The 230686-nt window shown below is 46.0% G+C and carries 198 protein-coding genes, 3 tRNA genes, 1 other RNA gene and 5 pseudogenes (2 of these 207 cut by a window edge); 115 read left to right on the top strand and 92 right to left on the bottom strand.

What is annotated here, in order from left to right; genetic code table 11:
• Nucleotides 1-409, bottom strand: the start of a protein-coding gene (gene xseA, locus ACUJFK_RS15570) for an exodeoxyribonuclease VII large subunit (RefSeq protein ID WP_445425407.1). 929 nt of this gene lie to the left of the window's left edge; only the first 409 of its 1338 coding nucleotides appear in the window; its start codon is at nt 407-409; its stop codon lies off the left edge, out of view.
• Nucleotides 410-560: 151 nt separating this feature from the next.
• On the opposite strand from xseA, the gene guaB reads away from it, so the two are divergent.
• The 4 genes from guaB (at nt 561) to ACUJFK_RS15550 (ending at nt 5873) form a co-directional block, all read left to right on the top strand.
• Nucleotides 561-2030: an IMP dehydrogenase gene (gene guaB, locus ACUJFK_RS15565; protein WP_445425406.1), complete on the top strand. Its 1470-nt coding sequence runs from the start codon at nt 561-563 to the stop codon at nt 2028-2030.
• A gap of 58 nt (nt 2031-2088) precedes the next feature.
• Complete coding sequence (gene guaA, locus ACUJFK_RS15560) at nt 2089-3666, top strand: glutamine-hydrolyzing GMP synthase (RefSeq protein ID WP_229586598.1); 1578 nt, start codon at nt 2089-2091, stop codon at nt 3664-3666.
• 742 nt (nt 3667-4408) lie between these two features.
• On the top strand, nt 4409-5113 hold the full coding sequence (locus ACUJFK_RS15555; RefSeq protein ID WP_445425405.1) for an aspartate/glutamate racemase family protein: 705 nt from the start codon (nt 4409-4411) through the stop codon (nt 5111-5113).
• Between the two features lie 52 nt (nt 5114-5165).
• The gene (locus tag ACUJFK_RS15550) at nt 5166-5873 is read left to right on the top strand and encodes a lipase family alpha/beta hydrolase (RefSeq protein WP_445425404.1); all 708 of its coding nucleotides are present in this window, start codon (nt 5166-5168) and stop codon (nt 5871-5873) included.
• A 600-nt stretch (nt 5874-6473) separates the two neighbouring features.
• Here ACUJFK_RS15550 and ACUJFK_RS15545 read toward each other — a convergent pair.
• Nucleotides 6474-7532, bottom strand: coding sequence for a S66 peptidase family protein (locus ACUJFK_RS15545; protein WP_445425403.1), 1059 nt, complete (start codon nt 7530-7532; stop codon nt 6474-6476).
• 203 nt (nt 7533-7735) lie between these two features.
• Nucleotides 7736-8960 (bottom strand): annotated as a pseudogene (gene srmB, locus ACUJFK_RS15540) (ATP-dependent RNA helicase SrmB).
• A gap of 76 nt (nt 8961-9036) precedes the next feature.
• Between srmB and ACUJFK_RS15535 the strand changes: the two are divergent.
• On the top strand, nt 9037-9750 hold the full coding sequence (locus ACUJFK_RS15535; RefSeq protein ID WP_445425402.1) for a tRNA1(Val) (adenine(37)-N6)-methyltransferase: 714 nt from the start codon (nt 9037-9039) through the stop codon (nt 9748-9750).
• A gap of 8 nt (nt 9751-9758) precedes the next feature.
• Here the strand turns inward: ACUJFK_RS15535 and fldB are convergent, their stop codons facing one another.
• The gene (gene fldB, locus ACUJFK_RS15530) at nt 9759-10277 is read right to left on the bottom strand and encodes a flavodoxin FldB (RefSeq protein WP_226751115.1); all 519 of its coding nucleotides are present in this window, start codon (nt 10275-10277) and stop codon (nt 9759-9761) included.
• A gap of 121 nt (nt 10278-10398) precedes the next feature.
• Here fldB and xerD point away from each other — a divergent pair, with 121 nt between their 5' ends.
• The 6 genes from xerD to yghX all read left to right on the top strand — a co-directional run bounded on the left by xerD (nt 10399) and on the right by yghX (nt 17813).
• Complete coding sequence (xerD, locus tag ACUJFK_RS15525) at nt 10399-11316, top strand: site-specific tyrosine recombinase XerD (protein WP_445425401.1); 918 nt, start codon at nt 10399-10401, stop codon at nt 11314-11316.
• A gap of 18 nt (nt 11317-11334) precedes the next feature.
• Nucleotides 11335-12066, top strand: a complete 732-nt coding sequence (gene dsbC / locus ACUJFK_RS15520) for a bifunctional protein-disulfide isomerase/oxidoreductase DsbC (RefSeq protein ID WP_445425400.1) — start codon at nt 11335-11337, stop codon at nt 12064-12066.
• Nucleotides 12067-12162: 96 nt separating this feature from the next.
• Nucleotides 12163-13896, top strand: a complete 1734-nt coding sequence (gene recJ, locus ACUJFK_RS15515; RefSeq protein ID WP_445425399.1) for a single-stranded-DNA-specific exonuclease RecJ — start codon at nt 12163-12165, stop codon at nt 13894-13896.
• A gap of 114 nt (nt 13897-14010) precedes the next feature.
• A protein-coding gene (gene prfB / locus ACUJFK_RS15510; RefSeq protein ID WP_226751118.1) for a peptide chain release factor 2 occupies nt 14011-15109 on the top strand; the annotation gives its coding sequence in 2 pieces (ribosomal slippage) (nt 14011-14085 and nt 14087-15109; 1098 coding nt in all).
• A 42-nt stretch (nt 15110-15151) separates the two neighbouring features.
• Nucleotides 15152-16672 carry a lysine--tRNA ligase gene (lysS, locus tag ACUJFK_RS15505; protein WP_226751119.1) on the top strand — a complete coding sequence of 507 codons (1521 nt, stop codon included), beginning with the start codon at nt 15152-15154 and terminating at the stop codon, nt 16670-16672.
• Nucleotides 16673-16922: 250 nt separating this feature from the next.
• Nucleotides 16923-17813 (top strand): YghX family hydrolase, encoded by an 891-nt coding sequence (yghX, locus tag ACUJFK_RS15500; RefSeq protein ID WP_226751120.1) that lies wholly within the window; start codon nt 16923-16925, stop codon nt 17811-17813.
• Nucleotides 17814-17890: 77 nt separating this feature from the next.
• Here yghX and ACUJFK_RS15495 read toward each other — a convergent pair whose 3' ends face one another.
• Nucleotides 17891-18391 (bottom strand): lactoylglutathione lyase family protein, encoded by a 501-nt coding sequence (locus ACUJFK_RS15495; protein WP_445426796.1) that lies wholly within the window; start codon nt 18389-18391, stop codon nt 17891-17893.
• A gap of 92 nt (nt 18392-18483) precedes the next feature.
• Here ACUJFK_RS15495 and ACUJFK_RS15490 point away from each other — a divergent pair, with 92 nt between their 5' ends.
• On the top strand, nt 18484-19356 hold the full coding sequence (locus ACUJFK_RS15490) for a LysR family transcriptional regulator (protein WP_445425398.1): 873 nt from the start codon (nt 18484-18486) through the stop codon (nt 19354-19356).
• A 309-nt stretch (nt 19357-19665) separates the two neighbouring features.
• Here the strand turns inward: ACUJFK_RS15490 and ACUJFK_RS15485 are convergent, their stop codons facing one another.
• From ACUJFK_RS15485 to ACUJFK_RS15475, 3 genes are all read right to left on the bottom strand, one after another.
• Nucleotides 19666-19887 (bottom strand): hypothetical protein, encoded by a 222-nt coding sequence (locus ACUJFK_RS15485; protein ID WP_226751122.1) that lies wholly within the window; start codon nt 19885-19887, stop codon nt 19666-19668.
• Between the two features lie 274 nt (nt 19888-20161).
• Nucleotides 20162-20374 (bottom strand): hypothetical protein, encoded by a 213-nt coding sequence (locus tag ACUJFK_RS15480; protein ID WP_226751123.1) that lies wholly within the window; start codon nt 20372-20374, stop codon nt 20162-20164.
• Between the two features lie 11 nt (nt 20375-20385).
• Nucleotides 20386-20610 carry a hypothetical protein gene (locus ACUJFK_RS15475; RefSeq protein WP_226751124.1) on the bottom strand — a complete coding sequence of 75 codons (225 nt, stop codon included), beginning with the start codon at nt 20608-20610 and terminating at the stop codon, nt 20386-20388.
• A gap of 242 nt (nt 20611-20852) precedes the next feature.
• Between ACUJFK_RS15475 and tadA the strand changes: the two genes are divergently transcribed.
• Entirely contained in the window at nt 20853-21386 is a 534-nt protein-coding gene (tadA, locus tag ACUJFK_RS15470) for a tRNA adenosine(34) deaminase TadA (protein WP_445425397.1), read from the top strand.
• A 172-nt stretch (nt 21387-21558) separates the two neighbouring features.
• On the opposite strand, the gene mltF is transcribed toward tadA, so the two are convergent.
• Nucleotides 21559-22995, bottom strand: coding sequence for a membrane-bound lytic murein transglycosylase MltF (gene mltF, locus ACUJFK_RS15465; RefSeq protein ID WP_445425396.1), 1437 nt, complete (start codon nt 22993-22995; stop codon nt 21559-21561).
• 163 nt (nt 22996-23158) lie between these two features.
• On the opposite strand from mltF, the gene purL reads away from it, so the two are divergent.
• Nucleotides 23159-27049 (top strand): phosphoribosylformylglycinamidine synthase, encoded by a 3891-nt coding sequence (purL, locus tag ACUJFK_RS15460; RefSeq protein ID WP_445425395.1) that lies wholly within the window; start codon nt 23159-23161, stop codon nt 27047-27049.
• Nucleotides 27050-27109: 60 nt separating this feature from the next.
• Here purL and ACUJFK_RS15455 read toward each other — a convergent pair whose 3' ends face one another.
• From ACUJFK_RS15455 to ACUJFK_RS15435, 5 genes are all read right to left on the bottom strand, one after another.
• Complete coding sequence (locus ACUJFK_RS15455) at nt 27110-28027, bottom strand: histone deacetylase family protein (RefSeq protein WP_226751128.1); 918 nt, start codon at nt 28025-28027, stop codon at nt 27110-27112.
• On the bottom strand, nt 28027-29871 hold the full coding sequence (locus ACUJFK_RS15450; protein ID WP_306177666.1) for a bifunctional acetyl-CoA hydrolase/transferase family protein/GNAT family N-acetyltransferase: 1845 nt from the start codon (nt 29869-29871) through the stop codon (nt 28027-28029). Before ACUJFK_RS15450 ends, ACUJFK_RS15455 begins: the two co-directional genes overlap by 1 nt.
• A gap of 147 nt (nt 29872-30018) precedes the next feature.
• Complete coding sequence (locus tag ACUJFK_RS15445; protein ID WP_445425394.1) at nt 30019-30714, bottom strand: OmpW/AlkL family protein; 696 nt, start codon at nt 30712-30714, stop codon at nt 30019-30021.
• 134 nt (nt 30715-30848) lie between these two features.
• Complete coding sequence (locus ACUJFK_RS15440; protein WP_445425393.1) at nt 30849-32528, bottom strand: DUF3300 domain-containing protein; 1680 nt, start codon at nt 32526-32528, stop codon at nt 30849-30851.
• A 116-nt stretch (nt 32529-32644) separates the two neighbouring features.
• Nucleotides 32645-34351: a lysophospholipid acyltransferase family protein gene (locus ACUJFK_RS15435; protein WP_306177661.1), complete on the bottom strand. Its 1707-nt coding sequence runs from the start codon at nt 34349-34351 to the stop codon at nt 32645-32647.
• A 231-nt stretch (nt 34352-34582) separates the two neighbouring features.
• On the opposite strand from ACUJFK_RS15435, the gene ACUJFK_RS15430 reads away from it, so the two are divergent.
• A complete protein-coding gene (locus ACUJFK_RS15430) occupies nt 34583-35503 on the top strand; it encodes a 2-hydroxyacid dehydrogenase (RefSeq protein WP_306177660.1) in 921 nt (306 codons plus the stop codon).
• Between the two features lie 297 nt (nt 35504-35800).
• Here ACUJFK_RS15430 and smrA read toward each other — a convergent pair whose 3' ends face one another.
• From smrA to ACUJFK_RS15415, 3 genes are all read right to left on the bottom strand, one after another.
• Complete coding sequence (gene smrA, locus ACUJFK_RS15425) at nt 35801-36376, bottom strand: DNA endonuclease SmrA (protein ID WP_445425392.1); 576 nt, start codon at nt 36374-36376, stop codon at nt 35801-35803.
• Nucleotides 36377-36441: 65 nt separating this feature from the next.
• Nucleotides 36442-36735, bottom strand: a complete 294-nt coding sequence (locus ACUJFK_RS15420; RefSeq protein ID WP_445425391.1) for a hypothetical protein — start codon at nt 36733-36735, stop codon at nt 36442-36444.
• Between the two features lie 184 nt (nt 36736-36919).
• Nucleotides 36920-38248, bottom strand: a complete 1329-nt coding sequence (locus ACUJFK_RS15415) for a M20/M25/M40 family metallo-hydrolase (protein WP_445425390.1) — start codon at nt 38246-38248, stop codon at nt 36920-36922.
• 125 nt (nt 38249-38373) lie between these two features.
• Here ACUJFK_RS15415 and ACUJFK_RS15410 point away from each other — a divergent pair, with 125 nt between their 5' ends.
• Entirely contained in the window at nt 38374-38790 is a 417-nt protein-coding gene (locus tag ACUJFK_RS15410) for a response regulator (RefSeq protein ID WP_306177657.1), read from the top strand.
• Between the two features lie 66 nt (nt 38791-38856).
• A complete protein-coding gene (locus tag ACUJFK_RS15405; protein WP_226751138.1) occupies nt 38857-39153 on the top strand; it encodes an ArsR/SmtB family transcription factor in 297 nt (98 codons plus the stop codon).
• A 98-nt stretch (nt 39154-39251) separates the two neighbouring features.
• Here the strand turns inward: ACUJFK_RS15405 and rpsT are convergent, their stop codons facing one another.
• Nucleotides 39252-39521 carry a 30S ribosomal protein S20 gene (gene rpsT / locus ACUJFK_RS15400; protein WP_226751139.1) on the bottom strand — a complete coding sequence of 90 codons (270 nt, stop codon included), beginning with the start codon at nt 39519-39521 and terminating at the stop codon, nt 39252-39254.
• Between the two features lie 176 nt (nt 39522-39697).
• Between rpsT and murJ the strand changes: the two genes are divergently transcribed.
• From murJ to ACUJFK_RS15305, 19 genes are all read left to right on the top strand, one after another.
• On the top strand, nt 39698-41275 hold the full coding sequence (gene murJ / locus ACUJFK_RS15395) for a murein biosynthesis integral membrane protein MurJ (protein ID WP_226751140.1): 1578 nt from the start codon (nt 39698-39700) through the stop codon (nt 41273-41275).
• 53 nt (nt 41276-41328) lie between these two features.
• Nucleotides 41329-42279, top strand: a complete 951-nt coding sequence (gene ribF, locus ACUJFK_RS15390) for a bifunctional riboflavin kinase/FAD synthetase (RefSeq protein ID WP_226751141.1) — start codon at nt 41329-41331, stop codon at nt 42277-42279.
• A 14-nt stretch (nt 42280-42293) separates the two neighbouring features.
• Nucleotides 42294-45122, top strand: coding sequence for an isoleucine--tRNA ligase (ileS, locus tag ACUJFK_RS15385; RefSeq protein ID WP_445425389.1), 2829 nt, complete (start codon nt 42294-42296; stop codon nt 45120-45122).
• Nucleotides 45122-45613 carry a signal peptidase II gene (lspA, locus tag ACUJFK_RS15380; protein ID WP_226751143.1) on the top strand — a complete coding sequence of 164 codons (492 nt, stop codon included), beginning with the start codon at nt 45122-45124 and terminating at the stop codon, nt 45611-45613. Before ileS ends, lspA begins: the two co-directional genes overlap by 1 nt.
• Nucleotides 45610-46041 carry an FKBP-type peptidyl-prolyl cis-trans isomerase gene (gene fkpB, locus ACUJFK_RS15375; protein ID WP_229586807.1) on the top strand — a complete coding sequence of 144 codons (432 nt, stop codon included), beginning with the start codon at nt 45610-45612 and terminating at the stop codon, nt 46039-46041. The genes lspA and fkpB overlap by 4 nt, the downstream gene beginning before the upstream one ends.
• Nucleotide 46042: 1 nt before the next feature.
• The gene (gene ispH, locus ACUJFK_RS15370) at nt 46043-46972 is read left to right on the top strand and encodes a 4-hydroxy-3-methylbut-2-enyl diphosphate reductase (RefSeq protein ID WP_226751145.1); all 930 of its coding nucleotides are present in this window, start codon (nt 46043-46045) and stop codon (nt 46970-46972) included.
• Nucleotides 46973-46986: 14 nt separating this feature from the next.
• On the top strand, nt 46987-48012 hold the full coding sequence (locus ACUJFK_RS15365) for a sensor histidine kinase (protein ID WP_445425388.1): 1026 nt from the start codon (nt 46987-46989) through the stop codon (nt 48010-48012).
• On the top strand, nt 48009-48719 hold the full coding sequence (locus tag ACUJFK_RS15360; RefSeq protein WP_445425387.1) for a LytR/AlgR family response regulator transcription factor: 711 nt from the start codon (nt 48009-48011) through the stop codon (nt 48717-48719). The genes ACUJFK_RS15365 and ACUJFK_RS15360 overlap by 4 nt, the downstream gene beginning before the upstream one ends.
• Nucleotides 48720-48826: 107 nt before the next feature.
• Nucleotides 48827-49387 (top strand): GspH/FimT family pseudopilin, encoded by a 561-nt coding sequence (locus ACUJFK_RS15355; RefSeq protein WP_226751148.1) that lies wholly within the window; start codon nt 48827-48829, stop codon nt 49385-49387.
• Between the two features lie 10 nt (nt 49388-49397).
• Nucleotides 49398-49805 carry a type IV pilus modification protein PilV gene (gene pilV, locus ACUJFK_RS15350; RefSeq protein ID WP_226751149.1) on the top strand — a complete coding sequence of 136 codons (408 nt, stop codon included), beginning with the start codon at nt 49398-49400 and terminating at the stop codon, nt 49803-49805.
• Nucleotides 49802-50710, top strand: coding sequence for a PilW family protein (locus ACUJFK_RS15345; protein WP_445425386.1), 909 nt, complete (start codon nt 49802-49804; stop codon nt 50708-50710). Before pilV (ACUJFK_RS15350) ends, ACUJFK_RS15345 begins: the two co-directional genes overlap by 4 nt.
• An 8-nt stretch (nt 50711-50718) precedes the next feature.
• Complete coding sequence (locus ACUJFK_RS15340) at nt 50719-51231, top strand: pilus assembly PilX family protein (protein WP_226751151.1); 513 nt, start codon at nt 50719-50721, stop codon at nt 51229-51231.
• A gap of 19 nt (nt 51232-51250) precedes the next feature.
• Entirely contained in the window at nt 51251-54433 is a 3183-nt protein-coding gene (locus ACUJFK_RS15335) for a pilus assembly protein (RefSeq protein ID WP_445425385.1), read from the top strand.
• Nucleotides 54433-54843: a type IV pilin protein gene (locus tag ACUJFK_RS15330; RefSeq protein ID WP_445425384.1), complete on the top strand. Its 411-nt coding sequence runs from the start codon at nt 54433-54435 to the stop codon at nt 54841-54843. Before ACUJFK_RS15335 ends, ACUJFK_RS15330 begins: the two co-directional genes overlap by 1 nt.
• 80 nt (nt 54844-54923) lie before the next feature.
• Nucleotides 54924-55406 carry a type IV pilus modification protein PilV gene (gene pilV, locus ACUJFK_RS15325; protein ID WP_226751153.1) on the top strand — a complete coding sequence of 161 codons (483 nt, stop codon included), beginning with the start codon at nt 54924-54926 and terminating at the stop codon, nt 55404-55406.
• Nucleotides 55407-55412: 6 nt separating this feature from the next.
• Nucleotides 55413-56372 (top strand): PilW family protein, encoded by a 960-nt coding sequence (locus ACUJFK_RS15320; RefSeq protein ID WP_445425383.1) that lies wholly within the window; start codon nt 55413-55415, stop codon nt 56370-56372.
• Between the two features lie 42 nt (nt 56373-56414).
• Nucleotides 56415-56792 carry a hypothetical protein gene (locus ACUJFK_RS15315; RefSeq protein WP_226751155.1) on the top strand — a complete coding sequence of 126 codons (378 nt, stop codon included), beginning with the start codon at nt 56415-56417 and terminating at the stop codon, nt 56790-56792.
• On the top strand, nt 56789-57838 hold the full coding sequence (locus ACUJFK_RS15310) for a hypothetical protein (protein ID WP_445425382.1): 1050 nt from the start codon (nt 56789-56791) through the stop codon (nt 57836-57838). Before ACUJFK_RS15315 ends, ACUJFK_RS15310 begins: the two co-directional genes overlap by 4 nt.
• Complete coding sequence (locus tag ACUJFK_RS15305; RefSeq protein WP_445425381.1) at nt 57838-58239, top strand: type IV pilin protein; 402 nt, start codon at nt 57838-57840, stop codon at nt 58237-58239. The genes ACUJFK_RS15310 and ACUJFK_RS15305 overlap by 1 nt, the downstream gene beginning before the upstream one ends.
• An 18-nt stretch (nt 58240-58257) precedes the next feature.
• Here the strand turns inward: ACUJFK_RS15305 and ACUJFK_RS15300 are convergent, their stop codons facing one another.
• Nucleotides 58258-58755 carry a GspH/FimT family protein gene (locus ACUJFK_RS15300; RefSeq protein ID WP_445425380.1) on the bottom strand — a complete coding sequence of 166 codons (498 nt, stop codon included), beginning with the start codon at nt 58753-58755 and terminating at the stop codon, nt 58258-58260.
• An 82-nt stretch (nt 58756-58837) separates the two neighbouring features.
• Nucleotides 58838-59671, bottom strand: a complete 834-nt coding sequence (gene nadE, locus ACUJFK_RS15295; RefSeq protein WP_445425379.1) for an ammonia-dependent NAD(+) synthetase — start codon at nt 59669-59671, stop codon at nt 58838-58840.
• 137 nt (nt 59672-59808) lie between these two features.
• Here nadE and glnB point away from each other — a divergent pair, with 137 nt between their 5' ends.
• Complete coding sequence (gene glnB / locus ACUJFK_RS15290; protein WP_226751160.1) at nt 59809-60147, top strand: nitrogen regulatory protein P-II; 339 nt, start codon at nt 59809-59811, stop codon at nt 60145-60147.
• Here the strand turns inward: glnB and ACUJFK_RS15285 are convergent.
• The 4 genes and pseudogenes from ACUJFK_RS15285 to ACUJFK_RS15270 form a co-directional block, all read right to left on the bottom strand.
• Nucleotides 60144-61655 carry an FAD-binding domain-containing protein gene (locus ACUJFK_RS15285; protein ID WP_445425378.1) on the bottom strand — a complete coding sequence of 504 codons (1512 nt, stop codon included), beginning with the start codon at nt 61653-61655 and terminating at the stop codon, nt 60144-60146. The genes glnB and ACUJFK_RS15285 overlap by 4 nt on opposite strands.
• Nucleotides 61656-61658: 3 nt before the next feature.
• The gene (locus ACUJFK_RS15280; RefSeq protein ID WP_445425377.1) at nt 61659-63023 is read right to left on the bottom strand and encodes a DASH family cryptochrome; all 1365 of its coding nucleotides are present in this window, start codon (nt 63021-63023) and stop codon (nt 61659-61661) included.
• The gene (locus ACUJFK_RS15275) at nt 63020-63922 is read right to left on the bottom strand and encodes a hypothetical protein (RefSeq protein ID WP_445426810.1); all 903 of its coding nucleotides are present in this window, start codon (nt 63920-63922) and stop codon (nt 63020-63022) included. The genes ACUJFK_RS15280 and ACUJFK_RS15275 overlap by 4 nt, the downstream gene beginning before the upstream one ends.
• A 6-nt stretch (nt 63923-63928) precedes the next feature.
• Nucleotides 63929-64548, bottom strand: a pseudogene (locus ACUJFK_RS15270) (cryptochrome/photolyase family protein); the annotation flags it as partial.
• A gap of 128 nt (nt 64549-64676) precedes the next feature.
• On the opposite strand from ACUJFK_RS15270, the gene ACUJFK_RS15265 reads away from it, so the two are divergent.
• Nucleotides 64677-65324, top strand: coding sequence for a ZrgA family zinc uptake protein (locus ACUJFK_RS15265; protein ID WP_445425376.1), 648 nt, complete (start codon nt 64677-64679; stop codon nt 65322-65324).
• Nucleotides 65325-65500: 176 nt separating this feature from the next.
• Here the strand turns inward: ACUJFK_RS15265 and ACUJFK_RS15260 are convergent, their stop codons facing one another.
• Nucleotides 65501-66046, bottom strand: a complete 546-nt coding sequence (locus ACUJFK_RS15260; RefSeq protein WP_236130035.1) for a DUF3299 domain-containing protein — start codon at nt 66044-66046, stop codon at nt 65501-65503.
• A 67-nt stretch (nt 66047-66113) separates the two neighbouring features.
• Between ACUJFK_RS15260 and ACUJFK_RS15255 the strand changes: the two genes are divergently transcribed.
• The 3 genes from ACUJFK_RS15255 to ACUJFK_RS15245 are packed head-to-tail and all read left to right on the top strand — an operon-like array spanning nt 66114 to nt 68418.
• On the top strand, nt 66114-66806 hold the full coding sequence (locus ACUJFK_RS15255) for an ABC transporter ATP-binding protein (protein WP_236130036.1): 693 nt from the start codon (nt 66114-66116) through the stop codon (nt 66804-66806).
• Nucleotides 66800-68056, top strand: a complete 1257-nt coding sequence (locus ACUJFK_RS15250) for an ABC transporter permease (protein WP_445425375.1) — start codon at nt 66800-66802, stop codon at nt 68054-68056. The genes ACUJFK_RS15255 and ACUJFK_RS15250 overlap by 7 nt, the downstream gene beginning before the upstream one ends.
• Nucleotides 68057-68064: 8 nt before the next feature.
• Nucleotides 68065-68418, top strand: a complete 354-nt coding sequence (locus tag ACUJFK_RS15245) for a DUF1543 domain-containing protein (protein ID WP_445425374.1) — start codon at nt 68065-68067, stop codon at nt 68416-68418.
• A gap of 98 nt (nt 68419-68516) precedes the next feature.
• On the opposite strand, the gene ACUJFK_RS15240 is transcribed toward ACUJFK_RS15245, so the two are convergent.
• The 3 genes from ACUJFK_RS15240 to ACUJFK_RS15230 form a co-directional block, all read right to left on the bottom strand.
• Nucleotides 68517-69548 (bottom strand): metal-dependent hydrolase, encoded by a 1032-nt coding sequence (locus ACUJFK_RS15240; protein WP_445425373.1) that lies wholly within the window; start codon nt 69546-69548, stop codon nt 68517-68519.
• A 35-nt stretch (nt 69549-69583) separates the two neighbouring features.
• The gene (locus ACUJFK_RS15235; RefSeq protein WP_306177636.1) at nt 69584-70393 is read right to left on the bottom strand and encodes a PEP-CTERM/exosortase system-associated acyltransferase; all 810 of its coding nucleotides are present in this window, start codon (nt 70391-70393) and stop codon (nt 69584-69586) included.
• 610 nt (nt 70394-71003) lie between these two features.
• A complete protein-coding gene (locus ACUJFK_RS15230) occupies nt 71004-71558 on the bottom strand; it encodes a substrate binding domain-containing protein (protein ID WP_445425372.1) in 555 nt (184 codons plus the stop codon).
• Nucleotides 71559-71645: 87 nt separating this feature from the next.
• Between ACUJFK_RS15230 and istA the strand changes: the two are divergent.
• A pseudogene (gene istA, locus ACUJFK_RS15225) lies at nt 71646-73200 on the top strand (IS21 family transposase).
• Nucleotides 73201-73211: 11 nt separating this feature from the next.
• Nucleotides 73212-73958, top strand: a complete 747-nt coding sequence (gene istB / locus ACUJFK_RS15220; RefSeq protein ID WP_445425371.1) for an IS21-like element helper ATPase IstB — start codon at nt 73212-73214, stop codon at nt 73956-73958.
• A 39-nt stretch (nt 73959-73997) separates the two neighbouring features.
• On the opposite strand, the gene ACUJFK_RS15215 is transcribed toward istB, so the two are convergent.
• Nucleotides 73998-74516 (bottom strand): LysR family transcriptional regulator, encoded by a 519-nt coding sequence (locus tag ACUJFK_RS15215; protein ID WP_445425370.1) that lies wholly within the window; start codon nt 74514-74516, stop codon nt 73998-74000.
• A 148-nt stretch (nt 74517-74664) separates the two neighbouring features.
• Here ACUJFK_RS15215 and ACUJFK_RS15210 point away from each other — a divergent pair, with 148 nt between their 5' ends.
• The 3 genes and pseudogenes from ACUJFK_RS15210 to ACUJFK_RS15200 all read left to right on the top strand — a co-directional run bounded on the left by ACUJFK_RS15210 (nt 74665) and on the right by ACUJFK_RS15200 (nt 76982).
• The gene (locus ACUJFK_RS15210; RefSeq protein ID WP_445425369.1) at nt 74665-75108 is read left to right on the top strand and encodes a DoxX family protein; all 444 of its coding nucleotides are present in this window, start codon (nt 74665-74667) and stop codon (nt 75106-75108) included.
• Nucleotides 75109-75218: 110 nt separating this feature from the next.
• Nucleotides 75219-76161, top strand: a pseudogene (locus ACUJFK_RS15205) (glutathione S-transferase family protein).
• A gap of 17 nt (nt 76162-76178) precedes the next feature.
• Entirely contained in the window at nt 76179-76982 is an 804-nt protein-coding gene (locus ACUJFK_RS15200; protein WP_445425368.1) for a DODA-type extradiol aromatic ring-opening family dioxygenase, read from the top strand.
• Nucleotides 76983-77324: 342 nt separating this feature from the next.
• Here the strand turns inward: ACUJFK_RS15200 and ssrA are convergent.
• Nucleotides 77325-77684, bottom strand: a transfer-messenger RNA (tmRNA) gene (gene ssrA, locus ACUJFK_RS15195).
• 158 nt (nt 77685-77842) lie between these two features.
• Nucleotides 77843-78325, bottom strand: coding sequence for an SsrA-binding protein SmpB (gene smpB, locus ACUJFK_RS15190; RefSeq protein ID WP_226751171.1), 483 nt, complete (start codon nt 78323-78325; stop codon nt 77843-77845).
• A 125-nt stretch (nt 78326-78450) separates the two neighbouring features.
• Between smpB and ACUJFK_RS15185 the strand changes: the two genes are divergently transcribed.
• Nucleotides 78451-78882 carry a type II toxin-antitoxin system RatA family toxin gene (locus ACUJFK_RS15185; RefSeq protein WP_226751172.1) on the top strand — a complete coding sequence of 144 codons (432 nt, stop codon included), beginning with the start codon at nt 78451-78453 and terminating at the stop codon, nt 78880-78882.
• Nucleotides 78875-79228 (top strand): RnfH family protein, encoded by a 354-nt coding sequence (locus ACUJFK_RS15180; RefSeq protein WP_229586269.1) that lies wholly within the window; start codon nt 78875-78877, stop codon nt 79226-79228. The genes ACUJFK_RS15185 and ACUJFK_RS15180 overlap by 8 nt, the downstream gene beginning before the upstream one ends.
• Nucleotides 79229-79505: 277 nt before the next feature.
• Here the strand turns inward: ACUJFK_RS15180 and ACUJFK_RS15175 are convergent, their stop codons facing one another.
• The 3 genes from ACUJFK_RS15175 to nadK form a co-directional block, all read right to left on the bottom strand.
• Entirely contained in the window at nt 79506-79865 is a 360-nt protein-coding gene (locus ACUJFK_RS15175; RefSeq protein WP_226751174.1) for an outer membrane protein assembly factor BamE, read from the bottom strand.
• 59 nt (nt 79866-79924) lie between these two features.
• Nucleotides 79925-81598, bottom strand: a complete 1674-nt coding sequence (gene recN, locus ACUJFK_RS15170; RefSeq protein ID WP_445425367.1) for a DNA repair protein RecN — start codon at nt 81596-81598, stop codon at nt 79925-79927.
• A gap of 91 nt (nt 81599-81689) precedes the next feature.
• Complete coding sequence (gene nadK / locus ACUJFK_RS15165; RefSeq protein WP_226751176.1) at nt 81690-82571, bottom strand: NAD(+) kinase; 882 nt, start codon at nt 82569-82571, stop codon at nt 81690-81692.
• Nucleotides 82572-82777: 206 nt separating this feature from the next.
• On the opposite strand from nadK, the gene hrcA reads away from it, so the two are divergent.
• From hrcA to ACUJFK_RS15150, 3 genes are all read left to right on the top strand, one after another.
• Nucleotides 82778-83797 (top strand): heat-inducible transcriptional repressor HrcA, encoded by a 1020-nt coding sequence (gene hrcA, locus ACUJFK_RS15160; RefSeq protein ID WP_306177633.1) that lies wholly within the window; start codon nt 82778-82780, stop codon nt 83795-83797.
• Between the two features lie 39 nt (nt 83798-83836).
• Nucleotides 83837-84412, top strand: a complete 576-nt coding sequence (gene grpE / locus ACUJFK_RS15155; RefSeq protein ID WP_226751178.1) for a nucleotide exchange factor GrpE — start codon at nt 83837-83839, stop codon at nt 84410-84412.
• Nucleotides 84413-84591: 179 nt separating this feature from the next.
• A complete protein-coding gene (locus tag ACUJFK_RS15150; protein WP_445426795.1) occupies nt 84592-87336 on the top strand; it encodes an FAD-binding and (Fe-S)-binding domain-containing protein in 2745 nt (914 codons plus the stop codon).
• Here ACUJFK_RS15150 and ACUJFK_RS15145 read toward each other — a convergent pair.
• Entirely contained in the window at nt 87333-89780 is a 2448-nt protein-coding gene (locus ACUJFK_RS15145) for a putative bifunctional diguanylate cyclase/phosphodiesterase (protein ID WP_445425366.1), read from the bottom strand. The two genes, ACUJFK_RS15150 and ACUJFK_RS15145, sit on opposite strands and share 4 nt — an antisense overlap.
• A gap of 228 nt (nt 89781-90008) precedes the next feature.
• On the opposite strand from ACUJFK_RS15145, the gene ACUJFK_RS15140 reads away from it, so the two are divergent.
• The 5 genes from ACUJFK_RS15140 (at nt 90009) to ACUJFK_RS15120 (ending at nt 97307) form a co-directional block, all read left to right on the top strand.
• Complete coding sequence (locus tag ACUJFK_RS15140; RefSeq protein WP_226751181.1) at nt 90009-90398, top strand: response regulator; 390 nt, start codon at nt 90009-90011, stop codon at nt 90396-90398.
• Nucleotides 90399-90452: 54 nt separating this feature from the next.
• A complete protein-coding gene (locus ACUJFK_RS15135; RefSeq protein ID WP_445425365.1) occupies nt 90453-92258 on the top strand; it encodes a PAS domain S-box protein in 1806 nt (601 codons plus the stop codon).
• 63 nt (nt 92259-92321) lie between these two features.
• Nucleotides 92322-92870, top strand: a complete 549-nt coding sequence (locus ACUJFK_RS15130) for a sensor histidine kinase (protein WP_445425364.1) — start codon at nt 92322-92324, stop codon at nt 92868-92870.
• A gap of 17 nt (nt 92871-92887) precedes the next feature.
• Nucleotides 92888-95674: a PAS domain-containing protein gene (locus ACUJFK_RS15125; protein ID WP_445425363.1), complete on the top strand. Its 2787-nt coding sequence runs from the start codon at nt 92888-92890 to the stop codon at nt 95672-95674.
• Nucleotides 95667-97307, top strand: a complete 1641-nt coding sequence (locus ACUJFK_RS15120) for a diguanylate cyclase (protein WP_445425362.1) — start codon at nt 95667-95669, stop codon at nt 97305-97307. Before ACUJFK_RS15125 ends, ACUJFK_RS15120 begins: the two co-directional genes overlap by 8 nt.
• A 94-nt stretch (nt 97308-97401) precedes the next feature.
• Here the strand turns inward: ACUJFK_RS15120 and luxS are convergent, their stop codons facing one another.
• On the bottom strand, nt 97402-97911 hold the full coding sequence (gene luxS, locus ACUJFK_RS15115; protein ID WP_445425361.1) for an S-ribosylhomocysteine lyase: 510 nt from the start codon (nt 97909-97911) through the stop codon (nt 97402-97404).
• Between the two features lie 211 nt (nt 97912-98122).
• Here luxS and dnaK point away from each other — a divergent pair, with 211 nt between their 5' ends.
• The 7 genes from dnaK (at nt 98123) to ACUJFK_RS15080 (ending at nt 105084) form a co-directional block, all read left to right on the top strand.
• Nucleotides 98123-100030 carry a molecular chaperone DnaK gene (gene dnaK / locus ACUJFK_RS15110; RefSeq protein ID WP_445425360.1) on the top strand — a complete coding sequence of 636 codons (1908 nt, stop codon included), beginning with the start codon at nt 98123-98125 and terminating at the stop codon, nt 100028-100030.
• Nucleotides 100031-100094: 64 nt separating this feature from the next.
• Nucleotides 100095-101225, top strand: a complete 1131-nt coding sequence (dnaJ, locus tag ACUJFK_RS15105) for a molecular chaperone DnaJ (RefSeq protein ID WP_236130049.1) — start codon at nt 100095-100097, stop codon at nt 101223-101225.
• Nucleotides 101226-101324: 99 nt separating this feature from the next.
• A complete protein-coding gene (locus tag ACUJFK_RS15100) occupies nt 101325-102137 on the top strand; it encodes a M48 family metallopeptidase (protein WP_445425359.1) in 813 nt (270 codons plus the stop codon).
• A 165-nt stretch (nt 102138-102302) separates the two neighbouring features.
• Entirely contained in the window at nt 102303-102869 is a 567-nt protein-coding gene (locus ACUJFK_RS15095) for a hypothetical protein (RefSeq protein WP_445425358.1), read from the top strand.
• Nucleotides 102870-102884: 15 nt separating this feature from the next.
• Nucleotides 102885-103091 carry a hypothetical protein gene (locus ACUJFK_RS15090; RefSeq protein ID WP_445425357.1) on the top strand — a complete coding sequence of 69 codons (207 nt, stop codon included), beginning with the start codon at nt 102885-102887 and terminating at the stop codon, nt 103089-103091.
• 30 nt (nt 103092-103121) lie between these two features.
• A complete protein-coding gene (locus tag ACUJFK_RS15085) occupies nt 103122-103979 on the top strand; it encodes an HprK-related kinase A (protein WP_445425356.1) in 858 nt (285 codons plus the stop codon).
• Nucleotide 103980: 1 nt separating this feature from the next.
• Nucleotides 103981-105084, top strand: coding sequence for a nucleotidyltransferase family protein (locus ACUJFK_RS15080; RefSeq protein WP_445425355.1), 1104 nt, complete (start codon nt 103981-103983; stop codon nt 105082-105084).
• On the opposite strand, the gene ACUJFK_RS15075 is transcribed toward ACUJFK_RS15080, so the two are convergent.
• Complete coding sequence (locus tag ACUJFK_RS15075; protein WP_445425354.1) at nt 105081-106478, bottom strand: Na+/H+ antiporter NhaC family protein; 1398 nt, start codon at nt 106476-106478, stop codon at nt 105081-105083. The two genes, ACUJFK_RS15080 and ACUJFK_RS15075, sit on opposite strands and share 4 nt — an antisense overlap.
• 131 nt (nt 106479-106609) lie before the next feature.
• On the opposite strand from ACUJFK_RS15075, the gene ACUJFK_RS15070 reads away from it, so the two are divergent.
• From ACUJFK_RS15070 to greA, 7 genes are all read left to right on the top strand, one after another.
• Nucleotides 106610-108481, top strand: coding sequence for an MFS transporter (locus ACUJFK_RS15070; protein ID WP_445425353.1), 1872 nt, complete (start codon nt 106610-106612; stop codon nt 108479-108481).
• Between the two features lie 225 nt (nt 108482-108706).
• Entirely contained in the window at nt 108707-109729 is a 1023-nt protein-coding gene (locus ACUJFK_RS15065; RefSeq protein ID WP_445425352.1) for an SGNH/GDSL hydrolase family protein, read from the top strand.
• Nucleotides 109730-109833: 104 nt separating this feature from the next.
• The gene (locus ACUJFK_RS15060) at nt 109834-110988 is read left to right on the top strand and encodes an iron-containing alcohol dehydrogenase (RefSeq protein ID WP_445425351.1); all 1155 of its coding nucleotides are present in this window, start codon (nt 109834-109836) and stop codon (nt 110986-110988) included.
• Between the two features lie 111 nt (nt 110989-111099).
• Entirely contained in the window at nt 111100-111909 is an 810-nt protein-coding gene (gene dapB / locus ACUJFK_RS15055; RefSeq protein WP_445425350.1) for a 4-hydroxy-tetrahydrodipicolinate reductase, read from the top strand.
• Between the two features lie 250 nt (nt 111910-112159).
• The gene (carA, locus tag ACUJFK_RS15050; RefSeq protein ID WP_306177617.1) at nt 112160-113290 is read left to right on the top strand and encodes a glutamine-hydrolyzing carbamoyl-phosphate synthase small subunit; all 1131 of its coding nucleotides are present in this window, start codon (nt 112160-112162) and stop codon (nt 113288-113290) included.
• Between the two features lie 30 nt (nt 113291-113320).
• Nucleotides 113321-116542: a carbamoyl-phosphate synthase large subunit gene (gene carB, locus ACUJFK_RS15045; RefSeq protein ID WP_445425349.1), complete on the top strand. Its 3222-nt coding sequence runs from the start codon at nt 113321-113323 to the stop codon at nt 116540-116542.
• Nucleotides 116539-117015 carry a transcription elongation factor GreA gene (gene greA / locus ACUJFK_RS15040; RefSeq protein WP_226751199.1) on the top strand — a complete coding sequence of 159 codons (477 nt, stop codon included), beginning with the start codon at nt 116539-116541 and terminating at the stop codon, nt 117013-117015. Before carB ends, greA begins: the two co-directional genes overlap by 4 nt.
• 101 nt (nt 117016-117116) lie before the next feature.
• On the opposite strand, the gene ACUJFK_RS15035 is transcribed toward greA, so the two are convergent.
• The 5 genes from ACUJFK_RS15035 to ACUJFK_RS15015 all read right to left on the bottom strand — a co-directional run bounded on the left by ACUJFK_RS15035 (nt 117117) and on the right by ACUJFK_RS15015 (nt 122106).
• Nucleotides 117117-118271 carry an RNA polymerase sigma factor gene (locus tag ACUJFK_RS15035; RefSeq protein WP_445425348.1) on the bottom strand — a complete coding sequence of 385 codons (1155 nt, stop codon included), beginning with the start codon at nt 118269-118271 and terminating at the stop codon, nt 117117-117119.
• Nucleotides 118272-118275: 4 nt separating this feature from the next.
• Nucleotides 118276-119241, bottom strand: a complete 966-nt coding sequence (locus tag ACUJFK_RS15030) for an alpha/beta fold hydrolase (protein WP_445425347.1) — start codon at nt 119239-119241, stop codon at nt 118276-118278.
• 131 nt (nt 119242-119372) lie between these two features.
• Complete coding sequence (locus tag ACUJFK_RS15025; protein WP_445425346.1) at nt 119373-120530, bottom strand: metalloprotease; 1158 nt, start codon at nt 120528-120530, stop codon at nt 119373-119375.
• Nucleotides 120531-120630: 100 nt separating this feature from the next.
• Nucleotides 120631-120704: transfer RNA gene (locus ACUJFK_RS15020), tRNA-Gly, on the bottom strand.
• A 184-nt stretch (nt 120705-120888) separates the two neighbouring features.
• Nucleotides 120889-122106: an FIST signal transduction protein gene (locus tag ACUJFK_RS15015; protein ID WP_445425345.1), complete on the bottom strand. Its 1218-nt coding sequence runs from the start codon at nt 122104-122106 to the stop codon at nt 120889-120891.
• 169 nt (nt 122107-122275) lie between these two features.
• Here ACUJFK_RS15015 and ACUJFK_RS15010 point away from each other — a divergent pair, with 169 nt between their 5' ends.
• Nucleotides 122276-124954: a DUF2339 domain-containing protein gene (locus tag ACUJFK_RS15010; protein ID WP_445425344.1), complete on the top strand. Its 2679-nt coding sequence runs from the start codon at nt 122276-122278 to the stop codon at nt 124952-124954.
• An 11-nt stretch (nt 124955-124965) separates the two neighbouring features.
• On the opposite strand, the gene ACUJFK_RS15005 is transcribed toward ACUJFK_RS15010, so the two are convergent.
• Nucleotides 124966-126696, bottom strand: coding sequence for a DEAD/DEAH box helicase family protein (locus ACUJFK_RS15005; protein WP_445425343.1), 1731 nt, complete (start codon nt 126694-126696; stop codon nt 124966-124968).
• A 99-nt stretch (nt 126697-126795) separates the two neighbouring features.
• Here ACUJFK_RS15005 and ACUJFK_RS15000 point away from each other — a divergent pair, with 99 nt between their 5' ends.
• Nucleotides 126796-127191, top strand: a complete 396-nt coding sequence (locus ACUJFK_RS15000; protein WP_445425342.1) for a hypothetical protein — start codon at nt 126796-126798, stop codon at nt 127189-127191.
• A 3-nt stretch (nt 127192-127194) separates the two neighbouring features.
• Here ACUJFK_RS15000 and yhbY read toward each other — a convergent pair whose 3' ends face one another.
• The gene (gene yhbY, locus ACUJFK_RS14995) at nt 127195-127491 is read right to left on the bottom strand and encodes a ribosome assembly RNA-binding protein YhbY (protein WP_226751207.1); all 297 of its coding nucleotides are present in this window, start codon (nt 127489-127491) and stop codon (nt 127195-127197) included.
• An 82-nt stretch (nt 127492-127573) separates the two neighbouring features.
• Between yhbY and rlmE the strand changes: the two genes are divergently transcribed.
• The 17 genes from rlmE (at nt 127574) to ACUJFK_RS14910 (ending at nt 145046) form a co-directional block, all read left to right on the top strand.
• Nucleotides 127574-128203, top strand: coding sequence for a 23S rRNA (uridine(2552)-2'-O)-methyltransferase RlmE (rlmE, locus tag ACUJFK_RS14990; protein ID WP_226751208.1), 630 nt, complete (start codon nt 127574-127576; stop codon nt 128201-128203).
• 59 nt (nt 128204-128262) lie between these two features.
• Nucleotides 128263-130179 carry an ATP-dependent zinc metalloprotease FtsH gene (gene ftsH, locus ACUJFK_RS14985; protein WP_445425341.1) on the top strand — a complete coding sequence of 639 codons (1917 nt, stop codon included), beginning with the start codon at nt 128263-128265 and terminating at the stop codon, nt 130177-130179.
• 80 nt (nt 130180-130259) lie between these two features.
• On the top strand, nt 130260-131096 hold the full coding sequence (gene folP, locus ACUJFK_RS14980; RefSeq protein WP_445425340.1) for a dihydropteroate synthase: 837 nt from the start codon (nt 130260-130262) through the stop codon (nt 131094-131096).
• The gene (gene glmM / locus ACUJFK_RS14975; protein WP_445426794.1) at nt 131093-132430 is read left to right on the top strand and encodes a phosphoglucosamine mutase; all 1338 of its coding nucleotides are present in this window, start codon (nt 131093-131095) and stop codon (nt 132428-132430) included. Before folP ends, glmM begins: the two co-directional genes overlap by 4 nt.
• Before the next feature lie 104 nt (nt 132431-132534).
• Nucleotides 132535-133272 (top strand): triose-phosphate isomerase, encoded by a 738-nt coding sequence (tpiA, locus tag ACUJFK_RS14970; protein ID WP_226751211.1) that lies wholly within the window; start codon nt 132535-132537, stop codon nt 133270-133272.
• A 2-nt stretch (nt 133273-133274) separates the two neighbouring features.
• Nucleotides 133275-133610, top strand: coding sequence for a preprotein translocase subunit SecG (gene secG, locus ACUJFK_RS14965; RefSeq protein WP_229586337.1), 336 nt, complete (start codon nt 133275-133277; stop codon nt 133608-133610).
• Between the two features lie 9 nt (nt 133611-133619).
• A tRNA-Leu gene (locus ACUJFK_RS14960) sits at nt 133620-133704 on the top strand.
• 64 nt (nt 133705-133768) lie between these two features.
• A tRNA-Met gene (locus ACUJFK_RS14955) sits at nt 133769-133845 on the top strand.
• 286 nt (nt 133846-134131) lie between these two features.
• Entirely contained in the window at nt 134132-134587 is a 456-nt protein-coding gene (gene rimP / locus ACUJFK_RS14950) for a ribosome maturation factor RimP (RefSeq protein ID WP_306177607.1), read from the top strand.
• Between the two features lie 33 nt (nt 134588-134620).
• On the top strand, nt 134621-136117 hold the full coding sequence (gene nusA / locus ACUJFK_RS14945; RefSeq protein WP_226751214.1) for a transcription termination factor NusA: 1497 nt from the start codon (nt 134621-134623) through the stop codon (nt 136115-136117).
• 25 nt (nt 136118-136142) lie between these two features.
• Nucleotides 136143-138827 (top strand): translation initiation factor IF-2, encoded by a 2685-nt coding sequence (infB, locus tag ACUJFK_RS14940; RefSeq protein WP_226751215.1) that lies wholly within the window; start codon nt 136143-136145, stop codon nt 138825-138827.
• A gap of 106 nt (nt 138828-138933) precedes the next feature.
• The gene (rbfA, locus tag ACUJFK_RS14935) at nt 138934-139368 is read left to right on the top strand and encodes a 30S ribosome-binding factor RbfA (protein ID WP_445425339.1); all 435 of its coding nucleotides are present in this window, start codon (nt 138934-138936) and stop codon (nt 139366-139368) included.
• Nucleotides 139368-140288 (top strand): tRNA pseudouridine(55) synthase TruB, encoded by a 921-nt coding sequence (gene truB / locus ACUJFK_RS14930; protein WP_445425338.1) that lies wholly within the window; start codon nt 139368-139370, stop codon nt 140286-140288. Before rbfA ends, truB begins: the two co-directional genes overlap by 1 nt.
• 112 nt (nt 140289-140400) lie before the next feature.
• The gene (gene rpsO / locus ACUJFK_RS14925; protein ID WP_226751218.1) at nt 140401-140670 is read left to right on the top strand and encodes a 30S ribosomal protein S15; all 270 of its coding nucleotides are present in this window, start codon (nt 140401-140403) and stop codon (nt 140668-140670) included.
• Nucleotides 140671-140844: 174 nt separating this feature from the next.
• Nucleotides 140845-142965, top strand: a complete 2121-nt coding sequence (gene pnp / locus ACUJFK_RS14920; protein ID WP_445425337.1) for a polyribonucleotide nucleotidyltransferase — start codon at nt 140845-140847, stop codon at nt 142963-142965.
• A gap of 1 nt (nt 142966) precedes the next feature.
• A complete protein-coding gene (gene nlpI, locus ACUJFK_RS14915) occupies nt 142967-143863 on the top strand; it encodes a lipoprotein NlpI (protein WP_306177604.1) in 897 nt (298 codons plus the stop codon).
• The gene (locus ACUJFK_RS14910; RefSeq protein WP_445425336.1) at nt 143841-145046 is read left to right on the top strand and encodes a hypothetical protein; all 1206 of its coding nucleotides are present in this window, start codon (nt 143841-143843) and stop codon (nt 145044-145046) included. The genes nlpI and ACUJFK_RS14910 overlap by 23 nt, the downstream gene beginning before the upstream one ends.
• Here the strand turns inward: ACUJFK_RS14910 and ACUJFK_RS14905 are convergent.
• The 14 genes from ACUJFK_RS14905 to leuS form a co-directional block, all read right to left on the bottom strand.
• On the bottom strand, nt 145043-145405 hold the full coding sequence (locus ACUJFK_RS14905; RefSeq protein ID WP_445425335.1) for a PilZ domain-containing protein: 363 nt from the start codon (nt 145403-145405) through the stop codon (nt 145043-145045). The two genes, ACUJFK_RS14910 and ACUJFK_RS14905, sit on opposite strands and share 4 nt — an antisense overlap.
• A 205-nt stretch (nt 145406-145610) precedes the next feature.
• Entirely contained in the window at nt 145611-146588 is a 978-nt protein-coding gene (lipA, locus tag ACUJFK_RS14900) for a lipoyl synthase (RefSeq protein ID WP_445425334.1), read from the bottom strand.
• 1 nt (nt 146589) lies between these two features.
• Complete coding sequence (gene lipB / locus ACUJFK_RS14895) at nt 146590-147243, bottom strand: lipoyl(octanoyl) transferase LipB (protein WP_445425333.1); 654 nt, start codon at nt 147241-147243, stop codon at nt 146590-146592.
• A 77-nt stretch (nt 147244-147320) separates the two neighbouring features.
• On the bottom strand, nt 147321-147602 hold the full coding sequence (gene ybeD / locus ACUJFK_RS14890; RefSeq protein WP_226751225.1) for a DUF493 family protein YbeD: 282 nt from the start codon (nt 147600-147602) through the stop codon (nt 147321-147323).
• A gap of 84 nt (nt 147603-147686) precedes the next feature.
• Nucleotides 147687-148850, bottom strand: coding sequence for a serine hydrolase (locus tag ACUJFK_RS14885; RefSeq protein ID WP_226751226.1), 1164 nt, complete (start codon nt 148848-148850; stop codon nt 147687-147689).
• 39 nt (nt 148851-148889) lie between these two features.
• Entirely contained in the window at nt 148890-149645 is a 756-nt protein-coding gene (locus ACUJFK_RS14880) for a septal ring lytic transglycosylase RlpA family protein (RefSeq protein WP_306177596.1), read from the bottom strand.
• A 106-nt stretch (nt 149646-149751) separates the two neighbouring features.
• Nucleotides 149752-150873: a rod shape-determining protein RodA gene (gene rodA, locus ACUJFK_RS14875; protein ID WP_226751228.1), complete on the bottom strand. Its 1122-nt coding sequence runs from the start codon at nt 150871-150873 to the stop codon at nt 149752-149754.
• Nucleotides 150866-152737, bottom strand: a complete 1872-nt coding sequence (mrdA, locus tag ACUJFK_RS14870) for a penicillin-binding protein 2 (RefSeq protein WP_445425332.1) — start codon at nt 152735-152737, stop codon at nt 150866-150868. The genes rodA and mrdA overlap by 8 nt, the downstream gene beginning before the upstream one ends.
• A 2-nt stretch (nt 152738-152739) precedes the next feature.
• Nucleotides 152740-153210: a 23S rRNA (pseudouridine(1915)-N(3))-methyltransferase RlmH gene (gene rlmH, locus ACUJFK_RS14865; protein ID WP_226751230.1), complete on the bottom strand. Its 471-nt coding sequence runs from the start codon at nt 153208-153210 to the stop codon at nt 152740-152742.
• A 6-nt stretch (nt 153211-153216) separates the two neighbouring features.
• Nucleotides 153217-153537: a ribosome silencing factor gene (gene rsfS, locus ACUJFK_RS14860; RefSeq protein WP_226751231.1), complete on the bottom strand. Its 321-nt coding sequence runs from the start codon at nt 153535-153537 to the stop codon at nt 153217-153219.
• Nucleotides 153538-153600: 63 nt separating this feature from the next.
• Complete coding sequence (gene nadD / locus ACUJFK_RS14855) at nt 153601-154239, bottom strand: nicotinate-nucleotide adenylyltransferase (protein ID WP_306177593.1); 639 nt, start codon at nt 154237-154239, stop codon at nt 153601-153603.
• Complete coding sequence (gene holA / locus ACUJFK_RS14850; protein WP_445425331.1) at nt 154229-155269, bottom strand: DNA polymerase III subunit delta; 1041 nt, start codon at nt 155267-155269, stop codon at nt 154229-154231. Before holA ends, nadD begins: the two co-directional genes overlap by 11 nt.
• The gene (locus ACUJFK_RS14845) at nt 155269-155682 is read right to left on the bottom strand and encodes an LPS-assembly lipoprotein LptE (RefSeq protein ID WP_229586371.1); all 414 of its coding nucleotides are present in this window, start codon (nt 155680-155682) and stop codon (nt 155269-155271) included. The genes holA and ACUJFK_RS14845 overlap by 1 nt, the downstream gene beginning before the upstream one ends.
• Before the next feature lie 64 nt (nt 155683-155746).
• Complete coding sequence (gene leuS / locus ACUJFK_RS14840; RefSeq protein ID WP_445425330.1) at nt 155747-158332, bottom strand: leucine--tRNA ligase; 2586 nt, start codon at nt 158330-158332, stop codon at nt 155747-155749.
• A 152-nt stretch (nt 158333-158484) separates the two neighbouring features.
• On the opposite strand from leuS, the gene ACUJFK_RS14835 reads away from it, so the two are divergent.
• From ACUJFK_RS14835 to ACUJFK_RS14810, 6 genes are all read left to right on the top strand, one after another.
• Nucleotides 158485-158949 carry a zinc ribbon-containing protein gene (locus ACUJFK_RS14835; protein ID WP_226751236.1) on the top strand — a complete coding sequence of 155 codons (465 nt, stop codon included), beginning with the start codon at nt 158485-158487 and terminating at the stop codon, nt 158947-158949.
• A 241-nt stretch (nt 158950-159190) separates the two neighbouring features.
• Nucleotides 159191-160675, top strand: a complete 1485-nt coding sequence (locus ACUJFK_RS14830) for a SulP family inorganic anion transporter (protein WP_226751237.1) — start codon at nt 159191-159193, stop codon at nt 160673-160675.
• 13 nt (nt 160676-160688) lie between these two features.
• Nucleotides 160689-161537 (top strand): universal stress protein, encoded by an 849-nt coding sequence (locus ACUJFK_RS14825; RefSeq protein WP_445425329.1) that lies wholly within the window; start codon nt 160689-160691, stop codon nt 161535-161537.
• 166 nt (nt 161538-161703) lie between these two features.
• A complete protein-coding gene (gene nhaD, locus ACUJFK_RS14820; protein ID WP_226751239.1) occupies nt 161704-163155 on the top strand; it encodes a sodium:proton antiporter NhaD in 1452 nt (483 codons plus the stop codon).
• Nucleotides 163156-163211: 56 nt separating this feature from the next.
• Nucleotides 163212-163562, top strand: coding sequence for a putative quinol monooxygenase (locus tag ACUJFK_RS14815; protein ID WP_226751240.1), 351 nt, complete (start codon nt 163212-163214; stop codon nt 163560-163562).
• Nucleotides 163507-163950 (top strand): DCC1-like thiol-disulfide oxidoreductase family protein, encoded by a 444-nt coding sequence (locus ACUJFK_RS14810; protein ID WP_445425328.1) that lies wholly within the window; start codon nt 163507-163509, stop codon nt 163948-163950. Before ACUJFK_RS14815 ends, ACUJFK_RS14810 begins: the two co-directional genes overlap by 56 nt.
• Here ACUJFK_RS14810 and ACUJFK_RS14805 read toward each other — a convergent pair.
• The 6 genes from ACUJFK_RS14805 to ACUJFK_RS14780 form a co-directional block, all read right to left on the bottom strand.
• A complete protein-coding gene (locus ACUJFK_RS14805) occupies nt 163947-164903 on the bottom strand; it encodes a hypothetical protein (RefSeq protein ID WP_445425327.1) in 957 nt (318 codons plus the stop codon). The genes ACUJFK_RS14810 and ACUJFK_RS14805 overlap by 4 nt on opposite strands.
• Before the next feature lie 1045 nt (nt 164904-165948).
• Nucleotides 165949-166710, bottom strand: a complete 762-nt coding sequence (locus ACUJFK_RS14800) for an HvfC family RiPP maturation protein (RefSeq protein WP_445425326.1) — start codon at nt 166708-166710, stop codon at nt 165949-165951.
• The gene (locus ACUJFK_RS14795) at nt 166707-167552 is read right to left on the bottom strand and encodes an HvfB family MNIO-type RiPP peptide maturase (RefSeq protein WP_445426793.1); all 846 of its coding nucleotides are present in this window, start codon (nt 167550-167552) and stop codon (nt 166707-166709) included. Before ACUJFK_RS14795 ends, ACUJFK_RS14800 begins: the two co-directional genes overlap by 4 nt.
• Before the next feature lie 7 nt (nt 167553-167559).
• Nucleotides 167560-168114, bottom strand: coding sequence for an HvfA family oxazolone/thioamide-modified RiPP metallophore (locus ACUJFK_RS14790; RefSeq protein ID WP_445425325.1), 555 nt, complete (start codon nt 168112-168114; stop codon nt 167560-167562).
• A 149-nt stretch (nt 168115-168263) separates the two neighbouring features.
• Nucleotides 168264-168986 (bottom strand): cytochrome c biogenesis CcdA family protein, encoded by a 723-nt coding sequence (locus ACUJFK_RS14785; protein WP_229586392.1) that lies wholly within the window; start codon nt 168984-168986, stop codon nt 168264-168266.
• A 15-nt stretch (nt 168987-169001) separates the two neighbouring features.
• Nucleotides 169002-169406 (bottom strand): thioredoxin family protein, encoded by a 405-nt coding sequence (locus ACUJFK_RS14780; protein ID WP_445425324.1) that lies wholly within the window; start codon nt 169404-169406, stop codon nt 169002-169004.
• A 176-nt stretch (nt 169407-169582) separates the two neighbouring features.
• Between ACUJFK_RS14780 and ACUJFK_RS14775 the strand changes: the two genes are divergently transcribed.
• Nucleotides 169583-170101: a sigma-70 family RNA polymerase sigma factor gene (locus ACUJFK_RS14775; RefSeq protein ID WP_445425323.1), complete on the top strand. Its 519-nt coding sequence runs from the start codon at nt 169583-169585 to the stop codon at nt 170099-170101.
• A gap of 18 nt (nt 170102-170119) precedes the next feature.
• Entirely contained in the window at nt 170120-170749 is a 630-nt protein-coding gene (locus ACUJFK_RS14770) for an NrsF family protein (RefSeq protein ID WP_445425322.1), read from the top strand.
• A gap of 14 nt (nt 170750-170763) precedes the next feature.
• Here the strand turns inward: ACUJFK_RS14770 and ACUJFK_RS14765 are convergent, their stop codons facing one another.
• The gene (locus ACUJFK_RS14765; protein ID WP_226751249.1) at nt 170764-171039 is read right to left on the bottom strand and encodes a hypothetical protein; all 276 of its coding nucleotides are present in this window, start codon (nt 171037-171039) and stop codon (nt 170764-170766) included.
• A gap of 131 nt (nt 171040-171170) precedes the next feature.
• Between ACUJFK_RS14765 and ACUJFK_RS14760 the strand changes: the two genes are divergently transcribed.
• Nucleotides 171171-173561 carry a Lon protease family protein gene (locus ACUJFK_RS14760; protein ID WP_445425321.1) on the top strand — a complete coding sequence of 797 codons (2391 nt, stop codon included), beginning with the start codon at nt 171171-171173 and terminating at the stop codon, nt 173559-173561.
• A 128-nt stretch (nt 173562-173689) separates the two neighbouring features.
• Here the strand turns inward: ACUJFK_RS14760 and ACUJFK_RS14755 are convergent.
• The 11 genes and pseudogenes from ACUJFK_RS14755 to ACUJFK_RS14705 all read right to left on the bottom strand — a co-directional run.
• Nucleotides 173690-174652 (bottom strand): annotated as a pseudogene (locus ACUJFK_RS14755) (S8 family serine peptidase); the annotation flags it as partial.
• A 221-nt stretch (nt 174653-174873) separates the two neighbouring features.
• Entirely contained in the window at nt 174874-176424 is a 1551-nt protein-coding gene (gene lnt / locus ACUJFK_RS14750) for an apolipoprotein N-acyltransferase (RefSeq protein ID WP_445425320.1), read from the bottom strand.
• Nucleotides 176425-176429: 5 nt separating this feature from the next.
• Entirely contained in the window at nt 176430-177299 is an 870-nt protein-coding gene (locus tag ACUJFK_RS14745) for an HlyC/CorC family transporter (RefSeq protein ID WP_226751253.1), read from the bottom strand.
• 33 nt (nt 177300-177332) lie between these two features.
• Nucleotides 177333-177794 carry an rRNA maturation RNase YbeY gene (gene ybeY / locus ACUJFK_RS14740; protein ID WP_226751254.1) on the bottom strand — a complete coding sequence of 154 codons (462 nt, stop codon included), beginning with the start codon at nt 177792-177794 and terminating at the stop codon, nt 177333-177335.
• Nucleotides 177791-178825 carry a PhoH family protein gene (locus tag ACUJFK_RS14735; RefSeq protein ID WP_226751255.1) on the bottom strand — a complete coding sequence of 345 codons (1035 nt, stop codon included), beginning with the start codon at nt 178823-178825 and terminating at the stop codon, nt 177791-177793. The genes ybeY and ACUJFK_RS14735 overlap by 4 nt, the downstream gene beginning before the upstream one ends.
• Nucleotides 178826-178854: 29 nt before the next feature.
• On the bottom strand, nt 178855-180279 hold the full coding sequence (gene miaB / locus ACUJFK_RS14730; RefSeq protein WP_229586408.1) for a tRNA (N6-isopentenyl adenosine(37)-C2)-methylthiotransferase MiaB: 1425 nt from the start codon (nt 180277-180279) through the stop codon (nt 178855-178857).
• 96 nt (nt 180280-180375) lie between these two features.
• Nucleotides 180376-181224, bottom strand: coding sequence for a DMT family transporter (locus ACUJFK_RS14725; protein WP_226751257.1), 849 nt, complete (start codon nt 181222-181224; stop codon nt 180376-180378).
• 106 nt (nt 181225-181330) lie between these two features.
• Complete coding sequence (locus ACUJFK_RS14720; RefSeq protein ID WP_445425319.1) at nt 181331-185824, bottom strand: EAL domain-containing protein; 4494 nt, start codon at nt 185822-185824, stop codon at nt 181331-181333.
• Nucleotides 185825-185965: 141 nt separating this feature from the next.
• The gene (locus tag ACUJFK_RS14715; RefSeq protein WP_226751259.1) at nt 185966-186913 is read right to left on the bottom strand and encodes a cobalamin biosynthesis protein CobD/CbiB; all 948 of its coding nucleotides are present in this window, start codon (nt 186911-186913) and stop codon (nt 185966-185968) included.
• A 12-nt stretch (nt 186914-186925) separates the two neighbouring features.
• Nucleotides 186926-187636: a 5'-methylthioadenosine/S-adenosylhomocysteine nucleosidase gene (gene mtnN, locus ACUJFK_RS14710; protein ID WP_226751260.1), complete on the bottom strand. Its 711-nt coding sequence runs from the start codon at nt 187634-187636 to the stop codon at nt 186926-186928.
• A 100-nt stretch (nt 187637-187736) separates the two neighbouring features.
• Nucleotides 187737-188621 (bottom strand): pirin family protein, encoded by an 885-nt coding sequence (locus ACUJFK_RS14705; RefSeq protein WP_445425318.1) that lies wholly within the window; start codon nt 188619-188621, stop codon nt 187737-187739.
• 187 nt (nt 188622-188808) lie between these two features.
• Here ACUJFK_RS14705 and ACUJFK_RS14700 point away from each other — a divergent pair, with 187 nt between their 5' ends.
• Together ACUJFK_RS14700 and ACUJFK_RS14695 are read left to right on the top strand one after the other, a co-directional pair.
• Entirely contained in the window at nt 188809-189348 is a 540-nt protein-coding gene (locus tag ACUJFK_RS14700) for a porin family protein (RefSeq protein WP_226751262.1), read from the top strand.
• A 136-nt stretch (nt 189349-189484) separates the two neighbouring features.
• Entirely contained in the window at nt 189485-189835 is a 351-nt protein-coding gene (locus ACUJFK_RS14695; RefSeq protein WP_226751263.1) for a HopJ type III effector protein, read from the top strand.
• 60 nt (nt 189836-189895) lie between these two features.
• Here ACUJFK_RS14695 and ACUJFK_RS14690 read toward each other — a convergent pair whose 3' ends face one another.
• The gene (locus ACUJFK_RS14690) at nt 189896-190090 is read right to left on the bottom strand and encodes a hypothetical protein (protein WP_226751264.1); all 195 of its coding nucleotides are present in this window, start codon (nt 190088-190090) and stop codon (nt 189896-189898) included.
• 150 nt (nt 190091-190240) lie between these two features.
• Nucleotides 190241-190903, bottom strand: a complete 663-nt coding sequence (locus tag ACUJFK_RS14685; protein ID WP_226751265.1) for a DUF2726 domain-containing protein — start codon at nt 190901-190903, stop codon at nt 190241-190243.
• 189 nt (nt 190904-191092) lie between these two features.
• Here ACUJFK_RS14685 and aceB point away from each other — a divergent pair, with 189 nt between their 5' ends.
• Nucleotides 191093-192694, top strand: a complete 1602-nt coding sequence (aceB, locus tag ACUJFK_RS14680; protein ID WP_226751266.1) for a malate synthase A — start codon at nt 191093-191095, stop codon at nt 192692-192694.
• A gap of 40 nt (nt 192695-192734) precedes the next feature.
• Here the strand turns inward: aceB and ACUJFK_RS14675 are convergent, their stop codons facing one another.
• Complete coding sequence (locus ACUJFK_RS14675; protein WP_226751267.1) at nt 192735-193673, bottom strand: LysR family transcriptional regulator; 939 nt, start codon at nt 193671-193673, stop codon at nt 192735-192737.
• Between the two features lie 196 nt (nt 193674-193869).
• Between ACUJFK_RS14675 and ACUJFK_RS14670 the strand changes: the two genes are divergently transcribed.
• On the top strand, nt 193870-195462 hold the full coding sequence (locus tag ACUJFK_RS14670; RefSeq protein ID WP_445425317.1) for an isocitrate lyase: 1593 nt from the start codon (nt 193870-193872) through the stop codon (nt 195460-195462).
• A 120-nt stretch (nt 195463-195582) separates the two neighbouring features.
• Here ACUJFK_RS14670 and ACUJFK_RS14665 read toward each other — a convergent pair whose 3' ends face one another.
• On the bottom strand, nt 195583-196275 hold the full coding sequence (locus ACUJFK_RS14665; RefSeq protein ID WP_255654558.1) for a tRNA-uridine aminocarboxypropyltransferase: 693 nt from the start codon (nt 196273-196275) through the stop codon (nt 195583-195585).
• Between the two features lie 126 nt (nt 196276-196401).
• Between ACUJFK_RS14665 and ACUJFK_RS14660 the strand changes: the two genes are divergently transcribed.
• Nucleotides 196402-197310, top strand: coding sequence for a pseudouridine synthase (locus ACUJFK_RS14660; RefSeq protein ID WP_226751269.1), 909 nt, complete (start codon nt 196402-196404; stop codon nt 197308-197310).
• 9 nt (nt 197311-197319) lie between these two features.
• Here ACUJFK_RS14660 and ACUJFK_RS14655 read toward each other — a convergent pair whose 3' ends face one another.
• The 3 genes from ACUJFK_RS14655 to ACUJFK_RS14645 all read right to left on the bottom strand — a co-directional run bounded on the left by ACUJFK_RS14655 (nt 197320) and on the right by ACUJFK_RS14645 (nt 201069).
• Nucleotides 197320-197775, bottom strand: a complete 456-nt coding sequence (locus tag ACUJFK_RS14655; RefSeq protein ID WP_229586433.1) for a YaiI/YqxD family protein — start codon at nt 197773-197775, stop codon at nt 197320-197322.
• Between the two features lie 18 nt (nt 197776-197793).
• Complete coding sequence (gene aceK / locus ACUJFK_RS14650) at nt 197794-199524, bottom strand: bifunctional isocitrate dehydrogenase kinase/phosphatase (RefSeq protein WP_445425316.1); 1731 nt, start codon at nt 199522-199524, stop codon at nt 197794-197796.
• 108 nt (nt 199525-199632) lie between these two features.
• A complete protein-coding gene (locus ACUJFK_RS14645) occupies nt 199633-201069 on the bottom strand; it encodes a YfcC family protein (protein ID WP_226752281.1) in 1437 nt (478 codons plus the stop codon).
• 280 nt (nt 201070-201349) lie between these two features.
• Here ACUJFK_RS14645 and ACUJFK_RS14640 point away from each other — a divergent pair, with 280 nt between their 5' ends.
• Nucleotides 201350-203377 (top strand): spermidine synthase, encoded by a 2028-nt coding sequence (locus ACUJFK_RS14640; protein WP_445425315.1) that lies wholly within the window; start codon nt 201350-201352, stop codon nt 203375-203377.
• A 52-nt stretch (nt 203378-203429) separates the two neighbouring features.
• Here ACUJFK_RS14640 and ACUJFK_RS14635 read toward each other — a convergent pair whose 3' ends face one another.
• From ACUJFK_RS14635 to gltB, 3 genes are all read right to left on the bottom strand, one after another.
• Nucleotides 203430-205358: a cyanophycinase gene (locus tag ACUJFK_RS14635; protein ID WP_445425314.1), complete on the bottom strand. Its 1929-nt coding sequence runs from the start codon at nt 205356-205358 to the stop codon at nt 203430-203432.
• A 340-nt stretch (nt 205359-205698) separates the two neighbouring features.
• A complete protein-coding gene (locus ACUJFK_RS14630; protein ID WP_229586439.1) occupies nt 205699-207111 on the bottom strand; it encodes an FAD-dependent oxidoreductase in 1413 nt (470 codons plus the stop codon).
• 10 nt (nt 207112-207121) lie between these two features.
• Nucleotides 207122-211585, bottom strand: coding sequence for a glutamate synthase large subunit (gltB, locus tag ACUJFK_RS14625; RefSeq protein WP_445425313.1), 4464 nt, complete (start codon nt 211583-211585; stop codon nt 207122-207124).
• Between the two features lie 591 nt (nt 211586-212176).
• Between gltB and ACUJFK_RS14620 the strand changes: the two genes are divergently transcribed.
• The gene (locus ACUJFK_RS14620) at nt 212177-214477 is read left to right on the top strand and encodes an ATP-binding protein (protein WP_306177559.1); all 2301 of its coding nucleotides are present in this window, start codon (nt 212177-212179) and stop codon (nt 214475-214477) included.
• Here ACUJFK_RS14620 and arcA read toward each other — a convergent pair whose 3' ends face one another.
• Nucleotides 214478-215185, bottom strand: a complete 708-nt coding sequence (gene arcA / locus ACUJFK_RS14615) for a two-component system response regulator ArcA (RefSeq protein WP_226752290.1) — start codon at nt 215183-215185, stop codon at nt 214478-214480.
• 186 nt (nt 215186-215371) lie between these two features.
• Nucleotides 215372-217000: a sensor histidine kinase gene (locus ACUJFK_RS14610; RefSeq protein ID WP_445425312.1), complete on the bottom strand. Its 1629-nt coding sequence runs from the start codon at nt 216998-217000 to the stop codon at nt 215372-215374.
• A 135-nt stretch (nt 217001-217135) separates the two neighbouring features.
• Between ACUJFK_RS14610 and ACUJFK_RS14605 the strand changes: the two genes are divergently transcribed.
• Nucleotides 217136-217537 (top strand): DUF3293 domain-containing protein, encoded by a 402-nt coding sequence (locus tag ACUJFK_RS14605; protein WP_226752292.1) that lies wholly within the window; start codon nt 217136-217138, stop codon nt 217535-217537.
• Here ACUJFK_RS14605 and ACUJFK_RS14600 read toward each other — a convergent pair.
• From ACUJFK_RS14600 to trmB, 3 genes are read right to left on the bottom strand one after another with little or no spacing between them, the layout of a single operon-like run.
• The gene (locus tag ACUJFK_RS14600; protein WP_445425311.1) at nt 217534-217830 is read right to left on the bottom strand and encodes a hypothetical protein; all 297 of its coding nucleotides are present in this window, start codon (nt 217828-217830) and stop codon (nt 217534-217536) included. The genes ACUJFK_RS14605 and ACUJFK_RS14600 overlap by 4 nt on opposite strands.
• 35 nt (nt 217831-217865) lie before the next feature.
• Nucleotides 217866-218873, bottom strand: a complete 1008-nt coding sequence (locus tag ACUJFK_RS14595) for a methyltransferase (protein ID WP_445425310.1) — start codon at nt 218871-218873, stop codon at nt 217866-217868.
• A complete protein-coding gene (gene trmB, locus ACUJFK_RS14590; protein WP_445425309.1) occupies nt 218873-219610 on the bottom strand; it encodes a tRNA (guanosine(46)-N7)-methyltransferase TrmB in 738 nt (245 codons plus the stop codon). Before trmB ends, ACUJFK_RS14595 begins: the two co-directional genes overlap by 1 nt.
• A gap of 142 nt (nt 219611-219752) precedes the next feature.
• Here trmB and mutY point away from each other — a divergent pair, with 142 nt between their 5' ends.
• The 6 genes from mutY to rlmM all read left to right on the top strand — a co-directional run bounded on the left by mutY (nt 219753) and on the right by rlmM (nt 224136).
• Nucleotides 219753-220811, top strand: a complete 1059-nt coding sequence (gene mutY / locus ACUJFK_RS14585) for an A/G-specific adenine glycosylase (protein ID WP_445425308.1) — start codon at nt 219753-219755, stop codon at nt 220809-220811.
• Nucleotides 220812-220823: 12 nt separating this feature from the next.
• Nucleotides 220824-221090 (top strand): oxidative damage protection protein, encoded by a 267-nt coding sequence (locus tag ACUJFK_RS14580; protein ID WP_226752297.1) that lies wholly within the window; start codon nt 220824-220826, stop codon nt 221088-221090.
• Between the two features lie 68 nt (nt 221091-221158).
• Nucleotides 221159-222097, top strand: coding sequence for a transcriptional regulator GcvA (locus ACUJFK_RS14575; RefSeq protein WP_226752298.1), 939 nt, complete (start codon nt 221159-221161; stop codon nt 222095-222097).
• On the top strand, nt 222090-222710 hold the full coding sequence (locus ACUJFK_RS14570) for an alpha/beta family hydrolase (RefSeq protein ID WP_226752299.1): 621 nt from the start codon (nt 222090-222092) through the stop codon (nt 222708-222710). Before ACUJFK_RS14575 ends, ACUJFK_RS14570 begins: the two co-directional genes overlap by 8 nt.
• Nucleotides 222682-223053, top strand: a complete 372-nt coding sequence (locus ACUJFK_RS14565; protein ID WP_226752300.1) for a DUF423 domain-containing protein — start codon at nt 222682-222684, stop codon at nt 223051-223053. The genes ACUJFK_RS14570 and ACUJFK_RS14565 overlap by 29 nt, the downstream gene beginning before the upstream one ends.
• A gap of 3 nt (nt 223054-223056) precedes the next feature.
• A complete protein-coding gene (rlmM, locus tag ACUJFK_RS14560) occupies nt 223057-224136 on the top strand; it encodes a 23S rRNA (cytidine(2498)-2'-O)-methyltransferase RlmM (RefSeq protein WP_226752301.1) in 1080 nt (359 codons plus the stop codon).
• On the opposite strand, the gene ACUJFK_RS14555 is transcribed toward rlmM, so the two are convergent.
• A complete protein-coding gene (locus ACUJFK_RS14555) occupies nt 224133-225320 on the bottom strand; it encodes an endonuclease/exonuclease/phosphatase family protein (protein ID WP_445425307.1) in 1188 nt (395 codons plus the stop codon). The two genes, rlmM and ACUJFK_RS14555, sit on opposite strands and share 4 nt — an antisense overlap.
• Before the next feature lie 387 nt (nt 225321-225707).
• Here ACUJFK_RS14555 and ACUJFK_RS14550 point away from each other — a divergent pair, with 387 nt between their 5' ends.
• From ACUJFK_RS14550 to ACUJFK_RS14540, 3 genes are all read left to right on the top strand, one after another.
• Nucleotides 225708-228818 carry a TonB-dependent receptor gene (locus tag ACUJFK_RS14550; RefSeq protein ID WP_445425306.1) on the top strand — a complete coding sequence of 1037 codons (3111 nt, stop codon included), beginning with the start codon at nt 225708-225710 and terminating at the stop codon, nt 228816-228818.
• Nucleotides 228819-228944: 126 nt separating this feature from the next.
• Nucleotides 228945-229577: a uridine kinase gene (gene udk, locus ACUJFK_RS14545; protein WP_226752304.1), complete on the top strand. Its 633-nt coding sequence runs from the start codon at nt 228945-228947 to the stop codon at nt 229575-229577.
• Between the two features lie 18 nt (nt 229578-229595).
• Nucleotides 229596-230686: the 5' portion of a NupC/NupG family nucleoside CNT transporter gene (locus ACUJFK_RS14540; protein ID WP_226752305.1), read on the top strand. It continues 106 nt past the right edge of the window; the window shows 1091 of its 1197 coding nt (coding positions 1-1091); its start codon is at nt 229596-229598; its stop codon lies off the right edge, out of view.

The raw sequence follows: 230686 nt of genomic DNA, 5'->3' as shown, positions 1-230686 counted from the left end.
GCGGATTAGCCGGTAGCGCTTTTTTGCGCTCGGCTGCAAATAACCCCTCGGCAGCCAGTTTATTTTTTAACTGTTCAAATTGTTGTTTTAATAAACCATCGCCGGCGGGCTCAAGAAAGTCGGCTAATAACTGATACTCGCCGCGCGGTTCATAGACACTGATCCGGGCGCGTAATAGAACCTGTTGACCATTTTGCGGTCGGATCAGTGCATTGCGATTGGCTTGCTTAAACATCGCCACTTTTACCTGCGCTGCCTGATCTTTTAAACTGAAATACCAATGCCCGGACGCGGCCGCCACAAAATTCGACACTTCACCGCTTAACCACAATTGCTGAAACTGTAATTCGAGGGTCAGGCGTACTTCGCTATTTAAACGGGAAACGGTATAAATCTCAGACTGCTGCATGATTAACTCAACGACTTGTTCATGCCCTTAGTGTACGTTATCAAACCTTATCCTGACAAAAAGAAAAAAGCGTTTGTTCTGTTGCACTATTTCCGCTAAAATTGCACCGCAACATTCCCTATCTTTTCATCCACACAGCGAGATTGTTGCAATGCTCAGGATCATTAAAGAAGCTTTAACCTTTGACGACGTGTTATTGGTTCCGGCGCACTCCAATGTGCTACCCCACACCGCTGATTTACGCACTCAGTTAACCAAAACAATCACGCTTAGCATTCCTATGGTTTCCGCTTCAATGGACACTGTAACGGAAGCACGCCTTGCTATTGCCTTAGCGCAAGAAGGCGGCCTTGGTTTTATTCATAAGAATATGACCATCGAAGAGCAAGCAGCCAATGTACGCAAAGTAAAAAAATACGAGAGTGGCGTAGTATCCGATCCGGTTACCGCACTAGCGGATATGACGGTGCGTGATGTTCAAGCCTTAGCCGAACAACATGGCTTTTCAGGTTTCCCCGTTTTAGACAAACAAGGCGAGTTAGTCGGTATTGTTACCGGTCGCGACATGAGCTTTGAAGCAAATTTGCAAGCCAAAGTAACTGCGGTGATGACGCCACGGGAAAAACTGGTCACGGTAAATGAAAACGCGCCACGAGAAGATGCCTTAAAACTGATGCACCAACATCGGATTGAAAAGGTGTTGGTGGTCGATGATCATTTCAAATTAAAAGGTTTAATCACAGTTCGCGATTATTACAAAGCCGCCAGTAAGCCCAATGCCTGTAAAGACGAATTAGGTCGTTTACGCGTGGGCGCTGCGGTCGGTGTAGGCCCAGGTACAGACGAGCGCATCGCGGCGTTAGTTGAAGCCGGTGTGGATATTCTGTTAATTGATACCTCGCACGGTCACTCTGAAGGTGTGTTAGAGCGTGTAAGACAAACGCGTGCTCAATATCCCGAACTTCAAATCGTGGCAGGTAATGTCGCAACAGCCGAAGGCGCAAAAGCGTTAGCTGAAGCGGGTGCCAATGCTGTTAAAGTAGGTATCGGCCCAGGCTCAATTTGTACTACGCGCATTGTTACTGGCTGTGGTGTACCACAAATTACCGCTATCTCTGATGCCGTTGAAGGTGTGCAAGGTTTAGATGTGTGCATTATTGCCGATGGCGGCATTCGCTTCTCTGGTGATATCGCAAAAGCCTTAGTGGCTGGTGCAAATTGTGTGATGGTGGGCTCTATGTTTGCCGGTACGGAAGAAGCACCAGGCGAAGTAGAACTGTATCAAGGGCGTTATTACAAATCTTACCGTGGTATGGGCTCATTAGGCGCCATGGCACAGCGCAATGGTTCATCAGACCGTTATTTCCAAGGCAGCAATAATGCCGAAAAACTGGTTCCTGAGGGTATTGAAGGTCGAGTGGCTTACAAGGGCCCAATCGAAACCATCATTCACCAGCAAATGGGCGGTTTACGCTCTGCCATGGGCTTAACCGGAAGCCCAGATATCAACACGCTACGTACCAAGCCTCAGTTCGTTAAAGTGACGTCTGCAGGCATGGGTGAATCGCACGTGCATGATGTGCAAATCACAAAAGAAGCACCAAACTACCGTTTAGGGTAACTGTTTTTTGCTATCAGGGCTGACTTAGGTCAGCCCCTGTACTTTTCAAAAGGTTAGTATGAACAAGAATATTCATCATCATCGCATTCTGATCCTCGACTTCGGTTCTCAATATACCCAGCTGATTGCCCGCCGCGTGCGTGAAATTGGTGTTTATTGTGAGTTGTGGGCGTGGGATGTTACTGAAGCACAAATTCGTGAATTTAATCCAACCGGTATTATTCTATCGGGTGGCCCAGAAAGCGTGACTGAGCAAAACTCGCCACGTGCCCCGCAATATGTGTTTGAAGCGGGTGTGCCCGTGTTAGGCATCTGTTACGGCATGCAAACCATGGCTGAGCAATTAGGCGGCAAGGTGCAAGGCTCTGATCTGCGTGAATTTGGTTATGCTCAGGTTGAAGTGGTTGCTCCGAATGATTTATTCGCCAAGATTGAAGATCACATTGGCGCTAACGGTAATGCCTTATTAGATGTTTGGATGAGCCACGGTGATAAAGTGGTTGAAATCCCAGCCGGTTTTGAAACCTGTGCCAGCACGGCCACTTGTCCACATGCCGGTATGGTGGATGAGGCGCGTCAGTTTTACGGTGTGCAGTTTCACCCAGAAGTCACGCACACCCGCCAAGGCCTAAGGATGTTACAACACTTTGTTGTAGACATATGTGGTTGTGACCGCCTTTGGACACCCGCGACCATCATTGAAGATGCGGTGATCCGTTTAAAGCAGCAAATTGGTGATGACCAAGTTATTTTAGGTTTATCCGGTGGTGTCGACAGTTCTGTTGTGGCCATGTTGCTGCACCGCGCTATTGGTAAAAATTTGACCTGTGTCTTCGTTGATAACGGCTTGTTGCGTTTAAACGAAGGCAAGCAAGTTATGGATATGTTTGGTGATCACTTTGGCTTAAATATCATTAAAGTAGACGCCGAAGATCGTTTCCTAGACGCCTTAGCCGGTGAAAACGAGCCAGAAGCTAAACGTAAAATTATCGGCCGTGTGTTTGTTGAAGTGTTCGATGAACAATCGCAAAAACTGGAAAACGCCAAGTGGCTGGCGCAAGGCACTATTTACCCTGACGTCATTGAATCTGCCGGCTCTGCTACCGGTAAAGCGCATGTGATTAAATCGCACCATAACGTCGGTGGCTTACCGGCGCATATGAAGTTGGGCTTAGTTGAGCCGTTGCGTGAATTATTCAAAGATGAAGTGCGTAAAGTCGGTTTAGAGCTGGGTTTACCTTATGACATGCTTTACCGCCATCCTTTCCCAGGCCCAGGTTTAGGGGTTCGGGTATTGGGCGAAGTGAAAAAAGAATACTGCGACCTACTGCGGCGTGCTGATGCGATCTTTATTGAAGAGCTGCATAAAGCCGACTTATACAACAAAGTCAGCCAAGCTTTTACGGTTTTCTTGCCGGTAAAATCGGTGGGTGTGATGGGCGATGCGCGTAAGTACGATTGGGTGGTATCACTGCGTGCGGTTGAAACCATCGACTTTATGACTGCGCATTGGGCGCATTTACCTTATGATTTACTGGGTAAAGTGTCTAACCGTATTATCAATGAAATCAACGGTATTTCCCGTGTGGTATATGATATTAGTGGTAAGCCACCCGCGACGATTGAGTGGGAATAATGGTTATCGCTTAAACTGCAAAGCTTAAGTGGGTTAAAAAGGCGCTGCTGCGCCTTTTTTGTTGGTGACCGTTTAGTGGATTGAACGTTTTCGCCATGGGCGAGATACTTTCTTTTGCGTCGCCAAAAGAAAGTATCCAAAGAAAATGCGACCCAATTTCGCTCGAAAGCCCGGCTGCTCATGCGTTGTCCAAGGCGAAAACGTAACTCGCGCTATGCTTCGTCGCCGCACTCAAACACCCGTTTTCTTAAAACCTTGGTCAACGATGATCAGTCGGCTCGCTACAAAGGGGAGGGTAAGAACTGGAGTAGAGCGAGTTAACTCGCGCGGCGCTAACGTCGCCGCACTCAAACACCCGTTTTCTTAAAACCTTGGCCAACGATGATCAGTCGGCTCGCTACAAAGGGGAGAATGATTATCTCAAAGCAAAGATCTAAGTTCGGAGTAAAGCGAGTTAATAGCAAAGTAAACTTTGGCTGGAGACATCTTTTTCAGGGATGAAAAAGAGGAGCGTACAGGGAGGTATTTACCGCGTGCTCCAGCGGAAGCTTTACGCAGTGTTTAACGATTTCGCCGTGGGCGAGATACTTTCTTTTGCGTCGCCAAAAGAAAGTACCCAAAGGACAAACTTCGAGGTTAGATACCGAGAGCCAAGTAGCTGCTGTGCAAAGCTTCGCGGGGTATTGCAGAGAAAGGCCTTTTACGTCATGGTATTGCTTCTGAGAACCATTGGTGGCTTAACATGAAAACGATTGGTTTAATTGGCGGGATGAGTTGGGAGTCGACCGTACCGTATTATAGGTTGCTTAATCAGGGTGTTAAGCAACAGTTGGGTGGGTTGCATTCGGCTAAATGTATTTTATACAGTGTCGATTTTCAGCAGATTGAACGTTTACAACATGCGGGTGATTGGCAAGGCGCCGGTGAGGTGTTAGCTGAAGCGGCTGTAGCACTGGCTGCAGCAGGTGCAGAGGTTATAGTGCTCTGTACCAATACCATGCATAAAGTTGCTGCTCAAATTGAAGCTGCGGTGGCTATCCCGCTGTTACATATTGCCGATGCCACCGCAACCGCCTTGCAGCAAGCTCATTGTAGCCGTGTTGGTTTGCTGGGAACTAAATTCACCATGGAGCAGCCTTTTTATCGAGAGCGCTTAAGTGAAAAGTACGGTGTCACGGTGCTGTTACCAACTGAAGCTGAGCGTGATCGTTTGCATCAGATTATTTATCAAGAGCTCTGTCAGGGAATACTTAAACCGGAATCAAAGCAGTTAGTGCGGCGGGTGATGGCCGGTTTAGCCTTGCAAGGTGCTGAGGGAATTATCTTGGGTTGCACTGAAATAGGTTTATTAGTCAGTCAAGCTGATGCCGCTGTGCCGTTGTTTGATACCACGGCACTGCATGCACAAGCGGCTGTAGCATTCGCGTTAGCCGATACGGTGAGTTAAGCTGATAACACTACGCGGCTGCTAGGTCGAAACACTAAAAAAAAGAGACAGTATGAATTACCTGTTTGCCATAATTCTGCTTTGCTTTAGCGCGCTATTACAGGCTAAAGAGTGCGCGATCTTATTGCATGGCTTAGCGCGTAGTGCTGATGCCATGCAGGTGTTAGAAAAACGCTTACAGCAGGCCGGTTATGTGGTCAGTAATGTCGATTACCCCTCAACGCAGTACCCTATTGAACAATTAGCAGCATTGGCCGTTGATCAGGGGCTGCGTCATTGTCAGCAGCAATCCGCACAGCCAGTGCATTTTGTTACGCATTCGCTAGGTGGCATCCTTGTGAGATACTATTTAACGCAGCAGCCTATTGCTCATCTTGGCCGCGTGGTCATGCTTGGTCCGCCTAATCAAGGCAGTGAGGTCGTGGATAATTTAAAAGATGTGCCCGGGTTTGAATTATTGAATGGCCCAGCAGGTCAGCAGCTTGGTACGGATGAAGCGAGTATGCCGAAACGCTTAGGTCCGGTCGATTTTGAGTTAGGCGTGATTGCCGGTACGCAAAGTATCAATTTGTTGCTTTCGACAATGTTGCCCAACCCGGATGATGGCAAAGTGTCACTGGAGTCAACTAAAGTTAAGGGGATGACAGATTTTATTGCCTTACCGACTACGCATCCGTTTATGATGAAAAACGATGCGGTGATCGCGCAAACGTTGTATTTTTTGCAACACGGAGAGTTTGAACCGCTTGAATCAAAATGACGGTTTTTTTACTGATTAAATTCGTGCTTAACGTTTTCGCCGCTGGCGAGGTGCCGCTTCGGGGGCAGATACAGACCCTTGGTGTTTTCGCCGTTGGCGAGGTACTTTCTTTTGCGTCGCCAAAAGAAAGTACCCAAAGAAAATGCGACCCCACGTTGCCGCGAGAGCCCGGCTCAACCTAACCCGACCAAGGCGACGAGGTAACTCGTTCGGCACTACCGTGCCTCGCTCAAACACCCCTCGTCTTAAAACCTTGGCCGGGCAAGGCTGACCGGCTTGCAACGTAATGGGATTAACAACGGAGCACAGCGCTGTCAGAGTTGATGTGGATCAGGTTTGGATTGTTGGTAACTGCTCGCAGTAAACGTTGGCTGGAGACGTCTTTTTCAGGGATGAAAAAGAGGAGCGTACACGGAGGTATTTACCGCGTGCTCCAGCCCGCGTTTTACGCAGTGAGGTCATGCTAGAAGAATAGGCTAAAGCTTTCGCCGTTGGCGAGGTACTTTCTTTTGTTTCGCTAAAAGATAATCTCACCGTGAGGTGAGATCTATACTTGCCGGTGAGACTGCTAGGAATGACCCTAGCAGTCAGCTTGTTCGGTTAGCGTTGAAATACCGGCTCGAGTAAGCGTAGGGTGCCGGCATTGGCATCCAGTTCTACTTTTGCGCCTACCGGTAAAATAAATTGCTTGGGAATATGGCCTATCATCGCGCCGCGATAAGCTGGAATACCCAGCGGTTTTATATAGTCTGCAAAGATCTCATCCAGCGTTAAACTGCCCCAACCATTGCCTGGGGTGCAGCGGTTACAATCACCAAATACAAAGCCTTTGATTTTATCTAGCGCGCCCATCAATTTTAGCGTGCTCATCATGCGGTCAATGCGGTAGGGCTGCTCTTCAATGTCTTCTAAAAAGAGAATCTTATCTTGAAAATCAGATAAGTACGGCGTACCAGCCAAGGAGGTCAGAACCGTTAAGTTACCACCAATCAGCTCGCCTTGCGCTTTGCCTAGGGTTATCACGCGGGTGCGGTTTTCGCGGTTAACCAGTTCGCCTTTGCTTTCTTGTTCATTTTGGTAAGTGAGCAATTCTTGCTGGAAAAACACTCGTTCGAATTGATCCACATTAAAGGCATTCCAACTACCAATACCATTGGGGCCATGAAAACTCACTAAACCGGCTTTAGCCAGCAAGGCATTATGCAGCGCAGTGATATCGGAATAACCCAGTAACGGCTTAGGGTTGCGCCGGATCATCTCATAATCAAGCAGCGGCAGAATACGCGCGGCACCTGAACCACCACGGGCACAGATAATGGCTTTTACCTCGGGATCGGCAAACATGGCGTTCAGATCGCTGGCGCGATCCGCATCACGGCCAGCTAAATGACCATGACGCTCGGTATAAAAACGACCGGCTTTAACGTTAAAGCCCAGCGCCTGCAGTACTTCAGTGGCGATAACTAAATCTTCTTGGTCGGCAACGGCGGCGGATGAGGCAATTAAGCCAACGGTATCGCCTTTTTGTAACCGTTTCGGCAAGATGCGACCGTTAGTGGCTAAGGTTGTGCTGGCCGCTTGTGCCGTGAGGCTACAACCGACTAATGGTAATACGCTAAGTGCGGCTGCACTGCTTTTTAGAAATTGACGTTTATCCACCGACCGCTCCGCTAATAATAATTTATTCCTATTGATAGCATGCTTTTGGAATAATTACAGCGGATTTGACTAAAAATTGCGTTGATGCGTTGGGCTAAAAAGATAAAAGGGAGTGGGGCAACGAACCTGGTGTTGAAAAGCATAGAGCGAGGGGAAGACGGCCAATAAGTGCGATTACCTATTGGCCAAAAACAACGTGGTAATTATTTTTTAGGCGCTTTTTTTGCCAGCTTTTTGGCCGCTAATTTACCTGGCTTTTTCTTTTTTACTTGCGACTTTCGCTTCTTTATTTTTGGCGCGAAGCCCCTCAATGTTACGACGTTTAAGTTTTTGCTCAGTATAGCGTTCTACTTTGGCAACAATACTCATATCGTGTGCTTCGACTAGCGAGATCGCCGTCCCTTTTTTACCGGCGCGACCTGTGCGGCCAATACGGTGCACATACACATCGGCGCTACGTGGCATATCAAAGTTAATCACATGGCTGATGTCGTCAATATCCAAACCGCGCGCCGCTACGTCAGTCGCCACTAAGATGCGTACTTGGTTATTGGTAAAACGTGCTAAAGCTTGCAGCCGTTTATCTTGCGGCATTTCACCTTGTAACCAGCAACAGCGTAAACCGGCCGTTTCTAATTGCCCCGACAACGTGGCTAAACGCTCACGGGTTTTCACAAAAACGATCGCCTTGGTCACGTCTTCTTGCTGCAAAATATGAATTAACATAGCGAGCTTGTGGTTAATGTCATCGGCTAAATGACACCATTGCAGTATTTTGGCTTTTTCTTTGCGCGATGGGTGCGCTTCAATCCGCTCTGGCTCTTTTAACGAATGACTGGCGAAACGCTCTAACGTGGCGCCTTCTAAAGTGGCAGAAAACAGCATCGTTTGCCGGCGGCGGCGCGCTTCTAACACGATACGGTTCATCTCACCAACAAAGCCCATATCGAGCATCCGATCCGCTTCATCGAGGATCAGTACTTCCACTTCATCCGCTTGAAAGCTTTCTTCATCGAGATATTCAATCAGTCGACCAGGGGTGGCGACTAAGATGTCATTGTTTTTTTCAAGCGTGTCTTTATGGCTACCATAGTTCACACCGCCGGTAATTAAACCGATGTTCAGAGTCGTATGTTGGCTGAACTGACGGAATTCATCATACACTTGGTAAGCGAGTTCGCGGGTTGGTGTCATCACTAAAACCCGCGCAAAACCCGGATCGCGGCGCGAGAAATCTAATAAATATTGAATAGCGGGTAACACAAACGCCAACGTTTTACCCGTGCCGGTTGGGGCAGACGCCATAATATCGCGGCCCTCTAACGCCAGTGGCAGCGCCAGTTGTTGGATCTGAGTGGGCTCGCTAAAACCGGCCGTTTCGAGTGCGCGATTAAGGGCGTCGTCGAGTTGAAACTCGGCAAATGACATGGGTAGTACCTCAAAGTTATGCTGTTTCCTTATGACATCGGCTGGCACTCAGGCTAAACTGGCGCGCGGAGGACGTATGTCAGCAGGTTTTCAATGTAAACAATTTACTATTGCGCATCAGCATTGTGCGATGAAAGTCGGCACTGACGCGCTGCTATTAGGGGCCTGGGCCCGGCTGCCAGCCAAGGGTGCTATGTTAGACATTGGCGCAGGCAGCGGTATTCTTAGTTTAATGTTAGCGCAGCGCAGCAAGGGTAAACAGGCAATTACTGCCATAGAGCTGGATGCTGCCGCGGCGGCACAGGCTGCAGATAATGTGCAACACAGTCCGTGGCCATCGGCCATCACGGTAATAAAGGGCGATATTCTAACCTATCAGAGCACGCAACGTTACGCTTTAATCGTGTCTAACCCACCTTTTTTTCAAGCGGCTTTGCCCAGTATAGATCCATTACGACAACAAGCCCGGCATACCGATAGCTTGCCCTTTAGTGCCTTGTTACAACAAGCGGCAACGTTATTAAGCCCCGAAGGGGAATTTTGTTTAGTGTTACCTGCGGTAAGTCAGCCGGCTTTTGATGCAGCAGCAACCGAGGGAGGCTGGCATTGCTTGCGCCGCTGTGCCGTGCAAAGTAAAGCGAACAAGCCGGTCAGTCGTTACTTACAGAGTTGGCGCTTTGCTGGCAAGAGGCAAGCAGTTGAGCTAAGCAGCTTACTGATCCACGCTGAAAACGGCACTTATTCAGCTGAATATCGCGCCTTGCTACGGGATTTTTATTTGAAGTTTTAACCCGATGCTTAGCCGATGGTGGCGATTTCGGTTAACACCTGTTCGACCCAGCTTTGCAGCCGGGCATCAGTTAACTCATACTGATTTTCATCATCCAGTGCTAAGCCATAAAACCATTCGCCATCCGGCGTAAGCGCTTTTGAGGCGATAAATTCATAACCACTGTTTGGCCAGAAACCTACCCGGGTGATAGCCTGTGGTGCCAGCGCCTCATGTAACATGCCCAGCGCATCTTGAAACCATTCGGCATAACCAATTTGGTCGCCCATACCGTAAAGGGCGATTATTTTTCCGCTTAAATCAACTTGGCTGATCTCAGGCCAGCGTGCTTCCCAGTCTTCTTGAATTTCGCCGAAATCCCAAGTTGAGAGGCCTAAAATCAAGATGTCGTAATCTTGCATGGCGGCCAAACCGGTATCTTTTAAGTTGTGTAACGTCACCAACTCGGGGCCGAGTAGTACTTGAATTTTCTCTGCCACCATTTCGGTGTAGCAGGTGGTGGAACCATAAAAAAGACCAATGTTCATCTGATAGCACGTGTAGTGAAACATGGCGGTATATTAGCAGACTTGCCTGCGCTCGCCCATACACTATGCCTTGATGGCTAAATCCGCTACTATTGGCACACCTGAGATCGTTAAGCTTGCTATGAGCCAAACAATACATGCTGCCTTGACAGCCGATACGCAGCAGCGTATTCAACAATTTTTGGATCAGCTTTATTTAGAGCAAGATGCCAGCCCGCACACGTTAAGTGCTTACGGCTCGGATCTGCGGCATTTTGCGCTGTTTTGTCAGCAGCAAAATATCAAACTGCTCAGTGTTAGCGGTGATGATGTGAATGCGTATTTAGCCACGCGCTACGATCACGGGATCAGCCCGCGTTCTGCCTCTCGGGTGTTAAGTAGTTTACGGCGTTTTTATCGTTACTGGCAGCAATTGGCGTTGATAAGTACGAATCCGCTGGAGCATTTATTAAACCCCAAAATTGGCAGTAGCTTACCGAAAACCCTATCAGAAGCCGATGTTGATGCTTTGCTTGGCGCACCGGATTTAAGCGAGCTGATCCAATTTCGTGATAAAGCCATGTTAGAGTTATTATATGCCACCGGCTTACGCGTGACCGAGTTGGTTAGCTTAACCATGCAGCAACTGTCTGTGCAACAAGGTGTGGTGCGGGTGCTGGGTAAAGGCCGTAAGGAACGCTTGGTGCCTATGGGTGAAGAAGCACAGCATTGGCTAAGTCGTTATTTACGCGAAGCGCGGCCACAGCTGTTAGGGAGTGCGCAAGATGTGCTGTTTCCGAGTAATCGACAACAAATGATGACCCGACAGACCTTCTGGCACCGTATCAAATTTTATGCAACAGTGGCGGGCATTAAGGCAACCTTGTCACCTCATACTTTACGACATGCGTTTGCCACGCATTTACTGAACCATGGGGCCGACTTAAGGGTCGTACAGATGTTATTGGGCCACAGTGATCTGTCGACAACACAAATTTACACGCATGTTGCGCAAGTGCGCTTGCAGCAACTGCATCAACAACATCATCCGCGGGGTTAGTGCGGAACAAGGAACACTATGACATTCGGTTTAAAAACTTTAGCGGCATTATTTATCGCCAGTAGCCTACCCCTGACCGCTTTAGCAAATGAGGCTAAAATTACTGAATCGTTGGCCCAAGTTGGGCTAACGGTGCAACAAGTCAGCCCTTCGCCAATGACTGGCGTATCGCAAGTGCTGACCGATCGTGGTTTGTTCTTTATGTCAGACGATGGCCGGTTTTTGGTTGCCGGTAATGTGCTGGATATGCAAAATTGGCAGCAAGTTCGTGGTCAACAAGTGCCCACGAACCTAAAAGAACAGTTAATGGCCCCGATTATTGTTAAGAAGCTGGCCGAGCAAAAAGATAACGTTATTGAATACAAAGCCCCCAATGAAAAATATGTAGTGCATGTGTTCACCGATCCCAGTTGTGGTTATTGCCGCAAATTACACTCAGAAATCAAAGATTATTTAAAAGCCGGTATTACGGTGCGTTACTTAGCGTACCCTCGTGCCGGTGTTGCTTCAGAAATCGGTTTGCAAATGCAACATATTTGGTGTGCCAAAGATCAACGCGGCGCCATGGACAATGCCAAGGTCGATAAATCGGTGGCTAAAGCGATGTGTCAAAACCCTGTGGCCACGCATTACGAGCTGGGGCAGTTTATCGGTGTTACCGGCACTCCTGCGGTGATCCTGCCTGATGGTCAGTTGATCCCAGGTTATATGCCCGCAGAAGCCATGATTAAAGAACTTAGCGCAGGTTAGAGCAAAATTAGCCATTACTTAGCAGATATTGTGCGCTATGGGTTGCCCAACACGGCAACCCGAGTAGCAAAGGTCAACACGCTCTAGGAGTTACGCTTGCAGCAAAAACAGATCCTGCGCCGCGCCTTACCCAAGGTAGCAGCCGAATTAGATAGCAATTTGCATCCGGTGTTACGTCGGTTGTATTTAGGCCGAGGGGTACAGCATGCCGATGAATTGCAACGGCATGCCGCTGCCCTGTTGCCGTTTAATTTATTAAAGGGTATCGATACTGCTGCTGTACTGTTAATTGAAGCACTTGTCCAGCAACAACGTATTGTTATTGTCGGTGACTTTGACGCCGATGGTGCTACCAGTACGGCAGTGCTGATGAGCGGTTTAAAAGCGTTTGGCTTTAAATACCTCGAGTATATGGTGCCGAATCGCTTTGAATACGGTTATGGTTTAACGCCAGAGCTGGCTGAGATCGTGGTGGCGCAGGGCGCAGAACTGATCATTACCGTCGACAACGGTATTTCTGCAATAGAGGGCGTTGCCTTAGCTAAAAAAGCCGGTGTGAAAGTGCTGGTCACCGATCACCATTTACCCGGTGCCGAATTGCCCCAAGCCGATGCGATTGTTAATCCAAATCAACCTGGCTGTACTTTCCCGAGTAAAGCGTTGGCCGGTGTTGGCGTGGCTTTTTACTTATTGCTGGCCCTACGTGCGACCTTACGGGAGCAAGGCTATTTTCAACAGCAGGGTTTAACTGAGCCGAATGTGGCGGAACTGCTGGATTTAGTTGCCTTAGGTACGGTGGCCGATGTCGTGCCGCTAGATACCAATAATCGTATTTTGGTGCATCAGGGCTTAATGCGCATCCGTGCCGGTAAATGTCGGCCGGGTATCCAAGCGTTAATTGATGTGGCCAATCGCACGGCCGTAAAACTTACAGCAGCAGATTTTGGTTTTGCGCTAGGGCCGCGCTTAAATGCCGCCGGGCGCTTAGATGATATGGCGCTGGGTATCAGCTGTTTACTGGCGCCGTCGATTGGTTTAGCACGGCAATATGCGGCAGAGCTTGACGCGTTAAATGCTGAGCGACGCAACATCGAACAAAGCATGCAGCAAGAAGCGCAGGCATTTTTAAGTCAGCTGTCTTTTGATGGTAGCGAGTTACCAGAGTGTTTATGTTTATACCGCGCCGATTGGCATCAGGGTGTGATCGGTATTTTAGCCGGCCGCATTAAAGAGCAATTTAACCGGCCAACCATCGCTTTTGCTCAAGGTGATAACGGTGAATTAAAAGGCTCGGCGCGCTCGATACCCGGCTTACATATGCGCGATTTATTAGAAGAAATTGCCAGCCAGTACCCTGGGTTAATTAAAAAATTTGGTGGCCATGCCATGGCCGCCGGTTTAACTATTGCTGAAGAGCGTTTAGACACCTTTAAGGTGGCGCTGAGTTTTACCGCGAAAAAATATTTAACACCCGAGCAGTTAACCGCCGTGATCATGAGTGATGGCGAATTAGAACGTGATTGCTTTGAGCTCGATTTTGCGCAGTTACTGCAAAATGCCGGGCCTTGGGGCCAGGCCTTTCCTGAGCCGGTCTTTGATGGTGAATTTAAACTGCTCAGTCAAAAGATGTTAGCCGACCGCCATTTAAAAATGCTGCTGCAAGGCCCTGGCGGCAAGTTAGTGGATGCCATTTGGTTTAATGCCGATAACAAGGCGTGGCCAAATGTGAATATTCAGCAAGTCCGCTTAGCTTATCAGTTAGATATTAATGAATATCGCGAGCAACAAAACTTGCAATTAATTGTGCGACATATGGATGCTGTAAGCTAAGTTGCGGCTTGTTAAGCGCTTGCGCTAATTTTCCAGATAATAACTGCCCTAAGTGGCAGTTTTTTGTTATAATCCGCGCCAATTTTTTGGTCGAATTACAGGTTTAACCACAACATGTTTGAAGTAAATCCGGTTTATAACAGTATTAAAGATCTGACTGAACGCACTAACGTGCTTCGGGGGTATCTTTGACTACGATGGCAAAAAAGAACGCCTAGAGGAAGTCTCGCGCGAACTGGAAGACTCTGCCATTTGGAACACACCGGATAAAGCTCAAGCATTAGGTAAAGAACGCTCGGCACTAGAGCAAGTGGTGGGTACTATCGACAGACTAGACCAAGGCTTAGAAGATGTCGCGGGTTTAGTGGAATTAGCGGTAGAAGCCGAAGATCAAGCGACCTTTGATGAAGCAAAAAGCGAATTAGCCGATCTAGAAAAACAACTGGCTTTACTGGAATTTCGCCGGATGTTTTCGGGTAAAAACGATGAGAACCATTGTTACCTCGACATTCAATCAGGCTCTGGTGGTACGGAAGCGCAAGATTGGGCCAGCATGCTGATGCGGATGTATCTGCGTTGGGGTGAAGATAAAGGCTTTAAACCTGAACTTTACGAAGTCACCGATGGCGATGTGGCCGGTATTAAAGGCTGTACCATTAAATTTACCGGTGATTATGCTTATGGTTGGTTACGTACCGAAACCGGTGTGCACCGTTTAGTACGTAAAAGCCCATTCGATTCGGGCAATCGTCGCCATACGTCGTTCGCCTCGGTGTTTGTTTCACCCGAAATTGATGATGATATCGAAATCGATATCAACCCGGCCGATTTGCGTATCGATACCTATCGCGCTTCAGGCGCCGGTGGTCAGCACGTTAACCGCACCGATTCTGCTGTACGGATCACGCACTTACCGACCAATATTGTGGTGCAGTGTCAAAACGATCGCTCGCAACATAAAAACCGTGACAACGCGTATAAGCAACTACGCGCTAAACTGTACGAGTTTGAATTACAAAAACAAAATGCCGAGAAACAAGCACTCGAAGACACAAAATCGGATATCGGCTGGGGCAGCCAGATCCGCTCTTATGTGTTAGATGACTCGCGCATTAAAGATTTACGCACCGGCATTGAAACGCGTAATACGCAAGCCGTGCTAGACGGTGATCTGGATAAATTTATCGAAGCCAGCCTAAAAGCTGGTTTATAAACTATAACTGACTTATTTATAAACTCACTCAGGAATCAAAAAATGTCTGAACAGCATACTCAACATGAAGAAATTCAGGATGTTAACAAACTGATTGCTGAGCGAAAACAGAAGTTGGCTGCGATCCGCGAGCAAGGTAATGCCTTTCCTAACGATTTTCGTCGCGCCAATATTTCTGATGAAATTCATGCTAAATATGATGCGTTAAGCAAAGAAGAGTTAGAAGCGGCCAAGGTTGAAGTGAGCCTTGCCGGTCGTATTATGACGCGCCGTATTATGGGTAAAGCCAGTTTTTGTACGCTGCAAGATATGGGCGGCAAGTTTCAGGTGTATGTAGCGCGTGATAGCCTGCCAGAGGGGCTGTACAACGAGCAATTTAAAAAGTGGGATTTGGGCGATATCGTTGGCGTAAAAGGCCATTTATTTAAAACGCAAACGGGCGAGTTAACCGTTTGGTTAAGCGAAATTCGCTTGCTGACGAAAGCGTTACGTCCGCTACCAGATAAATTCCACGGTTTAACCGACAACGAAGCGCGTTATCGCCAGCGTTATTTAGATCTGATCTCGAACGATCAATCTCGTAAAACCTTTTTAGTGCGTAGCAAAACGGTGTCTTATATCCGCCGTTTCTTCAATGAAGAAGGCTTCTTAGAAGTTGAAACACCGATGCTACAGGCCATCCCCGGTGGTGCCTCGGCACGGCCATTCGAAACACACCACAATGCTTTAGATATGCAGATGTTTTTGCGTATCGCCCCAGAGTTGTATTTAAAGCGCTTAGTGGTCGGTGGTTTTGAAAAAGTATTCGAGTTAAACCGTAACTTCCGTAACGAAGGCGTTTCAACGCGGCATAACCCAGAATTCACCATGTTAGAATTTTACTGGGCCTATGCTGATTACAACGATTTAATGGATTTAACGGAGAAGTTATTCCGTGGTTTAGCATTGGATGTGCTGGGTAGCACCGAAGTGCCGTATCAAGGTGAAGTATTCGATTTTGGTAAGCCGTTTGCGCGTATGTCGGTTACCGAGTCTATTTTACATTACAATCCAGAGCTGACGCTTGAGCAGTTAACCACGCGTGAAGCGGTAGCTGAGTTAGCGAAGTCACTGAAAATTGACGTTAAACCTAACTACGGTCACGGTCGTATTTTGATGGAAGTGTTTGACGAATTAGTTGAAACCAAACTGCGTCATCCTACTTTTATCACCGAATACCCCGCAGAAATATCGCCACTGGCGCGCCGTAACGACGACAATCCAGAAATTACCGATCGATTTGAGTTCTTTATTGGTGGTCGCGAATTAGGTAACGGTTTTAGCGAGTTAAATGACGCTGAAGATCAAGCCGAACGTTTCCGTGAGCAAGTCGCACAAAAAGACGCCGGTGATGATGAAGCAATGTTCTACGACGAAGACTTTGTGACGGCGTTAGAACACGGTTTACCGCCTACAGCAGGCCAAGGCATTGGTATTGACCGCTTGGTGATGTTACTGGCCGATGCTGCGTCTATCCGTGATGTGATCCTTTTCCCACATATGCGGTTACATCACGAAAAGTAAGCGCAAGATACACAATAACGATAAGCCAGGTTAAGCCTGGCTTTTTTATGCGTTGAACAAGGACTTCCTTGCGTTAAATCCCCCCTGAGCTAAGCAAACTAACTGCTAAGCTAAAGCGTAACTTATCATTGAAAGCTTCGGCTGATGTTGCACTGTGCTCAAAGGTACATTGCAGTAAGTAGCTTGTCGCGAGCTGTTGCCCTGCGGTAACACTGCAAATAAGAATAACCTTTATCCACAGGAGAGCCTTATGCCTCGTTTAACCGCGGCCGATTTCAGCCCCGAATTGCTAGAACTGTATGATTTTTATGTGCATGGCCAATTAACCCGGCGTGATTTTCTAGAAAAAGCCACCAAATATGCCATTGGCGGTATGACAGCCTTAAGCATTTTATCGGCACTCACGCCTAATTATGCGCTAGCCGAGCAAATCTCCTTTAACGATCCAGAAATTAAAGGCAGCTACATTACTTACCCATCACCTAACGGCCACGGCTCAGTGCGCGGTTATATGGTGGTGCCTGCAAATCATAGCAAACCAGTAGGCGGCGTTTTGGTGGTGCATGAAAACCGCGGTTTAAACCCTTACATTGAGGATGTGGCAAGGCGCTTAGCCAAGGCGGGTTTTGTTGCGCTGGCGCCAGATGGTTTAAGTTCGGTGGGCGGTTATCCGGGTAACGATGAAGTGGGACGCGAGCTACAGCGCCAAGTTGATCCAGAAAAGCTGATGAATGACTTCTTTGCCGGTATTGAGTTTTTGCGTGACAGCGCACTCACCACCCAAAAAATTGGTATTACCGGCTTTTGTTACGGTGGAGGTGTCTCAAATGCCGCTGCAGTGGCATACCCGGAATTAGCGGCGGCGGTGCCATTTTATGGGCGGCAAGCGCGCCCTGAAGATGTGCCTGCTATTCAAGCGCCGTTGCAACTGCACTTTGCGGAAACCGATCCACGGATTAATGAAACCTGGCCGGCCTATGAAGCCGCATTAAAAGCCGCTGGCAAAACCTATGAAGGGCATTTTTATCCTGGCACAAACCATGGTTTTCATAACGACTCCACGCCACGTTATGACGAAGCCGCTGCTAATTTAGCGTGGCAGCGCACCATAGGCTGGTTTAACCGCTATTTAGCTGATTAGTTCGGTCAAAAATAAAAAACGCGATTGGCATCCTAGCTAATCGCGTTTTTATATTGTTTTATGTTAGCGCTGTGAGTTTAGTAAGCGCCGGCACTGTAGATTAATTCATAGCTGTGGCTATAAATTTCTAAAATATTCCCAAACGGGTCTTCCATATAGATCATGCGATACGGCTTTTCGCCCGGATAGTAATAACGTGGCTTCGGCATGCGCTTTTTACCCCCAGCTGCAACAATACGCTCTGCCAATTCTTCAACGTTTGGATCTTGCACACAAAAATGGAAAATACCGGTTTTCCAGTATTCAAAGTTGTTTTCCGGGTTTTGCTGATTGGAGAATTGAAATAACTCTACGCCAATGCGATCGCCGGTGGATAAATGGGCGATGTGAAAACTGCCCCAGCCGGCACCAAACAAGTCAGTACACATTTCACCAATGGCACTCGTGTCTTCTGTGATCTCAGTGGGCGTCATAATCAGATACCAGCCGAGTACCTCAGTGTAAAACTTTACTGCCGCTTCCAGATCAGGCACTGAAATACCGATATGTGAAAAATTTCTTGGATAAGTATTGCTCATCATTTAGCTCCTTTTTAACAGTGATCACAGTATATAAAGGCGCTATAATTATTTGAAATTATCATTTTTACTTAAAATAAGTATAAAACGTAATGATTAATCCGCAATGGTTACGCAGTTTTTGCACCTTAGTTGAAGTAGGGCACTTTACCCAAACCGCACAACGCTTGCATATGACGCAATCGGGTGTCAGCCAGCATATGCATAAATTAGAACAACAGCTTGGCGTGACGCTGTTAGATCGCCATGGTAAACAATTTACCTTAACGGATGCGGGGGAACGGCTGTACGCTGAGGCGCGTGAGCTGGTCGCGGCTTTGGCGAGTTTGCCGCAGCGCTTGGGGCATGATCCCGCTTTTCAGGGAGAAGTGAGACTGATGTCGCCGGGCAGCGTGGGCTTAAAGCTGTATCCGCATTTACTGAGCTTACAACAGCAGCATCGACAACTGATAATTGATTACCGTTTTGCACCTAATCGCAGTATTGAACAGGCCGTCGCCAATGGCGAAACCGATATCGGTATTATGAGTTGTGCTGCCACACTCAGCAACGTTAGTTATGAAACTTTAACCACGGAGCCATTATTGTTGGTCACTCCGGCAGGTTGTGATGATCTTAGCTGGTCCCATTTGCAACAACTCGGTTTTATTGATCATCCCGATGGCGCTCATCATGCGGCGCTGTTACTTTCGGCTAATTACCCAGAGTTTCAAGGCGTATCATTTATTGCAAAACACGGCTTTTCCAATCAAATCGCCCTGATTTTAGAGCCGGTCAGTCGGGGGTTCGGCTTTACAGTATTACCGGCTTATGCAGTAGAAATGTTTGCGCAGCAAAGCCTCATTCAAGTTCACCGCTTGTTGCAGCCAGTCAGTGAAACCTTATATTTAGCCACCCGAGCTCAGCAACCGTTGGCGAATAGAGTGCATACGGTAATGAAAGCGACTCAGGCAGGTTTAACCTGATGATAGCGCAATGCAAAGTCGGGATGGGAGCGCCAGCGTGTAGTATGCGCTCAGATCTTTAATTTTGCCTTTTTCGGGCACTGCAGGGGCAACTGTTACTCCTAAAACACAAACGCTGCTTAGCACTGCTGTAGTGATGGGTTCGTTAGATGGCGTCTCCGGTACGGCAAGCGTAGCGGAGACGAGAGCGTTGTAGAGGGAGAGTTGTGTATCAAGGGAGCTGGTCTTGTTTTGGCTGCTCAAAGCATTTATATCGCATACCTAACAACTAAGGATATCCCCTTAAGATTCATTGTCATCACGGGTTATTTATGAAGAATGTGGCTGGCGCTTATCACGCACTAACCACCACACCAGATAAGCTAAAATCAGCAGGGGTAATACGGTGACGGCTAAGCTAACACCAATACCGATAATGGCACCGATAACACCCATGAGAACAGCAAATACCGTGGCTAAGATGGCGAGTAATGTAGGTAAGCAGTAAATACCGATAGCAATAATTAATATGGTTGCGAGTGTTCTGTTCATAAGTCATTCCTTTTGATTAAGAGGTTTAACGCTGGATTCAGCAAGTTCCTTGTATACCAATCAAAAGCTATGCCAAAAAATAAATTAAATTTTTTCAATATCTTATGATTTTAGGTTGGCGGTTGTGACAGATTGATCACACAAACGTAGTGATTTTGACTAAGAATTAGTCAAAAATTTAAACGCTAAAATATTAGCTCAAACAAAAACGCCGATAATCATATCGGCGATGAACTTGTGCTGGCAACATACACTTTTAGTTTTGAGGGCGGTGCTAGAGTTTATTGATTTTTTCTTTTAACTGATAGCTAGGCTCGGTGACAATACTTTCGAGGGTGGCCACGCGATTTTTTAGTTTAGCAATCTCATTTTGTAACGCGCTAACATCTTCGTTGTTATGTTTTGCTTTGCCTTCCATATAGGTTTTATAGCCGGAAACGGCACAGCCACATACGATAGCGATGGCGGCAATTTCAAAAGGTCCCATTAGTCACTCCTTTAACGATTTAAACGATTAATTTCTTCATTTAACTGATATTTCTTATCAGTGACGATACTTTCTAAAGCGGCAAGCCTCGTTTTGACTTTTTGTAATTCTTCTTGAATTTCTTTATCACCTTTGCCTGATGCTAAATGTTGATACTTGTAGCGCATTTTCATTGCATCATAAAAGCAGCCACCGACAATCGCGACGACGACAATAACCACCACTCCGATATCCACTTTTTTGTTCTCCTTTGCGTTTGTCCAAGCTTTATGTCAATGAGGCTGATCTGTTGACTGATTTATTGGCTGTGTAAAAACCAAAAAACACTGCAAACAAAATGCCAAAGTTTAAACTGTTTAATATCAATGTGTTATGTTTTGTTGTTTTGCAAGGGTGGTGTATTACCCAAAATAATCGTCAGCCTGACTTCAGTCTAGTGGTAAAATTCGCCAACGATAGCAAAACTTTGTAAAACTTTATGACTGATGAAGATTGGATGCGCCACGCTTTAATGTTAGCCGCTCGAGCAGAAGCCGCAGGCGAAGTGCCAGTGGGGGCGGTGTTGGTTAAGGATCAGCAAGTGGTTGCTGAAGGCTGGAATCAGATGATCAGTTCGCACGATCCATCGGCACATGCTGAAATGTTAGCCGTGCGCCAAGCGGGCCAATTACTGCAAAACTATCGGCTACCAGAGTGTACTTTGTATGTCACGCTAGAGCCGTGCAGCATGTGCGCCGGTATGTTGGTGCATAGTCGAATTAAACGGCTGGTGTTTGGGGCCAGCGATTATAAGACGGGAGCGGCCGGCTCGATCATGGATTTGGTGTGTCATCCCAAGTTAAACCATCAATTAGAGGTGACCGCAGGGGTGTTGGCTGAAGAGTGTTCGATGATGTTATCGACGTTTTTCCAGCGGCGTCGCGCTGAGCAAAAGAGGCTTAAACAGCACAAGGGGCCGTTGGAAATTGTTGAAAAGACGTTTGGTAATGACGGCGACGTCGATTTAACTTAACGGTCTTCACACTGCGTTTTAGGCGTCGCCGACTTGACGAGACGGTCAGTAAACGCCGCCGCCGTTTTAGCGACGGTCTTTTTTTATTTAGCATAGGGTTACCTAAAGTGTTTACGATTTTGTTAATAGTATGACTGCGTAAGCTCAGTTACAAGCAGCCGGTATGAATTTATTATGAAGAGGGTGGTGCTAAGGCAGACGACTCTTCAGATTGATTTGTTTCTTCGACCAGTTTTTGACGTTGTTGTTCCATTCTATCTTCCAGTTGCTGCCGTTCGTCCACGCCCACAAGGGTGTCGTAATAGCGACGAATATTTTCGACATACATTACCGCTTCATCACCGCGGGCAAAGCCAAAACGCGTATGTTGATACACCGACTTTTTGCGTAATAAAGGTAAGCGTTGTTTCACTTCAAGCCATTTATCGGGATCGGCGCCATCTCTCTGGGTTAAACGTCGCGCATCTTCAACATGACCCCAGCCAATGTTATATGAGGCTAAGGCGAACCATAATCGGTCTGGCATCGGGATCCGCTCTGGGATACGCGTTAATAACAGTTGCAGATAACGACTGCCCCCATCAATGCTATCTTGTGGGTCGAGCCGACTGTCTACGCCCATTTGCCGAGCCGTGGGCATGGTTAGCATCATTAAACCGCGTACACCCGTGGGGCTGCGGGCTTTCGGGTTCCAGTGCGATTCTTGATAGCTTAACGCTGCCAATAAACGCCAATCCAATTCACCGGCATGCTCCAGAAACCATGGCTTGAACTTTGGCAAGGTGTGGTCGATAGCTTGAATAAATTTAATGGTATCAACGTAATCAAACAGCTCAACATGGCCAAAATAACGATCTTCTAATGTCACTAAGTCGCCATTTTGATAAACATGACCAAAATATTCGATCAAGACACTGTATAAGCTGTCATCTTGGCTTTTTTGAAGTAGCCAACCCACCGGCAAATTTTCATTGAGAGTAAAGGCAATACTGAGTTGCGGAAACAAACGGCGGTTTACCGCCAGTTGGTTTGAATCGGTCAGGGTATAGTTGATACTGCCGTCGATGACTTTTTGCAGTAATTCATCGGCATCTAATTCGGGATCTTCTACATACTGAAAGTCAGCGTTTTCTTGTTGTAAAATGGCCAGGCTTTCGGCATGACTGCTGGCTTTCATCACCACAACCGGCCCGGCTAGATCGGCAAATTCACGCGGCCAAGTTGCTCCTTGTCGGTACACCACGACTTCATTGATCCAGCGATAAGGCGGTGCGGCACGAAAGCGTTCAGTACGTGAGGGCGTTAAGGTTAGTCCTCCGGCGATAAAGTCAACTTGGCCGGTTTCCAGTTTATCGAGTAACTCATCAAGGTGAAAACTGGGGGCTAAACTCAGCTCGACACCGAGGCGGTCGGCCAGTGCTTTGGCCAGTTCGTATTCAAACCCAGTAGGGCCATCTACCCCAATATAATAACTTGTCGGGCCATGTAAAATACCCACTCGCAAGCTGTTGCGCTGATAAATGTCGGCCAATTGCCCGCTTGTCTCGACCGCCGGTGGCGTGCAAGCAAACAGTAAGCAACAGCAGAGTAATAACAGCGTTTTTTGCATAATGGCGGTCCAACCTCTTTGATGAATGGCTGTTATAGCAAACTTCTTGCCGTCAGTCAGGTTTTTCGCATATCCCTCGCCGTGAATTTTCTTTATAATATGCCGCCTTTTAGGGTGTAAACGCCCTAGGTTCCACTGTCGTTCAACCAACGGAAATAAGCCTATGTTGATCCTGCGTGGTGCGCCTGCACTGTCCGAATTCAGAATTCAAAAGTTACTCGATCTTTGTGCCCAGCAAAATTTACCGGTAAGCGGAATTTATGCTGAATATATGCATTTTGCTGATCTTGCTGCACCGTTAAGTGCAGAGCAACAGGACACATTAGATAAATTATTGAGTTACGGCCCCACGGTCACCAGTCATCAACCGACCGGTCTGTTGTTACTCGTGACGCCGCGGCCGGGTACCATTTCGCCATGGTCATCAAAAGCGACTGATATTGCCCATAACTGTAACTTACCGCAGGTTAAACGCCTTGAGCGCGGCGTGGCGTATTATCTCCTAGCTGAGGACTTAACTGCAACGCAGTTAACGCAGGTGCAAGCCTTATTGCATGATCGGATGATGGAGACGGTGTTTACTGAGCTGCAGCAGGCAGAAGCATTGTTTGCTAAAGCTGCGCCAGCAGAGCTGAGTTCAGTTGATATTTTAGCCGGTGGTCGCGAAGCATTAGTGCTAGCCAATCAGCAAATGGGTTTAGCGCTGGCGGAAGATGAAATTGACTATCTGGTCACTAACTTTCAGCAATTAGGCCGAAATCCGAACGACATTGAGCTTTATATGTTTGCTCAGGCTAACTCAGAGCATTGCCGGCACAAAATTTTTAACGCTGATTGGACTATCGACGGCGTAGCACAGCCTAAATCGCTGTTTAAAATGATTAAGAACACTTTCGAGCATTCGCCAGATTTCGTGTTATCGGCTTACAAAGATAACGCGGCAGTGATGGTCGGTTCTGAAGCGGGGCGCTTCTTCCCGCAAGCGGGTAGTAATGAATACCAGTATCACCATGAACCGATCCATATTTTGATGAAGGTTGAAACGCATAACCACCCAACGGCAATCTCTCCTTACCCAGGCGCGGCAACGGGTTCGGGTGGCGAAATTCGTGATGAAGGTGCTACCGGTGTCGGCTCAAAACCCAAAGCGGGTTTAGTGGGTTTCTCGGTATCTAACTTGCGTATCCCTGGCTTTGAACAGCCTTGGGAAACCGATTTTGGTAAGCCAAACCGTATTGTTAGTGCACTTGACATCATGCTGGAAGGGCCACTGGGTGGCGCAGCCTTTAATAACGAATTTGGTCGCCCAGCGATCAACGGTTATTTCCGTACTTATGAAGAGCAAGTACACAGCCATAACGGTTTAGAAGTGCGTGGTTATCACAAGCCAATAATGATTGCCGGTGGTTTAGGTAATATCCGCGAAGACCATGTACAAAAAGGCGATTTAGCACCAGGTTCTAAACTGGTAGTGCTAGGTGGCCCGGCTATGAACATTGGTTTAGGCGGCAGTGCGGCTTCATCAATGGCCTCAGGGCAATCGAACGAAGATTTAGATTTTGCTTCCGTACAGCGCGAAAACCCAGAAATTGAACGTCGTTGCCAAGAGGTGATCGACCGCTGCTGGCAGTTGGGCGCCGATAACCCTATTTGCTTTATCCACGATGTGGGTGCAGGTGGTTTATCTAATGCTTTCCCTGAATTAGTGAGCGATGGTGGTGTGGGCGGTAAGTTTGAACTGCGTAACGTACCGAACGACGAACTGAGTATGTCGCCATTACAAATTTGGTGTAATGAGTCGCAAGAGCGCTACGTGATGGCCATTCCGGCTGACAAACTCGCGGTGTTTGAAGAGATTTGTAAGCGCGAGCGCGCACCTTATGCAGTCGTCGGTGAAGCCACTGCAGATAAACATTTAACCTTAAGCGATCAGTATTTTGGTAATACGCCAATCGACTTGCCGCTAAATGTGTTACTGGGTAAAGCACCGAAAATGCACCGTGAAGTGCAAAGCTTACAAGCCGTTGGCAAACCGCTCGATCGCAGTGCCATTACCATTGCCGATGCCGCCGAGCGTTTACTGCGTTTACCTACCATTGCCGAGAAAACCTTCTTAGTGACCATTGGCGATCGCACGGTAACCGGCTTGGTGGCTCGTGATCAGATGGTTGGCCCATGGCAAGTGCCGGTGGCTAACTGTGCAGTTACCGCAGCAAGCTATGATACTTATCACGGTGAAGCGATGGCAATGGGTGAGCGTACGCCAGTGGCATTGCTTGATTTTGCTGCCTCTGCCCGTTTAGCGGTAGCAGAAGCCATTACCAATATCGCAGCCACTGATATTGGCGATTTAAACCGGATTAAATTATCGGCAAACTGGATGGCCGCGGCCGGTCACCCAGGTGAAGATGCCGGATTATACGCCGCGGTTAAAGCGGTGGGCGAAGAGTTATGCCCAGCATTAAACGTGACTATCCCGGTCGGTAAAGACTCGATGTCGATGAAAACGCGCTGGCAGCAAGACGGTGAAGAAAAAGCCGTCACTGCACCATTGTCGTTGGTGATTACCGCTTTTGCTCGTGTTGAAGATATTCGTAAAACCGTCACGCCACAGCTTCGCACTGACTTGGGTGACAGTAGCTTGTTGTTAGTCGATTTGGGCCAAGGAGCCAACCGTTTAGGTGGTTCTTGTTTAGCGCAAGTGTATAAGCAATTAGGCGATAAAGCGGCGGATTTAGATAGTCCAGAGTTATTGCTGAATTTCTTCCATGCGATGCAGCAATTAACCCGTGAGCAAAAATTGCTGGCCTATCATGACCGTTCAGACGGTGGTTTATTGGTTACGCTGGCCGAGATGGCCTTTGCCGGTAAAGCCGGTCTGCAAGCGGATATTAGTGAATTAGGCGCTGATGCGCTTGCTGCGCTATACAGCGAAGAGCTCGGTGCGGTGATTCAGGTGAAAACCGCGGATTTAGCTTATGTTCAGCAAGTGTTAGCCAAGCATAACTTAGCGCCGTTAAGCCACTTATTGGGTGCGGTCAGTGCCAGCGATGAGTTTGTGATCACGCAGCAAGGTAAAACCGTCTTTAGCGATAGCCGCAGCCGCTTACGCCGCATTTGGGCGGAAACCACCTATCAGATGCAAGCGTTGCGCGATAACCCAGCTGGCGCTGAGCAAGAAATGGCGGCGAAAGCCGATCAGCAGGATCCGGGCTTAAATGTAAAATTAAGCTTTGATGCTAACGTTGATGTTGCCGCGCCTTTTATTTTAAAAGGTGCTGCACCGAAGATCGCTATTTTGCGTGAGCAGGGCGTGAACTCGCAACAAGAAATGGCCGCGGCGTTTAACCGTGCCGGCTTTAATGCGGTTGACGTGCACATGAGTGATATTTTAGCTGGTCGCGTTAAGTTGGCCGACTTTAACGGTTTAGCTGCCTGTGGCGGTTTCTCGTACGGTGACGTATTAGGCGCCGGTGAAGGTTGGGCCAAGTCGATTCTGTTTAACGCGCAAGCACGGGAACAGTTCCAAGCCTTCTTCGAACGGCAATCAACGTTTGCTTTGGGTGTCTGTAATGGTTGTCAGATGATGTCGAATCTGAAGAGCCTGATCCCCGGTGCTGAGCACTGGCCGCACTTTGTCCGTAATAAGTCTGAGCGGTTTGAAGCACGTTTTAGCTTAGTGGAAGTGCAGCAAAGCCCGTCATTGTTCTTTAGCGGTATGGCCGGTTCTCGTATGCCAATCGCGGTATCGCACGGTGAAGGCCATGCGGAATTTGCCAGCGCTGCGGCCTTTGCTGCGGCCAATCAAAGTGGCAATGTGGCGATGCGTTTTGTCGATAACTACGGTCAGGTAACAGAGCAATATCCGGCGAACCCGAACGGTTCACCAGCCGGTATTACCGCCCTGACCACCACTGATGGCCGCGTGAGTATTATGATGCCGCACCCAGAGCGGGTATTCCGCACCGTGGCGAACTCGTGGCACCCGGATGATTGGCAAGAAGATAGCCCATGGATGCGCATGTTCCGTAATGCGCGAGTGTGGTTAGGTTAACCTTTCGCTAAATGGAAAAACGCCAGCAAAACGTGCTGGCGTTTTTGTTTCTGCTGCTCGTTACATCATCCCTTTTAAAAAAGCCACCACACTGCGGCCGAGTGCGCTAAGTGCATAGCCGCCTTCTAGCATGGCGACAATGCGGCCTTCGCAATGCTTATCCGCCAGTTGTTTTAACTCGTTGCCAATCCACTGGTAATCGTCTTCGCGCAACATAAAGTGCGCCATTTCATCTTCGGCATGACCATCGAAACCCGCAGACACTAAAATGAGCTGTGGCGCGAACGCATCAATAGCCGGTATCCAATGTTCAGAGACTTGATCGCGCCATTGCTGGCTGCGACAGCCACCGGCAAAAGGTAAATTGATGATGTGATCATTCTCGGTATCCGCACCGGTATATGGATAAAGCGGATGTTCAAAAGAGGAGCAAAACAATACCCGAGGTTCGTGCTGGAAAATATCTTCGGTGCCATTACCGTGGTGTACATCAAAATCGACAATAGCTATGCGGGATAAACCATAGTGATTGAGTGCATGTTCAGCGGCAACCGCAATATTGTTAATTAAACAAAAGCCCATGGCTTGCTCACGGGTGGCATGATGACCGGGTGGGCGTACGGCACAAAATGCTTGTTCATTGTTGCCCGCCATAACACGGTCGACCGCATTGATACCACTTCCTGCGGCATGCATGGCGGCTTCAAGGCTTTTCGGGCTCATCACGGTGTCAGGATCTAACCAAATATGCCCCTCGGTCGGCGCTTTGGCAAAAAGCTCATCCACATAATGTTTACCATGGGCTAAATACAAACTTTCACGACTGGCTGGGGTGGCATCGAACTGCATAACCACATATTCCATTCCCGAGCGGATGATTTGATCATTAATGGCCGACAGCCGTTCACCGCACTCGGGGTGTTCGACGCCGTTGTCATGGTAATAACAGCTGGGATGACTAAAAATGGTAATAGCCATCAGTTTTCTCCTTTACCTGGGATGGTTAATTTTAAATAGACTTCTGTGGGGTCGTCACTTTTTAAACGCACAAAACCGGCATTTTCAAACACTTTTAGCATGGGTTTATTTTCAGAACGAACAAAAGCCTGCATGGAATTAAGGCCTCGGCTGGTTGCAATATTGATCATCTCGGCCAATAAGCGTTTAGCCATACCACGGCCTTGTAATACTTCGCGAGTCACGAAGGCCACTTCGCAGCTATCTTCATTTGGGATCAGGTAATAACGTCCCACCGCTTGGATCTCCACCACCGAGCCTTTTTGTTTCACAATACACAAAGCCAAGTCTTTTGATTGATCAACGCTCACTAAGGTACAGGATTTTTCTCTGCTCATTTGTGTTGGCACAGAGTTGTAGCGCATTTGCAGCGTTTCTTTGGTGTGCGAATAAAAGAATTCTTGCAGGCGACGCTCATCAGACGGGTTTAGTGGCCGAATATCAAATTTTTCGCCATTAAAGGTTAACTCTTTAAAGCCTACTGGGCCAAGCTCAGGGACATCGACCGGTGTTTGTAATTGATAATGCGGTACCCAATAATTTTTGCGAACTTCGGCTAATAACTGATTCCGAAACTTTGGGTGTGCCACTCGAATTAACTCAAGCGCGCGCTCACGAATACTTTTACCGCGCAGTGAAGCAACGCCAAACTCGGTGACCACATAATGCACATGCGCACGGGTGGTGACTACGCCGGCGCCTTCTTTGATATGTGGCACTATGCGCGAAATGGTGCCGTTTTTCGCGGTAGAGGGCAGGGCGATAATCGGTTTACCGCCTTGGCTCATGGAAGCACCGCGGCTAAAATCGACCTGCCCCCCGACGCCACTGTAAAACATATGGCCAATCGAATCAGAAACAATCTGACCGGTCAGATCCACTTCAATAGCGCTGTTAATCGACACCATGCGATCGTTGCGGGCAATATTAATCGGTGAGTTAACATATTCGCTGGGATAAAAACCGATATGAGGGTTTTTATCGACAAAGTCGTATAGCTTTTTTGTGCCCATACAAAAGCTGGTGACGCTTTTGCCCGGGTGAAAGGTTTTACGCCGATTATTAATCACGCCTTTTTTAATCAAATCTAAAGCGCCATCGGTTAATAACTCGGTATGTAAGCCTAAATCTTTGTGATTGCTTAAATAACGTGTGACCGCCGCGCAAATTTTGCCGACACCAATTTGGATGGTGGCGCCATCTTCGACCAGTAGTGATACATATTGGCCGATCCGCTCGGTGCGCGCATCTAATTCGGGTGGTTCGATTTCCGGTAAGGCTTGTTCGGCATAGAAGAACGCATCAATGTCATCTTTATGTATAAAGGATTGGCCATAGGTTGTTGGCATCGCTGGGTTAACTTGCGCGATAACTATTTTGGCGGCTTTCGCTGCAGCCGAAATGACATCGACTGCAACCCCTAACGAGTGATAACCGTGCTCATCAGCAGGGCTGACCATAATTAATGCCGCATCTAAAGGTAAAATACCGTCCGTGAACAACGCCGGGATGTCGGTCATAAAGCAGGGGGTATAATCGGCACGCCCTTCTGCGACCGCTTGGCGAATAGTATGACCGCCGATAAATAGGGTATTTACTTTGAACAGATGCTGAAATTCGGGAGAGGCCCAACGGTTGTCAGAGAAGGTCACCAATTGCACAATTTCAATATCGTGCAGACTTTTGGCATTAGCAATTAAGTCGTCAATTAATAACGTGGGGACCGCAGCATGCGAGCCAATAAAAATACGGCTACCGGATTTTAATAACTGTTGCCAATTCAATGAAATGGTTTTTTGCGCCATGTGAACTCCGCAGCGAAAATGCTAGACCTTACTGTAGTCTAGATTGTGCAGCGGGAACAGACCCAACTTTGGTCGGATGCAGCTGGCTGCAGCCTTTGGTGAACCTGCTGGCAATAGCCAGCAGGAGAGGTTTATCGTTTGAAGATATTATAAGGTCCAGCGTAAGCCAATCATCGCAACAAGCGGATCAATATTGACATCCACTTGTTGAATGGTATTACCTTGTACTCGAACTTGCGCATCGGTATCGATGTCCATTTTACTGATCATCAGATGCAGCCCTAAGTTTTCGGAGAACTTCACATTAACGCCGGCTTGAGCCGCTAAACCCCAAGAGTTTTTCAGTTTGATGGTTACCGCATCACCATTGTTCGCCGCACCTAAAGCCACCAAGGTTGTCACTAATTGTTGATCGGCTTCGGTATTAAAAAAGTTAGTGTAATTCAACCCAAAACCAACAAAGGGTTGAATGTTATCGCTGCCAATATCAAAGTGATATTGTGCTAATAGCGTCGGGGGTAAATGTTTGGTTTTACCAATCTTTAAACCGTCTAAGGCGCCATCACCGCTCATTTTATGCGTAAATGGGGTGGCCGCAATCAGTTGTACTGCCCAATTGTTTTCAAATTTATAATCGAACGTTAAGCCAAGTTGGGTATTGTTGTTAACTTTAACGCCGGTAGAGCCTGCAGGTAAACCGGCAACGCTTTCCACAACATCAAGATGGCTACTGCTATCGTTTGGCTGCACACTAATTGCACCCACATTGACAGAAAAATCAGCTAAGGCGGTGCCACTGAATAGGGTTAAACTTAAGGCTGCTGCGGTAAAGATGGCTTTCATGGTGTTCTCCAGATAATTAACTGGCGCTATTGTGCGCTGTTCGTCTGCAGATACTTTGGGCTGGATCAAAAAAGCCTGTCGGTAGACAGGCTTTTTGCTGTGCAGTTTGTTTTAAATCAATAAAAGCGCCACAGCTAATTTTGCTGTTGTTGACGAGGTGTATTTGCCTCGACGCGCGCAGATTGATTAGCGTCTGGGCGTTGACGGATCCGCTGCTCTTGTACTGGCCGTGTCGCAGGTTGCGCGCGTTGCTCTGGCGCACTGCGATTAAACGATTGGATCCGCTGTTCTTGTACCGGTCGCGTTACTGGCTGTGTACGTGGTTCTTGCACTGGCCGCATCACCGGCTGTGCACGTTGCTCAGGCGTACTGCGTTGCATGCGCTGTTCTTGCACGTGCCGAGTTACAGGCTGTACACGTTGTTCTGGCACACTGCGATTAACGGATGATATGCGCTGTTGTTGCACGGGTTGTGTAACTGGTTGTACGCGCTGCTCTGGCGCGTTGCGACTTAGTACGCTTTTGATACGTTGTTCTTGCTCTGCGCGCGCAACAGGCTGGATGCGCTGCTCGGATGCATTTCGGCTACGAGGTTGCGGCTGTTGTATTGCGGTGTTAGCACGATCAATCGGTTGGATCCGCTGTTCATTGTGGCGATTAAAGGGTTGTATGCGTTCAGAGCCTACTCTGTCTTGCTGGTCTTTTACCTGAGAGGTCACAGGCGCAGTGATCGGTTGGGTCCGTTGCTCATTCTCTGCCCACTTTTCAGCAATCCGGCCTGTGTTGCGTTCTCGCTCATTCGGTCGGGTTGTCGACGCATTGCTGCGCTGCGCTTGACGAGCCGCTTCTTGTTCACGTCTTACATTACTTTGACGTAAACGACTGTCGGCAGGGATAAAGCTTCCGACGTTTTGTTCAGGCTGTACATTCGGACGATTAGAATGCTTTCGCTCGTCACGCCAGTGGTTATTGCGGTGTACGATCTGGGGTTGACGATAATACACACCCCGGCGATGGTATTGATCATGTTGCCAGCGGGGAGCCTGGTGGAAATGCTGACGCTTAGGGTAATAGCGTGGGGGTTCATAATAGTAGTTGTGTTGCACGACGACATGGCGATGCTGCCAATCGAAGATGCTAAAATAAAATGATGGCCGGATCTGAAAACCCGAGCCCCAGTAAAAGCTCACTTGATTGCGGTATGCAGCTGGGCCATGCCAATAAACCGGTGGATGGGTAGGCCACCACCAGTTACCATAGACAACGCGGGTGTCGTAGTAGGGCACATAAATCACTTCGCGCCGCGCCGGTTCAATCACAATCACCTCACGCTGACGTTCTACGATGACATGTTCACTATTACGCAGTGAACCTTGCGCATAGGCGCGTTCACGTAGTCGTTGGATACTGGCTAATAAGGCTGCTTCGTCGGTTAAAAAGGCTTCACCAAGTTGCTGTGTCCACTGCAGATCTTCATTTAAGCGGTTTAGCAATTGAGGAAAGGCCGTTAACGCTTGAACGCTAGGATCCCAATCTTGTAAGCTCGCTGCTTCAACCGCCATTTCTGCCGTAAGGTTGGGGTTTTGTTCTAACCAACGTGCCGCTTGCACCACTTCTAATGGATAGGTGGCGGCGATCAGCACATGCGTCAGTACACTGTCGGGATACAGGGCCACTGGGGCCAGCATTTGATCAAATTCTGCATCACTGATTTGCACAGTGGCATTGTTACTTTGCGTTTGCGAAGCACAGCCTGTGCTCACTAATAGCAGGGTGAGCAATAACACCGATTGCAAAGCTCGATAGACTTGCATAATTCCTCCTCAGTGCTGCGTTTGGCAACTGGCCCACAACACTCTTTGGTGTAGCATACACTCAAGTTATAAAGGAAGATGGCTGAATCTTGGCTGAACTTTAAACAATCTTAGCACTAGTCTAGATATCGAGCGCGTTTAGTTGCTGTTACTAAGGATAAATCGACTAACACTAAGCCATCAACACAATTGGCAAACTCAGGATCAATGCCAAAAGCTAAAAACGTTGTGCCACCCGGGGTGCAAAGCTCACTGTATTGCTTATATAGCGTAGGTACACTGACTTTCATATTCGCTAGTAAATGTTTTAATTGGCTAAAGTCTGCAGCATAGTCGTTACCTGTAAAATGTTGGGCTAATTGCTGCACCGTTGGCGCCGCTAATGGGTAAGGACGTTTCGCTTCAGCGCTTGGTAGAGCAGACCCAAAATACAAACCATAGAAGTATACTAATAAATCTCTGGCCGGTACGGGATAGCTATTTGACAAACTCACGCCGCCAAATAAATAACGCACCTGCGGATTTTGTTTTAAATAGGCACCAATGCCATACCATAAATATTCTAGGCTGCGCTTACCCCAATAGCGTGGTTGCACAAAACTTCGACCTAACTCTAAACCCTGAGCTAAGTAAGGCTGCATGGACGGAGAAAACTGAAATAAGGTTTGGGTATATAAGCCTGTTGGCCCTTGTTCTGCTAATACCTTGTTAGTATCAGCCAAGCGGTAAGCGCCTACAATTTCTAAATCTTCGTTATCCCATAACAGTAAATGAGCATAGTGGCTGTCAAAGCGATCAATATCTCGGCGTTGGCCGGTGCCTTCCCCGACAGCTCGAAAAGCTAATTCTCTTAAGCGTCCTATTTCCCGCATGATGGGCGAGCTTTGTTGATGTTGATATAAGTAAATTAATTTCCCATCACGGGTTTCACCCAACCGTTGGCACTGACTTATTGCCTTTTTTAATACTGCTCTTGGTTCAGGCCGTGCTATCGCGGTTTGCGTGATGAAAAGTGAGGGGCGATCGGTAGCAAGCCGGTATAGCTGCTTTTTGAACAGTTTTACTTTTACTGGAACCGGCAATGATAACTGGCTAAAGCTGTTACAGGGGATTTGTTCGCCAATACGAACCGCCATGGTTTTTCCTTTTTGTTTAAACATCTCTCTTACCAGTAACATGCTGGCTAGGGGTTTGTATAAAGCTGAGGCAGCATAAAAAACCCATGAATTTCGTGCGGTCAGATGCAGTGGGACTATTGGTGCATTAGCCTGGCTGGCTAAGCGTAAAAAGCCACTGTGCCATTTACCATCGCGAACACCTTGCGGGCGTAAGCGTGATACTTCGCCAGCGGGGAATATTATTAAGGCCCCAGCTGCGGCTAGATGCTGTTGAATCGCCTCAAGCTTGTGCCGTTCTGTACCTCCGTTAAGGTTATTAACAGGCAACAATAAGTTTTGCATTGGCGCTAAGCTCATCAGCAGTTGGTTGGCCATGATTTTCAGATCTGGGCGCAGCCCACTGACCAGTTTTAACAGGGCTAAACCGTCTAACGATCCTATTGGGTGATTAGCAATCAGCAACACTGGGCCGGTCGAAGGGATATGATCTAGCTCATCATCACGCACGCTATAGCTAAACTGAAAGTATTCTAATACTTGTTCAACAAACTCCATGCCTTGTAAATGTGGATAGCGAGCGGCAAAAGCTTGGAATTCCCGCTCGTGCAATAAATAGCTGAGGAGCATTTTGCCGGGGCGATACCACCAGGGCTTTGGTTGATCGGACATGAAATGCTGTTCTAATAGTTGCTCTACGTTAAGCATGATTTATTCCCAAGGCAAGATAGACTGGCGATCTAGACGAATCCTTGTAGACTACTCATCGCAGATGACAAATAAGTGGCAGTTTTGTGGCAGTTTTGACACAGCAAACACATGAAATGCTGTAGCTGTTTTCGCAGTGAACGGGGATATTTAAGCGGTATCTTAGCAACCACTTTAACAGTGCTATGCTAAGATAAAGCATTAATAGCAAGTAGCATTATAGGGGTTGTTTTGAGTATTGCGCTGATTATTCCCGATAGAAAACTAGATGATTTACAGCAACGTTTGCAGCAAGCCTTACCCACAACGCCAATTGAAATTTGGCCCGATATCGCAAAGCCAGAACACGTGACGTTTGCCGTGGTATGGAAGCAACCCACAGGCTCGGTGGCCAGCTTGCCGAATCTTAAAGCTTTGCAAAGTTTTGGTGCCGGTGTTGATGGGATCCTCAGTGATGCCAGCTTACCGCGTTTACCTTTGGCTCGGATTGTCGACCCGGCGTTAACCGAGGCAATGCTTAGTTATCTGGCGGGCATTGAAGCGTATTACCGTTTGAGGCTCGATCTGTTTCAGCAACAACAGCAACAAGCCTTGTGGCGACCGAAAAGTCCGCGTCGTTTAAGCTCATTGTGTGTACTTGGCTTAGGTGAACTGGGTACGGCCACGGCATTACACTTTAAAGCTCAAGGTTATCAAGTGAACGGTTGGTCGCGCCGCCCACAACAATTAGCCGGTGTTCATTGTTTTGCGGGTACCGAGCAATTGGCTGCTGCCGTCGGTTCAGCGGATTTGCTGATCTGTTTATTGCCTTTAACTGCACAAACTGAAAACCTGTTAAATGCTGACTTTTTTGCCATGCTCAAGCCTGGTGCCATTCTGATTAATGTGGCGCGTGGTGCCATCGTCGATGAGCAGGCGTTGCTCGCCGCGTTAGACAGTGGCCAACTAGCGGCCGCCTGTTTAGATGTGTTCCGTCAAGAACCCCTTGTGGCGGAGCATGCGTTTTGGCGGCATCCTGCCATTATGATTACACCGCATATTTCTGCGGTGACTAAAGTGGAGACCGTGGTGGCGCAAATTGCGGAAAACTACCAACGCAGTTGTCAGGGGCAATCGTTAGTTAATGAAGTCGATTTACAACAAGGCTATTAACCCTAGTGATAATAATGACTTGAATAGTAGTATTATCTTTATTAGACTGATTCTGCTAATGAGATTTTGCAGTACTTAGTAGAAATAGAGAATAAGAAGAAGTCATTTGAGGTTTATTATGAGTAAAGCGTCCAATCGTGGTTTTGGCTTTACCACACTCGCTATTGCCGTGGTCCTTATGGCGTTAACAGCGTTTTTTACCAAAGCTGAAGCATTCAGTTGGCTGATCTAAAAAAACAGGGCTGGTTATCCAGCCCTGATTTTTATACCTGATGATCTTATTAATTCGACGCGTCGCTATTTAGTATGCCGTTCACGGTTCTCGCGTTTTTGCTCTGCATTTTTCTGCAATAACACATAGGTAGCACTGTAACCCCCATGCTGGCGCTGCGCGGTATGAGCGGCTAAAACGGGGACAAAACTGGGTAACCACTTAAAAACATAGCTGCGCAAAATAGCGGGGTGTGGCTTACTGTTTCGGCCCATACCATGCTGGATCAATAACGTTCTGACGCCACGTTTATGGCAGTCGGTAATAAATTGCAGTAACTGACTACGAGCTTCTTGCAAGCTTTTACCAAGCAGGTTAAGCGTAGCATCTAATTGATACTTGCCTAAGCGCAGATTGCGATACACACCTTGTTGTACGCCATCTTTACAATAGGCAAATACGTCGTCGGGTTTAACTAAATCAACGTATTCCATGCTCAAATATTGAGGATCGTACTCCATCTCTTGTTCAGCGGCTTTGCGTCTGGCCTGCTGCGCTAAGGTAGGACTGAATTCGCCATTTTGTTGAAGTACCGCATCTTGCGGTAGGGGTTTAACATCGGCCATTTCGCTCAGAAACAGCTCAAATTCGTCTTGTGACATGTCTGACTCCGATGCTTACTGCTAAGAGCCGAGTATAGCTTGTCAGGCTGCTGGAAAAAAGCCGCTTATTTTGTTTGCGCTTGTAACTCAATATTCGCCAGATCATTGGCGGTTGCTGCGGCGGCTTGGGCTTTTTTACGGGCAGCAGCAAAACGCAGCAGGTAATAAGCATTGATCAATAAAACTAATAAGTTGGAAATCACCCCTTGCGGAATGGCGATGTGGCTGTAATACACAAACAATAAGCTGCAACCGATTAATGTAGCTAATCGAAGCCAGAACACATCTTTAATAAAAAAAGCGCTGATACAAATTGTTAGGCCAATCCAGCTGATAATGTCGTAGAACAGATTTTCCATGTTAATGCTCCGGCATAGTGTGCGCAATGCCGCGCATTATGAGCAGAGTCGAGTAATTACTCAACTAAGATAAATTACATTTTTCAGATTAGTTTATTTAATGGATTTTTTGCTGGATTTGCCAAAGGCGATAACGCGAATACAAAAGGATTAGCGCCGCAGCGAGCGGCGCTAATGTCACGAATTACTGACGTAAATTAACCTGACTATTGGAAATTTCACGCGTCATAATTAACCATGCTTCGAGGTTTTGCCGCAATGCAGTGGGATCAATTTTATCCAGCGTATCATTTGGGGTATGGTGATAATCAAAGTAATCCGTACCATCCTGCATCAGACTCGCGACGGGTACGCCTTGTGCTTTTAACATCGACACATCTGGCCCCCCAGACGCGGTGTTCGGCCCCATAGCGATACCCAGCGGTGCTAATTTTTTCTGCAGTTCCTGGGCAAAGGCTAATGCTTGTTCACCCATACCGGTGTCAAAACGCCAAATACGACCTGCGCCAAAGTCTGATTCTGAAGCAAACACATGGGTGTGTAATTGCTTATGGTGTTTAGCGGCATATGCGCGGGCGCCAATTAAACCGCCTTCCTCATTACCAAATAACACCACGCGAATGGTACGCTCAGGCTTCTCTTGCTTTAATAAAGCGGCTGTCGCCATCACGATACCCACACCGGCGCCATCATCTAATGCGCCAGTACCTTCATCCCAAGAATCTAAGTGTGCACTGATTAGCACGATTTCATCGGGGCGTTTGCTACCTTTGATCTCGGCAATCACATTGTGACTGGTAACAGTACCTGGAAGATTATTACTCATTTGCATGTTTAGCGTGAGCTCTGGGTTAATCGCCAGCATCTTGCTCAATTGCTGCGCATCGGGTACGGAAATGGCTGCCGCAGGAATACGTTCAATGCCTTCTTCGTAACGCATTTGACCGGTGTGGGCAAAACGGTTATTGCTGCTACCGACTGAGCGGATCACTAAGGCTTTTGCACCAAGTTTTGCTGCTTCAACTGCGCCCGTGGCGCGTGCCCCGACGACTTGGCCATAAAAACCACCGCGAATATCTTTCTCTAAAGCATGATTAATAAAAACAATACGATCTTTCACTTTAGAAGCGTCCGCTTTTTTGAGCTCTTCTAAGGTATTAAACATGACAACTTGGCTGTTGATGCCATCAAACGGGGTACCGACTGAACCACCCAAAGCGGTGACCACTAGAGATTGATGAAAAGGTGCTGCCACTTTTAAGCTCGCTTGACCACGCTCCCAGTAAAGCATATCAAAGGGTTCGCGCCAGACTTTATCAAAACCTAGTTCGTTAAATTTTTGCTCTGCCCACAGTACCGAGCGCATATCGGCCTCACTGCCGGCTAAGCGCGGGCCCACTTCCACCGTTAACGATTCAACTAATTTGTAAGCTAAATCTTTATCAATAGTTACATTTTGGGCATGCACATTTAGGCTAAAAGCTGCTAGTATTGTTGTTATCCACACTTTCATGGTTTGTTCCCGCTGTTTAGTTTTGACTGATGTGGAGACGTTATCATGTTTTACGGATGAAACCTAAGTAACTCGCTGGACGTCAGTTTTTGGTCGACCAGCCGAAAAATGGAGACGCTGCAAGGATGCAAGCATTTATTCAAACCTGCTATAACCCCACTCCTGTAACCCAACAGTTAACGGCGCTTGTTGTTGATGATACGGTGGCTGTGCGTGCTTACCTTAAAAGTATCTTGCATCAACTTGGTGTAACTCAGGTGCTAGAGGCAGCCGACGGCGCCAAAGGCGAAGCCTTGTTTATGCAGCATCAACCACAATTAGTTTTTTTGGATATTCAGCTACCAGACATAAACGGTAAGGTATTGTTGCAACGTTTCAGGTGTGTTGACCAGCAATCACATATATTTATGATCTCGGCTTATTCCAGTGTCGATAACTTGAAAGCAGCTGTAGCAGGCGGAGCAAAAGCTTTTGTAGTGAAACCTTTTACTGCAGAAAGAATCTCAAGTCTGGTTCAACCCTTATTGTCGTGTAGTGTCTGATGCATACCCGGATTATTCTGTCATAATGAGATCAGGCTAGTATTAGTTTAATGAGCGGTGCAAAACATGAATTTAGAAGATATGCTGAAAAATTCAGCGGAAGCAGTGAAGTTACTGAAAGCGGTGTCGAATGAGCGCCGTTTAATTATTTTATGCCATTTGTTGCAAGGCGAGCTGTCGGTAGGTGAATTAAACAGCAAGTTGGATTTAAGCCAATCTGCACTTTCACAGCATCTCGCGTTATTGCGCAAAAATAAATTGGTGAAAACGCGTAAAGAATCGCAAACGGTGTTTTATCGGATCTCAAGCGATGAAGTAACCGAAGTCATTGCACTATTACACAAACTGTATTGCGCTGAGTAATTTGTCGCGCTGTGCACTGATTGTCGGCGGCTTTGTGTGGCCGAAAAGAACTTACAAAAAAACCAGCCGAAGCTGGTTTTTTTGTTTTACATCGCCAATTAGGCTGCTTTTAACGCTTTTACATGGGCGTTTAAGCGAGACTTATGACGAGCTGCTTTGTTCTTATGGATCAGACCTTTGGCTGCCATACGATCAATAACAGGGACCATCTTGTTGAACGCTTCCTGAGAAGCTACTGCGTCAGCAGTTAATACTGCTGCGTAGGTTTTCTTGATGAAAGTACGCATCATAGAACGTTGACTGGCGTTTTGCTGACGACGTTTTTCTGATTGTATTGCGCGCTTCTTAGCAGACTTGATGTTAGCCAAGGTAACACTCCTAAAAACTTAAAACCGGACTCTTTAAAGGCCGCATAATATGCCTATTTACTGGCCCATTGTCAAATGCTTTAAACGAAAAGGCCCGTAATTAAATTGCAGTGAGCACTGGTAATTGATCTCAGTAACAGGTGAAAATAGCGCCGCAGCAAATAAAGGAGTCTCTCGTGTCAGGAAAATTACTAAAGTCAGGGCTGATTGTCAGCTTTATGACGTTGATTTCAAGAGTGTTAGGCCTGGTGCGGGATGTGGTGGTTGCCAATTTTGTTGGTGCGGGTGCTGCTGCTGACGTGTTTTTCTTTGCTAACCGTATCCCGAATTTTTTACGTCGACTCTTTGCCGAGGGCGCTTTTTCTCAAGCCTTTGTGCCGGTGTTAAGTGAAGTTAAAGCTAAACATGGTGATGATGCGGTTCGAGAATTAGTGGCCAAGGTGGCGGGAACGCTGGGTGTTATTGTCACTCTAGTGACGCTGGTGGGGGTGGTCGGCTCGCCGCTGATTGCTTTGCTGTTTGGTATGGGCTGGTTTATCGAATGGCTGAATGACGGGCCTGACGCGCACAAGTTTGAAATGGCCAGTGTGATGTTAAAAATTACCTTTCCTTATCTTTGGTTTATTTCTTTAGTCGCGTTATCGGGCGCGGTGTTAAATACCTATAACCGTTTTGCGGTAGCGGCCTTTACGCCCGTTTTCTTAAATATTGCGATTATAGGCTCGGCGCTGTATCTGGCCCCTGAGTTGGATGAACCCGCCATGGCATTGGCTTGGGGCGTGTTTATTGGCGGTATTGTACAGTTATTATTTCAATTACCGTTTTTAGCTAAAGCTGGTTTGCTGGTGTTGCCAAGATGGCATTGGCAAGATGAAAACGTGACAAAGATCCGTACTTTGATGTTACCAGCGCTGTTTGGTGTTTCTGTAAGCCAAATCAATCTGCTGCTCGATACCGTGATTGCTTCATTTTTACTAACCGGGGCCGTAAGCTGGTTATATTACTCGGATCGGTTAATTGAGTTTCCACTGGGCTTATTCGGGATCGCGATTGCCACGGTGATCCTGCCGAACTTATCGCGGCATCATGCCACGGCAGATACTGCGCGCTTTGCTCACACGCTGGATTGGTCAGTGCGCTTTGTGGCGATGTTTGGTTTACCGGCGATGCTGGCGTTAATGGTGCTGGCACAACCGATTATCACGGTGCTGTTTATGCGCGGTGAATTTACCCAGCAAGATGTGTTAATGGTGTCGTACAGCTTATTGGCCTATTGCTGTGGCTTGTTAAGTTATATGCTAATCAAGGTATTAGCACCTGGCTATTATGCGCGGCAAGATATTAAAACGCCGGTGCGAATTGGCATTATTGCTATGGTGGCCAATATGGTGTTTAACCTGATGTTGGCACCCTTTTTAAGTTATGTAGGCTTGGCTTTAGCTACGGCGATGTCGGCAAGTTTAAATGCGTTTTTATTGTATCGTGGTTTAAAAATCGCTGGGGTGTATCAATTAAGCCGTTTTAGTATGGTGATGCTGGCTAAATTTGCTTTGGCCAGTGTATTGATGGCTTCAGCGCTCTATGTCGTAAGCCCAAGCTTAAGTGTCTGGGTGGCGCTGCCTTTAACGTCGCAAATAGTGCAATTATCCAGTTTGTGTCTGTTGGCTGTAATAGCGTACTTTGCCTTGCTGTTCCTGTTTGGGGTGCGTTTGGCTGATTTTAAAGCAAAAACTGTTGCTGAAAGCCAACGGTGATCGGGTTATAATCGTCAGCTGACAAGCAACCGCAGGCATAATTTAAGGCAGGCATGGAGTTAATTCGCGGCATCCACAACATATTACCGCAGCATAAAGGCTGTGTGTTAACCATCGGCAATTTTGACGGTGTGCACTTGGGGCACCAAGCCGTGTTAGCTCAGGTTAAACAACTGGCACAGTCGAAGCAGTTGCCGTCTTGCGTAATGGTGTTTGAACCCCAACCTCTGGAATTATTCGCGGGCAGTGATGCGCCGGCTCGGATTTCTCGCTTTCGTGAAAAGTATTTAGCGTTGGCGGAATTAGGCATCGACCGATTACTCTGCGTTGGCTTTAATCGTGCTTTTGCGGCACAAGATCCAGAACAGTTTATTGAAGATTTACTGCTTGATAAGTTAGGCGTACAGCATTTGATTGTGGGTGATGACTTTCATTTTGGCCAAGCCCGTAGCGGTAATTACGCGTTATTAGAACGTGCCGCCTCAAAGTATGGTTTTGGTTTAAACAGCACCTCAAGTTTAAAACTGGAGCAGCAACGGGTCAGCAGTACGTTGATCCGCAGTGCCTTACAAGCCGACCAACTGCATTTAGCTGAAACTATGCTAGGTCGGCCTTTTGCATTAACTGGGCGAGTAAGACATGGTCGTAAGTTAGGCCGAAACCTTGGCTTTCCCACTGCGAATGTCTGGTTGTATCGTAAAAAATTACCGGTATCAGGCGTTTATGCCATCACTGCTCGCACCTGTTTTGGGGTGTTTCAAGGGGTGGCTAATATTGGTAATCGGCCAACCGTACAGGGTGTGCGTGAACAACTAGAAGCGCATCTATTTGATTTTAATCAAGATTTATATGGTAGTCAGATTGAGGTGGTGCTGCGGCACAAACTTCGAGCCGAACAGCGGTTCGACAATCTGGATGCATTAAAACAGCAAATCGCCGTCGATGAAGCGGCAGCGAAACAGTATTTTAGTCAGCAGCCTGCGCTACTGAACTCACTAACTTAACGGAATTTAAACGGATGAGCGATTACAAGCATACCCTGAATTTACCAGAAACGGCTTTTGCTATGCGCGGCAATCTGGCACAGCGTGAGCCACAAATGTTGGCAAAATGGACCGAAGCCGATTTATATGGTCAGATCCGTGAAGCCAAAAAGGGTAAAAAAACCTTCATTCTGCACGATGGCCCCCCTTATGCGAACGGTAATATTCACATCGGCCATGCTGTTAATAAGATCCTTAAAGACATTATTGTTAAAGCAAAAACGTTATCTGACTTCGATGCACCCTATGTACCGGGTTGGGATTGTCATGGTTTACCGATTGAATTGGTGGTGGAGAAAAAGTACGGCAAGCCCGGACAAAAATTAACGCCTGCCGAATTTCGAGAGAAGTGTCGTGAATATGCGTTAACGCAAATTGATGCGCAGCGCACTGACTTTATCCGCTTGGGCGTATTGGGCGATTGGTATAAGCCATATCGCACAATGGATTTTCAAACCGAAGCTAATATTATCCGCAGCTTAGGTAAAATTATTGAAAACGGCCATTTGTTACAAGGGTTCAAACCCGTGCATTGGTGTACCGACTGTGGTTCGGCCTTAGCCGAAGCGGAAGTGGAATACCAAGACAAGATTTCACCGGCTATTGATGTGCGCTTTCAAGTCGTGGATGAATCGGTCGTCGATCGCTTTGATCATCCAGAAGCGCATCGGGGGCATGGCCCGTTGGCTGTGGTGATCTGGACCACCACACCTTGGACAATTCCAGCAAACCGCGCCGTGGCGCTTAATGCCGAGCTGAGCTATTCACTGGTGCAGGTTGAGCAAGGACCACAAGGTGCTGAGCGCTTGATTATCGCCACTGATCTGGTAAAAGAGGTAATGGCGCGCGCTAATATTGAACATTATCACGCCTTGGGGTTCTGCCAAGGTAAGCAGCTAGACTTAGTCAAGCTGCAGCATCCGTTATACGATTTCCAAGTGCCGGTGGTACTGGGTGAACATGTTACGACTGAATCGGGTACAGGATGTGTGCACACGGCACCAGGGCACGGACAAGAAGACTTTGTTGTTGGTCAAAAATACCATTTAGAAGTGGCGAACCCCGTCGGTGCCAATGGCGTTTATCTGCCGGATACACCGATGTTTGCTGGCCAGCACGTTTTTAAAGCCAATGACACTATTGTTGAAGCATTAAAGGCGGCTGGCGCATTGTTATTGCACAAAGCGTATAAGCACAGTTATCCCCATTGCTGGCGTCATAAAACACCCATTATCTTTCGCGCTACGCCCCAATGGTTTATCAGCATGGAGCAGCAAGGCTTGCGACAAATGTCGTTAGAGCAAATTGCTAAAACTCGCTGGATCCCTGATTGGGGTCAACAACGTATTGAAAACATGGTAGCAGGCCGGCCCGATTGGTGTATTTCACGGCAGCGTACCTGGGGTGTACCTATTGCATTGTTTGTAGATAAAGATACCGGCGCCTTACATCCAAAAACTGCAAGTTTAATTGAACTGGTGGCGAAACAAGTTGAGTTGGGCGGCATTCAAGCTTGGTTTGATCTTGATGCAGCACAATTGCTTGGCGAAGACAGTGAGCGTTATACCAAAGTAACCGACACGCTCGATGTTTGGTTTGACTCGGGCATTACCCATGCTGCGGTGGTGGATGCGCGACCAGAGTTTCACCAGCCTGAGCAGATTGATTTGTATTTAGAAGGCTCAGATCAGCATCGTGGTTGGTTTATGTCATCCCTGATGACGGGCGTGAGCATGAAACAGCGCGCACCGTATAAACAAGTATTAACCCATGGTTTTACCGTTGATGGTGAAGGCCGCAAGATGTCAAAGTCTTTGGGTAATGTGGTATCACCGCAAGATGTCATGAACAAATTGGGTGCCGACATTTTACGTTTGTGGGTAGCAACAACGGATTACACCTCAGAGATGACGGTTTCTGATGAGATCCTTAATCGTGCGGCCGATAAATATCGCCGCATTCGTAATACTGCGCGTTTCTTGTTAGCAAACCTAAACGGTTTTAACCCAGAAACCGATGCTTTACCATTTAACCAATTGGTCGAGTTAGATTTGTGGGTGGTTAATCGTGCTGCACAGTTACAGCAAGAAATCATCGATGCCTACGACAATTATCAGTTCCATCAGGTCAGTCAAAAGCTGATGAACTTCTGTACTGTTGAACTGGGTAGTTTCTATCTGGACGTGATTAAAGATCGTCAGTACACCGCGCACAAAGACAGCCAAGCACGTCGTAGCTGCCAAACGGCGCTGTATCATATTGTACAAGCCATGGTGCGCTGGATGGCGCCGATTATGAGCTTTACAGCCCAAGAGATTTGGGAAGCCTTACCAGGTCAGCAGCAGGCGTTTGTGTTTACGGATGTCTGGTATAGTGGTTTTACCGAGTTACCGGCTGGGCGTTTCAGTAATGCGTATTGGCAACAACTGCTGCAAGTGCGGGACGAGGTGAACAAAGTGTTAGAAGCAGCACGTCGGGAAGAGCGGATTGGTGCCTCTTTGCAAGCCGAAGTGACCTTGTTTGCCGAGCCCAGTTTAGCAGCAGCCTTACAGCAGTTAGGTGACGAATTACGCTTTGTACTGATCACTTCTACGGCAACCGTTAGTGCACAAGCGCCGAACGCGGACGCGATTGCTACGGCAATTCCGGGGCTAAGTGTATTGGTCACAGCGTCAAGTGCGGCGAAGTGTGAACGTTGTTGGCATCACCGGCATGATGTGGGTATTGATCCGGCGCAGCCGGGGATCTGTGGTCGCTGTGTTGATAACGTCAGTGGCCAAGGTGAAACACGGGAATTTGCGTAATGCGTTTATTTCAAGAAACTGCATGGCGTTGGTGGTGGTTAATTGCGTTGCTGCTCCTATTGGATCAGTTGACTAAGCAGTTAGTGCACCAACAAATGGCCCTATTTGATTCAATTGAGTTGTTGCCTTTTTTTAACCTAACCTATGTACGAAATTATGGTGCAGCATTCTCATTTTTAAGTGATGCGGGGGGATGGCAGCGCTGGTTCTTCACCGGTATTGCGATCGGGATCAGTGTGGTCATTGCCGTTTGGATGAGCCGCTTAAAACGCCACGAAATCAAACTCAGTTTGGCATTAAGTTTGGTGTTGGCTGGCGCCATAGGTAATTTAATTGATCGTAGCATATATGGTTATGTGATTGATTTCTTTCATTTGTATTATCAGGATTGGCATTACCCCGCTTTTAATATTGCCGACTCAGTGATCTGTATTGGCGCTGCACTGTTAATTTGGGATAGTTTTAGCAGTGATTCTGGAGCAAAAAAATGAGTATGATTACCTCAAGCAGCACCGTGGTGTTTCATTTTGATATCAAATTGACTGACGGCTCTGCCGCTGAAAGCACCCGAGTGCACAATAAACCGGCTAAAACCCAACTGGGTGATGGCAGTTTATCTCCGGCGTTTGAAGCACAATTATTAGGCTTACAGGCCGGTGATAAAAAAACCTTTACCCTAGCGCCAGAAGACGCTTATGGTACGCCAAACCCTGATAATATTTATTATGTTGACCGCAGTAAGTTTTCTGCAGACGCCCCAGCCAAGGTTGGTTCTATTATTGGTTTCGCCATGCCAGATGGCTCTGAGTTACCGGGGCTCGTACGTGAAGTGGTGGGCGACTCGGTGACGATTGATTTTAATCATCCACTGGCTGGCCAAACCCTAACTTTTAATATCGAAATTGTACAAGTGAGCTGAAATGGACATTTTGTTAGCTAATCCTCGTGGTTTTTGTGCCGGTGTTGATCGGGCGATCAGTATTGTAGAGCGTGCGTTAGAGTTGTACGAGCATCCGATCTATGTACGACACGAAGTGGTGCATAACAAATTTGTAGTTGATGGCTTACGCCGCAGCGGCGCCGTGTTTGTCGATGAATTAGATGAAGTACCCGATGGCCATATCGTTATTTTTAGTGCGCACGGTGTTTCGCAAGCAGTACGCGAACGAGCTAAACAGCGTGGCTTAAAAGTATTCGACGCGACTTGCCCATTGGTCACTAAAGTGCATATGGAAGTCACCCGTGCCAGTCGTAAAGGCATCGAGTGTATTCTTATTGGGCATGCTGGCCATCCTGAAGTTGAAGGTACCATGGGCCAGTATGACAATGCCGATGGTGGCATTTACTTGGTAGAATCGGTAGAAGATGTCCATACCCTACAAGTTAAAAATCCCGCCTTGCTTTGCTACAGCAGCCAAACCACCTTGTCGGTAGACGATACTGCGGATGTAATTGATGCCCTAAGAACACGCTTCCCAGACATTGAAGGGCCACGCAAAGATGACATTTGTTATGCCACGCAAAATCGTCAAGATGCCGTGCGCGAGTTGGCATCAAAAGCGCAGTTAATGTTAGTGGTGGGAGCAAAGAACAGCAGTAATTCAAACCGCTTACGCGAGTTAGCTGAAAAACTGGGTTGTACTGCCTATTTAATTGATACTGCCAACGACATTCAACAAAGCTGGTTAGACGGTGTCAATAAAGTGGCGGTAACGGCCGGCGCATCTGCGCCAGAAGTACTGGTGCGAGATGTGATTGCCCAATTAAAAATGTGGGGCGGCAAGACGGTAACCGAAACGCAAGGTCGCGAAGAAGGAGTGGTGTTTGCTATTCCGGCTGAGCTTCGTTAAATAGGAAATACCTCATGAAAAAGCTGCAGGATGTGCCTCGTCTCGAACTGCAGCTGCCAGATCTCACTCAGGCAAGTCATTTGCTTCGTGTGGTGGTGTTCTCGCAAGCTCTTGCGTTAATACTGGCATTAGCGCCTTATTCCTCTGAGCCTTTTTGGAGCAGCCTCGGTACTATCAGTCTTTTTATTCACTGGATCAGCTTAGGTAGCTGTTTAGTGTTTAGTCGTTTACAACCTCGTTTGCGCTTTATGTCACTGATGCCATTTGCCTTGGCGGTACAGCTAATATTACTCAGTGTGACCTTTGTATGCTCTTATCTCAGTTTTTGGTTCTTACAGGAAGACAACAATGTATCTTTCTGGACTGAAGCTGCTAACAACTTGATTATTGCCTTTATTGTAGGTTTAGTGCTTATTCAGTTTTTGATTATGTATGATGAATTAGCCCGCAGTATCACGTCACAACAAAAAGCTAAGCTGAGTGCTTTACAAGCACGTATTCGACCGCACTTTCTATTTAACTCACTTAACACGGTGGCAGAATTAATCCATACAGACCAAGACGCTGCGGAACAAGCCTTGTTGAATTTAGCAGACTTATTTCGGGCGGCAATGGCCAGTGCTGAAAATATAAGCTTGCAAGATGAACTGGCACTATGCAAACAGTATCTAGCCCTAGAACAGTGGCGATTAGGCTCGCGTTTGGTGGTAAATTGGCAACTGCCCGAAACGATCCCCACGCTAAACTTACCGGCGTTAACTATTCAACCACTACTAGAAAATGCGGTGCAATATGGTTTTGAAACACGAACGGTAGCGGGGGTACTAGATATCAAAGTGTATCTAGGTAAAAAACAGTTAAGTATTGTTATTGAAAACCCTGTCGCAACGAGTCATAAAAAGCAAAATAAAAACGGTATAGCCATTGCTAATATTCAGCAACGGCTAAAAATATTATTTGGCCAATCCGCTCAGCTGACAACTTATGAGTTGGCTGATATGTATCGAGTGAAACTTGTGTTACCGCTGGAGGGGGAATGAAAGTATTAATTGTTGACGATGAACCCTTGGCAAGAAGCCGCTTACAACGTTTATTAAAACCGATAAATCAAGTTAACTGTGTTGGCGCGGCTGAGCATGCAGCTCAAGCTTGGGAGATGATTGGTACATTACAGCCAGATGTTGTGTTATTAGATATTGATATGCCAGGTGAAGATGGATTAAGCCTAGCTGCAAGGATCGCTGAATTAGCGTTGCCCCCCGCTTTAGTATTTGTAACTGCTCATCCTGAACATGCATTAAAGGCCTATCAAGTGTCTGCTGCCGATTATCTTTTAAAGCCAGTAGTTCCTGAGCGATTGCAGCAAACCTTAACTAAAGTGGGTGCATTAACTCGAGCTCATATTGAGCGGCAACACGGTACTGAAACCAAACTGGCTTATCAATGTGGAAATGTGACAAAAACAGTGCCTCTGGCACAAGTTTATTACTTTGTCGCCGATAGTAAATACGTTAAGGCCATCTTTGAGCATGGCGAAGCTTATTTAGACTTGTCTTTGGCTGAATTAGAGCAACGTTATACACAATTGTTAAGGATCCACCGCAGTTATCTTATTAATCCACAGTATTTTTCTGCTCTAAAACAACATGCCGGACAATATGTTATTCAATTATCATCCTGCGCCGAATCCCTCCCCGTTAGTCGTCGCGCGTTAACGCAAGTTAAACACGCACTGCAACTAGACTAACACTGACCGTTTATCGGCTAATCCTACCGTTAGTCCTTACACCACTTGGTTTATCAAGTTAATCCTTTATAGTAATAAATTGATAGAACTATTGGAGCAAGTCATTAATGCGACGTAACGCAGGCTTTACCTTGATTGAACTGATGATTACTGTGGTCGTGCTCGGCATTGTTGCGACTATCGCGGTGCCTTCTTTTATTTCTCTTGTGCAGTCTAATCAGTTAACTGGTCAAATCAATCAGTTAGTAGGTGCTTTAAGTGCTGCTCGTACTGAAGCGATTAAAATGAATCAAAATGTGGTGTTCTGCCACAGTAGTGATGGCGCAACGTGTTCTGATATTGATGATGGCGCATGGCAAGGTTGGTTGATAGGCCTAGCGCCAACTGATCAAAGCGCCGGGATTGTTGCTGGCAGTATGATGGCTACGGGTTTCTTACAAACGGGGCAATTGATATTACGCGCGAACAACAATATTGCTGATGCTGACTCGCAAGTACGTTTTTCACCCCAAGGTCTGGTGCGAACGACCAATGGTAGACCACTTAATGGTGTGCTTCGCGTTTGTATCAATAACAGCAACGATAACAATACTCGAGATTTGATCATTCGGTCGGGTGGTCATATTGCGGTTGATACTTTGACCCTTACCAGTTGTACAGCGCCATAAGGAGTTACTAATGCCTGCTTTAAAGATGATGAAAAAACAAAAAGGTATTACTTTGCTAGAAGTATTAATTTCAGTCGTAGTGCTGTCGATTGGCTTGCTTGGAATTGCTGGTTTACAAACCGTCAGTCTGAAAAGTACCAACATGGCACACGAGCGCGCAATGGCTGTTATCTTAACTGAAACCTTATTTGAAGTTATGCGTGCCAATGCTGCCGCTGCCAGAGCCGGTGACTTTGCTATGGATTGCAGTTCTCCAGTGGCGGGTACTGAACAATGGTTTGATGATGTTCGGGCGGCGACCTCTCCAGAAACCTGTGCCGTAGTTGCATGGAATAACGGCGTTTATACCGTGACAATTGATTGGAGTAATCAGCGACTTGATGTTGACTCTAGAATTGTAATGGAAACACGCCCATGAAATGGCAAAAAGGTGTGACCCTAACTGAACTACTGATTGCATTAGTATTAGGTATTTTATTACTCGGCGGTGTATTAGGTGTTTTTCTGTCTAATCAAACCACGTCTAGAACCACTGAAGACTTATCTAACTTACAAGATCGTATTCGCTTAGCATTTCAAGTGATGTCTTACGATTTACGCAGCGCAGGGTTTTTAGGTTGTAACAATTCAGAGCGAGTGATTTCCGTGGTACAAGTTGCGGGTGCTTTACCTGTATGGCTAAATTGGCAGGGGGGGCTTGTTGGCACCGCAGCTGATGCTGCTAATAATGAGTCTATGCGCATTATGTACGCGGCTGGGCAAAGTGCCAGCATAAACACGCATGTTCCACCGCGGATGAACCTTAACCAGGACACTAATTTGTCTGTTGGTGATTTAGGTGTCATTTGTGATGATACTTTAACATCGATCTTTCAGGTTTCAGCTGTTGGTAATAACTGGGCTGAGCATGCCGCGGCAGGTTTGAATTGTTCTGCTGATCTGGGTTTTGCCAATCCGTTTATTTGTGCCACTGCTCGTCCAAGAGTTTATCCTGCCGATGCCATGCTAATGCGTTTTGAAACGGTGCGTTGGTTCGTTGCTGCCAGTGAAGTGGATAATACGTTAAATTCATTATTTCGGGAAATAGTGGTGAATGGCGCTGTGGTGCAAGAAGAAGTGTTATTTGGCGTTGAAAGGCTAAGTTTTGCCTATCAAATGCGTAACGCGGCTTTTGGTCCGGTGCCATTTTCCGCTGCTTTAGATATGACGCAGGTCACAGGTGTCAATGTCACCATTTTGCTAGATGCAGCAGCTTATTCAAATATTACGATGGCCGATGATACGCGAACTATCGAGTTTTTTACGACGGTTAGAAATCGTTAGAGGTGTTTATGTTACCAAGAATAAAGCAACAGCAAGGTATTGCCTTAGTCGTCACGCTATTACTGCTGGTGGCCATTACAGTACTCACGCTGTCTAGTATGCAGCGTTCTACCTTGCAAGAGCGAATGACAGCAAACTTGTATGAGCATCAATTATTTGTTCAACAAACCGAATCAGCGCTGCGCGTGGCAGAAAATGTGTTGGCTGGCCTGTTACCTAATCCTGCTACTGCAGTGGGTACACCTGGATTTTACGGTATTCCAACAGCAGGCCAAGCTGATCGTTGGGAGGACCCTGCTACGGTATGGCAAGCTGCTCCTGCGGTGAATGAAATGCTCGATTTACAAGCGCGTTACATTATTGAATATGTTGGTGACTGGCCAACACCTGCGGCACCCGATTGCGACAGTGCAACAACCATTGAAGCAGATTGTTTATCGCCAACCTTTAGAATTACCGCTCGTACTCAGCCTGCAGACAATCGTCCAGGTGTGATTATGCAAACCATCTGGCGTTTATAAGGCTAGTGAGGAAAAAATTATGCAAGCTTTAATGAAAAAATCCGTTTGGTTTATGTGTGGGTTGAACTTTGGTGTTGCCATGTCGGTTTCCGCTGCGACATTATCTATTCCAAACGTCCCTCTGCAAACGGGCAGTGATGTTCCGGCAAATATCATGTTTTTGTTGGATGATTCGGGGTCTATGGCTTGGGAATATATGCCGAATGCCATTGCCAATAATTACAGTGCACCAACTTCAAAAGTCTGTACAGAATATAGAGGCAATGGAAACTGCAAAACGGAGAAAACAATCAGAACGGGAGCTAATGTGCAAAACTATTGGTATTACTCTTCTGAAGTCAACAAAACCTACTATGACCCAAATGTTGTTTATCAAATACCTCCGAATGAAGGCGGCACCTTAACTAATGTTCCAACTTATACTAAAGCTTGGATGGATGGTTTTGACAAAAGTAACTCCAGAGATCTGAGTGATGAATTTGACATGATTACCAATGGCGGGACCTTAAGGTTTACGGAAGGTGGTTTCTATTACAACTATGCGCCTAGTGCCACCGATCTTGTCAGTTGTAATAGTAATCTGAAACAAAATAAATGTTATAGCTATGTTTCAATGAACAGCGCAACTACTGCACAAAAGTCAAACTTTGCGATTTGGTATTCTTATTATCGCAGCCGTAAGTTATTGGCGCGATCTGGGGTTGGTACTGCTTTTTATAACTTACCAGATGATGTGCGAGTAGGTTATGGTGCTTTAAATGATGGTTTAGAGGAAGGCGTTCGTGAGTTTAACCAAGATGGCAGAAAGAACTTTTATGATTGGCTATACGATAGCAAAGCCTCTGGTGGCACACCGCTGCGTAGGACATTAGAATATGCAGGGAATTACTTTTCTACAGATGAGCCATATCGTGCGGACCCAACAAAATCTAGTAGCGCTTTAGTGAGCTGTCGTCAAAACTTCAGTATTTTGACGACGGATGGTTCATGGAATGGTAGCAATCCAGCCAGTAAAATTGGGAACGCTGATGGTGATTCTTATCAAATTACCTTAGCCGACGTTGCAAGTTATTATTACAAAAATGATTTAAGATCCGGCTTAACCAACAATGTACCAAAACGTAAAACAACTTCGCCTAATTGGCAACATATGGTGACTTTTGGTGTAGGTTTAGGGGTTGAAGGTACGTTAGATCCTGAAGTGGCTAAAAATTATGCGCCAAATGATAGCCGTTGGCCAAATCCAAATAATGACGATCGTAAAATTGATGATTTATTACACGCTGCGGTGAATGGCGATGGTGAATTTTTCAGTGCTAAAGATCCGGTAACCTTTAGTAAGCAAATTACTACTGCATTAAAAGCGATTTTAGACCGTATTGCTTCAGCGTCTAATTTAGCAGCCACCACAACGTCATTGTTAGAAGATAACAGTGTGTTTCAAGCTTCATTTAATACTGCAAGTTGGAGTGGTACGTTAATTAGCCGTGATGTGGATGATTTATCCTTACAGTGGTCAGCTAATTTTCCTTCGTGGCAGAGTCGTAACATTCAAACTAGTCGCACTACTTTAGGTATTACAACGTCATTTCCGTTTACATGGGATAATTTATTACCACTTGTGGAGCGTCCTGCATTAGAGTCAGAAATTGTGGTTAATTATTTGCGTGGTGATCGCAGTAATGAAAAACCGTCAGGAACCTTAAGACAGCGCGTGTCTATTTTGGGTGATATTGCACATTCTTCGCCGGTGTATGTTGGCGCGCCACAAAACCGCAATTATCAACGTTATAGCTGGGCGGGCTCGTCATCTTATGCGGCTTTTGTTGCAGATAAAAAAGATCGCGCTCCGATGGTATATGTGGGGGCTAATGACGGCATGTTGCATGGTTTTAATGCTGATACCACCAGCTCAACCAAAGGTATTGAAACTTACGCTTATGTTCCACAAAAAATGCTGACTGCCGCAGCACAATTAGCGTCTTATTCTAAAGAAACCTACGCACATCGTTTTTATGTTGATGGTTCACCGACTGTCGGTGACGTTTACATTAACGGTCAATGGCGTTCTGTCTTGGTCAGCTCTCTAGGCCGAGGTGGTAATAGTGTTTTCGCTTTAGACGTTACAGATCCGACCAATATTACCTTGTTGTGGGATCTGACTATTCCAGAATTAGGTGTGATGACAGCCAAACCCGTTATCACCCGTTTGAATAATGGTCGCTGGGCAGCAGTAATGCCCTATGGTTACAATAACAGCACCAATAAAAGTGGTTTGTTAGTCATTGATATTCAAAATGGTGGCACGCCGATTAAGCTTGAGTTACCGAATACTGCAGGCGAGCTAGGTCAGCCAGAAGGCTGGGATATGAATCGCAATGGTAATGCCGATTGGTTTTTTGCTGGTGACTTAAACGGTAATGTTTGGAAATTTGACTTATCTTCAATCTCTGCAACAGACTGGGGGGTGGCTTACAATAATACACCACTGTTCACTGCTAAAGATGCGGGTAATAAAGCGCAGCCAATTACCGGCGGTATAACGTTATCGAGCCATCCAACAACTGGCGAATTATGGATTTTCTTTGGTACAGGAAAATATTTAGAAACAGGTGATAGCTTAAATACAGATACACAAAGCTGGTATGGTATTGTTGATGGCACAATTATTAGCAATCGTGGTCAATTAGTACCACGCTATATGACGAATACGACCTACACCAACGGAGCTATTACTGAGCAAACAAGGACAGTGACTGCTGGAAGTTCGAATGATTTGGTCAATAAACGTGGCTGGTATATGGATTTAATCGATGCTAGAGAGCGTGTCACCTCAAAAGCTCGTGTTGTCGGCACTAACTTGATTTTAAATACGATTATTCCCGATTCTGATCTATGTAATCCGCAGGGTGATGGTTGGGTTATGGCAATAGACCCTTTTAGTGGCAGCCGCTTGAAATATCACTTGTTTGATTTATCCAATGATGGCGAATTTAATGACTCGGACGGTATCACGACGACTAATGGTCAGCAGACGGTAGTTAACGTTGCCAGTGGTTTGAAATTTGAAGGGATGCCAGGTGAGCCAGTATTTGTTGGTGAGCAGATGCTAGTAGGCGATTCGCGGGTATCTATTGATTCTCGCTTAGTCAACTTACAATTAAGAAGAGGCCGGATCTCCTGGCGTGAGGTAGTAAACTAATGCAAAAAATACGTGGTGTTACCTTGATTGAGCTAATGATTGCCGTTGCTATTATCGGTATCTTGTCGGCTATTGCGTATCCCTCATATACCAACTATGTGTTGCGCTCTAATCGAGCCGCAGCAACGGCTTGTTTAGTAGAGCAAGCGCAGTTGATGGAAAGAACCTACACACAAAATATGAGCTATAATCCAGCGGGCTTTGTCTTACCCAACACGCAATGCCGGCAAGAGCTGGCAACACGCTATGCTTTTGCGCTCTCTACTATAACCGCAAGAACTTTTACGCTTACCGCTACACCAACGAGCATCCAGTCAGGTGATGGCTGTGGCGCATTGACGTTGAATCAGGCTGGGCAAAAAGGTGCGAATGGTGAAGTTAGTGCCGCAGCTGTACAATCGTGTTGGTAGCAATATTTTCACAATATTGACTTGATCTATTAACCGCTGCTGCTATGTTTATTTTCCGAGGATAAAAAACCGAGGTCAATATGAAGCAGCAGCGTGGTGCAACATTGATCGAAGTATTGATCACCTTACTGATTATCAAAATTGGTTTACTTGGCGTGCTAGCTGGGCAACTGCTGGCACTGAAGTGGGTTACTGATGCCACTCAGCGCACTACGGCTATTGCGCTCTCCCAAGAAATTGTACAACAACTGCATAGTTTTAATTCTCCTCACAAAGCCAGCGATTTTCAGCTTGCTGAACAGCCTGCCTCTGAATGCAGTGCCCATCTTCCTTGTCAATATACCGAGGCGCGCCAATATCTTTTGTCACGTTGGCAAGCGAAATGGCAGGGCTCTGCGCATAGTTATGGTTTATTACTCGATCCACAGTTTTGTTTGCAGCAGCACAATGGCCAGCTGCAATTAGCGGTAAGTTGGCAGCAAAATGCAGCATTTGCACAGGGCATAGCGCCTACCTGTAAGGTAGGAAATGGCCGCTCTGGTTTATCTTTAGCCCAAGAGTAACGTCTGATGATTCGGCGGGAAGCTGGTTTCTCTTTAGTAGAATTACTGATTGCAGCCGCGTTAGCCCTGATGTTGTTATTGTTGATGTTAACCACTTTTACTGCGCTAAATCAAAGTTCGACGCAAACACGGCAATTAGCCCAATTGCAGCAAAATGGTCAGTTGGTATTAAATTTACTGCACAATGAATTAAAGAATACGGGGTTTTGGGGTGGGTTACCGCAACAGCAATTAGCCGAAGCCGCAACCTTACCTTTACCGGCCGGCGACTGTGTTGTTGAAGGGTTAGATAGCGGCAGTTTTCCGATGAGTGGTCAGTCTTTTCTCACTTTATATGCTGCCAGGGCAACCGGTGGTCGGCAATTAGGTTGTTTAAATAACCTGATCAGAGATACAGAGTTTTTACAGTTAAAACGTAGTATTGGCTTAATTGTGGCACCTGATGAAATGCGCGCGAATCGGTTTTATTGGCAAGCGGATTGGCAGCAAGGTCGATTTGTTGCGGTTGATGCCGCACAGCTGAATGCTGGGATGTTGTTTCCTTATCAGCATCTAGTATTTTATTTGCAGCAGCAAAACCAAAATGGTCAAACTATCCCTGTGTTAATGCGTAAAAGATTAGTTCGCAATGCAGCGGGGGCAGCCAGTATCAGTACGGATTCTATTATTGATGGTGTTGAGCGGCTGCATTTTGAATTTATGATTGATAGTGATTTGGATGGGCGGCCTAACTTTAGCTTAGCGAGCCACCAAATGACAGTAGAGCATTGGTTGCAACAACAAAGCCGGATTGTGGGTTTGCAATATCATGTGTTGTTAAGGTCTCTGGAACCTGACCATCATTATAACAATACACAGCAATATCAACTTGGTAGCATTCAGTTTGAGGCGCCAGGTGATGCCTATCGTCGCTTGCAGTTAAGTGGCGCTGTCTATTTTGAAAACGCTGTTCTGGCAGAGCAGTAAAACGGTTAGTTACATTATTGTTATTGATACTTCGGAGGCGCTATGAGAAATCGCGGCATGGTTTTACTCACTGCACTGTTGTTCTTAACGGTTATGTTATTAGTTGTAGGCAGTAATTTATTTATCAGCAAGTTAAGTGCTAAGTCTGCACAGGCAGCTCAGCAGCAGTTGCAGTTAGAGTTTCGTGCTTTAGAACAACATTTGATGATGTTAAATAATGTTGATCCTGAAGAATTACCTCGAAATAGCTGGGATATGCCTGCTTGTCCTGCCATTTACGCAGCGTGGAGTGATCCTGAATTGCAGTGTGAGCTGCTATTTGTTGAAACAGCTTTACGCAGTGATGAGCGGCCAGTGTTCGCTCGTTATAATAGCATTTTGCTGCGAAAACGCTTTCGGTTTGCGGAGGATAAGCCATGATGCGCTTTCTTCTATTGTTAGCCATTTTAGCGCTACCAGTACATGCGCTTTGCCCACCTTTAACCCCCGAGGCAACGCAAGTGAAGCTTCAGCATGATCTGAACGGGCAACTGTGGTTGCAAAGTAGTGAATCAGCTCAGCAGCTGCTATTAACTGAAGATAAACTGGGGAAGGTTGTCGCTCACCTTGAGCTTACCACAACGGGCATTCATTCAAGTATTCAAGCTCAACCCTTAGTTGAAGATCGTAACCTTGATGGTGTCGTCGATCATATTTGGTTACTCAGTCGTGAAGGTTTACTTTGGCGTTTACCCTATGCCGATGGTCAGTTTGGTGTTGCCCGAGAAATGGCAGATTTAACCGCAAGTGGCCTACGCTTTATTGCAACCGCTGGCCTACTTAGAACGAAGCTACCAACGACCCTAGCGCCACCCAGTTGGGGTATTGCCGATCAGTATTTAGTATTGGTCATTGGCCGTCACCCGCAAACCGGGCACGATAGCATTATGCTATTACGATTTGGTTTAAATCGGTTGCAGCAAAGCGTTATTCATTATCAACACCTCGCCGACCGAACCTTATTAGATCCAGCAGAACAACCCCAAACACTCAGTGCACAAGATTGGCGCGCATTACTGTCTAATGCCGGTTGGAAGATACATTTACCAGGCAAAATTAGCAGCAAACCGTTGGTCGCTGCCGGTGTTTTGTATGCCCCTGTCGCCAAAACAGACACTGCTGCAGAGTGTGAAACAGAGCAAACTGAGCAGTTATTATATGCGCTGCAAGTGCATACTGGCGGTCGAGTTTATGCAGAGCGAATGATGACGGTGCCTTTTCTGGCGGATGCGCAACTGCGTTTGCGTCAAAATGCGGATAAAAGCATTAAATTAGAGTTAGGTTCAGACTTTCAAAACCGCTTGTTATTAACGAATTTACGTAAAGTGAGTGCAGAGTGTTATCACTGCAGTGAGCCGTTAAGTTTGGATAAGTTTCCTATTTGGCAGCGTTTAGCAACCTATCGAAGTGAACAAGGGGCTCACTAATGCAAGCGCGTGGTGTCACGCTTATTGAAATGCTGATTGTAGTGCTACTGATCGGCATATTAGGGGCTATCGCTTATCCCGCTTATCAGCAGTATGTGCTGCGCAGTTATCGCGCTGAAGCGGTGAAAACCTTGCTCATTCTCGCGAATAGGCAAGAGCAAAGGTTAGCAGATTATGGTGCTTATACCGCTGACTTGGCTCAGTTAGGCTTTGTGCAAAGCTTATCTGAGTCAGGGCGTTATCGAATTACTGTTGAGCTCACGGCAGGGAAATTTGCCTATCAGTTGCGCGTAACGGCAGAGGGGCCGCAAACCCAAGATCGTGACTGTTTACGTTTTAGTCTTAATCATCTGGGGCAGCGCAATCATACTTTAACTGAGCCGCTGTCGTGTTGGAACTAACGGCCGTTTAGCGACCTGTTAAATCGGACAAGCCTGCTCATAGCGCGTTAAACGATTGCGGCCAGCTTGGTTTAACACTAAGCGATAATGCCATTGATAGCGACTAGGAGGGCAATAGTAAAAGGTGCCATTTTCCAGAGCATCTAAGCTACCGTCGCGCCGAAATTGTAATTGTTGTCGATGGTAGCTTAGTCGATGGTCGTTTTTAAGCGCGGGCAGTTCGCGTAACAGCACGGTTTCATTATTAATTGGATCAAGTAACAGCAATTGAATGGGATCGTGCTGCCATTGTCCTTGACAGTGTTGACCTTGGATCGGACAGATTTTGACCGGTTGTTGGCTACTGCTCGCTTGGATCCTCGCAAAGTGTAAATGTCGACTGAACTGTTGCATGTAGCTGCTGGCGTGTTGCCGATGCATCAGTTCAGACATGGCCGGAGCAGCAATGGATAACAGGATAACCAGTACAAGTAGAGCAACAAGTAATTCGATTAAGCTTAAACCGCGTGAGATCATGGCGACACTCCTGCTGTATCAAACAATCAAGAGTGTAGCCAAGAATTCATGAAAGTTAAATTTAAATTAAAAAAATGTTTATTTATGGCAGATCATAAATAGTTGGGATCGGTTGACGCTTGTGTTGCGTCTTTTGGAAAATTTGCACTAAACGCTCTGAAACCGCAGCATCGACTGTTTTACCTTCCAGAAAATCATCAATTTGCTGATAGGTCAGGCCAAGCGCGGCTTCATCGGCTTTTTGTGGTGCTAGACACTCTAAATCAGCCGTAGGCGTTTTTTCAACCAGTGTGGCGGGTGCACCAAGATGTTTTGCCAAGGCACGAACTTGACGTTTGCTTAAACCAAATAACGGTGCCATATCGCAAGCGCCATCGCCCCATTTAGTATAAAAGCCGGTAATGTTTTCAGCAGAGTGATCGGTACCTATCACCAAGCCACCTTGCAGGGCCGCGATATGATACTGTGCCACCATACGACAGCGCGCTTTAACGTTGCCTTTGGCAAAGTCGGCTTGAGCTGCATTGGCTTGAGGTAAGCCTTCAATACCTGCTAGGGTGCTTTGATGTAAGGCATCGGCGGCGGCTTTGATATTTACAGTGACAACATGGCTAGGTTGAATAAAGCCCAATGCCAGTTGCGCTTCGTCTTCGTCTTTTTGTGTACCATAAGGTAAACGGACAGCGATAAAACGATAAGTATTTGCTGCGGTGGCATTCAGCTCATCAACAGCGAGTTGTGCTAAGCGGCCACAGGTCGTCGAATCGACACCGCCACTAATACCTAACACCAATGTGTTTAAGCCTGATGCGGTAAGTCGCGATTTAATAAAATCAATGCGGCGACGGATCTCGTGTTCAACGTCAATTTGCGGCAATACCCGCATTTCCCGGATAATATGTTGTTCAATAGTCATAATAGCCTCATCGATTAGTGCCTGTTTATCTTAACGTATCTCAGCAGAAGAAGATCAACTAATTATTAGACAAAAGCTGAAGCCTTATGCGGCTTGTATTATACTGCGGCTATCAATGAGGGAATGGACGAAAAAACATGAAAAAAATTGAAGCGATTATTAAACCTTTCAAGCTTGATGATGTGCGAGAAGCGTTAGCTGAAATTAACATCACAGGTATGACTGTCACCGAAGTAAAAGGTTTTGGTCGGCAAAAAGGCCATACCGAGTTATATCGTGGCGCGGAGTATATGGTCGATTTTTTACCCAAAGTGAAATTAGACATTGTCGTACCCGATGACCAAGTTGAGCGTTGTATTGAAGCGATCGTGACAACCGCACAAACCGGGCGTATTGGTGACGGTAAGATCTTTGTATTCGATGTAGAACGCGTGGTGCGCATCAGAACGGGCGAAGAAGACGAAGAAGCGCTTTAATCGTTAAATAACGCTAATTGCTTGCGTGATATGGGCTTGCTTCGTGTCGACGGTCGCTTACGACTAGCATGTTTGCGTACAATTCGTTGTTTTTGTTCTTTCCAATCCGGTTGATGCTGTTGCAGCCAGTGTTTTAAACGCTGGCGAGCCAGTTTAATCGCTTGCTCGTGCGGCACAACGGGCGCGGGATAATCGATATCTAATCGACATACATACTGCTGTTGTTGTTGGCGGTTCAGCAACCAAGGTTGATGCAACCAGCCATCTGGCACCTGCTGTAATTCAGGCAACCACTGCCGTATAAACTTTCCTTCAGGGTCTTTCTGGATACTTTGTTTCACAGGATTGTACATGCGATTGGGATTAATGCCCGTGGTGCCAGCTTGCATTTGAATTTGTGGATAATGGATCCCAGGCTCGTAATCGACAAAGCAGCGGGCTAAGTGTAAAGCAACCGGGCGCCAGTGCAACCAAAGGTGATAACAGGCAAAAGCCACTAACATGGCTCTGGCACGAAAATGCAGCCAGCCGGTAGCTAACAAACTGCGCATTGCCGCATCTATCATCGGGTAGCCTGTTTGCCCCGTAGCCCAGGCCTGAAATAATCCCGCAGAAAAATCATTTTCTCTCATGCCATCAAAGCCACGATGCAGATTACGCATTTCTAGTTCAGGTTCATCTTCGAGCTTTTGCATAAAATGACAGTGCCAACGCAGGCGACTATAAAAAGCATCAAGACCGCGTTGTTGATTCTCGTGCTCAGTGGTCTTGCGCTGCTGCCAGGCCTGTTGTTGCAATTGGCGCATACTGAGCAAGCCATAACTTAAGTAGGGGCTTAAGCGTGAGCAGGCCTGCGGAGCTTTACTAGCATAAGAGATGCCACCCCGATAGCTTTTCACTCTATTGGTTAGAAAGCTCTGTAAGGTGTTACTCAGTGCTGCTGCCTGCTGCGGTGACTGACAAAGTGGCAAATCTTTACTGCGTATTGGCCATTGCAGAGGGGCTTGCCAGTTAGCGGCAGTAATAAAAGGAAGCTGTTTGGGAATAGGAAATAATGGCTGTGTTAGCCACTCATCCGCTTGTTTAAACCAAAGATCACGATCGGCAAGCCGCCGAAATACCGCAAACTGCCGATACTGATGCCAAGGTATTGCTAGCTCATGCCATAGCTTTTCTACCGCCAGGTCGCGCTGATAACTCCATAAATTACCGGTTTCTTCATGGCTATACACCGCCGTAATGGGAAACTGCTCGGTCAGTTGTCGAAAGACTCGGCTTGCGGCGCCATAGAAGACCAATAAAGGCTGACCCAAGGCAGAGAACTGTTGCTGTAGCTGTTCTAAAGCTGAACAAATAAAAGCCCAATGGCGCAAAGAGGTATCAGGTTGCTGCCAGTAATCGGGTTCGATGATATACACCGGTAAAACCGCTGCACCTTGTTGTGCAGCGTAGTGCAAGGCGGCATGATCGGCTAAGCGTAAATCGCGTTTTAGCCATAACAGATGCATGGGCTAGTCCAACTCTTTTAACCAATTATGCCATTGAGCAGGGATCGGTGTGTTGGCTTGTGGGCGATGAGCTGTTTTATCCTTAGCGGTGAGTTCGGGTAACATGTGTCGAACAAAATCGGCTTTTGGATCATAGGCCAATGCTTGCTTTATCATATTAAAAGGGCGCGCTTCACTATTACCATAACCGGCAATATAGGCCCAATTTCCCCAGTTGCTGGCGCATTCGTAATCGAGCAGGCGTTGTTCAAAATATGCCGCACCCAAACGCCAATCTATGGCTAAATCATGGATTAAATAACTGGCCACATTTTGTCGACCGCGATTACTCATTAAACCACTTTGATTAAGTAAGCGCATATTGGCATCAACAAAAGGAATGCCAGTTTGACCAGCACACCATGCTGCAAACTTACGCCGTTGTGTTGCGGTAAGCTGCGGTGGTTGAAAATTCGGCTGACCTTTTATACCCGTTTGGCTAAACCAACGAGATTGGTATTTACGCATTTGCCAGCGAAAAAACTCTCGCCATAACAACTCGAACTTAAGCCAATAGGTTGAATCATTCGCTTGTACTTGTTGCTCAAATTCAACAATTTGTTGCCAAAGATCGCGCGCGGATAAACTGCCCATCGCTAAAGCGCTAGAAAAGAAGCTGGCGTAATGCTCACCTTGCAGCGCATTACGCGTTTCTTTGTAATGTAAAATATGCTGCTCTTGCCAGATGTACTGCTGCAAGCGTTGCCAAGCGGCTGTTTCAGTAATAATGGGGGGGTTAGCCGCACTGCTCGCATGTCGATAATCATCTAATGCTGACCATTTGGCGTGGTAATGCTCAGCCTGTTGCGGTGTTGACCAATGTTGTTCAGCGCGGGGAATAAAAGGTGTAACGGGTAACGATACTTGCAACAGCGGTTCGTGGTTTTTGCGAAACGCAGTAAAACGGTCTGGCATTCGATTGATATCAGGCCGAAGTGCTGCACCGAATAAGCTGTTGCAATCGAGCAGTGTTAGCGTTATGGAGCCTGCTAATTGCTGCAACGCAGCGTACTCGTGCGGCGAGGTAGGCTCGGCCGCAATCAGCGTTGTGGCATTCAGCTCATTTGCCAGTGCCTGCAAGGTACTGGCGGTATTACCAAAGCGTAATATTAAACCGATCTGCTTGCTGGCTAAGGCCTGTTGCAGATGCAAGATAGCCTGTATCTGTTGATTTAAACGCCATAAATTCGCGCGATAAAGCCCGTATTGTTGGCCGAAAAATTGGGCTTTATCTAATACTACTACCGCGTGTAAAGTACCGCTGCCAGCATTGAGCAGCGGGTTATCACGTAAGCGTAATGCCTGATTCAGTAGAACTAAGGTGCTCATAATTGCTCAAGCTTATTCAGCAACACAGACGCGTGCTGTTTAATTGCAGCTTGCTGTTCAGGCGTTTTGCGTTGCCAGTTTTTGAAAGCCAGTTGCAGCCGAGCGTTTTGACCTAATTGCTCATGGTTTCGGTCTAAAAAGTCCCAATACAGTGCATTAAACGGGCAGGCTTTCTCACCGGTAACATCTTTTACTTTGTAATGGCAATTTTTGCAGTAATTACTCATTCGATTTACGTAAGCGCCGCTAGCTGCATAGGGTTTTGACGCTAACTCTCCGCCATCGGCAAACAACGCCATACCCATGGTATTCGGCAGCTCTACCCATTCATAGGCGTCGACATAGACCGCCAAATACCAATCGCATATCGCTTGCACATCTAAGCCCGCCAAAAGGGCAAAATTACCGGTAATCATTAAGCGCTGAATATGATGAGCATAGCCGTATTCCATCGTTTGTGAGATGGCTTGCTGCATACAGCGCATCTTGGTTTTGCCACTCCAAAAATAACTGGGCAGCAGCGTCGTAGCAGAGAAATAATTTTGCGCGGCATAATCTGGCATTTTTAGCCAATACAGGCCGCGTACAAATTCACGCCAGCCTATGAGCTGGCGAATAAAGCCTTCGGCGGCATTTAAACTGACTTTCTCGCTACGCCAAGCGGCTTCGACTTTTTGGCACATCCAGCGCACATCAAGTAAACCCGCATTTAAATACATGGAGCAGAGGCTGTGAAATAAAAATGGCTGATCAACCAACATCGCATCTTGATAATCGCCAAAGTTGGCCAGTTGTTGTTCGATAAAATGCATAAAAGCTTGGCGCGCGTCTTTACCGGTTACCGCATATTGAAAATTATCGACAGAGCCAGGGTTATCAGCAAATTCAGTCGCAACCAACTGACACACTTGCTGAGTAATGTCATCGTGGCTAAATTTAAGGGGGGGATGGCCACTAAATCGGGTGGACAGGCTTTACGGTTTTCTTTATCAAAGTTCCACTGCCCACCAACCGGTTGTTGTTTAGCATCCAGCAGTAAGCCGGTGTAGCGGCGCATTTGCCGATAAAAGTACTCCATGCGCAGTTGCTGCCGGCCGCTAGCCCATTGGTTAAACATCTCTTTCGAGCAGAGAAAACGGTCGTCTTCGAGGATGGTGACAGGCCGCTGAAAATGCGCTGACCAACCGAGAATTTCTTGATGCAGACGGTATTCACCGCATTCCGTTATGGCAATTTCTGACATATCGGTTTGCGCAAGCGCATAGGCTACGGCGTCTGTCATGCTATGGATGCCGGCTTGCTGGCCATATTTAACGTAGCAAACTTTGCGGCCCTGTTGCTCTAGAACAGCAGCGAAATGGCGCATGGCACTGAAAATAAGCACAATTTTATGCTTGTGATGTTTCACATAGCTGGCTTCACTGCCAACTTCAGCCATTAAAATGACGTCATCCGCACTGGCTTCGCGCAGGCTGGCGATCGCGGGGCTAAGTTGATCACCTAAAATAACAATAAGTTTGGGCATTACGTCAGACCACTACAATCAATATCGCCTGATACGGGATTAACCGCCCATTTAGATCAGCTAGATCAGCATTGCGGCCAGACTAAATCTGAGTATGATGGTGGCAATAAATTTAAGAGGTATGTGCTGTGAAAAGAAAATTAGTTGCTTTGCTTATGGTTACAGGCAGTGTATTGGCTTATCAAGTTCAAGCTACCGATCAGGCGTTAGCCGCCTCAACCGCTAAAACTGAACATCAGGTTGCCACAGAGGTACCCGAGTTGCATCAGCATAATGCTGGCGATGAGCATACGCATGCTGCTGCAGAGCATTCACACGAGGCCGATGATTTTACACAGCTTGGTACTCATGTGCATGGGGTTGCCAGCCTGACATTGATTTTAGAAGGAAATGAGTTGCAGTTAGCATTGCAAGCTGCGGCGGCTACTATTGTGGGCTTTGAACATGCCCCGCGTACTGCCGAGCAAAAGCAAGAATTAACGCTGGCATTAGACATCCTATCCCAAGGTCAGTGGTTAAATTTAAGTAAGGATGCAAACTGTGAAATTCAAGGCAGTGATGCGAGCACGGATCTGACCGAGCGCACCTACAGTGGTCACGGCGATTTTTATGCCAATATCAGTTTTTTATGTCAGCGCCCGGCATTGTTACAACAGCTTGATGTGAGTTTATTTAATCTGCTCCCGTCGCTTCAAACGATGGATGTGCAGTGGGTGTTAAATGGTCAACAAGGTGCCGCTAAAGCGACGCTGGGTAACAGCCAAGTGCGCTTTTAAATAAAGCCTAATGCATCCGCACAACAGTGCTGTAATGCGTTTTAGCCTATTACTATCTGTGGATTGCAGATGAGTGCGTTTGTGAGCACATTTATTGGTTAAACAGGCGCTAGCCGATAAAAAAACCGGTCATTTAACGTGACCGGTTTTTTTGTAGGCAGATAAACGGAGTAACATTACCAAGTATATTCTTCTACTTTATCCGCTTTCATACTATAAGCCGCATTGGCTAAATCGTGAGACATGCTTTCGGTCGTAATAGTACCAATTATCCAAAATGGTGAATAAATCATATCTGCACGCAGGTTAGATGCACCACTCACATAAATAATTTGATTTGGTGGTGGTGGCGGTACGTGGATACAGGCACCAAAGTATGGCACGAGAAAGAAGCTCGTTACATTCTGATCAGCATCAAATTCCAGAGGGACAATAAAGCCAGGGATCTTGACTTTAACGTTATTGAACTCGGGTTTAACTTTGGCAGACTGCAAAATTTGCTGCCAGGCTTGTGCGGCAGGATCTTCACCATTGTAGTTTTCTTCAAACGGTGAAGGTTGGCTATAATCATGGGCCACTTCGGGCATGGCCATTAACGCCTGTAAATCATCTTCAGGCATTAAATCCGTCCACTCAATGGTTTTAACTTCGTTGGCATGCACGCTAAAAGCCAAACTTGCGGCCAGTACCAGAGAAAACGCAACAGACAACTTCTTGAACATTGGAGCTTCGCCTCTTAATTTTGCATAATAGCTTATAGGCTATCATAGCATGCATAATGGAGTACCTGTGACCACCAAGCCGAAAATTCCTGCTATTGAACTCAAAGATCTGCAATTCTGGTATCGCGCCGGTGCTTGGCAATTGTCACTACCGGCAGTAACACTCGAGCATGGCCAACATTTATTTATACAAGGCGCTTCAGGCTCTGGTAAAACGACTTTGTTAAACTTGCTGGCGGGTATCACAGCACCCAGTGCCGGAGAATTATGGGTGCAAGGCCATGCCATGCATCAACTTAGCGCAGCAAAGCGCGATAAGCTGCGAGCCAGTCAAATTGGTGTGGTGTTTCAACAGCTTAATTTAATTCCTTATCTTTCAGTTTTAGATAACGTACTGTTACGTGCCACCTTTGCGGGTCAAGCGGCTATCACTTTACAGCAACGTGCCATCGATTTATTAAGGGCGCTAGGACTCACCGATGATTTACAGCGGCAGCGTGCCAGTGCCTTAAGTGTTGGCCAACAGCAACGGGTGGCCATTGCGCGCGCCTTGTTAACGCAACCCGCTTTGTTAATCGCTGACGAGCCGACTTCGGCGCTGGATGCGAATAATCGCGATGCCTTTATGCAAGTACTGTTAACCGAAGCGGATAAGTGTGCAACAACAGTCATTTTTGTTAGCCATGATCAGCAACTCAAGCGCTATTTTCACTTTGAGTTATCGATGGCTGATTTGGCCAAAGGAGTGGTGGCATGTTAATCAAACTGGCACGTCTGAGTTTATGGAACCGGAAAGGTACAGCGTTAATGACTCTGTTGTCGCTAACGCTCAGTTTAGTGTTGCTATTGGGCATCGAACATATTCGTAAGGAAGCGCGCAGCAGTTTTACTAATACCGTATCGGGTACGGATCTAATTGTGGGTGCGCGCTCTGGGCAATTAAATTTATTGTTGTATTCGGTCTTTAGAATTGGCAATGCTACCGCTAATGTCAGTTGGGCAACCTATGAACGTATTGCTAAGCATCCGCAAATTAGTTGGACCATCCCGCTAGCCCTAGGTGACTCGCATCGAGGTTATCGTGTGCTAGGCACAAATCAAGGTTACTTTGAGCATTATCGCTATGCAAACCAGCAAGGTTTAAGCTTTGCTGCTGGCGAGCAATTTGCAGGCGTCTACGAGGCGGTATTGGGGGCAGAAGTCGCTAAACAATTAGGCTATCAGCTAGGACAAGAAATCACGCTAGCGCATGGTGTAGGCGCCGTCAGTTTCTCTGAGCACAAAGATAAGCCTTTTGTGATTAAAGGTATCTTAGCGGCCACGGGCACACCAGTTGATCAAACCGTGCATATTAGCCTTGAGGGCATAGAAGCGATACATATCGATTGGCAGCAAGGTGCGCCAATGCCCGGGCGTAAAATTAGCGCTGAACAAACCTTAGAAATGGATTTAACCCCAAAGGCGTTGACGGCTTTTATGGTGGGGCTTAATTCAAAAATGGCCACTTTTGTTGTGCAGCGGCAAATTAATGAGTTTCGTGGTGAGCCGCTAACCGCTATTTTACCTGGCGTGGCTTTAGCTGAACTGTGGCAAATGCTCAGTATGGTTGAAAATATTTTGTTGTTAATTACGCTCATGGTGCTTGCTGCCGGTTTAGTTGGCATGATGACAACTTTACTGGCATCGATGCGCGAGCGGCAGCGTGAAATGGCCATCTTACGTGCGGTAGGGGCGAGCCCGTGGTATGTTTTTTGGTTAATTCAATTAGAAGTGCTGTTATTAACCTTAGTTGCTATGTTGCTGTCGGCAGCAGTCTTGTTATTAACGTTATTTGGTGTGCAAGATTGGCTAGCAGCACATTATGGCCTGTTTATTAGCGTGATGCCTTTTAGCACCGAAACATTGTACTGGGCGGGCGGCATTTTAGCAGCAGCCAGTGTCTTGGCGTGTATTCCGGCATTTGTGGCCTATCGAAAAGCCTTAACCGATGGTTTAAGCGTAAAATTATAAGGTTTAACATGAAATTATTTATGGTGTATTTGGGTGGTACCGCTCCGGGCGCAAATATTGAAGTGCATGATATACGCTTTGTTGTCGGTGACAGTATTAAAGATACTTATCCGCAGTTACGGCAGCAATGGTTTGGTGAGGCTAAAGGCCTACACCTAGACAGCTATTTAGAAGTGCATGATATTGATGGTTATCACATCTCGTTGGTTGCTGAGCCAGTGCAGCAAGAGCAAAAGCTTTATTTTGTTAACTTTGGTGGCTATTACCCATCGCAAATGGCAGAGCAGCACGAGTTTATGCTGTGTGTGGCAAGCTCTGCGGTTGAAGCTAAAAAAGCGTGCCAAGGCGGCGTTACTGACTAAAGCACAAAGCTCACACAAAGATGATTTATTGGAACTTGATAACTTGATTCAGCTCGATCAGCTGCAAGGTTACTATATTGAGCTACAACCGAGCGGGGCTAATCAAGCACAGCAGCCGGACTGGTTTGGTTATGAGGTGATTGGCTAAACTCAGTAGGTTCCTCACCTTTTAGCGTTAACCAAATCCAATTGAGGGTAGCTGATAGCTCTAATTTACGCGGTAAGCGTAATGAGGTTTCAGCTGCTTGCTCGGCCACCACAAAACTAAAAGCATAATTTTTCTGCTGTCCCATGCGCAGATCGGTTAACACAATTTGCTGTTTTTGCTGCTCTAAGGCATAAAAACCATGGCTGAAACTGGCTAGCTTCTGCACGTCAGGATGCAAAGCATATTGCTCAAGCAAAAGAGGGTCTTGTTCAAATCGCACCAATTCAATGGTGGCTTCCTTTTCGAGTAGTGAATAAAACCCTTCGTAATAGGCTTCATCCGTTCGGATCAACACGCGCCAAAGTAGCGTATTTAACGCGGTAGGTTGCACCAACAATTTCGTGGAGTGGTTAAAGATCTCTGTTAATTGGCTTTTCACTACACCGGTTACATGTTGTTGCGCCGCCACACTCCATAACAGATAACAGCTTGAAAAGACTAATCCTGCTGTATTGGCCGCGAGTAGTGTTTTACCCTTAAGTAATACCCAAATAACGCCAAGTAATAGGGGTAAGGTATACAAGGGATCAATAATAAAGATACTGCCAACACCGTACGGATAGTCAGAAAAGGGCAGGGCAAGCTGTGTCCCATAGATGGTCATGGTGTCGAGTAGTGGATGGGTGATCAATACCAGCCACAAGCCGAGTAACCAATGTTTGTAGTTGACCATTTCATTATGAATGCGACAGACGAGCAGGGCGAGCAAAGGAGAGAATAAGGTTAGATAAAACAAAGAATGACTAAAACCGCGATGCTGTACCATATTGCTAAGGTCATCGCCATAATCGATTAAAACATCTAGATCAGGCAGTGTTCCGGCAATAGCGCCCCATAAGGCGGCTTTTTTAATTGAGGTGTGTTTACCCACTACTGCAACAGCGACCGCTGAACCCAGTGCTATTTGAGATAGTGAATCCATATAAACAATATGCTCTTTAAAAAGGTTTGGGGGTGCTAAGCGTTATAATGCTCAAAAGAGCCATTGCGTAACTGTGCCGCAAGAACTCGCCATAACTCTCGATAATCATCGCAAAGTGTATGAATACATTTATCAATGTCTAGGTAATAGGCTGCACGTTTGCCATTTAGTTCAATCGGATTACTGATTTGCTGAAACTGAAACCCAACACGATTGAGCATTCGCGCTAAAGCGGGGGCAACCGCTACATAGGCATGCTTTAAATTTAATAAGCGTGCTTGCTCTAGGGCTGCGAGGTATAAACCGGCAGAAATGTAGCGATAGTGTGTTTGAGTATCAGAATCTGAAACCGCGGCGACTTGCGATAAAATGGGGTTTTGTTGGCTTTGAATATTTCTTCTAAATGAAGCGGCAACCGCTAAGCGAGAAAACTCACTCACGGCTTCACGATCAAAAGCGCTGGGAACTAAGTCAGGTTGAGTGAATTCGTCTTTGAAATAATGTTCGATAGGCAACAGTTCGGCGTCGTTGTTTGAAGCAATTAACCGTAAAGTACCCGCAGATTCGCCCGTTCTGCGATGTTGCAATAAGCAGTGAATAGAACGGCGGTCGTAATCATCTAACTCCAAACCTGAAGGGCTGACAGGTTCATAGGCTAATTCTTCACAGTAGACTTGATGTCTTAAGCGGAAAACGCGGTCTCGATCTTCGCGGCTAAAAGCTTTTTTAAGCTCAAAATCTTGGTTAAAACAGGTGGTCCAATGTAAGTTTTGTGGTGCTTTCTCTGTAACAGTCGTCACACACTGTTCAGACGGCGCGACAACAGCCTGATTATTTTGATACATAGCAAAACCCTAAATGCGGCAAAAGTGTTTATTTTTTTACAGCAGTTATACGTTCATTGGGTGAAAAGACCTAACACACCAGAATAAAAACATGCCGCGAATCAACTACTATGCCGACAAGATGCAACGAGATCAATGCAGAACAGCTGTTTTTTTACCAACATAAGCAGGATCTTACTTAATATAATGAAATATCTAATTAAATATTTTAAGGCTGATAGCGGGTTCTACTATTTCTATGTTAGAAATCGCTTAATAAAATTATTTTAAGATTAACTTATGCTTAATCGTTTTACAAAATGAGCGGTTTTATTGCAAAAAAGTATATCTAGTAGTAAAGCTCAGTAACACAGAATGTTGTTGCAGAAATGAAAAACGGCGCTTAAAAAGCGGCATATTCATTTGGTGTAGGTGAGAGGGCACCGGTTTGGTGTTTATTATAGTCGCCAAAACAGTTCCTCCATTGTTTAAGTAAGCTTCTTATGGTTTATGCTTGCGCAGGAGCTACGGAGTTTTATTTGTCATAAGCTAGCAGATAGTCGTTTGACGGGTATTTTTACTGCAAGCTAGGACATTTCCAATCTCAGTTAATGCCTCTTAGTAGGAGATTTTAATCAATAAACATCCCAATAAGGGGGGCTCCAAAATAAGAGCTCATAAAATCGAGAAAGACACGTAGCTTTGGCGCAAGAAGTTTCCGATGAGGGTAGACTGCATATAAGCTCATCGCATCCACTTCAATGTCATTTAACATGGTTTTGAGTTTGCCTTGTTTTAGTGCTTCACCCACGATAAAAGTTGGTTGTAGAATATACCCTTCACCAGCAGTAGCTGCTGCCGTCAATATCTGACCATTGTTTGCAGTCAATCCTACTTGATTATTCTGTGAATTAGCGCGTAATACCCTCATGAGTGGGTGATTGGATGAGGCGTAATCCGTGTAGCTGTAATGTAAGAAATGCGAGCTGTTCAATTCATCAGGCTGGCTGGGATTTCCGTACTTTTCAATGTATGAAGGGGCTGCGCAAAGCACAAGTTTTATTGGCGCTATTTTTTTTGCAATTAATGATTGCGTATTTCGGGATGATCCGGCCAGCGATTTCGGCATGAGTCGGCCACCCATTTCGGTATCATCCGGCCACTGATTTCGGCCTAATCCGGCCACCTGTTTCGGTATCGTCCGGCCAGTTTGTTCTTCCTTCGTTTTACGGACTTTGGCATAACAGTTTTTTAACTGTTTGTCGGAGTAGTCATGACACGTAAAAAGAAAATGGTAAGGACAGATATGCACACTTATCTGGATATATTCCGCCTTAAATTTGAAGCCCGGTTAAGCGATCGGCAAATCTCTCAGGCTTTAAATATTGGCCGGGCAACCATCAGTGATTTGATTATCCGCTTTAACAATTTAGGCCTCAGTTGGCCGCTGGCAGCCGACTATCCGCTTGATAGCCTCGACAAACAGTTATTCCCTGGCCGTGATTACAGTACGCAGCGGGTCTTGCCGTCGTGGGTGCAGGTACATCTTGAGCTGCGCAGAAAAGGCGTCACCAAATTGCTGTTATGGCAGGAATATCAGGCTGAGCACGGCAGTAACGCCCTTGGCTACACGCAGTTCTGCGAGCATTACCGGCGCTGGTGTGCTGTACAAAAACGCTCGATGCGACAGCATCATGACGCCGGTGAAAAGCTGTTTATCGACTTCTGTGGCCCGACTGTGCCGATTGTGAACCCTCAAACCGGCGAGATAAAACACGCCGCTATCTTCGTCGCCACCATGGGGGCATCGAACTACACCTATATTGAAGCCTGTGAAGGTCAGGATATGGAGTCCTGGCTGATGGCGAACAGCCGCTGCCTGACGTTTTTGGGCGGTGTACCGGCGTTATTGATACCCGATAACCTCAAAGCGGCGGTTGATAAAGCGGATAGGTTCGAGCCGGTGCTTAACGACAATTACAAAGCCCTGGCCAGACATTATGGCTGTGCATTGATGCCCACCCGACCACGCAAAACCGCAGGATAAAGGCAAAGTCGAATCTGCTGTACTGATTGTTGAGCGCTGGGTATTAGCCCGGTTGCGCCATCAGGTGTTTTATTCACTGGCTGCGCTAAATCAGGCTATCCGGGCACTGAATACTGAGCTTAACCAGCGGCCAATGAAGCATTACAACGGTGCCAGCCGTGAGCAGTTGTTTAAATTACTGGACGAACCTGCCTTACAACCTCTGCCGCCTTATGCTTATGAGTACACCGATTATCGCATTGCTAAAGTCGCCAAAGATTACCACGTACAGTACGACAATCACTGGTACTCGGTGCCACACCGTTTAGTCGGTGAGCGGGTTGAAATCAGTGCCACGCAGACGCTGGTTAAGGTTTACCATCAGACTAAATGTGTCGCACAGCATCCTCGCAGCCATAACGCTTACCGGCACAGCACAGACGTGGCGCATATGCCAGAAAACCATGCAGCCTATCAGGAGTGGAACCCAGAGCGTATTCGCAGCTGGGCCACGCATATTGGCTCCAACACCCTAGCGGTGGTATTAGCCGTTGAACGCAGTAAAGACCATCTGGTTCAGGCACAGCGCGCCTGCCTGGCGCTACTGAGTGAGCAAAAACGCTACGGCAGTGACCGGCTGGAAAACGCCTGCGCGCTCGCCATAAGTCGCCAGCTACCTTATATACCGGTCATCAAAAAGCTGCTTAAAAACGGCGAAGATATGCGCTGGCAACCTGATGAAACCAACACAATTATCCCTGGTACTCACATCAACATCCGTGGCTCAAAATACTACCAATAAGGACAACACTAATGGACGCACTACTTATCCAACTACGCCAGCTAAAGCTGGCAGCCATGGCCAATGCGCTGGAGCAACAACGCCTTGCGCCCCATACTTATGCCGAGCTTAGCTTCGATGAACGATTGGGATTACTGGTCGAGCAAGAACATCTGGCGCGGGATAACACCCGCTTACAACGCTTGCGCAAACAAGCCAATCTGCGCCTTAAAGCGACACCAGAAGGCTTACGTTATCCGGCAAAGCGCGGCTTGCGAGCTGAACAAATTACGCCACTGATGCAAGGACATCACCTGACGTACCACCAGAATATCTTGATAACCGGCCCCACTGGCAGCGGCAAAACCTATCTTGCCTGCGCCTTAGGTGAGCAAGCTTGCCGACAGAATAAACGCGTGCTGTATTACCGGTTAGGTCGGTTACTGGAAAGCCTGAAAATAGGGCATGCTGATGGTAGCTATCTTAAACAACTGGTACAGCTACAAAAGGTAGATATGTTGATCTTGGATGACTGGGGCCTTGAGGGATTTAAAGGTAAACAAGTCAGCGATTTACTGGACGTGATTGAAGATCGCTACGAGCAACGCAGCACAATCATCGTCAGTCAGTTACCGGTCTCGGAGTGGTACGGCTTAATGGATAATCCCACTGTTGCAGATGCGCTGTTAGACAGAGTGATCCACAATGCCCACCGACTGGAATTAACAGGTGAGTCACAACGTAAAAAAACACTGGTTCAGGGAGAAGAAGTCGGGTAAAAAGAGAGGATAAACGAAGGTCAGATCATGCTGGCCGGATCACACCGAAACGCCTGGCCGGATGAAACCGGAACAGGTGACCGGACAAACCGAAATACGCAATGATGAGCTTTTTAAGTTCCCAATTCTCAGAGCTACATCAAACCCTTCTTCGATGACATCCACCTTACGATCACTCAACTCTAGGTTAACACCTACTTCCGGATACTTTTTTTTGAAATCCCGAATAAGGGGTGCAAGGTGCAATGTTGAAAAGTCTACTGGCGCACTGATTTGTAATAGACCTTTTGCAGTACTTTGCAACTCACCAAAGTGGTTTTCCATGTCATGAACACTCTCCAGAATATGCATGGCATGATGTAAACACTGCTCACCTTCTTGGGTTAAGTGAACGCGCCGAGTTGTTCGGTTAAACAGTCTTACGCCAAGCTGATCTTCAAGCTGCGATACATATTTACTTACTAGTTGATTTGATGTCTCTAGTTTCTCAGCAGCTTTGGTAAAGCTGCCTAGTTCTGCCACGGTAACAAACGCTTTCATTGTGTCTAATCGATCCATAGATAAATTCTATATTACAAATGATATGTTGATAATTATTCCATAATATCATTATTTATCCATTTATATGTTGTTAGTAGTATAGCTCTCAACCTGATTGAGGTGGTCAGCTCGGTCAGTCTTTAATAATCACTTAGAGAGGAATTTTATGATAAACAAGCAAACTATACATAATATATTGAAATCAGATGCAGGCGTTGCTGCGTTAGCTTTAAGAGTACCTGTTGGGATTATCCTAGCTGCTCATGGTGCACAGAAATTGTTTGGCTGGTTTGGTGGTTATGGTCTTGAAGGTACTGGGCAATGGTTGGAAAGTATCGGATTGGCGCCAGGGTATTTGATGGCCCTCTTGGCAGGTAGCGCAGAATTCTTTGGTGGAATAGCCTTGATTCTTGGCTTGTTAACCAGACCTGCTGCAGCGGTAAGTGCTTTTACTATGTTAGTGGCTATTTTTAGCGTGCACTTTGAGCATGGTCTTTTCTTATCAAACAATGGATATGAATTTGCTCTTGCTTTGTTAGCTGCAACAGTAGCGCTAACCATTCATGGAGCTGGAAGTTATGCAGTGGATAATGTCATAACAAAAACGTAGTTGGTTGTGCTTTAAAAGATAATCTTTCGCTCTAAAAGCAAGCTGCTTGATTTTTATCAGTAGTGCCTTTCTGTGTAGCGGGAAGGCCATTTCTATGGCGGTATTAGCCAATGTTAGTCAATGGTGTTTGGCAAGAGAACTGGCAACCAGTTCAAAATAAGGATGAAAAAGGTCGCTTTATACGACAAACATCTTCATTTCAACATTGGATTACAGCCGATGGTTCTCCCGGCATAACTGGTGAGGGTGGTTTTAAAGCGAAGGCTAATCGATATCACTTGTACGTTGCCTATATTTGTCCTTGGGCAAGCCGCACCTTAATGGCGAGAGTCTTAAAAGGTTTGGAAGATATTATTTCTGTTTCAGTGGTTAATCCCAAACTCATGGATCAAGGATGGAAGTTTGGTGGCTTTAAAGATAGTGACCATGATGATCTAAATGGGGCGACCTATTTACATGAGCTATACACCGAAGTCACACCAGATTTTACTGGCAGAGCAACCGTACCTGTTTTATGGGATAAAAAAACACAGACTATCTTAAAAAATGAGTCAGCGGATATTGTTCGAATGTTTAATACCGCGTTTGTTGAGATTGTTGGCGAAGGTTTAGATTTGGTACCTAGGGAGTTAGAGGGGCAAATTGATGTGTTCAACGACTATATATTCCAATCTCAATAACGGTGTTTATGAGGCAGGTTTTGCGTCCAATCAAGAAGCTTATGAAGAGGCTTATGAAAAAGTATTTACGGCACTCGACTCGATGGAACAAAAGCTAGCAGATGGGCGTAAATTCCTTTTTGGTGAAGCATTCACTGAGTCAGATATACGTTTATTTGCGACCTTGATCCGATTCGATGTTGCTTATTATGGGCTATTCAAATGTAATCGAAACATGATCAAAGAGATGCCAAAGCTCCATGCTTATATGTATCGCATTTTGTCGATGGAGGGCATTGAGAGCACCGTCAATATTGAACACATTAAGGCAGGTTATTACTCGATAAAGGCGCTGAACCCAATGGGAATTGTTCCTGTAGGCCCTTGGTTTTAAAACTAACCGGAATTTATATGAAATCGAAACGAAATATTGTCTACCTTTCTCATGGCGGCGGCCCCATGCCGCTATTGGGAGATCCTGATCATGACGAAATGATCAAAACTCTAAAAGAAATCGCGGCAGAAGTGGGTAAACCTAGCACAATATTGGTGATAAGCGCCCATTGGGAGGCACGTTTACCGACAGTAACGTCAGGAATAAGTCCTGGAATTATCTATGACTACGTTGGGTTTCCAAAAGAATCGTATGAGATCCAATATCCCGCTTCGGGTGAACCAGAATTGGCAGAGTGTGTTTTCAATGCACTTAAAGAGCACGGTATCGACGCTGCGAAAGATGATCAACAGCGTTTTGATCATGGCTTATTTGTACCACTTAAGATCATGTACCCTGAATTTGATATTCCATGTGTGCAGCTTTCTTTAGAATACACTCTAGATCCCTTACTGCACATTCAGATAGGTAATGCATTGAAATCGCTGAATTGGGATAATCTACTGGTCTTAGGATCTGGCTCTTCATTCCACAATATACGTGCATTTTTTACCCCAGATGCTCAAGGCGCGCTCGCCAATAATATTGCTTTTGATGAGTGGCTCAGGGAAACAATAAATGATGTGAGTTTGTTAGAACAGGAAAGACTTGAAAGACTTGTAAATTGGACGTCGGCCCCAGGAGCTAGGTATTGTCACCCAAGAGAAGAGCACTTGATTCCTCTACACGTTTGTTACGGCATGGCTACGAAATCTAGCTCTAAAACGTATAGAGCGGAAATAATGAAAAAACAGTTTTCAATGTTTTATTGGGGGGAATGAGAACAGTTGCTTACGAAATAGTACGTTTGAAACTGTTCGAGAACTCATAATTTGCCAGCTTTCGGGTCTGCATTTCTGCGCTGGGTGCGATACTTTGTGCTAATTGCTTACGGGCTTCGTCTCGAGGATGTCTAGCATCTTTTAAACTATCCTCCGATAAAATGGTACTTTTTTGCCTTAGGGTATCGGTTTTGGCGCAGATCATAATACCCCGCATAAATACCCTAAAACATAGGGGGTATCTGTTAGAACATAGTAGACCAGCATCGAATGGCAGGCAATAAAAAACCCAGCAATTACGCTGGGTTCGTAGCCGGTTATGGACTGGCTTAGTCCGTCATTTGGTGGAGCTGGCGGGAGTTGAACCCGCGTCCGAAAAACCTAGATCGTCAGTACTACATGCTTAGCCATTCATTTAGTTAACCCTATGAGCGCCGAGTGGCAGGCTATCGTCGGGCGAGCCTGATTGATTTTAACGGTTTGTCTCCAGGCGAAGACGCGACGCGATCCTATTAGGGGTGATCTTCCAGAGTCTCAGCTTATAGGCATGCGTGAGGGGAAGAGCTATCTACTGCCTATTAAGCAGCGATTGCGTAGTTTTCGTCGTTTGCGACTAGTTTTTTGCGGCTTTTTTACGAGGCCTACCGCACCTCGGCATGCACTTAAGATTTCGTGAGTCCCGTCGAATCCAGAATCAGCCCCGAATTCTGTGGTCTAACACTAACACCTTCAGTGAATTTCTAGTATACGCCTTTAATCTGCTAATTACCAATGGCACAGCAGTGTGTTACTACAAACATTTTTACTTTATTAGGTTCACTTGCACGCTTTTCAAGCGTCGAATCAAAATAAAAGCCTGTTTAGCGTTTTGAATGCTTCATCATGCGCTCTTTTTCACGAGACCAATCGCGATCTTTAATATCATCACGTTTGTCGAAGTTTTTCTTACCTTTTGCCAAGTGAAATTCTAATTTTACCCAGCAGGCTTTCCAATACATAGCCGTGGCGATAAGGGTATAGCCATCACGTTCTTTTAAACCAATTAACTTCATTAACTCGCGTTTATGCAGTAATAACTTACGGCTGCGGTCAGGATCGCAAATGACATGGGTAGAGGCGTTATTCAAGGGTTGGATCTGCGCGCCAAACAAATAAGCTTGGCCATCTTGTAAGATGACATAAGCATCCGATAAGTTAACCTTACCGTCCCGAATACTTTTTACTTCCCAGCCTTGCAGGCTCAGACCGGCTTCAAACCGTTCTTCTAGAAAGTATTCATGGCGCGCTTTACGATTTTGCGCGATGGTGCCATTGTTCTTTTTGTTTGTTTGCTTTTTACTCATAATTCACTTTTTTGGCTAGTTGCAGCCATCATGTATTCATATTCAGTTATGCAGGCTACACGGTGCAAGGTTGTCGCTGGGCGTTATTCTGTTACAATCTGTGGCCTGATGTAAGGGGAGTGAGTATGCCACAAATTGAGCGCAGTGCCTTGGTTTTTTACAGCGCGCAACAAATGTTTGAACTGGTAAATGATGTCGATGCTTACCCGCAATTTTTACCAGGTTGTAGTGCTGCCAACATAGTTAGTCGTGCTGAGAAAGAGGTGGTGGCGAAGTTACATATTTCCAAGGCCGGTATTGGTCAATCTTTTACAACTCGTAATCATTTGCATCCTTTTCAACGTATTGAGATGCAATTGGTCGATGGGCCATTTAAACATTTACGTGGTGGCTGGGAGTTTGAACCTTTAAACGATCAAGCCTGCAAAGTGATTTTAAAGCTAGAGTTTGAATTTTCTAGTCGGTTAATACAGTTTGCTTTTGGTAAGATTTTTCAAGAGTTAACCGCGGCCATGGTGCAGGCTTTTACACAACGGGCAAAACAAGTTTATGGATAATTCCAGTGCGGGGGCGGCAGCTGCCGATCGTATTACGGTTGAAGTGGCTTATGCCTTACCTGAGCGTCAGGTGCTGTTAACACTTGCGGTAAGTCGTGTGGCAAGTATCGAACAGATTATTAAGCAGTCAGGTATCTTACAACAATTCCCACAGATCGATTTAACGTCGCAAAAAGTGGGTATTTGGAGTCGGCCGGTTAAGTTATCCGATCAAGTAAAAGAGGGCGATCGTATTGAGATTTATCGCCCATTAATTGCTGATCCGAAAGATTTACGGCGGCGCCGAGCAGAAAAAGCTAAAGAAGAAGGCCGCGCTGATAAAGTAACAGGCGGCCGGCCAAATTAACTACAGGTACTTTTGAAAAGTGGCTGAAGTGACTTTATGCCGAGTTTGATAAGTGAGTACACTTACCGCTTGATACCGTACCTAACTCAGTGGTTTGTATGATTTTAGGCTGTTTTGGCGGCGTTTTGCCAAGCCGCTAAAGCGCTAAATTTAAACACTGGTTTAAAAAGATACTGCAGCGACAGGGGAATACCCAAAACAACAAAACCACAGATGAAGTGCAAAGGCTTCATCTGTGGTTTTTTGTATTCATAAGCTAAGTCGCTTTGCTTAAAAACTAAATATCCAGCGGTTTGTCAAAGTCAGCGTGTTTAGTGAAGTCGCCATTGATATTGACTAAGCGGTCTTCTTTAAACTCGACCACTAGCCGTTTTTCAAAGTTGTTACCACGACCACCTTTTAAAGCATAAAAATAATGCCAGGTGTTGGTATCAAACGGATTGGCGGCAACAGGGTTGCCTAAAACATAAATAACTTGCTCTTTTGTCATTGCCACTCGTAGCTTATCCACGTCTTTTTGTTCTAAGAAGTTACCTTGTGGAATATCAATACGGTATACCCAGCTGCTACATGCCGTGCTTAAGCCTAAAGTGGCCACGAGTAATGCTGTCTTTAATACTGCTTTCATAATGATCATCAATTTAAAGTGAATAACGCTATCATACCCTATGATAGCTGTGCAGAAAAAACCCTGAATCAGACTACAGGCGCACATAATAGTTCCCGAGCATTAGCTAAAGCATTGGCACTGATGTTTTCACCGGCGAGTAAACGGGCAATTTCTTGGATACGTTCATCATCAGATAGCTGACGCATACGTGTTTCTGTGGCTTGGCCGTCAGTATATTTTTCAACAAACAATTGTTGGTGACCTTGGCTAGCGACCTGCGGTAAATGTGTTACACAAATAATTTGTGTGCTGCGGCCTAATTGGCGTAACAGGCGACCGACACCGGCAGCCACAGGCCCACTGATCCCGACATCAACCTCATCAAAAATTAAGGTGGGTGTGGTGATCTTATCGGCTAAAATAACTTGAATGGCTAAACTGATCCGCGACAGCTCTCCACCCGATGCGACTTTCGCCAGCGCTTGTAAGGGCTGGCCAGGGTTAGTGGAAACGGTAAAGCTAATTTGATCTAAACCCATGGCGCTAGCGTGTTCTAGTGGTAAATTTTGTAAATCAATAGCAAAGCGGGCATTAGCCATACTGAGTTCGTGCATATTTTGGGTGATTAACGCACTTAATTCTGTTGCCCCTAGTTGCCGAGCTTCTGTGAGCTTGGTTGCCGCTACTTGATACACGTCTGCAGCTTGGTTAATCGCCTGTGCTAATTCGTTTAGGCGTTTGTCATGGCCGGTTAATTCAGCCAGTTGTTGGCTCAGTTGCTGATGTAACTCGGCCAGGTTTTCAACATTAACTTGATGCTTGCGAGCTAAATTAAGCCAAGTGCCCATGCGCTCATCAATTTCTTGTAAACGCTCAGGATCCAGTTCTACTTTATCGGCATAGCGACGTAATTCACGACTGGCTTCTTCGGTTTGCAACAAAGCGTCATTCAACATGTTTTGCACATTTTGCAAAGCTGGATCGAGCTGAACTAATTCCTCTAATTGCTGAGTTAAATGTGATAACGCACGATAAATATTTTGATTATCGTCATCGTACAGTTGTTGTAGGCATTGTTGGCTTTGTGTCAGTAGAGTATGGCCATGGCTCAAACGGCTGTGCTCAGCTTCAAGTTGGTCGAATTCAGAGACTTGTGGCGCAAATTGATCGAGCTCAGCCACTTGATATTCTAACAATTGGCGCTGGGCATCACGTTGCTGCTGCGATTGCTCCAATTGGCTAAACTCTTGCTTGAGTTGTTGCCAATAGCGATAACTTTGACGTGTTTGTTGCAGTAACTCTGGTTTACCCACAAAAGCGTCTAATAATTGGCGTTGATAATCAGCTTTTTGCAGTAATTGATGTGCATGTTGACCATGAATGGCGAGCAGATGCTGCCCTAGTAGTTTTAACTGCTGTGCCGGTACTTGTACGCCATTAATATAGCCTCGTGAGCGGCCTTCAGCACTGATTACCCGCCGGACAATACACTCATTTCCCATGAGTAAATCTTGTTGTTGTAGCCAGTCTTTGGCGGTAGTCAGTTGGCTAATATCGAAGGTGGCAACAATATCGGCTTTGTCTGCACCAGGGCGCAGCACTGCCGCATCGGCACGCTCTCCTAAACAAATAGCAAGGGCATCAATAGCAATGGATTTACCGGCACCGGTTTCACCAGTAATAGTCGACATACCTGCGGCCCAGTCAATTTCCAACGCACGCACTATAGCAAAGTTACTGATATGAAGATGACACAGCATAAATCCACTCCGATAACTGTTTAAGTATACAGTGTAAATCTATACAGTATTTTCTGTTTTGGCAAGTTGTCGATGCACAAATATTTGCTGGCTAATACAGTTTACTGCCCCAGCCTAATTTATTGCGCAGGACATGATAATAACTGTAGCCCGGAGGATGCACCAAGCGCAGTGGGTTGGGGTGTTTACGAATATAGATATCGTCGCCCGGCATAACAGCCAAAATAACATGACTGTCGCAGCTTATTTGCAGATGGGCATCATTCGTTTCAGCGACTTTTAAGCGTATCTCACTGTTACCGGAAACGACTAAGGGTCTGCTACTTAAGGTATGTGGAAACATCGGCACTAAGCTCATGGCATCCAGATCCGGTGTTAAAATAGGGCCTCCACCGGATAAGGAATAGGCGGTAGAGCCTGTAGGCGTGCTGATAATTAAACCATCAGAGCGCTGGCTATATACAAATTCATTATTGATATAGGCCTCAAATTCAATCATGTGGGCCACTTTGTCGGCGTGTAACACCGCTTCGTTAACCGCACTGTTACTACTTTTTATACTGCCGTGTCGATGCACGGAAATTTCCAGTAAGTTACGTTTCTCTGTCACAAAGTTACCGGCCAGTACATCTTTTAGCGGTTGCTCAAAATTCTCAGGCGCCAGATCGGTTAAAAAGCCTAGATTGCCACGGTTCACGCCAAGTACAGCCACATCAAAACGGGCTAACACCCGCGCGGCGCCCAGCATATTCCCATCTCCACCTACCACAATCGCTAAATCACAGGTTTTGCCCAATTCAACCAAATCAAGGATCACCGCATCAGCCAGTTGTAAGCTTTGAGCGACTTGCTCTTCGACAAATACACTGAGGCCTTGGGTTTTTAAAAAGTGATAAAGGCTGGCCAATGTTTGATTCGCGCCAGGGTGATGGGGTTTTCCAATTAAACCAACTTTGGCAAATGTAGAACTCATAGCAACAGTCTTCCTTATCCAGACCCGTTCAGTATATACATAACCCACAAGAAGTTGCAGCCTTGTCAATCAACTAAGCTTTTGGGCAAAGCGCTATGGACTTAACATCTTTAGACAAAACCGCTTTATAGAGCGATTATGCAAAACTGCTTGAATTTGAGAATAAAAACCCCATTACCTCTTTAATTTAATTACAGGTATTGCGCATGGCTGTGGCATTAAGCAGAACAGAGCTAATTTTAAAGTTGATTGTTGAGCAATATTTGCTCGATGGCCAGCCCGTAGCGTCAAAGTTGATCGCTGAGCATAAACAGCTCGATGTGAGCTCTGCAACGGTGCGCAACACCATGGTGCAACTGGAACAACAAGGATTAATTCGCTCACCGCATACTTCGGCAGGGCGGATCCCTACCACTTTAGGTATTCGTTTATTCATTGATAAAATGCTGCAGTTGGCGCCTTTGAGTGACAAATGGCAAAATGAAATAACCAGCCGCTTACTACCGCAATTGCCGGTGTCATTAATGTGTCAACAAGCCGGACAATTATTAGCGAACTTAACCGGTTGTGTGGCCATTGTTAGCGCTCCTAAAGCCGCAGGGCGCGAAGTGCGGCAAGTGGACTTAGTGCGCTTAGCCAGCGATCGTTTGTTGTTGGTGGTGGTCGATGAAGACGGTGACATCCTGCATCGTATTATTAATTGTGAGCAAAGTGTCGATTCCGCCACCATGAGCAAGGTGTTGTGCTTACTTAATGCCGCTTTAGCCGGTGGACAATGGCAAGATGGCATGGTGCGTTTAAACACGATTTTGCGCAATGAAACGGGCCTTGGCCAGATCCTTATTGAAAAAGTGTTAGGCCAATTAAGCTTAGATGAGTTTGTGCAGCATCAACCCTTGATTTATGGACAACATCAATTATTGCTAACGCCGGATTACCAGCAAAACCCTGCATTACAACAAGTCGTGCAAATGCTAGAGCAACCCTCGGGTTTAATTACGTTGTTACAAACGGTCACCCGTGATGCTCAACCTAAACTCATTTTAGGTAAAGAGTCTGGATTTGTTGAGTTATCGCAATTAAGTTTAATCGCCCAAAGCTATCAAACGCAGCCACATCGCTTTGTCGCTTTGCTTGGCCCGCGGCGGATGGATTACGCAAAATTAATCCCTTTACTCGAAGGATGCGCGGCACAATTAAATTTAAACTTGAATCGGCAGAATTGATCCCCATAATACCCCTACATTAATTGGAGTATTGTAACAATGACTGAGCAACAAAAGCCTTCCGAACCCACAGAAGCAACGAATCAGGCCACTAACGATGCTAATACCGATACGGTAGAGCTGTCTTCTGAGCAGACCATTATTGCTAAGCTGGAAGATGAACTGGCTAAAGCGCAAAGCCAGTTGGCCGAACAACACGAATTAATGCTGCGCATTAAAGCTGATGCTGAAAATGCTCGCCGTCGTGCTAGCCAAGATGTTGAAAAAGCGCACAAGTTTGCGTTAGAAAAGTTTGCCGGTGATTTATTACCCGTTGCCGACAACCTTGAGCGCGCACTGAACTTTATCAACCGTGAAGATGAAGCGTTTAAAGGCATCATTGAAGGCGTAGAGCTGACCATGAAGAGCTTTTTAGATACAGTAGCTAAGTTTGGTGTGGTGCAAATTGACCCTGCGGGGCAGCCGTTTAACCCGGAACAACATCAAGCGATGAGCATTCAGCCGTCAAATGATGTACCGCCCAATACCGTGACCTTTGTTATGCAAAAAGGTTATGAGTTAAATGGTCGCTTGTTACGTCCGGCTATGGTTGGCGTATCAAAAGCAGCAGAGTAACGCCCTCGTAGCAAAGCTAACGCGCTGTTAAGCGTTGGCTTTGCTGCACACCGCAGTACATTGGTTTTTCTTCGCAAAATCACCCACAAAGCACAACAAGCGCTAGCCTCTGTTCGAAAAAACTGTTAATTAGTATAAAACTGATTTCTTAGGTAAATGTTGTGAGTTGCCGCCCTGCTATTAGCCCTGCTTTTTTAGCCTCTGCCCATGCCGTTATTCCCAATGAACGCTGGTTTGACGATGCGTTATCCTGCTTAGCTTTTGGTACTGATGCCAGCTTCTATCGTTTAAATCCGCAATTGGTGTTGCGAGTCGAATCTGAGCTTGAAGTGGTGTCGTTGCTAAAACTGGCTTTGCAACACCAAGTGGCGGTGACGTTTCGCGCTGCGGGTACCAGCTTGTCAGGGCAAGCGGTAACGGATTCCGTATTATTGGTGCTTGGCGAAAATTGGCAGCAATATCGCATTTTTGGTTTAGGGGAACAGATCCGTTTAGGCCCCGGCGTGATTGGTGCACAAGCGAATAAATGGCTAGCGCCTTATGGTCGAAAAATAGGGCCGGATCCTGCCTCAATAAATAGTTGTAAAATTGGCGGTATCGTCGCCAATAATGCCAGTGGCATGTGCTGTGGTACGGCGCAAAACAGTTTTAATACCCTTGCGGGAATGCGGGTAGTCTTATTTGATGGCACCGTGCTAGACACCGAAGAGGCCGATAGTGTGGCGCGTTTTCGGCAATCGCATGCGGCATTACTGCGTCAATTGGCCGAACTTGCACAGCAAACTCAGCAAAACGCCGAGTTATTGGCGAAGATTCGCCATAAGTACCGCTTAAAAAATACCATGGGGTTTTCACTGAACGCCCTCACCGAATTTAGCGATCCTATCGATATCCTCAGCCATTTAATGGTGGGCTCCGAAGGCTGCTTGGGTTTTATCAGCAGTGTCACCTATCACACTGTGGCTGATCATGCCCATAAAGCGACAGCGTTGTGGGTTTTTCCTGATATTGTCAGTTGCTGTGCTGCAGTGAGTTTATTGAAAACGGCGCCGGTCGCGGCAGTAGAGCTGTTAGATAGACGAAGCTTACGTTCGGTATCAGGTAAAGCCGGTTTACCCCCTTGGGTTAAAACGTTATCCGATGGTGCTGCCGCTTTGTTGATTGAAAGTCGAGCTAACTCACCGGCGGCCTTACAGCGGCAATTAACCGAGCTAGCCGCCTTATCTGCACAATTCAGCCTTGAGCAAAGCGTTGATTTTAGTACTGACGCGAAGGTATCAGATCAATTGTGGGCGATCCGCAAAGGTACGTTTCCAGCGGTGGGCGCCGTTCGTGAAACCGGTACTACGGTGATCATTGAGGATGTCACTTTTCCTTTAGCCGATCTCGCCGCAGGTGTGCAAGCATTGCAGCAATTATTTGACCGTTATCAGTATCACGAGGCGATTATTTTTGGGCATGCGTTGGAAGGCAATTTACATTTTGTGTTCACGCAAAGCTTTAACAACGCTGAGCAAGTGGCGCGCTATGATGCGTTTATGCAAGATGTCGCGCATTTGGTTGCCGTTGAGTATGGTGGTTCATTAAAAGCCGAGCATGGCACTGGACGCAATATGGCGCCCTTCGTAGAGTTGGAGTGGGGGAGTGCGGCTTATCAACTTATGTGGCAGCTTAAAAAGTTATTCGATCCTAAGCATATTCTTAACCCAGATGTGGTGCTTAGCCAGGATAAAACCTTACATCTGCAACATCTAAAAGCGTTACCTGCAACTCATGCGTTAGTGGATAAATGTATTGAATGTGGCTTTTGCGAGCCGGTGTGCCCGTCACGTAAACTTACTTTAACGCCGCGACAACGCATTGTGGTGCAAAGAGAAATTAGCCATTTACAAACAACAGGGCAAAAGCCAGAACGTTTAAAGCAATTAATAAAAGATTATGCTTATCAAGGTAATGCCAGTTGCGCAGCTTGTGGCATGTGTAGTACAGCTTGTCCGGTGGGTATCAACACGGGCGATTTAACACGGCAATTACGCAGTAAAGATAATCAGTCGTGGCAGCCAGTTGCAAGACAGGTCGTTACGAAATTTGCCAAAGTGACTCAGCTGGCAAAGTTGGGTTTGCGAGTGGGGCAGCTGGCTTACGGTGTACTGGGTAAAAATACACCCATGTGGCACAGCGCTATGCCCACCGCCAACCGCATGCCAGCGTTGCCTCAGCAAACGGGTTTAAAACCGGTTTTGTATTTAAGCAGTTGTAGTAACCGGGTGATGGGGCCTGCTAAAGGTAGCAATGATGGCCGTTCACTACAGCAGGTAAGTGCCAACTTACTGGCTAAGGCCGGCTATCAATTGATTTTGGCCCCCGATTTAGCCAGTCAGTGTTGCGGTATGCCATTGCAATCAAAGGGACAATTTGCCGCACAACAACAGCAGCAACAGCAACTCAATACCTGGTTATTACAACATAGCCAGCAAGGTCAGATCCCTATTTTTTCTGACACCAGCCCCTGTAGTTTAACCTTGCAAGGTAAACTCGATCCACGCTTAAAACTGTACGATAGTATCGACTTTATTGCCGAGTTTGTGTTACCAAAGCTCACGCTAACCAAGATAAAACAGCCCATTGCGTTGCATATATGTTGTAGTGCGCAGCAGTTAGGGCAAGCAGATAAACTGATGGCGCTACTAGGTGCTTGCACCGAGCAAGTCGTAATGCCAGACAATATTAGTTGTTGTGGTTTTGCCGGAGATAAAGGTTTCTTTATGCCGGAGTTAAATGCTTCTGCATTATCAAGCTTAGCGTCTCAAGTAAGTGAGTGCTCATGGGGGGTATCAACCAGCCGAACCTGTGAAATAGGCTTAAGTCGGCACAGTGGTTTAGAATACCAGCATCTGATGTATGTGTTAGATCAGTGCAGCTAAGTATCGAGTAATTGCGATGAAGGCTGCAGCCATTGGCTTTGCTCTAACTCGGCGACTGTTAGCGGTTTACTGAAATAATAACCTTGATAAAAGTGGCAATATTCGTCTTGTAAAATGCTGAGTTGCTGTAATTGTTCCACCCCTTCTGCGGTCACTTTTAACTCTAGTTCTTTGGCCAGATGAATGATCGCTAGGGTGAGTCGTCTGGCTTTTGGGTCGGATAAATTACTCACGAAGCTGCGGTCTATTTTTAAAATATCCACCGGGTAGTTATTCAAGTAACTTAATGAAGAGTAGCCTGTACCAAAGTCATCTAAAGCGATGCTAAAGCCTTGCATTTTCAAATGCTCTAGCTTCTTCGTAATATGATCTTTTTGTTGAATTAAAATGCTTTCGGTAATTTCTAAGGTGAGCGCTGTTGCTGGTAATTGTTGTTTTTGGAGTAATTGTTGAAGCAATTCAGGCAGCTGCGCATCGGCGATATCTGGCACACTCAAATTGATACTTAATGTCAGTTCTGGCAGCGTTTTACGCCAGTGGGCTAGTTGCGCTAAGCCCTTATGCAACATCTGTTGGGTGAGCTGGCTAATTAGCCCTTCTTCTTCGAGCAGCGGGATAAAAGTATCTGGAGCAATCGGACCAAACTCGCTGTGCTGCCATCGTGACAATAACTCAAAGCCTTTTAACATCCCTTGGCTATTTACGATAGGTTGATAAACGGGATAAAACGCCTCGTCTAATAAGGCTTGTTTCAAGCTTTGTTGTATTTGATAACGCTTGCTGATGTTCGATTGCATCGTACTGTTATAGCAGCGAATTTGATAACCCGGTGTTTTCTTGGCTTCATGTTGTGCCATATTGGCTTGTTGCATTAATGTATCGGCATTAGCTGTTTGATCATGAGAAGCGCATAAACCAATACTTGCCGATAAATTAATATTGGCATGAAACGCCTCGGAGTGTTGCGAGAGTTGAAATAGCAATTTTTCTGCCAGTTTTTGCACTGCATTGACATCTGCTGAGTGAATTAAAAGCCAAAACTCATCGCCATTTTGCCGATACAATTTATCCTCTGCACGCAGTTGCTGTGCTAATTTCCATGCCACTGTTTGCAACAGTAAATCACCTGTGCCATGGCCATATACATCATTGACCAAATGAAATTTATTGAGATTCAATTTAAGAATATAAAAAGGCTGGCGATTTTGCTGCAAATGCTCAATATCTTTTTTTAATAGCCATAAAGTGGGCAGCGCAGTAAGGGTGTCGAGGTGCTGCACTAATTCGGGCTGGCGCATAATTTGGCGCTTTTGCTGTTGAAGCAGTCGGCTGCGTTTAACGCGGGCTTCAACCACCATAAGTAAACGCCAGGGGGCAATGGGTTTATGAATAAATTCATCACCTGCTAAACGCACGGCAGCGAGTTTTTCATCTGTGCTCTCGTCTGCCGACATAAATACAATAGGAATGTTGACTAATTCATTGTGTTGGCGAATAACTTGCCCTAGTTCTAAACCATGACAACCCGGCATATGTAAATCGATTAAAACCAACTCTGGCTGGTGTTTAATCATTAAAGTCAGAGCGTTTTTGGGGTCGTTAGTACAGAAAATTTGATAGCCTGCCAGTTGTAAGGCTTGACGATAAAAGCGTAATACATCGGCATCGTCATCAACTAATAAGATCCGATAAGGGTTTGCTTCCTGTGGTTGTAACAGGTTCGCCAGCATCTGAATTAATGCCTGTGAAGAAACCGGTTTCGCTAAAAAATGACTACTGCCAGCCCGCACTGCGGCTAGCCGGCTGTCAAAGGTATCAAAAGCAGAAATAAAAATAACAGGGAAATTAATACCTTGCTGCTCACGCAGCGCTATTAGATAATCGGCTCCTGCCGTTTCGCCTTCAGGGAATACCATGTCGCAAATTGCAGCAAGCGGCTGCTGTTCAGCAACGGTCGCAGAAAGTTGCTTAATATCTTGTAATTCAATAACATGATAGCCAGCCGCTTCTAATGGCGCTCGATGATACTGCAGCATGTCAGTATCATCATCAACAAACACTATTTTAGCGTGGTTAAAACCTAACGCGGCTAAGGGTACTTCAGGCTCATCAGCAACGTATTCATCTGTATAGTGGTTATTAAGCTCCTGAATTAAATCGGCGAGCTGCAGTTTTATCGTAGTGTCATTACTGACTTTAGTCGGTTCAACACTCTGTAACAAATGGTTGAGCGACTTGGCATAACGAGAAACATCCGGAAAGCCATAAATGCTGCCAGAACCAGCAAGTTGATGAGAGAGATGTTGCAGTTGCGTCAAAGCAGCGGGATCGGTGTTTTGCTGCAGTGCCATCCAGTTTTGCTGAATACTTTCTGCTTTGTGTCGCAAATTCAGTCGATATTGAATTTGCATGGCTCGCCATTTATTTTTGTCGGTTTGCTTCATGCGATTTAAATTTTCTACTTTCTTTAAATAACTTTAGCAAAGTTCTATGAGAAAAATAGCGTTTTTTTAGTTTGTCTCAAAAATAGTGACGAAACTCGAAATCATGCTGAGCACGGCAAGATCAAAAAGCGATATACAGGCGCTATTGTTAGAGTATGCTAGGATTGATTTGTATTTAATCTAATTTCCAAACAAGTTAAGTCGTCAGGTAAATTAAGTGAGGCTCTTATGGCATTAAAACGGATAATGCATGTAGAAGATGATGAGTCGATTCGAGCGGTAGCTGAAATCGCTTTGGTTGATGTTGCTGGTTTCGAACTGCTTAGTTGTGACAGCGGTGCAAGTGCAGTGGCTCAAGCAAGTGGTTTTAATCCAGAATTAATATTATTGGATGTCATGATGCCACAAATGGATGGCATGCAAACGCTAGCCGCACTGCGAGCCATACCAGAACTTGCTAGTGTGCCTGTGGTTTTTATGACAGCAAAAATTCAGCAAGCTGAGAAGCAGCATTATCTTGATGCAGGAGCTATTGCAGTGATAGACAAACCCTTTGAACCAATGGCTCTGGGCGACAGATTGCAGCAGTTGTTTGAGCAAGCACAGATCACTAACTAAGGTAATAAACACGTTGTTATGAAATTTGAACATCACGCCCGAGGGTGGTTGAGGTTGGCAACATTACCCCAATTGTTGCTGATACTGCTTTTATCGCTGTTGGGCTTTGGTTTTAATTTTTTACGATTGCCGCTTTTTTTTGACATAGACTTTATTTTTGGCTCTGTTTTTGCTGTTTTGGCACTGGTACTGCTTGGAACAAAAGCGGCTATTGTCGTCGGTATTATTGCTGCAAGTGCAACTGTGCTGATCTGGCAGCATCCCTTTGCTTGGTTTATTTTCAGTAGTGAAATACTTTGGTTAAGTTTACGCTATGGTAAAAATAATCAGACGAATTTAGTTCTGTTAGATTTGCAGTTTTGGCTATTAGCGTTGCCTGTAATAATAGGTTGTTATGCGCTTGTGCTTAACGCTCCCTCAAACACCGCTGTGCTGATTGCATTAAAGCAGATTAGTAATGGTATTTTTAATACTTTGGTTGTGGCTGTACTGGTTGCAATGATGCAACTAAACAAAACACTCAGTAAAAAACTTGCCTTACCCGCAATCAGTTTTGGGCAGTTGGTTTTTCTAACCCTGCTCAGTTTAACCCTGCTCGCTGGAAGTTTACCCGTCATTTTCGATGCTAAAAAATCAAAAGCGTTATACGAGCTAGCGGTGGTGGAACGCATGGCAGAGATCTCGGCCGTCATTGCATTGCAGCTAGAACATATACCAAAACCCAGCTCAACTTTGTTGCCGAGTGAGCTGCAACAACTCACCACGAGTTTACCTGTTGATCGAGGTTACGCGCTGGCACTCTTAGATAGTAAAAAGCAGCTTACTCAGTTGATGGGGCAAAACCAGACGATTACCGCCAATGCAGCGAACGCACTATCTACTGGTTTTCAACACTGGCAACCCAGTTCAGAACTCATCCCCATTCAAAGCTGGCGCAAAAGTCGGTATGTTTTTACTTATCCTTTGCGTTGGCAAAACGACCAATTTTGGCTAGTGATAGAGCAGCCCGCAAAGAGTGTTGTTGCGCAATTAGAGCAAGACAGTGCGCAGCAATTTGTGCGTTTAGTATTGTTTTTAGGGCTTACCATTGGGATCAGCGCTTTGCTCAGTAAAGCGATCAGCTTACCTTTGAGGCGTATTGATGTGGCAAGTCAGCGCATACAGGCTGATATTACTCAGCAACAAAAAACCGTTATGCCGCAAAGCCGTGTGTTGGAGTACAGCAATTTATCGCATACCTTGGCACAGATGAGTGCTCATTTAAACGATGCCTTTCAACGCAGCCGTATAACGCAATGTGAGTTAGAGCAACAAGTAACTCAACGAACGGAGGCGTTACAACACAGTAATAGCCAGCAAAATGCTATTTTATCGGCAGCATCCGATTTTTCGATTATTGCAACTGATCCTAACGGTGTTATTCAGTTTTTCAGTGTTGGAGCAGAGAAAATGCTTGGCTACCAAGCTGAGGAATTGGTAGGAAAGCAAACGCCAGAAATTTTGCATCAATCTTCAGAAGTGATGAACCGCATCAAAGAACTTAATGCAGAGCTGGCTGAACCGGTACAAGGTTTTCGTGCTTTTGTAATTAAAGCCGAACAAGAAGGAACGGAAACACATGAATGGACTTACCTGCATAAGTCTGGGCAAGCCATTCCGGTATCCCTAACGATAACGGTGATCCGTGATCATTCAGGTAAGATTAGCGGCTATCTTGGCATTGCGCGTGATGTGTCAGAACGTCATCGGACAGAACGTTTGAAGAACGAGTTTATTGCTACGGTAAGTCATGAACTTCGCACCCCTTTAACCGCAATTTATGCTTCTTTGCGTTTGGTTAACTCTGGGAAAATAAGCTAATTAAATAGCAAAACCACAAAGCTGCTAACGGTAGCGGAGCAGAATTGCGAACGACTGACAATATTGATTGATGATTTGCTGGATATCGAGAAGTTAATCTCGGGTAAGTTTGTTATGCCATTACAGATACAGCTATTACAGCCACTATTAGAGAAAGCAGTCGAAGGCGTGATGAGTTTTGCTAACGAATATCAAATTCGTTTTCGTATCGAGGTTCTGTCACCAGCGGTTTATGCTAATGTTAATGCAGAGCGGTTGATTCAAATTATTGTTAACCTGTTATCCAATGCTATTAAATTCTCACCGCACGGTGGTGAAATTAAATTAGTGTTGAGCGCTGAGCATAATCAAGCTCGGCTTGAAGTGATCGATCGTGGACAAGGTATTAAGGATGATTTTAAATCACGTATTTTTGAGAAGTTTGCCCAAGGCGATGCCTCGAGTAATCGAAATAAAGGTGGGACAGGTTTAGGGTTAGCCATCACAAAAGAACTCACAGAAAAGATGGGAGGGCAGGTGGGTTTTGATTCTCAATATGGTCTTGGTAGTACTTTCTGGTTGGCCTTTGCGCTGGCTAAGCCAGGATCCTGTTTAAATGATGAAACTAGCTAAGGCTGTAAAGAGGCATTATGCAAAAACCAGAAATTCCTTTATCTGAAGAGCGTCGATTACAGATATTACAGCAAACACAGCTGCTAGATACCGATCCCGAGGCTAGGTTTGATCGCATTACGCGTTTAGTGCAGCAATGTTTCAATGTGAAAATTGTGCTCATTTCATTGGTTGATCGAGAACGTCAGTTTCTGAAATCACGTCAAGGTTTAGATGTGTGTGAAACACATCGGGATATTTCATTTTGTGGCCATGCCATCTTAGCTGATGATGTTTTCGAAGTGTACGATGCGCAGCAAGATGCACGGTTTGATGATAATCCGTTAGTGACAACGTCACCTTTTATTCGTTTTTATGCTGGCGCGCCATTAACCTTAGCGAATGAACGTATTGGCACCTTGTGTTTAATTGATGAGGTACCGCGTCGTTTATCAAAACGAGAGCGTCAAAGCCTCAAACAGTTTGCGGAGCTTATAGAACAAGAAATTAATGATCGACTGCAAGAGCATGCGCATGAACAGCTTGCGGCAAGAGAATTAATGTATCGTTCGGTATTAGAAGGTACGCGCATAGGGACTTGGCAGTGGAATGTTCAAACCGGCGAAACCACGTTTAACGAACGCTGGGCTGAAATGGCGGGATACACTTTAGCTGAGTTAGCGCCTATTTCCATTTCTACCTGGTTTGATCTTGCACACCCTGGGGATGTTGAACAGTCTAACAGACTGTTAGAACAGCATTTTCGCGGCGAGTCAGCCTTTTATGATTGTAAATGTCGAATTCGACACCGAACCGGCGATTGGATTTGGGTGCATGACCGTGGTCGGGTAATCTCTTGGACTGATGATGGCAAGCCATTAATGATGTATGGTACCCATGCTGATATTACTGCCCAAAAACAGGCAGAATTAGAAATAAAAGCCAGCCGAGATCAGTTTCAAGCGTTGGTATCGAATATTCCCGGTATTACTTATCGATGTATGGTAGATAAAAACTGGACCATGCTGTTCATGAGCGGCAATATTGATCCGGTTTCGGGTTATCCAGCCAGTGACTTTATTAATAACAAGGTACGTACTTATGCCAGTGTAATCCATCCTGAAGATCGTGCCTGGTTAGAAAAGGCCGTGGACCAAGCAGTGGCAGAGCAGCAAAGCTGGCAATTGCAGTACCGTGTTATACACAAAAACGGTGAGATCCATTGGGTGGAAGAGCGTGGCAAAGCCGATTACGCCGAAGATGGCAAGGTGCGTTTTCTCGATGGTTTTATTTTGGATATCTCTGAAGAAAAGCTCGCTAAGCACAAGTTGTCCGCTTTAGCATCACAATTACCCGGCGCGGTATACCAGTATCAGCAGTGGCCAGATGGTCGTGTGGCGTTTCCTTATGCAAGTAATGCGATGGAGCGAGTCTATGGTATTTCTTTGGAGCAGTTAAAAAAAGATGCATCAATGGCGTTTGCTAAAATTCATCCAGAGGATTTAACCGGTTTAGTAGAGAGTATTGAACAATCGAGGCTAACTCTAGCTGAATGGTATCATGAGTATCGCGTGATCAATGAAGATAAGTCCATAATTTGGTTATCCGGTTCGTCTCAGCCAGAAGCCATGCCCGATGGCAGTACGTTGTGGCATGGCTATATTCAAGATATCACCACCATCAAACAATACTATTTGCAGTTAGAACAGGTGAATCGTGAATTAAAAATGGCTCAGCAACGGCTTGATAGTGCCAGTAAAAATGCCGCCATCGGTTTTTGGCAGGCATCATTGGTGACAGGAGAGTTATGGTGGTCACCGATGATTTATCAATTATTTGGTTTTGATGAGCAAGATATCAAGCCGAGCATAGCCTTGTTTAAAAGTATTGTGCATCCGGATGATCGTCAGTTAGTGGAACAAAGTGAGCTAATGGCGCAAGAAACGGGCGTGCATGATGTTATCCATCGCATTATTCGCCCAGACGGCACTATTTGCTGGGTGCATGGAGTGGCTAAATTGTTGCCACTGACCGAAAACCCCGAAAAATTGTTGGTAGGTTCGGTGCAAGATGTTACTGAACGAATGATATTACAACAACTTAAAGATGAATTTATAGCGACGGTAAGCCATGAATTACGCACCCCTCTGACGGCGATTAAAGGGGCGTTAAGTTTATTAAATGCTGGCGCCAGGGATCAAATTTCCGATAAGATGCAAAAGATGTTGCAAATTGCGTCCAGTAATACCGGGCGTTTATCTAACTTAATTAATGACTTACTTGACATTGAAAAGTTAACTGCGGGTAAGGTACAGCTTAATATCCAACCTTTGCATGTTGCAACAGAACTGCAGCAGGCACTGGAAAATTTATTACTTTACGCTGAGCAATATAAAATCACCTTAAATATTGAGCAATGTGATGACCGTCTGTGTGTGTTAGCCGATGCCATGCGTTTACAACAAGTACTGACTAATTTGATCTCTAATGCCGTTAAATTTTCATACCCTGAGGGTACAGTGGCCATTAACGCTGAGCATTTGGGTGACAAAGTGCAAATCTCGATCACGGATAACGGTATTGGAATAGACCCTGAATTTACACATCGCGTGTTTGAACGTTTTGCTCAAGCGGATGGTTCCAATAATCGACAAACCGGCGGAACCGGCTTAGGTTTAGCCATTTGCAAAGAATTAATTGAGCAAATGCAGGGAACCATTAGCTTTGACTCTGTTCTTGCAGAGGGCAGCACCTTCCGTTTTGTGTTACCATATTGTCAAAAACCTGATTTTATCTCTGTTGTACAGGAAGATCCTGATGAATAGTACCCCTGCTAAACGATCGCCGTCTGAAGCGTTTGCGCAGTTGCGACAGCGTTTTGAGCACGGTTTGCCAGAACGATTAGCGCGTATGGCAAAGCTTGCAAAAGCCGATGTCAGCAAAGAGCCTTTAACACAGCTCATGGCAGAAGCACATAAATTGGCAGGTGCTTGCGGTACCTTTGGATACGCCAGTTTAGGTATACAAGCCCGGCAAATTGAACAATTAACCTTAATTATTATTAACAAAACGGATGTTGATCAACAGCAAGCCATACCCTCGTTAAAGCGCGCGGTATTAGAGTTCGGAATTGCTGTAGACAAAGCTTTACGCAATAAATACAGTGAATTAGGCATTCCTGATCCAATAATATTGCAACCGAACACCATTTGGTTAATTCTCGATTCTAAAACCATTATTGATGAATTTAGCCAGCAGTTGACCGCATTTGGGATGCAAGTTGAGCTATTTAATGCTTTTGATGAATGTTTACAACGGCTGCAAAATACCGCACCGACTATTTTGTTGTCAGCCATATCTTTAGCGGATGGCAGCCTGTTGTTTGAGCAGACGCTACTTTTAGACCAGTTAGTTAAAAAGCATGCGCGTTTGCTGGTTTTATCTGCTAAGGATAATTTTGATTTACGTATTAAAGCAGCACAACAGCGTGCCGATGCCTTTTTTGTAGCACCTTTAGATATCCCTAGCTGTATTTCTACCATTACGGAGTTACTTGAAACTCACAGTGGCAGTTTTGGCCGGGTATTTATTGTTGATGATGATACCTTATTGGCTGAGCATTACGCTTTAGTTTTGCAAAATGTCGGTATTGAAACAGCGATTGTCAAAAATGTCCGCGATATTGTGAACGAGTTAATGCGCTTTGGGCCTGATCTAGTTTTAATGGATATTTACATGCCAGAGATTTCTGGCGCTGAACTGGCAGGGCTGATTCGGCAATATCCCTCTTTGAAGCGTATACCTATTGTTTATCTCTCTTCAGAGGTGAACAAATCCCTTCAGTTGCGCGCCATGGCACATGGGGCAGATGATTTTTTAACCAAGCCGATTGACGACTCGCAGTTAACACAAGCAATAAAAGTGCGGTTAGCACGCAGTATTCAGATTAAAAACTTAATTGAAAAAGATGGTTTAACAGGCTTAATTAAACACAGCTCGATTAAAAGTGCTGTGGATATAGAATTAGATCGTACCCGGCGTGAACAGCAACCGCTTAGTGTTGTGATGGTTGATATCGATTTGTTTAAATCGGTAAATGATAATTATGGTCATGCCATTGGTGATATGGTTATTTCGGCCTTGGCAACATTATTACGCAAACGTATCCGTAAAACGGATCGCGCCGGTCGCTATGGTGGTGAAGAGTTTTTACTGGTGTTACCCGATTGCGGTGCCGAAGAAGCCAAAAAAATAACTGAAAGTATTCTCGATGCGTTTAGAAAGTTAAAGTTTACGGCTGAGGATAACACCTTTAGCTGTACTTTCTCTGCGGGCGTGGTTTCAACCAGTAACCAGCCTTTTACTGATGCGGCAAAGATGATCGTTGCTGCGGATGATGCGCTATATCACGCAAAAGAAACGGGCCGAAATCGCATTTGTGTTGCTGAGGATGATTAACATTAAAAACCCTACAATAGGGCAGCCAGCAGTCATGCTAAACACGTTAACTGTTCTGTATGACAGCAAGCTGACCTTTTTGTGAGCGATACAATTATAATTTGCTGAGTACTTCAGCGGGGAGTGCTAATTCATCATTACGGTTAACACCCACACCGCGCGTTAAAATGTTTTGCGCAATCTGTTTGGCTTCGTCTAATGAATGCATCTGCGCAGTGCCACATTGATAGATATTTAATTCTGGAATATCTTTTTGGCTGGCAACCTGTAACACATCCGTCATCGCGGCTTGCCAAGCTTGACCAACACGTTGCTCATCAGGCGTACCAATTAAGCTCATGTAAAAACCGGTGCGGCAGCCCATTGGTGAGATATCAATAATCTCAACGTCTGCACTGTTTAAGTGATCCCGCATAAAACCGGCAAATAAGTGCTCTAAAGTGTGAATACCTTTCTCAGATAAGATTTCTTCGTTCGGTACGCAAAAACGTAAATCATAAACGGTGATTGCGTCCCCCTTAGGCGTGTTCATCTTCTTCGCAACCCGAACGGCAGGCGCTCGCATAATGGTATGGTCTACGGTAAAGCTATCAAGTAATGGCATAGCGGATCCTATTTAAAAAAAAGTGTTGGTCGATTATAGCCCTGAGCGATGGTTTAAGTTAACCGCTTTTCAACAAAAGGCGCGTTAAAGTCATTTAACTTAGACAAAATCAAAAAAAATCACGTTGATAACCTTGAATAGATCAGGGCTAATCCCCACTAATTTACCATCGCAACGATACATTGTTCAGAATATTAGGTGGAGAGAAATTATGGGTAGAATTATTGGTATTGACTTGGGTACAACCAACTCTTGTGTGGCTATTTTAGATGGCGATAAGCCAAGAGTATTAGAGAATGCTGAAGGCGCTCGTACTACGCCATCCATCATTGCTTATGCAGAAGATGGTGAAGTTTTAGTAGGGCAACCAGCAAAACGTCAAGCGGTGACCAACCCTAAAAATACTCTGTATGCAATCAAGCGTTTAATTGGCCGTCGTTTTGAAGACGAAGAAGTGCAACGCGACATCAAAATCATGCCGTTCAAAATTGTTAAAGCAGACAATGGTGACGCTTGGGTTGAAGTAAAAGACCGAAAATTAGCTGCGCCACAAATTTCAGCTGAAATCTTGAAAAAAATGAAGAAAACCGCTGAAGATTATCTTGGTGAAGCGGTTACTGCGGCCGTTATTACGGTTCCAGCCTATTTCAACGATGCACAACGTCAAGCGACTAAAGATGCTGGCCGTATCGCAGGTTTAGACGTTAAACGTATTATCAACGAACCGACAGCTGCGGCATTAGCCTACGGTATGGATAAAAAGAAAGGCGACACCAAAGTTGCAGTATATGACTTAGGTGGCGGTACTTTCGATATCTCTATTATTGAAATTGATGATGTTGATGGCGAGCAAACGTTTGAAGTATTAGCGACTAACGGTGATACTCACTTAGGTGGTGAAGACTTTGATAACCGCGTAATCAACTACTTAGTTGAAGAGTTTAAGAAAGAGCAAGGCATGGATTTACGTAATGATCCTTTAGCCATGCAACGTTTAAAAGAAGCAGCAGAAAAAGCGAAAATTGAGCTGTCATCTGCTTCACAAACTGAAGTTAACTTACCGTATATCACTGCAGATGCCTCAGGTCCAAAACACCTGAACATCAAAGTGACTCGCGCTAAATTAGAATCTTTGGTTGAAGATTTAGTACAACGCACCCTAGAGCCATTGAAAAAGGCGCTTGCTGATGCCGATTTAAGTGTCAGCGAAATCAACGAGATTATTCTGGTTGGTGGTCAAACGCGTATGCCGAAAGTACAAGAAGCCGTTACCGCTTTCTTTGGTAAAGAGCCTCGTAAAGACGTTAACCCAGATGAAGCCGTTGCGGTTGGTGCGGCCATTCAAGGTGCGGTGCTGTCAGGTGATGTTAAAGACGTTTTATTACTGGATGTTACCCCGTTATCACTGGGTATCGAAACCATGGGTAGCGTGATGACAGCTCTGATTGAGAAAAACACCACTATCCCGACGAAAAAGTCGCAAGTGTTCTCAACGGCAGATGATAACCAATCTGCGGTGACGATCCACGTGATCCAGGGTGAGCGTAAGCGCGCTTCAGATAACAAATCTCTGGGCCAATTTAACTTAGAAGGTATTCGCCCAGGCCGTCGTGGCGAGCCACAAATTGAAGTAACTTTCGATTTAGATGCGGACGGTATTTTACACGTGTCGGCGAAAGACAAAGACACCGGTAAAGAGCAAAAGATCACCATCAAAGCTTCTTCAGGTTTAAGTGAGGAAGAAATCGATAAAATGGTGCGTGATGCCGAAGCGAATGCTGAAGAAGATAAAAAGTTCGAAGAAATGGTGCAGGCACGTAACCAAGCCGATGCTATGGTACACTCTACCCGCAAACAGCTGGAAGAAGCCGGTTCTGCCTTAGCTGCCAATGATAAAGAAGCTATCGAGAACGCGATTACCGATCTGGAAAAAGCGATGAAAGGCAGCGATAAAGCTGACATCGAAGCGAAAACCCAGGCCTTGTTACAAGCTTCGCAAAAACTGATGGAAGCAGCACAAGCTAGAGGTCAGCAGGGTGGTGAAGAAACTGCTCAGCAGTCTGCTGGCGATGATGTTGTTGACGCTGAGTTTGAAGAAGTTAAAGACGACAAGAAGTAATTATCACCCATATCGGGCTGCAGCATAATCTGTAGCCCTTTTACTGAGAATTAAGCACAGATCTATGTCCAAGCGTGACTATTATGAAGTATTAGGTGTCGCTAAAGGCGCCGATGATAAAGAGATCAAAAAGGCTTATAAACGCCTCGCCATGAAATTTCACCCCGATCGCACACAGGGTGATAAAGCCATGGAAGAGAAGTTTAAAGAAGTGCAAGAAGCCTATGAGATTTTGTCTGACGACCAGAAAAAAGCCGCCTATGATCGCTTCGGCCATGCCGGGGTAGATCCGAATCGTGGTGCGGGTGGTGGCGGCAATGCTGACTTTGGTGATATTTTCGGCGACGTGTTCGGTGATATCTTCGGAGGCGGTGGCCGTCGCGGTCAATCACGGGCACAGCGCGGCTCAGATCTTCGTTACAACTTAGAACTGACATTAGAAGAAGCCGTTAAAGGTAAATCGGTCGACATTAAAGTACCAACGATGGTCGGTTGTGATAGCTGTGATGGTTCAGGTGCCAAAAAAGGCACTTCAGCCAAGAGCTGCCCAACCTGCCATGGTGCTGGGCAAGTGACGATGCGCCAAGGCTTTTTCGCGGTACAACAAACCTGTCCTACTTGTAGTGGTCGTGGCAAGATTATTCCTGATCCGTGCAGCAAGTGTCATGGTGAAGGGCGCATTGAAAAAACCAAAACGTTGGCCGTTAAAATACCCGCAGGTGTAGATACCGGTGACCGTATTCGTTTAACCGGCGAAGGCGAAGCAGGCATGCATGGCGCTCCGGCGGGTGATTTGTATGTGCAGGTCAGCGTTAAGCAACACGCCATTTTCCAGCGTGATGGTAACAACCTGTATTGCGATGTGCCATTAAGCTTTGCGACCGCAGCTTTAGGTGGTGAAATTGATGTGCCGACCTTAGATGGCCGGGTTAAATTAAAGATCCCAGCTGAAACACAAACTGAGAAAATGTTCCGCCTACGTGGCAAGGGCGTGCAATCAGTGCGTGGTGGGGGTGTCGGTGATTTAGTGTGTAAAGTGGTGATTGAAACGCCAGTGAATTTATCTGAGCGGCAAAAAGAGCTACTAAGACAACTAGACGATAGCATGGCTGGCGACAGTGAAGCCAAGCATCGTCCTAAGTCAAAAGGGTTCTTCGATGGTGTGAAGAAGTTTTTTGATGATTTAACTAACTAATCTCATTAGTAAAAAAAACCACCCATAATCGGGTGGTTTTTTTATGCCAGCAGAGTAAACTGGTCAAATGTGTTCGATGTGTTTGCAAAAGGATTTAAGATGATAAAGAAATTATGGGTGTCAGCCATTTGTACCGTGTTATTGGTGGCCTGTGCTGAGTCACCGACCGGTCGTCGTCAAGTGATGCTGTACGATAACCAGCAATTAAACACCATGGGTGCACAAACCTTCGAAGAGATGAAAGCGGCGGAAAAAATCAGCAACGATGCTGAAATTAATCGCTATGTGTTATGTATCAGCAATGCCTTACTGAAAGTAACCCCTGATGAATATCAGCAACAAAGCTGGGAAATTGTGGTTTTTGATAGCGAACAAGTGAATGCCTTTGCGTTACCCGGTGGTAAGATTGGCGTTTATACCGGCTTGTTAAAAGTGGCTGAAACACCAGCACAATTAGCTGCAGTAGTAGGGCATGAAATTGCGCACGTGATGGCGGGCCACAGCAATGAGCGGCTTTCTACCAATCAATTTTTACAAATGGCCCTAGCCCTAGGCGATGCCGGCTCTAAAGCCTATGGCGTGCAATATCAGCAAGAATTAATGTCGGCCTTAGGTGTTGGTGCGCAATTAGGCGTTGCCTTACCGTTTAGCCGAGCTCATGAAACAGAATCTGATATAATTGGCCTCGAATTAATGTCAAAAGCAGGTTTTGACCCAAGCGAAGCGGTTAACTTATGGCGTAATATGGCAAAGGCCAGTGGCCCTGCTGGACCACAGTTTTTATCCAGCCACCCTGTACCCGAAACCCGTATTACGACCTTACAAGAGATGATGCCTGAGGCGAATGGTTTTTATACACAGCGCAAAGCAGCAGGCAATTTGCCAAGTTGCCGCAAACCCGCTAAATTATAGATAGGCGATTTAATTAAATAACGTCAGTTTATTTTACACTAACCCGATATTCCTGATGTTGGGTTTTAAAGAACCCCTTAAAAAACAGGTATCTGTGTTTTTGGTGTATAAATTGCATGTTTAATTGTAAGTTCACAGAATTCAACTTGTTGTAGGAAGGTTTATATGCAAGGAAACAACCCGAAAGATCAACACGATGCAAAAGTCAGTCGTCGTAAATTTCTCACCCGTACCGGTGCAGGTTTGGTTATTGCTTCTTTACCTTCAAAGTCTGTATGGGCCACAACTTGTGGTGTGGCAAATTCTATTTGTGCCTCTGGTCATGGTTCTGATTTTGCGCAAGGTAATAATATTAAAACTGTGGGTCCATCTAGTTTTGTTTTGCCACGTGGTGATCATCCGAACAATCCTAGGTTTAAAGATATTTTTGGTGAACGCTTCAATAACATATCAAACCCTCCAAATATAGGAGCAAATGTTCGTTTCCGCGCCATAATAAACAATGACGATAATAAAGGCCCTTCAGGGATCAATAGGTTATTGGTTGGAATGTATCTCAATGCTACAAATAGTGGTGCTCATCCATCGGATACCATTTTCTATCCTATTATAGGTGTAGGTAAACCTTTTTCTTCAGCAGATCTTTTTGCTAAAAATATATACGATTTAGCTGTAGACAATCGCCCTGAAGCCTTAAGAATTTTTAATGATATTGTTCCTGGATGGAGTTGATTGTCAGTTATATTCATGAATTTGAAACTAAAACCCGAAATTTTGGTGCATAGCTTTTCTGATTTTTCGGGTTGTGTTTTTTTTAATATTATTAACGGTCAAACTTTTGCTTTGGCAATTACAGCAACTGAACTACAAGAGTTTATAAGTTCAGGCCTTGCAAATCCTAAATGGGATTCAAGCCTAATTACTAGGTTAGCGGAGTTGACTGATGCAATTTAGTATAGTTTTAATGGGTAATTTGATAATTTTATGGGCCCATTAAACAAGCTCGTTATTCCTCCATTTTGTTTTGAAGTCCAAACCAACATTCCATTGGTTTTAGAAAATCTTAGCAATATTTACGGTCAGCAATTTAAAAAAACAAATCAGTTAACTGATTTTATTGTTCGTGCTGAACGTAGCGGTGGTATTCGTCGTTTTATTAAGCCGCAAGCGCGTTTTTTCTCTGATCAACAAGAGCCTTTTCAACCACTGCGATTGCAGCAAGCTTATGCTATGTTAGAGTGGGGCATGAATTGGTGTGTTGCAACTCATGAAATGCAGTATGTAATTATTCACTCTGCGGTGTTAGCAAAAGATAATAAGGCTATTTTATTTCCTGCCCCACCTGGATCAGGTAAGAGCACTTTAACCGCCTATCTAGCTTTTAATGGCTGGCGCTTACTATCTGATGAAATGGCGCTGATTATTCCTCGAACCAAAACGGTACAACCATTTGTGCGGCCAATTTGCTTAAAGAATCGCTCTATTAATTTGGCTAAAGAGTGGTTCCCTAATGCAGTATTTTCCTCAGTCGCAACTGATACACATAAAGGTGATGTTATTCACTTATCTCCACCATTAGAAAGCTGGCAAGCAGCTAATATTCCTGCTGAAGTTGTAGGCGTTGTTTTCCCTCATTACACACCAGCAAAAGTGCTCGATATTTATCAGTTAAATCAAACTCAAAGTTTTATGCAGTTAGCAGAGAATGCTTTTAACTATGGTGTGATTGGTAATGAAGGATTTGAAACACTTACCGCGATAATAGAGCAAGTGCCAGGTTTTGAAATCTTCTATAATAATGTTAATGAAGTCGCGAAATTTTTAGAGCAGGAACTACTTTAAATTGTGTATTAATAAGTTGTTATGTCGCTGCTTTTTTGAGCCTGAGTTTGCTAGAACACTAACGGCTGATCAGTGGGAGCCTCTTGTTAGAGTATTACGCAATCAACAATTGCTTGCTCGGTATAGCTTAAGGTATAAACAGGCAGGAGTGTTTTCTTCATTACCAGAGTATACGCAGCGCCACATGCGAAATGCCGAAATTATAGCAAGCAAGCAGTATCGACAAATTGATGCAGAAGCGCGCGAGCTAGTAACTTTTCTGGCGACTGTTAAAGTTATTCCTGTTTTTTTGAAAGGTACGGCCTATGCATTGCAGTCAAATTTAACGGTAGGCCTTGGCAGAACTTTTAGTGACATAGATATTTTAGTTCCTAAATTGAGTATTAATGAGGTAGAACAGCGTTTAGCTATTTCAGGATACCTTGGCGAAGCTATAAGTAATTATGATAATTATTATTATCGTAATTGGACGCATGAAATTCCGCCAATACGCCACCATAATCGTGGGACAGTAATAGACATACACCATAATTTAATACCGCCAATATCTGGTCGTGCGCCAGATATCAAAGCGTTTAATCGACATATTATTACTACTGAAAAAGGCTATGCAGTTCTAGATCTGCCTGCTATTACCCTGCATAGTTTGGTTCATTTATTGTTTAACGAAGATTTTAAGAACGCTTTTCGTGATCTAACCGACCTGCATTTGTTATTTGAAGATTTTAGCGAGGATGACTGGACAAAGATTATTAATCTAAGCGTTGAGACCGGCTTTATGTTTGAATTGATGTTGGCTACACGTTACTGCAATAACATTTTACAAACAGATATTCCGGCATGGGTTTGCCAACAGCTTGAGCAAATAAAACCGAAAGCTTGGCGCATGCGCTTGCTCGATTTTATTTTCGGTTACACATTATTACCCAAACATCCGTTAACGACCTCTAAGAAACAAAAGCTTGCGGTATTTTTTGCCTTTGTCCGCGGACACTTTTTAAAAATGCCATTGCACATTTTGCTCGGGCATTTAACGATGAAAAGTTTCTTCGGGCTAAGAGATGCCATTTTTGGTAAGCATCAATTTAGCCCGAAAAAGCATTAGCTGCTTTGAGATGGGCGGCGCAACACGATTACGCCAAGTGCCACGATGAAAAGTAACATACAGTAGTAATTATAAGTAATGACCTGCCACGGTGAAATGCCAAAGCTCGCACCTAACAGCAACGCCTGCGCACCATAGGGTACCAAGCCCTGACTGATACAAGCAAAGATATCCAATAAGCTCGCGCTGCGTTTCGGGGTGATCTGGTGCTGCTTTGCTAAATTGCGGCTCACATCACCCGTTAATACGATCGCCACCGTGTTGTTAGCAATACACAAGTTACTGATAAAGGCTAAAGCGGCGATGGCCAATTGCTGGGCTTTGTTGCCGGCCAGTTTAATACTTGAGGTTAGCTTCTGTATTTGTGATGAAATCCACTGTAAGCCACCTTGTTGTTTGATGAACTCACTCAGCGCACTAACTAACATCGCCAGTAAGAAAATCTCCTGCACGTTGGCAAAGCCGGTAGCAATATCGGTACCTAAACCGCTAATCGCGTAATCTGCAAAAATACTCCCTTGCAAAGCAGCCAGTAAAATACCCAGCAGTAGCACCACAAACACATTCAGCCCCATCACGGCTAAAAATAAGATGGCGGCATAGGGAAGCACGCCAGTCCAATTTACCGTTTCGCTGACAATGGCTGTGGGTGCGGTGGTCATTATACTAAAAGCGATGAGGGTGAAAAACGCTGCTGGCAGAGCGATTTTAATGTTCTCTTTAAATTTGTCTGCCATCTTGGCACCTTGCGTGCGAGTAGCGGCAATGGTGGTGTCTGAGATAATTGACAGGTTATCGCCAAACATGGCGCCGCTCAGTAACACACCGGCTACCAAAGCCGGCTCTAAATCCGCTTGATTGGCTAAGCCAACGGCAATTGGCGCTAAAGCGCCTATCGTGCCCATCGAAGTGCCCATCGCGGTGGAAACCAGTGCTGCAATAATAAATAAACCAGGTAATAAAAATTGTGCCGGGATCACACTAAGACCGGCATTCACCACCGCATCAACCCCGCCAGTGGCTGTTGCCACACTAGCAAAAGCACCGGCAAGCAGATAGATTAAGCACATCGTAATAATATTATGATTACCTGCCCCCTTAACCATTACCTCTATTGATTGGGTTAACGGCGCGCGATGTAACCAAATGGCTAACATTAACGCGGGAATAATGGCAACATGCCCAGGCAATTGATAGAACGCATAATCGACGTTTTGGCTTTGGAAATACAAGCCGCTTCCGAGAAACAGCAGAATAAAAAACAGTAATGGCAGCAGCGAACGGCGCGCGCCAACAGTGGCAACAGTATTCAATTTAGCGACCTCATAAAATGGCTGCGCAATATATAGATGGCCAGACGTCTTGTCAATGCGGCCGCGTTGGCTGCAGGCCATTTAGGTTGCAGCTATGTGCATTTGAGTTTACACCGCTAAGGTAAAGTATTCTTGATAATAAAACCAAGTATTTACCGCAAGCGATGCAGAATAAAAAACTATAAGGCTAGATTGTCTAGCAAGGAGCAGTGATGGATCCGCAGCAAAAGCTATCATCTAAACGATTTATCCCCTTTTTCTTTACTCAAGCCTTGGGCGCGTTTAACGATAATGTATTTAAAAACGCCTTAATGCTGCTTCTCACTTTCGGCGCTGCCAGTGCCATGCCTTGGAGTGTTGATGTCAGTATGAACTTGGCTGCAGGCTTATTTATCTTACCTTTTTTATTGTTCTCTGCGACTGCCGGTACTTTGGCTGACAGTGTATGTAAAACACGGCTGATCCAGCGCTTAAAGCTCATAGAAGTGGGGCTGATGTGTATGGCGGCACTGGCCTTTATGTTTGAGCAATATGTGTATTTATTGGGTGTGCTGTTTTTAATGGGCGCGCAATCGGCATTTTTTGGGCCGGTAAAATACGCCATATTGCCGCAGCTTTTAACGGACAAACAGTTACTAGGGGGGAATGCTTGGGTAGAAATGGGCACGTTTATTGCCATTTTACTCGGTACTGTCGTCGGTGGTTTATTGGTGGGTATTAACAATGCGAATACCTGGATTGGCTTAATGGTGATTTTCTTTGCGCTGGCGGGTTACCTGGTGAGTTTGCAAATCCCTAAAGTGGGGGTGGTAGAAAATGCGCCTCACTTTCATTTTGCCCCGTGGCAGCAAACCTTAGCAACGGTGCGAATTAGCTATCAAAATCGCACTTTATATTTGGCGATTATGGCCATTAGCTGGTTTTGGTTTTTAGGTGCCAGCTATTTAACGCAATTTCCAAATTTTACCAAAACCGTTCTTGGGGGGGATAACACGGTGGTCACCGCATTACTGGTGGCGTTTTCAGTGGGTGTCGGAATGGGTTCGTTGTTGTGCGAACGCTTGTCGGGTAAGCGTGTCGAACTGGGTATCGTGCCCATTGGCTCTATCGGTTTAACGTGTTTTGGTATCAGTTTATATTTTAGTACGCCGGCAACAGTGTCTTCTGAGCTATTAAGCTTACCGGCGTTTTTAAGCAGCAGTTTTGGCTGGTGGGTGTTACTCGATTTGAGTTTAATCGGCATGTTTGGTGGGCTATTTATTGTGCCCTTGTATGCGTTATTACAGCAACGCGCTAATCCTGCCGAGCGGGCACGCATGATTGCGGCCAATAACATTTTTAACGCACTGTTTATGGTGGTAAGTGCTATCGCCGGCATTGTGTTCTTAACGGTATTTGAGCTGAGTATTCCGCAGTATTTTTTAATCCTAGCGCTGATGAACGCCGTTGTTGCTGCTTATGTCTATAGCCAAGTGCCGGAGTTTGCGCTGCGTTTTGTTATTTACTTATTAAGCCACACGCTGTATCGCGTTAAAGCAAGCGGTTTAGAGCATATCCCAACTGAGGGCCCTGTCGTCTTAGTCGCTAATCATGTGAGTTATGTTGATGCTCTTTTAATTGCGGGTGCAGTGCGTCGACCTGTTCGCTTTGTTATGGATCAGGGTATTTTTAAGATCCCGGTGGCAAATTTATTGTTTCGAGCGGCAAAAACTATTCCGATCTGCAGTAAGCATAAAGATGAAGCGGTGCACGAGGCTGCCTTTGCCGCGATTGCGCGTGAGTTAGCCCAGGGCAATATTATTTGCATCTTCCCAGAAGGGCACTTAACCAAAGACGGGGAAATTTATCGCTTTCGCCCTGGTATTGAGCGGATTATTGCTGAGTCAGCTGTACCTGTGGTGCCGATGGCGCTGCAAGGTTTATGGGGGTCGTTTTTTAGTCACCATGGCAAAGGCGCATTTAAAATTAAAGGTCGTTTTTGGTCAAGGGTACAGCTGCATGTCGGCCCCAGTGTCGCAGCTGAACAGGTCAGTGCTGCTGGGTTAGAGCAGCACGTCAGGCAGTTGCGAGGCAATGATCTTTAAAGGTTATGATTCAACATAATTAACATTTTCCATGTTAAAGAAGTTGGTTTGTGTCCAAAATCTTTACAGAATTAGGCTTCTCTTAAATTTTGCAGGCTTTCAATGTTAACTGGATGGCTTGATATGTAAGTGATGCGACGGAAATGTTACGCTGGGCACGGTAATTGCTTATTATTTGATCGCCTATTAGGGCTTATAATTAATATAATTTAGCAAGGACTCGGTATGACTCTACTCAATCTAAAAAAAATAAAGCAGTTAATCTTACTTCAGCTGATATTTGTTTTTGCACCGGTAAATGCGGCTATCATTTTTTCAGATGTATATATATTTGGTGATAGCTTATCAGATACAGGGAATACACGTGCGACAGTACCCCTGGGGACTTTTGGGCCGGTTGCCGCTTTAGCAGGTTATGGTCCTAATGGAAGATTTTCAAATGGGATACTTTGGCATGAGTATCTAAGTACCGATCTTGGTCTTCCAACTTCTCGCTCTACTACCGGTGGCAATAACTTTGCTTATGGTGGCGCTCAAATCAATAACGATACCGGTGTTTCAACGGGTGTTTTGAATCAATACCAACAATATCTTAATCGACTGGGTTCATCGCCATTTGACGCTGACGCTCTTTATATCGCTTGGGCGGGAGGTAACGATATGCGAGCATTAGTGGGCTCGGCAAATCCGTTCATGGCAGTTACCAGCGCGGTTAACAGATTCAAAGATATGTTGTCGGGTATGTTAGTTAATGGCGCAATGACATTATTAGTGCCTAATTTACCCAATCTAGGATTGATACCTGAGTTTGCTAAAACAAGTAACAGCTCATCTGGTACTGAGGTCTCAGTATTATGGAATACGTTACTAAATGATATGTTGATTGACTTAGCTAAAAGCTCCACAGCTGATATTTACATGCTCGACGTATATTCAATTTTTAGTAATCTTCTCAATGATCCCGCATCCGAAGGGTTTACCAATACTTCTGATGAATGTCGTTCTGTTACAGGTAGTTTTTTTCCTTCAGAGCGCAGCTGTTCAAACGCCAATCAATACTTATTTTGGGATGAAATTCATCCGACAACTGCGGCACATCGTGTTTTAGGAAAGGAGGCTTTTGTTTTATTGAACAGTGGTCAAACCGTTTATCAACAAGTACCTGAACCAGCAATGTTCTTTATTTTTGCTGGCTTTGTTTTACTGATGATCCGTAAAAATCAGTTTAAACTCAAAAATATTCATTAACATGGTACTGTTCACCCCACTTATTATCCGCTAAACCTTGAATCTGTGCAGTAACGCTCGCATTAACTTTGCTGCACATCATCTTGGTATTAGCGGAGTTCAACATGTTTAATTTTTCTTATCAAAATAGTACTCGTATTCTTTTTGGCCAAGATCAGATAAAGCAACTGGCAGAATTAATTACACCAGAGCAAAAAGTGTTGCTGTTGTATGGTGGTGGATCGATCAAAACCAATGGTGTTTATCAGCAGGTGACCGCAGCTTTGCAGGCTGCAGAGGTGATCGAGTTCTCAGGTGTTGAGCCTAATCCTAATTTTGAAACGTTAATGCGCGCCACCGATATTGCGCGTCGTGAGAAAATAGACATCATTCTAGCGGTGGGCGGGGGTAGCGTAATTGATGGCGCTAAATTTGTTGCAGCCGCCGCTTTATTTGAAGGTGATGCTTGGGATATTTTGGCAAAAGGCGCCAGCGTTGAGCAAGCGCTGCCGATTGGTTGTGTTTTAACGTTACCGGCCACCGGTTCTGAAAGTAATGGTAATTCGGTTGTCACGCGTTATGAAACCAAACAAAAATTAGCGTTTTCCAGCCCTTGGGTTTACCCACAGTTTGCCATTCTTGATCCTACCGTGACGTACAGTTTACCGCCGAAACAAGTGGCAAACGGTGTGGTCGATGCCTTTGTACATGTGATGGAGCAATATTTAACGTATCCGGTGAATGCTCCGGTGCAAGATCGTTTTGCAGAAGGGTTATTATTAACTTTAATTGCTGAAGGGCCCAAAGCACTGTCTGATCCACAAAACTATGCTGTGCGCGCCAATGTCATGTGGGCCGCAACGATGGCGTTAAATGGTTTAATTGGCCAAGGTGTACCGCAAGACTGGGCAACGCATATGATAGGCCATGAAATTACTGCTTTGTTCGGCCTGGATCATGCACAAACCTTAGCCATAGTGTTACCGGCTTTAATGCAACAGCAACGCAGTCAAAAGCGCGAAAAGCTGTTGCAGTATGCAACGCGGGTCTGGCAGTTACAGCATCAAGATGAAGAGCGTTTAATTGATGAAGCCATTAGTCATACGCGGTATTTCTTTGAGCGCATGGGGATACCGACGCGTTTAGCCGATTATGGCATACAAGCTGAAGCGATAGAGCAGTTAGTGAGCAAGTTAGTGCAGCACAACATGCTGGCCTTAGGCGAACATCAAGATATTACACCCGAGGTGTCTCGCCTTATTCTGCAACTTGCGCTGTAAGCCATTTCAAATAAAAGCCGTCTTTCATTTCAGGCGGCTACACTTCTTTCTTCTATCTGACGCTGTTTTTTGGTCTAATAGTCAATATTCAGATGAACAGCAGAGTAAGTGATGAGTACAATCGGTATTTTTGGCGCTAATGGCCGTATGGGGCGGGCGCTGGTCAGTGTCGCAAAAGAACAACAATTGTCTTTAACGGCAGCAACGGTACGCAGTGGCTCAGCGGTCTTAGGCCTGGACGCTGGCGAATTAAGCGGTTGTGGTGCTGTGGGGGTGCCAATAGAAGCGACTTCTGCAAACGCTGTAGCAAAAGCCGATGTATGGATCGACTTTACTATGCCTGAACCCATGTTAGCGCAATTACAACTCGCTGTGGCTGCAGGTAAAGCCATGGTCATTGGCGTGACCGGCTTAACGGATCAGCAGTATGCGCAAATCCAACAAGCCAGTCAGCATATCGCCATTGTTTGGGCCCCTAATATGAGTGTCGGCGTAAATTTAATGCTGCATTTAGCACAAACTGCCGCCAAGGTGATGGGGAATACAGCCGATATTGAAATTATTGAAGCGCATCATCGCTTTAAAAAAGACTCTCCTTCGGGTACGGCAATGGCCATTGGGGCAAGCATTGCGCGAAGTTTAGATCGCGATCTTGCCGAGGTTGCGGTGTATGGTCGCGAAGGCATGATTGGTGAGCGCTCACAGCAAACTATTGGTTTTGCTACGGTAAGAGGCGGTGACATTATTGGCGATCATACTGCACTATTCGCTGATATTGGTGAAAGACTGGAAATAAGCCACAAAGCTTCCAGCCGAAACACCTTTGCGCAAGGCGCACTGCGAGCTGCTTTGTGGTTGCAAAATAAACAGCCAGGACTTTATACCATGCAACAAGTGCTCGGATTGCCGCAGTTAGATTAAACTTTTGCGGCATTTAGCTGAAAATAATGTTAAAGGCTGTGTTTTTGTAAAATAACAAAAAAATCATGGCTAATTTCGCGCTGATAGCCTAAAATATCGAGGTTTGCCTGTAAGCAAAGAAATTATCTAGCTCGCGACTGATTCTTTGAAATCATTAGGCGAAGGCAAATACGGGTATCAGAATTTTAGGTCAAAACGGGTTGTAAAACGTTTGTGGTTTTCACCCGTTTTTTGCTGTTTGGAGGTTATTTTGACTAAGTCCGCCCTGCTCGTACTGGAAGACGGCACCGTATTTCACGGTACAGCCATTGGCGCCGAAGGAGTTTCTGTTGGTGAGGTAGTGTTTAATACCTCGATGACCGGGTATCAGGAAATATTAACTGATCCCTCTTATGCAGAACAAATTGTAACACTAACTTATCCTCATATAGGAAACACCGGAACGAATGAGGAAGATGAGGAATCCGGACAGGTATGGGCCAAAGGCCTTATTATCCGTGACCTCCCGCTGTTAGCCAGTAATTTCCGTAATCAACTCTCGCTTAGTCAATACCTTAAAAATCACAACATTCTCGGCATCGCCGACATCGATACTCGCAAACTGACTCGCATCCTTCGTGAAAAAGGCGCTCAAAATGGCTGCATCATGGCAGGTGATAATCTGGATGCCGCGGTTGCCTTGCAACAAGCAAAGGCTTTCCCAGGTTTAGCGGGGATGGACTTAGCCAAAGAAGTGACCGTTAAAGCCCCTTATCAATGGACTGAAGGCAGTTGGACTTTAGGTGAAGGCCACAAAACCATTACTGAACATCCGTTTCATGTGGTTGCTTACGATTTCGGTGTTAAACGCAACATTTTACGTATGTTAGCGGATCGTGGTTGTAAACTCACCGTTGTACCGGCACAAACACCGGCTGCTGAGGTGTTAGCGCTGAACCCAGATGGTATTTTTCTCTCGAATGGTCCAGGCGATCCAGCACCTTGCACTTACGCCATTGAGGCGATTAAAACCTTTTTAGAAACAGACATTCCGGTGTTTGGTATCTGTTTAGGTCATCAACTGTTGGCGTTAGCCAGTGGTGCGAAAACGGTCAAAATGGGCCATGGTCACCACGGTGCTAACCACCCAGTGCAAAACTTAGACACTCAGCGCGTGTTAATTACTGCGCAAAACCATGGTTTTGCGGTTGAAGAAGCCACCTTGCCGGCTAATTTACGCGCTACTCATAAATCGCTGTTCGACGGCACCCTGCAAGGGATCCACCGTACTGATAAAGCGGCATTTAGTTTTCAAGGTCATCCCGAGGCCAGCCCAGGCCCGCATGAAGCCTCTGAACTTTTTGACCATTTTATCAAGCTGATGCAACAACATCAGGCTTAAGCCGACACGAATTACGGAGACTGAGACGCAATGCCAAAACGTACCGATATAAAAAGTATTCTGATTTTAGGCGCTGGCCCGATCGTCATTGGCCAAGCCTGTGAATTTGACTATTCAGGCGCACAAGCCTGTAAAGCCTTAAAAGAAGAAGGTTATCGAGTTATTTTAGTTAACTCTAACCCCGCGACGATCATGACTGACCCAGAAATGGCTGATGCGACCTACATCGAGCCTATTCATTGGCAAGTGGTTGAAAAAATTATTGAAAAAGAACGCCCTTGTGCGGTACTGCCTACGATGGGCGGTCAAACTGCATTGAACTGCGCGTTAGAGTTAGAACGCCAAGGTGTTCTGGCCAAATATAACGTGGAAATGATTGGTGCTACCGCTGACGCCATCGATAAAGCGGAAGATAGAAATCGCTTTGATAAAGCGATGCGCTCAATTGGTTTAGCCTGCCCACGTGCCGGTTTTGCCCATTCCATGGAAGAAGCGTATCAAGTACTCGATGATATCGGTTTCCCTTGTATTATTCGCCCATCGTTCACAATGGGTGGCTCGGGCGGTGGTATTGCTTATAACCGCGAAGAGTTTGAAGAGATTTGTACCCGTGGTTTAGATCTGTCTCCGACCAAAGAGCTGTTAATCGACGAATCGTTGATTGGTTGGAAAGAATACGAAATGGAAGTGGTACGCGACAAAAACGATAACTGTATTATCGTTTGTGCCATCGAAAACTTTGATCCTATGGGTGTGCATACCGGTGATTCGATCACTGTGGCGCCAGCGCAAACACTGACCGACAAAGAATACCAAATTATGCGTAATGCATCGTTAGCGGTATTGCGTGAAATTGGCGTAGAAACGGGTGGTTCTAACGTACAATTTGGTATCAATCCGGCAGATGGCCGTATGGTCATTATTGAAATGAACCCACGGGTATCGCGCTCGTCGGCATTAGCTTCAAAAGCAACCGGTTTCCCTATTGCTAAAGTTGCCGCCAAGTTGGCTATCGGTTACACCTTAGATGAATTGGCTAACGACATTACGGGCGGGATTACGCCAGCTTCATTCGAGCCAAGTATCGACTATGTTGTAACTAAAATTCCACGTTTTAACTTTGAAAAATTCGCTGGTGCTAACGATCGCTTAACGACCCAAATGAAATCGGTTGGTGAAGTCATGGCGATTGGTCGCAACCAACAAGAGTCGTTACAAAAAGCGCTACGTGGTTTAGAGATTGGTGTATCGGGCTTAGATCCGATCATTGATATCAGTGCACCAGAAGCGAAAGAAAAAATCATTCGCGAATTACGTGAGCCTGGCGCGCATCGTATTTGGTATATTGCCGATGCGTTCCGTTTTGGTATGACCTTAGATGACATTTACAATCTAACCAAAATTGACCACTGGTTCTTAGTGCAAATTGAAGACTTAGTGAAAGAAGAACTGGCTCTAGGTACTGATGGCTATGCCGCCTTAGACGAAGCCCGTTTATCTCGCTTAAAACGCAAAGGTTTTGCTGACGCTCGTATTGCTGAAGTTTTAGGTGTGAGTGAAACCGAAGTGCGCAAAAAACGTTATAGCTACGGTTTACACCCAGTGTACAAGCGGGTAGATACCTGTGCCGCGGAGTTTGCCTCTAACACCGCTTATATGTACAGCACCTATGATGAAGAGTGTGAATCGGCACCTACCGATCGTGAGAAAATCATGATTATCGGTGGTGGGCCAAACCGTATCGGCCAAGGTATCGAATTTGATTACTGTTGTGTGCATGCGGCTTTAGCGTTACGCGAAGACGGTTACGAAACCATTATGGTCAACTGTAACCCAGAAACCGTTTCAACCGATTATGACACCTCAGATCGTTTGTATTTTGAATCTATCACCTTGGAAGACGTGCTGGAAATCGTACGCAAAGAACAGCCAAAAGGGGTGATTGTGCAATACGGTGGCCAAACGCCATTGAAATTAGCCCGTGCCTTAGAAGCTAACGGAGTGCCAATTATTGGTACTTCGCCAGACGCGATAGACCGTGCTGAAGACCGTGAGCGCTTCCAACAAGCCGTCACTCGTTTAGGCTTAAAACAGCCTAAAAACGTCACGGTAACGAGTTTTGATGAAGCGATCGCTAAAGCACCAGAAATCGGTTATCCGATGGTGGTTCGTCCGTCTTATGTTCTAGGTGGCCGCGCCATGGAAATCGTTTATGACGAGCAGGATTTACGCCGTTATATGAACGAAGCGGTAAGCGTATCAAATGACTCGCCAGTCTTATTAGATAACTTCTTAGATGATGCGATTGAAGTCGACATTGATGCCATTTGTGATGGTAGCGAAGTGATTATCGGCGGCATTATGGAACACATCGAGCAAGCCGGTGTGCATTCGGGCGATTCTGCCTGTACCTTACCACCACACAGCTTATCGCAAGCCATTCAAGATGTGATGCGCGAGCAAGTGAAAAAGCTGGCGTTAGAGTTAGGCGTAGTCGGCTTAATGAATACCCAGTTTGCGGTTAAAGATAACGAAGTTTACTTAATTGAAGTGAACCCACGAGCTGCACGTACCGTACCTTTCGTTTCTAAAGCAACGGGTGTCGCTATTGCTAAAGTGGGTGCACGCTGTATGGCGGGTAAGTCGTTAGCCGAGCAGGGTATCACCAAAGAAATTATTCCACCGTTTTTCTCAGTGAAAGAAGTGGTGATCCCGTTTAACAAATTCCCAGGTGTCGATCCTATTCTTGGCCCTGAGATGCGTTCAACAGGTGAAGTGATGGGCATTGGCGATACGTTCGCCGAAGCCTTTGCTAAAGCTGAGTTAGGCTGTGGCACGCTGATTCCAACGGGTGGCCGTGCCTTGCTTTCTGTACGTGACAGCGATAAAGTGCGCATCGTTGAACTGGCTAAACTAATGGTTGAATCGGGTTTCGAGTTAGATGCCAGTGGTGGTACAGCTAAAGCATTAGCGGATGCGGGTATTCCATGTCGAGTTGTTAACAAGGTATTTGAAGGTCGGCCGCATATGCTTGACCGTATCAAAAACGGCGAGTATAGCTATATTGTTAACACCACTGAAGGTCGTCAGGCGATTGAAGACTCTAAAGTACTGCGTCGCGGTGCCTTACAGCACAAAGCGAACTACACTACGACCTTGAATGCCGCCTTTGCTACTGTCAAAGCGAATGCTGCCAGTGCCTTTGCTAACGTAAATTCTATTCAGGAATTGCATAAGAGAGTAAACGGATGAGCTTAATTCCAATGACAGTGCAAGGCGCAGAAGCGCTGCGCATTGAACTGAATGAGTTAAAAAGTGTAAAACGGCCTGCGGTAATTCAAGCTATCGCTGAAGCACGTGCGCACGGCGATTTAAAAGAAAACGCCGAATATCACGCGGCTCGCGAACAGCAAGGTTTTATTGAAGGGCGTATTCAGGATATTGAAGGCAAATTATCCAATGTGCAGATCATCGATGTCACTAAGTTGCCTAACACGGGTAAAGTGATTTTCGGTTCAACGGTAACCATTCTTAATCTGGAAACAGAAGAAGAGATGACTTACCGTATTGTGGGTGATGATGAAGCGGATATAAAAAATAATCTGATTTCAGTTAATTCACCGATTGCACGTGGTTTAATTGGCAAAGTAGCTGATGACGTAGCGAATATCACTACGCCTAAAGGCGTGGTTGAATTTGAAATTGTTGACGTGAAATACTTGTAATAACGCGACAACTCACTTGAGACAACCCTGTTGTCTCAAACGTAAAAACGCCAGCATCTTCGCTGGCGTTTTTGTTTCTAACGGCTAACTGACTGCCATGTTTAACCGAAAAACCAGCGGCCATTTTTGATCAGGCCAGCAATTAAGCCGGCAAAACCAGCAGTTGTTCCACCAAGCATCCCAAACCAGCACCAGAACAGATTGTTGCGATACTGCCGTTTTGTTTTTTTACTCTGCGCTGCTTTTGCCAACAAGCGTGGTTTAATCGTTTGCCATACTCGAACTTGTAAATACGCCACGCCGGTCATAAAAAGGCCAAAGGCCAGCAGCAATGCTATGGCGCCGGTGGTAAATTCGTATGCTGCAGCCAGTAATAAGCCTGAGAGGCCAACCCAAACCAAAGCCTGATTGCGATAACGTAATAAGCGATTACGCTCGTTATCGCTGGCGGCGTTTTTTAGTGGCGCGCGCATGCCCAGCACCACACCAAGCATGCCGCCGAACGCGCCAAGTAGTGCTCCACTCAATAGCCAGCCAAACTTTGCTAAGCCGCTGCTGTGTGCTGTCATGGCACTTGCGGTCGCGGCAGCTGCAGGTGGGCTACCGATCAGTAAAGCACTGATGATGGCGCTAGTTAAGCCGATGTTTGGCGCCGTGCTTAAAATCAGCTTACCGTAACGGTTTAGTAGCTGTGTTTTTAACAACTCACGTACCCGTTGTAGCTTTTTACGTACGCTATTTTCGGTTATGCCTAGTAACGCCGCGACCTGCTGGCTATTTTGCTCTTCCCGATAAAACAGCAGTACAATTTCACGACTTTCATTCGGTAGTTCGGCTAAAAACTCTCGGATAATATCGGCTTGCTCGTCGCGAAGTAACTCTTCATCGGGAAAGGTGTCACTAGCAAAAGCGGCGAGCAAGGTTTCGGCTTTTTCACCACGTTCTATACGATGATCTTGCCGTTCGCGCAAATAGCTATAAGCACGGTAGCGCGTAATTTGACGAAGCCAAGGCAAAAAACTGGTGGTGTTTTGTAAGCTACGCAGCTGCTGCCAAGCTGCAATAAACACTTGCTGGCAAATATCCTCACTGGCATCCAAGTCTTTCACAATGGCTAAGGCAATGCTGCTGACACTGTTTTGGCAGCGCTGAATTAATCGACCAAAAGCCTGCATATCACCTGCGATTGCGGCCATCACATCAGGCTGTAATTGTTGTTCTAGAGTGTTTTGTGGGCTCAATTGTGCATGGTGCATGCCATTACTCCTTTAATGCCACACGCAGCTGAGCGATAAACCAATCGGGTTCATCCAGCATGATAAAATGGCGACTGTCAGTATTCATCAGTAGTTTTGCATTAGCAATAGACTCAATTTGTTGTTGGTACAGTGCAGCTGCCAGCACTTGCTGATCCGGTGCTAGCGCTCCACTGGCGCCAAATAAGTAGACTTGGCTTGTTATTGCTGTCACTTGCGGTCGTAAATCGGTGGTTAATAGTTCATACATAGCTTGGCCGACTGTCTGGCTATCCGAGGCCGCGGCCATGTCCAGCACTAATTTTTGATGTTCTGCAGACCTCGCCTGAATAGCGATGCCTTGTGTTGCAACGGCTTTTAATTGTGCGCTAGAAAGTTGTTGATAGTAGGCTTTTAATTGCAGTGCTTGTGCTTGTGCTTGCATGTCGGCCACTTGCGTTGCTGAGTTGCGGCTAAAAATCGGCGCGATATAAGGCAAACCATCTACCGCGATAACTGTGCCAATCTGCTTCGGAGCAGAACTTGCCAGTGAAAAAGCGAGAAAAGCGCCTAGGCTATGGCCAATCACTGCTGGCTGTTGCAGTTGCTGCTCGGTCACATAACCCAACAGCTCTTGCTGCACTTTGGGTAAAAACTTACCATCCAAAGTGCTAGGCGTACCAGCAAAACCGGCTAAGCTAATCAGATGTAATTGAAAATCGGCTTGCAAGGCGCTAACTGTGCTTTGCCAAACACGGCGGTCCGACATTAAACCGGGAATGATTAAAACCGGTTTACCTTGTCCTACCACCTCAACGGTAAAACTTACCCTCGGTTGCGGTTGCTCAATCGCTTTGATTTGCGGTGCTATCGCACCACCTACAATGGTTAGGACAATGGCAAAGTAGGTCCAAAAGCTTGGTTTGTTTTGCTGAGTTTTTTTGGCAATGCTGTCGGTAGCGTTTTGGTTTGTGTGCTGTGGTGCGTTCATGATAAATCCTTAGTTAGTGGTGATGACCTAACTAAGTCGCATCAACCTCAGCAGCTGTGACAAATTAATTTAATTATTTTTTAATAAACGCGATAACGTGTCTTACCGCGTTTCAGATAGGGTTGTGGTATTTAGCTGGAAATAAAAATCAGGGGTAAATTTGTTCCTGGGATCCCGCTATCTGCCATGATGGTTGATAGCCACAGTAACACAGCTAATAAACATAGATAACTGACAATGGTTATTAATATGCCTGTATTACTCATAGGTAAAACGTTTTTTGCTTGTTCATCTGCTTCAAACCATAAATCCAGCGTACCGAGTAGGCCAAACAGCATTAAAAGATAAAAACCAAAGTACCATGCGGCGAATGACAAACTGCCAGTAAAAAATAATAACGCTAGTTTGGCTGCTTTTCCGTTACGGCTATAGACAGCCACCTGGATGACGCGCCCCCCATCTAATGGCACCATGGGCAATAAGTTAAATAGGTTAAGTAATAAACTGATGGTAGCAAATGATGCTAAGGCGGTATGTTGCGTTTCAAGCCAAAGCCCGTAAGCGATGACGGCACCTAAGGTACCAAAAGCCGGGCCGGCAATGGCAATCTTAAAGTCTTGCCAACGACTGGTCGCGCGTTCACTGATCGCAACGCCGCCAACAAAGGGCAGTAAATAGACCCCTTTAACCTTAAGGCCTGAGCGCTTCATCGCATAAACATGGCCATACTCGTGAATAATTAATGCGGCAATTAAGCCTACAGCAAATTCTAGATTAAATAGCCAAGCCCAGCCAGCAAGAGATGTACCGGCTAGCGCAGCCTTTATCGCTCCCGCACTTTTTGACAGCTTAACTAACACTAAACCGATAACGAAAAAGGGTTTAAACCCTTTTTTTAGCAAAGAAGGGGTGGTTGATTGTTGCACTTCAATCTGCTCATTAAGCGCTGACGTTTGCTCAGCTTGTGCGGATACTTTTTCAGCGGATGAAAGTTTGCTTTCTAACTTGTGCAGCCATGCAGGTGGCCTAGCGACCGTTTCACCTTCGCACAATAATGTTTCAGGTGTTTTTAGCCAGTAATGCACCTGGTTATTTCGTATGACTAGCTTGAAGTGCAAGCGCACTGGGCCATGTTTAGGGCACAAAAAACGGTGATCGTAGCTATGACTTAATAACGCTCGCCCTTCAGAGACAAGAACACCATTGCGCCAGACTTGCTCTTTACCAAAGTTATTTCCTTTGATCAGATAATGGTCTTGGTCATGGCAGAATTCAAATAGCGTTTGCATATTTAATGTTAAAAAATGGTAATTAATATGCGCAGTTTAGCAGCGAGGGGTAGAAAAGTCAGGCTGGCTTGGTTAAAAATATCGCTCAGTGAGCAAGGCGTGGAGCGGGTGGCGGGAATCGAACCCGTGTCTAAACCTTGGGAAGGTCTCATTCTACCATTGAACTACACCCGCGCTCTGTTGTTAAATTATAACTGCTAAGACCTGAAGTCAACTGCTATAAAGTGTGTTTTACCTCGTCGGCTGCTGCATCGATGGCCGTTGCAACCCACCAAAAAAGACGTACTTTAGCTGCGAAAAGACGCTTAAATTAAGTGCTTAGCCTGCTCCATCTAAGTGACTCACCTGTCTACCCGCCTTAATTCGGCGTGGTTAAAATCACGAGCACACCACTCCAATCTAGGCTACGGCTTTTATTACCGATAGGCGCGATTTCAACGCCGGTGTAAATACCCAGTAAAGGGATCTTTGCTGCGGTTAACTGTTGCTGCAGTTCGCGCGCTTCTTGCGGGGTGGCTATGCGCCCAGCGCAATCAAAATACAGGGCTACAATAGGAGTGTGTTGGTCTTGTTTGATTTGCTTGAGCAAGGCACGAGTTTGTTTAGCGGTTTGCGCAACAATATGCTGTGGATCGCGCTGCATAATCTGAATTTGCATGCCTTCACGAAAATCTGGTTCAAATAATATTATCCCTTCATCATTTGGCAGTATGCCATTGATGAGGCGTGTAACATAAGAAGAACTGTCATCTGGCTTGCAAGAAGTTGCGCCATTAAAGCCTAAGGCTAGTTCGGTCACCGGTGTTTGCTTACGCCAATGTGAGCTACCGGTTACCCGATCGATAACTTGGGTAACGGGCTCATCGTTTAATTGATACAGAAATTGTTCAAAAATCTTGGTAATGGTAAAACGCTCAGCACTGAGCGGTGAACACCCATGCATATTGCTGATATAGGGTTTAACATGGCCGCTGATCAGTAAAGCGGTCGCGAGCTGGCTTTGCACTTGTGCATCGTAAAACAATTTAGTGGAGCTAAATTCTTGATCGGCGAGTAAGCCGGCGCCTGCAATAGGGACCTTTATGGGTAAAGTGTTATAGAGGCCTTTAAGTATTGGACGTGAAGCATTTAATATGGCTGGATTTTGCAAATTACCGGCGTAACGCACTGAATCAAAAAATAACAGGAGGAGAGCAGGTGATACAACTTGTTGCAGTTTCGCCCCTAACTGTTGCCCCGCTAAAAACGGGTTCTGGGCGATCAGCTCTGAGCAAGCACGGCTAAATGTAATATTGTCGTTATCCGATACTATTGCTAATGCAGCAGCGGGAGCTCCTTCAATCATAATCTGATCGTGGCTGATAATACCTGCAGCTGAACCTCCCAAGATGATGGTATCTGTGCCGCAGACTAATCGGGCGCCATCTAATAAGCGTTGATAATCAGTTTTTGCTGTGCAGAACAGCAGTAGAAGCTGTGCAGAAGAACGGCCAGTTTGAGCAATAGCTTGACGAGCAAGTTGTTGGCCTGCGGCAAAAGCCGCATTGGTCTGAGAGAACGCAATCCCTGCGAACATAGTCTAATCCTTTTGTTACAAAACATTCATTATTACGTAAGCGATGAAAAGCTAGCTCACTGTTCAGTATAGAATATTTCTGTAAATAGATTGTATCATTAGTAATGATATATTGGTAATTCGGCGAAACTCCCTTATGCTAAGTAAAAATGTGTTGATGGTCTGAGCTATGTTTGAATTGTTGGCGGTTATATTGGTGCTTTCCGTAATTGTTGGCACCTTTTGTGGCTTTATCGCTTTAGTTCGGCTTAGCGGCTTAGAAGCTCAAATGAGAGTGCTGCAACAGCGTATACAGCAATTGCAAGCAGAGTCAAAACACCTACATACCCGCTCAGAGGGGGCTGCTGTTAATGCTAATGCCTCTCAGGTCGACGCTTCACTGCCATCTTCTGCTGCCCCAGCAAACCCCCTAACAGATACCGTCATAGCAGCACAAATGGTAGAGCCTAACACGGCAACAACAACTGTTTCTCCGGCAGCGTTCGTTGCTATCAGTAAGCAACATGCAGAGCCGACAGAGCCGGTTAAACCCAAAGCAGAGGCAAGCCAATGGCTAAGTTGGTTAGAGCGGCAGTTTATTGATCGGGGCATGGTTTGGTTGGGTGGGGTGGCTTTGGCATTTGGCGGTATTTTTTTAGTTCGGCATTCGTTAGACGCGGGTTGGTTTTCTCCAGAGTTACGCGTGTTTAGTGGTATTAGTTTAGGCCTGTTACTCTTAGTGGTAAGTGAGTGGCTGCATCAGAAAAAACAGTTAAGTCAGGTTTTAGAAAACTACATTCCTGCGGCATTAGCTAGCGCAGGCTTTGTGACCTTGTATGCGGTGCTATTGATGGCTCAGCATTTTTATCAGTTGATCAGCCCAACACTGGCGTTTGCTTTACTGGCTTTAGTCGCGCTTTGCGCGTCTTGGTTTTCTTTACGACAAGGGCCTATCTTAGCAGTGATCGGCATTGTTGGAGGATACGCAGTACCAATTTTAGTGTCACCGGGTGGCAATAATTGGTTAGCACTGTTGTTATACATTGCCTTAATTACAACGTCGTCGTTATTGGTTGAACGCAGGGTACAACGTTTTTGGTTATGGTTAATAACGGTTGTGGCACATTGTGGCTGGTTATTGTTGGCAATTACACAAGCTGGCGCAAACAACATCACCGTGCTGTGGGCTGCCTTATTACTTAGCTTTATTGGGATGGTTGCCTTACCTCGCTTAGGCTGGCCGTTACGCTGGCAAAACGCGGTGTTACCGATGCGGCAATGGTGGCCGCTATTGCGCGAACACTATCTTGGCGTCGTGTTACTAGCCTTTGCAGTGGTGCTGCAACTGCAGTTTAGTAGTTACAGCCATCTGTGGTCTTGTGTGTTGTTAGTCAGTGTTTTATATGCGGCAGCCTTGAGTGAAAATCGCTCTGAGCTGTGGTTATGGGCGGCGGCGTTGCTGGCATTGGTTTGGCTATTACTGGGGCCTGCACTTAATGCTGACAACTTTAGCTGGACGGACGGCATACTCTTTAATTGGCAGTCATGGGTGTTGCTGCTGACAATACCTGCGGCCTTTGTTAGCGTGCTACTGCCAGCAAGACAACATTGGGCGGCTTTTTTAGCCATCGCACCGATACTATTTCTGGCCGTGTCTTATCAATTAGTGCCGAGTACACTGCAACCGTTAATTCAATTAGGTTGGATGCTATACGGCGCATTGTTAGTGATCCTTCAAAGTATTCTAGCGAAACAGGCAGCAAGTAAAGCGTTGGCTTTTATTCATGCGGCTGGCGCTAACCTCGCGTTAAGTTGGTGTTTTAGCTTATACCTGTCGGCAGCTGCTTTCACGGTAGCTATGGCGTTACAGTTAGTTTTCATTACACAATTAAGCGTTAAACAACGTTTTCCTGTCCCGTCTTGGCTGATCAAGGGGATGGTCGCCTTTGTCTTATTACGTCTTACTTCAGCCCCATTGTTGGGCAGTTATGAAGGCGTCAGTATTCTGGGCTTGCACTGGTCATTGATCGTCTATCCGCTGGTGTTAGCGAGTTTTGGCCTTGCAACCTGGTTATGGCGGCATAGCAGCTTGCGTGGTTGGCTCGAAGGGGCTTGCTTGCAGTTAACGGCGTTATTCGTCACGGTGCAAACGCAATTAGGGTTGCATCCGGGGGCGCTTGATTTTTCTGTTATAGATTTTTACAGTCTAGCGTTACACAGCGCTAATTGGTCTATTTTAGCTTGGGTCTATCAGTGGCGCAGTTATCGGGCCGCGAGCATGCAAACTTTATATCGTTTTGCCGCAGGCTGTTTAGTGGTACTGGTGTTATTTACGCAACTGACCTTGAACGTAAATTATAACCCCTTGCTAAGTGCACAAGACGTAGGGCAGTGGCCGCTACTGAATTGGCTATTCATATTGTGGGCCGTGCCTGCCTTGTGTGCAGCGGGTTTAGCTAACATGCCGCTGCCGCAGCGTTATCGACCTACTGGCTATTATGTGGCTGCGGCCGGTTTGCTGTTGTACCTACTGAGTTCGGTACGGCAGTTTTGGCAAGGGTCACAAATTACCTTAGGTTTAGCCACCAGTAACGCAGAACATTATAGTTATTCTTTAGTGTTGGTGTTAACGGCGGCGGGGCTAATTGTGCTGGCGCAATGGCGTGTTTGGGGCATGCTGCGTAAAGTGGGGTTCTTATTGCTCAGTGCAGCGGTCATTAAAGTATTTGTGTTTGATTTAAATGAGCTGCAAGGTTTATTCCGTGCGGCATCATTTATGGGGTTAGGGTTAAGTTTAGTGTTGTTAAGTGCTATGTTTCAGCGCTTGCAGCAAAAAATGCTTGATCGGCAAGCCCATGCCACAGAATAAGAAAAAGAGCGTTACTGTTCAGTGAACTGCTGATAGCGCCCCTGGTAATCAAAATAGCTTTCGACATGCTGCCAGCTATGTTTCTGTTTTTGTAATAATATCAGCTGCGGCGGCCGAAACCGCTCAGCCAAAGCCACCAGTTGCGCGGCTGTTTTAATGGTGGGTAAAGGTGTCCCGGGCGCTTTGCTGTGCGGTTTAATAAACAAGGCGAAAAGCGCACGGCGTTGAGCCGGGTTTTGTAACTTAAACCAACGATAAAACGGGTTACCTTCGATATCGTAATAACTTACCTTTAAATCGCCGTTATCATCGGATAGCTGCATGTTATGGCAGCGAAAAAGGTGATGATGCTGCTGGTTTAACACTTCGCGTAATCGTTTATCGGGATCAACTAACACCGACTCACATTGCTGACAGCTGCGTGCGGCGATGTCATTCTCGGCGCCACACTCTGGGCAATTGCGGCTCCGATAACGATACTGACATTGTTGAGCCGTATCCTCGATTAAGCCCTGACAACGCCTGCCGTAATGCTCAATAATGTCGCCATCTTGGTCGGTTAACCCCCAGAAAATATTAGCAAAGCCACATTCAGGGCAGAGTACTTGCACCGGTACCGAGCTACTGTTTGGTTTTGCTTGCCCCACTTCAGGGCTAAATAAATCATAACCATTTGCGGCATAATCAATAATTAAACATTCTGTTTTGCCTGCGGCGATGCGTAAACCTCGGCCCACCATTTGTTGAAATAAACTGACAGAGGCGGTTGGGCGTAAAATAGCTATTAAATCAACATGGGGGGCGTCAAAGCCCGTTGTTAATACCGCCACATTTACCAGAAACTTGATTTGTCGATTTTTAAAGGCATCAATCAATTGATCGCGTTCAACTATGGGTGTTTCCGCGGTCAGGATGGCAGCGCTTTGCTGACTGAGTAACTGCATAATTTCGTTGGCATGTTTTACCGTAGCCGCAAAAACAATGATGCCTTGGCGTTGCGTCGCCAAAGTGATTAATTGTTGCATGATCAGTGCGGTTGCCCGACCACTTTTTCCTAAGATAGAGTTCACTTCTGTTTCAGTGTAATCGCCTTCAGCTTTGGGTTTTAGCGAGCTAAAATCGTATTGTGCACTTAAGCCATCATATAAACGTGGCGTTGTTAGGTAACCTTGTTTAATTAAGGGCCTTAGCGGCAAGTCAAAAATACAATATTCAAACGTGGGGTTAAGTGTATTCCCGACCCGGCCATGATAATGTTGCCGATAGATCCAGCCACTGCCCAACCGAAATGGGGTTGCGGTAAGTCCCAACAACTTTATCTCGGGATTGTGTTGTTTCAGTTGGCTTAATAGTTGTTGGTATTGGCTGTCGGTGCTCAGGCTAACGCGATGGCACTCATCAATAATCACTAATGAAAAAGCGCTGGCAAAGGCATCTAAATTACGTACGGCAGACTGTACACTAGCAACCACCGTTTTCGCGCTAGCATCTTTTTGTTGCAGGCCTGCTGCATAAATACTGGCTTTTGCGGTTAAAACGGCCACTTTTTCTGCATTTTGTGCTACCAATTCTTTAACATGCGTTAAAATAAGAACACGTCCTTTGGCACGACGAGCTAGCTCGGCAATCACAATGCTTTTACCTGCCCCAGTTGGTAATACTAATACCGCTGAGGCCGAACGTTGTTGGAAATGGCTAATAGCGGCATTAACGGCCTGTTGTTGGTAATCTCTGAGTTGCACTGTAGGTTCGTTGCTAAGCTAAATTGTCGATAGGTTAGCATAGCCATGGCCATTCGTAGCAAGTTTCCGCCAGATTAGTACAGTAGTAGGAGCCTTATCATGGCAAAACATACGGCCTTTTCCTTACGTATAGAGCAGCGAGTCTTGTGGGTAACCGCCAACGGTTTTTGGACTAAAGCGATCGCGCAACAGTACGTTCGTGAAATGCGTTCATTAGTTTTACCAATTAGCGCAAAACCTTGGGCAGTAGTATTGGATATTCGGCAGTGGGAAATATCTCCAGCCGAAGTGTTTTCGTTACTAAATGAAAACACGGTTTGGTGCTTTGACAATAATCTAAAGCATGTCGAAACTATTGGCGCTGATAATACAATGGTGATGTGGCAGTTTACCAAGGCGACACAAGCGGTAAAGCCCGCCGATGTTGTAAGTACATTAAAAGATGATGAACTCGCAGCCCGGCAGTCATTGCGAGCTGCCGGGTATCTGTTTTAATATTTAACCGCGTGGCAAATGGATCTTTTTTTCTTGCGACTGGCGGAATAAAACCAAGATTTTGCCGATAACCTGAACTTTTTCAGCGTTGGTTTCTCTGACAATCGCATCCATAATCAACACTTTTTGTTCTCTATCTTCGCCTGGCACTTTAATTTTAATTAATTCATGAAAGTTTAAAGCGTTATCAATTTCAGCAACCACACCCTCTGTTAAACCGTTACCGCCTAGTAAAATAACGGGTTTTAAATCATGGGCTTTGGTTTTTAAAAATTGTTTTTGTTTATTGGTTAAACTCATAAGGTTAGAATATCCGTAGAAAAGCTTGAATTATGCCTATTGTAGCGCCATCTACAGCATAAGACTATTTAAGAGTAGTAACATGACTAAGAAAAAACGCTCAGCCAGTTCATCGCGTTGGCTAAAAGAGCATTTTGATGATCAATTTGTACAAAAAGCGCAAAAACTGGGCTTACGTTCGCGTGCTGCGTTTAAATTAGAAGAGATCCAGCAACAAGACAAATTGGTTAAACCGGGTATGACAGTGGTAGATTTAGGCTCAGCCCCTGGTAGTTGGTCTCAGTTTGTGGTGGGATTAGTGGGTAAAGAGGGTACGGTCATTGCCTGTGATATTTTACCCATGGATCCATTGGCCGGGGTCGCTTTTTTACAGGGTGATTTTCGAGAGGAAGCTGTTTTAGAGGCATTACTGAGCCGGATCGGTGGTAAAACCGTAGATGTGGTATTATCTGATATGGCACCGAACATGAGTGGCAATGACACTACCGATCAAGCCCGTTCTGTTTATTTAGTTGAGTTGGCATTAGACATGTGCCAAAAAGTTTTGAAGCAAAATGGCAGTTTTGTAGTCAAAGTGTTTCAGGGAGAGGGTTTTGAGCAATTCCTGAAAGATGTACGCGCCGCCTTTAGTAATGTGAAAATTCGTAAGCCTGATTCGTCGCGTGCCCGTTCACGCGAGACATATATCGTGGCCACCGGCTTTAAACTTTAGTAAAGTAGTCCGGTATTAATGATTTTTAGAGTAAAGATGAGGTTATAACCTTGAGTGACATGGCAAAAAATCTGATTGTCTGGTTAGTAATCGCTGTTGTACTGATGTCAGTATTCAATAGCTTTGGGCCGAGTGAAAACACCGACCGCCAGACTAGCTACACCCAGTTTGTAAAAGAAGTTAATCAGGGGCTGATCCGCGAAGTGAAGATTGAGCGTTCAGGCGTGATTACGGGCGTTAAGCGCAGCGGTGAGCGTTTTGAAACCGTGTTGCCAGTGAATGACCCTGACCTGATCAAAGACCTTTATAACAACGACGTTCGGGTACTGGGTGCGAAACCCGAAGAAAGTAGCTGGTTAGCTACCATCTTTATCTCTTGGTTCCCAATGCTGTTGTTAATCGGTGTCTGGATTTTCTTTATGCGTCAGATGCAAGGCGGCGGTGGCAAAGGCGCCATGTCGTTTGGCAAAAGCAAAGCGCGCTTAATGGGTGAAGACCAAATTAAGACTACGTTTGCTGATGTTGCTGGCTGTGACGAAGCAAAGGAAGAAGTTTCAGAGTTGGTTGAATATCTACGCGACCCTTCACGTTTCCAGAAGCTCGGCGGTAAGATCCCTAAGGGGATTTTAATGGTGGGCCCGCCAGGAACAGGTAAAACGCTGTTAGCAAAAGCGATTGCTGGCGAAGCAAAAGTGCCTTTCTTTACCATTTCCGGTTCTGATTTCGTTGAAATGTTCGTGGGTGTTGGTGCTTCTCGGGTACGGGATATGTTCGACCAAGCCAAAAAAGCTGCACCTTGCATTATCTTCATCGATGAGATTGATGCCGTAGGCCGTCAGCGTGGTGCCGGTTTAGGTGGTGGTCACGATGAACGTGAGCAAACGCTTAACCAAATGCTGGTCGAAATGGATGGTTTTGATGGCAACGAAGGCGTGATTATTATTGCTGCAACGAACCGTCCCGATGTGCTTGATGCAGCGTTACTGCGTCCAGGCCGTTTTGATCGTCAAGTTGTGGTCGGTTTACCCGATGTGCGCGGTCGTGAGCAAATTTTAAAAGTACACATGCGTAAAGTACCGATGGCAGATGATGTGAAAGCCAGTGTTATTGCACGAGGTACACCAGGTTTTTCAGGTGCTGACTTGGCAAACTTGGTCAACGAAGCAGCGTTATTTGCCGCTCGAGGTAATCGCCGAGTTGTTAGCATGGAAGAGTTTGAACGTGCTAAAGACAAGATTATGATGGGGGCAGAACGCCGTTCTATGGTGATGACGGATGCCGAGAAAGAAATGACGGCATATCATGAAGCGGGGCATGCCATTATTGGTTGTTTAGTTCCTGAGCATGATCCTGTACACAAAGTGACGATTATTCCGCGTGGCCGTGCTTTGGGTGTGACTTTCTTTTTACCAGAGCAAGATGCCATTAGCGTTAGCCGTCGTAAGCTAGAAAGTAAAATTTCCGTTGCTTATGGTGGGCGTTTAGCAGAAGAAGTGATTTACGGTTTAGATGCGGTGTCGACCGGTGCTTCGCAAGATATTAAATACGCGACCTCGATTGCTCGTAACATGGTGACACAATGGGGTTTCTCTGAGAAGTTAGGGCCGTTGTTATATGCTGAAGAAGAAGGTGAAGTATTCTTAGGCCGTAGCATGGGCAAATCGAACAATATGTCAGATGAGACCGCCTCGATTATCGATTCTGAAATCAAAGCCATTATCGATCGTAACTATAATCGGGCAAAACAGCTGCTAGATGAAAACATGGACATTTTACATGCCATGAAAGATGCGCTGATGTTGTATGAAACCATTGATGCACGTCAGATTAAAGAGTTGATGGAGCGTAAAGCAGTTAGCCAGCCTGAAAACTGGGAACCGCGTGATAAGGACAGTAAAGGCGGCGATGATGATAAGTCAGCGCCATCTGCTGCGCCTACCGCAACGGATAAACCCTCTGAAGGCAACGTGCACTAAGTCACTTACATGCCTTATCAAAGCAGTTATAATAACAACCCCGGCTTGTCCGGGGTTTTGTTTTTAGCGGAGTAAGCCACATGCAGTTACAGTTACCTCGGCAACGTTCTCTTAGTTTAGATCGACCACAAATCATGGGAATATTAAATATTACCCCTGATTCATTTTCAGATGGTGGTAAACACCAAGTACTGGATCAAGCCTTATTTAGTGCGGAGCAAATGTTGCTTGACGGCGCAACCATTCTCGATGTCGGTGGTGAGTCCACACGACCAGGCGCTGCAGCCGTTAGCTTAACTGAAGAATTAGCGCGAGTTATCCCTGTAATCAGCGCTTTACGCCAACGTTTTGATTGTGCCATTTCGGTTGATACCAGTAAAGCTGAGGTGATGTCAGCGGCCGTTCAGGCTGGCGCCGATATGATTAATGATGTCTGTGCTTTGCAAGCACCTGCGGCACTAGAAACTGCCGCTGCGTTGCAAGTTCCCGTTTGCATTATGCATATGCAAGGGGCGCCTCGTACCATGCAACATGATCCACAATATCAGCAACTGGTACCTGAAGTACTGGCGTTTTTATTGGCCAGAGCAGAGGCATGTCAGCAAGCAGGCATTCCTGCTAGTCAAATTGTGCTCGATCCTGGTTTTGGTTTTGGTAAAACCTTAGCGCATAATTATCAGTTGTTAGCCGCATTAGATCAATTTGTGGCAAGCGGTTATGCGGTGCTTGCCGGTATGTCACGTAAAAGTATGATTGGCCAGTTACTAGCGTTACCAACGTCAGAAAGGCTTGCTGGCAGTCTTGCATGTGCTAGCTTAGCGGCTTATGCTGGCGCACAAATTATTCGTGTGCATGATGTTAAAGAAAGTGTGCAAGCAGTACGCGTTGCTGCTGCGGCCCGTTATGGAGTTAAATAATGACAAGAAAATATTTTGGAACTGATGGTGTACGCGGTCGCGTTGGTGAATTTCCTATTACCCCTGAATTTGCCATGAAATTGGGTTGGGCCGCGGGTCGAGTATTATCTCAGCGCGGTACACGCAAAGTATTGATCGGTAAAGATACGCGTATTTCAGGTTATTTATTAGAAACGGCATTAGAAGCAGGCTTAATTGCCGCCGGTATTGATGTGCGCTTATTGGGCCCAATGCCTACACCTGCCGTCGCCTATTTAACGCGTACTTTCCGAGCCGAAGCCGGTATTGTGATTAGTGCTTCACATAATCCTTATTATGATAATGGCATTAAGTTTTTCTCCGCTGATGGTATGAAACTGGCGGATGAGATTGAATTGGCGATTGAGCACGAGCTTGAACAACCAATGATTTGTGAATCGTCAGAAAAGCTCGGTAAAGCAGAGCGTATCAATGATGCGGCGGGTCGTTATATTGAATTCTGTAAAAGTCACCTTAATAACAACTTGTCGCTCAGTGGTTTAAAAATCGTCATCGATTGTGCTCATGGAGCAACTTACCATATTGCACCTGCGGTTTTTAAAGAACTGGGTGCTGAAGTTATCGCGATCGGCTGTAAGCCAGATGGTTTAAATATTAATGAAAAGTGCGGCGCAACACATACTGAGTTGTTACGCGCAACCGTGTTAGAAAAACAAGCTGATCTGGGTATTGCCTATGATGGCGATGGTGATCGCGTGATGATGGTCGATCAACATGGTCGCGTGCTTGATGGTGATGAGATTGTTTATATCATTGCACGTGCTGCCAAAGAAGCCGGTACTTTAAAAGGTGGTGTTGTTGGCACCTTAATGAGCAATATGGGTTTAGAATTAGCTTTAGCTGAATTGGATATCCCGTTTGCGCGCAGTGCCGTAGGTGATCGTTACGTTATGGAATTACTCCGAGAAAAGAACTGGCGCATTGGCGGTGAAAATTCTGGCCATGTGTTAAATCTTGATTACACATGCACCGGCGATGGTATTATTGCCTCACTTCAAGTCCTCACTGCTATGCTCTCTAGCGGCAAAAGCTTGGCGCAATTAATGAGCGATATGCGCAAGTTACCGCAGGTACTGGTCAACGTGAAATTTGCTAAAGGTTCTACGCCATTAGAAAAAGTTAACGTAAAAGAATGTATTGCTGCAGTAGAGCGCGATCTGGCAGGAAAGGGCCGCGTGCTGATCCGCAAATCAGGTACCGAGCCATTGATCCGAGTGATGGTTGAAGGTGAAGATGCCGACACCGTTCGTCAATATGCTGAAAAAATTGCTGATGCAGTAAAAATTGCCAGTTAGGATGAGTTAATAAATAGACAATTAGCCGCGCTGCCGCGGCTAAAGCTTGTTCTAAAGCAGAAGCTTAGTTACTATCAACAGGTGTAAGCTAAGGATACTGCCTAATGTCACGTAAAAAGCTTGTTGCCGCCAATTGGAAAATGAATGGCTCATCAGCGCTGGTCAATATGATCAGCACAACATTGCAATCAATAGCACCGCAAGTGGATATTTTAATCTGCCCTCCCGCTACGTTGCTAAGCGCTTTTCCAACAGCGCATGCTTTTCAGCTAGGCGGTCAAGATATCAGTGCGCATGTAGCGGGTGCCTACACCGGCCAAATAAGTGCTGAATTGTTGTTAGCGGCTGGCGCTCGTTATGCACTAGTAGGGCACTCTGAACGTCGTGAATATCAATTTGAAACTGATCAGCTAATTGCTGCAAAAGTAGCCACTGCAGTCGCTGCAGGCTTAACACCCCTTTTATGTATTGGCGAAACGTTAGCAGAACGGCAGCAAGAAAAAACCGAGCAGGTTATTGCGAAACAGTTAGCGGCAGTGTATGCTTCGCACCCCGAATTGCTGCAGAAATCGGTGCTAGCATATGAACCGATTTGGGCGATAGGTACTGGTGAGTCAGCAACTCCGGAGCAGGCACAACAGATACATGCCTTTATCCGTGCTGAGTTAGCTAAGTATGATGCCGACGCGGCGCAACAGGTAAAAATTTTATATGGTGGCAGTGTTAATGCAGAAAATTGTGCTGCATTATTTACTCAACCAGACATAGACGGTGCTTTAGTTGGCGGTGCTAGCTTAAAACCCGAAGAATTTGCGCAAATTTGCCTTAGTGCAAAGGAATAAGCATGTACGATTTATTTGTAATTTGTTATTTGTTAGTTTCGTTAGCCCTTATTTTATTAGTGTTAATTCAACACGGTAAAGGCGCTAGCATGGGCGCAGCATTTGGTGCTGGTGCTTCTGGTACAGTATTTGGTTCAAGCGGTACAGGTAATTTCTTAACGAAAACCACTACCTTTTTGGCAATTTTATTTTTTATGTTGAGCTTAGTATTAGGTAACTTAACCGCTAAGCAAAGCAAGCCAGATGATGGCTCAGATTTTTTCCAATCTGTTCCGGTAACAACCGAACAGGCTCCTGCCAAGAAAGATGACGTTAACGACATCCCGGTAGGTAATTAAGTTTTATACGCCGAGGTGGTGAAATTGGTAGACACGCTATCTTGAGGGGGTAGTGTCTTCGGACGTGCGGGTTCAAGTCCCGCTCTCGGCACCAAATTAACGTAAGCAGTAGCTTGCGCTATCAGTACAGGCACTATATAATGTGCACCAGTTACGGACGCGGGATGGAGCAGCCTGGTAGCTCGTCGGGCTCATAACCCGAAGGTCGTCGGTTCAAATCCGGCTCCCGCAACCAACTTTCAGTTTAAACTTATTACTAATAGTTGATGCAACAATTCTTAACTCAACAGGTTAGGCGCACTGCTACAAGTTTAATAAGTCTTTGAAAGAGGTGTCGTAACAGCGGTCGTAGATGTTGATACAACTCCCGCCCCATTAAATATTCATTGCGCATTGGCGATATGCGTAATGATTGGATGTGAATTCGCCCCGCTTGTTCGGGGCTTTTTCGTATCTGGAGTTAGTGTTTATGCAGTAATGGGCGCTTTGCCCATTTTTTATTTGTGTTTCGGAGGTTTTTTTTGGCTAAACAAGAACAGCAACTAACAGAGCTGCTGACGCCGACTGTGGAGACAGCCGGTTATCAATTGTGGGGTATCGAACTGGTGCGAGCCGGTCGTCATACCACACTGAGAGTGTTTATCGATAAAGCAGATGGCATTACAGTCGAAGACTGTGCCCTGATCAGTCGAGAAATCAGCGCTTTGCTGGATGTTGAGGATCCAATCCCAACAGAGTATACCCTTGAAGTATCTTCACCAGGCTTGGATCGGCCGTTGTTCACCGAAGCACAATTCTCCCAATATGTTGGCCATAAACTTGAGGTTAAATTAACGATACCTCAAGATAGTCGACGTAAATTCAAAGGGTTACTAACAAGCTTCGATGGCGACATGTTAGTAATAGAAGTGGATGGCAAACCCTATAGTTTGCTTTTCGATAATATTGATAAAGCAAACGTGGTACCGGTTTTTTAAGCGTCCCGGGTTAGCGTCAAAGCGAGGCATATAATGGCAAAAGAGATATTATTAGTTGTTGATGCGGTTTCAAATGAAAAATCAGTGCCACGGGAAAAGATTTTCCAAGCACTGGAGTTTGCATTAGCCGCCGCCACTAAAAAGAAAAATGAAGGCGATATTGAAGTTCGGGTTAGCATCGATCGCAAAACCGGTAGTTATGATACTTTCCGCCGTTGGGAAGTGATCGCAGATGATGCCGTCATGGAACACCCATACCGTGAAATGACTTTATCAGCAGCACAGTATGACGAGCCAAACATTAAGTTAGGTGATTTTGTTGAAGAGCAAATCGACTCTGTCGAATTTGACCGTATCACCACGCAAATGGCGAAACAAGTTATCGTACAAAAAGTACGTGAAGCTGAACGTTCACAAGTTGTTGAAGCGTATATTGACCAAGTGGGTGAGTTAGTCACCGGCGTGGTTAAAAAAGTGAATCGTGAAAGTATTATCGTCGATTTAGGTAACAACGCTGAAGCTATGTTACCACGCGAAGAAATGTTACCGCGTGAAACCTATCGCCCAGGTGACCGTATTCGTACATTATTATTTGATGTAAAACCAGAAGCTCGTGGTGCACAGCTGTTTTTAAGCCGTGCCAAGCCAGAAATGTTGTTAGAGTTGTTCCGCATTGAAGTGCCAGAAATTGGCGAAGAAATGATTGAACTTCGCGGAGCAGCGCGCGATCCAGGTTCACGTGCCAAGATTGCGGTTAAAAGCAATGACCGTCGCATTGATCCTGTAGGTGCTTGTGTTGGTATGCGTGGTTCACGTGTTCAAGCCGTATCAAACGAGCTAGGTGGTGAGCGGGTTGATATCGTGTTGTATGACGATAACGATGCTCAATTTGTAATTAACGCTATGGCGCCGGCTGAAGTTGCTTCTATCATTGTTGATGAAGATGCCCACTCTATGGATATCGCTGTTGAAGAGTCAAATCTGGCGATGGCGATTGGTCGTAATGGTCAAAACGTGCGTTTAGCAAGCCAATTAACAGGTTGGGAACTGAACGTCATGTCAGTTGCTGCCATGAAAGCAAAGCATCAAGAAGAAACGGCTAAAGTTCGTCAGGTATTTATGGACGCACTTGAAATCGATGAAGACTTTGCTGATGTGCTGGTTGACGAAGGTTTCTCTACGCTAGAAGAAGTAGCTTACGTGCCTATTAGCGAATTGTTGTCAATCGATGGTTTAGATGAAGAAACGGTTGAGTTACTGCGTAACCGCGCCAAAGATATTCTGACCACACGCGCATTGGCCAGTGAAGAATCACTGGAAGATGCCAAGCCAACAGAACAATTGTTGGCCTTAGAATGTTTAGATACGCATACCGCTTATGTTATCGCCAGCAAAGGGGTGACCACCCTTGATGATTTGGCTGAACTGGGTGTGGATGATTTATTAGAATTAGTTGAAATGACAGAAGATAAAGCTGCAGAGTTAATAATGGCTGCTCGTAATATTGTCTGGTTTAATGAAAGTAACTGAGTAGTCAACGGAGGTAACAACACAAATGGCAGAAGTCACCATAGAAAAGCTGGCCAGTGATGTCGGTACAACTGTTGATCGGTTAGTCCAACAATTTGCTGATGCAGGTATTACCAAGGCCAAAGGCCAATCGGTAACTGAAGAAGAGAAAAAACAATTACTAGAGCACTTGAGCAAAGCCCATGGCGGAAAAGCGCCAGAGCCAGCTAAGTTAACGCTGAAACGCAAAGAAAAGAGCACCTTGAGTGTAGCTGGCGGCGCAGGCCGTAACCGTGAGATCCAGGTTGAAGTGCGTAAGCAAAAAACCTTTATCAAAAAACCGGTAGTTGATGCTGAAACATTGAAAGCGCAAGAAGAAGCGCGTTTAGCTGAAGAAAAAGCCATTGCTGAAGCCAACCGTGCTCGTCAAGAAGCGGAACAAAAAGCCCGTGAAATAGAAATGGCTAAAGCGAAAGAAGAAGCGGAACGCAAAGCCGCTGAAGCAAAAAAACGCGAAGAAGCCAAGCAAGCACAATTATTAAAAGACGATCCGGAAGAAGCGGCTCGTCGTGCAGCGAAAGAAGAAGCGCGCAAAGAAGCTGAACATATTCGTCAGCAACAAGAAGCTGAATCACTGCGTAAGCTAGAAGAAGAAGCCAAGAAGCAAGCTGAAGCCGCGCGTAAATTAGCCGAAGAAAACAGCGAGCGTTGGGCGCAGGAAGAAAAGGCTAAATCGACTGAAAAAGACGATTATCACTTAACCAGTAATGAATTTGCCAAGCAAGCTGAAGACGAAGTGGACGCCAAAGAAGAGCGTGCCGGTCGTCGTGGTGTGGGTAAAAAAGCCCCACCAGCTAAAGGTAAAAAGAAAGACGATGGTAACGATAAAGAAGCCTTTAATCGTGCTAATCGCCACACCAAGAAAAAGAAAACGCCTACCAGTATGCAGCATGGCTTTAATAAGCCGGCACAACCTGTTGAGCGTGATGTGAAAATTGGTGAGACCATTACGGTTGCTGAACTGGCCTCTAAAATGGCCGTTAAAGCTTCAGAAGTGATCAAGACGATGATGAAGATGGGCGCTATGGCGACTATCAACCAAGTTATCGACCAAGAAACTGCCGCGATCGTTTGTGAAGAGATGGGTCATAAATTTACCCTGACTAAAGAAAACGAGTTAGAAGAAGCGGTCATGTCTGATCGTGAAGGTCAGGGCGAATTAGAATCACGAGCGCCGGTTGTGACTGTTATGGGGCACGTTGACCATGGTAAAACCTCACTACTGGACTACATCCGTAAAGCGAAAGTGGCCGCAGGCGAAGCCGGTGGTATTACTCAGCATATCGGTGCTTATCACGTAGAAACTGAACGTGGCATGGTGACTTTCCTTGATACACCCGGTCACGCGGCCTTTACTTCAATGCGGGCTCGTGGTGCGAAAGCAACCGATATCGTTATTTTAGTTGTTGCGGCGGACGATGGCGTAATGCCACAAACTCGCGAAGCTATCCAACATGCTAAAGCCGGTAACGTGCCTTTAGTGGTTGCTGTGAACAAGATTGATAAGCCTTCAGCGGATCCAGATCGGGTACGTAATGAATTATCACAGTTCGATGTTATTTCAGAAGATTGGGGTGGCGATACACAGTTCGTTCCAGTATCTGCGAAAACAGGTGAAGGTATTGATGATCTGTTAGAAGCGATCTTGAACCAAGCCGAATTGCTTGAACTAAAAGCCGTACATAAAGGTTTAGGTCGTGGTGTGGTTATTGAATCACGCTTAGACAAAGGCCGTGGTCCTGTGGCGTCTATCCTGGTTCAGGAAGGCACCTTAAAGCAAGGCGATGTGGTGCTGTGTGGTTTTGAATATGGCCGTGTGCGGGCAATGCGTGACGAAAACGGTAAAGAAATCAAAACTGCTGGGCCGTCAATTCCTGTTGAGATCTTAGGTTTATCTGGCGTACCGGAAGCCGGTGACGAAGTCACCGTGGTGAAAGACGAGCGTAAAGCCCGTGAAGTGGCCTTGTATCGTCAAGGCAAATTCCGCGATGTAAAACTGGCTCGTCAGCAGAAATCTAAACTGGAAAACATGTTTGCTAACATGACTGAAGGTGACGTTTCTGAACTGAATATCGTTCTTAAAGGTGACGTACAAGGTTCGGTGCAAGCGATCACTGAATCCTTGATGAAGTTGTCTACAGACGAAGTGAAGGTTCGGATTGTTGGCTCAGGCGTCGGTGGTATTACTGAAACTGACGTGACCTTGGCTGCTGCATCATCAGCAATCGTTATTGGTTTCAACGTACGTGCCGATGGTACTGCGCGCAAACTGGTTGAAGAAGAAGGCCTAGATTTACGTTATTACAGCATCATTTATGAACTGTTAGACGAAGTCAAAGCGGCGATGACGGGTATGTTAGCACCAGAGTTTAAACAGCAAATCATTGGTTTAGCACAGGTTCGTGACGTATTCCGTTCGCCGAAGTTTGGCGCTGTTGCAGGCTGTATGGTTACCGAAGGCTTAATCAAGCGAAATGCTCCAATCCGCGTACTGCGTGATAACGTGGTCATTTTCGAAGGTGAGCTAGAATCACTACGTCGCTTTAAAGACGACGTGAATGAAGTTAGAAATGGCTTTGAATGTGGTATCGGTGTAAAGAACTACAACGACGTGCGCGAAGGCGACCAGATCGAAGTGTTCGAGACTATTCAGGTCGAACGTACTCTATAATAGATGACGTGACACGTTAATACAGGGGCACGTGTTGCCCCTGTTGTGTTTATGCCAATATGACTCAGTAGCAAAAATGCTGAGCAGGGCAACAAGGAAATAAGGTATGGCCAAAGAATTTTCCCGGGTAGACCGGCTTTCACAGCAAGTGAAAAAAGAAATGGCGGTGATCCTGCAACGTGAGATTAAAGATCCGCGCTTGCACAGCATGATCACCGTTTCTGATGTTGAAGTGTCTCGCGATTTATCGCATGCCAAGGTATTTGTCACCTTTTTAGGTATGGATAACGAGAAAGTCGAAGACAACTTAAAGATTTTGAATGATGCCGCCGGTTATGTGCGCAGTTTAATTGGTAAACGTATTGAGACGCGCATCGTGCCACACATTCGTTTTGCTTTTGATCAGTCGCTAAACGAAGGTATCCGGATGGCCACCTTGGTGGCATCGGTACGGCAAGAAGATCAACGTAAACGCCAAGAAATCGGTCACAACGACGATGAGCCAGCGGAAGAGCAGCATAAAGGCGGCGAGGAAGAGTAATGCGGGCGCGGAAAAACGCTCGGCAAGTGCATGGTATCTTGTTATTAGACAAGCCTTTAGAAGTGAGCAGTAATGGTATTTTGCAGCGAGTACGCTGGTTATATCAAGCGGCTAAAGCCGGTCATACTGGCGCCTTAGATCCGATGGCGTCTGGCTTACTGCCCATTTGTTTTGGTGAAGCCACTAAGTTTAGTCAGTTTTTACTGGATACCGATAAAACTTATCAAGTGACTGCCCTGTTTGGTGTTCGTACTAGCACTAGCGATGCTGAAGGGGAAGTGATCAGTGAAAAGCCGGTACAGTTTACTGACAGCGATCTCGAACAGGCTATGCAAGCGTTGCGAGGTGATATTTTACAAGTGCCGACCATGTTTTCAGCGCTTAAATACCAAGGCCAACCCTTATACAAATATGCACGCCAAGGTATTGAAGTTCCGCGCGAGGCACGGCCTATCAGTATTTTTCGTTTCGAATTAGTCCAGCGTACAGGTGATCGTGCCGATTTTATTGTGCATTGCTCTAAAGGGACTTACATTCGCACGTTAATTGATGATTTAGGTGAAGCTTTGGGCTGTGGTGCGCATGTGGCTGCGTTACATCGGATCCAAGTAGGTCCTTTTACGGCAGCGCAAATGCTCGCGCCAAGCGCACTGGAACCACTCAACACCGCTGCTGATTGGGCCGCGCTGGACAACTTATTATTGCCGATGGACGCGGGTTTGGTTGCTATACCAGCGTTGACCTTGGATGCTCAGCAAGAGCACGCACTTATGCATGGCCAAACCTGTCAGCTAAGCCATGCCGATATTGACAGTATAAAACTGTATAATCAGGTGGCACAGTTTATTGGCATTGGCACGATTGAGAGCGGAGAGCTTCGTAGTCGTCGTTTAGTCAATTTATCGTTACTGAGCGCTTAACTTACCTTGTAAAGCTCATCAAGGGCGGGTAAAATGCGCAGCAGTTTTGCTGCCGCTGGATGAGTGATCGGCGGTGAGCGTATCTTAGTTCACTCACATTTGGAGACATACCATGTCATTAAGCGCTGCCGTTAAGGCACAAATCGTTGCTGATTACGCTGTTAAAGCCGGCGATACTGGTTCACCAGAAGTACAGGTTGCCCTGTTAACTGCGTCAATCACTCACCTGCAAGGTCATTTTGCTGAGCACAAACACGATTTCCACTCTCGTCGTGGTTTGTTACGTATGGTTAGCCAGCGTCGTAAACTTTTAGATTACTTAAAAGGCAAAGACCAGGAGCGTTATGCTACTCTGATCGGCCGTTTAGGCTTACGTCGTTAATTATTAACGCTGTAATAAAAAAGAGGCTTTTTAGCCTCTTTTTTTATGCCTTTTAAAATAAGTTAGTCCAAGTGTTGAACTATCTTTTGTAACAGGTTACAGAGTATACTGTGTAGGTAAAAAACACAGAGAAAAACATCGCAATTCGGCGATTAAGATTAAGGAAATACACACGTGACTCCCATCGTAAAATCATTTCAGTTTGGCCAACATACTTTCACTTTAGAAACCGGCGTAATCGCCCGTCAGGCAGATGCCGCAGTACTGGCCAGCCTGGGAGATACTTCTGTTTTAGTAACTGTCGTTGGTAAGAAAGAACCTAAACCTGGTCAGGATTTCTTTCCTTTAACCGTAAACTACCAGGAAAAAATGTATGCAGCTGGCCGGATCCCGGGTGGCTTTTTCAAACGTGAAGGTCGGCCAAGTGAAGGCGAAACTTTAACCAGTCGTTTAATCGACCGTCCGATCCGTCCCTTGTTCCCAGAAGGCTTCACTAACGAAGTGCAAGTTATCGCCACGGTTGTGTCGGTACAGCCTGAAATTCAACCGGATATCGTAGCGTTAATTGGTACTTCTGCTGCGTTAGCTTTATCAGGTATTCCATTTGCAGGCCCAATCGGTGCTGCCCGTGTTGGTTATATCAATAATCAATATGTGTTAAACCCATCTGAAGAAGAGCTAAAAAGCTCGAAATTAGACTTGGTTGTTGCCGGTACGCATAACGCAGTATTAATGGTTGAATCTGAAGCGAGCATCCTGTCAGAAGACGTGATGTTAGGCGCAGTCATGTATGGTCATGAGCAATTTCAAACTGCTATTAATGCCATCAACGAATTAGCGGCTGAAGCGGCAAAAACACCTTGGAACTGGCAAGCTCCAGCGAAAAACTTACCGTTGATTGCTAAAGTTGCTGAACTGGCAACGGCTGATCTGGGTGAAGCTTACCAAATTACAGAAAAAGCCAAACGTTACGAGCGTATTGCTGAAATTAAAAATGCCTTATTAGCGAAGTTAACAGAAGAGTTAGCGGAAGGCGAAGAGCTGAATAAAAACGAATTTGGCGATATCTTCCACGACTTAGAAAGTAAAGTCGTGCGCAGCCGTATTACTAAAGGCGAGCCGCGTATCGATGGCCGTGATCCAGAGATGATCCGTGGTTTAAGTGTAATGACGGGTGTCTTACCACGTACGCACGGTTCTTCTTTATTTACTCGCGGTGAAACGCAAGCGTTAGTCACCTGTACCTTAGGTACTGCGCGCGATGCGCAAAACATCGACGACTTGTTAAGTGCGAAAACTGATACCTTTATGTTGCACTACAACTTCCCGCCGTACTGTGTGGGTGAAACCGGTATGGTTGGTTCACCGAAGCGCCGTGAAATCGGTCATGGCCGTTTAGCGAAGCGCGGTGTGTTAGCCGTAATGCCTGACTTCGAAGACTTCCCGTACACGGTACGCATCGTGTCTGAAATCACCGAATCAAACGGCTCAAGCTCCATGGCTTCAGTTTGTGGTTCATCATTAGCCTTAATGGATGCCGGTGTACCTATCAAAGCGTCTGTAGCCGGTATCGCGATGGGCTTGGTAAAAGAAGGCGACGATTTCGTAGTCTTATCTGACATCTTAGGTGATGAAGATCACTTAGGTGACATGGACTTTAAAGTGGCCGGTACTACGGAAGGTATTACTGCTCTGCAAATGGACATCAAGATCGACGGTATTACCAAAGAGATCATGCAAACGGCGTTAAAACAGGCGAAAGCTGCGCGTTTACATATCCTGAACGTAATGGATCAAGCCATTAGTGGTCACCGTGAAGAGATGTCTGAATATGCACCACGTATTTACACCATGAAGATTAATCCGGAGAAAATCCGTGAAGTTATCGGTAAAGGTGGCGCAGTGATTCGTCAAATCACTGAAGAGTCAGGCACAACGATTGAGCTGGAAGACGACGGTAGCATCAAAATTGCTGCAACCACGGCTAAAGCTGCGCAAATCGCTATCGACAAAATCAATGCGATTACTGCTGAGATCGAAGTGGGTACCATTTACCAAGGTGAAGTAGTGCGTATCGTTGATTTCGGTGCTTTCGTTAACGTGTTACCTGGTAAAGATGGCTTAGTGCACATTTCACAAATCTCGGATGAGCGCGTGCAAAATGTGGCTGACCACTTACAAGTAGGCCAGAAAGTTGACGTTAAAGTGTTAGAAGTTGACAAGCAAGGTCGCGTACGTTTAAGCATCAAAGAAGCAGCGGCTAAGCCTGCTGCTGAAGCACCAACAGAAGCTTAACGTGAAAAGAGTGCTCTTACCGCTAGCCCTGTTTACGGGGCTAATGAGCTTAGCAGGTTGCGCTCAGCAACCTGCAGCCACTATGCAACAAGCTTGGTTAACGCCAGAGCCTTTGCCAGTGCCTTATCGTAATGAACTGGCCATTGCCCGTTTAACGGAAATTCTACAACGGGCTGAGCTGACAGATGAGCAAAGTGCCCAGTTGTTTTATGACCGTGGCGTGATGTACGACAGCGTTGGTTTGCGTTCGTTGGCGCGTTTAGACTTTATGCGCGCTTTGCGTTTTAAGCCTGACATGGCCGATGCCTATAATTTTATGGGTATTCATTACACGCTTAGCGGTAATTTTGATCAGGCGTATGAAGCTTTTGATTCTACGCTTGAGTTAGCGCCGGATTATGATTTTGCTTATCTTAATCGCGCTATCGCCTTTTATTACGCAGGCCGTAATGATCTTGCACAAGCTGATTTTCAACAGTTTTTGCAAGCGAAGCCTGACGACCCTTACCGGATCTTATGGCGCTATATTGGCTTTGCTGAAACCGATGCAACTGCTGCACTAGCCAGTTTAACGGCACAACTTGCTCGCTTAGAACCCACCGATTGGAGTACCAATTTGGTACGCTTTTATGCGGGCCAACTCAGTGAAGAAGCGTTATTGCAAAGCATGTTGCAAGATGTCAGCGATCGTAAACAGTTAGCGGAACGTCTATGCGAAAGCTACTTTTACTTAGCGAAATGGCATCAAGCCCAGGGTAATAATGCCCAAGCGATGATCTACTACCATCAAGCCTTGGCAACCAATGTTTATGAGTTTGTTGAACATCGTTATGCACGATTAGAAATGGCGCGCCTTCGTGGTGAAGCACTCAGTGATGCCCAAGTTGATCTTAACTAAGTTAAGTCAGTTCCTGAAAAAAAGCCGGCTTGCTGGCTTTTTTGTTTTTCTATGCCTGTTGGGTTGTCAGCCGTCGTCGTCGACAACCGAGCAACAATTACTGGCCAAAGCGCAAACCGATGCCGTAGCGGCTCGCACCGTGGCACAGCAGCGCTTGGCAAGCAACGAGCTAGAAGCCTCGCTGCAGTGGTGGCGCCATGCTGCTATGCTGGGCGCGAGCGATGCATTTTTACATGCTATTCAATTGCAGCAGCGGCTTGAAGGGCCTTTAGCAACCGCGCATTGGTTGCAACAGCAGTTAGTAGAGCAACCACAGCTAATCGCAGACTTACCGAACAGTATCTTGTCGGAGTTAGGCTTATGGCCAGAAAGCTCGGGTAATATGTCTGTTGCTTGGCAAAGCCCAACAGGTTGTCGTTTAACGCTGCAACCGGTTGTGACGCAAGCCGAGGGCGAACGTAGTTGGCACAGCCTGCAGCAAGCTTGGCAGGCAGATCCGCAATTGGCGAGTTTGCCGGTATGTTTTAAGCCGTTGCTGCGTATTACCAGCACCGCCTTAAATTGTTCAGAGGTAACGGCTGCTAGAATACACTGTGATTATCAAGCGTTAAGCGACGCCGTGTTAGCGGGTGATTTTCAGCAATTACTCGTGATCGCGGGGCGCGGCGTGGCCAGTTACAACAACGGTATTGTGCAGTTACCGGCACAAGCTAATTTAGCCTTACTACGCCATGAGTTTCTACATATTGCCGGTTTTTTAGATGAGTATGCGCTGTCAGCGCTCAGTGCGCGTGCGGTATGTCGAGCGGGTCGTATAGCACCGAATTTGTTGATCGGAAATAGCCCTGAGCTGGTTGCCCGTTATCAACAGCAATATGGCATTGATAACCGTACTGATTTAGCGCTTACACCGGTAGACACCTGTCGCGCGGTGAATATGCAGGCTTATCGACCGATCGCGGCGCTTAACCCAATGCGCCATCTTGAGGCGCCATTACCGCCGTTATATTGGCAGCTGTTACAGCAGCAATTAGCAAAGCCGGAGCAATTAATGCCCGTACAATATTATTTTGCATTTTTAGCGCGGCAACAACAGGCGTGGCAGCACTGGCAACGCTATATGCAAGCGGCTGCTGCCTTTGGTTATCCGGCCGCGATTGCGGCGTTACAGGTGGAAGGTTAGTCCAGATTACTCAGCTCAGCTAATTCACGGCTTAATAGCTCAGGATCACCAAGATTCAATTCTAATAAACGCCGCAGATGGCTGATGCTATCAATATCAATCTTTGTGCAATGTAGCCCTAAGTAATCGGCATGCTCATGTGCAATGGTGACTTGCATGGTCAGTACTTCGGTCGAGCCACTTAATTGCAATTGCAGTAACATAGGCTCAGTTTTGTTTGGTAAGGGCTCGCTAGGTTTTTTGACTAAAGCACCTTTTAACGATAAGTCAAAAATCTCGGTAGGATAGCGTTTACCCGCAGCTACTAAAAAGGCTTCGCTAAAAAATCTTACACGCTTGTTATGCCGTTGCTCCATCATACCCACCTTTTAATTAGTTGTTTTAAGCTTAAACCATTAGCAGCTATAACGGAAATCGCTTTGTATAATTTAATCAAGCTCTGTCGATTTTATAAGGCAGTTAATAAGCGAGAGAGCGGTTGTCGCAACAGGCTTCAGATGGTGTAAAAGCTTTTTAGCAAAACGCCGCGATAAACGCGGCGTTTTTTACCAAGCAAAACCTTAGTTAGATTTTATGACTAAGAATATCTTCACCCGCGGCTTGGCGATCAGCATGATAGCTTGAGCGTACAAAAGGACCGCAGGCGGCATGTTTAAAACCGATGCTGTCGGCAAAGGTTTTGATTTCATGAAACTCGGCCGGTGGCATATAACGTTTTACCGGTAAATGGTGTTTGCTCGGTTGTAAGTACTGACCTACGGTTAGCATGTCAACCTTGTGTTCCCGCAGATCGCGCAGCACTTCCAGCAATTCTTCTGTGGTTTCGCCTAAACCCACCATTAAGCCAGATTTAGTCGCGACGTTTGGGTGCGCTTCTTTAAAGCGCTTTAACAGCTGCAGTGACCATTTGTAATCGGCACCCGGGCGAGCCAGTTTATAGAGGCGTGGTGCTGTTTCCAAGTTGTGGTTAAACACATCCGGTGGGCTTTTGCTTAAGATGTCTAATGCCACATCCATCCGACCACGGAAATCGGGCACCAATACTTCAATTTTGATTTCGGGGTTGTATTTCCGGATGGCGTCAATACAGTCCGCAAAATGCTGTGCACCCCCATCGCGTAAATCATCGCGATCGACTGAGGTAATCACCACATATTTTAATTTCATATCGCGAATGGTTAGGCCGAGTTTTTCTGGCTCTTCGGCGCTCGGTGGTAATGGTCGACCGTGCGCAACATCACAAAATGGGCAACGACGGGTACAGATAGCACCCAAGATCATAAAGGTTGCCGTACCATGATTAAAACACTCAGAGAGGTTAGGGCATGATGCCTCCTCACAGACCGAATGCAAACCGTGTTTGCGTAGTGCCCCTTTAATTTCGTCGATACGTTCAGAGCTTTTCGGTAATTTGATTTTTAGCCAGTCAGGCTTGCGCAGCATTTCTGCACGCTCGGTGGGTAACACTTTAACAGGGATCAGCGCCATTTTTTCGGCATCGCGCAATTTAACGCCGGGTTCCATACGTGCTGTTTTGGTCATATTAATTTTCTAACCCCGTTTTGAACACTGGTACTGTAATGGCCAAGTGCTGTTGAAATAATTCTGCGATCAGTTTACTCGCTTCGGCGATGCTTTGTGGTCCACCCAGATCAGCGCTACGGATCATTTGCAAGCCGGCATACCCACAAGGATTAATACGTTGAAAGGGGGTTAAGTCCATATCAACATTTAGTGCTAAGCCGTGAAAGGTGCAACCCTTGCGCACGCGTAAACCTAATGAAGCAATTTTAGCGCCATCGACATAGACGCCAGGCGCATCTGCTTTAGCCGCGGCATTAATCTGGTAGCGCTGTAGCAGTTCGACCAATATTTGCTCTAGCATGGTCACTAGGTTTCTAACACCAAGCTGACGCCGCTTAATATCTAATAAGACATAAACCACTAACTGGCCAGGGCCATGATAAGTAACTTGACCGCCGCGATCGACTTTAACCACCGGAATATCGCCAGGAAATAACAGATGTTCTTCTTTCCCCGCTTGGCCTTGTGTGAATACCGGCTGATGTTGCAATAGCCAAATTTCATCGGGTGTATCGCTATGCCGATTATCGGTAAATTGCTGCATCTGTTGCCAGATGTGAGTGTAATCTTGTAGTCCTAAATCACGGATCACAAGTTGTTCATTAACAGACACGGCTAACTCCGTAAAAAACTGGCTGCATTATAATGAATTATCTGGCTAATACGAACTTTATGGTATGTTTAGCTGCCTTACAGGACGTAACGTACCAGTTCAATTTTGCCAAGTTCGGTGTACAGCAATTCAATATGTTCTTTACTGGTTACCGTGACTTTCACCGAGACGGAATGATAATTACCTTTGGCGCTAGGTTTAACCAATGGGCTGTAATCGGTGGCCTCAGTATGTTGCTGGATCACCATCATCACATCGTCAACCAAACGGCTTTCTGCAATCCCTAGCACTTTAAAATTAAATTGGCAGGGGAATTCCAGATACTCATCAAATTTGGTGTTTTTTACTTCAGTAACCATGTTGTTGTCTCTTTTGCATTGTCTTAGGTATTTTAACAAAAAATCCCGACAGCTGCCGGGACTCTTTTCTTGCCGCACCTAGACTTAGTTGAATTTCATTTTAACGTAGTCAACTAACCGACTGAAAAAACCACCTTGTTCAACGGTTTCCAGTGCAACCAGCGGGTAGATAGCCACATCTTGCTCTGCTACCTGCACATATAACTGACCGACTACTTGTCCCGCAGATATGGGGGCAACCAGCTGCTGATCCAAGCGCACTTCGGCTTTTAAACTTTTACGCTGCCCGCGTGGCAACGTGATGCTGTTGGTTTTAGCTAAACCCAGCGCAATGCTTTCTTTGCTGCCTTGCCATATACGTTGTTCACTGATTTTTTCACCAGCTTGATAAGGGGCAAAGGTTTCAAAAAAGCGAAAGCCATAAGTTAACAGTTTTTTGTTTTCTGCGGCACGAGCGCGCTCGTTGGCTGTACCCATCACCACAGAGACTAAGCGCATATCTTCACGCACCGCTGAGGTGATCAGGCTATAACCGGCTTCTTTGGTATAACCGGTTTTAATACCGTCGACTTCTAAACTGCGATCCCACAACAAGGAGTTACGGTTTGATTGACGGATATTGTTGTAACTAAATTCTTTTTCAGAATACAACGCGTACAAATCAGGTACATCACGAATTAACGCTTGTGATAACAAAGACATATCACGAGGCGTGGTGTATTGGTCTTCTAAATGCAGGCCGTGGCTGTTACTAAAACGGCTGTTGTTCATACCCAAACGTTCAGCATGGGCATTCATTAAATCAACAAAAGCGCTTTCGGTACCGGCAATATGCTCAGCCATCGCCACACAAGCATCATTACCAGATTGGATCATGATACCGCGGCTTAAATCAGCAACGGAGACCTGAGTGCCCACTTCAATAAACATTAATGATGAACCCGGAAAGTTTTTCGACCAGGCGCGCTCGCTGATGGTGACCATATCATCAAGGCTGATATTGCCTTGTTTTAATTCCATGCCGATAACGTATATCGTCATCATTTTGGTCAGGCTGGCAGGGGCTAAAGACATATCGGCGTTTTCTTCCGACAGAACAGTACCCGTATTATAGTCAATAAGAATATGGCCTTTGGCAGCAACCGTTGGCGCTTGTGGCGTCACCGTTTGTGCTGTTAATGAGGCAGTAAAACAAAGGCTGCTAATAGCCAGCGTAGCGGCAGTAATAAATTGTGGGTAACTAGTCATGGCACCTGTTCTTTGAGTTGGGTTTCCGGGTTACACATCTTAGCCGCATTGGCGGCCATCGATAAAAAAGGCTTCCGGGTAACTTGCTGACCGGAAACGGTTAAGCCAGTTTTGCGCTAATTGCAGATCAGCGGTTGGGCCAACTAACAGTCGATATAAGCCATTACCGGCTCTTACTTCGGTAGGCACAGACCATTGTTTAGCTACCTGTTGCTGTAATTGTATCGCTTTGTTGTTATCACTGCTGGCAAACAGTTGAATATAACATTGGCGGTTAAGCACAACACCTGTGCTGATCGCACTGCTTGATTGTTGCGCCAGCATCGCCGGCGATTTTAACAACTCAAGCTTAACCCTAGCTGTACCGCGCTGCAACATGCCTATTTTATAAGCAGCGGAATAAGACAAATCAATCACACGGTCTTGATGAAATGGGCCACGATCATTCACTCGAACAATTGCACTTTGTTTCGTGTCTAAATTAGTGACTCGAACATAAGAGGGTAAGGGCAGCGTTTTGTGTGCGGCGGTCATGGCAAACATATTATAAGTTTCACCATTTGACGTGTAATGACCATGAAACTTGTTGCCATACCAAGAGGCAATACCGATCTCTTCATGCTCGGTGGCTTGTGCCATCGGTAAGTAATCGATGCCAAAAATGTTGTACGGTTTATTTCCCCCGCGACTTAATGGTTCCGCATTGGGGGTGGGATCGGTCATTTCTAATAGCGTCGGTAGCCTATCGGGTTTGCTGTCGCTATCTTGCTGATAACGGCCGGCATTCGGCGACATTTGTTTTTCGATGCCGGATTGATTGGATGGCGGCGACTTGCTGCTACAAGCATTGAGCAGCAAGCTGCTTAATATTATTAAACTAACTAGGCGAATAGTGTTCATATTAGGTCTTGGCTATACTACGTTTATGCGTACTAACGGACATGATAATACCGAATGCGGCCATCATGGTTACCATGGATGTTCCACCGTAACTCACCAGGGGTAAAGGCACGCCGACTACGGGCAACAAACCTGACACCATCCCGATATTTACAAAGACATAAACAAAGAAGGTGAGGGTAAAGCTGCCTGCGACTAACTTACTGTAATTATCCTGTGCGCGGGCTGCGATTAGCAAGCCCCGGCCAATAATAAAAAGATAGATGGCTAGCAACACTAAAACGCCAATTAAACCAAACTCTTCACTGAGTACTGAGAAGATAAAGTCAGTATGGCGCTCGGGTAAAAACTCCAGTTGCGACTGGGTGCCTTGCATCCAGCCTTTACCATCCACACCGCCAGAGCCAATCGCGATTTTTGACTGGATAATATGATAGCCCGAACCGAGCGGATCGCTTTCGGGGTTGATAAAAGTCAGTACGCGCTTACGTTGATAATCATGCATTAAAAATAGCCACATCACTGGGGCAAAAGCCGAGATCAGGGCCGCAATAAAACCGATTAATCGCCAGCTCATACCGGCCATAAACAACACAAAAATGCCCGCGGTAGCAATCAGGATCGAAGTGCCGAGATCCGGTTGTTTCGCGATCAGTAGTGTAGGGATCAAACACATCAGAAAACCCACCAGCAAATGATGCAATCGTGGGGGTAAGTTATGCGACGAAATAAACCAAGCAATAGCCATTGGCACTGCCAACTTCATAACTTCTGAAGGCTGAAACTTCATAAAACCCAAATCTAGCCAACGTTGCGCACCTTTACCCACGTGGCCAAACAACAATACACAAACCAATAGAAGGGTGCCGAAGATAAATAATGGAAATGACCAGCGTCGAATAGTTTGAGGGTTAATTTGTGCAAATGCGATCATCACGGTTAAGGCTAAGCCAAGCCGAATTAACTGACCTTCTAGCATGCCTTCGTTTTGCCCTGAGGCGCTGTAAAGTACAATCAAGCCGTAGCTCATTAAGGTCAGCAAGCCTAACAATAACGGCGTATCAATATGAAAAAAAGCCAATTTACTGATACGATTAGGTGGATTCACTAAACTATTATTCATCGTTATTATTCACCTCAGCGCTAAAATAATAGTCGAGCATTTGCCTAGCGATGGGCGCTGCGGTACTGCCACCACCACCGGTATTTTCTACTGTTACCGCAATGACAATAGTGGGTGCATCCGCAGGGGCATAACCAATATACATGGCATTATCGCGCAGCCTTTCGTCTAACTTATTCGCATCGTATTTTGCATCTTGCGCGATGCTAACGACCTGAGCGGTACCGGTTTTGCCCCCTGAGGTATAGGTGGCACCTTTAAAAGCATTAAAAGCCGTACCTTTTTGTGTGGTCACAGTTTGCTGCATGGCATCGCGTACCACTTGCCAATTACGAGGGTTCACAACCTGCATCACCTCTTGTGGTGTAGTGTCGATCGATTCTGTGCCCAAATCATTACTAAGTTCTCGCACAATATGTGGTGTGGGCTGCAGGCCATTATTGAGCAGTACGGCAGTCGACACTAATAGCTGTAGCGGTGTGATGGTCCAATAGCCTTGGCCGATACTGATGGCCACGGTATCACCATGGTACCAAGGTTGGTTATGCCGAGCGCGTTTCCAACCGCGAGAGGGCATTATCGTGTTTGATTCTTCATGAATATCAATACCACTTTTTTCGCCAAAGCCCATCTTTTGCATATAGTCAGATACCCGATCAATACCTAACTTAACGCCCATGTCATAGAAAAAGGTATCACAGCTTTCGACTATCGCGGTATAGACATCAACCCAGCCGTGGCCCCAACGTTTCCAGTCGCGATAGCGATGTTCCACGCCGGGTAATTGAAAGAAACCCGGATCCCAAATGCGCGTGTTGGCTGAAATCGTATTGGTTTCAAGCCCGAGTAGTGCTAAATGTGGTTTGATGGTCGATGCTGGCGGATAGACACCTTGGGTAACACGGTTAATCAGCGGCCGATCGGCTGAGTTGAGCAAAGCATTATAGTTTTTACTGCTAATGCCATGCACAAATAAATTCGGATCGTAACTTGGGTTACTGTAAAAGGCTAAAATAGCGCCATCTCGCGGGTCCATCGCAACAATGGCGCCACGTTTTTCGAGTAAAATTTGTTGTGCGGTTAATTGCAAGCCAACATCGATATTCAGCTTAATGTTTTTACCTGAGCTTGCGGGGACAGAGCGCAGCACGCGGATCAGTCGACCACGGTTATTCACTTCAACTTCTTGATAACCCATAATGCCGTGCAATTCTGTTTCGTAATAGCGCTCTAAGCCGATCTTACCAATATCACGAGAAGCAGCATAATTGGCCAGTTGTTCGTTTTCTTCTAACTGTTTTAAATCATTGGTATTAATGCGGCCGATATAACCGAGTGCGTGGGTAAATAAATCACCGAAAGGATAATAGCGGCTTAAACGGGCTTCAACGGTTACCCCGGGTAAGCGGTGCAGGTTAACCGAGATGCGCGCTACTTCTTCGTCATTTAATTGCTCTTTTAAGGTAATGCTATTAAATCGACGTTGTTGGCGAACCTCTTTTAAAAAATTCGTTTGTTGCTCTTCACTGATTTCAATTAAGGCACTGAGTTCTTGCAGTGTGGTCGGCATATCACTGATTTGCTCGGGCACTAGCTCTAACGAGAATACTGGGCGGTTTTCTGCCAATAAGATGCCATTTCGGTCGGTGATTAATCCGCGATTGGGTGCCAGCGGCAATACTTTAATGCGGTTGCCTTCTGAGCGCGTTTGATAAGCTTGATAGGAGGTGACTTGCAAGTGATACATATTGACCACGATCACCGCGAACATCAGCACCACAAACACCATAGCAAACACGGCTCGATGATTAAACAAGCGATTTTCAGCTTCGACATCCTGCATGGCCACGCGTTTTTTTAACATGCTTACTCGCGATGATAAGGGTGGTTGGTACTGATACTCCAAGCGCGGTACAAGGCTTCAGCCATAACCACACGCACCATGGGATGGGGCATGGTTAGCGCCGACAATGACCACTTGGCTTCACTGGCATCGATACAGGCAGGAGACAGACCTTCAGGACCGCCGATCAGAAAACAAACATCACGGCCATCATGTTGCCATTCTTGTAGTTTGCCCGACAACTGCGGGCTACTCCAGTTGGCACCGGTAACCTCTAAGGTCACAATCCGACTACCTTTAGGCACGGCAGCCAGCATTTTTTCACCTTCGAGTTCTAAAATACGTTTGATATCCGCGTTTTTACCACGCTTGCCGGCACTGATCTCAATTAATTCAAAAGGCATATCACGCGGAAAGCGCCGCGCATACTCCTCAAAGCCGCTTTGCACCCAACTCGGCATTTTGGTGCCAACGGCAATCAGGATTAACTTCATACTAAGTTAACCGCCCCAGAGTTTTTCCAGTTGATAAAAGTTACGGCTTTCTTCCAACATAACATGGACGACAACATCTCCAAGATCGAGCAGTACCCATTCGCCTGATGCTTCACCTTCTATGCCTAATGGCTGCACGTCGATTTTTTTCACTTCGGCGGCCAAGTATCCAGCAATAGACTTGGTATGGCGGCTAGAAGTTCCTGAACAAATTACCATAAATTCAGTGACGCTTGATTTACCGCGTACATCTAACGTGACAATGTCACGGGCTTTCATGTCGTCGATTTTGTCAGTAACAAAAGCAACCAGTTCGTTTGTTTGCACCCTTGATCCTCAGTAGCAATGAAAAAGCGGCATTTTACCACATTTTATCCAGGTAAACAGAACTCAACAGCCATAGAGTGCGTGTTGACGAATATATTCTAGAACTTCGGCAGGTAACATGGCTTGCACAAGACGATCACTGGCAAGTTGTTGTCTGACAAAGGTGGCGCTTTCGTAAAAATCAGGGTTATCTAAAAGTAAAATTTTTCCGGCATCTTGTTGTTGCAGCTGGCTCAGCGTGGCGCCATAGCGTGCGAGTAACATGGGGGCATCACCTTGATCGGCGCTATACCCTGGGCGGCGACAAACAATTAAATGCGCCAGCTCGAGGATTTGCAACCATTGATGCCATTTCGTGAAATACTGTAAAGAATCCATGCCAATAATAAATGCCAGCGTGGTATCGGGTTGCTGTTGTTTCAACGTTCTTAAGCTATCGACGGTGTAACTTGGGCTAGTGCGGTTGAGCTCTAAGCGCTCCAGGCGCATAGTCGGTTCGTTAGCAATAGCCAACTTTACCATAGCGGCCCGTTGTTCGCTGCTCACGCCGGGGGTCGCACGATGCGGCGGCAAATGGCAAGGCATCAGCGCTAATTGCTTCAAAGCACAATGTTCAACAACGTAGCGGGCACAAGCCAGATGGCCTCGATGGATCGGATCGAAAGTGCCACCAAAGATACCGAGTAGGGGCTTAGTCATCATGCTGCTGCAAAGAGAAAGTGCGTGACAGTGGATGACAGAATAAGGTGGCCAGATGGGCCAGCGCTAAACTGGGATCGCTCATTTTGCCGGCTTTATATAAACGATCAAAGGCGGCCAGTTCTTGCAGTAAATAATCTTGCCAGCGCAGCGTCAGCCTTTTAATCGCTTGCAGATACAAAGGTTGGCGTTTTGGCCAAATAGCGAGTTGTTTAAACATGGCGCTAGTATGACCACTTTGCTGTGCTACCGAGAGTTGGCGTAACTGCAGTAACTCTTTTTGTAATTGCCAGGCAATAATCACTGGCTCGGTATCTTGATCGAGCAGCCGGGTTAAGCGGTGCAAGGCGTCTGCACTGTGCCCTGTTAGCAAGGCATCGACCAATTGAAAAACGGTATAACTGGAATGGTCTGCTAAAAAGCGACTAAATTGCTCGGCATCGATCCGTTCATGGGGATGAGTAAGGCACAGTTTTTCTAATTCCTGGCGCGCAGCCAGTAAATTACCCGCACAATGTTGTTGTAATAATTGCAGGGCGTCACTGGTCAGTTGCAGATTTAACTGCTGGGATCGTTGTTGTAACCATTGCCGCTGCTGCCGCTCATCTAAAGCATATATCGGCACTTGTACTGCGCTGTTCTGCAGTTGTTTAAACCAAACCAGTTTACTCACTTCACTGTGATTACGATTGCCATGCACCACTAAAATAATATCAGGGTGCAATTGTGCCGCGAGCTGTTTTAAGGCGTCATTGGCCGCAGCCGCTAATTTATTTTGCGCCAGTTCAAGCTCAATCAGTCGGCGCTCGGCAAACAGCGACATCGCGCTTAATTCATTTTGTAAATCTTGCCAATCAAATTGCGCATCGGCACTAAAGCTCAAGCGTTCTAAATAGCCTTGCTGTTTAGCGGCAAGACGGATTTGCTCGATGGCTTCGAGTTTTTGCAGTGGCTCTTCACCAAACAACAAATAACAGGGTGCGAGACCCTGTTGCAGTTGTGCTGGCAGTTGATTCGCGTAGAGTTTTTGCATTAGCCCAAACGCGCAAGCTGACGAATAATCCGGTTAGCCGCTTGTTGTCTAAGCTCTTTAAGCAGCAGCTCAAGCTCTTGCGCTTTGGCTAAAGCCTGATTCGGATCGTCTTGATAATCGCGGAACAGTTCAAACTGATATTTTTGTGGTTCTTGATCCGGTAGTTGGATCTGATACTCCACTTTGTAGATCAGTTCGTATTCGGCAACCTGACCATTGGCAAACAGCGATAGGGTTCGACGCTCAAGCGTGTCTTGCTGTAACACCAATGATGGCCGATTGCTTTGATAGCTGCTCAGCAGTTCAACGTCGTTTTGTTGAAAACGCTGATTAAGCAAAGCGGCTAACTCAGAATGCGCATCGCTTTGCAGGTAAATAGCCGGAAATTGACTTAACGGCAAGTTACCGCGCAAGTGAAAACCGCAGCCCGTGAGCAGACTTGCGACGAAGCAAAGGCACAGCAGACGGGCCCACATATTACGCTACCACCAAGTTAAGTAACTTACCGGGAACGTAAATGATTTTACGCGTTTCGCCTTCTGCTAAGTAACGTTGCACATTGTCATCTAACTTTGCCATCTCGAGCACATGCTGTTGGCTGGCATCGGCGGGCACGGTGATTTTTGCCCGTACTTTACCGTTTATTTGTACCACTACCAGTTTTTCATCTTCAACCAGAGCCGCGCTGTCTACTTGTGGCCAAGCGGCTTGCTCAATAGCTTGCTGATGGCCCAACTGTGCCCACAAGTATTGTGCAACATGAGGGGTGATCGGGTTAAGCAGTTGCAATAACGCAGTGCAGGCTTCGCGCATGACGGCGCGGTCTAGCGGGCTGGCTAAACTGGCTTTTTGTAATTTATTGGTCAGTTCCATTACCGCTGCAATTGCCGTGTTAAAGGTATAACGGCGGCCGATATCATCGGTCACTTTGGCAATGGTTTTATGCAGTTCACGGCGCAGTAATTTTTGTTGGTCGTTCAACGCACTGATCTCTAATGCACCCGGTTCACCTGCCGCTTGCACATCGCTGATTAAGCTGTAAACCCGTTTAATAAAACGGTGTGCGCCTTCAACGGCCGAATCAGACCATTCTAACGTTTGCTCTGGCGGGGCGGTAAACATCATAAATAAGCGCACGGTGTCGGCACCATATTGGTCGATCACTTTTTGCGGATCGATGCCATTGTTTTTCGACTTTGACATCTTGCTCATACCAGCAGATAACACGGGCAGGCCATCGGCTTTCAGCGTCGACTGAATGATCCGACCTTTTTCATCCCGCTCAATGTGCACATCTTGCGGTGAGAACCAGATTTGGCCGCCATTTTCAGCTTCGCGGTAAAAGGTTTCAGCCAGAACCATACCTTGACATAACAGGCGTTTGAAAGGCTCATCACATTGCACTAAGCCAACGTCACGCAACAGTTTATGGAAGAAACGCGCATACAATAAATGCAGGATAGCGTGTTCGATACCGCCAATGTATTGATCGACGGGCAGCCAGTAGTTGGCTTTTGCAGGATCAAGCATGGCTTTATCGTAATCAGGGCTGCAATAGCGGGCGTAATACCAGCTCGATTCCATAAAGGTATCGAAGGTATCGGTTTCATGAAACGCAACCTGACCCTGATAATCGGTTTTTGCCCACTCGGCGTCAGCTTTGATGGGTGAGGTCACACCATTCATTACCACGTCTTCGGGCAAAATAACCGGTAAACGATCGGCCGGCACCGGCACAACAGAACCGTCTTCTAGGTTCAGCATCGGGATCGGTGTGCCCCAATAACGTTGCCGTGACACACCCCAATCGCGCAGGCGATAGTTAACCTTAACATCACCCTTACCTAGGGTGGCTAACTTGGCAGCAATGGCGTTAAAGGCTTCTTGAAACGCTAAACCATCAAACTCGGCTGAGTTTACCAAAATGCCTTTTTCGGTATAGGCTTGGCTGTTTAGATCGGTCACACTGCCATCGGCAGCCGTGACAACTTGTTTAATTGGTAGTTGATACTTGCTGGCAAATTCATAATCGCGCTGATCATGCCCTGGCACTGCCATGACAGCCCCTGAACCGTAGTCCATTAAAACAAAGTTAGCGACCCATACTGGGACTTGCTCGCCCGTTAACGGATGTATCGCGAAAATACCGGTAGCGCAGCCTTTTTTCTCCATGGTTGCGAGTTCGGCTTCGGCCATCTTGCCGCCTTTGATTTCTTCAATAAAGGCTGCCAAGGTGCTATTAGTTTTAGCGGCTTGCTGCGCTAAAGGATGCTGTGCCGCCACAGCCACGTAGGTAACGCCGTAAAGGGTGTCTGGGCGTGTGGTGTAAACTTCTAATTCACCGTCTTGACCGGCAATATCAAAACGAATGTTGATACCTTCAGAGCGACCAATCCAGTTTTTCTGCATGGTGCGCACTTGCTCAGGCCATTCGGTCAGCTGCTCTAAATCTGCTAATAATTCTTCTGCATATTCGGTAATGCGGATAAACCACTGAGCCAGTTCGCGTTGCTCTACCAGCGCGCCTGAACGCCAACCGCGACCGTCAATAACTTGTTCGTTAGCCAATACACATTGATCAACGGGATCCCAGTTAACCGTGGCCATTTTTTTGTAAACTAAACCTTTTTCATACAGCTTGGTAAAAAACCATTGTTCCCAGCGGTAGTAATCCGGTTTACAGGTCGCCACTTCGCGATCCCAGTCGTAGCCAAAACCTAAACGCTTCAGCTGCGTTTTCATATAATCAATATTTTCGTACGTCCACTTAGCCGGTGCCGTTTTATGGTTAATCGCGGCATTTTCGGCCGGTAAACCAAACGCATCCCAACCCATAGGCTGCATAACGTTTTTACCTTGCATCCGCTGAAAACGGCTGACAACATCGCCGATGGTGTAGTTACGCACATGGCCCATATGCAAACGGCCACTGGGATAAGGAAACATCGAGAGACAGTAAAACTTTTCTTTATTAGGGTCTTCCGTTACTTTAAAGGCGTTAGTGTCTTGCCACTGTTGTTGCAAGGTGGTCTCAATTTGCTGAGGATTATATTGCTGTTGCATTTACGTCTTCCAGAAAAGTCTTAGTGCGGGCCTGAGCGGTTGCAGTTCGCAAGGTTCGGGCAAAATTCGCTATAGCATACCTTAGGCGGGTTTTGACAACAATAACCAGCATCTTGTCTATACTTGATTTAACGCGCTAAAAGGAGTTTGAAATGGCTGAATTTAAAAAGAAGTACCAACAATGGCTGGCCGAGCTAACCGACACCCTTGAACAAGCCGGTCAACGTCAGCTCGATAATATGCTGGAGTTCAGTGAAATATTGCAGGCCTATCTTAAAGCCGGTAAGGATCTCAGTGCTTATGAAAGCCAATTGTTTGTCGAAACACTGAAACAACAATGGCAAGCGGCGAATACAGCGGAGCAGGCGCCATCGATGTGGAGCGAGGAATTATGGCAGCAACTTAGCCAAATTACTGATCGCACTCAGGTCGAATGGGTTGAATTGTTAGAAGATTTCAATCATCAAGGTGTTTATTATCAAGGAGAATATGTTGGCATGGGGCGCTATCGTTGTAGCCAGTGTCAGCAGAGTATTGATTACACTCACCCAGCTGAATTGCTGTGTTGTGCCACGTGTGGTGGTGTGCAATTTTTCCGAGATGGCTTGCCAGTTTAACCCGTATGGTCATGCCATAGCCTTTAACGGCAAAAAACTGTACAATCTCGCCCCTATTTTAATCTTGAGCTGCGTGTTACATGGGGCGAGCGAACGAGGATAGACCGGTGTAACACAGATCAATTGAAGCTAAGCAGCGCTAATCTGCTGTTTCAACGTTAACACTCGCCATAGGTGGCGCGACATTGTTACAACAGACAACTTAGTCTGTTCCCTCTTATTATTTCTGTTGGATATTTCTATGCTAAGTTCAATTCGTCAAAACTGGTTTTCGAACACCAGAGGCGATGTGTTATCTGCGTTAGTGGTTGCACTGGCTCTGATCCCTGAGGCGATCGCCTTTTCTATTATTGCCGGTGTGGATCCTAAAGTCGGTTTGTATGCCTCTTTTTGTATAGCGGTAATAACGGCTTTTGCCGGTGGTCGTCCGGCGATGATTTCTGCCGCGACCGGTGCCATGGCACTGTTAATGATTACCTTGGTGCGTGAGCATGGTTTGGAATATTTGCTGGCCGCCACTTTATTAACGGGTGTACTGCAAATTGCCTTTGGCCTTTGTAAGTTAGGTGAGTTGATGCGTTTTGTCTCGCGCTCGGTGGTGACCGGTTTTGTGAATGCTTTAGCTATTCTTATTTTTATGGCACAACTTCCTGAGCTGACTGGCGAGCATGGCACCACCTTGGTGTACGGCATGACTGCGCTGGGCTTGGCGATTATTTATTTGTTTCCTTACGTTACCAAGGCCATCCCCTCGCCATTAGTTTGTATCGTGGTATTAACCGCCATTGCTGTGTACTTTGGTTTAGATATTCGTAATGTGGCGGATATGGGCGAACTGCCAGACAGCTTGCCTATTTTCTTATGGCCTGATGTACCGCTAAATATTGATACACTGGTTATTATCTTCCCATACGCGTTAGCCTTGGCCATTGTCGGTTTATTAGAGTCACTGATGACGGCTACCATCGTTGATGATTTAACCGATACCAGCAGTAACAAAAACCGTGAATGTGTCGGCCAAGGTGTGGCAAACATTGGTGCAGGTTTATTAGGGGGTATGGCCGGTTGTGCGATGATTGGTCAATCCGTTATTAACGTCAAATCAGGTGGACGCACTCGTTTATCTACCTTATTGGCAGGTGTTTTCTTATTGATTTTTATCGTATTTCTGAGTGATTATGTTGGCATGATCCCAATGGCAGCCTTAGTGGCGATTATGATTATGGTATCCATTGGTACCTTTAGTTGGGCTTCGGTAAAAGATCTGCAAAAACACCCGAAAAGCTCATCAGTGGTGATGATTGCCACAGTTTTGGTGGTGGTATTTACTCATAACTTGGCTTACGGTGTGTTAGTGGGGGTGTTGTTAAGTGCGCTATTCTTCGCTAATAAAGTGGGGCAAATTCTGGCGATTACTGCTGAGTTATCAGCCGATGGTCATCAGCGTACTTACCGTGTTGTTGGCCAAGTGTTCTTTACCTCTGCTGAACAATTTATTGCCGGTTTTGACTTTAAAGAAGCCATAGAGAAGGTGCAGATTGATGTTAGCCGCGCGCATTTTTGGGATATTACCGCCATAAGCTCTTTAGACAAAGTGGTACTCAAATTCCGCCGTGAAGGGACTGAGGTCGAGTTGCTCGGTTTAAATGCTGCCAGTGCGACACTGGTTGATAAATTTGCGGTACATAATCGTCCTGATGCCATAGAAAAGTTGATGGGTCATTAACAGGAGTAATTTCATGACACAATTTGTTATCGCTTGTATCGATCCTTCGCCTTATGCTGAAGCCGTTTGTGATTATGCCGTCTGGGCCGCCAAACAACTGCAAGCACCTTTAACGATGTTGCATGCCATTGATAAAGCGCAGCATACGCAAACGCCTGATCTGAGTGGCAGTATTGGTTTAGGTTCGCAAGAAGTGTTATTGCAGCAATTAGCTGAATTAGATGAAAAACACAGTAAGTTAGCGCTAGAGCGTGGCCGTCTAATGTTAGATGCTGCCAAAGCCCGTGCAGAGCAAGCCGGCGTTGCCAGCGTTGATGAACGTTTACGTCATGGCAGCTTAGTCGAGTCGTTAAAGGCAACTGAAGACGACACGCGGCTAGTGGTGATGGGTAAGCGGGGCTTAAGCAGCGCCGATGCGCACGGTCAATTGGGCTTACATGTTGAGCAAGTGATTCGCAGTTTGCAGCGGCCTATTTTGCTCACCCAACAACACTTTAAAACGCCGCAGCGCATTATGTTAGCGTTTGATGGGAGTGCCACTGCGCAGAAAAGTTTAGACATGCTCGCTGCTAGCCCATTGTGTAAAGGTTTACCGGTGCATTTAGTGTTTGCCGGTATGCCTGAGCAGGCCCCAGCGTTAGACGAAGCCGCAATCTTGCTGCAACAAGCGGGTTTTGAGACGAAAACCGCACTGGTTGCTGGGGATCCAGAAGAAGTACTGCATCAGTACCAACAAGAGCACCATATTGATTTGTTGATAATGGGCGCTTATGGCCATTCGCGGATCCGTCAGTTTATCGTCGGCAGTACCACGACCGCGATGTTAAGTAAGGCGAAATGCTCGCTACTGGTCCTGCGCTAAGGGTGAGAGATCAAATCCGTTAAGACTAAAAGCTAACTACAATTTAGCGTGCAGAGCAGAATAAGCTCTGCACGCTATGAAAAAAGGGCGTATCATATGTCCTCAATACCAGCGCTGAGGCGCAGGTAGAGACCACCCGCATAAATTGACCTAAATAGAAGCCATCATGTTAAACCTCAGATCCCTTTTGGTGTTATTGAGCTGCCTTGCCCTTTACCCATCCACAGCGTTAGCCGAGACAGGACCCATAAATTTAACTGCAAGCCCGATTGGTATTATTGCCTTAGGACTATTCTTTTTAGCTTATTTACTTGTTATGGCTGAAGAGAAAATTCAATTACGTAAATCGAAACCGGTATTAATAGCTGCTGGTGTTATTTGGGCCATGATTGGCTGGCGCTACATGGAAGCTGGTTTGGCTGTTGAATCGGAGTCTGCGTTTCGACATACCCTATTAGAATTTTCAGAGTTAATGCTGTTTTTATTGGTGGCGATGACTTACATCAACGCCTTAGAAGAGCGACGTTTATTCGATGGTTTACGCGCTTGGCTTATTCGCTCTGGCTTTAGCTATCGCACCTTATTTTGGATCAGTGGTATTTTAGCCTTTGGTATCTCTTCTTTTGCCAATAACATGACTACCGCTATGCTGATGTGTGCCGTGGTAATGAAGGTGGCTGAGGGTGATAAGCGTTTTATCAACTTGTCCTGCGTGAATATCGTAGTGGCCTCTAATGCCGGTGGTGCGTTTATTCCGTTTGGTGACATTACTACGTTGATGGTGTGGCAGGCGGGGATTATTACGTTTAATGAATTTTTTACCTTGTTTATTCCGGCCGTGGTCAACTTTTTGTTACCTGCGGTCATTATGAGCTTTTTCGTCGAGAAACGTTCGCCCAGCGGCCACTCTGAAGCGGTAGAATTAAAGCGTGGTGCTTTACGTATTATGTGCTTGTTTCTACTCACCATCGCTACTGCGGTGGCCTTTCACTCATACTTCGGTTTACCACCGGTACTTGGCATGATGACGGGTTTGGGTTACTTACAGTTTTTCGGTTTCTTTTTACGTAAAACCTTACCAGGTTCTTTGGCCCGCAAAAAAGCTATGGCGGAAAGAGCCGGCGATATCGAACGGATCCGTTCACTGGGTCAAGTCGTACCTTTTGATGTGTTTAGCCGGGTTGCCCGCGCCGAATGGGACACGTTACTCTTCTTCTACGGGGTAGTGGTATGTGTCGGTGGTTTAGGTTTTATTGGTTACCTCGAGTTATTATCGACGGCACTTTATACTAACTGGGATCCAACATCGGCTAACGTGGTATTAGGCCTGATGTCGGCCGTAGTGGATAATATTCCAGTGATGTTCGCTGTATTAACAATGAACCCTGAGATGTCGCATGGTCATTGGTTGCTGATTACGCTAACAGCGGGGGTAGGCGGTAGTTTATTGTCTATCGGCTCTGCGGCAGGGGTAGCGTTAATGGGCCAAGCTCGGGGTAATTATACCTTTGTTGGTCATTTAAAGTGGGCGCCAGTCATTTTATTGGGCTACGCTGCCAGCGTGATGTGCCATCTGTGGCTTAATGCTGAGTTGTTTACTATTTTCGGTCGGCCTTAATGTTAGCCGCCTCGCCTGATGTTGCGGGTGAGGCGGTTTTTTACAGCGAGTGAGTTATGTCAAAAAAAGTTTATTGTGTGGCACAGTTTCTGCCAAAAGCGGGTAAAGAAGCTGCTTTATTTAAGGTATTACAGAGCCTTGAACCAAACACGCTACGTGAGGATGGGTGCTTGCAATACATTGTGACACGTCAATTAGCTAGCCCCTTTGCTGAAGGTAAAAGTTTCCCTATTGCCTTTAATGAAATTTGGGCGGATATAGCCAGTTTTGAAGCGCATTGTCAGCGAGCAGAAATCAAACATTTCTTTGAAACCTACTGTGTTGCAGATGATGGGTTAGCCGCAGATTGGAATGTCTGTATTTATACCGATGAGCCTGCTGAGTATGACGCCCCCCAACTTGGCTGAAGCAGTGCTTGCTGAGTCAGTTTCAAGCTTAGCACTGTTTTATGATGAAGGCTGCCCGGCGTGTCGGTTTTACAGTCGGCGTGTGCGGTTACAAGCTACTTTGGGGCAGTTGCAGCTCATCGATGTAAGAGCTGAACCCCACTATGCACAGTTGTTAGCTGGCGCGGGGTATCAGATTGAGCAGGGGATGGTGCTACGCGTTGCTGACAGTTGGTATGGTGGGGCAGATGCCTTGCAGATGCTAGCACTACTCAGTAGCCGTAGTAATGTTTTTAATCGGTTTAATTTTTGGTTATTTAAATCGCCACGTCGCGCCAAAGTGTGTTACCCCGTGCTGCGCAGTGCCCGTAACAGCTTGCTTTGGCTGTTACGGTTGCCAAAAATTTAGGCCAATTGTTTTTCTGCTAAATGTAACTCCATCATCGCTTTCAATAACCGGAATAAACGAATAGCGGCATCAATTTCTTCGCGACGATTGGTTAGGCTTTCCACGTTCAAACCCAAAGGTAGGTCAAGTGCTGCACAGTGATGCAGGATTTGTTGCAGGTTATCGCGGCAAATTTTAATCGATTCGTTCAACGGATTGGCCGCATCTAAAATACGATACTTACTGCCCTCAGGCACAGAAATACCTAGCCACTGCATAAATGTTAAAGTTTGCTCACCGCCACAGGGGGTAAAAGTCAAAATAATACGTTTGGGGCTGATACCTTGTTGCTTACAGCTTCTGGCATAGCTGGTGAGTAAATCAATAGTGGCTTGCGCGTTATACACCGCTTGCGAAATAAAGAACTGACAACCTTGTGCCGATTTTTCAATCAGCCGCAAATGTTCGTTGCCTTTTTTAGCATGGCGCTCAGCAATGGCCACACCGCCTAAATGAAACTGGGCATCGTGTGCGGCTAACTGCTGATAAGCTTCTGGCAAGCTGAGTTTGATATCACCATTAGAGGAGGGGCTACCCACTAACACAAGATTACGTAAAGCATATTGCTGCTCTGTTTCGGTTAGCCAGGTATTAAATTCCGCCGCATCACGTTGTGCCACACTTTTATAGGTGATCACATCTTGCTGCGCTAATTTGCGTAATAACACACTGTAATCACGCGGATCTAAGGTACTGTGAAAAGGAAAAGGCCGCTCTGCAGCTACGCGGCTACTTTCATCTTGAATATCATAAACAATTAACCCGTCGTACTCGATTTCGTTTAAACGGGCCAACAGCTTTTTAGCGATACGTGTGGTTTTTTCGATATCCGTACCGGCTTTTGGCGGTGTGGTGCCAATCAAATAGACACCCTGTGCCGGATCAGTGATTTTTTGCTGTAAGGATAATGCCATGATACTTATACCCCAAATTGCGATACCGTTAGTATACACCTATCTGGACGTCTGGCCATCTAAATTTTAGTTTTTTAATCTGTTAATCCCATCACACTGCGAAGGTTTGTATTTATGTTTTGTATCTGACAGCGAAGCTTGCAGCTTGCAAAACGTTAAACACTGCGTAAAGCTTCGGCTGGAGCACGCTGTAAATACCTCCTTGTACGCTCCTCTTTTTCATCCCTGAAAAAGACGTCTTAAGCCAACGTTTACTTCGCTATTAACTCGTCCAGCATCAATCCGAAGTGTTTGTGCTTTTAATCCCATTACGTTGCAAGCCGGGCAACCTGGCGCGGGCAAGGTTTTAAGACGAGGGGTGTTTGAGCGAGGCACGGTAGTGCCGAACGAGTTACCTCGTCGCATTGGTCGGGTTAGGTTGAGCCGGGCTTTCGCCGCAATGTAGGGTCGCATTTTCTTTGGATACTTTCTTTTGGCGACGCAAAAGAAAGTATCTCGCCAACGGCGAAAAGGTTAAGCTCTGTGTCGTAGTATCTTGATTTCTGACCTCGAAGCTTGCAGCTTGCAAAACGTTAAACGCTGCGTAAAGCTTCGGCTGGAGCACGCTGTAAATACCTCCTTGTACGCTCCTCTTTTTCATCCCTGAAAAAGACGTCTCCAGCCAAAGTTTACTTCGCGGTTAACTCGCTAAGCTTCAATCCGATCCTTTCAGGGGCATGGACTAAACATTAAAAACCTAATCGACAGGATGCTGTTAAGTTAAGCGAGTATTGCTATAAATCCCCCCTTTGCAGCGAGCCGACAGAACATCGTTGGCCAAGGTTTTAAGAAAACGAGTGTTTGAGTGCGGCGACGCTAGCGCCGCGCGAGTTACGTTTTCGCCTTGGACAGCGCATGTTCAGTTGGGCTTTCGAGCGGAAGTGGGGTCGCATTTTCTTTGGATACTTTCTTTTGGCGACGCAAAAGAAAGTATCTCGCCAACGGCGAAAAGGTTAAGCGCTGCGTAAAGCTTCGGCTAGAGAAGCATGCCGGTAACGAAGCTTGCTCAAGCTTGCTCGATGTCTGGAGCACGCACAATTGCGCCAGCCGCTGCCCATTGCTGCAATAACGGCAAAGCCGCTGCCGTTAACTGGGTAGGGCTAAGTTGCGGCAGCATTGGAGCAAGCTGCTGAATATGCTCGGATAGGGACTGCCCGGGTTGTTGTTGGATATTATGTAACAACAATAAGGTAGCCTGATTTATACTGACAAAAATCACCTCATCAGCCAAATCGCGATAGATCAAAAAACACTGTAGCTCAGCTGGCGTAATGGGTTGAAAGTCTTTACTAATTTGCTGTACCGGAAATTGATAGGCGCTCAGTAGTGCCAGTTCTGACAAGGCCAGTGCTGCCGTACTGACGTCATCTGCAGCGAGTGGTTCAACCGCTTGGGTGGCTTTGACTGTGCCGACATAGAGTTCTGCCCATTCATAATGCGCCAGTTCAGCCAGAAAAGGCGGATCCTCGGCAGTCAGTGTGTATTGTTGTAAAAAACTGACAAATTGCTCGGCGATATGCAAAAAATAAGGTGAGTGACAGGCATAGTCACGAAAAAATGCGGTTTGTAACGCCAGCCAGGCTTTAGCTGGGTACAGGCTGTGTAATACCGGGAAGGCATTATCAATAAAGCCGCGCACATTATTAAAAAACAGTTCTTGGTACACCTGCAAGCGCTCAGGCGCTAATGTTGCTAAGGCACTAGGTGGTTTATCAGGATTGCGGATCGCCTTAGCAAAATCTCGTTGCGTTTGAGCTAACTGGCTCATGAGGCGTGCCGCTCTAATTGACGCTGTGCGTGTTGCAATTGTTTGATATAGCGTAGTTCCTGACAAAGCTGTGTCATGGCCGGTACGTTAAAATCACGTTCATATAAAGTGGGTTTTACCCCATGGTGTTGATAAGCCGCTTGCAGCAGTTGCCATACTGGATCGGGCACATCGGCGCCATGGGTATCAATTAATAGGTTTGCTGTTTGCTGGTAATGCCCGGCTACATGATAATAGGCAATGCGCTCAGTTGGCATCGTTTGTAAAAAGGTATTAGCGTCATAACCATGATTAACCGCATTAACGTAGATGTTATTCACATCCAGTAACAGCTGACAGTCGGCTTCTTCTAATACTGCCTGTAAAAAATGCTGCTCGCTTAATTGCTGATCGGGTGCAACATAGTAAGAGACATTCTCTAAGATCAGCGGGCGCTCTAAAATATCTTGCACCTGCTTGATGCGGCCAGAAACATAATGGATGGCTTCTTCAGTAAAAGGGATTGGCATTAAATCGTAAAGATGGCCATCGGCAGAGCAATAACTCAAGTGCTCGCTATACTGCAAAATCTGATGTTCATCCAAAAACTGTTTTACTTGCTTAACAAAGGCCACATCTAAGGGATCGGGGCTGGCAATCGATAGCGATAAGCCATGACAAAAAAACGGATACTGTTCGGTTAAGCGCCGAAAATCGCGTTGCAGTTTACCACCGTAAGGTAACCAGTTTTCTGGCGCCACTTCAAAGAAATCAATGTCTGCCGGTTTTAGCTGAAGCAATTCCGGCAGCATTTCACGGCGCAGGCCAAGGCCCGCGCTGTGCTTGTCGAGTGACAAGGGCATGAGTGACTTAGATAGAGCCACACTTACCTTCGCCACATTTCATTTCTTGTGCTTTATCACTGGCTTTTTTCTTGGCATCCATGGCTTTGTCAGCACCCGCCGCTTTCGCTGCGTCAGCTTTATCATGGGCGTGTGCTTTCATCTCTGCACCACACTTGCCTTCACCACACTTCATTTCTTTGGCTTTGTCGGCCGCGGCTTTTTTCATGTCGCCACCACATTTGCCTTCACCACATTTCATTTCTTTGGCTTTATCAGCAGCGGCTTTTTTCATGTCTTCGCCACATTTACCTTCGCCACACTTCATTTCTTTAGCTTTATCGGCAGCGGCTTTTTTCATGTCTTCGCCACACTTGCCTTCTCCGCACTTCATTTCTTGCGCTTTATCTTTAAGTTTAACCTTTACGCCTGTGCCGGTTTCGGTGTGATTGTGCAGTTGATAGGCCATGGTCAGTTGTTGTGCTTGAAACGGGTTATTGTTCGTTTCGGCATTTACAGTAGCGGAACTCAGTGCTAAAGCACCTAGGGCTAGGGTAAGTTGTGTTTCGGTTAAGCTGTTCATGTGAGATCCTTGTTGTGTGTTTCATCAGCGCCCGTTGCGGCACTTTTTACCGCCACTCTGTTTTGTCTTAGCCTAAACAGAAGCGGGTTATCTGTAAAGTATAGCTTGATCGTGTCTCAATGGTTTTGCTGTGCCACGATTCAAACCAATTAATAGGTGGTAATTAAATTTAACCAGGTGTCAGGCAGGTTATCCGTAGCCCAAATCAGTATCATTTGATCGGCTCCCGTTAAAATCAGTAGACCCACCAACAATAAACTGTAGCCAAGAACTTGCCGTGCTTTTTCTCCACCAGCGGCGATTTTGGGTAAAAAACGTCGTGCGGAACCGGCAAATAGATAGGCGATAGCAATGAGCGGCAGTGCGGCGCCAATACCAAACACCAGCATTTGCACGCCCGCATTAACTAAACTACCGGAGTTACCGGCGAGGCCCAATGCCGCACCGAGAATGGGGCCTGCGCATGGGCTCCAAATGGCGCCCAGCATTAAGCCTAACCAAAAGGCACCACCGGGTTTTTGTTCCAAGGTTGTAGCCAGTTGGTCCGCTTTAGCGGCTAAGGGCGCAAAAAAGCCGCTGCTGCCTTGCTTGAACCAAGGCAACACTAAGGCTAAACCAAATAATACCAATAAACTGGCAAACAATGGCCGGGTAACACTATCACTTAGCCCAAGCACACTGCCAAGACCATGCAGCAGCATGCCCATCAAAGCAAAACCAATGGCCAAACCCATACCCGTAAATACGGGAGCCAATTTATGTTTTGCTAAGCCAGAACTGGCCATTACGGGCAGCACCGGCAAAATGCACGGTGATAACGTAATTAACATACCTGCCAGTAATAGCAGTGGTAACAGGCTAAAATCAATCATTAACCGACTCCCGTGTTATAGTGCTTTTAGCATTTCAGCTTTAATCGCTTGTTCGTCAGTTAAGCCTCGGGTTAAAGACACTAATTCGCCCTTATTCACGACAATAATGGTGCTTTGTCCAGTAACGCCATAGCGATTGTTTAATGCTTTCTCTGTTACTTGGTTATATTGCAGCACTTTTAGATCGCTAAATGCGGGGTCCTTTAACAGTGCCTCAATCACCGGCACTTGTTTCGCACACACTGGGCAACCGGGTTTAGTAGCAACTAGTACAAAGCTACCTTGTTTTTCTGCCTCGACTAATTGTGCTGCAGAGTAAGCGGGTAAGACAAAGTTAGTGGCATTCACTTGCGGAGCGGTGAATAGCGCCACGGCGAAAGTTGCAGCAATGGCGAACGTTTTTAAAGAAGTACTTAACATAATAAAAATCCTATTGTGAGAGAAGTAAACCACAAAATGCGGTGTGTTCAGGGGTAATTGGTGAGAAAGTTAGAAAAGGTTACAGAAAAATAATTTATTTTTGCTGTAACTTTTGGTCGTGCTATCGTCAATAACAAAGCAGTGGGCCGTCGACAGCCATAGAAACAGGATTAAACATGAACGACTGGCAGGTTCTGTTAGAACGAGCCCAGCAGGGAGATAAGCAAGCTTACAGTGCTTTTTTAAGCGCCATTGTACCGTTTTTGCGCATGCGAGCACGGCGCTATGTGCCCGCGCAACATTTAGACGACTTTGTGCAAGAGACGTTATTAACGGTACACCGCATTTTGCATACGTATCAAGTTGGCTTACCCGTTGAACCCTGGCTTAGTGGCATTTTGCGGCATAAATATTTTGAAAGTCGTCGCCAACTTGCGGCGAATGAACATCAATCGTTAAGTGATGAAGACAGCTGGCAGCCTAGCGTGCCTTTGGATGAAGATGAGCAATACCAAGCCGTGAGTCATTTACTGGCGCCGCTGAATGCGGCACAAGCACAGGTGTTGTATGCCACCAAGGTAGAAGAATTGTCGATAGATGAAACCGCCAACCTGATGCAGCGTAGTTCGTCTTGGGTTAAGGTTAATGTGTTTCGAGCTATTCAGCTGTTACGCAGCGAATTACATGAAAAATAAATAAGGTTAATTAGTCAGATGGCGGATAAAACAGAGCAACTTATCGCGAAACTGGTCGACTCACATCAAGCGGTGCGGCCATTTCTAGCACCGCAAATTACCTATTTAACCTTGGGCATGGTGTTGATGTGCGCATTGCTATTGATGCTGCCTTTTGGTTTACGTTTTGATTGGCCGCTGGCGGGGATGTTGAAAACCGCTGCCTTATTAATGCTAGTGGTGACGTTGCTGCAACTGACTTTATTGCTTAGTCAGCCGTTGTTGCCACAATGGCGTAAAGCCCCGCTCTTATGGTTGTCACTTGCTGGTAGCGTTGGGTTATTGATCTGTTTAGGTACTATGGGAGAGCCGCTGAGTTTCGGGCAAGCTGCCCAAGTTTCTTCATTTTGGGCCTGTATTGCTTGGATAGCGCCAGTGGGTATGGCGGCAGGTTGGATAATATCAAGAATGTTACGCCGAGCGCGGCCTTTACACCGCATGGCTCTACGATTGGTGGTAGGAGGCTTAGCCGGTAGTTTAGCCGCCTTGGTGTATAGTTTGCATTGCCGCGTTGATGCTCTTGCATATTTATTGTTAGCTTATGGCTTAGCGGCAACCCTTGCCTTGCTGGGAAGCTTAATTAGCAGCCACCGGCTGTGGCGCTGGTAACCCTTTCTGCATAATTAATGCACTCGATAATAACGGCAGAAATAATCAACCACACTATTCGCATCTAAATGAGAAAAGGTCAGATGATGTTTTGCCATAACGGCTTGCCCCAAGGTTTGTAAAATCTTCTCTAAACCGGCGCCACTTGGGCGTTCTAATTGATGTTGCTGAAATAAAAAGTCTAAGGCCGCTGAGGTATAAGATTTACCTGGTAAAGGCTGGGTTAATTCCAGCTCATGAAGCCGTGCTCCTAAGTTGCGTATTTTTTGTAAACAGTTGCGTTCGTCCATTGCCGGCCCCCGAAATGCTAAATCATAGATATTTTGTTTATCGGCAGCCGCATAATAAACTTTAGCGCTGGGCAGAGCGCGACGCTTTTTGGTAGTATAGCGGCCAATACGTAACCCTTTTAAGGCGATGCATGACGCAGCTTAATCAGTCACTGGCGCTCCACCCGACACAGTTGTGTCCTCAATTAGATCCCCAATTAATTGCAGCAGCACTGCAACAACCGGCCTTGCCGTCGGCCTTTATTGGCCAAGACCGTGCGCGCTCTGCGTTAGAGTTTGCTATTGGCATGGATATGCCAGGTTATAACTTGTATGTCATGGGGGAGCAGGCATTAGGGCGTTCCACCCTAGTGCATGATATTTTGCAACAAGCCGCCAGTGAAAAAGCCACGCCAGATGAATGGTGTTACCTAAATAACTTTGATGATGAGCGCGTACCCAGTACCTGTCGTCTACTAGCCGGAGAAGGCCGCAAACTGGTCAAAAAACTCGAAGCGCTGATTGATGAGTTGATGGATACCTTTCCGGCCGCTTTTGATAACCCAGGTTATCAACGGAAGAAAAAAGCCATTCATCGTACCTTTGATAAGCGCTATGAAGAGGCTATTGATCGGGTTGAAAGTAAAGCCTTGGAAAAACAAGTGGTGTTGTACGAAGAAAACGGCGCCGTCAGTTTTTCACCGATCATTGATGGTAAACCTCTAGATGATCAAGAGTTTTCTAAGTTAACGGAAGAACAGCGCCAATATTTTTACGGTTTAGTCTCAGAGCTAGAAACCATCCTCAATGAAGAGTTATTAGAATTACCGCGTTGGAAACGTGAGCTCTCCGAGAGCTTGCGAGGGTTGTGTAAAGACACTATTGAGCAAGCCATTAAACCGATGCTGAAGCAGCTAGAACATGACTACAATGCTGAACTTGGCGTATTAAAATATCTGCGTGATATGCGTACCCCTTTAATTAAAGCGGTGCTGGAATTATTGCCGGATGAATCAGACGGCGAAAAAAACGAAGAGCCGATTAGCCGTGAATTTTTTATAGAAGAGTTTGTGCCCAATGTGCTGGTGCATTATGAAAGCATGTCTGGCGCTCCCATTGTGTTTGAAGCTAATCCTAGTTACGGTAATTTGTTTGGCCGCGTCGAATATAACTCCTCTAGTGGTTCACTTTACACCAACTATCGGATGATCCGCCCAGGGGCATTACACCGGGCCAATGGCGGCTATCTTATTTTAGACGCCGATCGCTTATTGTCACAACCGGCGCTTTGGGATGCACTAAAGTTAGCGCTAAAAGCGGGCGAAGTCGTGATCGACACCCTTAGTGAACATGCGGTAACTAACTCGACGATTATTACCCCCAAAGCGATCCCGCTGAATGTTAAAGTGGTGCTGCTCGGCTCGCGCGATCTGTATTATCTGGTACAAGATCTTGATGATGAATTTAACGAGCTGTTTCGCGTACTGGCCGATTTTGAACATTACTTGCCGTATCAAGCAGAAACGGTTAGTGATATGACGCAGCAAATTCAGGTACAGATGCGCCAAATGCACATTGCCCAGCTATCAGCTTGCGGTTTGCAACAGCTGTTGTTATTTAGTTTTCGTCAAGCTGAACATCAAAGCAAGTTATCGGCCCGTTTTGCCGATGTGTTGGAATTAGTGCGTGAGGCGTGTTATTTCGCGCAACAGCAACAAGCTGAAGAATTAACCGCTGAGCATGTTAAACAAGCCTTAGCGGGTAAGCAATATCGTACCGGGCGTATTAGTGAAGCCTTTTTAGAAGATATTCAAGAAGGGCAGATCCTCATTGATACCGATGGCGCCGCCGTGGGTAAGATCAATGGTTTAACCGTATTAGAGATTGGCGATACGGCTTTTGGCACGCCTGCGCGGATCAGCGCGACCGTGTTTGCGGGCTCGAGTGGCGTGGTCGACATAGAGCGAGAAGTCGAACTCGGTAAAGCCATTCACTCGAAAGGCGTATTACTTTTAACCGGTTATTTGGGTTCTAAATATGCCAGAGACTTCCCGCTGACACTTAGCGCCAATATTGCGATGGAGCAATCTTACGGCCATATCGATGGTGATAGTGCTTCTTTAGCTGAGGTGTGTGCCTTAATTTCTGCTATTACTGAAGTGCCCATTTTGCAAAGCTTAGCGGTAACGGGGTCGATCAACCAATATGGTCAGGTACAAGCGATTGGCGGTGTTAACGAAAAAATTGAAGGCTTCTTCAGACTGTGTCAATCGCGTGGTTTGACCGGGCAGCAAGGTGTGATTATTCCTGCCAGTAACCAAATAAATTTAGTATTACGTCATGAAGTGGTCGAAGCGGTCGCGACAGGCCAATTTCATATTTACGCCGTGCGTACTGTTGATGAAGCACTGGAGCTGTTAACGGCGCAATTGGCCGGGGAGCGAAATGCACGTGGCCAATACCCGAAAAAATCAGTCAATGCCAAGGCACGAGCGCGTTTAGCCTTGTTGGCGGAATTAGTTAATGGCAGTGCCGAAGAGTAAGCTATCGGCGGTGTGCTGCATAGCCGTTAGCTCGCTTTTAAAAAAGAACACTGACTTAAGTTACAGAAAAGGTGATAACACAAAATAAGAAAGCCGCTTAACAGCGGCTTTCTTTATTTAGCGCGGGCTTAACCGCATTTTCTTGGACCGCCTTTACATGGCTCTGGTTTTGGCTCTGGATCACCGCCACCTGAATCCCCACCGTTGCCGGCACAACCATAAGTGGTGAGGTAATCATAAGCCGCTTTGGCTTTAACAATACCTTTACCAAATTTCTGTGGATCGCCACCGCTAGGTAAGCTGGCTGTTGCTTTCAGTGCACTGCGGATTTGCGTACCAGTACATTGTGGGAAGTTAGACCATACACGCGTGGCTAAACCGGCTACTGCTGGCGTGGCCATCGAGGTACCGCTCATATAACCGTAATCTGAAGCTCCTACGTTGATACTGGCTGTGGCGGCACTCAGTAAGGCTGAACGATCTTCAAAGGCTGCGCCCACGACAGGGATTGACATAGTATTCGTAGTGCCCGCTCCTAAAGTACCGTAAAACATGCCCGGCGCATTATTAATTAAAATAGCACCGATACCACCGGATAACTGGCAGTTTTTCACTTTGTCATGGAAAGAAATAGTGCCACGGTCAATCATACAGACCTTACCCGACGTGCCGCTGTTAGTGGCAGTGGCTTCACCCATAAAGAAAGTACTGCCTGAAGCTTCGCCGGTATTTTCCATGGCAGAGGCGGCATAACCATTATTGCCTGCGGTCAAAGCTGCCATGGAGGCACCGCCAGAAGGGTAGGTAGAAAGCGTATCTACACCGCCTGCGGCTACTTCAACACAAAAGCCTTCATGAGTGACACTGCGTTTACCTGAGCCTGAGCTACAAGAGGGATATTGCGAGAAAGAAGCAATTTGATTATTGGCATCATTAGCGCCAATCATCATTACCGAGGCATAACCTGCCGGATAAGAGCGCACTGAGTTTCCGTCGTTACCGGCTGCCGCTAACACTAAGCCGCCATTATTGGTAAAGTTATTAAAGGCGTTTTCTTCTGTGTTGTTGGCGCCGCCACCGTCTAAACTCATTAAATTCTTGTTTATCGCAACTAAAGCGGTTTTGGGAAGTTGTCGCCTAAAAAGCAAACATAAATAATCTTTTGTATAAAATTAATCGCGAATGTACCTCGAACCTAAACGCATAGCGGCATATTTGTTACAAGGTCACATTGGCTAAGAGCAAACCGATGTTAGCGTGTGGCAAGGGGTGGGATTAAATAAAGATGACGGCGAGTGTAACAATCGCTAAGTTAAAGCTTCAAACTGTGCTGTTGGCGACCACGCCAAGCTGCTGTAAGCAAGCTTAGTAGGCTAAGTAAAAACACCGGCAGATCTCCCAGCGTACTGTATAGCGTACGTCCGGTGGTTAAAGGTAACTGATCACTCACCAGTGCTTCGGTAAATTGGGGGGCGCGCTCCCGGATCTCTCCAGATGCGGCAATAGAAGCGGTAATGCCATTGTTGGTCGCTCGCAGTACTGGGCGGCCAAATTCTAAGGCGCGCATACGCGCTATTTGCAAATGCTGATGGGGGCCAATGCTGTCGCCAAACCAAGCATCATTACTGACCGTCAGTAATACCTGGGTATCGGCAGTAAAATTGGCACGGATTTGTGCCGGAAACGCTATTTCAAAACAGATAGCCGGTAATAAATGTACACCATTGGCGATAAGATTCGGCTGCACATAGCTACCTCGGCTAAAGGAGCTCATCGGGAGATCGAAAATCGGAGCGAGCTGACGTAATAGCTGCTCAAAAGGCACAAATTCGCCAATCGGTAACAAATGATGTTTGCTAAAACGATTAGTATGGCCATAAAAATAGTGACCGCGCTCAGCGTCGGGCTGTTGCTTACCCAATACAATAAGATTATTCCAAGCTTCGCCGGTTTTATGTCGATAATCGATAATGCCGCTGATAAGGGCAGTGTTGCTGTAGGTTGCAGAGCTATCGAGGTTCTCTAGAAAATCGATGGCTAATGGTTCTAATTGCGGTATCGCCGCTTCTGGCCAAATAATAATTTGATGTTCGCTTAAATGTGGCCGAGTGAGATCAAGGTATTTCAACATGGTCGGCCATTCTTGCTCTGGCGCCCAGCGCAAATCTTGTTTGATATTGCCTTGTACCAACAACACAGATACTGTTTGACCGCTTAACTGCCAGCCTTTTAGTGTGGCAAGTAGTGGGCTGATAGCAACCAGCATAACCGCAGTCATCAGAAAACTGGCTTGCTGCCAGCGTGCTAAGGAAGATTTGTACAACAAACTGGCGCTGGCGGCGATAAACACCATCAGCCAACTAAGTCCAATTTCGCCAATTAATGGTGCCCAATGCCGTAATAGTGAATCTGTTTGGCTGTAACCCATTGATAACCATGGAAAGCCAGTTAGCATCACACTGCGTAGCCATTCAGTGAAAATCCAGCTAGCAGCGAATAATAACGGCAAGGGCAGTGCATTGGCAAAACGGCGGGTTAACCAGGCTGCGAGGGCAGGGAATAACGCGAGGTAGCCCACTAACAGCGCCATCAAACCTAAACTGGCAATCAGCGGCAAGCCACCAAATTGATCAATACTGACATGCACCCAGCTAATACCGACACCAAACCAACCGATACCATAACTAAAACCGGCAATAGCGGCTTGACGTGGTTGCTTACTGTGTCGAATAGCCAGCGCTAATAGCGCTAAGGTAAAAAACGGCAGCCACCACAAATGATAGGGCGTAAAAGCCAAGGTATTCAGTGCGCCTGCCGCCAGTAAAACCAGCGGCAGTGCCAAGCGAGATAAGCCAGAACGCAAAATGATTAGTTTCCTTCTTCTTCCGATTTGCGCGGTTGAATCACTTGAAGTTGCATTAAACGCCGGCTGTTGGCTTTGCTTACTTTGAATTTAAGATCGCCCAGCGTAATGCTTTCACCTCGGGCGGGCATATGTCCAAAAGCATGCAACACGATACCGCCGATGGTATCGGCATCTTCTTCGTCAAAAGAGGTGCCGAAGCTTTCATTAAATTCATCTAAAGGGGTTAACGCACTGACTTGAAATACCCGAGAAGCCATCTTTTTGATGTCATGATCTTCGTGATCATCATGTTCATCTTCAATTTCACCGACGATTTGTTCCAAGATATCTTCAATGGTTACTAGGCCTGAAACACCGCCATACTCATCAACCACAATGGCCATATGATAGCGTTTTTGCCGAAATTCACGCAGTAAGGCATCGACCTTTTTGCTTTCAGGAATAATCACAGCAGGGCGAACGAGGTTACTCCACTGCCAATCGTTATTCTTGTCATCCAACGCATATTGCAGGATATCTTTTACAATCAATATGCCTTCGATATGGTCTTTATCTTCATTGACCACCGGATAACGGCTATGATTATTTTCCAACAAAATGGGTAGCACTTCAGACAGGGGCTGCTCTATGTCAATGGTCGCCATTTGTGAGCGTGGGATCATAATGTCCCGAGCGCGCATTTTTGACACGTCCAAAACACCTTGCAACATATCTTTGGTATCGGTATCAATTAGCTCACGCATAGCCGCTTCGCTAATAATATCTTCCAAATCAGACAGATCTTGAGGCTCTGCGTTGAAAATGTTGGCGATACGTTCTAACCAACTGCGACTCGCAGAACCGCGACTAGAGTGGGGGTTGTCTTCACTCATCAGTGAACTTGTGCTCCGTTAAAATAATAAAAATTATTCGTCATCCAATAAATAGGGATTGGCTATGCCTAACTGCGCGAGGATCTGAATTTCTTCGGCTTCCATTTCAACGGCATCCTCATCATTTATATGGTCAAATCCCAATAAATGCAAGCACCCGTGCACTACCATATGGGCCCAATGTGCAAACAAGGGTTTTTCTTGTTCGCTCGCTTCGGCGGCCACTACGTCGGCAGCAATGATTAAATCACCGAGCAAACTTAATTCTACGCCCGGTGGACATTGAAATGGAAAACTCAGCACATTGGTGGGTTTATCTTTCGCGCGATATTGGGCATTCAGTTGTTGGCTTTCGGCATTATCTACCACACGAATGGTCACCTCAGCCTCAGCTTGAAATGGCATTACAGCTGCGTTTAGCCATTGTTGAAATTGCGCTTCGCTAGGTAAATTTTTTGCAGAGCTGGCCAGCTGTAAATCTAAGGTGATGCTCATTTTGCTCTAAATTCCCGCTGCTCAGGGCCATTCGGTTTTGGGTTTGCCGCTTCAAAAGCTTCATAGGCTTGCACAATACGTTGCACAATAGGGTGGCGTACCACGTCTTTGGCATTGAAGAAGTTAAAGCTGATTTCTGGCACGGTAGACAGCACATCAATGGCATGTTTTAAACCGGAGTATTGGCCACGCGGTAAGTCGACTTGCGTTATATCACCGGTGATCACGGCTTTGGCACTAAAACCAATGCGGGTTAAAAACATTTTCATTTGCTCGGTGGTGGTATTTTGGCTTTCATCCAAGATGATAAAGGCATCATTTAAGGTTCGCCCACGCATGTAAGCCAAGGGTGCAATTTCAATGACGCCGCGCTCAAGGTATTTTTCAACCTTTTCAAAGCCAAGCATTTCAAATAACGCATCATATAAAGGCCGTAAGTAAGGATCGACTTTTTGGGCTAAATCACCAGGCAAGAAACCGAGCTTTTCACCCGCTTCGACTGCGGGCCGCGTTAAGATAATGCGTTTAACCAGGCCGCTTTCTAGAGCATCAACGGCACACGCTACCGCTAAATAGGTTTTGCCGGTACCGGCAGGGCCAACACCAAAACACACATCATGTTGCAGCACATTAGCAACATAAGCCGCTTGGTTAGGATTACGCGGTTTAATCAGGCCTTTTTTGGTCTTTAAGCTAAATTCTTTCTGGCGGCTGCCGGGTTCAGTATCTTGATACTCAATTTCAACGTGTTCGCTGATCATCAAGTGCACTTGTTCTGGGGTAATACCGTCTTGTTGCTGCTCGGCATTCGCGGTCAGTAAATAGAGTTCTTGCAAGATGTCGATAGTGGCTTCGACATTCGGTTGTTGGCCTTCAATTCGCATGGTGCCATTACGGTGGCTAATATTAACCTGTAAGCGGCGTTCTAAGTGTTTCAGATTATCGTCGTACGGGCCACAAAGTAGCGTCAGGCGCCGGTGATCAACCGGCTCCATCAGCAATTCAGTGCTATAACTACTGTCACTATTCAATATAAATTTCTCTTTATTGTCCAGTTCGCTTAGGGAACAAAGTGAGTTACACCTAGGTCGTCAGTTTTTGGCTGACGTGCAAGAATTTGTTGCGGCGCAATTTCACGGCGCAGGCCCATCTCAGCCTCAGTACGAATTAAGGTGCCACGTAAAGAATTACTGAACACATCGGTAATTTTCACGTCAACAAAACCGCCAATCATATCGGGTGAGCCTTCAAAGTTTACTACGCGATTATTCTCGGTTCGGCCGGTTAATTCCATAATATTTTTCTTAGAAGGGCCTTCCACCAAAATACGCTGTTCGGTACCTAACATGCCACGGGCAATTTTCAGTGCCTGTTGGTTGATACGATCTTGCAGGATATATAAGCGCTGCTTTTTCGCGTCTTCGGTTACATCATCCGGTAAATCGGCTGCTGGCGTACCTGGGCGGGCGCTATAGATAAAGCTAAAGCTCATATCAAAGCCAATGGCCTGAATTAAATCCATGGTCGCTTGGAAGTCTTCATCGGTTTCACCTGGAAAGCCGATAATAAAGTCTGATGACATACTCAGGTTAGGCCGTATTTTCTTTAATTTACGGATCTGCGCTTTGTACTCTATGGCGGTATGGCCGCGTTTCATCAAATTTAACACCCGGTCTGAACCTGACTGCACCGGTAAATGCAGATGATCGACCAGTTCAGGCACGTCTTTATACACTTCAATAATATCGTCGGTAAATTCAACCGGGTGTGAAGTGGTATATCGAATGCGGTCAATACCATCAATGGCGGCTACTAAGCGCAGCAGCTCAGAAAAATGACAAATACTGCCATCATGGGTTGCACCGCGGTAACCGTTGACGTTTTGTCCCAGTAAGTTAACTTCGCGCACACCTTGTTGCGCCAGTTGGGCAATTTCAAATAACACGTCATCTAACGGTCGGCTGACCTCTTCACCACGGGTATAAGGCACCACGCAGAAAGTGCAATATTTAGAGCAGCCTTCCATCACAGAGACAAAAGCGCTTGGACCATCGGCTTTTGGCTCAGGTAAGCGGTCAAATTTTTCGATTTCAGGGAACGACACATCGACCACAGGAGAATGTGAGCCGCGCACTGAATTGATCATCTCGGGTAAGCGATGGAGCGTTTGTGGGCCAAACACGATATCGACATAGGGCGCGCGCTCACGGATCGCTTTGCCTTCTTGCGAAGCCACACAGCCGCCGACACCAATGATCAAATCGGGATTTTTTTCTTTCAGTGGACGCCAGCGACCTAACTGATGGAACACTTTCTCCTGGGCTTTTTCCCGAATAGAGCAGGTATTAAGCAGAATCACATCAGCTTCTTCTGCCTCTTCGGTCAAAGTGTAGCCATGCGTTGCATCCAGTAGGTCGGCCATTTTTGATGAGTCGTATTCGTTCATCTGGCAGCCCCAGGTCTTAATATGCAGCTTTTTACCCATTGTCAGTGGTTACCTGTGTTAATGCGTCTAAAAAAGGGAGCGTATTTTAGCCTGTCTGACCGCTCAGTGCCAGAGACAGCTGCAAAAGTCTTTTAATCAAATTAATCGCTGTCGGGTAGTGATGTAACCTGCATAAAAAATTACCAGCACGCCCGCTGCCCAACTCATGGTGACGGGCTCTTGCCAAATCAAATAACCAAAAGCACCGGCAAACACTACGCTGCTGTAGGTCCACATGCCAATATCACTTGCTGGGGCAATGGCATAGGCACGGGTCATCGCCAGTTGACCAATGGCGGCTAAGATGCCCATAGTAATAAAAGCAAGCCAAACGTCTTGGTTTAGTGGCTGCCAATAGAAAGGGAGCGGAATGGCCGATAAGATGGCGGTAAGCAGTGAAAAATAAAAGACGATACGCACAGCCGGTTCGGTATCCGACATATAACGAATGGTGGTTTTGGTAATGGCTACTAATACAGCCGAGCCAAGTGCAACGAGCAACACCGCATTTAACGCCGCATCGGGTGTCGGTAAAGCTAATACTACGCCGACAAAGCCCAATAAAATAGCAAATAAGGTCAAACGCGATGGGCGTTCCTTTAACCAAAAACGGGCAATGATCGGCACGACAAACGGCGAGAGTAATAATACCAACATGCCTTGTGCCAGTGGCAGGCGTGCAAGCACATAAAAAAAGCAATACATACCTGTAATGCCGGTTAACGCCCGGCTGGCATGCAGATACCAACGCTGCGTTTTCAGCATTTTAAAGCCATGTTTGTATAAAAAAGGCAGCATCAGCAGTAAGGCAAAAAAGTTGCGGAAAAACACCACTTGCGCTTCGCTAGCGGTTTCACTGGTAAATTTTACTACCGCACCTATGCCAGCAAAGCAGGCTTCAGCTAACAGCAAAAGTAGAGCACCTTTTAGCAGGTGAGGAGCCATGGCGTGTTCCATAAAACATCAAGGTGCTTAGTATAACGCGGTGACGACTTGAAAATCTGCTCGCGCTTTGCGAATCACGAAAAAATCAGTTTATATTCGACAGCGACTAACCGGCAAACCGACCCGAGTTAAGTAAGGCGATAAACTCAGCATTAGGTAGCGGTTTGCTGAATAAAAAGCCCTGTATTAACGAGCAATTACGTTGCCTAAAAAATGATAATTGTTGCTCGGTTTCAACCCCTTCGGCAACACAATACAGCCCAAGGCTGTAAGACATGCTCAGCATGGCATCGATAATGGCTTCATCGTTATGATCCACACCAATGTCTTGCACAAAGCTGCGATCGATTTTAATCGCATCCAGAGGCAACTCTTTTAAATATTTTAACGAGGAATAACCGGTACCAAAGTCATCCAAGGCCAATTTAATGCCGGCATCGCTTAACGATTGCATGGTCAGGATGGCACTTTGCTGATCGCGCATCAGCGCGCTTTCGGTAATTTCAAAGCGCAAGCATTGTACGGGTAACTGGTACTTGTTTAATAATTCGATCACAGTTTCCGCAAGTTTCGGTTGCTCTAAATGCTGCGTTGATAAGTTAATCGATAAGTAAACCTCATGCTTATCAGCTCGCCAGCTAACCATATCTTGCAAAGCCCGCTCGATGAGTTGCTGTGTCATATTAACGATTAAGCGTAAATCTTCTGCAAGTGGAATAAAGTCTGCCGGTGAAATCATGCCGTCTGGGCTTTGCCAACGCAACAGCACCTCAGCGCCGACTAGGCGATTGGTATTGGCATCGATGATGGGTTGATAGTAGTTAATAAACTCTTGTTTTTGAACCGCCTTACGTAAGCGTGATTCGCGAGCCAGTTGCATGTGGGCTTTTTCGTTCATCGCTTTCATAAAAAACTGAAAATTATTGCGACCGGCTTCTTTGGCATGATACATCGCCACATCGGCGTGTTTCATTAATTCCGTGCCATTTAAAGCGTCGTCAGGGAATACCGCTATGCCAATGCTGGGCGACACACCAATATTTTCTGAACCCAGTTGCATGGGTTCGCTAATCACCGCCAGCATTTTACGTGCAACATGGCTGAGGTTATCTGTAGATTTATAGCCTTCAAGTAACACGACAAATTCATCACCGCCCAAGCGTGCAACCGTATCGGTATCGCGCAGCGTTAATTTTAAGCGTCGAGCCACTTCTTTTAGCATTAGGTCGCCAATATCGTGACCAAGAGAATCGTTAATATGCTTAAAGCGATCTAAATCTATAAAAAATAAGGCTAAAGAACGCTGTTCACGGCGAGTTTTATCAATACCGTGCATAATGCGATCCATTAACAACGCACGATTAGGTAGGCCGGTTAACGCATCATAGTTAGCCAGATAGCGTAGTTCAGCTTCGGCCGCTTTCTGTGCGGTGATATCGGTAAACACCAACACAAAGAAAGACAAGCCTTGCTCACCCACCGCACTGATATTGATTAAGGTTGGCCGTTCTTTGCCATCGGGCGTGATCACGCGCTCTTCGCCTTGCCAATGCTCGCCTTTTTGCATGTTACGTAATAAACGAGTGTAAAAGCGTCGCCGTACTAGGCTGATACCCAAATGATGCACTCGTGGTGTGTCGACATAAGTATCGACACTGCCAAAAGCCTGCGCAAAAGAATGGTTAGCGGCAATGATACGTTGCTGTGTATCGAGGATTACCACCCAATCCCGCGTTTGTTGGAAGGCTTCGCCAAAGAGTCGCGCTTTTTCTTTATTGGCTTTAGTTTCTGTAATGTTACTAAAGGTGCCTAAGATTTTTTTCGGTTTGTTGTCATCGTCTACTGCGGTAACCCGCGCTTGATCGCGGAACCATAACCAACGGCTATCTTGATGCCGGATACGGTAAGTGACATCTAGCATAAAACTAGGATCGTGTTGCAGTTTTCGCCATTGTTGTAAAAATTCTTGTCGATCATCTTGATGGATCAATTGACAATGTTGCTCTAAGTGCATGCTTTGCAGTGGATTTTCATATCCTAAAACCAGCGCGTAACGAGTCGAGATTAAGTGATTATGCTTAGCCAGCCACTCAAATACGCCAGCATTTACCGAGGCTAAAGCTTGTGTTAAACGTTGCTCACTCAGTTGGATCTGCTGATTGGCTTGGCGTAATAAGTTTTGCTGCTGCCGGCGTTTTTGCCAATATAATAAAAAAATACTGCCAAACAACAAGGCATACATAAAATAGGCAGGTGTCGAGCGCCACAGCGGGGGAGCGATAATAAAACTAAGGCTTGCCGGTGCACTCTGCTCTCCGGTTAATGGGGCAATAGCACTGACATAAAATTGATAATGACCAGGGGGTAACTGGGGAAATAGTACCTGATTGGTAAATTGTTCTGGATAGATATTATTTTGTTCGCCTTTGAGCCAATAGCGATAAGCAATTTTATGGTTATTATGAAAAGACATGGCGCTAAAATGAATTTTTAAGCCAGAATCATTATGTGATAACTGAAATTGACGATTATTTAACGAGCCTTGAATGGTTTGAAGCTTGCCTGATAACACGCTGAATTCTGTGATGGTCACTTTTAACGGAGCATTATTGGCGGTTAATAGCTTAGGCTCGACGATAATAGCACCGCGCATTCCCCCATAGACCAAACGACCATCCGCTAATTTGGTGTTAGCACCATCGTAAAACTCATTAAAAGCTAGGCCATCGGCTTGGTTAAAAAATTCCAGTTGTAGGTTGTCATGCTCCAGTCGAAACAAACCTTGTCGTGAGGCAAACCAAAGATCACCCGCTTCATCCAGTTGTAACGAAAAAACCTCATTACTCATCAACTTGTTATCAACCGAAAACAATTGCTGCAGCGTTAAATTCTCTAAATTGAAACTGAGTAAGCCAATGCCTCGCATACCTACCCACAAGGTGCCGTTTTGATCAATTTGCATTGAAGTGGCATAACGATTTAGTTGTGGTTGATAATCACTGTGTTGATAAATTAAGCGCAGTTTTTCGGTATCAGGCTGATAATGCCAAAGTTGACCTGCCAGGCTAAGTAGCCAGCTTTGATCCGGTAATTGGCCGAGAATACGCCCCCAATAAGCCATCGGCAGTTGTTGGTTAAGCTGCTCTAGAGGCGTAATGAGCCCAGTATCAATGTGGTAACGATAAAGGTTTTTTTGTTGGCTAATAATCAGGCTATTATCGGCAGCATGATAAAGTTCTAATTGTGCACCTGAAGCGAGAAGCTTTTGCTGGCTGCTATCAGCCATACTAGGCACAGTCACACTGAGTGTTTGAGTATCAAAACGTCGGATCCCCCCGCTGACTTGTAACCATAGCTCACCTTGGCTGCCAGGCAAGAAATGGTGAATGTGACTTTCAGGCGTTCGGGTGTGCGGGCCGTCGGTTTTTAAAAAGCTTTGGCTTTCTTCGGTATCTAAATTGTAGCGATTAAGACCATTAAAGCTGCTAAGCCACAGATACTGATCTTGTTGCCATAGTTGCGTGATACGATCGTTACTAAAGCCACTACCTTTGCTTGACGCTAGATAACGAAATGCTTGGGTTTTCGGATGCCAATAATAAGCGCCATCTTCACGACTCGCCAACCAGATACCGTTTTGTTTATCGTGAGCAAAATCTATTACTGAGTGATCGGCTATCAGCAGATCACTGTCAGAAAAACGTAAAGTCAATTCGGGTTGCTTGGCAGAGGGCGCTAATTGGTAAAGCCCCTGATCGGTTCCGATCCAAACCTGCTTGTTGTGGTTTTTTAACTTCCAAATATTATGTTCAGCAAGCATCGGCGTTGCCTCAATGGGCGTACCTTGCTCAATATAGGCAGAAATGGCGCTAAGTGGCAGTTGAAATAAACCAGAAACCGTGCCCACATAAAGCTGCTCATCACTAATTAACAGGCTTTTGACATGAGATTGGTCTGCATTGATACTAGCTTGGTTCGCGGGCAAATAGGGAATAGAGTGATGCTCGTTGCTTTGCAAATCAAACAAGATCAAGCCGTTAAAAGCACCAATAAATAACTGCTGTTGCTGTAACGCGATATGGCGGATCCAACCTTGGTCTTGGCCTATCTGCGTTAAATCAAATATTTTCTGCCAAGATTTGTCACTGAGCTGTAATTGATAGACCGCATCATTGACGACCAATAATAGCCTGTCGGCATCGCGTTCGATCACGGTCATGATCGTCGATTTTGTGGAGTGTGTTAGCTCACGCGGTGGAGTGAAAAATAATTCGAATTGACCGGCTGCAGGGTCTAACAGATATAACCCGGTATGATTTGCACTGGCCCAAAGTCGCCCTTGGCTGTCTTCTAACAATTCACTAAAGGCAATTTCAGAAAGGCGATATTGTTTGGCGTGTAATTCGTGAACGCTATTGCCGTCAAAGCGGTTAATACCTCCGGCGGTGGCGAGCCAAAGAAAGCCGTCTTTATCTAAATGCAGTTTACGCACTGTGCCCTGAGATAAGCCTTGCTTTGGCGTTAACGACAAAAACTGAGTGTGTGCATTGAGTGCCAGACTGGTAAGCAACAGTAAAAACACAGTTAGGAGCCATTTCACAACACGATTTCCCTTACCCTTGTTAATTTTTTTGCAAAAAAACACTGATTGCTTAAGTTTATGCAACATATACCTTGCTAGCGTTGTTTGTCCAGTTTTGTTATTCGGTGCGGTAAGTCATCTTGAAAGAGTGTAGCAGGCTTACCCTAAGTTAAAGAACAAGATTAAACCGGCGATTGCCGCAAAACAGAGTAATAACAAATTAAACTGATGCTGTTGTAAACGCAAAATACGACGTAAATCGGCGATATCCGGTTCATAAGCTTGTTGCAAACGCGGGCGATCGACCCGTTGTTTGCGGTAATAGAGTGGCCCAGCTAAACTCACCTGCAAGGTTTGGCTTAGCCGAATTAATAACCCTAATTTCGCTTTGGGCATCGTTGCACCTTTAGACGCTAACAGTGTTGGCGCTCTGCGAGAATGACGCTGTAGCCAATACAGCGCAGTACTCAGCCAATAAGGTAACAGGTTCAACCCTTGTTGCACTTGCGCTGCGGCTTGGCCAAAATGTTGGTACTGCTCTAACTTAACGGACCATTGCTGGCTGGCTATTTGACTCAATCGATAACACAGCACCCCCGCGGCACCGGCGAGCAGATACCAAAACATGATACCGATGATTTGCTGGCTAAACCTCAGGCAAAGGCTTTCGAGTAATGCTTTGACTAAGCCCATTTGGCTTAACTGCGCGGTATCTCTGAGCAGCAATAAGCGCGCTTGAGTTTTCGCTAAGCTAAATAAAGACTTTTCCAAGCTGATGATGATTTTTTCGGTTTGCCGCACATAAGGTTGCCAGTTTAAACAACAAAGTAACACGATCACATCAATCAATGGCGGCCAACTGGCCAATAAATATAAGCCAACCAGCAAGGCTAAAGGGATGCTAACGGCGACAAATAAAGCCAAGCCACCGGAGAGACGTTGCTGACTGCTGGCACGTGTTGGATCAGGATGAACCTTGCGCGCTAAGGCTCGGCAAAATGCGGCATAAAAGCTGAGTGGATGATAAATCAGTGGAATAGGTAGCAGCCGAGCAAGCAGCAGGGCCGCGACCAGTATGATCAGCGATAGAGCAAATTCGTTTGCCATCAGCAACGCAGGTTACAGGTTTAAGTCAGCGATAGCGCCCAACATTTCCATTACCATGGCTGAACTGTTTTTGGCTGCAACTTCTAAGTAGGCTTCGAAAGAATCGGGTGATTCTTTACCGGCAATATCACTAAGGCTGCGGATCACCACAAAAGGGGTATTCAGCATATGACAACTTTGTGCAATGGCCGCGCCTTCCATTTCAACTGCTAGCATGCTGGGAAAATGTTGTCGTGTTTGGGCAATCCGTTCAGGATCACACATAAAGCTATCACCGGTGGCAATTAAGCCTTTTTTGGTTTTACAAAAGCCTAACGCAGCAATGCTTTGTTCAGCGGCCGCCATTAACGCGGGGTGCGCTTTGTAGGCGGCTGGCATTTGTGGTACTTGGCCCATTTCATATCCAAAAGCGGTCACATCAACATCATGATGCCGTACTTCGGTACTGATCACGACATCGCCGACGCTTAATTCAGGATCAAAACCGCCAGCCGACCCCGTATTGATGATGCAGTCAGGTTTAAATTGGCAAATCATTAAGGTTGTGGCCACGGCTGCGGCAACTTTACCAATACCTGATTGCACTAAAACGACATTTTTACCGGCTAAAGTACCGATGTAAAAAGTATAGCCGCCTAACTTTTCTGTACGATTTAATTCAATTTGTTGCTGTAACAGCGCAATTTCAGGTTCCATTGCGCCAATAATGCCGATTAATTGCATGGTCCCGCCTAGGCAAGTAAAAAAACGCTAGTATAAACGGGGTGGCAGTGAAAAGCATTGCCTTTCCTGTCAAACGTGCGGATTACGCTAAAACAACCGGTTATTGCTGCAACGGGATCGGCTGCATGGCCTGACCAGAGGTCAGGCGACCATGTTGATAATCGCTAACCGCCTGTTGGATCTCAGCCATGGTGTTCATTACAAAAGGACCATATTGCACAATAGGTTCAGCAATGGGCCGGGCGGCGAGCACAAGAAAGCGTACCGAGGTTTTTGCGCTGAGCGATACCGCACCTTGTGTTGATAATACTGCAGCTTGATGCTCAGGTAAGGTAATCTGTTGCTCAGCGCTGTGCAGCTCTAAAGTTCCTTCATAAGGATACAGTAAGGCGTTATGACCATCAGGCAGCGGTAACTGTAGCTGAGCACCAGGCGATAAATGAATATCAAAATAGACGGGTTCCGTACTTAATCCTTGGATCGGACCTTGCACCTGTTGGTCTTGATAACAAAAGTTGCCAGCAATCACTTTAACGCGAATACCGTCAGCGGCTTGTACTACCGGTATTTGCGTAGGGTTGATATCAACGTAAGCGGCTTCTTTCATTTTTTCTTTGGCGGGCAAATTAATCCACAGTTGAAAGCCGCGCATCAATCCAGATTCTTGCTGCGGCATTTCCGAGTGAATAATGCCTCTTCCGGCACTCATCCATTGTACACCGCCGCTTTTTAGGTGACCTTGATTACCCAAGTGATCTTTATGCAACATATGGCCATCAAGCATATAAGTCACCGTTTCAAAACCGCGGTGAGGGTGTGCGGGGAAACCGGCAATATAATCATCCGCTTGTTCCGAGCCAAAACAGTCGAGCATTAAAAAAGGATCCAACCTGAAGTCAGCAGATTGTCCTAAGCTGCGTTTTATTTTTACCCCAGCACCGTCTGATACTGTCACGGCAGGTATAAGCGTTTTTAATTTACGCATAATGTCTCCTTAAATAGTTAAGATGATTAAACCGGATAAGCAATCGAATGAAAATTGCAAAAAGTGCCGACTAATCTTCAATAAAGTAGAACGATGGCAGTTCAGTTAGCATTAAGGCGTGAGCGCTAAAGTGCCAGTCAGTAACCTTGCTGTATCGGTCATGCCGATAAGATGATTGGAGATTGTCATGAAAAAACAACTAATTTGTATAATGTTATTCAGTAGTGCTGCGGCCACCGTACAAGCGAACTCAGATATTCGTTGGGATTATCTTGGTTTAGGTTATACCGATGCGGCAGGAGACGGACCTTATATAGAAGGGTCATTACGCGTAGCGCCATCCTGGGTATTACAGGGCGAGTTCAGCCCACAAACGGTGGCATCACAAGACTTCAATGCCTTTCGTTTCGGCGTGACTTATCTCAGTGGGTTTAAACTCGACTTTACACCGAACAGCCAAACTTACTTGCAAGCGGGTATTGATGGCGTCAGCGGTGATCGTGATGATACCGGTGCTTTTTTCGGTATAGGCGCTCGCCATCCGTTAACGCCACAAGTTGAGTTATTAACAGAAGCCAGTTATCACACCTTAGGCGATAACTATGGCAGTGCTACGGCCGGAATTGCTTATTACTTCAGCCCAGACTGGGCCCTAAGAAGTACGTTGTCGTTAAATAGCGGTGACACGAAAAACGTTTTTCGTTTTGGTATGACCTATCAGTTTTAAATCAGCCCACAGTTAGCCGTTGTTGCCCGCAGCTTGCACAGAATATATTTACCCGTGGCTGGCGCAAAGCATTGCAGTTGCGTCAGCCAACTCTTAATATTGAGTACTTGGCTAGCGCGACAGCGGAAGTGATACTATGTTAGACGATTTTTTTATCCAGTTAAGTACCGAGCCTGACAGCATTAGTTTTGCGCAAACTATGGCCGTTATTGATAAACACTATGATTTTACTGCCGTGGCTTTTGAAAATGGCGAAGTGACTAATGCCGCCGATCAGAACAACGGTTCCTGCAAAATCTTTGCATTTGGTCTGTTACACCAGTTATCGGAACCGCAAACCTTACAGTTATTTGGTGAGCATTATCGCCAGGTAATGGCCACTCCTAATGGTGCCGATCATCAAAATATTCGCAATTTTTTGATCACCGGTTGGAATGGCATTCGTTTTTCAGGTAACGCCTTACAGCTAAAAAGCACCGCTGTTTAACTCAAAAAATAAGGCCAGCATCTGCTGGCCTTATTACTTAACCGCTCTTCCTGAGCTGCGTTATACCGTCACATTAATGTTCTGGCCAAGATTTCCAACAGATTGTGCAGCGGCAGTAGGCTCAATACTTTGCATAGCATTTTGTACTAAGCTCGTGGCCATTTGCCCTTGCTGTTCTTGTTGTTTCTTTGCCATCACAGCGCCCAGCACTTCAAAAGCCTGAGCAGACGCAAGTGCGCCAACGGATTGACTCATAGAACCTCCTATTAGCAACAGGTCATCTGGTTATCGGCAAGCGGTTGGCAAACTTTAGGCATTTTTTTGCCTTATTAAAAAAGGTGAATGCCGCCTGTTGCAGCAGGCGGCATTCGATCTTAGCGCGGAGTGACTCATTTCTCCAAAGCGTTAAGAAACTTGGACTAGCGCGGTAGATTGCGCTTTAATTTGTGACTTTGATAAAGCCGGTGACATTAAACGGCCTGATAGGGCGGTATTCACCAAAGCCGGCTTAACAGTACGGATTGGCCGGGTAGGGCCTTTTTTCACTAAACCTTTTAATAAGGGTTCCACTTTCGGTGCCGGTTTACCCAGTTTAACCGCGAGTGCCGCTTGTAATTCGGTTACGGTGTAACCTGCCTTAATAGCAATACGTAAATAAGGCACGCCAGCTGCATCAAGCGCACCACTTACAAACCAATCTGGTACGGCTTTGTGCCCTTCTTTATTTTGTGGATTAACTAAGTCAAGTACCGCCACCACTTTCATCGTTTCAGGTTCGCACAAGACATAATCGAGATATTTGGCATTAAGCTTTAACTGGGTGCTGCGCCGGTTTTTGTCAGAGACACTGGCCTTGATATCTAAGACATCGGCTAAGCGCACTCTGTTCATAATACGATAGTCATTTTGTACTGCTTTATCTAATAAACCCAAAAAAGAACGTTCAACCGGACTAAACAACGCAGCCTTCCGCTGCACTTGGAACGGGTTACTATTGTCAATAAAACGACTGGCAACCAAAGCAATAACCACGACCAGTAGCACTAATAACAGCATGATAAACTCCATGCTTACCTCCGACAAAGAATTGACAGCAAGAACGATGAGTTCAAACAAGCATAAGCTGTGCCAATATTTTTAATGCGGTGCTAACAAGGTTATTTTTTGAATTGATGCCAGCCATCATCTTCATTAATGGTATTTATATGTAATTTAGGCTTATAGTTACTGCATCTGAAATAGTACAAGGACACGATCATGGCAGCAGTAACAACTTGTGGCGCGCTGACTATCAAAGGCGCAATGCCTGAAGCCTATCAAGAAATTTTAACGCCAGCGGCTTGCGAATTTGTCGCAGAGCTTGCTCAATTATTCCGCCCGCCGTTAAAAGAGCTGTTAAGCGCACGGCAACAACGCCAAGCCAAATATGATGCCGGTGCTTTACCTGACTTTTTAGCAGAAACGGCAGCGATCCGCCATGGCGATTGGCAAGTGGCCGCTTTACCCGCTGATTTACAAGATCGTCGTGTCGAAATTACTGGGCCGGTAGAACGCAAAATGATCATAAACGCGTTAAATGCGGATGTTAAAGTGTTTATGGCGGATTTTGAAGATTCGCAAACACCCAGTTGGGATGGCATGGTGGAAGGGCAAATCAATTTACGCGATGCTAACCTTGGCACGATCAGTTATACCGATCCACAAAGCGGCAAACATTATGCGCTAAAAGAGCATCCCGCTTTATTAATTGCCCGTGTGCGTGGCTTGCATTTATGGGAAAAGCACATTGAATTGGCAGGTGAACCGATCCCCGGTGGCTTGGTCGATTTTGCTTTGTATTTTTATCATAACTATCGCACCCGCCTGAAAAATGGCACCGGGGTGTATTACTACGTACCCAAATTACAAAGCCATTTAGAAGCGAAATGGTGGGATGATATCTTCCGTTACACCGAGCAACGTTTTGCTGTGCCTATTGGGACGATCCGCGCGACTGTGTTGATCGAAACGCTGCCAGCGGCTTTTGAAATGGACGAAATCCTTTATATGATGAAAGACCATATCGTGGCATTAAACTGTGGTCGTTGGGATTATATCTTCAGTTATATCAAAACATTAAACAACCATCCGGATCGCGTGTTACCCGATCGGCAGGTCGTTTCTATGCATAAGCCGTTTTTAAGTGCTTACTCTCGCTTACTCATTAAAACTTGTCATAAACGTGGCGCTTTAGCCATGGGCGGCATGGCGGCCTTTATTCCGGCAAAAGATCCGGCGGTGAATGCCGCGATTTTAGAGCGCGTGACCGCGGATAAAGAATTGGAAGCGAGTAATGGCCATGATGGTACTTGGGTGGCACACCCTGGTTTAGCCGCTACGGCTAACGGTGTGTTTGCCAAGTACTTAGGTGATAACACTAACCAGTTAGCCGTATCACGTGCTGACGATGCACCGATCACCGCTGCCGAATTACTCGCGCCCTGTGATGGTGATCGTACGGAAGAGGGCATGCGTACTAACATCCGCGTTGCCTTGCAATACTTAGCGGCGTGGATCAGCGGCAAAGGTTGTGTGCCCATTTATGGCTTAATGGAAGATGCCGCCACAGCGGAAATCTCTCGCACTTCCATTTGGCAATGGATTAAACATGGTAAAGAGTTAAGTAACGGTAAACTTGTTACCAAAGCCCTATTTGCTTCTTTTTTAGAGGAAGAGGCAAAGGTGGTGTTAGCAGAAGTTGGGGCAGAAGTGTGGCAAAGCCAGAATTTTGCTCGGGCGCAAGCCTTATTGCTAGACATTACCACAGCTGATGAACTGACAGATTTCCTAACCCTGCCGGCTTATCAGTTGCTTGATTAACCTGACGTAACCATTTTGGGGCGCGATTTAGCGCCCTTTTTTATTTGAGCTCTTCGGCGGTTTCGGCAATTAAGCGTCGAAACCAGATATGGCTGGCATCCTGGTGTAACAGGGGGCTCCAGATCATCTTCAGTTCAATCGGTGGGATAGCAAAGGGCGGATCCATGATGGCCATGTTAGCGTCGTTCTCATATAGTCTAGCGGCTCTACTGGGCAAGGTGGCAATTAAATCGATACTGACCGCTAAATGCATGGCAACATGATAGTTTCGGGTAAAAACGGTAATATTACGCTGCTTACCTAATTTGGCCAGCGCTTCATCAACCCAACCGAGCTTCTGTACGTCTTTTGGATCCATCCCTACGCCAACACCAAAACCGGTTTTACTGACCCAAATATGTTGGGATTTTAAATAGCTATCCAAATTGAAGCTCTGTAACACAGGATTTTGGCGGTTGATTAAACAAGAAAAACTATCTCGCCAAACGGTTTTTTGATGGAACGACTGCGGTAAATGATCAAAGCGGTTAATCGCCATATCGACCTTACCATTTTCCACATCATGAAAGTTAACATCTGACGGTGTCATAATATCTAAGCTGCTGAACGGCGCTTGTACGCGTAGCTTTTTCAACAAGGCGGGGATCAAGGTTGAGGCCGCATAATCACTGGCCATAATACGAAAAACCCGTTGGCTTTGTGACGGTTCAAAATCTTTATTGGGCTGTAAGGTTTCTTCTAGGGTGAGCAATACACCACGCACTATAGGCGCTAATTCGCGGGCGCGTTCAGTGGGCACCATGCCTTCTGAGGTGCGCACTAATACTGGATCGTTTAACAAATCACGTAAGCGTTTTAAACCATTACTCATCGCTGGCTGAGTGATGTTTAATTGGTTCGCCGCCCGAGTCACATTCTGTTCTCGCAGCAATACATCCAAGTAAACCAACAGGTTTAAGTCCATCTTATTAATATTCATCAGTAAAATACTCAGCAGCAATATTATTCGTGTTCTGAATCATAACATTGGCCAAAGCAAGACCCAAGCTGTGGTACTAACATTCACAAAATAAATGACGAGCATCATAAAAATCAGCTTTATGAATTAAAGTTTTGTTGGCTATAGTGAAAGCACACCAACCCAGTTACGAAAAATTGTTTAAGAGGGAAACACTATGTCAGCTTACTCAGAACACGTGCAACAAGTCGAAGCGTTATGTGGCAAAGAAAAAGGCTGGAATGCTATCAGCCCAGAGTATGCAGCTCGCATGCGTTTACAAAATCGTTTTCACACGGGTTTAGATATTGCGAAATACACCGCAAAAATTATGCGTGAAGATATGGCCGCTTACGATGCGGATAGCAGCCAATACACCCAGTCATTAGGCTGCTGGCATGGTTTTATTGGTCAGCAAAAACTGATCGCCATTAAAAAGCACTTTGGTAGCACCAAGCGTAAATACTTATACTTATCCGGTTGGATGATTGCAGCACTGCGTTCAGAGTTTGGCCCTTTACCCGATCAATCTATGCATGAGAAAACTTCAGTACCGGCTTTAATTGCTGAATTGTACAACTTCTTAAAACAAGCTGATGCGCGTGAGTTAGGCGGCTTGTTCCGTGATCTAGATGGCGCACGTGCTGCCGGTGATGCCGCTAAAACTGCCGCAGTACAAAACAAAATCGATAACTTTGAAACGCACGTAGTACCGATCATTGCCGATATCGATGCCGGTTTTGGTAACGAAGAAGCCACTTACTTACTCGCGAAAAAAATGATCGAAGCCGGGGCTTGTGCCATTCAAATTGAAAACCAAGTATCGGATGAGAAACAGTGTGGTCACCAAGACGGAAAAGTCACCGTGCCGCATGCCGACTTCTTATCAAAAATTAATGCCGTACGTTACGCTTTCCTAGAGTTAGGGGTAGATGACGGTGTTATCGTTGCCCGTACCGATTCATTAGGTGCCGGTTTAACCAAGCAAATTGCCGTGACCAACGAGCCAGGCGACTTGGGCGACCAATACAACAGCTTTTTAGATGGTGATTACATTAGCAGCGCTGATGATATTGCCAACGGTGATGTGGTGGTTAAAGCCAATGGTAAGCTGTTAAAACCAAAACGCTTAGCCAGTGGCTTATTCCAGTTCAAAGCCGGTTCAGGTGTGGATCGTGTGGTACTAGACTGTATCACATCACTGCAAAACGGTGCTGACCTACTGTGGATTGAAACTGAAAAACCACATATCGGTCAAATCAAGGAAATGGTTGACCGGATCCGTGAAGTGGTTCCTGGTGCTAAGTTGGTTTATAACAACAGCCCATCTTTTAACTGGACGCTTAACTTCCGTCAACAAGTGTTCGATGCATGGAAAACTGCAGGTAAAGACGTCTCAGCTTATGATCGTGCCGGCTTAATGGCAGAGCAGTATGATACAACGGAATTAGCTCTAGAGGCCGACAACCGTATCCGTACTTTCCAAGCTGATGCGGCGCGTGAAGCGGGTATTTTCCACCACTTAATTACTTTACCTACTTATCATACGGCAGCGCTGTCGACAGATAACTTGGCGAAAGAGTACTTTGGTGCCGCCGGTATGCTGGGTTATGTTGCAGGCGTACAACGTAAAGAAATCCGTCAAGGTATCGCCTGTGTGAAACACCAAAACATGTCAGGTTCTGATATTGGTGATGATCACAAAGAGTACTTCTCTGGTGATGCTGCGTTAAAAGCCGGTGGTTCGCATAACACGATGAACCAGTTCTAAGCGTCAAATTGTGTCTTACTTTCGCAACGTGGTCAGGTTAATCTGACGTTGGGCGGCCAGTGGCTGCCCTTTTTTATGCCGCTAATCACAGCGCAAGCAGATAAAACGCTAATGCTCACTTTAGAAACGGCTATCAGGCTCAGCCAGATGCGGCTTACCTTTTATATAGGCACGGCGAAACTGTACAAAGTAGTCACGCAGGGCTTTGGCTGCCAACGGTTCAGCTGCCAGTTCTAACACGGCAATGGCGACCTCAGCGGTACAAAGTTGATGTAAATGAGCGGCTTCACGCAGCACATAATCACTGGCTTGAGTGGGTTGAATACCCAGCACCGGTAATGTTGCTAAATACGGGCTGCGAAACATTTTTTTGGCTTCGCGCCAAGTGCCATCTAGCATCACAAACAGCGGAATGCGCTCAGCGGTGGCTTGCGCCAGCGCGTTGGCGTCAGCTATACAGCGCTCTGGCGCAGCATATTGTTGTGGGAACACCACAATAGGCACATATTTGGGATCGTGGAGTAGTGCTAATAAAGCGGCATCTGGCTGGGTGCGATCCCAAACAAAGGCATGGCTATCGGCGGCAATATCACAAATCAGTCGGCCGGTATTGGTGGGTTTGTAACATTCGCCGGTGTACATAATAAAGCAGAAAGCCGCGCGCGCTTGTGGCGCGGGGCGAAGCGCACAAATACATGCGGTCGCGGGCAATAAACAGTTTTCACAGCGGCGCACCTTACTCCCCCGAGCATTAAACACCCGCGTGGCTTTAAGTAGCTCACGTTGTCGTAATTCTAAGATGGCGTTGGCCATGATGGTGCATCCTCTTGCGCGCGTGTTTGCGGTGCTGTGCTTGCTAACGGGCGCGTATTGTACGGGCTTTTATGCTAAAATTCGCGCTCTTTTTGTGAACGGCAGGCCTTAGGCGCGAGTGACTTTGTGAGTATTGCAACCCAAGCTTCAGAAATTACCCTACCGGCAAATAATGCGGGATGGCCGACGGTATTGGCATTTTTAATCGCGAAGTTTCCAGGCGTCTCGGCTGCAATTTGGCAACAGCGCATTCAACAGGGTAAAGTGCATTGGTATCAAGGCGAGTGTATTAACGAGCATACCGCTTTTTTACCCAGTCGGCGGCTTTGCTATTACCGCGAAGTCGAAACCGAGCCGGTGGTCCCGTTTGCACATCGTATTATCTATCAAGATGCGCACCTATTAGTGGCCGATAAACCGCATTTTTTGCCGGTTACCCCAGGGGGCAGCTTTGTTAATGAATGCCTGTTGCAACGTTTAAAAACAGACACCGGCAATCAAGATTTAGTGCCTCTGCATCGTTTAGACCGCGATACCGCGGGTTTGGTGTTATTTAGCCTGCAAGCCGACAGCCGTGCGCTTTATAGTCGGTTATTTAGTGCTGGGCAGATCAGTAAAACCTATTATGCGGTGGCAGAGGTGGCGCAGTTTCATGATGCACTGCCGCAACAATGGCAGCTGCATAATCGGATTGAGAAAAGCCAGCCCCGGTTTTTAAATAAAATTTGTGCTGGCGAGCCAAACGCCTCATCAACGATCCGCTTGCTTAAGGTTGAGGCCGGTTTAGGGGTGTTCCAGTTACAAGCACATACCGGTAAAACGCATCAATTACGCTTACATATGCAAAGTTTAGGCTGGCCGATTTTACACGATGCCTATTATCCCGTGTTAAAACCTAAAAATAGCGGCGATTTTAGCCAGCCGTTGCAATTATTAGCCGCTGAAGTCAGTTTTATCGATCCGATCAGCGCCGAGTTACGGCGCTTTTCCTCTGAGCAAAAACTCGCCTTTGGCCCCGCTTTAGCCGCAGATTAAGCCAAGGTTTTAGAGCGTGCGGCTTTGTAAAATGCGATCTAATTGATTGGCAAAGGCTTGTCGATCAGCCTGATTGAGCGTGGCGGGGCCACCCGATTGAATACCACTGGCGCGCAGCGTTTCCATAAAGTCACGCATAGTGAGTTTTTGCTTGATGGTATCGGCGTGATAACGCTCACCCCGAGGGTTGAGTGCCAAGCCGCCTTTGGCGATAACCTCGGCAGCAAGCGGAATATCCGCCGTGATCACCAGATCGTCCACTTGGCAACGCCGCACTATTTCATTATCGGCTTCATCAAAACCTTTACTGACGGTCAGGCTACTAATATAGGCCGAGGGTGGCGTCCGTAGCGGTTGATTGGCCACCAGAATGAGCGGGCATTGTTTACGTTCGGCAGCGCGATATAAAATTTCTTTAATCACAGTAGGGCAAGCGTCAGCATCAACCCAAATGGTAAAAGACATAAGTGTTCTCAGCTTAATTTAACGGGAATAACGTTGGCTAAAGCGCATCGCCTGCGGGTAAGGAAAAATATCCTCCACAATGCCTTGGCGAATATGATACTGCTTTTTTCGCCAATAGGCGGCATCCAATAATTCAGGATGCTGACTAAACAGTAACTCACGGATCTGAGCTTGCGGTGTCACAAAGGTGGCAATTTGTTCTGGAAAAACATCGCCGGGCTCGGCCCAGCAATTCGCTTCTGCGTTTATTGCATCTTCAAAACTATCGGTTTTGGGCAAAGAGCGAAAATTCACATCTAACAAATACTGCACTTCGTCATAATCATAAAATACCACGCGGTTATGTCGCGTAACGCCAAAGTTTTTCAAGAGCATATCGCCAGGAAAGATATTGGCGGCGATCATTTCTTTAAGCGCGAGGCCGTAGTCATCCATAATTAAGGCTTTTTGCTGATCAGTGGCCTGCTCTAAATACAAGTTCAATGGCACCATGCGTCGTTCGATATACAGGTGCTTAATCACGACTAAGTCATCTTCGATCTGCAAGGAACCGGCAATACTGTGTTGTAACTCGGCTAATAAATCGGCATCAAAGCGGTTTCTGGGTAAGGCAACATCGGAATACTCTAAGGTATCCGCCATCCGGCCGACGCGGTCGTGTCCTTTTACTAACTGATAGCGGGCTTTGACGGTCGCACGGTCAAACGGCTTACTTTCAGCAAATTTATCGCGGATCACTTTAAAAACATAAGGAAAAGACGGCAGCGTAAATACCATCATCACCATACCCCGGGTACCTGGCGCGGCGACAAACTGATCTTTACTGCGACTGAGGTGTGACAAGAGCTCTCGGTAAAACTCGGTTTTGCCTTGTTTATGTAAGCCAATCGCGGCATAGAGTTCAGCTAGGGTTTTATGCGGCAGCAGTTCACGTAGAAAATGCACCAGCGCTGAGGGCACGGGGCACTCCACCATAAAATACGCGCGTGAGAAGCCAAAGATGATACTCATTTGTTGAGGATCGGTCAGAAGAGTATCAAGGTACAGGCCGCGCTTAGTGTCATGTAATAGCGGAATAATAAAAGGTTGTTGTCCTTCTGGGCTGACCACTCGGCCAACAATATAGGCCGCTTTATTACGAAAAAACGGTGTGCGTAAAATATCTAAACGAATTAAATGCACCGGATAAGCACCATGACTCGACTGAGCAATAAAGCTGCGCAGGATACAGCGTATATCATGCTCTAAATCGATAAAGGGCGTTTTAAAACCAAAGGCTCCAATAATATTACGAATAGACTGCTTCAAGCCGGCTTGTGCCGGAAAATAGCTTTCATATACGGATGAAATAGGGGCAGGTAGATGCTGTTTGTCTAAGGTTGATTCGACAAAGATATTTTGATTATGAAAGTATTTGCGGGCAAATAAGCGACAAAACACCGAATTATAGAAGGTTTCAGCCAATTCGGCTTGCGGGTGAAATAACAGGTATTCTAAATAATGCTGCTTCACTTGCTGCCATAGGGGTTCGTTTAAGCATTCGGCAGGTAACTGGGCTTGCAGGTTAGCGATGGTTTCATTCACCCGTATATCGTAAAACTGGATCCGCTCTGAACTATCTTGCTGATAGGCTTGCCAATCGGCTTGTTCAAAACGTTGCCAGGCTCTGCCGGTGACTTGCTGAAATAAACGAAAGTGTTTGCGAAAGCCTTTTAAGATAATCTCGGCAATTTGCCGGGCTTGCTTCATAGCGGAAACCTAAAAATATAGAATAACGTTACTGTATGACAAAGCCTGCATGGCGGCAAGTTAACGTCACGGATGCAAAGTGATACGCTAACTTGCCTGCGTTGCTGCTTAAGCCGCGTTCTCTAACACGGTGGTCTGTTGCGTGCTTAGTTCAGGCTGCACATCATCACCGTAATCAAACATCACGGCTAAAACCAAAACAACGGATGATGCCAACATTAACTTGAAGATCAGCGGCAAGCAGAAGCGGAACCAATGGCCATAAGGAATACCGGCAATACCAATAATGCCCATTAAAATCGCATTGGTGGGAATAATCATATTAGAAAAGCCATCACCAAATTGGTAAGCCAACACCGCCACTTGCCGTGGTATTTCTAACAGATCGGCCAGCGGCACCATCAGCGGCATGGTGACATAAGCTTGACCACTACCAGAAGGGATAAAAAAGTTTAACAGCGTTTGAATGACCAGCATGCCGATGGCGGCAATTTCAGCCCCAACATACGACAGTGGCATCGACATGCCATGCACCAGTGAATGCAGTACCTGACCATCTTCTAAAATCAATGAAATACCGCGAGCAACGCCAATTAAGATGGCAGTAGTGGTCAGATCCATGGTGCCTTCAATAAATTTTTTGGCCGCCGTGTCGGCGGAAATATTGCTAACTAATGTGGTAAATAGCCCCCAAGCAATAAACGCAGCGCCCAGTTCATATAAATACCAGTCGTTAACCCGAATATTGTAGGCCACGATACCAATCGTCAGCACAAAACTGCCCAGTACCATGCGGTGTGCCAAGGTTAGCGCTGGATAATTGACTGCGGCCTTGTCACCTAGCGGGCAGGGCAAATCTTTGACCATCGACTGGTTGGGATCGGCGAGCACTTTTTTAGAGTAAGACCAGACATGGTGAAAGCCAATTAACACAAAGGGAAGGAAAATCGCTGCGCGCAGCGGCCAACCGGATAAAATAGGAATATCGGCAATTTGCTGGGCGATTACTAAGGTAAAGGGGTTAACGGCTGAAATGCCATAGCCAATACCATAACCGGCAACGGTCATACCCACTGCGGTCATTGCATCGAGTCGCATCGCTTTACACAGCGCCACTAAAATCAACACAAACGGTATATATTCACCCGCCGTGCCAATAAAGCTCGAGGCCATGGCAAAGCAAAATACCACCATAAAAATCAGCAGTTGAGGTTGAGTACCAAAGCGATCTAACAAACGGCCGATCAGCGCGTCGACCGTTCCGGTAGCGCGGGCAATGGATAACACACCGCCTAAAATCATCACAAAAAAGATCACATCTTGCGCTGAAGCAAAAGCACGTGGAATGGCGGTTAATAATTGCCAAGGTGATAAATAGCTACGCTCGTCCACCAAGGTAAAAGTGCCTGCTTGCACGACAGACCGGCCATTGGCCAGTGTCTCGGTTTGAAAGAAGCCTTGCGGCACAATCCAGGTGGCGATTAGCGCAAGCACCATCATGCTAAAGAGTAGCGTCAGGGTGTGCGGTACTTTAAAGTTTCCCATAATAAGACCTTTGTTGTGCGCTTGGCGCATCTTAGTGATAATTTTTGTTTAGTGTTTAGTGTTTAGTGTTTAGTGTTTAGTGTTTAGTGTTTAGTGTTTAGTTTTTAGTGCTGTAAGGCAACACCCAGTTGAGCCGCGGGGCCTTACTACAAAAGAGCAAGTCTACCCGATGTGGTATTAGTCGACAAATTTAGTGACTTTGTACCTTTGCAAAGGAGTAGTACTTGCTGCGATGGCTTGCTTTGTATAGGCTTGGCTTTTTTCTCGCAAGGGGCTCGTTTTGGCACTGTTTCCGCTGACCATTTTGTTAAGTGCAACCCTATTATTTTTAGTGCAGCCGATGTTAGCGCGTTGGCTGCTTCCGCAGTTTGGTGGGGGCGCTCAGGTGTGGGCCGCTTGCCTGTTATTTTTCCAAACACTGTTATTAGCCGGCTATGCTTACGCTCATCTACTGACGCGCTTTGCTAATTTAAAACAACAGCGGGGCTTGCATGCTCTGTTAGTGCTCGTGGCGCTGGGTAGTTTACTGGGTTTAATTAACCCTGGTGCCAGTGCTGCCACCGCCTATCCGCTGTTGGATATTTTATGGCTGTTAACTCGTACCGTGGGCTTGCCTTATTTCGTGTTAGCAGCAACCGGGCCCTTATTACAATATTGGTTTGCTAATGTCTTTCCGCTGCGCTCACCTTATCGGTTATATGCCTTATCAAATTTAGGCTCCTTTGCTGGTTTATTGCTTTATCCTTTTTTAGTTGAGCCTTATTTAGCGCTTGATCTGCAACGTCAAAGTTGGGCTCTGGGCTTTGTGTTGTTCAGCCTAAGTATGACTTTGCTGCTCTGGCGAAGCTTGCAAGGCAGCAAAGCTGAGGCGGTCGCACCTTTACAATTACGCGGTCAGCCTTATGGCTTTTGGCTGGCATTAGCCGCTGCGGGCGTGGTTTTACTGTTAGCGGTAACGCAGCAAATTACTCAAAATATCCCACCAGTACCGTTTTTATGGGTGATCCCGCTGGCGTTGTATTTATTAAGCTTCACCTTAGTCTTTAACCGTGATAGCTGGTATCAGCGCTCGGTTTGGCTATATTTGTTTGCTATTTGCTTGTTAATGGCGTTGCTGTTGTACTTTTTAGGCCGCCAGTTTGATTTGTATTCGCAATTATTACTTTATTTGCTGTTGTTATTTAGCGGCTGCATGCTTTGCCATGGTGAGCTGGCGCGCAGTAAACCGGCACACGGTGCTTTAACGGCTTTTTATTTAGTGCTGGCGGCCGGTGGTATGCTCGGTGGCGTACTGGTCAATTTACTGGCGCCTGTTATCTTCACAAAGTATTGGGAGTTCCCGTTGGTGTTACTGGCCATTTTATGGCTGGTCACGTTAGTTAACTGGCGACAACAAGCGCGTTGGCAAACCGCGCTAGCGTTATGTTCAGGTGTGTTGTTTATGGGCGTGTTTTGGTCGGCGGAATCGTGGCTTGGGCAGCATGATGTCAGTAAAAGTCGAAACTTTTATGGCAGTTTAACGGTGCGTGATGCCAATGTCGCAGGGCAATGGCAGCGTCAGTTAATTGATGGCACAACCAGCCATGGTGCGCAGTACTTAGCGGCTGAACAAGCACAGCAGCCACTGAGTTATTATCGTGCAGGCACCGGCGTGGCTTTAGCGCTGCAGCACTTTTTACCGGCTGATCCCAGTCGCACCGCGGCGCAGTTGCAAGGGCGTAAAGTCGGTTTGGTTGGTCTGGGGGCGGGGGCTTTAGCGGCTTATGGCCAAGCGGGCGATGATTACCAGTTTTATGAAATCAATCCTGCTGTAATCCGTGCCGCGCAGCAGCATTTTAGTTATTTAGCTAATAGTGATGCCAAGCCGCAGGTGATATTAGGCGATGCTCGCCAGGTGCTAGCAGAGCAATGGCAAAACAGCGGCAGTCAGCAGTTTGACCTATTGGTGTTAGATGCCTTTAGTAGTGATGCCATTCCGGTGCATTTGCTCACTGCAGAAGCGATGGCGTTGTATTGGCAGCACCTGATGCCAGATGGCGTGTTGTTAGTGCATATCTCGAATAACTATTTAGATCTAAGCAGTGTGCTGCGTAATCATGCAGCCCAACTGGGTTTACAAGCGCTATTTTTACCCACAGCGGCTGATGCACAAAACCCAGCAGCGACAGAGTGGGTGATCTTAAGTCGTAATCAACGTTTTTTAACACAAGCCGTGATGCAGCAGCACAGCAAAAATTGGCCACGCCCGTTGCAACCTCATGTGTACTGGACCGATCAGCGTAGTAATTTATTTTCAGTGTTAAAATAAAGCCGCCAGGGCGAAATGACAATTGCGCCCTGGGGCAAGCCTATCATCGCCGTTAATCCGGGTTAATAATGCGGAGCAATTGCCGATAGCTTAGCTTACCTGTCTCGGCTTGATAACAGTTATCCTGCTTCGTCAGCTTAATCGTGTAAGGCGGCTCACTGATGCTGGCACTGATTAAGTTACTGCGGCAGAGCGAACGGCTAAACTCACGGAAATGGCTTCGAGTAAAGATCGGGCTTTTACTGCGCAACGGCTCGGCAAATTGTGGTAATGCCGTTTTGTCGTTTGCCGGAAACAGCTGCGGTTCGGTTGTTTGCCACAGCATAGTATCGCCAGCACTGAGCAAGTAATAGCTTGCCAATAACACATTGGGCGTTGATTCTGGCTGCAGTACGCTAAGCGTCACATCACCACTGCCGACCACCGTTAGTTGGGCCTTTGCCTCCGACCATTGGCCTAAATCAACTAATAGTGCCGTGTTCTCGTCAATACCAAAACCAAAGCGGCTTTGGCTAGCTTGTTGCAGCACCAGTAAGCGGGCTTGACGGCCACGCTCAGCAAACTGTGTGTCTACGATACCCAGTGGAAATAAGCCTAGCCCGCCATCTGTAGTATAAGTCAGCTGTCGCTCACTGCTATTATTCGGGCAGCGCTGTTCTTTCTGACAGCCTTGCCACGGCGCAGTGGCGGCTTTGGCACCATATTGTAGGGCATGATAACTGTCGCCACTGCTTAACATCGGGATCGGAGCAGTAGCAAATAACTGACCGCCACTCAAAGCCGCTGCGGCGTTATTGCTTGCTGCAAGCAGTAGGCTATTTTGTTGCAAAGCGGCCAAAATGGCATTAAGCGCGGCGGTTGCCGTACCGTCAGGTTGGCGCAGTGCCGCGGTTAATAGCGTTACATCACCATCACTAAAAAATAAGGCATCGGCTTGCTGAATGAGTTTAATTAGTTCGTTTTCGCCTTTTTGACAGAACTGTTGTTGATAAGAAAAGCGATCGGCATACACTTGCTCGCGACGATAGCGGCCATTCTGCTCAGCGAAAGCGTCAGCTAAAGCTGCGCAGTTTTTACTGCTAAGCGCCTGGGTTAACGCTGCGTTTAGCGGTAGCCAAGCCACCTCTGCGCCCGCTTGTCGAAAAATATCTAAATACAGATCGACGCTGGCAAAGGGGTCGCTTGCCGCGGCGGTGATCAGCAATACTTTTGCTTGGCTGCGGCCTTTGCTCGTGGCTTTCGCTGTCGCTAAACTCACTAACTGTTGGTATAAGGCCACGGCTTGTTGATCAATCGAATTGGCTAAGTCTGCTTGCTCGGTTAAGCGATATTGCCGATCAGCGCTGAAAGTCGCCACTTCAAGGTAATCTAAAATTGCTTTGTGTTCACGCTCAGAAAGGGCTTGCCATAAGGCTTCGCCACTGAGTGCATCGCTCTCGGGCTGTGCGGGTAAAGCTCGCCAAAGAGTCGTCAGTTCCGTTGCTGTAAATTCACCATTGAAGGTGGTTTGTAACAAATTGAGCAAGGCGACAACTTGTTGCTGTAAAGCTTGACGCTCGCTGCTAAAAATAGGTGCAGCAGCCAATAATTGTAATTGACTCGGATCTAAGGCATAGCGCAGCTGCGTTTTAGCCAGCGCACTAAAACTTGCCTCTTCCGCACAATGGGCCGGGGCCAGTGAACTACAAATCGGCATACCGCCGCCGAGTAACATCACATCGTAATCTGCAGGCGGCAGCATCGGTAATTCCGGCTTTGATATCGGAAGGACTAAGGGCTCAGTCGCTACAGCGGGCAGCGGCGCGTTTAAACTGTTCGAAGCTTCATCTGTCTCGGGGAGGCGGGTTTGAGTCGTCTCTGCAGAATGAGTTTCAGGTGTTGTCTCTGCGGCAGAGATGACAGCTTGCACCGGCGTTGACAGGGGTTGCTCAGCACTGAGGATGGTCGAAAAAAGTAATATACTCAAACATGATAAACGCATTTATTCCCCTGTTAGCTAACGTTGGTGCTGTTGGCCATGCGATCCGCCCAAGCGGAGTTTTACGCCATAATCGACGGCTATTTTAGCATTTTTTGTTGGATAAAATGGCGCTTTTATGCCAGTAAAACGTGCATTTATTTTACAGCGATGAAGCATCTTGTTGTCGCAGGGCACTTTCTTAAGCCTTGTAAGCTATGTAATAAGGCTAAACGAGTCGTTAAAAGCTAAACGGCAATAGCGAGTGATCTGAAGTAGCCACAGGTAAAAGGCATATTTAAGGGGAAGAGCTCACCGCTATTGTGCTTATAACAACAGCGGCGAGCGACAACGTAGGTGTTAATTAGACTTGCAGATAATCTAAAATACCTTCTGCGGCTTTACGGCCTTGGGCGATGGCGGTCACCACCAGATCAGAGCCTAATACCATATCACCACCGGCAAACACTTTTTGCTGGTTGGTTTGTAAGGCATAAGGGCTTTGCTCACTGGCGACGACACGGCCTTTGTTATCCAAGGCGATACCCATATCAACTAACCATTTTGGTGGGCTTGGTTGAAAACCAAAAGCGATTACCACCGCATCGGCGGGGAGTATCTGTTCTGAACCTGGCACCGGCTCGGCACTGCGACGCCCTTTGGCATCTGGCTCACCTAATTGTGTGCTGATCACTTTAACACCACACACTTGGCCCGCATCGTTTAACTCAATACCCAAAGGTTGTAAATTAAATAAGAACTCAACACCCTCTTCGCGGGCATTTTGTACTTCTTTGCGTGACCCCGGCATATTGGCTTCATCGCGGCGATAAGCACAACTGACTTTATGCGCGCCTTGGCGGATCGAAGTGCGAACACAGTCCATCGCCGTATCACCGCCCCCTAATACCACGACTGTTTTGTCTTTTAAGCTGACAAATGGATGCTCGGTTTGCCAACCCATAAGGTTATTCACATTACCAATTAAAAATGGCAAGGCTTCATAAACGCCAGCGGCGTCTTCATTCAGTAAGCCACCTTTCATTGGGGTGTAGGTGCCTAAGGCTAAGAAAACCGCATCGTATTCATCCAGTAAGCTGTCGAAGCTAACATCTACGCCGACGGTGGTATTAAGCCTAAACTCGATACCCATTTCGCTGAAGATTTCACGGCGCAGTTGTAATACGCTTTTTTCCAGCTTAAACGGCGGAATACCAAAGGTCAGTAGGCCGCCAATCTCAGGATAACGATCAAATACCACCGGGCTAACACCATTGCGAACCAACACATCCGCACAGGCTAAACCCGCCGGGCCTGCACCAATAACCGCGACTTTCTTATCGGTTTTAACTACCGCCGATAAATCGGGTCGCCAGCCCATCGCAAAGGCTTTATCGGTAATATATTTTTCAATACTGCCGATAGTTACCGCACCAAAACCTTCATCCAAGGTACAAGCGCCTTCACATAAACGGTCTTGTGGGCAAACACGGCCGCACACTTCAGGCAAGCTGTTGGTTTTATGCGCCAATTCTGCCGCTTCAACAATTTTGCCCTCGTTAGCCAGCTTCAACCACTGCGGAATATAGTTATGCACGGGGCACTTCCATTCGCAGTAGGGGTTACCGCAATCTAAGCAGCGGTCAGCCTGACCCTCTGCCTGAGTGGCGGTCAGTGGCTGATAAATTTCAACGAACTCAATTGTTCTTTCTGTTAGTGAGCGTTTTGGCGGATCAATCCGTTTTACGTCAATAAATTGGTATACATTCTGAGCCATAACGTCTCCCTTACATCGCTTGCACACGCAGCTCTGCTGAAGAGCGAGCGCGGTGTCCAAGCAAGGTATTTACATCGCTGGTTTTAGGTTTAACCAGCTTAAACTTCGGTAAATAATGCGTAAAATCATTTAAAATACGCTGCGCTTTGTCACTGCCCGTTTCTTCAACATGTTGATGTAACAAGCTGCGCAAATGTTCTTGCAGGATCGGTGTTTCGACCTCGAGGGCTTCAACCAATTCGGCATTTAAGCGTAACGCTAAATCATCTTGCTCATCTAACAAATAGGCGAAACCACCAGTCATACCTGCGCCAAAGTTCACGCCGGTGCAACCCAGAACCACCACAACACCGCCTGTCATATATTCACAGCAGTTATCGCCGGTCCCTTCGACTACTGCTAGGGCACCCGAATTACGCACCGCGAAACGTTCACCTACCTGACCTGCGGCATATAAACGGCCACCAGTTGCACCGTATAAGCAGGTATTACCGGCAATGGTAAAACCGTTTCTAGCAAAGCTGGCGCCTTTTGCTGGGAAGATGGCAATTTGACCACCGGTCATGCCTTTGCCGACATAATCGTTGGCATCGCCTTGCAAAGATAAATGCAAGCCACCGGCATTCCAAACACCAAAGCTTTGACCTGCAGTACCCACAAACTTAACGCGGATCGGATCGGTTGCCATACCTTGATTACCATGCTGGCGAGCAATTAAGCCTGACAAGGCGGCGCCGACGGAACGATCGGTATTGCGGATCGGTAAGTTCAATTGACCACCGGTTTTACGGCTGACCATTTGCTGGCACTTTTCAACCAATAACTGGTTTAACGCACCCGGATCGAATGGCGTATTGTTTTGTACACAAAACAGCGGTTTATCGGATTTCACACCACTAGATTCGAGGATCGGTGATAAATCTAAACGGCTTTGTTTTAGTGTTTCGGTCGCTTTATAGTCGAGTAAATCAGTGCGACCAATCAGCTCAGTGAGTTCAGTTACACCTAACTGCGCCATCAGTTCACGAACTTCTTGGGCTAAGAATGTGAAATAGTTCATCACCATTTCAGGTAAGCCATTAAAGTGATCACGGCGTAGCGTGGCATCTTGAGTGGCCACACCCGTAGCACAGTTGTTTAAGTGACAGATGCGCAGGAATTTACAGCCCAGCGCCACCATTGGCCCAGTACCAAAACCGAAGCTTTCAGCGCCTAAGATGGCCGCTTTAACCACGTCTAAGCCGGTTTTTAGGCCGCCATCAACTTGTAAGCGCACTCGATCCCGTAAACCGTTATCCACTAACGCTTGATGAACTTCTGCTAAACCCAGCTCCCAAGGGCTACCGGCATATTTTACTGAGGTCAGTGGGCTAGCGCCCGTGCCGCCGTCATAGCCAGAAACAGTAATTAAATCGGCATAGGCTTTCGCCACACCTGTGGCAATAGTACCGATGCCAGGCTCTGATACCAATTTAACCGAGATCAGCGCTTGTGGATTAACTTGTTTTAAATCGAAAATAAGCTGCGCTAAATCTTCAATCGAGTAGATGTCATGGTGCGGAGGGGGCGAAATTAACGTCACGCCCGGAACCGAATAACGTAAACGGGCAATTTCGGCAGTGACTTTTTCGCCCGGCAGCTGACCACCTTCACCCGGCTTAGCACCTTGCGCAACCTTGATTTGAATAACTTCGGCATTGACTAAGTAATGCGGAGTGACACCAAAACGACCGGACGCGACTTGCTTAATTTTCGAGTTCTTTTCTGTACCGAAACGCCGTGGATCTTCACCGCCTTCGCCAGAATTAGAACGACCGCCTAAACGGTTCATGGCAATCGCTAAGGCTTCATGCGCTTCTGGGCTTAAAGCACCAATCGACATTGCCGCACTATCAAAGCGAGGATATAGGTGTTCTGCAGCGGCAACTTCGGCTAATGGCAGCGGTGTTGCTACCGGTTTTAGTTGAAATAAATCGCGAATATGCGCGATCGGCCGCTGATTAACTAAGGCACTGTACTGTTGATATTCTTTGTAATCGCCACTGCGTACAGCCTTTTGTAGCGTTTGCACCACATCGGGGTTGTAGGCATGGTATTCACCATCGTGTACATATTTCAGTAAGCCACCATGATTCATCGGTTTGCGTTTTAACCAAGCGATATTTGCCAGTTGTTGCGCATCTTGCTGGAAGTCGGCAAAACTTGCACCACTGATGCGTGAAGAAATATCAGCAAAGCATTGTTGTACCACTTCGGCATGAATGCCCACGGCTTCAAATAGGTTTGAACAACGGTAGCTTGCTACCGTAGAGATCCCCATTTTCGACATGATTTTGTACAAGCCTTTGTTGATCCCTTTACGGTAATTCAACACCGCCTGACGTGCACTTAGCGCCACATTACCTTTCTCAACCAGCTGTTCAACGGTTTCGTAGGCTAAAAACGGGTAAATTGCCGTCGCGCCTAAACCAATTAATACCGCGAAGTGGTGAGAATCACGGGCTGCGGCAGTTTCAATGATGATGTTCGAGTCACAACGTAACTGTGCATTCACCAAAGCTTGTTGCACGGCACCAACTGCCATGGCTGCGGGGATGGGCAATAATTCTTGGCTGATCCGGCGATCGGTTAGAATCACCAAAACCACTTGCTGCTCACGCACCGCGGTAACAATGTCTTGGCACAAATTGGTCACGGCTTGCTGCAAGCTTAGCTTGGCAGGGTCAAAATTTAGCGAGAAAATTTGATGGCGATAATATTTATCGTCGGCTTGTTTCAGTTGTTTTAAATCTGAATACATCAGTATCGGAGATTCAAACTGGATGCGCCGTGCATAACCGGCAGTTTCTCTGAATACATTGTGTTCTCGACCAATACTGGTCGCTAATGACATCACATGCGATTCACGTAACGGATCGATAGGTGGGTTAGTCACCTGTGCAAACTGCTGGCGGAAATAATCAAACATGGTGCGTGGCTTGCGCGACAACACGGCCATTGGCGTATCATCACCCATAGAGCCAACGGCTTCTTGACCATCTTTAGCTAACACCGTCATCACTTGGTCGATTTCTTCATAACTGTAGTTAAACAGTTTATGCATCACCAACATTTCATCGTCAGTAAAGGCCCGTTTACCAATTAAGTCTGTTTCATACTGCTCATAAGGCACCAGCCGCTGCACGTTTTCGGTCAACCAACTGCGATAGGGGTGACGTTGCATTAAATCTAAATCGATTTCATCTGAGCGCCAGATCTTGCCATTGATGGTGTCGATTGCCAGCATTTCGCCTGGGCCAACTCGACCTTTTTCCACCACTTCGTCTGGGGTGTAGTCCCAAATACCTACTTCAGAAGCCAAGGTAATTAATTTGTCGCGCGTGATCACAAAGCGAGCAGGGCGCAGGCCATTTCGATCCAGGTTACACGCCACATGCTGGCCATTGGTTAACACGATACCCGCTGGGCCATCCCATGGCTCCATATGCATGGAGTTAAATTCGTAAAAGGCTTTAAGATTATCATCCATCACCTTATTACCCTGCCAAGCAGGCGGCACGAGTAAACGCATCGCACGGAATAAGTCCATACCGCCGGCTAGTAGCAACTCAAGCTGATTGTCTAGCGAGCTTGAGTCTGAGCCTGTTTGGCCGACAAAGGGCGCTGCATCTAATAAATCAGGTAATAGTGGCGAGGCAAATTTGTATTGCCGAGCACGAGCCCACTGCCGGTTACCCGTGATGGTATTTATTTCGCCATTGTGCGCTAAGAAACGGAAAGGCTGTGCTAACTTCCAGCGCGGCATGGTATTGGTAGAAAAACGTTGGTGGAACACGCAAATGGCGGTTTCCATGCGAATATCGGCTAAGTCGAGATAATACTTTGGCAAGTCTGCCGGCATCATCAAGCCTTTAAACACCGTGACCAGTGAAGAGAAGCTGGGGATATAAAAATCGTCATCTTCAGCCAGTTGTTGTTCAACCCGGCGACGAACCATATAAAGCCGGCGCTCTAAATCGTGATCACCCCAGCCATGTGGTGCATTAACGATCACTTGTTCAATTTTTGGCATGGAGCTCAAGGCCAAAGGGCCGAGCACATTCGCATCAACAGGTACGGTGCGCCATGCCACTAAAGTGAGTGTTTCACGGGCAATTTCTTTGTTGATAATGTCTTTAGCAAAGGCCGCTTTAACCGGATCTGCGCTTAAAAAGATCATCCCTACGCCATATTTTTTGGCCAGGTTCCACTGATTTTCTTCTGCTATCGCCCGAAAAAAACTGTCGGGTTTTTGCATTAATAGGCCGCAACCATCGCCGGTTTTACCGTCGGCAGAAATACCGCCGCGATGTTGCATGCGATCCAGACCATTGATAGCTGTTCTCACAATGCGGTGACTGGCGACACCCTCTAGGTGCGCAATCAGCCCAAAGCCACAGTTCTCTCTTGCCTGACTATGCTGATATAACGCCATGACACGCCTCCAAACTTATCCTGAAAAAAATAAATATTTACTATTTTTGAATTATTATTCTGATTTTTATTTGTGATGCTACGGTGAAAACCGTGCGGCAGTGTTAAAAGAAGAGCTAGTTGTAGCGTGCTTTTATCTGCGTTTTTAGCCATCTATACTTTCAAAGGCTAACAGGTATACCGATATTTTAGTGAAATTGCAAGCGAGATTTACCCTTTGAATGCGGCATTAATGCTGAGCTTGTGCAGTTTTCACTTAAGGTATGCGCTACCTTGTAAAGCTGTAATCCAAGCTGGTGACTTTTAACCGCTACAACAAAGTAACGTTTACAGATCCAACTGCTTGGTATTAATCACAGTCAAATAATTATGCGTTACTTACTGCTGAGCCCTCGAGCTGAGCGCCACGGCCATAGCATTGGCAAAGCAAGCAATAACCGCTACTCTACGTCCATCTTAACCTTAGTAAGTTTAGTGGCTGTTTGCTTATCTGGTAAAATTTATTCAGCCTTTCTTTTAAGGTGATTTCTTTTGCTTTAATAGCGATGTTATCGCTGGCCGCGTAGCCCAAAACAGCAGGAATGTGTTCTATATGCAAAATCCCGTTCACCCTCAAATTAAAGCATTTGCTAGCCGAGTGCGGCATTGGGGGCATTGGCCATTAGGCATATTATTAGTAGTGCTGTTAGCGACGCTGGTATTGCTCAGTTATGTTGCTTATACCGCGGTGTTTGATCGTGAAGTGATCTTGCACGAATTACAGTTATTACTAATTTATGTTGTACCGCTATTGTCTTCCGTGATGATGGTGGTGTTTTACTTAGTGCTGAAACTCGATGGCGCTTTGCGTTTTGTTGATGATTCTGCGCAAGCTGAGCGGCAACTCAACCAATCGATGCAAGAAAATATACGCCAGCTTAACTTTGAAATTGAAGAGCGGAAAAAAGCGTTTGAAGCAAAACGCCGAGCCATTGAAGAGTTAAGAAAAGAAATTAGCGAGCGGCGCAAAACTGAGCAGGAGTTAGCTGAGCAAAGCTTATTAATCCGCTCGATTGTTGATAGCTCACCCGATCTTTTTTATTACCGCGATGAAAAGGGCTTATTAGCCAGTTGCAATAAAATGTTTGAGAGCATAATGGCGCGGCCAATGCACGAATTAATTGGGCAAGATTTAACGAAGCTGTATGCTTTTGATAGCCCACAAGCGGCAATTTTGTCTGAGTATGGCTTACCATCACCTGAAACCGAATTAACGCTAGATATCGAATTTAAACAAGCTGACAATTCAATCAGTTGGTTTGAAATGCGTCATCTGCCTTTTTATGATCGACAAGGCCGGTATATCGGTTTGTTAGGGTTTGGGCGCGATATCACCTCGCGTAAATTAGCTGAACAAGCCCTAGAAAAAGCCTATCAAGATAAAGGCCAATTTATTGCCACCTTAAGTCATGAACTGCGCACGCCGTTAAATGGGATTGTCGGTTTATCGCGCCGCTTACTCAGCAGCAATTTGTCGACAGAGCAATTTAGCTGGGCCAATACTATTTTTACCAGTGCCGAGACGTTGGGTAATATTTTTAACGATATTATCGATCTCGATAAAATTGATCGGCGTGAGCTTGATATTATTTATCAAAGTGTTCATCTGCAGCGCTTTTTACAAGATATCGCCAATTTTGCTGAGTTAATTTGTCAGCAAAAGGGGCTTGCGTTCAGTCTAACCACCAGCGGCAACCAGGATTGTTATTTATTGTTAGATGCTACGCGGCTGCGGCAGGTGTTATGGAATTTACTGAGCAACGCCGTTAAGTTTACGCGTCAAGGTCAGGTACAGTTAGACTGTCAAATTATTGATGAGTCGTTACTGCTTAGCGTCAGTGATACCGGTATTGGGATTGCGCAGCATGAGCAAGAGCGTATCTTTGATATGTATTATAAATCGCAAGATGGCCATCGCTTAAGTATTGTCGGCTCAGGTATCGGTTTATCGGTATCACGGGTGCTTGTTGAGGCGATGCAGGGGACTATTCGCGTGCAAAGCCAACAAGGCACGGGTAGCTGCTTTATTGTTGGTTTACCAATTATTAGTGCCGATGCACCCGCCAAAGTTGAGCCGGTTGCGTGTCCTGAGCTCACCATCTTACTCATTGAAGATGTGCCGCTAAACGCCGATATTGCCATTGCCTTACTCGAGCAACGTGGTCATACCGTGATCCACGCTGAAACAGGCGAGGATGCCTTAGCCTTACTGGATACGGAAGATGATTTAGATTTGGTGTTACTCGATATGCAATTACCTGATATGGATGGGGATGTGATTGCCAGACATATTCGAGCCGAGCCGCATTTAGCGAATTTACCGATTGTCATGCTCAGTGCTAATGTCCGAAAAGCGCAGCAAGTACTGAGCGACATTCGCTTAGATGGTGCTTTAAGTAAGCCACTAAATACGGATAAATTAGATTTATTATTAGCTGAGCTGTTTTCACCCAGTGCGTTAAAGCGCTTACAGTTAGAGCAGGCTCAGACTAAAGATGATACTGCAACACAAGATAATGCCATTCTTGATGATAAGACCTTACAAAGTTATCTGCAGTCATTAGGTAAAGAGGGCATGCAACGCAGCGCGACGTTGTTTGCGCAGCTGTTACCGGGTTATATCAATAAATTATTAGAGGCGGTAGTACAACAGCATCAAGAAGATCTTGCAGCTAATGCGCATAAGCTTAAAGGCGCTGCGGCAGCGGTTGGTTTACGTTGGGTGCAAGAGCAGGCACGACAATTAGAAGAAACAAGTTTAAAGCAAGCAGGTTTAGAGCGAAGGATCTTGGAGTTACATTTTACTACAGAGCAGCATTTAACTGCTCTGCAGCAATATATCGAAAGTTACTAATTACTTTTCGAGTTTACCCACAAAGCGGTAACCTTCACCATGGATGGTGCTGATTAACTCTGGGCTATCCACGTCAGATTCGAAATGTTTACGAATACGGCGGATTGTCACATCGACAGTCCGATCGTTTGGCCGTAAATCACGACCTGTCATATGACGGATCAGCTGCTCGCGAGTAAAGATTTTACCTGGGGTGTCTAACATCAGACGTAATGCCCGATACTCACCTTTGGGTAGCCGACGGGCAACGCCGCTTGGTGACGTCAGATTGCGGCTGTTTTCGTCTAATGTCCAACCATTAAACTTTAAGACACTTTTATGTTCTTCAACCACAGGCTGAGCAGAGGTACGGCCGAGCAGGTTACGAGCACGGATGGTCAATTCACGCGGATTGAACGGTTTAGTTAAATAATCATCCGCGCCAATTTCTAAGCCTAAAATGCGATCAACTTCGCTATCCCGGCCGGTTAAAAAAATCAGGCCGATATTTTCTTTTTGGCGTAACTCCCTCGCCAGAATTAAGCCATTCTTTCCTGGCAGATTAATATCCATCACGATTAGATTGACTTGATTTTCCTCCAGTTTTTTGTGCATCTCATCGCCATTAATGGCTTCGATCACATCATAACCTTCTCCCTGGAACAGACTTACCAGATTTAATCGGGTAACTTCTTCATCTTCAACGACTAGAATCACAGGTGTTTGCATTGGAGTTAAACCTTATATAGGAAGTGTAAAAGTTAAGTTTTTAAATGAAGGAAACTTGACGTTGTGTTGTCAAATTAGTGCTAATTATAGCGTGAAACGGCAAATGTTAACAAGATTTTTGTTAACATTTGCCGATACTGTCGATTAGAGTATGACTAAGTCTTTATATTTCAATCGTTAATGAAATTACTTTTTCAGCGGCTGTGCGCTGGTGGGGAAGTCGATATCAATTGTTACACCGTTCCCTAATTGACTATCAAGGTAAATGTTGCCATTTAAAGCTTGAGTAACAAGGTTGTAGACCAAGTGCATACCCAAACCGCTACCCCCCTCTCCGCGCTTAGTGGTAACAAAGGGATCAAAAATACGTTTACGAATATGCTCAGGAACACCTTTACCATCATCTTTGTAACACAAGTAACAGCGATTTTGGCGCTGCTCGGCACTGATCAGAATATGACCTTGGCTATTAGGCTCGTAAGCATGAATAAGGCTGTTCATAATCAGGTTAATTAAGATTTGGTTGATGGGCCCTGGTTTGCTGATGATAAATAAGTCGTCTGGACATTGCACAGTCAGTTGATGCGGTGTTTTTTTCAAATGAGGTCTTAATGACAATAACACTTCATTAATCAACTGTTTTAAATTAAAGCGCCGCTGATTTTCGTTAGACTGATCTACTGCTACCTGTTTAAAGCTGCTGATTAAACCGGCCGCCCGCTCCAAATTTCTATAAATAATGCCAAGGTTTTCTTTGCTATCAGCCAAAAAGCGTTCTAATTGATTAGCCGTGAGTTTTTTATCGGCAAATGCGCGTTCGATATCTTGAATACGATCTTGCATTAAGGTTGACGCGGTTACGCCTAACCCAATAGGAGTATTCACTTCATGGGCAATGCCCGCCACCATTTGCCCGAGACTGGCCATTTTCTCGGTTTCGACAATTTGCGTTTGATATTTATGTAAGGTTGCTAGGGTGTTCAATAACTCTTGATTGGAGGTTTTTAATGCCAGTGTACGCTCAGTCACTGTTTGCTCGAGGTTTTGGTTTAATTGTTTAATTTCTTGCTCGGCATGTTCGCGTTTGTGCAGCTCATTTTCAATACGATCCATCATGGTATTAAAGGCCCGGTTTAGCTGATTAAACTCGGTTAATTCAGTGGTCGGGGCGCGCACACTGTAGTCTTTACTGCGGGCGACCTGATGTACTAATGCCAATAAGGTATTAATAGGTTTGGTAAAGTATTTTAAAAGCTTAAATGCCAGAAAAAAGCATAATATCAGTGCCATGGCGGCAATCAGCAGGTTTATCAGTGTTTGCTGGCGCTGCGAGCTTAACAGTTCTTGGCGGCTTGCTCTTAAATAAACATAACCAAGCAACTTGTCATTTAGCAGGATGGCTTTGCTTTGCTCCATCAAATCATCATTAACCGCTAACGTGGTTAAGTGTTCGACTCGATGCTGTTGGGAAGGTAAAGCAGCGCTATCTGCTTTATTAAAACTGGCAAAAAAATTGAGTTTGTTTTCAGAATCATCCCATTGATAAATATGGACATATTTAATCATAGGTATCGAATCTAATGCTTTGAGGCGTTGTTCTTCTAGCTCTGGTTTATTGTGATGTAAATTGGATTGGGCATTCACTGCAATAATGTTTAGCAAGGAACTGAATTGGTTTTGTTGTTGCGTGTTTTGTCGCAGGTAATCCAGATAATTCGTGAGAAACAAGGTTAATGCCAAAGTAATGCTACAAATCAGCATAACTAACCAAATTAAAGCGGCTTTCATTGAGGTGGCTCGGGCTTTAACTGTCATTTTGTAGGCAGGACTTCCTTGTTGACTCACTAAACTTGTGTTTGATGCTAAACATATATTGGCTTTTTGCAAAGAGTTACTGGAAAAATTATTTTCGCGGTTTATAGTAATCACGAGCAATCAGTTAGGAGTGTGATGATGGAACTGTGGCAACATTACAAAAACAGTATCTTTTTATGTCATCAACGTTTAGCCACGCATCTTAGCTTTGCCATTGTGAGCGCACAAAACCCCGCAGGAGTAAATGCACCAGCCGTGTACAACCGCTTGTTGGATAAACAACTGCAAGCACAGCTGCAGCAAACCGGCTTAGCGTATCGCTCGGTTATCGGCTCGGCCCCAGATCGTTCTTTTGAAGAAAGAAGTTGGATGGTGTTGTGCGATAAAGTTCAAGCGATTGCACTTGGGCGATTGTTTACGCAAAATGCGATTTTTTGGGTTGATAAGAACGAGCTGTATCTCGTGCCAGTTTTAATGCAACAGCCAGAAGAGCACTTAGGTGGCTTCGCTAATCGTTTGGTGCTGTTACCGGCCTAACGCTCACGTCGTAACACTTGTAATATCGCTTCAACCTCAATAGGTAAATCGCTTTGTAATTGCTGCTTTAAACGCAGTTGAGCAAGTCGCGCTTCAGGTGTCGTGGCAGGGGCGAGCAGTGGACTAAAATCGGTTACGCAAATACAGCGTACCGCCATTTTATTCACATCGGGCAATTGCACGGCTCGATAAATTTGATGTGGGCAGGCGGTATTACGCAAACTGGACTGTAAGCAACTCTTAACCTGCTCAGCCGATAACTCGGCACTGCAGGCTAAGAGTAACAGTAACAATAATCGTGCTCCAATCGGCATAATTAACCTTTAAATTAATGCTTTACCGCTTGGTATATCACAAAACCATGGCGTTTCGCCAGAACGTTAACTTTACCAAAGGCTTTTTCAAACAGTTGCTGATAAGCTAAGTGGTTATTGGCCACTACCGTCAGCGTACCGCCTTTTTGCAGGCGTTGTACGCTTTGACTGATCAAGGCTTCGCTGATGCTGTAATCGGTTTTAATTCCACTATGAAACGGCGGGTTGCTAACAATATGTTTAAAGGTTAAGGGGTGTGCCGGCAACCCATCCGCCGCGACCACTTCGCCTTTTAAACTATTCGCTTTTAACGTCGCAACCGTTGCCTTTACGGCTAACGCGGAGATGTCAGAGCAGTATAATTCAATGGCTGGCGCCTGCTGTTTTAAATAGGCACCAATAATGCCGGCACCACAAGCAAAGTCGAGCACCATACCATCTTGAATATGCGTTACATGTTCAAGCAACAATGCCGTGCCTTTATCCAGTTTGCCATGATTAAACACGCCGGGTAGCGAACACACCTTAAGGGGGCTATTAGCTAAGGTAAGTGAGAACTCACTTAGCCTGTTTGCAGGAAGAGAATCAAGGGCTCCGCTTAATGAAAACCATAAACAATGCTTGGCATTATCTAATTTGTGCGCATGCAAACCCAATTTCTCGGCGTGCGTGACCAGACTTTTAATACCGCCTTTATTATCACCCACTAAGAATAGCTGTGCGTCCGCGGCTAAAGCCCCGCTAATTAATTGCAGGGTGCCCGCCAGTTGCTCTTTACTTTTGGGGTAGAAAAGCACCACGGTATTAAATTGTTCTGTAAATTTCGGTTCGGCGCTAAAGTAAACGTTTTTAGCTGCGCGTTGCCATTGATGATTGACCGCCGCATCAGTGGTAAAACAGCTGAACGAAGACAGTTCGTGCAACTGATGCGACAGTAAGTCGGCTTCAGGCTCAACAAAAAGAACAGCGCCAGTTAAATCGGCGAGATTACGTAAAATCAGCTGACTGGTGTTAGCAAGCATTAACTTATCCTTTTAAACATAAGATCCCAAACACCATGCCCAAGCTTCTGCCCACGTTGTTCAAATTTGGTCAGCGGGCGATGTTCTGGTCGCTCGACATAGTTATTGCTCGCCGATAAATTACTAAATCCCTCGGCATGTTGCATGACTTCTAGCATATGCTCAGCGTAGTTTTCCCAATCGGTGGCCATATGAAACACGCCGCCTATTTTCAGTTTACTGCGCAGTGCTTGCACGAATTCAGCTTGGACAATGCGACGCTTGTGATGGCGTTTTTTATGCCATGGATCGGGGAAAAACAGCTGCACGGTATCCAAGCTTTGCTCTGGGATCATATGCGCTAAAACCTCTACCGCATCATGCTCAAATACTTTTAAGTTTTTAACTTGTTGTGTTACCGCTTCTGATAAACAAGCGCCTACACCAGGCCGATGCACTTCAATGCCGATAAAATCATGATCGGTCGCCGCTTGCGCCATCGCCACCAGCGATTTACCCATACCAAAACCGATTTCAAGCACTCGTGGCGCTGAGCGCGTAAAAACTTGGTCAAGGTCAAGTAAACTGGGTTGATAATCAATGCCGTATTCTGACCAATAGTTATCTAGAGCATGTTGCTGACCTTTAGTTAGGCGGCCTTCACGCAGCACAAAAGAGCGGATCCGTCGCAGATAAGGGGTTTCAGTTGATGGCGATATATCTTGCTCGCGCTGCGCGTTGTTGTCCTCTGTGCTCATTTTTTGCTCCGTACACTAAATGGGGGCGTATTATCCTTGGAATAGCCTTCAAGCTCAACCTAATAAAATAGCGCTGATCTGCTACACTGCGCCACAGCATAATTAGGCGGCGCATAGCAAGCGGCTTTGAGGAGAATAAATAGTGCAGTACGCAACGTGGTTTGCCGAGCAATTGGTGCATTGGCAACGGCAACATGGTCGCAACAACTTGCCATGGCAAGTGCAAAAAAGCCCTTATAAAACCTGGCTATCGGAAGTGATGTTGCAACAAACACAGGTAGCAACGGTGATCCCGTATTTTGAACGTTTTGTGCAGCGCTTCCCTGATATTCAAAGCTTGGCGCAAGCGCCGATTGACGAGGTGTTACATCTGTGGACTGGCTTAGGTTATTACGCTCGAGCCCGCAATCTCCATAAAGCGGCGGTTGAAATTGTTACCGATCATGCGGGGCAATTCCCGACTGATTTCGAGCAAATTGTTGCATTGCCTGGCATTGGGCGTTCTACGGCGGGCGCCATCTTATCGCTGGCGCTGGGTCAGCATTACCCCATTTTAGATGGTAACTGTAAAAGAGTCTTAGCGCGTTTCGCCGGTATTGCCGGCTGGCCAGGACAAAAACAGGTAGAGCAACAACTATGGCAGTTGGCAGAGCAATTGACCCCAGCCGACACTTTTGCTGAATTTAACCAGGGTATGATGGATTTGGGCGCCTCACTTTGTAGTCGCAGTAAACCTCGCTGCGCCGAGTGCCCACTGCAACGACATTGTTTGGCGGCATTACAAGGTGATCAAGCCTTGTATCCGGGCAAAAAACCGAAAAAAGCCATACCCGAGAAGCAAAGTTTTTGGTTGCTATTGCAACATCAGCAGCAGGTTTACATGTTGCAACGTCCAGCAAGTGGTTTGTGGGGCGGCTTATTTGGTTTTCTAGAGTTTAACAGTGCCGAGTTACGTGATGAGTATCTTTCATTGCAAGGTTTAGCCGCAATGCCAAAGTATGAGTTGGCCGGGTTTCGGCATACTTTTAGCCATTTTCATTTATGGATCCAACCCATGCTGCTCAAGCTTGAGCGCTTACCCGCAATGGTACAGGAGCAATCTACAGCAACTTGGTTTACAATAGATCCCATACCTGAGGTTGGCTTGTCTGCTCCGGCAAAACAACTGCTGCAGCAACTCGCTGTGTATTCGCCTGATTAAGGAAATGAGTTTATGAGTCGTACAGTTTATTGTCAGTTTTTGAAAAAAGAAGCACCGGGTTTAGATTTTCAGTTCTACCCTGGTGAATTAGGCAAAAGAGTCTTTGATAACGTCAGTAAAGAAGCCTGGGCGCAATGGCAAACCAAGCAAGTGATGCTGATTAACGAAAAAAAATTAAATATGATGAACGTTGAACACCGTAAACTGTTAGAAGAGCAGATGGTCGCTTTTTTATTTGAGGGTCAAGACGTTGAGATTGAAGGCTACAAACCGCAGTAATCACCGAGCTAAACCGCATTGCTGCTTAGCATGAACTTGCCTGATGACTAATTAATGAATGGATTTTTATGGCTCGCCGTTTGCCACCACTTAACGCTTTAAAGGCATTTGAAACTGCCGCCCGGCATCTTAGTTTTACCAAGGCGGCAGAGGAAATGTATGTCACTCAGGCTGCGATTAGTCATCAAATTAAAGCGCTTGAAGATCATCTTGGGCTGAAACTTTTTATGCGTAAAAACCGCTCTTTACTCTTAACGGAAGAAGGGCAGAGTTATTTTTTAGACATTAAAGAGATTTTCCTACAATTACACGACGCCACTGAAAAGCTGTTAGCGCGTGGTGCCAAAGGCGCGTTAACGGTTAGCTTGCAGCCCAGCTTTGCTATTCAATGGTTAGTGCCGCGTTTGAACCAGTTTAGCGAGTTGCACCCTGATATCGATGTGCGCATTAAAGCGGTCGATTTAGACGAAGGCTCTTTGACCGATGATGTCGATGTCGCGATTTATTATGGCCGTGGTAATTGGCGTAATTTGGTGGCCGAAAAGCTGCATACCGAATACTTATTACCGGTATGTTCACCGCTGTTACTTAACGGCAGTAAGCCATTACTTGAGCCAGACGATTTACGCTTTCACAACTTATTGCATGATGGCTCTCGCCGCGCTTGGAAATCGTGGTTTTCAAGCCAAGGCTTTAAAAACTTTAACGTTAATCAAGGGCCTATTTTCAGTCACTCGTCGATGGTGCTGCAGGCTGCTATTCATGGTCAAGGTGTTGCCCTGGCGCATAATGTGTTAGCGCGGCCCGACATCACTTCTGGCCGATTGTTTGTGCCGTTTAATCATGTATTGATCAGCAAAGACTCGTACTACTTAGTGCATCGTGAAAGCCAAACCGAATTGGGGAAAATTGCCGCGTTTCGTCAATGGATGCTTGATATGGTGTTGGCCGAGCAAGCCGATTTTACCGAGCAGCATTTTACCAATGCGGTAGCGCTGGATGAGTAAAACAGCGGTAAAGTTGTTATTAACGCATGGGGCGGGGGCATCTTGTCACAGCGACTTTATGCAGCAACTTTGTTCAGCGCTCTTTGCAGAGCAAATTGAAGTAAGCTTATTTCATTTTGGTTATATGCAAACGCGACTAGACGGTGGCAGTCGACGGCCGCCGCCCAAAGCCACGTTGTTGCAACCTGAATTAATGTCGGCATTACAGCAGTTTGCCCGCGAGGGGCAGCCTTGTTTTATTGCGGGTAAGTCAATGGGTGGGCGTATTGCCTCTATGCTAGCGGCAGATCCAGAAGCTGCGACAATGTTGGCGGGCTGCTTTGTTTATGGTTATCCGTTTCATGCGCCGGGTAAAAGTGTTTGGCGAACGGCGCATTTTAATCAACTGACTGTCCCTTTAGTGATTGTGCAAGGTGAGCGCGACCCTTTTGGCAAGCGAAACGAGGTGGCCGCTAAACATTGGCCAGGCGTAATTCTGCACTGGTTAAACAGTGGCGACCATGATTTTAAACCCTTAAAAAGCAGTGGTCAGTCGCAAGCCTCGCTTATTATTGAGGCGGCTAGCATTACACGAAGGTACATTGATGCAATTTTGGATGAAACTCAGCCGTAGTTTAGCGGCATTATATGGTGCGGCGGTGGTGGCCTTAGCGGCTTTACTGATGCATTTATGGCAAAGCGTACTGTCGCCCGATGCGGCAACACGTATTGTGATTGCCCTGGCATTACTGGCGTTGCATAGTTTGGCTTTGCTGCAACTAGATAGAAAAACCGGCAGTCGCTTGCTAGCCTTAACCGCAGCGTTATGGCAGCTGGGAATTTGGTTATTTTGTTGGACGTTACTTGCCGGGGCTTTGCAATTACCCGGTTATTTTTCTGCTTTGGCGCCATTAGGCGGTCAAAGTTTTATTTTAGGCTGGCTGGTTTTGGCAATCGCCAACTGGCGCAGGGATTAATTAATGAAACAGTTAATGCTTTATTGTCGTGCAGGTTTTGAGAAAGAATGTGCGGCAGAAATTCAAGATCAGGCAGCAGCCTTTAACGTCTTTGGCTTTTGTAAATTAAAAGCCAATAGCGCTTTTGTTATTTTCGAGGCTTACGACGCAGACAGTTTGCGAGCGTTTTATCGTGATTTTGACTTTCGTGACTTTATCTTTATCCGTCAATGGATCCTGTTATTGGCCGAGCCATTAACCTTACCGGCAACCGATCGTATTGCACCGGTGTTAGAAGCCGCTTTAGCTCAAGAAGTGACCAGTTGCGGTGAGCTACGGGTGGAATTTCCAGATACCAATGATGGTAAAACCTTGTCGACGTTAGCGCGTAAATTTACGGTACCCTTGCGTCAAGCTTTACGCCAAGCGGGCGTGATGTTACCCAAAGAGCAAAAGCGTGCTGCAGTACTGCATTTGTTTTTAATATCGGGTAACGAGGGCTATTTGGGCCTGTCTTACCCAGAAAACAACTCTTCTTTAGAAAACGGCATTCTACGCTTAAAGTTTCCAGCAGAGGCGCCCAGTCGCAGTACCTTAAAACTAGAAGAAGCGTTTTTGAGTTTTATTCCGCGCGATGAATGGGAGACCCGTTTAGCGCCGGGCATGAATGCGGTAGATTTAGGCGCAAGCCCAGGTGGTTGGACTTACCAATTAGTCAAACGCAGCATGATGGTTACGGCTATTGATAACGGTCCGATGGCAGATTCATTAATGGACACCGGGCAAGTTAAACACCAGACGGTGGATGGCTTTAAATTTGAACCGAAGAAACGTAATGTCTATTGGTTGGTTTGCGACATGATTGAACAACCACAGCGGGTTGCTCCTTTAATTGCGTCGTGGTTAGTAAAAGGCTGGTGTCAGGAAACGATCTTTAACTTAAAATTGCCAATGAAACGCCGTTACGAAACGGTCAAAGAAGTCCTTGCTGATTTTGAACAGATTTTACAGCAGGCCGGTTTAGGTTACGAGTTACAAGTAAAACACTTGTACCATGACCGAGAAGAAGTCACAGTACATGTGTTGTCGTTGGCTAAGCGTTAATTCGCGGTAAGTTCGAGTTCCAGCCAGACTAAACGATGGTCTGAGCTGGCTTCTCGGGTGCCAATCAAATAATAATCAGCGGTATCTTTTGCGGGCCAAAAAACACCTGCGTCTTTAATGTTGAATCCCTGCTTCGATGGTAAAACATAATCAGCACGCATCCGCCAACTGGCAGTGTGACTTGCCGCAAATTCACGATCTGGGCTGTGCTCTAACCCACCTACACTTTGCGGCACCACACTATTGTTAACGCTCGGGTGGCTTGTTAAGCCCGCAATGCCGGTTAATAAGGCATCTCCTTCGCCTTGGGCTGAGGCATTTAAATCACCCAAGATCACAAAGGGTTGCTGTTGTGCAATACCACCGCGCTGTCCTTGATCATCGTAAATATAATCTGATGTCTCAGCGGTTAGATAATCAGTCCAGAAGCGAATTTCGTCGTGATTACGTTTACCATTGCGATTTTCCGGGCCGTCAAAAACAGGGGGCGTAGGGTGACTGATCAGCAAATGTACCGTTTTGCCGCTCACTGACACTGGCACATCCCAATGTGACTTGGATGATAACGGAAACTCTTGCCAAGCTTCTTTACTATACCAAGGCATGCCATCAGCTTTTAACGTAGGCAAATGCTGTGGCATGTCTTTCCATTTGAAATGCTGAAATGTGCGTACTTGCTCAGCAACGATAGGGTATTTAGACAACAAAACCATGCCATATTGTCCGGGATAAAAACCAAAGCCCCAAGCATCATTACCAACCCCAGTCGCTTTACCGTTGTTGTCCAAATCATAAGGGCTGGGTTGGCCGGTATTGACGGTATGGTAATAAAAGTAGGGATAATCGATAGCTTTACTACCGGCTTGAGCTTGCTGCAGATAATTATTGATAAATGCCTGCACGCCTTGCTCAGGATCGGCAATATAGTCAAATTCATTGAGTAACAAGATATCAGGCCTTACGCGCTGAATAATCGCCGCAATGTTTTGTACTTGAGGATGATTTTTGCTCGCGAGCACATCCATTAATACCTGTGGGCTGCCTTTTTCACCCTTTTTCAAATAATTGTCGGCTTCCATACTGACATTAAAGGTGGCAACCTTCAGCGTTTGTTGTGCTAAGAGTGAGCTGGGTAGCATAGTGAACATCGCCATAATAAAAACATGAATTAATTTTGTATGCATAACATTACCTAAAATTAACAGCCTATCATTAGACTCGCCAAGTGAGTGAGGCTATCAAGAAGTGATTAGGTTGTTTAAAAATGTAATTCGTCATTTTACATTAGAAGTATGAATAGCTTATGAAAATATGTGTTTATTAGTAATTAATCGTCAAAAAAAGATATTTTTTGAGCGTTTTTGCCTCATATTATTCGCTTCAGAAATTTGTCATGTTACAATCGTATGACGGGGAGGCTTTGGCAATAGAAAAATAGAAAAGTTCCCGTAATTTGGTAAACGTAACGAAAATGACATATTTGTCCGTTATGCTCGCCAGCAGATTGATAGCAATCTTACAAAACTAAATCGGATTTAGCTAAGAACCCACAACTACCAGGTGAAAACGATATGAAAATTAAACATTTAGCGTTGGCAGTGACACTCGCCTTGGGTGTCAGTAATTTGGCTTATGCCGATACATCTTCTGCCATTCGCGGCAATATTGTCAGCCCTACTGGACAAATTGCTTCTAATGCACGTGTAGAAATTCTGCACGTACCTTCAGGTACTCGTTCTGTTGCTGTGTCTAACGACTCAGGTGCTTTCTCTAGTTCTGGTTTACGTGTTGGCGGGCCTTACACTGTAACCATCACCAGCAACGAAGGTACAAAAACTTACGAAAATATTTTTATTTCCTTAGGTGAGACATTTCGTTTAAATGCGCAGCTTGAATCTTCTCAAGTTGAACGTATTGCAGTTACAGGCAGTGCGCTTTCTACTGGTAATAACACAGGTAGCAGCAGCTATTTTGGCGCTGCTGACATTGCCAACGCACCAAGTTTTGACCGTGACATTAAAGATATCGTTCGTAACAACCCATTAGCAGTTTTATCGTCTAAAGACGGTGAGTTAAGCGTTGCGGGTACTAACCCACGTTTTAACAGCATTTCAGTTGACGGTATTGCGCAAAACGATGACTTCGGTTTGAACGCTAACGGTTACCCAACGACGCGTTCACCTATTTCTTTAGATGCTATCGATCAAGTTACCATCGACGTTTCCCCTTTTAACGCTAAAGACAGCGGTTTCCAAGGTGCAAAAATTAACGCGGTGACCAAGTCTGGCGCGAATGAAATGTTTGGTTCTTTGTTCTATGAAACACAGAATGACAAATTGGCCGGCACGCCGAAAAACCGTGGTCAAGATATTCCGTTAGCCTTTGATGAAACAACCTATGGTGCAACCTTGGGCGGCGCTATCGTTCAAGATAAATTGTTCTTCTTCGCGTCTTACGAGTTTTATGAAGCGGATACGCCAATTGAGTGGGGCCCTGCAGGTTCAGGTGCGCCTAACCAAACTGACGCAACAAATGCTCAGTATTTACAAGTTCAACAAATTGCCCGTGATGTTTACGGTGTAGATGCCGGTGCTTGGGATATCTCTCCTGTCACTGACGATGAAAAGTTCTTGTTAAAGTTAGACTGGAACATTAACAATGACCATCGTGCTGCTTTTACCTATCAATATAGCAAAGGTAACCGTACCTCTAACACCTCAAGTTTTGCCGGTGAATTACGTTTATCATCTCACTGGTACGATCGGGTAGAAGAGTTAAACAACTATGCGTTTAAACTTTATTCAGATTGGACGCCAGACTTCTCTACTCAGTTCAGCATTACTTATATCGATAACCCGACAACACAAGCATCATACGGTGATTTCGGTGATGTCACCATTTTCACCCCAACCGGTAACATTGCTATTGGTTCAGACGTTTCTCGTCACTCAAATGAACTGAATAAAGAATCATTAATTTTAGCTATGGATGCTGATTACTTGTTGGGTGATCACAGCATTAACTTCGGTTATCAGTATAAAAGCTTAGACATCTATAACTTGTTCTTACAGCGTACTAAAGGTGAATACCGATTTGACAGTATTGCTGACTTTGCCAATCGTCAAGCTTCTTACTTACGTTACCAAAACGCTACTAGCTTAAATCCAGTTGATGCTGCAGCGGCCTTTACGCGTGATGAGCATGCCATTTATGTTCACGATGAATGGGCTGTATCACCAGAATTAGTGTTAGATATGGGTATTCGTTATGAAATGCTTGCATCAAGTGACACACCTAAAGCTAACAGCCAGTCTGAAGCGCGCACGGGTTTCCCTAACACTGAAAACTTAGATGGCACGGGTATCGTGTTACCACGTTTTGGTTTTACTTGGGATGCCGCGGATGACTTAGTGGTTCGCGGTGGTGTTGGTCGTTTCTCTGGTGGTCAACCGACTGTTTGGGTATCAAACGCATATTCAAACCCAGGTGTGGGTATTGGTGAAGTGACTTTAACGAGCGGTTCTGATTTAGCTAATATCGACATCAGCGAAATACCACAAAACGTACTTAACACAGTAGCAACATCTACGCGTTTCGCCGGTACAAACTTTACTGATCCTAACTTCAAATTGCCTTCAGATTGGCGTTTCCAGTTAGCGACTGATTACAGCTTCGATCTACCCATTATTGGTGACAATATTTTGTGGACAGCTGAAATTATGTACAAAAAAGCTGAAAACACTGCGTTCTGGATTGATGCGAGCTTAACGGGTGACGAAGATGGCACCACTTTAGATGGCGGCCGGATCATTTATAATGATCCAGATGGCACAACAACCGACTTAATGCTAACCAATGCTGATAAAGATGGACGTTCTAAAATCTTCAGCACAGTATTATTTAAAAAGTGGGATAGTGGTGTTTCATTAACCACCTCTTACACCAATCAAGATATTACGGACTCACACACTAGTACCAGTTCAACTGCCGGTAGTAACTACGGTTTCAACACTGCAATTAACCGTAACGAAGCTATTGTAGGCCGTTCAGCGTTTGAAACTGAACACCGTTTTGTGATTAACTTCGGTTATGAAACTGAACTGTTCGCCGGTTACAAAACTAACGTGAACATGTTCTTCGAGCGTCGTTCAGGCAAACCAATTACTTACTATGCTGATGGTAACCGTGTTGGAAGCCTTGGTGACCCATATGGTCTGATCAGCCCAGGTACTTTCGGTGATGCATTACTGCCGTACATCCCAACGCAAGGTGATCCAAATGTGCGTTTTGCCTCAGCAGCAGCTGAAGCCACATTCTTCAACACCATTAATGCGCTGGGCTTGGATCAATATGCCGGTGGTTATTTACCACGTGGTGTCAGCACCACGCCTTGGGTAACCACGCTTGATTTAAGTATCCGTCAAGAAATCCCAGGTTTAGTTGAAGGCCATAAAGGTTTAGTTTACTTCACTATCGATAACTTCCTGAACTTACTGGATAGCACGAAAGGCAAGGTATACGGCAGTAACTTCGGCACTATCGAGTTGTTTGAATTCACTATTGACCCAGCAACACGTCAATATGTTTATGGCAACCCATCTACCAACACCAATAACTGGGATCAGTTCTATACACAAGATTCCGCTTGGCGTTTAAAAGTAGGTGTGAAGTACACTTTCTAATACTTGCTTAATTGCATGATAAAAATGCCAGTCAATTGACTGGCATTTTTTTTAGTAGTTTTTTATTTATATCTGCAGCGTAATTAGCGATAATCGCCAACTGTTTTCTTTAAAGTAAGTGATCTTGTGGGTAAGAATACCATTATCGCCATAGCGGGCGCTTCGGCTTCCGGTAAAAGCTTATTTGCATCAACTGTTTACCAAGAACTAGTAGCTGAACTAGGTGGTGAGCGTATTGCTATTCTGTCTGAAGATGCCTATTACCGTGATCAAAGTCATTTGTCTTTTGATCAACGTATACTGACGAATTATGATCATCCTTCTGCGTTTGAGCATTCGTTGTTAGTAGAACATTTAAAATTGTTGCGGGCCGGTCAAAATATTGCCATGCCGCAATACAGTTACAAGCTTCATACGCGTCTAGACGAAACGATTAAAGTGCAGGCTGCTAAAGTAATTTTGGTAGAAGGTATTTTATTATTAACCGACGAACGCTTGCGTGATGAGTTTGATATCACGGTGTTTATGGATACTCCACTTGATATCTGTTTATTACGTCGAATTAAAAGGGATCTAGAAGATCGTGGCCGAAGCCTAGCCTCTGTTACTGAACAGTATGAAAGCACCGTTCGCCCCGCCTTTTTTGAGTTTATTGCACCTTCAAAACAGTATGCCGACTTGGTGGTTACCCGTGGTGGTAAAAATCAGATAGCGATTGATATTATAAAAGCAAAAATTCGCCAGTTACTGGCAGAATAACAATCAGGGAAATTACGTATGATGGGATTAGTGGGCATTGTTGCCCTGTTACTAGTGGCTTATATTGCTTCGGAAAACCGAAGCCGAATTAGATGGCGAACTGTTGGTGGTGCTTTTGCCATTCAATTAGCCATTGGTGCCTTTGTGTTGTACATACCATTTGGGAAAGACGTTCTGTTGAGTATGTCAGCTGCTGTCAGTAATGTAATTCAATACGCTAATGAAGGTATAAAGTTTTTATTCGGTGATATGGGGCGGTTTGTGTTTGCCATAAACGTACTTACCGTCATTATATTTTTCTCCTCGTTAATCGCTGTGCTTTACCACATAGGTGTAATGAAATTTGTCATTAACATCATTGGTGGTGGCTTGCAGAAGTTACTTGGTACTAGTCGGCCAGAATCAATGAGCGCTGCGGGTAATATTTTTGTCGGTCAAACTGAAGCGCCTTTAGTCGTTAAGCCCTTTATCCCTTCAATGACCCGTTCTGAATTGTTTGCTGTCATGGTGGGAGGGCTAGCTTCAGTCGCTGGTTCTGTTTTGGCAGGTTATGCTTTGCTCGGCATCGAAATGAAATATCTGATTGCCGCCAGTTTTATGGCTGCACCAGGAGGTCTGTTGATGGCCAAAATTTTGATCCCTGAAACTGATCAGCCCAAGAATGAACTCAACGAAATTAGTACTGAAAAGTCGCATACTAACTTAATTGACGCGGCGGCAGCTGGTGCGTCAAGTGGTATGCAACTGGCCTTAAATGTCGGCGCGATGTTACTAGCTTTTGTTGGGTTAATTGCGTTAGTAAACGGCATTGTTGGCGGTATCGGCAATCTGATTGGTTTCGAAGGACTTACTTTGCAACTTATCTTTGGTTATGTGTTCCAGCCTTTAGCTTTTATTCTGGGTGTGTCTTGGGATGAAGCCCGTGCTGCTGGTAGTTTTATTGGCCAGAAGTTGGTTATTAATGAATTTGTCGCATACCTCGACTTTGTGCAAGTGAAAGAGCAGTTAAGCGCGCATACGCAAGTTATCGTAACGATAGCGTTATGCGGTTTTGCTAACTTTTCTTCTATTGCTATTTTATTAGGCGGTTTGGGCGGTATGGCTCCATC

The organism is Alishewanella sp. HL-SH06, from assembly GCF_052656265.1.
This window is presented reverse-complemented; position numbering and strand designations above follow the sequence as displayed.

Bases quoted from the DNA above. Each gene is read 5' to 3' on its own strand.
- ACUJFK_RS14690 (WP_226751264.1), bottom strand. From the start codon at position 190,090: ATGAGTCAATCCGTTGGCGCACTTGCGTCTGCTCAGGCTTTTGAAGTG.
- ACUJFK_RS14825 (WP_445425329.1), top strand. From the start codon at position 160,689: ATGACACAATTTGTTATCGCTTGTATCGATCCTTCGCCTTATGCTGAA.
- ACUJFK_RS14800 (WP_445425326.1), bottom strand. From the start codon at position 166,710: ATGAGCCAGTTAGCTCAAACGCAACGAGATTTTGCTAAGGCGATCCGC.
- ACUJFK_RS14635 (WP_445425314.1), bottom strand. From the start codon at position 205,358: ATGCGTTTATCATGTTTGAGTATATTACTTTTTTCGACCATCCTCAGT.
- ACUJFK_RS14645 (WP_226752281.1), bottom strand. From the start codon at position 201,069: ATGGGAAACTTTAAAGTACCGCACACCCTGACGCTACTCTTTAGCATG.
- ACUJFK_RS14610 (WP_445425312.1), bottom strand. From the start codon at position 217,000: ATGACAGTTAAAGCCCGAGCCACCTCAATGAAAGCCGCTTTAATTTGG.
- dsbC (WP_445425400.1), top strand. From the start codon at position 11,335: ATGACATTCGGTTTAAAAACTTTAGCGGCATTATTTATCGCCAGTAGC.
- secG (WP_229586337.1), top strand. From the start codon at position 133,275: ATGTACGATTTATTTGTAATTTGTTATTTGTTAGTTTCGTTAGCCCTT.
- ACUJFK_RS15210 (WP_445425369.1), top strand. From the start codon at position 74,665: ATGATAAACAAGCAAACTATACATAATATATTGAAATCAGATGCAGGC.
- ACUJFK_RS15215 (WP_445425370.1), bottom strand. From the start codon at position 74,516: ATGGATCGATTAGACACAATGAAAGCGTTTGTTACCGTGGCAGAACTA.
- ACUJFK_RS15445 (WP_445425394.1), bottom strand. From the start codon at position 30,714: ATGAAAGCCATCTTTACCGCAGCAGCCTTAAGTTTAACCCTATTCAGT.
- ispH (WP_226751145.1), top strand. From the start codon at position 46,043: ATGGACATTTTGTTAGCTAATCCTCGTGGTTTTTGTGCCGGTGTTGAT.
- ACUJFK_RS14700 (WP_226751262.1), top strand. From the start codon at position 188,809: ATGAAAAAACAACTAATTTGTATAATGTTATTCAGTAGTGCTGCGGCC.
- ACUJFK_RS15260 (WP_236130035.1), bottom strand. From the start codon at position 66,046: ATGTTCAAGAAGTTGTCTGTTGCGTTTTCTCTGGTACTGGCCGCAAGT.
- greA (WP_226751199.1), top strand. From the start codon at position 116,539: ATGAGCTTAATTCCAATGACAGTGCAAGGCGCAGAAGCGCTGCGCATT.
- lspA (WP_226751143.1), top strand. From the start codon at position 45,122: ATGCGTTTATTTCAAGAAACTGCATGGCGTTGGTGGTGGTTAATTGCG.
- trmB (WP_445425309.1), bottom strand. From the start codon at position 219,610: ATGAGCACAGAGGACAACAACGCGCAGCGCGAGCAAGATATATCGCCA.
- ACUJFK_RS15035 (WP_445425348.1), bottom strand. From the start codon at position 118,271: ATGCACCATGCACAATTGAGCCCACAAAACACTCTAGAACAACAATTA.
- ACUJFK_RS15280 (WP_445425377.1), bottom strand. From the start codon at position 63,023: ATGAGCACCTTAGTTCTACTGAATCAGGCATTACGCTTACGTGATAAC.
- ACUJFK_RS15415 (WP_445425390.1), bottom strand. From the start codon at position 38,248: ATGAAAGTGTGGATAACAACAATACTAGCAGCTTTTAGCCTAAATGTG.
- ACUJFK_RS14715 (WP_226751259.1), bottom strand. From the start codon at position 186,913: ATGGCAAACGAATTTGCTCTATCGCTGATCATACTGGTCGCGGCCCTG.
- rlmM (WP_226752301.1), top strand. From the start codon at position 223,057: ATGAAACAGTTAATGCTTTATTGTCGTGCAGGTTTTGAGAAAGAATGT.
- ACUJFK_RS15305 (WP_445425381.1), top strand. From the start codon at position 57,838: ATGCAAGCGCGTGGTGTCACGCTTATTGAAATGCTGATTGTAGTGCTA.
- nadK (WP_226751176.1), bottom strand. From the start codon at position 82,571: ATGAGTTCTACATTTGCCAAAGTTGGTTTAATTGGAAAACCCCATCAC.
- ACUJFK_RS14705 (WP_445425318.1), bottom strand. From the start codon at position 188,621: ATGCGTAAATTAAAAACGCTTATACCTGCCGTGACAGTATCAGACGGT.
- ACUJFK_RS15140 (WP_226751181.1), top strand. From the start codon at position 90,009: ATGGCATTAAAACGGATAATGCATGTAGAAGATGATGAGTCGATTCGA.
- ACUJFK_RS15125 (WP_445425363.1), top strand. From the start codon at position 92,888: ATGCAAAAACCAGAAATTCCTTTATCTGAAGAGCGTCGATTACAGATA.
- ACUJFK_RS14905 (WP_445425335.1), bottom strand. From the start codon at position 145,405: ATGATGGAGCAACGGCATAACAAGCGTGTAAGATTTTTTAGCGAAGCC.
- pilV (WP_226751153.1), top strand. From the start codon at position 54,924: ATGAAGCAGCAGCGTGGTGCAACATTGATCGAAGTATTGATCACCTTA.
- ACUJFK_RS15145 (WP_445425366.1), bottom strand. From the start codon at position 89,780: ATGAAGCAAACCGACAAAAATAAATGGCGAGCCATGCAAATTCAATAT.
- xerD (WP_445425401.1), top strand. From the start codon at position 10,399: ATGAGCCAAACAATACATGCTGCCTTGACAGCCGATACGCAGCAGCGT.
- ACUJFK_RS14620 (WP_306177559.1), top strand. From the start codon at position 212,177: ATGCAAAATCCCGTTCACCCTCAAATTAAAGCATTTGCTAGCCGAGTG.
- ACUJFK_RS14830 (WP_226751237.1), top strand. From the start codon at position 159,191: ATGCTAAGTTCAATTCGTCAAAACTGGTTTTCGAACACCAGAGGCGAT.
- ACUJFK_RS15060 (WP_445425351.1), top strand. From the start codon at position 109,834: ATGTTTAATTTTTCTTATCAAAATAGTACTCGTATTCTTTTTGGCCAA.
- ACUJFK_RS14780 (WP_445425324.1), bottom strand. From the start codon at position 169,406: ATGTTAAGTACTTCTTTAAAAACGTTCGCCATTGCTGCAACTTTCGCC.
- ACUJFK_RS14685 (WP_226751265.1), bottom strand. From the start codon at position 190,903: ATGGAGTTTATCATGCTGTTATTAGTGCTACTGGTCGTGGTTATTGCT.
- rodA (WP_226751228.1), bottom strand. From the start codon at position 150,873: ATGAATAATAGTTTAGTGAATCCACCTAATCGTATCAGTAAATTGGCT.
- ACUJFK_RS14770 (WP_445425322.1), top strand. From the start codon at position 170,120: ATGGCGGATAAAACAGAGCAACTTATCGCGAAACTGGTCGACTCACAT.
- infB (WP_226751215.1), top strand. From the start codon at position 136,143: ATGGCAGAAGTCACCATAGAAAAGCTGGCCAGTGATGTCGGTACAACT.
- ACUJFK_RS15535 (WP_445425402.1), top strand. From the start codon at position 9,037: ATGTCAGCAGGTTTTCAATGTAAACAATTTACTATTGCGCATCAGCAT.
- ACUJFK_RS15455 (WP_226751128.1), bottom strand. From the start codon at position 28,027: ATGGCTATTACCATTTTTAGTCATCCCAGCTGTTATTACCATGACAAC.
- smrA (WP_445425392.1), bottom strand. From the start codon at position 36,376: ATGTCACAAGACGAATTTGAGCTGTTTCTGAGCGAAATGGCCGATGTT.
- ACUJFK_RS15340 (WP_226751151.1), top strand. From the start codon at position 50,719: ATGTTACCAAGAATAAAGCAACAGCAAGGTATTGCCTTAGTCGTCACG.
- ACUJFK_RS15180 (WP_229586269.1), top strand. From the start codon at position 78,875: ATGGATAATTCCAGTGCGGGGGCGGCAGCTGCCGATCGTATTACGGTT.
- ACUJFK_RS15330 (WP_445425384.1), top strand. From the start codon at position 54,433: ATGCAAAAAATACGTGGTGTTACCTTGATTGAGCTAATGATTGCCGTT.
- ACUJFK_RS14775 (WP_445425323.1), top strand. From the start codon at position 169,583: ATGAACGACTGGCAGGTTCTGTTAGAACGAGCCCAGCAGGGAGATAAG.
- ACUJFK_RS15240 (WP_445425373.1), bottom strand. From the start codon at position 69,548: ATGGATTCACTATCTCAAATAGCACTGGGTTCAGCGGTCGCTGTTGCA.
- ybeY (WP_226751254.1), bottom strand. From the start codon at position 177,794: ATGAGCATCACCTTAGATTTACAGCTGGCCAGCTCTGCAAAAAATTTA.
- ACUJFK_RS15555 (WP_445425405.1), top strand. From the start codon at position 4,409: ATGAAAACGATTGGTTTAATTGGCGGGATGAGTTGGGAGTCGACCGTA.
- ACUJFK_RS15435 (WP_306177661.1), bottom strand. From the start codon at position 34,351: ATGCTTAACGTAGAGCAACTATTAGAACAGCATTTCATGTCCGATCAA.
- ACUJFK_RS15015 (WP_445425345.1), bottom strand. From the start codon at position 122,106: ATGTTCGCAGGGATTGCGTTCTCTCAGACCAATGCGGCTTTTGCCGCA.
- holA (WP_445425331.1), bottom strand. From the start codon at position 155,269: ATGCAAAAACTCTACGCGAATCAACTGCCAGCACAACTGCAACAGGGT.
- ACUJFK_RS15490 (WP_445425398.1), top strand. From the start codon at position 18,484: ATGATTAATCCGCAATGGTTACGCAGTTTTTGCACCTTAGTTGAAGTA.
- gltB (WP_445425313.1), bottom strand. From the start codon at position 211,585: ATGGCGTTATATCAGCATAGTCAGGCAAGAGAGAACTGTGGCTTTGGG.
- rlmH (WP_226751230.1), bottom strand. From the start codon at position 153,210: ATGAAGTTAATCCTGATTGCCGTTGGCACCAAAATGCCGAGTTGGGTG.
- ACUJFK_RS14695 (WP_226751263.1), top strand. From the start codon at position 189,485: ATGTTAGACGATTTTTTTATCCAGTTAAGTACCGAGCCTGACAGCATT.
- lysS (WP_226751119.1), top strand. From the start codon at position 15,152: ATGTCTGAACAGCATACTCAACATGAAGAAATTCAGGATGTTAACAAA.
- tpiA (WP_226751211.1), top strand. From the start codon at position 132,535: ATGTCACGTAAAAAGCTTGTTGCCGCCAATTGGAAAATGAATGGCTCA.
- ACUJFK_RS14555 (WP_445425307.1), bottom strand. From the start codon at position 225,320: ATGCATACAAAATTAATTCATGTTTTTATTATGGCGATGTTCACTATG.
- ACUJFK_RS14745 (WP_226751253.1), bottom strand. From the start codon at position 177,299: ATGAGTGAAGACAACCCCCACTCTAGTCGCGGTTCTGCGAGTCGCAGT.
- dnaK (WP_445425360.1), top strand. From the start codon at position 98,123: ATGGGTAGAATTATTGGTATTGACTTGGGTACAACCAACTCTTGTGTG.
- purL (WP_445425395.1), top strand. From the start codon at position 23,159: ATGTTGATCCTGCGTGGTGCGCCTGCACTGTCCGAATTCAGAATTCAA.
- ACUJFK_RS14570 (WP_226752299.1), top strand. From the start codon at position 222,090: ATGAGTAAAACAGCGGTAAAGTTGTTATTAACGCATGGGGCGGGGGCA.
- istB (WP_445425371.1), top strand. From the start codon at position 73,212: ATGGACGCACTACTTATCCAACTACGCCAGCTAAAGCTGGCAGCCATG.
- ACUJFK_RS15085 (WP_445425356.1), top strand. From the start codon at position 103,122: ATGGGCCCATTAAACAAGCTCGTTATTCCTCCATTTTGTTTTGAAGTC.
- fkpB (WP_229586807.1), top strand. From the start codon at position 45,610: ATGAGTATGATTACCTCAAGCAGCACCGTGGTGTTTCATTTTGATATC.
- ACUJFK_RS14805 (WP_445425327.1), bottom strand. From the start codon at position 164,903: ATGGCATTATCCTTACAGCAAAAAATCACTGATCCGGCACAGGGTGTC.
- ACUJFK_RS15095 (WP_445425358.1), top strand. From the start codon at position 102,303: ATGCAAGGAAACAACCCGAAAGATCAACACGATGCAAAAGTCAGTCGT.
- aceK (WP_445425316.1), bottom strand. From the start codon at position 199,524: ATGAAGCAAGCCCGGCAAATTGCCGAGATTATCTTAAAAGGCTTTCGC.
- ribF (WP_226751141.1), top strand. From the start codon at position 41,329: ATGGAGTTAATTCGCGGCATCCACAACATATTACCGCAGCATAAAGGC.
- ACUJFK_RS14550 (WP_445425306.1), top strand. From the start codon at position 225,708: ATGAAAATTAAACATTTAGCGTTGGCAGTGACACTCGCCTTGGGTGTC.
- yghX (WP_226751120.1), top strand. From the start codon at position 16,923: ATGCCTCGTTTAACCGCGGCCGATTTCAGCCCCGAATTGCTAGAACTG.
- ACUJFK_RS14785 (WP_229586392.1), bottom strand. From the start codon at position 168,986: ATGATTGATTTTAGCCTGTTACCACTGCTATTACTGGCAGGTATGTTA.
- yhbY (WP_226751207.1), bottom strand. From the start codon at position 127,491: ATGAGTTTAACCAATAAACAAAAACAATTTTTAAAAACCAAAGCCCAT.
- ACUJFK_RS15300 (WP_445425380.1), bottom strand. From the start codon at position 58,755: ATGATCTCACGCGGTTTAAGCTTAATCGAATTACTTGTTGCTCTACTT.
- ACUJFK_RS15065 (WP_445425352.1), top strand. From the start codon at position 108,707: ATGACTCTACTCAATCTAAAAAAAATAAAGCAGTTAATCTTACTTCAG.
- rbfA (WP_445425339.1), top strand. From the start codon at position 138,934: ATGGCCAAAGAATTTTCCCGGGTAGACCGGCTTTCACAGCAAGTGAAA.
- ACUJFK_RS14675 (WP_226751267.1), bottom strand. From the start codon at position 193,673: ATGAATATTAATAAGATGGACTTAAACCTGTTGGTTTACTTGGATGTA.
- ACUJFK_RS14795 (WP_445426793.1), bottom strand. From the start codon at position 167,552: ATGCCCTTGTCACTCGACAAGCACAGCGCGGGCCTTGGCCTGCGCCGT.
- luxS (WP_445425361.1), bottom strand. From the start codon at position 97,911: ATGCCATTACTTGATAGCTTTACCGTAGACCATACCATTATGCGAGCG.
- guaA (WP_229586598.1), top strand. From the start codon at position 2,089: ATGAACAAGAATATTCATCATCATCGCATTCTGATCCTCGACTTCGGT.
- ACUJFK_RS15450 (WP_306177666.1), bottom strand. From the start codon at position 29,871: ATGGCGCAAAAAACCATTTCATTGAATTGGCAACAGTTATTAAAATCC.
- ACUJFK_RS14655 (WP_229586433.1), bottom strand. From the start codon at position 197,775: ATGTCTTTTACCATTTGGGTTGATGCTGACGCTTGCCCTACTGTGATT.
- ACUJFK_RS15250 (WP_445425375.1), top strand. From the start codon at position 66,800: ATGTTAATCAAACTGGCACGTCTGAGTTTATGGAACCGGAAAGGTACA.
- ACUJFK_RS15090 (WP_445425357.1), top strand. From the start codon at position 102,885: ATGAATTTGAAACTAAAACCCGAAATTTTGGTGCATAGCTTTTCTGAT.
- ACUJFK_RS15025 (WP_445425346.1), bottom strand. From the start codon at position 120,530: ATGCAAACGCTATTTGAATTCTGCCATGACCAAGACCATTATCTGATC.
- ACUJFK_RS14595 (WP_445425310.1), bottom strand. From the start codon at position 218,873: ATGCTTGCTAACACCAGTCAGCTGATTTTACGTAATCTCGCCGATTTA.
- ACUJFK_RS14810 (WP_445425328.1), top strand. From the start codon at position 163,507: ATGTCTGTATTTATACCGATGAGCCTGCTGAGTATGACGCCCCCCAAC.
- ACUJFK_RS15200 (WP_445425368.1), top strand. From the start codon at position 76,179: ATGAAATCGAAACGAAATATTGTCTACCTTTCTCATGGCGGCGGCCCC.
- pilV (WP_226751149.1), top strand. From the start codon at position 49,398: ATGCCTGCTTTAAAGATGATGAAAAAACAAAAAGGTATTACTTTGCTA.
- guaB (WP_445425406.1), top strand. From the start codon at position 561: ATGCTCAGGATCATTAAAGAAGCTTTAACCTTTGACGACGTGTTATTG.
- ACUJFK_RS14575 (WP_226752298.1), top strand. From the start codon at position 221,159: ATGGCTCGCCGTTTGCCACCACTTAACGCTTTAAAGGCATTTGAAACT.
- rpsO (WP_226751218.1), top strand. From the start codon at position 140,401: ATGTCATTAAGCGCTGCCGTTAAGGCACAAATCGTTGCTGATTACGCT.
- ACUJFK_RS15495 (WP_445426796.1), bottom strand. From the start codon at position 18,391: ATGAGCAATACTTATCCAAGAAATTTTTCACATATCGGTATTTCAGTG.
- smpB (WP_226751171.1), bottom strand. From the start codon at position 78,325: ATGAGTAAAAAGCAAACAAACAAAAAGAACAATGGCACCATCGCGCAA.
- ACUJFK_RS15285 (WP_445425378.1), bottom strand. From the start codon at position 61,655: ATGCATCTGTTATGGCTAAAACGCGATTTACGCTTAGCCGATCATGCC.
- mrdA (WP_445425332.1), bottom strand. From the start codon at position 152,737: ATGTTAAAAAAACGCGTGGCCATGCAGGATGTCGAAGCTGAAAATCGC.
- ACUJFK_RS15550 (WP_445425404.1), top strand. From the start codon at position 5,166: ATGAATTACCTGTTTGCCATAATTCTGCTTTGCTTTAGCGCGCTATTA.
- ACUJFK_RS15120 (WP_445425362.1), top strand. From the start codon at position 95,667: ATGAATAGTACCCCTGCTAAACGATCGCCGTCTGAAGCGTTTGCGCAG.
- ACUJFK_RS14725 (WP_226751257.1), bottom strand. From the start codon at position 181,224: ATGGCTCCTCACCTGCTAAAAGGTGCTCTACTTTTGCTGTTAGCTGAA.
- ACUJFK_RS14910 (WP_445425336.1), top strand. From the start codon at position 143,841: ATGCCCAAGTTGATCTTAACTAAGTTAAGTCAGTTCCTGAAAAAAAGC.
- dnaJ (WP_236130049.1), top strand. From the start codon at position 100,095: ATGTCCAAGCGTGACTATTATGAAGTATTAGGTGTCGCTAAAGGCGCC.
- ACUJFK_RS14880 (WP_306177596.1), bottom strand. From the start codon at position 149,645: ATGTCGCCGAATGCCGGCCGTTATCAGCAAGATAGCGACAGCAAACCC.
- ACUJFK_RS15485 (WP_226751122.1), bottom strand. From the start codon at position 19,887: ATGAACAGAACACTCGCAACCATATTAATTATTGCTATCGGTATTTAC.
- fldB (WP_226751115.1), bottom strand. From the start codon at position 10,277: ATGAACATTGGTCTTTTTTATGGTTCCACCACCTGCTACACCGAAATG.
- leuS (WP_445425330.1), bottom strand. From the start codon at position 158,332: ATGCAACAGCAATATAATCCTCAGCAAATTGAGACCACCTTGCAACAA.
- folP (WP_445425340.1), top strand. From the start codon at position 130,260: ATGCAGTTACAGTTACCTCGGCAACGTTCTCTTAGTTTAGATCGACCA.
- grpE (WP_226751178.1), top strand. From the start codon at position 83,837: ATGACTGAGCAACAAAAGCCTTCCGAACCCACAGAAGCAACGAATCAG.
- ACUJFK_RS15070 (WP_445425353.1), top strand. From the start codon at position 106,610: ATGGATCCGCAGCAAAAGCTATCATCTAAACGATTTATCCCCTTTTTC.
- ACUJFK_RS14605 (WP_226752292.1), top strand. From the start codon at position 217,136: ATGATGGAACTGTGGCAACATTACAAAAACAGTATCTTTTTATGTCAT.
- ACUJFK_RS15100 (WP_445425359.1), top strand. From the start codon at position 101,325: ATGATAAAGAAATTATGGGTGTCAGCCATTTGTACCGTGTTATTGGTG.
- ACUJFK_RS14565 (WP_226752300.1), top strand. From the start codon at position 222,682: ATGCAATTTTGGATGAAACTCAGCCGTAGTTTAGCGGCATTATATGGT.
- miaB (WP_229586408.1), bottom strand. From the start codon at position 180,279: ATGGGTAAAAAGCTGCATATTAAGACCTGGGGCTGCCAGATGAACGAA.
- ACUJFK_RS14665 (WP_255654558.1), bottom strand. From the start codon at position 196,275: ATGGCCAACGCCATCTTAGAATTACGACAACGTGAGCTACTTAAAGCC.
- ybeD (WP_226751225.1), bottom strand. From the start codon at position 147,602: ATGGTTACTGAAGTAAAAAACACCAAATTTGATGAGTATCTGGAATTC.
- rlmE (WP_226751208.1), top strand. From the start codon at position 127,574: ATGACTAAGAAAAAACGCTCAGCCAGTTCATCGCGTTGGCTAAAAGAG.
- aceB (WP_226751266.1), top strand. From the start codon at position 191,093: ATGGCAGCAGTAACAACTTGTGGCGCGCTGACTATCAAAGGCGCAATG.
- ACUJFK_RS14790 (WP_445425325.1), bottom strand. From the start codon at position 168,114: ATGAACAGCTTAACCGAAACACAACTTACCCTAGCCCTAGGTGCTTTA.
- ACUJFK_RS14670 (WP_445425317.1), top strand. From the start codon at position 193,870: ATGTCAGCTTACTCAGAACACGTGCAACAAGTCGAAGCGTTATGTGGC.
- ACUJFK_RS15440 (WP_445425393.1), bottom strand. From the start codon at position 32,528: ATGCAAGTCTATCGAGCTTTGCAATCGGTGTTATTGCTCACCCTGCTA.
- ACUJFK_RS15175 (WP_226751174.1), bottom strand. From the start codon at position 79,865: ATGATCATTATGAAAGCAGTATTAAAGACAGCATTACTCGTGGCCACT.
- mtnN (WP_226751260.1), bottom strand. From the start codon at position 187,636: ATGCAATTAATCGGCATTATTGGCGCAATGGAACCTGAAATTGCGCTG.
- nhaD (WP_226751239.1), top strand. From the start codon at position 161,704: ATGTTAAACCTCAGATCCCTTTTGGTGTTATTGAGCTGCCTTGCCCTT.
- ACUJFK_RS14760 (WP_445425321.1), top strand. From the start codon at position 171,171: ATGACGCAGCTTAATCAGTCACTGGCGCTCCACCCGACACAGTTGTGT.
- ACUJFK_RS15335 (WP_445425385.1), top strand. From the start codon at position 51,251: ATGCAAGCTTTAATGAAAAAATCCGTTTGGTTTATGTGTGGGTTGAAC.
- ACUJFK_RS15010 (WP_445425344.1), top strand. From the start codon at position 122,276: ATGTTTGAATTGTTGGCGGTTATATTGGTGCTTTCCGTAATTGTTGGC.
- arcA (WP_226752290.1), bottom strand. From the start codon at position 215,185: ATGCAAACACCTGTGATTCTAGTCGTTGAAGATGAAGAAGTTACCCGA.
- ACUJFK_RS15420 (WP_445425391.1), bottom strand. From the start codon at position 36,735: ATGGAAAATCTGTTCTACGACATTATCAGCTGGATTGGCCTAACAATT.
- ACUJFK_RS15410 (WP_306177657.1), top strand. From the start codon at position 38,374: ATGCAAGCATTTATTCAAACCTGCTATAACCCCACTCCTGTAACCCAA.
- ACUJFK_RS15480 (WP_226751123.1), bottom strand. From the start codon at position 20,374: ATGGGACCTTTTGAAATTGCCGCCATCGCTATCGTATGTGGCTGTGCC.
- ACUJFK_RS14815 (WP_226751240.1), top strand. From the start codon at position 163,212: ATGTCAAAAAAAGTTTATTGTGTGGCACAGTTTCTGCCAAAAGCGGGT.
- tadA (WP_445425397.1), top strand. From the start codon at position 20,853: ATGACTGATGAAGATTGGATGCGCCACGCTTTAATGTTAGCCGCTCGA.
- ACUJFK_RS15310 (WP_445425382.1), top strand. From the start codon at position 56,789: ATGATGCGCTTTCTTCTATTGTTAGCCATTTTAGCGCTACCAGTACAT.
- ACUJFK_RS15355 (WP_226751148.1), top strand. From the start codon at position 48,827: ATGCGACGTAACGCAGGCTTTACCTTGATTGAACTGATGATTACTGTG.
- ACUJFK_RS14630 (WP_229586439.1), bottom strand. From the start codon at position 207,111: ATGGCTCAGAATGTATACCAATTTATTGACGTAAAACGGATTGATCCG.
- glnB (WP_226751160.1), top strand. From the start codon at position 59,809: ATGAAAAAAATTGAAGCGATTATTAAACCTTTCAAGCTTGATGATGTG.
- mltF (WP_445425396.1), bottom strand. From the start codon at position 22,995: ATGCAAAAAACGCTGTTATTACTCTGCTGTTGCTTACTGTTTGCTTGC.
- ACUJFK_RS15000 (WP_445425342.1), top strand. From the start codon at position 126,796: ATGGCAAAACATACGGCCTTTTCCTTACGTATAGAGCAGCGAGTCTTG.
- nadD (WP_306177593.1), bottom strand. From the start codon at position 154,239: ATGATGACTAAGCCCCTACTCGGTATCTTTGGTGGCACTTTCGATCCG.
- ACUJFK_RS15320 (WP_445425383.1), top strand. From the start codon at position 55,413: ATGATTCGGCGGGAAGCTGGTTTCTCTTTAGTAGAATTACTGATTGCA.
- ACUJFK_RS15075 (WP_445425354.1), bottom strand. From the start codon at position 106,478: ATGGCCTGCAGCCAACGCGGCCGCATTGACAAGACGTCTGGCCATCTA.
- ACUJFK_RS14835 (WP_226751236.1), top strand. From the start codon at position 158,485: ATGGCTGAATTTAAAAAGAAGTACCAACAATGGCTGGCCGAGCTAACC.
- ACUJFK_RS14580 (WP_226752297.1), top strand. From the start codon at position 220,824: ATGAGTCGTACAGTTTATTGTCAGTTTTTGAAAAAAGAAGCACCGGGT.
- ACUJFK_RS15235 (WP_306177636.1), bottom strand. From the start codon at position 70,393: ATGTATCAAAATAATCAGGCTGTTGTCGCGCCGTCTGAACAGTGTGTG.
- ACUJFK_RS15245 (WP_445425374.1), top strand. From the start codon at position 68,065: ATGAAATTATTTATGGTGTATTTGGGTGGTACCGCTCCGGGCGCAAAT.
- ACUJFK_RS15360 (WP_445425387.1), top strand. From the start codon at position 48,009: ATGAAAGTATTAATTGTTGACGATGAACCCTTGGCAAGAAGCCGCTTA.
- ACUJFK_RS15030 (WP_445425347.1), bottom strand. From the start codon at position 119,241: ATGAACGCACCACAGCACACAAACCAAAACGCTACCGACAGCATTGCC.
- ACUJFK_RS15345 (WP_445425386.1), top strand. From the start codon at position 49,802: ATGAAATGGCAAAAAGGTGTGACCCTAACTGAACTACTGATTGCATTA.
- carB (WP_445425349.1), top strand. From the start codon at position 113,321: ATGCCAAAACGTACCGATATAAAAAGTATTCTGATTTTAGGCGCTGGC.
- ACUJFK_RS15185 (WP_226751172.1), top strand. From the start codon at position 78,451: ATGCCACAAATTGAGCGCAGTGCCTTGGTTTTTTACAGCGCGCAACAA.
- ACUJFK_RS15315 (WP_226751155.1), top strand. From the start codon at position 56,415: ATGAGAAATCGCGGCATGGTTTTACTCACTGCACTGTTGTTCTTAACG.
- nusA (WP_226751214.1), top strand. From the start codon at position 134,621: ATGGCAAAAGAGATATTATTAGTTGTTGATGCGGTTTCAAATGAAAAA.
- ACUJFK_RS15405 (WP_226751138.1), top strand. From the start codon at position 38,857: ATGAATTTAGAAGATATGCTGAAAAATTCAGCGGAAGCAGTGAAGTTA.
- ACUJFK_RS15365 (WP_445425388.1), top strand. From the start codon at position 46,987: ATGAAAAAGCTGCAGGATGTGCCTCGTCTCGAACTGCAGCTGCCAGAT.
- recN (WP_445425367.1), bottom strand. From the start codon at position 81,598: ATGCTGTGTCATCTTCATATCAGTAACTTTGCTATAGTGCGTGCGTTG.
- ftsH (WP_445425341.1), top strand. From the start codon at position 128,263: ATGGCAAAAAATCTGATTGTCTGGTTAGTAATCGCTGTTGTACTGATG.
- hrcA (WP_306177633.1), top strand. From the start codon at position 82,778: ATGGCTGTGGCATTAAGCAGAACAGAGCTAATTTTAAAGTTGATTGTT.
- truB (WP_445425338.1), top strand. From the start codon at position 139,368: ATGCGGGCGCGGAAAAACGCTCGGCAAGTGCATGGTATCTTGTTATTA.
- lipA (WP_445425334.1), bottom strand. From the start codon at position 146,588: ATGACCAAAACAGCACGTATGGAACCCGGCGTTAAATTGCGCGATGCC.
- nadE (WP_445425379.1), bottom strand. From the start codon at position 59,671: ATGACTATTGAACAACATATTATCCGGGAAATGCGGGTATTGCCGCAA.
- ACUJFK_RS14765 (WP_226751249.1), bottom strand. From the start codon at position 171,039: ATGGACGAACGCAACTGTTTACAAAAAATACGCAACTTAGGAGCACGG.
- dapB (WP_445425350.1), top strand. From the start codon at position 111,100: ATGAGTACAATCGGTATTTTTGGCGCTAATGGCCGTATGGGGCGGGCG.
- ACUJFK_RS14885 (WP_226751226.1), bottom strand. From the start codon at position 148,850: ATGACTAGTTACCCACAATTTATTACTGCCGCTACGCTGGCTATTAGC.
- ileS (WP_445425389.1), top strand. From the start codon at position 42,294: ATGAGCGATTACAAGCATACCCTGAATTTACCAGAAACGGCTTTTGCT.